We start from the raw sequence: 230,686 nt of genomic DNA, 5'->3' as shown, positions 1-230,686 counted from the left end.
TTTGTGAGCCTTTAGATCCATTTGAACCGGGGAGATCGCGTGCCCGTCATCCCCGTGTATATAAAGCATATAAAGAAAGGGGAGCACGATATAAAAATGCATCGGGTATCCGGAGTGCCGGAGGGGCAAGTATGACCGCCGGGAATACCTGCAGGAAAATGAGGGCTATGGAGAATTTGCCCTCTATTATTCATCAAGCGTAGATATATCGCCCGGGTCCATCCCCATCTCTTTTGCCTTGAGAACGCGGCGGACGATCTTCCCGCTCCGGGTCTTGGGCAGCGAGTCAACAAACTCGATCTCCGAGGGCATGGCAATGGGCCCAAGAGTGATCCGCACATGGTAGATAAGCTCGTTTTTGAGCTTCTCGCTTGGAGTATGACCGACGCGGAGCGTAACAAACGCCTTGATCGTGTTTCCCTTAAGGGGGTCGGGTTTGCCGATCACTGCTGCTTCTGCCACTGCCTTATGGGAGACAAGTGCACTCTCCACCTCGGCAGTACCGATATTGTGGCCCGAGACAATGATAAGATCATCGGACCGACCGATCACCATGATATAACCATCCTCGCCTCTGATGGCCAGGTCTCCTACCTGGTAGCAGCCGGGGATTGTCTCCCAGTACTTGCGGTAGCGCTCGTCGTTGTTCCAGATGGTCCGCATCATGGAGGGCCAGGGCTTTTTGATCACGAGAAAACCACTCTTACCCGGCTCCACGCTGTTGCCATCCTTGTCCACAACGTCGGCCACGATACCGGGCACAGACTTGCCCACGAAGCCTGGCCGCATAGGCTCACCCAACACCGTGGTCACCATGTGCATGCCGGTCTCGGTCTGCCACCAGGTATCAACAATCGGGCACTTGTCTTTCCCGATCACATGGTAGAACCACTCGAATGCCTCGGGGTTGAGCGGTTCGCCGACCGATCCGAGCACCCGCAGCGAACTGAGATTATATTTGTTGGGCCATTCCTCCCCGAGTTTCATAAACATCCGTATCGCGGTCGGCGCAGTGTAAAGAATGTTGACACCGTACTCCTCCACGATCTTCCACCATGTACCCGGGTCCGGGTAATCCGGGGTGTTCTCGGCAATGAGCACGGTTGCGCCCACCGAAAGCGGGCCGTACACAACATAGGAGTGGCCGGTGATCCAGCCGGGGTCGGCGGTGCACCAGTACACATCGTGCTCCTTGATGTCGAAGATGTACTTAGTAGTATAATACACTCCCACCATGTAGCCCCCGCAGGTATGGACAATTCCCTTGGGTGCGCCGGTGGTGCCGCTCGTGTACAGGATAAAGAGCGGGTCTTCCGCATCCATGACCTCGGCCGGGCAATCGGAGCTGACATCGGCCATTGCCTCGTAGAAATCAATCTCCATCTCGCTGTGGAGCTCGACCGGCGTGCGCTGCTCCCGGCGCAGGATAATGATCTTCTCAACAGTCGGGGCATTGATAACGGCCTCTTCGATAATGTGCTTGAGCGGAATCGCCTTGCCTCTACGGATCGCCATATCGGCAGTGATCACGATCTTGGCCCCTGCTCCCACGATCCGCTGGTTGAGCGCTGCGGCCCCGTACCCGCCAAAGACCACGGAGTGAATGGCACCAATCCGTGTGCAGGCAAGCATGGCGATCACCTGCTCGGGGATGACCGGCATGTAAATGCAGACCCGGTCTCCCTTTACCACGCCCAGCTTTTTAAGACCGTTTGCAAACCGCTGTACCTCACGGTACAGCTGCCGGTAGGTAAAGACACGCTCTTCCTCGGGGTACTCGCCTTTCCAGATCAGCGCCACCTTGTTGCGCCGGTCCCCGAGCACGTGCCGGTCCAGACAGTTGTACGTGATGTTTGTCTTGCCGTTGACAAACCACTTCGCGTACGGGTAGTTCCACTCGCTTACCTTATCGTAGGGGGAGAACCAGTGGAGTTTCTGGGCGATGTGGTCCCAGAACTTGTCCGGATCCTTGACAAACTCGTTGTATGTCCAGGAATAATCTCCCATCCAGCTGTGCACGCGGTAGGAGGGGTCCGGCGTATAATACTTCGGCTGTTGCCCGGAATCTGCGCTCATATCCATAACGTACTCCTAATCTACATTATCAATAATGATGAATTAAAGTTAATCTTTGCGGTCAGAATATCAAAAGTCGCTCAATTCTCCGTCCGTTTGACCTGTATCGCGCATTGCTTACAATTCAGCACATTTAAATGAGGAATCACCAAATTTCTAATCATATCACAGACTCCGGGTGCGCTCTCTTAAGCACGTCCACGTGACCGGGCCCTCTGCCTGCATACCGGAAAAGAACCGGGGAGATCTAAAAAAATTTCCCCAGACCGTTATTCGAGGTGAAACGTTTGACCCAGAAGATGCTCTCTGAAGCAGAAGGATACGACATTTTGCGGAAATACGACATTCCGGTCCCGGCGTACCAGATCGTCAAGAATGGCGAGGATGCTGCGATCGCGGCCGAGAAGATGGGATGCCCGGTGGTGATGAAGATCATCTCCCCGCAGATCGTCCACAAGAGCGATGCCGGCGGTGTGATGGTCGGTATCGGGAGCAGGAAAGCAGCGCTTGGCGCATTCACCAGAATCATCGATAACGCCAAGGCATACAATGCCGATGCAGAAATCGACGGCGTTATGGTCGAGCAGCAGGCAGAGCCCGGTCTCGAACTGATCATTGGCGGGCGGACGGACCCGGCCTTTGGCAAGGTGATCACCTTTGGCATGGGCGGCACGATGGTCGAGCTCATGAAGGATGTGACGCTCCGGATCCTGCCGGTAACCGAGGATGAGATCAGGCAGATGGTAAAAGAGATCAATGCCTACCCGCTCATTGCCGGGTACCGCGGATCCAAGCCCCGCGATGAGGAGACCCTGGTAAAGATTATCGGAGATGTCAGCCGGTTCTTCCTTGAGAACGAACACATCGTTGAGTTCGATATCAACCCGCTTCGGCTGTACGAATCCGGCGCCTGTGCGGTGGATGCCCGCGTGATCGTAACCGACACCGTTCACCAGGCAGTAAAAAAGGAACATCCTCCGGTGCCTTTAGAATATTTTACCCCCCGTTCTATTGCCGTGATCGGTGCATCCCAGGACTCCTCCAAGATGGGGTACGCGGTCATGCATAACCTCCTGCACTTCCCGGGGCAGCTTTACCCGGTCAATAACAAGCGCCCGGAGATCCAGGGGCTCAAGGCATATCCCACGATCTCGGCGATCCCGGCGCCGGTTGACATGGCCGTCATCACGGTACCTGCCGTCAATGTGCCTGCCGTAGTTGAAGAGTGCGGGGCAAAGGGAGTCTCCATGGTCGTTATTATCACAGCCGGCTTTAAGGAGATGGGCCCAGAGGGTAAAGCGCTCGAGGACCGTGTCGTGCAGATCGCAAAAGGCCACGGGATCCGGATCATCGGCCCCAACTGCCTTGGCCTGATCGTCCCGCCCAGAGGTATTGATACCACCTACGTCCACCAGTCGCCAAAGCCGGGCAATATCGCATTCCTCTCCCAGAGCGGTGCCATCATCAACACGGTCGTTGACTGGAGCCTCGCCCAGAACATCGGGTTCTCAAACGTCATCTCAGTGGGCAACCAGTGCGACCTCGACTTCATCGATTACCTCCGGTATGTAGAGAAAGATCCGAAAACGAAAGCCATCATCATGTACATTGAGCAGATCAACGACGGCAAGACATTTATGGAAGTCGTATCCGAGGTTGCGCAGTCCAAGCCCGTGATTGCCATCAAGTCCGGGTCGTCCCGCCGCGGCTCAGCCGCAGCCTCTTCGCACACCGGCTCACTCTCCGGTTCGTACGAAGTGTACATGGAAGCGTTCCGCAAGTCAGGAGTTATCGCGGTCCACACGCTCACTGGTGCATTCCTTGCGGCACGGATGCTCGCCCATCCCAAACGCTACCCCAAGGGCAAGCGTGCGGTCGTTGTCACTAACGCTGGCGGCTTTGCCGTGCTCTCCTCAGACTATGCGGAGCGGTACGGGATCGAGCTCATCGATCTCCCAAGGGAAGTTATCGACGAACTTAACGAGTTTTTGCCCGAGTTCTGGAACAAGGGCAACCCCATCGATCTTCTGGGCGATGCGACCGAGAAGCGTTTCGAGAAAACCTTCGAGGTGCTCACCAGGCACGGGGATCTCTGGGACATGGCCTTTATCGTGGACTTCCCAAACCTTGTGCTGACCTCAGAGCAGCTGGCCCGGCAGATCCTCAAGTTCTCCGAAAAAACCGAGAACCGGGTGATTGTAACCATGCTTGGCGGCGATTCGCTCAACGTGGGCCGGGAGATGTTAAAAGAGCACGATATCCCCAGTTTCGAAGAGCTGGACTTCACCTACCGTGTCATGGGCCGTGTGCTCTGGCAGAAGTTCAGGGTCAAGGCACCGGGGCTGCTCTGATTTTTTTTGTTTTCCCTTTTTTTAAGAAGTGAATCTCCTCTTTGTGTCACCCGGGAACGACCGGTTGGCGGCCATGCTTGTGTTGTTCTTCAACAACTCTGGGACAGGTCTATAAAGAGGTTTTATATACATAAAGTTATTATTTTTAAATTAAGATATGAGACCTCCGCTTAAGATCTTCTATATGGAAGATGACAGTCAGCTGGCAGATCTCCTGGACTGCCGGTTAAAGAAACTCGGATACGATGTCTGCGGGCATGCGGATAATGCCGGGGCAGCGGTGGACGGGATCCGGACAAGTGAACCCGACATCGCCCTGCTCGATATCGAGCTCCAGGGGAGAAACGAGGGAATTGCGGTGGGCGATTACCTCCTCAACAACACCGATATCCCGTTTGTGTACATGACCGGCCATGACGAATCTGAGATCCTTGAACAGGCTCGACGGACCGTCCCTGACGGGTTCCTCCTCAAGCCGTTTGACGAACGGCAGCTCCGGGTCGCAGTTGAGATGGCCATGAGAAAGGACTGATTTTTTTTTGACCACGGGATATCATGAGACCGGAGTGTACTGCTATCATTGTGCATGAGAAAGAGTTTCCCTGCGTGACAGGTCTGGAAGACCCGGTGGATTTTTGCGAGATGGTGAAATGGGGAAGGATCGCTCAATCACCATGAAATTACCCCCCCAAAATACGCCCGTAAAACCGTCCGATTCGGTTCGCGTGGAAACAAAGCCATTAAATCGATTTATTTGCGAAAATACGCCCAAATTAAGCCTCATATAATGCCCATTAGCGGGCCACAGTGGCCTTTTTTTGAGCCACTTTTTCCGGGATCGACCGAACACCAGTTTGAAGTGAGATCAGGGCAGGAAATGGCCTTTATGAGATTCATTAAAATCGTCCGTTTGCCAAAATACGGCCTATTTGGGCTTGAATTTAAACGGAGCCCGAAATGGGCTCCGATGGGGGCCAAAAAAAGGGTCATCCGGGCTTAATCCGGGCCCGGATGAGTGTATCTCAGATCGGTTAGCCGGGAGTGTCCCCTGCCCTTTCAGTGGGTGCTCCATCAGTAGTCTCATAAATATCCACTACACCAGGCCGGAGAAACAAACAACTTCAAAAGGAGCGCGAAATCTCCGCACAGGAATTTACCTCATGACATATCTGACGAAGACCTTTCGTGGCACTATCCCGGACGGGTCCCCTGAAGAAAACTGGTTTTTAATGCGATTGCATGGAAAAAGGGTTACCGGTTCTTCGGCTGCTCCCATAATCTTTCACGAGCGATGAAAGGGACCGTGGAGGAACACCCAAACTTCATCTGGCGCAGCACCACCCTTCACAACCCAGACCATGGCCCCGAAGGAGACAGAATCATCCGGGAAAATCTAACGTTAAAACAATTAAACCTCATTAAAGAATAAGTAAAAAATAACTACTTTGACACAACAATAAAAGAATATGGATAAATCCGATAAAAATAAAGAAGATTTTGAGGATTTTAAATGGCACATTCCCTTTAATAATAAATTTATTTTGTATGAAAATGATATGCATAATCGGAATACAGTATTAGATGATAAAATTCGAAATAGAGAAAGTTGGTTTAAACTTTTTTTATGGGGGATTATTAGTTTATTTTTAGTTATATCATTGCTGCTTTTTGTATACAACATTGTAATTGGAAATTTTAAATTTGATTTTACAGATTTAAGATTTTCAGACTTATTATCGTTATCTATGGCTATTTTTGCGATTTTTCTTTCCATCGCTTTTTATTTCAAAGCTTCAGAAACGAGCAATATTTTCTATAATAATACGTATCGATTTACAACGCATGTATCGGAATTATTGGGTAGAATTGAAGCAGGATTTGAAGAAAAATTGCGACATATTGATGAAGGACAATCTGATCTAAAAGAAAGCGTCGAGAAATTACCAAGTTATATGAAAGGTAATCCCGAATCAACAAAAAAAGAAATTTCTGAAGAATCAAAAAATTTACAAAAAGAACTCGATGCAAGAAATACAATGATCCATAAACTTGTGGAAAAAACAACGCTTCAAGAGCACGAAAAACTTGAAGCTATTCGTCAATTACAAGAAAGAGAGAAAGCAATTGACGAGATGAAAAAGCAAATTAGTCATTTGCAACGACGACTAGATATGGAACAGAACAATTCAACGAGAAACCGAAGAGGTAGTTCCCTAGGTCGCATGTCATTATATTTAGTACACAATTTGGATCATACCCTGCATCTTTCACGAGAAAAAATAAAAGATATGCCCTTGGAAGAATTAAGATATAGATTTGAAGAAAAACTTCTTCATTTTGATCCAGATTTTGTAAGAGATATGAAAATTAATAATTTTGTTGATGAATATGCCAAATTAACACCCTCTGGTATCAATTTTTTAAGCAACGCAATTACGAAGATGTGATTTATTGTACTCAGGTCAAGACTTTGTCTTGAGTCTCACAAATTATTACAGTTGGCACGGACCTTACACAAGCCTAATTTTGAAAAATAAGCCCATTAATATTTTATAAGTATTACTATATATTAATCATACTGGCGCCAGGTGTGGCCGCACTCGGTGCACCGGAAGAACCGCACCTCGCTTTCATCAGCGGCCCGGAGCTGGCGGAGCCACCAGAAGGCAAGGTTGTTCTCACACTTGGGGCACTTGATCTGGATCGTGGGCATGGTGTTTACTTTTTCGTCCTCATCGTCCACGATGGTGATTTCGTTCTCCGTGCGCTTGCGCTCCATGGTCATCTTGTCATTGGACTCGATCTTCCTGATATACCCGCACTTGCGGCACTTGAGCTGGCCACCCGAGGACATCAGCAGACTTTTACATTCCGGACAAAACATCGGATACCAGTATAGGGCATGCTACAAGATTAAGGTGAGTATGCCGGGCGCCGGTTCTCACGGGACTCGCTGAAAAACCGCAAAGCCGCGGTTAAACGCCGGCCCTCCCTGCCCGGAGTATGCACTGTAAAGGCAGAATCCTTTTTTTGCTTATAAGGCCAAAACAAGTATGATGATCGAGTATCTCGTCCTGATCTCCTGCCTTGGATTTCTGGCTTTCCTGATACCCGGTCCCCACCGGAAATATGCCGCTATCATCGGCTGGGTCTTTATCGTCGCTTACCTTTTTTTCGACCTGCCCGAATACTTCTCCGAGAACAATATTCTCTACCCCATCATGGCGGTACTCTCGATCCCGTTCCTCTATATCACGATAAAATACCTGCTTGCCGGTAACACCGAGGTCTTCCACCTCTCCCGGGCTGCAGCGGTGGCTTTTTTGATCTATGCCCCGTTCACATACATTCCTGATGTGGGAAACCTGCTTATTACAGGAGTGGTAACCGAGGTCGTCTGGCTGCTACATGTCTTCAACTACCCGGTCACGCTCGATGCCTGGAACATCATCGCGCAGAACGGCTTCCGGGTCGAGATCATCCTTGCCTGCACCGGCATCCAGAGCATTGCGATCATGCTCGGTGTCGCAGCCGCTGTCCCAACAACGCTCCGGCAGAAGGTATTCGCATTCCTGCTCGTTGCCCCAACCATCTACATCCTCAACCTGTTCCGGAATGTTTTTGTGATCATGGCCTACACCGGCCAGTGGTTCCCGTACTGGTCTGATGTTGCCAGCAATGGAGAATACGGGTACGAGAGTTTCTTCTGGGCGCACAACGTGATCGCCGAGCTCCTTGCCCTTGTCGCCTTGATCCTGATAGCGTACGGCCTTTTTGTCCTCATCCCCCAGCTCGGGAACTTTGCCGACGATCTGTACCAACTTTATTATGGCGAGATTGTACACGACTTTGACCGGATCCGTGGGAAGGGGCCGCAGAATCCTGTACCCGCACCGGTTCCCGAAGCTGCGCCCGCATCGAAACCTGCCGGGCAGGATGACGATAACCGGCCCCCGCAGGAATAGCAGACGGGAATCTTTTTTTAAACGGGATCAACCTGCAGACCGTAATACGGGAATGCAATTCTACATTATTCCTGTATATTTCAGAAACCGGGAGAGGATAAGAAGGATTTTCACGCAAGGGGGCCCCGCCGGTGCAACAGACTTTTGGAGAATTGTCAGGGTTTGGAAAACCCGCCAAGAAAAAAGGGGAAATACCCACCTGAACGGATCAGGACAGGGTTTTGTACAGGTACAGGATCCGCTGGATGGCCGAGAGGTTGGTGCAGACCGCGATCAGGATAACGGAAATCCAGATAAATCCGGTAACTCCCCCTAAGATCAGCACGAGGAAGGTCTCAGGGCGGCCAAAGAACCCGACCCCTTCGAGCGGGTCATCGATCTTCCCTTCCACCTTCTCGCGGTACCCGATCTCCGCGTACACCACCGGTTTAACAAATGTGTTCATCAGGGAACCGGTGATGGCAAGCCCGACGATGGCAAAGTCTGCAGTCTGCGAGACCGGCAAAAATCCGCTCACAATGGCTATCCCCGAGAGACCCACTCCCAGGATCACCAGCGCATCCACGTACTTGTCCACGATCCAGTCAAAGACAGCACCGAAGTTTGTGTGGGAATTGGTCTGTCGTGCGATGCTGCCATCGATGAGATCGAAGAGCGCCGACAGGAGCAGAAACAGGCTCCCGACCAGGAACCACCGCTCCATAAAGAGCACTGCGGCTGCGATCCCGGCAACAAGGGCAAGAAACGAGCACTGGTTGGGGGTGATCCCGCACCGGACAAATACCCCGGCAACCGGCTCCAGGTACCGCTTGAACCTGGGCCGGAGGGCGGTAATGTTCATATCCACATCATAGGAACGCGAACCATTAAAAGTTACGTCATGATTCCACCGGATCCGGTATATTCCCCCTGCACGCCGGAATATTGAACCACCGCAATCACCATATTATTTACGTACCGCGCCAAATGAAAAAATGAGAAGAGATCATGGCAGCTGCACCGGTCCGCCCGCACGTGTTGATGATGTCTGAGATCACCGCTGACGGCAAACTTACCTTGAAAAAGGGCGCCTCAAGCAAGATCCTTATGAAGTACATGGCGCATGAGACCGAAATTTTGCTCCACGAGACCCGGGCTGCCTACGATGCGATCATGGTCGGGGCAAACACGATCCGGATCGATAATTCCTTTTTGACCGTCCGCCTTGTCCCGGGCAAGAGCCCGCTCCGGGTAATCCCGTGCAGCATGGCCGATATCCCGCTTGACGCAAACGTGCTTGGCCCCGATGCGCCGACACTGATAGCCGTTTCAGAAAAAGCCCCTAAAGACCGGGTCGAAGCGATCCGGGCAAAAGGTGTAAACGTGGCAGTTGCCGGGAAAGATCATGTCGAGCTCTCCCTCCTCATGCAGATCCTGCATGACAAATATGGAGTAAAGAAACTCATGATCGAAGGCGGACCCACGCTCAACTGGCACATGCTCCACGACAAGCTGGTTGACGAGATCCGGCTCATCCACCTCCCGTTTATCGTGGGCGGATCGGATACACCGTCCCTGGTTGGCGGAATGCATATCAACACAGAGGATGAGATGATCCGGCTGAATCTTAAGAAATACTATATGTGCGGCAGCAACCTTGTCTCCGAGTTTGATGTGCTGTACTCCTGAGAGCTTACCTGTATGGAAATCCCAGCAATTTACCCTGCAATGACTACACCGGCTCCCGCACCGCGGCCCGGACTGAAGTGGCTTTTGATCATTATTGGCGGTCTGTTTCTCGTGATCGTGATCTTCGGAGCCGTGTATCTCCTCTCCGACACCCAGCATGCCGGCGTAAAGGTCATCCGGATGGAGGGAACGCTTGATACCGGCGATTTTATTGCCGACGACAGCGTGGGAAGCGAATACGTGGGCAACCAGCTGCGGGATGCCGCAGATGATCCGATGGTAGACGCCATCGTGCTGCGCGTGGACAGCCCGGGAGGTTCCCCGGCAGCAGCCGAGGAGATTATCGGGGATCTCGAGTACGCAAAGACAAAGAAACCGGTTGTGGTCTCCATGGGGAGCATGGCCACTTCCGCGGCTTATTATGTAAGCGCCCATGCTAACGAGATCTATGCGGACCCCGATACCCTGACCGGTGCGGTCGGCGTTATCTGGACGTTCTCGGATATCAGCGACTGGATGAAACAGGAAGGATACAACGTGACGGTGGTCAAATCCGGGGACTTCAAGGATATGGGGGCGGATTCCCATGCGCTCACTCCTGCCGAACAGGCATATGCACAGCAGATCGTAAATGAGAGTTTCCAGGAGTTCATTAACGATGTAACCACGCAGAGGATGATCGCAAAGTCAGACATTGAGGATGGTCGGGTGATCCGGGGTGCCGATGCGATAAAGATCAATCTGGTGGACAAACTGGGCAATCTTAACGATGCAATTGAGGGTGCACAGGATCTGGCCGATGCCCGCAGCCAGCAGTCTGCAAATCAGCTCCTCAGGCTACCGTTCTCCAACGCTTCCTGATCCCCGAAGGATAATAAAAACACGGGCCCAGCCGAGATAGGCAGGACAAAAAAATTCTTTTTTTTTAATCAGATCATACGGACAGGGTCTGCTTTCATGTATTCCCGGCAGACGGTTGTGGCGTAATGGCCCGGGGGTAGGGTAAACCGGAGCCGGAGATCCCTGTCCTTCACGACGGTCTCGACGGGAGTACGGAGCGCTATCGGGCGCCATGCCCCGTCAAATTTGGTCTGCACGAACTCCGAGGCCCGGCGGAAATGATCCTGATTTATCCCGAGGTCGGCAAGCATTGCCTGCGTAGCCTCGTCACCAGCAGGAGCTCCCGCCGCGTCTCTGCCCGGCATAAAGAGAGCAATCGAGCAGCGCCCCCGGGCAAGGTGAAGGGAGATCGCTGCACTGCTGGCGGCAGTTGCGGTATCGGTCCGACCGTTGGCAAAGATGAGCCGGTCGCCGGGTACGGCCCCGGTAAGGCTATGGCCGGCAGCAAGGCGGTGCGAGAGGGCATAGTTAAAGAGGTACGACTGGAACGCGGAGACAAACATGGAGAGGAGCTTTGGGGGGAGCTGCCGGAGTGCCCCGGGATAATCGCCGGGATGGGCCTGGAGATACGATAGCATGGATCGCTCAAAGGACATCGCAACAGGAAGGTCACTGAGGGCAGCTGCCGGGTCCCTTGTGTCCCAATAAACGGTCCGGGCCCTGCGTGCCACCTCGTTTTCGAGAGGGAATGCCTGGCCCACATAGGTTGCCACTGCCTGCTCGTATTCGCCGCGGAGGATATATTCGCCGATCCGGTGGGTAAGGGGACGGATCACGCCAAAGCGCTGGAGCCCGAAGTAGTTGGGCAGGGCAATGGCCGCAGCTTCGGTAACAGATACAACCCGGTTATCCAAATCTTCCGGGTCTGCATCCCGGATCCAGATATCAAACCGGTTTCCGGTGAGATCACCCAGCGAGAGCTGCTCGTTTGCCTGCCCGAGCACTTCAAGGGTGATATCCCTGAGGTGCAATGCAGCAACCTGTTCCGGGGTCACTTTGTAGATCGAGATCAGTTGCGTGGTCCGGGCGTTTCTGTCCTTGGTCCCGGCCCAGCCTATCCGCCGGTGGCTGATATTGAGCCTTTTTGCTATCTCCTTTACCGCATGCTGGAGTTCCCAGCTGGTCTTTGTGAGCCGGCAGATCAGGTACGGGCCGGAGGGGCTGCCTTTTTTCTCAAGGGGTATTTCATCTACGATAAAATCGTCCGGCACGGTGCGCAGCGTCCCGCCGGTACCGGGGGTGTCGGTCGCATAAAACTGCATCCCGAGCTCGCGTTCGAGCGGATACGGACTTTCTCTCATAGGAGCGAAAGCGAGCCGGTGATCTTGTCCAAATCTTCAGTCCTTGCCGGCCCAAGGCCAAGGGCGGTAATCGTGCCGGGCGGGATCTCGGTCATACCGGCATCCTGGATAAGCGATGTGGAGATCCCCGAACGCTCAGCAACTACCTTAATCTCAAAAAGCGCCCGCTCAGAATCAGCCCGGAGCACTACCTTTTTTTGCCCCTCTGCCTGCCAGGCCTTGCGGAGCGTTTTGTCCGCGCTCTCAAACGCCCCGATGGAGGCATGCGCTGCCTGTGCGCATTTCTTGCCGCAGCTCATCTTGATATCGTTTCGCACAATCAGGCACTGCTTGTACCTGAACACGGGCTCGGGTGCCATCTGCACTATTCTTTGCGGGATCAGGCGATATAGGTATGGAATGGCAAGAGGCCGCGGCGCCTGCTTTTATGACGGGATCATGGGTCCGAAAGGGATGGCACTCCCAAAAATGATTACACTCACGGGTTACCAAAGAGGGGTCACCGGTATCTCCAAAAAAGGAGAGAAAACCGGCTTACTGCCCCAGAACCTCCCGGGTAAATTTTCGAACGAGGGATAGGTACTCTCCGCTGTCCACATCGGATTCAATGGTCACACCCGAAGCAACAAAGTTCATCCCTTTTCCTTCCAGCACGTGTCGGACAAGCCTGATGGGGTGATCCGATCCATGTCTGCCACGCTCAGTAAATACCGCAAATTTCTTTCCCTCACCAGGGCTCACCTGATACAAATACATTGAGACAAACGGTGGAATCTTCCCGGCCCAGACCGGTGTTACAATAACAAGAGTGTCGATACCGGTGAGATCGGTCCGGCAGGATTTGATCGCCGATTTCATCACCATCATTGCCTCCATTACCCCTATAGCGAGATTTACCTGTCCGGGAGGCGTGATCCGGACCAGTTCGGCGCCAAGATTTTCGGCTATGGCATGTGCCACTTTTTCCGTGCGGCCTTTCCGGGAATAATACGCGACAAGTGCCGTCATAAAAATGATGCCGTTTTATTACAATGATCTTTGAGCCACGCAAAGATGCCGGGCTTCCCGTTGTAGATATCTTCAACCCGGACTCCCTGGCAGGTCAGATCACTGCCCCAGCAATCCGGGTGGATGTACACATGACGGATATAGGTGTAGCCACTCCGGGGATGGACGCGGATAATCTGCTCTTCTGTTCCCTTGTCCTGCGGCCGGGAATAGGCATCGATGGTGTAAACTGTGCCAAGTGCAGAGGTGACCTGAGCAGGTCCCTGGTTTTTCAGAACTTCATACGCCTCTTCAAAAGAGAAGGGAAGAAAAGCCGCATCCTGCAGTTGTTCCATGGTTCTCTATTAATAAGGATTGAAATTTATTATTTTCGCTTAAACTATTGAATAGTTTCAAAAAATATATAGTAACTGTGTACCAAGCATACAGTACCTGTAGCTTTTCAAAAAGGCGTTGCAGGCGGGGAAAGCACATATGACAAAATTACCGGACCGGATGACGGATGCGGCCTATCAAAGGGCGCTTGCACGGAGCAAAAAAGAACTTGACTGCTCACAGGAAGAGTATAACGAGGCCCGGTGCGCGTGGGAGAGATCCTCTCTCTTTCGCTCGGGTATCCGGGCATACCTGGCAACCTGGCTGAGAATGCATGAAACACGGAGAGAGGTAAAGAAAAAACAGGGAGCGCGGAATCTCCTTGCCGGGTTTAAACAGATTAGATGAAAAAGCCAGCAATCGGCCGGAAAATCATACCGGCGTTAATACACGACTCTTGAGGGTTACGAGGCAGGATCTGCCCGGGACAACCGAAGATGTTGCAGGATCCCCTTATCTGAGCGTGCTGCTGTTGAGAGCCAGTTCGATTGCCACTTTCAGGTCATTGTCATTGAAGGGCTTTGAGATAAATCCTTCCGGGTAGGTCTCCTTGGCCCGGGCAAGGGTAACGTCATCCGAATGGGATGTGAGGTAAATAACGGGGATGTGAATCCTTTTCTTGATCATCTTTGTGGTCTCGATCCCGTTGATCTCTCCCTTGATGTTGATATCCATGAGGATGAGGTCAGGAACGTTCCGCTCAAGCAGGTCCAGGGCTTCGGTACCGGAAGAGGCGCGTCCGCAGAGGCTGTACCCTAGTTTTTCCAGACGCCAGCCAACGACCTTTGCGATAATATCATCGTCCTCTACCAGAAGTATCGTTCCCTTTGACATGGGATCAGTTCCTCTTTATTTATTCTATATGCCCTCAGACAGATATTTCTACGGATCTGTTCCGGCAATTCAGGGTAAACCGTTCGGAACCCTGGAAACACTATGGTGTTTTCCATAGATTCGGGGCAATCGGGATCACTCCTGCCGTGGTCCCCTAAAGTCTCATCTGGCAGGAACACCCATCCTGAGAACAGCATGCCCGGCATCTCTCCCGCCCGGATCCTCCGCTCCCGCCGCAGGACCGTTTCCCTGGAAATCACAACTGAAGGGGAGCTCGTAGTACGTGCCCCACTCCGGGCACCGGAAACCTGGATCCTGGCTCTCATTGAGGAAAAAAGGGATTGGATTGAGAGAAAAATCGCTGATATGCAGAACCGCCCGTCACCGAAAAAGAGGCACTTTGCCACTGGGGATGAATTCCTGTTCCTCGGAAAGATGTACACGCTTGTGGTGCTTGCCGAAAGCGATGCGGCAGTTACCCTGGGTGACCACCTGTATATTGGCGAGCGGAGATTGCCGGAATGCCGCGATCTTCTCATTGCGTGGTACGTTGAAAAGGCAAAAGAGATCCTGCCTGCACGGGTTGCCGGCATCGCCGCAATCCTCGATTATGTTCCAAAAAAGATCCGGATATCCGATGCAAGGCGGCGCTGGGCCTCGTGCAGCAGCACCGGGACCCTCTCGTTCTCCTGGCGCCTGGTCCTTGCTCCCCCCGAGGTTATCGATTACGTGGTAGTCCATGAGCTTGTGCACCTGCGCCAGCCGGATCATTCGGAAAGGTTCTGGAAAAAAGTCCAGGATGCCATGCCGGAGTACGCGGAGCACCGGCGCTGGTTGCGCGAAAACGAGCGAATGCTTGCGCTCTGACCCACGGGTTCTTTTGATTCCTGCTACACGCACCTCAAATACTTTATTGATACAATGATAATTCAGGGATGTAAGACACCATGGCGCACGTGCTGGTATCACCACTGAACTGGGGCCTTGGCCATGCCACGCGCGACATTCCCGTGATCCGGACCCTGCTTGATCACGGCCACGAGGTCACCATAGCCGCATGCGGCAACGCCCTTGCCGTGCTCCGGCAGGAATTTCCCGGATTGCCCTCTATCGAGTACCCGGATTACCCGATACCGTTCAGCTCCGGCCGGCTGTTTATCCCCCGGTTCTGTGCCGGTCTTCCCTCCATTTTTGCAGCAGTATCACGCGAACACGCAACCCTTGAGTCGATTCTTACTAAGGAGCATTACGATCTGGTCATCAGCGACAACCGGCTGGGCGTATTTTCATCAAAAGTTCCCTCGATCTTTGTCACCCACCAGCTCCATTATCACCTGCCGCTCCTGTACTGGCCGGCGGAACTCCTTGCGATCCCGGCCAACATGTTCCTCCACGAACAGTACGCCCGTATCATTGTACCGGATAACCCCCCCGGACCTCTGTCCCTGGCAGGCAAGCTCTCCCGGCCCCAGACCGATGTGGCAAGAGATCGTGCCTTCTTCTCGGGTATTCTCTCTGGCACCCGGCAGATGGCCTGTACGCAGGATCTCGACTACCTAGTTATCATCTCCGGGCCGGAGCCCCAGCGGACCATCCTTGAGCGAATCATCCTTGCCCATATGGGCGAACTTGAGGGTCACGGTATCGTACTGCTCGGAAACCCGCAAGGAAAACCGGTCCCGGTCCGGCACGGGAACTGGACCTGCATTTCCTATGTCCCGACCAGCGTGAAGACCGAACTGATGAACCGGGCAAAATGCGTGATCTGCCGCTCAGGGTATACGACATTAATGGAACTTGCCGAACTGGGAAAGACGCAGGCACTCCTGATCCCGACACCCGGCCAGACAGAGCAGGAGTATCTCTCCTGGTACTACCGCGAGAAAGGCTGGTTCTATTCGGAAGATCAGGAACACCTGGACCTTGCCGAAGATGTTGCAGTGGCAAAAAAATTCCCGGGGTTTCCGGCACTGCCAAAGACCCGGGAGAACACAAAACGGCTCTATGCCGAACTTCTGGCAGGGTATCTTGAATGAGGTTCTCTTATGGATGAACTGCTCGTGCCCGGAACCATAGCGCTGCTAGTCTTTTACGCAGGGATAGTACTTGTGGCGTACGGGATCTTCCGCTTAGCCCTGGGGATTGCCGGGGCATTTCTTGCCGGCAACTTCCTGCTTTCCTTTGGGATCCTTGCCGCGATCGCAGGTGCAGGTGCTGTTTATATCCTGGCCGGTCTGTGGCTGCGCCGGATCGAAGTTATCTGACGGCATTATCCCAGTCCCGGGGAAAAAGCCGGGAAGGAACAGAGCCCAAAAATTATGCCGGTTTTGCCAGGTTCACCCGTTCAAGCGCAAGGGCAGCCTGGTTGGCAAAAGCGGTGAGGATACGGGATTGTTCGTAGGTAATGACTCCGTTTGCCTCGGCAGGCTGGACTGCCATGATCCCGAGCACCCCCCGGGTGCTCCTGAGCGGGATATACCGGAGTTTTGAGCCGTGCAGCGTATCGGTATCGTAGCCAGCAGTGGTACCGTGCTGGAAGGCCCAGGTGGCAACCGCGAGGTCGTCCCCGTCCATGACAAGGCCCGGGCTCTTTGCGTGCGCGGCAAGGTGGCCATTTTCGGGAAGGAAAAAGGCACTCTCCCACTGGAAGATCTCCTTTATGTGCTGGCCCACGGCGTTCATGATCGCATCTGCATCCAGGGCACCGGCAAGATCCTGGGACAATGCGTAAAGGGTACTGGTTTCTCTCTCCCGGGTCTGGGCTGCATCGGCATGCCGGCGGGCTCGGGCAACAAGCAGGCTGATAACCGACCCCACAATGATCATCCCAAGGAACGTGACCAGGTACTGCGTGTCGGAGACCCGGAAGGTCAGGTAGGGAGGGACAAAGAAAAAGTCAAAGGCGAGCACACCGACAACCGAGGTAAAGATGGCAGGTTTCAGGCCACGCTTGAACGCAATAACCACCACGGCCAGAAGATAGAACATCAGCTGGTTGACCGGCGAGATAAGGGAGTGGAACAGCCACCCGAGGATGGTCACGGCCACCACAAGCGTAAGGCTGTCCACGTAATCCCGGGGAGGCGATGCCGGCAGCAGGGGTTCTGCTTCCGCCGGTTTTTCCGGCAGGTCTTTCCCACTGCTGATCACGTACACATCGATGGGTCCGCTGTTGTGGATGAGCTGGTCCACAACCGAACCAAAGACAAATTCCTGCCACCGCGGGCGCAGGGTTTTTCCGATGATGATCCGGGTGACGTTGTGCTGCCGCGCGTACTCAAGGACGGTGTTTGCCACATTGAGCCCGAATACACTTGCCGTTGTCGCCCCCAGTTTCTCCGCAAGCTGGAGCGAACGGTCGACCTGCTCTTTTGCTTCCAGGGAGAGGCGGTGGTGGGTAGGTGTCTCGACATAGATTGCACACCATCGGGCATTGATCCGATCGGCCTGCCTGCGTGCAGTCCGGATCAGCCGTTCGGCAAGAGGACCCGGCCCGATGCAGACCAGCAGGTATTCCCCCACGGCCCACGGGCCGGGGATAGACCGGGTCTGCATGTACGCAAGCATCTGGTTATCAACGCGCTCAGCGGCACGCCGCAGTGCCAGTTCCCGCAGGGCATAGAGGTTCCCTTCGTTGAAGAACTGCTCTATCGCCCGGGCAGCCATCTCGGGGACATACACTTTTCCTTCACGAAGGCGCTGGAGAAGCTCCGGGGGGGCGAGATCCACAACCTCAATCTCGGCAGCCTCGTCAATTACCCGGTCCGGGATCTTCTCCTTGATAATAACGCCGGTGATCCGGGCTACGACATCATTGAGGCTCTCAATGTGCTGGACATTGAGGGTGGAGTACACATCGATTCCCGCCGCAAGCAGCTCTTCGACATCCTGGTACCGCTTCAGATGCCGTGATCCCGGCACATTGGTGTGGGCCAGCTCGTCCACAAGCACCAGCTGCGGGTGTGCGGCAAGGATGGCATCGAGGTCCATCTCATTGAGTTTCACACCGTGATATTCGATCGTGCGGTTGGGGATGACCGGGATGCCCTCCATGAGGGCCTCGGTCTCTTTTCTCCCATGGGGCTCGATGTACCCGATCCGTACATCAACTCCTTCGTCCTTTCTCAGGTGAGCGGCCTTGAGCATCTCGTAGGTCTTGCCGACGCCGGCAATATACCCCAAAAAGATCTTGAGTTTTCCCCGCACCTTCTGCAGCTCTTCCTTTTGGACGCAGGCAAGCAGGGCATCGGGATCGGGACGCTGGTCCTGGCGGCAGTCAGAGGGGTTTGGCATGGGTCTGGATCACGCTCCCAAAAAGACCAGCAGCATGTCGATGAGCTTGATCCCGATAAAGGGGGCAATGATCCCGCCTACACCGTAGAGCAGGATGTTGTTGCGCAGGGCTTCCTCTGCGGACATCGCATGGTATTTCACTCCCCGCAGGGCAAGCGGGATGAGGATGACGATAATAATGGCGTTGAAGATTACGGCAGAAAGGATGCCATCGTGGAGGCCGAGAATGTTGAGTGCGGCAAGCGACGGGTAGGTTGAAGCAAATGCGATGGGAATGATCGCAAAATACTTGGCGATATCGTTTGCAATGGAGAACGTAGTAAGCGCCCCCCGGGTCATGAGAAGCTGCTTTCCAATCTCCACGATCTCGATAAGCTTTGTCGGGTTGGAATCGAGATCGATCATATTTGCTGCCTCGCGGGCCGGCTGGGTGCCGGTGTTCATGGCCACGGCTACATCCGCCTGGGCAAGCGCCGGGGCATCGTTTGTCCCGTCGCCGGTCATGGCCACCATGCGACCTCCCTGCTGGTACTCGCGGATCAGTTTGAGCTTGCTCTCGGGAGTTGCCTCGGCCAAAAAGTCATCGACCCCGGCCTCGGCAGCGATCGTGGCGGCAGTCAGCCGGTTGTCCCCGGTGATCATGACCGTCTTTATGCCCATCTTCCGGAGCTGGACAAAGCGCTCCTTGATCCCGCCCTTTACAATGTCTTTTAAGTGGATGACCCCAAGTGCCCGGCAATTCTGTGCCACAACAAGCGGGGTTCCGCCGGCCCGCGAGATGGTCTCGACCGTTGCCTTGAGCTGGTCCGAAACCTCGTTCCCGCCCGCCTGGATATACTTATAGAGTGCATCGGCTGCGCCTTTGCGGATATGGAGGTCTCCCTGATCTACTCCGCTCATCCGGGTCTGGCTGGTGAACGGGACAAACTCCATAGCCACGCCGGACGCCGATTCCCCGACCGTCCTTCCCCTCAGGCCGTACTTCTCCTTTGCAAGAACAACGATACTGCGGCCCTCAGGAGTTTCATCAGCGAGCGAGGCGAGCTGGGCAACCCCGGCAAGATCCTCTATTGTTGTCCCATCCACCGGGATAAACTCCACGGCCTGGCGGTTCCCGAGCGTGATTGTCCCGGTCTTGTCGAGCAGCAGGACATCAACGTCACCGGCGGCCTCAATGGCCCGGCCCGATGTGGTAATCACGTTTCTCTGGATGAGCCGGTCCATGCCTGCGATACCAATGGCTGAGAGGAGCCCCCCGATAGTGGTCGGGGCAAGGCAGACAAAGAGTGCCACAAGCACGGTAACCGTGATCGTGGTTCCGGCTCCCGCAGACTGGACGCTGTAGGCCGAGAACGCATACAGGGTTGCAGCCACAACGATAAAGACCGTGGTCAGGCCAAGAAGGAGGATGTTGAGCGCGATCTCGTTTGGGGTCTTCTGGCGCTTTGCGCCCTCGATGAGACCAATCATGTGGTCAAGGAAGCCCTCACCGGGGTTTGCGCTCACCCTAACGATCAGCCAGTCGGAGAGGAGGACGGTACCGCCGGTAACGGCGCTCCGGTCGCCTCCGGCCTCGCGGATCACCGGTGCGCTCTCACCCGTGATCGCACTCTCGTTGACCGAGGCGATCCCCTCAAGGATTTCGCCGTCCACCGGGATCGTGTCCCCGGCTTTTACAAAGAAGAATTCGGATTTCTTAAGCACCGAAGAGGAAACCTCAGTAAAGTCGGATTCGCAGGGCTCGCTGCCTTTTATGATCTGGTATTTCTCCCTGAGGCGTTTTGCCGAGGTGTCCTGCCGCATCTTCCGCAGGGACTCGGCCTGTGCCTTTCCTCTCCCCTCGGCAAGCGCCTCGGCAAAGTTTGCAAAGAGCACAGTAAACCAGAGCCACGCGGAGATGGCACCGATAAAGCCGGCCGGTGCCTCGCCGGCACCGGCAAGTGCCTGGAAGTACAGGAGGGTGGTAATTGCACTGCCTACCTCGACGGTAAACATCACCGGATTATGGATGAGTGTGCGGGGATCCAGCTTGAGGAAGGCATCCACGACCGCACGCTGGTACAGGCCCGGGACTGCTGCCGGGCTTTTGGGCTTACGGATATCAGATGACATGGACAAGCCCTCCTGCAACCATTCCCATATATTCTGCAACAGGACCAAGCGAGAGCGCCGGCAGGAAACTGAGCGCACCAACAATCAGGATAACAAAGACCAGCCACAGGATAAAGAGCGGGCGGTGGTCCCGGAGAGTCCCCTCACTGGGAGGAACGATCTTTTTTGTCACAAGCGATCCGGCAAGTGCGAGAGTCAGGATAATGATCGCATACCTCCCGATAAACATCGCGATCGCAGTGGTGAGATTATAAAAGAGGCTGTTGGCATTAAGCCCGGCAAAAGCGCTGCCATTATTCTGGGATGCCGAGGTGTAGGCATACAGGATCTCGGAAAAACCATGCGGGCCGGGATTTGCAACACCGGCCTGGCCGGCAGGTGTCAGGACGGCAAGGGAGGTGAACGCCAGAATCATGATGATCGGGATGAGGATGACGATCGTGGCGATCTTCATCTCGTGCTGCTCGATCTTCTTACCGTAGAGTTCGGGGGTCCTCCCCACCATCAGGCCGGCGATAAACATCGCGATTATCACAAAGATGAGCATGCCATAGAGACCGGACCCGACGCCGCCAAAGACCACCTCCCCAAGGTGCATGTCAAAGAGGAGAACACCCCCTGCAACCGGCATGAACGAATCGTGCATGGAATTAACCGCCCCGCAGGAGGTGCTCGTTGTGCTCACGGCAAAGAGCGCTGAGGTGACCGCCCCAAAGCGCACCTCTTTTCCTTCCATGTTCCCGCCGGATTGGAAGGCTGATGGTGCCTGGTCAACACCGAGTGGTGTCAGTACCGGGTTGCCTCCCTGTTCGGACCAGATGGTAAGACCTAACAGCGGAAGGAATATGAGGGTCATAGCAAGGATGAGGGCCACCCCTTTCCTCCGTGAGCCGATCATGGTCCCAAACGTGATGCAGAGCGCGGCGGGGATGATAATCATGGCAAACATCTCGACAAAGTTTGAGAACGGCGTTGGGTTCTCCAGCGGATGGGCCGAGTTTGCATTATAGTACCCGCCGCCGTTTGTCCCCAGCATCTTGATGGCCACCTGCGAGGCAACGGGCCCAAGCGGGATGGTCTGGGTGGCGACCAGGGCTCCGGTAGTATCGTTGAGCTTATCGAGAAGCGGAACGGTGACCGGCCCGCCAAAGGTCTGGGGTGTGCCCTGCGAGACGAGAACAAGCGCGATGATAACCGCAATGGGGAGGAGGATCATCACGCTGCGCACGAGAAGCACCCAGAAGTTCCCGAGGGTTGTGGCAGATTTGCGCGAGAACGCGTAGATGAGCGCAATAAGGACCGCAAGCCCGACTGCTGCCGAGACAAAGTTCTGGACGACAAGACCCACCATCTGGGTGAAGTAACTCAGTGTTACTTCCGGCACATACGCCTGCCAGTTGGTGTTGGTGGCAAAGCTTACCGCGGTGTTGAGCGAGAGATCCCAGGGAACTGCGCCGAGGCCTGACGGGTTGAGGGGCAGGAACTGCTGTATCTCCTGGAGGATAAAGACCGCAGCAATGCAGGGAACGGTAAAGACCATGACTGCCACGGCAAATTCCTTCCAGTCCATTTCCTCGCCCGGTGCAATACCGCAGGCGGTAAGGACTTTTGTCTCAACCCACGAGATGAGGGGAGAGAGGAAGTTTGGTTTGCCGGTAAAGATCTTTGCCATCCACGCACCCAGCGGGATGGAGATCAGTGCAACGATCACAATAAAGAGGAGCACCTGGATCCAGTCTGCAATCAGCATGCCAAAGACAAGATCGGGGGGATGATTCAGGAGAGGAAGGGACGATCCTGTTTCAGATACGGAGATCTTATTCTCTGAAAGATCATCAAGCGCAAGGTTAAGGGAGAGAACATTTACCCGGGGCTCCCCGAAGATCCCAAACTGGCGGGGTTCGACCTGCGAAGCAACAAGAGATGATACCGCGGCCTGTGTGAGGTTGCGTTCGCGGGCCACCCGGGGCACCTGATAATACGCAGCTGCAACCGAGATGTCCGGGTCAAGGCCGCTTCCTGAAGCGGTGACAAGGTCAACCGGGATTTCCTGGGTATTACTTGGATCCACGGCATGCAGCGCATCGATCCGGGCCTGGACCTGCTGCACAAGCGCCGGGTTATTGGGCCCCAGGTTGGAGCCCGTCGATGACCCGGCATTGTAGGGCACCGGAGAGGTAGCCGAGAGACGTCCCCAGAAATACTGGGGGGACGAGAACGGCTGGCCGATCTGGGATGAGCCGGCAACCTGTCCGTTATGGACGAGAAGATCACCGTTTGCCTGAACCGGGAATGCCAGCTGGGCGATACCTGTGACAACAAGCGGGTAAAGAAGGCCCACGATAAGGGTGAGCAGCAAAAAGATCAGTACCGCAGGTTTTGCCTGTTTTTTGATCAGGGATCCTATGGATCCGGTGGTAGTCATAACGACCGCCTCATCAGCGTACGCGGGCTTCTTTTGGCATCTTTGGCCCTGCAGACACGTTGTACGATGCTTCCAAAGTAATCCTATATAATTTAAATAGTCTTATCGTTGCCATTTAGTTAGTTTAGACGATCTTTTTGTATATTAACTATCACAATCGCTCTCTGCCGCCGCTTTGATACATTGCGTCAGTTCTGGGATCAACCAGAGAACATCCCGTGAGAGACTTGCCGGGAACTCTCTGCCGGTCATAATACTCCAGTCGGCGAATACCCTGCCGCTTCACCAAAAGCGAGTTTATCCGGTTGAGGCAGCCCGCATCACGATCTGGACCGCATTCCTGTTTTCCCAGAAAATGCTGCCCAGACTCATCATGACGGTAACCTCGCCCCCGTCATGCCGCACCAGCCGGATGGCCCCCATATCCGATCGTGCACCCAATGCGGCCTGACTGAGCCGTTCCCGGAAGAGTCCCCGCATATCCGGTTCGATCATGCCGGTGATCTCTGTCTCCCCCTTTTCATTCTCTATCCCGAGCAGCCTTTTTCCTGCAGGATTCAGGTACGCAATCCGGTCTCCCTTGCAGACTACGACCCCCTCCGGCAACCATTCGATAAGGGAGCGGTACCGCTCTTCGTTTGCTGCGATCTCCTCGACGCTTGCCACGTAATCCTTGATAAAGAACGATGCGATCACAAGAATCAGGGCAAAAAAGACCCGGTCAATGATCGCGTACCCGAGCGGGATATCACGGGGTGAAAGAAAAAGGCTTACCGCCATCAGGAGGATGAATATACCGGTCATCAGGACAGGGGCGTACTTCCAGCTGAGGTATACGGTCAGGAACAGGGGGATGAGATACAAGACCCAGACCACCACGCCCAAAGGGGTAATGGCGTCGACAATAAAGATGAGCGCGGTTGCAAGGATGATATAGGAAACAATGCGGAGAAAATCTCCCCTTCGCCGGACCGGCCAGGTCAGCCTTTCTGTGTCCACCATACATGATCCTGTCGGATCCTATTATAAAAATCTGGTGGATAGTCCCCTTGATACTATCAGCCAACAGCCATGCCGGCCATCATTTCATGGGCACCGGCAGACCGTGCAGAGCTCCGGCATTTCGGTTGGAATACCCTCCCATTCCATCCTTCCCTGGCAGAGCACACAGGCCCGGTCACCGATCTCCTCGCTGTCGGCAACCCGGTGTGTCACAAGGATGCAGGGAATGTTAAAGTCGCGGACATACTGCCGTGTAAGATCCTTTACAGACTGTGTACTCTCTGCATCAAGAGCGGTGAAAGGCTCGTCCAGCATCAGAAGAACGGGATCTGTTGCCAGTGCCCGGGCAAGGGCTACCCGCTGCTTCTGCCCCCCTGAAAGGTTCCCGGCTTTGACTCCGGCAAGATCCGTGATATGCATACGATCCATCCATTCAGCCACATATCCGGTAACTTCTGCTTTCGGGGTGCGCCGGGCACGAAGGCCAAATGCCACATTGTCATGTACGGTCATATGGGGAAAGACCGCAGGATTCTGGAGAACATAACCAATCCGGCGATCCTCAACCGGTATATTGATCCCTTCCCGGGTTTCGCAGATGCACTCCCCGTTTAAGGTGATCTTCGCAGTATCCGGTTGCAGGAGGCCGGCAATGATATTGAGGGAGGTCGATTTTCCCGAGCCGTTTGTACCCATCAGGACGGTGATCTGCCCGGATTCTGCCCGAAGCGTAAAATCAAGCGTGTAATCGCGCAGGCGCTTTACCATCGAAGCCTCAAGCATGGCCCGCCTCCCGTTTCTGGACCAGACGCACGATGATCATGATGGTAAATGAGATGATCACAAGAAGTATGGATATGGTCAGCCCGACATAAAGGTCCCCTTCCATACCCACGTACACGGCAAGCGGCATGGTCTGGGTTACCCCGGGGAGATTCCCGGCAAACATAATGGTAGCGCCAAACTCCCCAAGTGCCCGGCCAAAGGTCATGACCGCACCCGAGATCAGACCTCCTGCAGTCATAGGAAGGGTAACAAGGACAAGGGTCCGAAGGGGTGAAGACCCCAGTGTCCGTGCGGTCTGTTCGTATGCCGGGTCAAGCTGCTCGAAGAGGGATTTTGCCTGCCGGAGATAGAACGGGGATGCCACAAAGATCTGCGCCATGATCACGGCAAGCGTGGTAAAGGCAATCGTAATCCCGAACATGTTGAAGTACCTTCCAAGGAGCCCGGTCCTGCCCCACAGCATAAGGAGGGCCACACCCGCCACTGCAGGGGGGAGGACAAGTGGGAGATCGATGAGGGTGTCAACAATCACTTTCCCGGGGTACGTGTACCGGGAATGGAAGTACGCAAATGGCGTACCGACAAGGATGACTACGACAAGAGTGACCACAGTGGTAAACAGGCTCAGCCAGAGTGCGCTGATAACATCAGGGTTATGGAGCGTGGAAAAGAACTGATCCGGAGGGATCCGGAGAAATAATGCCACGATCGGAAGGGCGAGATAGAGGGTAACAGAAACGATCAGGATCCCTGCGGCAAGGTAAGTCAGGCTCTGCCGGTAATTTTTTGGCCGGAGGCTGTGGGGGATCATGGGGTCAAGTTTCTACCGGCAGGAAAACGCCGACCGGCACGGCTGATGGGAAAAATAAGGATATTTTTTTTTAATTACGGTGCAGTGAACCCGTACTGGGCCAGGATGTTCTGTCCTGCGGCAGAGAGCATGTACTGCTCGAACCAGGAACCCACGGCCTTGTTCTGGCTCTGGTTAACGATGGCAATCGTGTAGGTCTGCAGGTAGTTATCCTTCTTTGGGATGGTAATGGACTGGTAGGTTCCGCTTGGAGCTGCATTCGCAGTGGACTGGTACACGAATCCTGCATCTACTTCGCCAAGGGAGACTTTTGTGGCAACGGCAGGTTCTGATGTTTCGTAGGTGACCACGTTACTGATGGTCTGGTTCTTCCAGCTCTGGCTGTACGTGTCGTTTGCCAGGTTGTTTAAGACCGCAGTTGTCGCAGTGCCGACCGGCACGGTGTTTGCTGCCATAGCGATTTTTATTCCGGGCTTTGCAAGATCGGAGAGAGACTGGATGTTTGCCGGGTTCGAGGCAGGGAGGATGACGGTCACGTAGTTGGTCGTCAGTGTCTTTACCGTGCTTGGAACAAGGTATCCCTCTTTAGTAAGGGTATTGGTATACGAGTTGCTTGCCGAGATGAAGACATCTGCATATGCTCCGTTCTCGATCTGGGTCTTGAGGGCCTGGGTTCCGTCAAGGTCAAACGATACCGTGTCGGGGGGGTAGGCTGCATTAAAGGACGATGCGATAGTCGGCGCGGCTCCGGTGAGCGATGCAGCTGTAAAGGCAACAATGTTGGTGCGCGATGGCGTAAAGGTCGGGGCCGGGGTCGCTGTCGTAGCTACCGTTGTCGGGGCTGCGGTTGCAACCGTGGCCACCGGTGTGGCAGCCGGGGTCGATGCTGCGGTGGGAGCCGCGGTTGCTGCAGGAGTCGCGGTGGTAGTCGTGCTCTGCGTGCAGCCGGCAAAGAATGCCGTGACCATCAGGAGTCCAAGGACAAGGCTGATGAGTGCAAGGCGGGATGGTGTCAGTTTTCCGTTCATAAAACAACAAACCTCAAAAGTTAATATTTTCAAGTAACCTTTTGCAGGAAAGTAGTTAAAAATTTTGTTTTATTTTATCGACAGAGTAACGATTGGCAGTATACATCTGTCGACCCAAATGGTGTATACATGATCAATTATCCGGAAGAGATGAGAGTTCTCCGGTCAAAGATAACCGGTGGTGGCCCAGCCGGATAAACGGGGCAGGAACATGTATCCCTTAGATGCTATCACCTCGCAAAGGTACCTGGCACACTCCCGCAGGCGTACGGCAGATATCGCCGGGCCGGCCTTTTGTGGGAGGGAGTGCCCGCTTGTGCCCGGTACGTATGGATTATCATGGTAATCCCCGGGTAAAAAAGATGCCGGGCAGTTTCCTGTTCTGCAGGTCGTTTTAAAAAGAGCGAAACCGTTCATACCCGCCAGTGACAGGGAATGATGAGGAAAAGGACCGGTCTGGAGAGTTCGTTAATGATTTCCCTTTTATCAACAGGCAAAATAAGTAAAATCCTAATGCATATATGGAACAGTTACGATATTCTCCTTACAGCATAATCAGGGCCTTTTTCGCTTTTGTCGGAATGAGCGATACCGCGGCTTGACACAAGCGAACTGCCGGAACAGGAGAATGTTTCAGGATCCCTACCTATGATCACCCGGCATCATTTCGCACTTGCTCTCATCTGCTCCCTTATCCTCTTCAGTTCCTTCCTTTTTACCCGACCGATTATAGCATTTCTCGTGTGCACCGGTACCTGCATAGGGTCACTCCTGCCCGACATCCACATGTCCCGGCCAAAAAAAACAGGCCCGCGGACGCTTGCATGGGCTCTTGTCCAGCTTCCCCGGAAAGCCTGTGCGTGGATCCTGTACCGGATCTATGCTGCCCTCGAACTGCCGGTAACCGATCCGACTGATAAACGCCTCACTCATTCTCTCCCGGGAATACTCTTTATAACACTCAGTTCCGGCCTGCTTCTGCTCATTCCTGCATATATCATCTCACCCGCCAACACAATCGATGGTATAATCTTCCTTTTCGGGCTTTTCCTTGGCATGATATTCCATCTCATCGAAGATCTATGCACACGGAAAGGGATCTTCCCTTTTTTCCCGTTGAGCCAAACGCAGATTGCCGGATCCATCCGCCCCTGTGACCATGAGGATCACCGTATCAGGTGGTTCCATGTGCTGCATGGCGGAGTGCTCCTTATCCTTCTCATCCTGGATGGCACGGGGATCCTTGTACCGGCACTTGCATTCCCTGCCGGCCTTGCAGGTCTTGCGATATGCCTTGGGATCATGGTGTACTTGTCAGATGTTACCGTCCGGCAGGCTTCCTCACCGGGAGCCCGGGTACAACCGGCTGCAGTCCAGGGAACAGGCCGCCGGTAACCCGGGAATTGCTTCCCGATCCTCTTTCGTGATCAGGTGGGTAAAGAGGGCTGTCCGAAAATACGCAATTATTCAAAAAAAGGTCAATGATCCGTAACGTTATTCATGCGGACGGTACCCTTTTGCGTGTGCAAGCAGCATGAGCTCCGCAAGCTGTGATTCCTGCCGCCGGGTCAGTACCCGGCCTTTCTGGATCAGCCGGCCAAACTTTACGATCCGGATACGCTCTTCATGGCTGAGCGAATCGGCATTATGGGCCCATTTTACCAGATCAAACCATTGCCCCCGGCTAAAGACCGGGACCCCTGCATAACGGACCGCCGTTCCCGGGGTTTCGTCCGTCTCATCTGTCTCCCCTTCACCAGCCTCTTCTTCACCCGCTTCATCGCCGGGTTCATCTTCGTTGTCAGGAGTTTCTGGCAAATCTGCCTCTGTGTCATCCCCGGGCTGCAGGGTTTCCTCACCCGGATCATCCACCGGTTCCTCCGGGGATTCTCCAGCGGGAACCGCATCCGGCAGCTCATCTGCTCCGATCTCCCGGGGCTCTTCAAAGAGATCCTCTACCGTCCGGATCTGAACATGCGGGATTTCCACATCCGGGTTTTCCGGATCCTTCGGCACCTGCGGCTGAACCGGAACAATACGGTCTATCTCCTTTCGTACCAGGGCATGGGAAACCTCCCGGATCGGAGCAGGGAGATCCGGGGACTGGACAACAAGGGCATGACCTCCCACAGGGATTTCTTCGATTGCAGTTGAGGGGACATGAGGCTTTTTCCTGATCTCGGCAAGGGCTTCCCGGGTCTCGGCATATGCTTCCTCGGCAGCATGGCGCTCCTCTTTTTCTGCATCGAGCGCTGACCTGGCCCGCTCGATCTCCTGCGAGAGAGCCTGAAGGGCCGCCTCTTTTTCTGCCTGCTCCCTCTCTGCTGCACGGAGTTGTTCCTCAAGCGAGCGCTGCCGCTCGAGGCCGGTCCGGAGTTCTGTTTCAAGCTCTGCGATCTGGCCGGTGAGGCGGGCAACGTCCGCATTCCACTTGTCTGTTGCCGTTTTTGTCTGCTGGTCAGCCACATTACGCTGCCGGGAGATCTCTGCAAGTTCGTCCTTTACCTGATCATGGGCCTCTTTCTCTGCATCAAGCGCTGCGGAGAGATCCTGGATCCGTGCACGCAACTCGCTCTCGCGTGCAGTGAACTGTTCACCGGTAACCCGTGCCGCGGCCTTTTCCTCTTCTGCTTCCTTAAGCCTGCGATCGGCCGATTCCAGGACAGGCGTGACCTGGCTGAGTGCCTCTTCCGCCCGGGCGCGTGCACCTTTTTCGGATTCGAGTGCGTCGGTAAGCTCCTGGATCTGTGCATGCAGTTCCTGTTCCAGTAGCGCGGCCTGCTCCTTTGCAGCATCCCGTTCACGTCCGATCTGCTCTGCTGACCGGGCCAGGTCAGCATATTTTTCTTCCGTGGCACGGTGCAGCCGCCGCTCGGTTGCAAGTTCCGCCTTAATCTGCTCCGATTCGGATGCGGCCGAACGGGCAAGCTTATCGGACTGTGCACCGGCAAGGGCTGCGGCCGACAGTTCCTCCTTAATGGCCTTGTGCGTATCCAGCGCAGCGTCCAGATCCTGCCGGGCAGCTGCCAGATCGGCCTGTGCTTTTTCCAGTTCGTTCTGGGCTTTGGCATTGTCGGCTTTGAGCGCCTGGTTCTCCGCTTCCTTTGTTGCGGCAGCCTCAGCCGCATCTGCCTGTGCCTCTGCACGGAGCCGCCGCTCCTCCTCCCCAAGGGCAACCGCTTCGCGGAGCTTGTCCTGCAGATCCACAAGGCTGCGCCCGGCCTCCTCCTTTTCCCCGGAAACGCGGGCAATTTCTGCCTCCAGCGACTGGCTTTTCTGGCGTTCGGCCCCTAACGATTCTGTCAGTGTATCGTACTTCTGCTGGAATGTTGCAAGGTGCTCTGCAAGCGCGTTCTTTTCTGCAGCAGATGCAGCTTCTTTCTTTGATGCTTCCTGGGCAAGTGCTACACACTTTTCTTCAGCAGCGGTCCGCGCTTCTTTTTCCTCAGCAAGGACATCGGAAAGGCGCATGCATTCCTGGGACTGCTGCGCAGCCCTTCCCGTAATATCCTCAATCATCTGGCGGAGTTCCTGCTCGGATTTTGCCTTCTCCTGGAGGATGGATTTTACTTCCACCTCAGCCGATTCTGCCCGGTTCTTCTCACCGGCAAGGGAGCTTCTGAGCTGCCCGATCTCGACAGAAAATGCATCGAGGGCTTTCTTGTCCTCGTCCCGGCCATGACAGAGGCCGGAAACCTGTGTCGCAAGCGCATCCTTTTCCCCGGAAATATCCGTGAGATCTTTCCTGGCATCCTCAAGCTCTTTGCGTGTCTGGGCAAGGTCACGGTTCAACGATTCGGCATCGCCACGGAGGGCCTGCTCAAGTTCGTTTTTCTCAGTCCCAAGCGTACGGACCGTGTCCTCTGATTCCGCAAGCCGGGCCCGAGTCGCCTCAAGCTCCTGTGTGGACCGGGTGTTCTCTTCCCTGAGCGCTGCAATCGTTTTTTCGTGCTCTTCAAGCCGGGAACGCAGAGCAACCTCTTCTTTTTTCTCCACCTCAAGGGCTTTTGCCGCACTCTCAATCTCGTGAACCTTCCCGTTTACGAGCATCTGGAGCCGGGCGGTCTCGGTAGAGAGTTCATTGGTGCGTTCGGCTACACGGCGTTCCAGTGTTGCAGTGAGGTTATCGAGCGCCTGGCGGATCCGTACAAGCTCGCCGGACCGGTCTACGGCAATCTCAAAAGAGGAGAGCAGGAATTCCAGCAGTTTCCTGCGGTCTGCCATGATCACGTAATCGTGATCATCGTGCCGGATCTTAAACTGGGTCCGGACCTTGTCGGGATCCGGCTTTTCCACCGGGGAGGCAAGCAGGGTCTCGATCAGGGAGAGAAGGTACTCGGGATCGTACGGGCGGGCAAGGAAATTATCCGCATTGCTGTCAAGGACTGAGAGCAGATCGGAAAGGCTTGCAACACCGGTGATCAAAAGCACCGGGATCCGCCAGAGATCCGAATCAGATTTAATCTCGCGACAGAATTCGCTGCCGTCCCGGTCTTTGCCGGAAGCATCACAGATGAGGAGATTGGGTTTTCCTTCGCGCAGGGCCTCCTGAAGATCTGTGTTGTCGGAAAAGAGGGTGACCCGGTATCCCTGCGGTGCAAGCTGCCCGCAAAGTTCCTGGGAATCCCGGTCATCTTTGCAGAGAATGTAGACATCTGTGGCGCTCTCCCCGCCAGGAATGTCCGCATCTGTACCTGATGGTTCAGAATTCATCTCCATTGCTCTCTACCAAATTTAAAGGCTTTATATTATATGTATGTTTATATCGCCAGAGGTTCTCCCTATCAAAAAAAGAGGGGACGCAACTGTCCTCCGAACCGGGTCTTTTGTTCAGCGGCCAAGTCCCTTGCGCTGTATCCATCCGTCGATAAGCGCCCGCGAGATACTCATTGGGGCAGGGAGATCCGGGAGATTTTCGCGCCTGTACCATCCCGCGGAAACGATCTCGTTATTATCTATAGTAACTTCCCCGGCATCGTACTCGGCGGTAAAGCCAATCATGAGTGAATCCGGAAAGGGCCAGGGTTCACTGGCAAAATAGCGTATATTTTTTACTGATATTCCCACTTCTTCCTGTACTTCGCGGCAGACCGCATGCTCAAGTGTTTCCCCGGGTTCTGCAAAGCCGGCAATCACGGAATACCTTTCAGGCGGAAACCGGGGGGAGCGGGCAAGCAGGATCTCCTCTCCCCGCATAATAAGGACAATGATGGCCGGAGAGATGCGGGGATAGACCACAAGGCCGCAGGCCGGGCAGCGCCACGCCCGTTCCGTTCGGGCCGGTTCGGTGGTATGGCCGCACCTGCCGCAGAACCGGCTTGCCGCAGCAGAGCACGAAATCCTGACTGCATATGAGGCAATGGCAAGATCCTCATCAGGAACCTGCCCGTAAAGCTCGCGGATGTTGGAAACGATCCGCCCGCCCGGGACAACCGTGCCATCCGGGAGAGTGACTGCATACCACGGAATATCCCCCCGGTGACCAAGGTATTCTGTTTGTCCTGCAGCGCAGGCCCCGGGTAAGGCGCTTTTTTCCCAGAAGATGCGCTGATCTCTCCCTTCGGGCAGTACGATCCCATGCCCGAAAACAAGAACAAAGAGCGCCCCGGGCGGGATTTCCAAAGGGATTGGGAAGCGGGCAGAGAGCGCATGAGCCGCAAAGACCGCGTGATGCGTAAAATGCTGGTGTGAGATGGTGGCGTTCATCAGGTACAACCCGGTTATTCCGGCACCGGTATTTGATCTGGTTCACGATAAACCGGTAGTTTCCTCTCGGGAACGATCCGGACATTGCTCCAGGGAATTTCCCGGATCTGCAAAGACCGGACGCGGATCATGCCCTGTCAGCTCTCCGGTTTTATTCTCTTTATCGTGCAGGTGGCGACCATTTCTCGCACCGGCCTGCAATGGCTGCAAGAAGTATCCGGACATTGCTGACAAATGCCGAATCACTGCCGGCAAGGGAGATAACCGAAGGTTCGGTCCGGCGCACCACGGGATCGAAGGGCAGGACAACCGTCTGCGTGAATTCAGCAAAACCCCCCTCACCACCGCAGACATTGCGGATTGTGGTGTTATCCTCTGACCGGTTGATGACCAGGATCACGTTTTCGATTCCGAGCTGGTGTGCGAGCACTGCGGATTTCCGGGCAACGGAGACCGCATTATAGGTGGGGTCAGTCACCACCACGGCGCTCGTGAACCCTTCGGCTATCGCCCGCCCGAAATGTTCGAGGCCCGCTGAGGTATCGAGAATAACCACATCGTCGTCGAATACCTGCATCTGTCGCAGTATCGCGGCAAGCAGCGTATACTCGGGGCAGAGGCATCCGCCCCCGGCCTCTTTTACCCCACCCATGACCAGCAACCTGACATTTTCTCCCGCAGGCACGGAGAAACGATCGATCACATCGCTGATATCGGGATTGAGGGAAAACAGCCCGCCCAAGGAGAGATCCGGGCCGGCCCCCATCTTCTCGCGGAGATATGAAGGGCTTTCAGAGACCGGAATAATCCCTTCTGCCCGGGCTTTTGGGATCCCAAGCGTTGCCGCAAGGTTCTGCTGGGGGTCGCTGTCTATGGCAAGGACCCGTTTTCCATCCTGTGCAAAAAGATGGGAGAGGAGCGCCGCAAGCGTGGTCTTTCCCACACCGCCTTTCCCGGTGATGACTACCCGGATTCCCCTTTCCTTATGCCGGGCATCTTCAGGCATTTTTCAGATCCCCAGCCCGGTGCGTTTCTTCTCGATATGGTCCGCGATGAGGTCTGCTGCCTTTACCGGGTCTGGCTCCACGGCAAAGTTTGCGTTTACCGCACCCTTAAGGCCATCGGTCAGGAGCGACACCACCGCCGGACTTCCCGAGATATGCGGCATGACGCCAAGCACGGTATAGACCCCGGAGGCAACAAAGTATGCGCCGATGGAGACGGCTTTCTGCGAGTACCACTCCGGTGCCGCCCCGGCAATCGGCAGCTTGTGGATCGGGACATTGAGGGCATTACCCAGCTCTGCGGCAAGCACGAGGATACGCGAGTTGTCCACACAGGAACCCATGTGGAGCACGGGCGGGATTTTCAGGGACTCACAAACTGCCCTCAGGTCATCCCCGGCCATGGCGGCAGCAGAGGGCATGAGGAGGCCGGCCTTTCCTGAAGCGATCGCAGCACAGCCGGTCTCGACACAGAGGATGTTCTTTTTGATCAGCGCTTTTGTGAGCTCCACGTGGCCGTAATCATGCTTCACATGCGGGTTGTTGCAGCCCACGATCCCGACTGCCCCCCGGATCTTCCCGGCCGCAATGAGATTGATGAGGGGCTTGAAAGAGCCGCCCAGGGCTTTTTTTATCGCCTCGTTGGAGAAACCGGTCATGAGCGGTACGGGGCTTCCCGGGATGTTGACCCGTGCCGGGTTCCGGTTTTTGAAATTCTCAACGGCCATGCGGACAATCGCCTTTGCGGTCACCAGGCCCTTGTCCGGGGAAAAGTCAAAGAAATACGAGCCCGGGATTTTTGCCTTGGGACTGGTGGAGACAATAAGCGTGTGGAAGCAGCTTGCCGTCCGTGGCAGGGAGGGAAAGATGCACTGGTAATCTACGATCATTGCTTCGAGCGCCCCGGTCATGATAACCAGTTCCTGGTTGAGATGGTTGCCGGACATGGGAACGCCCTTGCGCATCAGGAGCTCGCTTCCCGTGCAGCAGAGCCCCACAAGGTTGATGCCCGCCGCGCCGTTTTTCTTTGCAAGCGCCACAAGTTCGGGATCGGTGACAGCCTTTACCACCATCTCGGAGAGGACCGGGTTATGGCCGTGGACGGCGATGTTGACATGATCCTTTTTGAGCACTGCAAGGTTGACCTTCGATTCCCGGATGGACGGGGTCCCAAAGAGAACATCCGAGACATCGGTCCCCAGCATCGAGCCGCCCCAGCCGTCAGAGAGGCTGCAGCGCAGGCCCTGTAACAGGATATTGGTATAATCCGCACCCACCCCCATCTGGACCCGGTGCATGCTGTCCACGACCTCGCGGTCGATGCCCCGGGGTGTGATGCCGGCTGCATCCCAGATCTCCTGCGTGGCTTTTGGGGCCCGGCTGAGGCACTGGAGTGTGTTCCTGGTCATGCCGTACTCTTCGAGCATGGCACGCCCGAGCAGGGCTGCGATCTCTTTTGCGGATTTCTTATCATTAGCGATACCGAACTCCTGTGCAAGGAGGCGCAGCTTATCTTCGTCAGCGATGCCGTAATCCGTGGCCGTTCCCATTCCCACGAGATAGAGTGTTTCGACGATGTCGCGACCGTGGTCGGAATGGGCTGCAGAACCGGTGGCGATCATATCCAGGAGGTTGCGGGATACGATCAGGTCCGCATCGGCCCCGCAGACGCCCCGGATCCGGTGGGGCGGGATGATCCGGCACGGTCCCATAGTGCACCGGGCGCAGGAGAGCCCGGCCTCACAGTACTTGCAGGACGGCTGCTGCATCTCGTACCGGTCCCAGACCGTCTCGAAACCTTCCCGCAGCGCCATTTCGATCAGGGGCTTGGCGTTCTCATCGATCGTGCGCTCCTTTTTTTTCTGCTCGATGAGCGCAGGGTTCATCAGAGACATCCGGGCCCTGTCCAGCTCACAGACATCGATCCGTTCCCGGACCAGTACGGGTTTGGGTTCCTGTTCTGCCATTTCACACACCAGCGGTATTTCCGGTAACTGCTAATCTTCCAGAGCGGTATAAACCCTTTTGGAATAGGGCATTGTCTTTTTCAGATGAAATCCCCGGGAGAAACGAAAAAACGGTGGGGGAGATACGGCTGAGGAATTACCCCGGGACCACAGTGGCTCTGGCAGCAAGGCAAAGGGAAATAGTGCCCGAAAACTTCCGGCCACGCGGCTGACCGTCCAAAAAAAGTCCCGCAAGCCTCCGCACATTCCCTGAAATATTCGCAGGGACCGGGGGCGATTCCGAAAAATATGCGACTCAGCTGCTTGAGGATTTTCAAAAATGTTCGAGCACGCCACTGATGATTTCCAAAAAAGAATGGGGCACGAGCTGAAGATTCCGTAAAATGTGTCGCTCCGCAGCAGAAGATTTAAAAAAAATGCTCGGGTCCAGGGCCGAGGATTCCGGAAAAACAAGCCGGGCGTTCCTCCCAGAAGCCGGCGGTATTTTAAAAAAAAAAGTTCAGATGTACCGCGCCTTTAAGGAAAGCTTGCGCGGAGTATACAGCGGGCGGAAGGGCTTGCCTGCGGTCTCGTTCTTTATGGTGGCGGCAAGGGCGTCTGTGGTCATCTGTTCCTTGAAGGGCTTGTTGGGCTCGGATTTCCTGCGGATGGTAACGGTGAGCTTCTTGCTTGCCATCTCTTCATCACCAATAACAATCACGTAAGGTACCCAGTCCATACCGGCTTCCCGGACTTTCTTGCCCACGCTCTCGTCACGTTCATCAAGATCGCACCGGATGCCCTGTGCGTTGAGGGCGTCACAGATCTCCTGTGCATAGGCCGTGTGACGCTCGGCAACCGGCACGACCCGGGCCTGGACCGGTGAGAGCCATGTCGGCAGGGCCGGGACTTTCTGGGTGGAGATGTTCTCGAGGATCGCACAGATTACGCGCTCGACACTGCCGGTCGGGGAGCAGTGGAGGATGGGGGGATACACCGGCGTGCCATCATCCTTGAAGTACTTGATGTTGAACCGGGTCGAGCTCTCGACATCGATCTGGACGGTCGGGTTCTCGATCGGGCGGTTCTGGCCGTCGATTGCTGCAAGGTCAATCTTGGCCTCCCAGTAGTGGACGCGTTCGGAAAGGATCTCGATGAGCATCGGGCAGTCGGATTCTTTCACGATCTTCTTTACCCATGCCTCGTTCTCATCGTAGAATTTCTTGGTGCACCGGAATGCCGCAACAAGCTTGGTCTCAAAGTCCCGCCCGGTCTGCCAGCCTATTGCCAGCTGCTCTTCAAAGCACTTCATTGCCTCGGGCATGTCGGTACAGAGCGAGTGCATGTCGGGCATCGTGAAACAGCGCAGGCGCTTTAACCCGATCACTTCACCCTTCTGCTCGTGCCGGAAGGAATAGGTAGAGAGCTCGTACATCTTCATGGGGAGGGTGTTTTTGGAGATGTGCATGTCCCGCATGATCGAGAACATGCCAAAGCAGGCGGCAAACCGGAGCATCATGTCCCGGTTGTTGCTCTTGAACCGGTACTGCCGCTCGCCGAACTTGTCTGCATGCTCGTAGATCGCCTTGTCCCCAAGGTCGTACATGACCGGGGTCTCGACCGGGGTTGCGCCGTACGGCAGCAGGAGGGCAAGCACGTAATCGGCCATGAGGTCGCGGATGAGCTTGCCCTTGGGCATCCAGCGCATGCACCCGACATCGCTGGCCGGCTCGTAATCGACAAGCTCCTTGGAACGCATCAGGTCAACATGGGCCGGCTCGCCGCCGGTCGGCTCGGCAACGCCAAGCTCCTTTTTGACCAGGCAGCCAAACGGGGTGTTATCGAGATACTTGTGGTAATCGTGGGTCTTCCCGTCCGGCGTCATGACAAACCAGTCGTGGGTTGCCTCTTTCTTACCCAGCTTCTTTGAGACCACTTCCCCTTCCTCACCGGGCACAATCGTCTTGGAGAGTTCGGAGAGCGGGTGGCCCTTGCAGGAGATCTTGAAGGATTTGTACCAGCCAAACGGCGCACGCTTGACTGCAAAACCTTCCGCGGCAAGGCCGTCCCTCAGGGCATTGAGCGCCGGGACTGCCAGTTCGGGCCGGGCGAGATCGCTTGAGAGGTGCGCATACGGGTAGATAACAATCTTTTCCGCGTGGACCTGGCCGGCGGTCTTTTTTACCTCTTCGATGGCCTGGAGGATGACGCCTTCCGTATCTTCTTCGTCGACTGACTCTACAGCGGTAAAGACCGTGAGCGCGTCTTCCTCACGATCCGAGAGGACGGCGCCCTCCTCTGCCATCTTTGTCTTCTTTTTGGCTTCGTATTCGATGTAATCTGAATGTATCAGAAGAAGTCGCATTACTTCATCTCCTCTTTTTCCGGAACGGTTATCCGTATAAAATGAGTTCTTAAGATATATACCCTCATTGCCCCCTGCCCGCTGGCAGGGATGAGGATTTTTTCATTTCCCTTGCATTATTTCCTGTTCTCGTGGTACTTGGAAAGTGTTGCCTGGCGCTGGTCAAGGTACTTGGCATCCGCTTTTTTGTCGTACGGGTTCTCGGCCCGTTCGGTGGTGTAGAACACGAGCTGGCCGATAGGCATGCCCGCGTACACCCGGACCGGCCGTGCGTTCACGTTGGCCATTTCAAGCGTGATCGATCCCCGGAAACCGGCATCGATCCAGCCACCGGTCTGGTGGAGGGTGACCCCAAGCCGTGCAATGCTTGATTTCCCTTCTATTGTGGCAACAATATTATCAGGAAGGCTGATGCATTCCAGCGTCTCGGCAAGCACAAACTGCCCGGGCAGAAGATCAAAAAAATCCGCATGCTTTCCTTCCACGCCAGAGGTTACGGTCGTTTTGTCGTACGGGTCGATAACCTGTTTGCCCGGCGCGTACCAGACAAAATGGTTCCCCAGCCGGATATCGATCGAATTGGGCTGCACGAGGGCAGGATCGAACGGATCGATCCGTATATGACCCCGGGCAATGCGGTCACGGAGCTGCCAGTCCACGAGAATCATGGGATACTACGTTCGCGTTGATTGGTCATAAGTGCTGCCGGGCAATCCTCACTATCCCGGGGAGAGGGACACCTTTTAAACCGGGTTATCTATACACCCCTTTTGAACCTCAATTACGACCTGCCCTGATCCGGGCCCGGATTGAGCCCGGATGACCCTTTTTGGATCCCATCGGAGCCCGTATCGGGCTCCGTTTCCCCGCGTTCCAAAATAAGCCCAATTCTGCCTTATTTTTGCAATCGGACGATTTTAACGAACCTCATAAAGACCCTTTCCTGCCCTGATCTCAGCTCAAACGGGCTTTTCGTGGATCCCGGAAAAAGAGGCCAAAAAAAGGCCTCTATGGGCCGCTATTGGGCATTATATGGGGCTCAATTTGGGCTTATTTTGCCAAATAAGCCGGTATATGAGCTTTATTTTATGCGAACAGAATCGGACGGTTTTACGGGCGTATTTTCCCCGGATCTTCAGTGAAAAGTGCCTGCGGGATCTCTCCTGGCACCCTGTTGATTCCAGGGCGGATTTCCATAAGTGTTCCCACCCGGGCGGGCTGTGCGCTGCTGCCATCCTGCACATACGCATGGACTTTCTTAAGAAATTCCGGCGGACTGATGACCCGGGCGTAACGGGACTAAGACTGGTTCAGAAAATAAACGGATACGGCAACAGCATCTACATCCGGATCTGTCTTAAAAACAGCCGGCCCGTTTTGGGATCTTCACGAAATATATCCTTGTCTTTGAGAGCGGCAGCAGATCTTGTGTTGCCACCTTTTTTGGGACGGTCTATTTTTAGGAGTCCAAATGTCCCTACATCTCAAAGATGGTCGGGATTTATAAGGAAATTGGGACAATATCCCTGACAGATATACATATACGGGAACCATCCACCGATGACCGCAAATGTTTTTCTTTTCAGTACGGTGCTTACGCAGGAGCGGTTATCGTGGATCGATCAGGCTCTTAAGTATTATACCCAACCGAGAAAAAGCGCCGACTCCCCGGTTGCCTCCGAACAGGGAGTGCCGGGTATCTCGATCTTTCTTACCGGGGATGCACTCTACAGCCTCAATGAGGCCGAGTCCCGGCACATCTGGGCATCTCTGCTGTCGATGCCCGGAGTCAGGATCGTATGCAATGGGGATGCACTGGCCCACCGGGGTATTTCTCTTGATCCGCTGGTGGAACGGTTTCCGGATCAGGTAATTACTCTTCCTGCCGGGAAAACCGGGGGGAGTACTTCATTCTGGAGTGAGATCCTCTCAGCGATGCCGGACCGGCACCCTAATTCCCCACGCGAAATCGGATGGCTCCTGCTTTCATCGCCGTACATGTTCCCTTCTGCGGGAGATGCAATCCAGTGTCTTTCGGCAGCACTCACTCTTGGATACGGTATCGGGCTGTACGGCTACCTTGATGGCACGCATTCCTGCCATACCGGCCAGATTACCGGTGACCGGGAGAATATCGGGGAGTCCCTGGAACAGCTGGCAAAACTCGCAGCGGAAAACCAGCTGCCCTGTTCACTTATGATTCACCGGTACTCGGCCGCCGCCCGGGGATACCAGTCATGGGACGATGGCCTTGGGACAGTAGGTTCATCTTTTCTCATAAAACCTGCCCACATCCGGGATGCGGGAATGATGATCCACAAAACAGGAAACATTCCGGTCCTGTTTTCAGAGAATGCCGGTTACAGCCGGATCGGCACCGCGCAACAACCGGAGAAGAATTTCCCCGCCACAGCTCCGGTAACTATCCTTGTTACCCACAGCCCGTACAGCACAGAATATGCCTTTGGAGGGATCGCGTTTGCCGTTGCCTGTGCACACCAGGGGATCCGGAGCCGCGTCATTTTTCTCGAAGACGGAGTCTATGCACTCACCGGGGAGCACCGGGCACCGGGTGGAGATGAGGCCGTTACCCTGCCGGAGCTGATCCGGCATCTGTCCGGAAATACCGGCCTGCAGTTCTTTACCCTGTCACCTTCCCTTCACATGCGGGGAGTTTTAAAGAACGGAACACTTGCCGCAGTGCGGGAAATTGGCTTTGAGGAATTAAGCGCGCTCCTGTTTCCCCGGCGGGCGGAGAACGGTACCGGCCACGAGAGGATCCTCTTCTTCTAGAGCCGGGGGAGGGGGTATCTTCCGGGAAAACCTATTGTGCCATCCCGGAAAAAAAGAGATGATCATGACACAGGATATTCCCCGGCTCCTGGAGGCGGATCGTGCAGAGATTACCGTATTGGTTGACAATTACACGGACATCTTTGTCCCTTCCCAAAAGTCAGTTGACGTAAGGCCCCCGTTTGCACTTGACCGGCCGCTTCTCGCCGAGCATGGCCTTTCCTGTTACCTCACGATACACGCAAACGGGAAAGAACACAGAATCCTGCTCGACACCGGCCTTTCCCGCGGCTGTATGCTCCATAACGCCGTGCAGCAGAAGATCAATCTTGAGGGGATTGAGGCGGTGGTGATCAGCCATGGGCACTTCGATCACATCGGGGGCCTTATTTCCCTGCTTCAGAGGGCAGGGCACCAGGTGCCGGTTGTCCTTCACCCGGATGCATTCCTCCGCCGCCGTCTCAAAAGCCCGGGAAAAGAGCCGATCGAGCTCCCCGGGCTCGATCCAATTACCCTTAAACAGGCTGGCGCGGATATCCTTGCCCGTCCCGGGCCATCCCTTCTTGCTTCCGGCCACCTGCTGGTTACCGGTGAGATCGAAAGAACGGTACCCTTCGAGAAAGGATTTCCCGGCATGGAAGCATGGATGGGAGACCAGTGGGTCCCCGATCGGATAGCAGATGATCAGGGCCTCGTGATCAAGGTCAAAGGAAAAGGACTGGTTGTGATCAGCGGTTGTGCCCATGCCGGAATTATCAATACGATCCGGTGTGCACAGAAAATGACCGGAGTCAGTCATATACACGCGGTAATGGGCGGGTTCCACCTGACCGGGCCACTCTTTGCACCGGTCATTGTCCCAACGGTTGAAGCCTTAAAAGAGATCAATCCGGATTACGTCATACCCATGCACTGCACCGGATGGGATGCCATAAACCGGCTCTCCCGCGAAATGCCGGAGAGATGCATCCTCAATACCGTGGGAACAACATATTGTTTTTAACTATTTTATCTGGTTAACCTGCGGCATATTACGAAGGGATCAATCCGCCCAAATCCTGTTTTTTGAACCCGATTCGCGCGTTGGTCGCCATTTGACCTTGCGGGCACAACCCAAAGAGTGCAAAATATTTTACAGGAAAAATATTTTGAAACAATTCAAGGAACCGGATCAGAAAATACCCGAACCTGTCTTCACCGAAGGTCAATACCGAGAGTAAAATTATGACGTGAGTTAATCATTTAAAAAAAAAATAAAAATCGGTTAAGAGATTTAGATCTACCATCTGTAAACATAACAATGTTTAATTACTGTTTCAAGGTAACGTCTGGATTAGGAACTTGCTTCCACGAATTGTTTGTGTGTGATTTCATATGGCGTTTTCAGTACATGTCAACATGAGCCGGTGCACCGGATGCGGGAACTGTGTTACTGCATGTCCGGTGGATGCATTGGAACTGTGGACGCTGGATCCTGTTACCAATGAGAAGATCTACCAGGTACAGGACGGCGTTTCAGTTCATCTCGATGTCAAGAAAGAACTGTGTGCAGGGTGTGGTGTCTGTGTGGAGGCCTGCCCCTACGATGTCATCCAGCTCTGCGGGACTGAGCTAAGGACCCCGGCACCGGTAAAAAGTTAAGCCGGCTACAGATTGAGGCGATAATAATGGCGAATAAGAAAATTACGGTCAACATCATTACATGCCGCACGATCCAGCAGGGCGTAGGCATGGAAGCAGGCAAGACTTCCCAGAAGTACTTTGATGCCTGCACGATCATCCAGATGCACCCCGAGGATTTCAAGAGACTGGGTGCATGGAGGAACACGAATGTCAAGGTCACAAGCTCGGTCGGGAGCGTTATTTTAAAGGCTGTCGAGACCCGTGAGGACCTTGTGCCGGGCCTTGCCCACATACCCATGGGCCCCTGGGCAAACCGGATTGTCCCGGGATATACCTTCTCCACGGGAGAACCCTGCTTCAAGGGATTCCCGGCGGATATAGAGATTGCAGCAAACGAGCGGATCATGGGAGCAGTCGAAGTACTGCAGGATGCCTGCGGACTTATCAGGAAGTGATTGAGCGATGCCAAAAGAAGTTACTGATGTTATCTGTCCGTTCTGCGGAACCCTGTGTGATGATATCGTCATCACGGTATCCGATGACAACAAGACAATCCTTGGTGTCAAGAATGCATGCGCTATCGGCGCTGAAAAGTTCAACCACCAGCGCCTCCCGGGCCGGGTCAAGCGCCCGCGGATGCGACAGGCCGACGGGACCTTTAAGGAGGTTTCGTACGATGAAGCTATCGACTGGACTGCAAAGATGCTCGTGAAGTCCCGAAAGACCCTGATGTACGGCTGGGCATCCACCAGCTGCCAGGCCATGAGCGTTGGTCATGAGATCGCAGAAAAAACCGGAGCGATTGTCGACAACTGTGCAACGGTCTGCCACGGATCGTCCCTTATCGCCATCGAAGATGTAGGTGTCCCAAGCTGTACCCTCGGTGAGGTCAAGAACCGTGCGGACCGCGTTATTTTCTGGGGCTGCAACCCGGCACACGCCCACCCCCGGCATATGTCCAGGTACTCAATCTTCCCCCGCGGGTTTTTCACCGTCAAGGGCCACAAGGGCCGGAAGATCTACTGCGTTGACTGCCGGTATACCGACACGGCAAAATGTGCAGATGAGTTCATCCAGGTTGCGCAGGGATTCGATTACGAGCTCTTGAACGCATTCAGGGCTGCGGCCCGCGGCGAAACGATACCGGATACGGTAGGCGGGGTCCCAAAAGAGAAGATCCAGGAAATAATCGGGGACTTAAAGCAGGGCAGGTTCATTATCATCTTCTTTGGCATGGGACTCACCCACTCCATGGGAAGGAACCACAACATCGATATCGCCATCAACCTGACCCGTGACTTAAACGACTTCACGAAAGCCGCGATCATGGCAATGCGGGGCCACTGGAACGTTACCGGCTCCGGGCAGGTTCTCGGCTGGCAGTACGGGTTCCCGTATGCAGTTGATCTCTCACGCAGGGACCAGGCACGCCACCAGACCGGCGAGACGACATCAGTCGATCTTCTCAACCGGAACGAGGTAGAGGCCTGTTTCTATATCGCAACCGATCCGGGCGCTCACTTCCCGGTGGATGCAATGATCAGCAGTTCCAAGAAACCCACCGTCACCGTGGATCCGCACATTAACTGTACGACTGAGATCTCCGATCTCCACATCCCGGTCGCCATGGTCGGCGTCGAAGTAGAGGGTTGTGCCTATCGTATGGACAATGTCCCGATCGAAACCCGTAAAGTGGTTGATCCGCCAGAGGGTATGCTGACAGACGTTGAGCTCCTGACCAGGATCAACCAGCGCGTCGATGAGCTCATTGCCGCCGAAAGTGCGGCGAGCAAAGGAGCCAAGATCGAGCAGCATGCGGACAAAGCCATGGCCAAGGGAGGGGCGTAAATGTCTGAGTATATTATCAAGAACGGTCATGTCTTTGACCCGGTCCAGGGGATCAAAGGCGATAAAAAGGATATTGCCGTAAAAGACGGCAAGATCGTGGAAAAAGTCGGATCCTCGGCAAAGACCATCGATGCCAAGGGCAAGACCGTCATGGCAGGGGCGCTCGATATCCACTCCCATGTTGCCGGCCCCAAAGTCAATGCCGGCCGCTGGTACCGCCCGGAAGACAAACATTTCGACTCCCACAAGAAACCGGGTATCACCCGCATTGAGGGAGGCAAATCGATCCCGACGGTCTTTAAGACCGGGTACGAATACGCACGGATGGGATTTGGCTTTGTCATGGAGGCAGCAATGCCCCCGATGTACGCCCGCCATGTCCACGAAGAGATCCATGACACCCCCATCATCGATGAGGCAGCACTCCCGGTCTTCGGGAACAACTGGTTCATCCTTGAATACCTGAAAAACCAGGAGATCGAGAACGCGGCTGCGTACATTGCCTGGATCCTCCGGCAGACCAAAGGTTACGGTATCAAGTGCGTCAACCCCGGCGGCACGGAAGCATGGGCATGGGGGCTTAACTGCCTGACCATCCACGACCCGGTGCCGTACTTCGATATCACCCCGGCAGAGATCGTGACCGGCCTGATTAAGGCAAACGAGTACCTGGGTCTCCCGCACTCGATGCATGTCCACCAGAATGACCTCGGCAACCCCGGCAACTACACGGTAACGCTCGACACGCTCAAGCTTGCCGAGGGCATGAAGCCAAAGAATAACTTTGGCCGCGAGCAGGTCCTGCACTCGACCCATCTCCAGTTCCACTCCTATGGCGGAGACAGTTTCGCCAACATCTGTTCAAAGTCAAAGGAGGTCATGGACTACTTCAACAAGAACAAGAACCTCACCATGGATACGGGTAACGTCACCATGGACGAGACTACAACCATGACCGCCGATGGTCCGTTCGAGCACCACCTCCATGCCTTAAACCACCTCAAGTGGTTCAACGTGGATGTCGAACTCGAGACCGGCGCCGGCGTAGTGCCTTACATCTACAGCCCGAACGTCACGGTCAACTGTATCCAGTGGGCCATCGGCCTTGAGCTTGCACTCTTTTCAAAGGACCCGATGCGCTGCTATATCACCACCGACCACCCGAACGCCGGCCCGTTCACCCGCTACCCGCGTGTGTACTCCTGGCTCATGAGCAAGAAAGTCCGTGACGAGTTCCTGCACTCGTTCAAGACTGCAGACAAGGTTATTGATGCGACCTATATCGCAGAGATCGACCGCGAGCTTTCGCTCTACGAGCTTGCCCAGATGACCCGTGCCGGTCCCGCAATGGCGCTTGGCCTCAGGAAGGACTACGGCGGTCTTGCACCCGGCATGAACGCCGATATCGCGATCTACAACATCGACCCGGACAAGTTCCCCTCAACCGGCCCTGAGATCGAGAAGGCATTCGCAAACGTTGCCTACTTCTTCAAGGACGGCAAGATTTGTGTTGAGGAGGGCAAGGTCGTGGATATGGGCCACAAGCACACGTTCTGGGTGGATGTCAAGGTCCCGGAGAACAAGCAGGTCATTCATGACATACGGGAGAAGTTCCTCAAGTATTACAGCCTCAATGAGGGCAACTATCCCGTCCCCGAAAGCTACGCACCGCACCAGCACATCATCGCTGTGGATGCAGTTCAGTGAGGTGACAAGGAATGGAAACAATTACACTGACCGTAAAGAAAGCTCCGGAGCTCTATCTCGAATGTGAAAACTTTAACCCGGACGCCTTTGCCGGTAAGACTGCCGAACAGATCGCAAATATGCCGGTATACCAGGGTAAAGAGATGTCTACCGTTGGAGAGTATTTCACTGTTTCAGGCAGCACCGGGGCAACAGCGGCGGAAACAAAGATTGTTATCAACGGCGACTGCACGAAGATGAAATACATCGGCGCCAAGATGACCGCCGGTGAGATGCTCGTCAACTCGTCCTGCGATATGTACACCGGCAGCTGGATGAAGGGCGGGAAACTCACCGTCAACGGCGACGTCCACTCATTCTGCGGGCTTGCAATGAAGGGCGGCGAATTCACCATTAACGGCAATGCCGGAAACTACCTCGGTGCAGCCTACCGTGGGGACTGGAGAGGCATGAGCGGCGGCGTCCTGCGGGTGAAAGGAAATGCAGGCTCCGACGTTGCCAGCTGGATGACCGGCGGCACGCTGATTGTGGAGGGCGACGTGGATATCCACCTTGGCACCCACATGGAGGGCGGCAAGATCATCCTCAAGGGCAATGCAAACCGCCGTGTCGGTGGCCAGCTGGTCAAGGGCGAGATCTACGTCTTTGGCACGATGAACGTCATGATGCCCGGCTACAAGCCAGTCGGCGTAGTCGAGCTCGAGGTTGACGGCACCAAGGCAAAGTTTACCGATTACATCGGTGATCTTGGCGAGCGCCACCCCAAGAAGAAGGGAGAGACCGTCTACGGTCATCTCTACACGAAAAACTAATTTTTTTTACCAATATTTTTGCGGGGAAATGGTATCCCCACATCCCACACAAGGTTTTGGAGAGTTTTTTTTAAGGGGCAATTGTTCAGCCAGTAGTTGCCCGCGTTTTTTTTAGGAGCGAAGTATACTGCACTTGCAGTTTCCCGTTACAGAAAATACCGGTATCCGGGATAAAACAGGATACTGTCACTTGCATTTCCGGACAACCACGTCCGGGTTGTCCATCTCATCCCCGGGGGAGCCGGACCTTCATCTTTTCCCGGATCGATCCTTCGATACCCTGCATCTTCGGGATACCGGCGTTGCCCTCACCGTAATAGAAGAGCAGCAGGTGGAAATAATCCGAGGTCAGATCGAAAAATCCTTTTTTGTATCGTACTTCAACGCAGCTCTCACCGACAAATCCCCTGATGGAGATAAAATATTCCTGCTCGAAGGAGAAGTAAGGACGCTTCAGGTGAACATATTTTTTTACGGTGCCAAACACCTCAAGAAAGGAGAGGAAATCCGGGGTGAGCGGTTCGTCAAGGACAAACTCTTTCATCAGGGAACCATCGACACATACCTTGGACTGGGTCGATTTAACGATTCGCAACCGCTGTCACCCCCCAAATCTTACAGAGGGTTTGCCGGCGGGACAGGGATCCCCTTCGCCCTTTTGCTCCCATAAATAATGATTAGGTGTTTCCCGTAATAAGAAGACGCCCGGGGATGACCCGCCCCCCTGCCAAAAGAGGAGAGGGTATAGTTTACCCAAAGGAGAGCACTTTTTCTGATGACGTGACCAGAGCCAGCAGATCATCCTGCGAGTGGGGCTTGCACACCCCGGTCTCTTTCCGGTTATGTGCCTTCATGCTGGTCACGCAGGTGTAAATCTCTCCTTCTTTTTTGGTAAAAAGAAAAATCTGTTCGCGGATATTGAATGCCGTTGTTTCGATATCCTCAATCTCCACGCCGTGGTTTACCAGGAAGATCCATACACGATGCCCGTTCCTCAATGCAAGGGTACCCAGCCGGAACGCGTTAAATACCACTTCGGGATCCTTTGTTCCAAGGATGATGCCAATCTTCACCGTAATCACCTGATCGATTTTACTTTTTTTGTCGATATGGTTGGAGGAATTGCGGTCTTCTGCAAGAAACCACGGGGAGACAAACACCAGACGGTTCTGCACGGCCCCATGCAAAGCGCCAATGCACGAGACCAGCGGAACAGTTTAACGGGAAGTGTCGGATGCTTGTATGCAGAGTTTTGAAAATAGAACGGATAAACAAAAAGATATCGGCAAATTTTGCCCCGTATCCTGTTCCCGGGCAGGACAACTCTTCGTTTGACCTGATGGATCAGGGAATTTGAGGAGAGGGATTCACCTGATAATTTCAATACTCTAATAAGGGGCAAACGACAATAGAATATCTACCTGAAATCAGGACGAGCACGAGGTTATTATGATGGACAAGTATGTGTGCACAATGTGTGGTCATATCTACGACCCGGCAATAGGAGAAACCAAGGCATTCAATAACACCATCCTCGTCAACACTGACCGGATGGAAGAGTATGAGGGTAAAGTCATGGCAGCAGAGCCAATCAAGCCGGGGACTGCTTTTGCAGATCTCCCTGCGGACTGGAAATGCCCATCCTGCGGACACCCGAAATCCTACTACCGCAAGAAGGAAGTCGACACCCTTCACGCCATGCGGACGATCAGCTACTAATCAAAAAAATTGTACTCTTTTTTAACGGTTCACAGAGAAGGATTCCCGGGTTTTTCCTTGCCGGTGATGCTGGCCCGGATCTTTTGTCGGATTAAAAAAATCTAAAAAAAAGTTTCCCTTTGTCCCGTTTGCAGGTCTCACTCATACCCTGCGACTTCTATACGGGGGATCTTTCCTTCGATTGTCTCCCGGTATATACGCTCGGGGAACATTGCCCCGCTGATCGCGGCATACTGGGCATAGGAAACCGGGGCATAATACCTCCGTTCGCCACCGGGAACCACGACAATCAGCCGTTCGGTCATAATATCATATCCCAATTCCCTGATACCGTTCGAGAAATGTCTGTCCCATACAATACTCATGCACATCCTCCGGTTCACAACTTTTTACTGTTGTGAATGCCTGAAGCTCCGCACGGGGAATGATAAAGGTTGCCTCACGTTCCAAAAAAAAAGAACCGGATCGCCAGGTCCTAGCCTTCGATCATTTTTACAATTGACTTCTTGAATTCGTCGAATTCAAGTTCATCGAGCTGTTCGGGGAGCATCTGGCCGCTTGAGGCCTGCCGGTAGATCCAGTAGATGATCCGGTCAACCACCCGGATTACATCTTCCTGCGTCTTTACCGTGATGAGGTGCCTGCCAACTTTCGGATGCCGGCCCCTGCGTCCCCCGATTGTGATCCGGTACTCAGGATCCTCGGCAGAGATGAGCCTGAACGGGCAGGGAAGGATGCAGAACCCGCATTCCATGCAGAGATCCTTGTGGAGAACCACGACGCCGTCGGTTACCTCGATGGCTTTTTCCCGGCAGTAATGGGTGCAGGTCCCGCAGCCGGTGCAGAGTCCGGGATCCCGGACCGGGCGCCGGGTCCCGGTAATGCCGATCTCATTGAGGCGCTCGCTTTCGCAACCGTTCGGGCAGGATGAAATGGCAATCCGGACTTTGACCGGAAGTTCCCGGCCAAAAAATTTCCGGTCGATCTCCTGCGCGAGAGCAACACTGTCGATAATGCCGAATTTGCAGTGCCGGGTACCCAGGCACGCGGTCACGTTGACAACCTCTTCCCGCTCCGCACCAAGAGGTGTCCCGTTTCGTTCCAGGTCCCGGACAAGATCCTCAAGCCGGCTTGGGTCCACGTGCGGCAACTCCACGGTCTGGCGTGTCGTGAAGTGAAGATCGTTTATCCCGTAACGGCTCGCAATTTCCCCCAGACCCTGCATCTGTGCCGGGGTGATCATACCGGCCGGCATGCGGAGGCGGACAATACAGAAATTGGGATCACCTTCCGTAATGATCCCACCCCGGGAGTAGAGCGTCTGATTGACCGGAGAGTGCAACTGAGACATAGCTGACTAGTGCTTCGATGCTGCAATGGATAGAGGTTACGGATGTACCACGAGTGGTAAGGAACAAATACTTATGACACCCCGAAGCGAAGTATGTACCATGGTGAAGCATTCCGAATACATGGAGGCATTTTTTGGGGTGGAGCTGAACCAGAAGTTCGAGGATACGATAAACGAACTCAGGGAAGTTGAGGAGAACTTAAAAGAGCTGTCCCATGAGATCGCAAAGCTGGGTGAGACAAAAGAGGCCGAGGAACTCAGTGAATCCGTCAAGGAATGCCGGGCCGTTGCGTACGAGAATGCACAGGTGATAAAAGATGTGCGCACGTTCCTTGATTTTTATCTTAAATCCGACAAGACCTCTACCCATATTATCCTTGAACGGGATGCCTACATGAAAATTTACCAGATCTTCAAGTGGGACGGAGCGGATGTCCGGGATCTGCGGCGATGGATTGTTGATCTCAGGGAGATCTGCGACAAGATAGGGCTTAACATCCGGGATCTTCTCAACTTCAAGAAACTGACCTCGCAGCCGGTTCCCCCGGAACTGGTAAAGTTCCCGGTCTATGCCCTTGACCGGCAGGGATACTGCCTGACCGGCCCGGCGTTTGATATGGTTCTCCATATCGATGAAGTACGCGAGCAGATGGACAGCAATTCGAACGCGTAACGGTTTCTTTTCTTTGCAGGTCGGGAGCGGCGAGCCGCATCCGAACCGGACTCCGGGGTTTTTTTGAGGCGGTCAACTGTTTTCAATTAAGATTACGGATTGTCAATAAAAAATGACATGCGACGGATATCATAAGAAATAGGGAACAACCGGACACTTATTTCTCCCCGCCGTGCCCCGAGAGGGGCCCCGAGAGGGGCCCCGATGCGGGGAGGACTCGCTTTTTTTTTCAAAGGTTTTTGGTATCAACAGGGGAATCTCTTCACCCGGGAGCCCCTCGCGGCCTTACCGGAGGGCCCGGTCAGCGGATCCGGGTATTTTCCCAAAAAAAACCGGCCTCATATTACCCCCCAAAAAAGCCCGTTATCTTCAGGCAACAGACGAGTTCTTCTGGCCGAAAATCCTCCCGATGACCAGTTCATCGTCCCCTTTGTGGGCCTCGAAAAAAACGCCGCTAATTTGCACGGTTAATTTTTGTTTAAAACGGCCCATTTGACAAAAAAACAATTTAAAAGGCAAATCGTTAAATGGGTTGGCACCCTTTCCCCGGGAACTACCCGGACCCGGATCCTGCCCAAAAAATCTCCGTCGGAGAACAGATCCCCATAAAGCCTAAGTCCGGCTCAAAGACCCCCTTTATAAAAGGGGGTACCAGATCCGGGCGGTTGCAGGTGCAGGGAAACCCCCCTCCCCCCATTGGAGGGGGAACCTCAAAACACAACACACACCCGATTCTGCCGAAAGTGGGATAGCGGTGCGGCCTCGAAAAGGGCGGCGGTCGTGGTGTGGGACAGGATCGCTTTGGCCGACTCCCACGTGATATCTTATATCATATAGAATAAGTCATAGCGACAAAAATGAAAGAAAATTCTCGGTTTGTGGCATGAACTCATCAATAACTCAAAGGTATATCTGTAAAAATCCTACAGCTAGAAACCATATCCCCAAATATTGTGAGTAGATAGCTATATTGAAATACCACATTTTATCTTCAACTGCTTTTATATTTTGACTTAAACTCTTGACAATTAATGCTCTGGTCCCGTCTAATCTCTCCTCAATCGTTGATGCATGTCCTAAAACCAAATTGGAGATTTCATTTTCAGTTTTTGGCACTCCAAAACTGTAATTAAACGATTTATATCCAATGATCGCTATAATCGTGCTAGCAAGAATTGATAATGTCCCGATTACCAAAAGACCGATTCCTATAATGTTTTTTCCGCTTAAACTAGGAGCAGCTAATGCAACGATGCCAAATAAAACTCCGTTAATTGCCATAATTTGAGCAATTTTTGAATTTTGTGTATCATAATAAGCATCGATTTGAGTTTGTCTATCACTAAAATAGGTTAGGATTAATTTCTCCTCATCAGAAGTCATATTAAATATTTTATATGCTTATATTAAATTTTTTGTTCATTAAATGAAGTTCTGCTTCAATTAATAAAATGCGAAACTTAACTAAATAAATTCTGCGACATCAGGGCCGAAATTTCTTCGTGTTTTCCCCTTTCCATCAATTCACAGTTAACAATGTATTATTTTTTTTTAAACTAGCACTTTCAGAATTTTCACAAACCTTTAAGATATGCAGTATCGCAACAAAATTTAAGATTTTCAGAGACGAGTTAAGCTACAAAAAAAGTCGCAAGATGAGCGTCGAAACACTTTCATTTATTTCACATTGTGAAGTAGGAAAGAGAGTACGTTATTACCATATACCCCCTCAACAAACGTTCATTACAAACAGGACATCATTGTATACCAGTAAAAGGAAACGTCCGATGAATATCACACGGTGGATTCGTGTGTCGTAGACAGCTAACGAAATTTTATCTTCATCCGCATGACCGCACATTTTTTTCTCTTAAGGGACAGCCTCAGTCAGGAGCGGATCGGCTGGATCGATGAACTGCTGAAATTTTATTTCTTAAAACTCAATCCGCAGAGCTTCCGCCATACCACTCATTACCGGGAAGCTGCCTTCACCTTTTATTTAACCGGGGATGCCCTGTACAGTCTCCAGAACCCGGAAACTGCCGGCCTCTGGGAGAGTCTCTTTTCCCTGCCCTCGATAAAAATTGTCTGCGATCAGGAGGAACTCGCCCTCCGTGGCATTACCGTGGAACGCCTGAAGATGAAGAACCCGGATCTGGTGATCACCCACAACAGCCTGGCGCTCAACGGGAGAACCTCGTTCTGGAAAGATGTGATGAAAGATGCCCGCCAGCACGATCAGCCCATACCAAGCACCATCGGCTTTTTCCACATGACCTCCCCGTACATGTATCAGTCTTCAGAAAAACTGATGCAGGGGCTGGGCGCGGCACTCGAAACCCATGCGTCATGGGATCTCTACTGCTATCTTGACGGGATCCATGTCGGGCACCAGGGCCAAATCCCCCTGGATGCGGAAAACGTCGGGGAAGGCCTCGATGATCTGGAAGAGCGGGCCGGAAAACGGGGCCTTCACGGACAGATTATGGCAAGCGCCCGCTGTGCGGCTGCACGGGGATACTGCACCCATGAAGGGGAGAAAGAGGGCCTTGTGCCTGCCTGTATGATCAGGCCGGTCAGGATCCGCACCTTGCCTGAGATCGCTGCCCAGTTCCGCAGCAACCATATCATCCTTGGCGAAAACAGTGCCTCAGTCTCCATGAAAAAGGAGACGATCAAGCCGGGGACTGAGTTTCGATGAGAAATGGAGAGTCCCCCCGGTCAATATCCTTGTTACCCGGCATCCGTATGGATCGGAATATGCCACCGGCGCACTCAACTTTGCCCTGGCATGTACCAAAAAGGAGATCCAGACGCGTGTCATTTTCATAGAGGATGGCGTCTATGCCCTGTCAGGCGTTCATTCCTGCAATAACAAAAAGGACTGTTTCAACCTGCAGGAGGCAGTTGATGCAGCCTCGGGGAGTGAAAACCTGCAGTTCTTTTCCTATACCCCCTCGCTCCAGGCGCGGAATATGAGTAAGAACCCCAAGTTGACCGGCGTGATCCCGGTGGGACCTTCTGAACTGGGGACGCTCCTCTTCTTCCCTCCCACGGGTATCGTGGCAAACCACCAGAGGGTCCTGTTTTTCTGATACGTGCCCTCCCATAAGCCGTTTTGCGATCCGGTGCAGCCGGCTGTGATCTCTGAAGTCAAACCCTGCCAAAGCAAACCGGGGAATCAGCATTTTTTCGGGACCCCTCCAAAGTCACTTCCCTGCACGGGATAACCGGAAGACCAAAAAAAAGAGCGTTATTTCTTTGCAATCATTTCGAGGAATGCCTCGATCCGGGTCCTGATCTGCCCGATATCGCCCTGCGAATAATCGGTCTCGATCTGGATGAACGGGACATTCCCGTGAAGGGAAAGATAGTCCCCGAGAATCCGGGACTCGACGTTGTAGGTGTGGCAGCCGGTCCAGGTGATATCCACAACGCCATCTGCATGGTACTCAGGTACGAGCTTTTCCAGAAGTTCGAGCCGGCCGGTGTTCGGGCTCATGCAGGAGCAGGGAGTGGCGAGGTACTTGTCGGCAATTGCTTCGAGGGGCGACCCGCGTGTGGAAACATCGTCCAGGTACTGTTTCATGCCGGCACAGTTCTCGATATACACAACTGCAGCGCCCGATTCCTCAAGAATCCGGATGACCTTCTCGGAGCCGACACCCGTGGGAACACCGGTAACGATGATCCGCTTTGCGGTCTTTGGCGCAGGACCTTCGCCTTTTGCGGCCATGCCCTTAAGTTCGGCAATGAGACTTTTTAATTGCTTATTGAAGGTGGGGCGGTCAAAGGTGAAGTTGCGGGCCCACATCACTTTGAGCATGTCTGTGGCGGCAAGAGGCGCGGGAACCGCTGTGTTTAGGAGGGCGAGCTCCCGCATCAGGCCCCGCTGCTCGTTCATGTCGCTGATTGCAGCCCTCATCTTTTCGTCTGTGATGGTGACATGGAGGCGCTTTTCGATCTCCTCTTTGCACCGGGCCACTTCCGAGCGCCAGTACTGTTGCTGGATCTCTCCTTTTGCACTCTGCGGGAGTTCGAGCACAACCAGCGGTTTGAAGGCGCCCATCATCTCAAACATCTTTTTCTTGCCATCGCAGGTGGTCTCGCCGATGATAAATTCCGCGTTGTTAAAAAACGCACATTTCCCGGTGATGGCAAACCCGTAGGAGGATTTAAGGAGCGGGCAGAAATTCCGCGGGAGATATTTCTCGCCGTCGGCAATGGGCTCTTCTTTGGTGGAACAAAGAGTCACCGGTACCGCATCTGCGGCAACGATGAGTTCCTGCGGGGCAAAAATACAGTAGAACCCCACGAACTTCTTTCCCTGTTCGCGTACGCTTTTTATCGCCGCCGATGCATTCGGGATCACCGAATCAAAGTAATTCATCTTTTCTGCTCTCATAATGCCCCATTTCCTCTATCGTGATCGTGTCCGTACCTCACTGTTTCGGCGGGGATGCCCGTTTCACGTATAATGATCCTCGCAGTTTCCTCGGCAACTTCACCGGTCAGGGCAACACACTGCTGCATGTGTTCGGGAGACTTCAGGATCATGCCCCGGATAAGCGAACGGCAGCAGGCACACCCATGCCGGTTCACAAACCGGTCGTGGAGCTCCCGGGAGAACAAAAGACAGCGTTCAACACAGGGGTCCCGGGGATTGGTCCGGCCAAAGACCATCCCAATTACCATGACCCCGCCGGTCACGGCGCCACAGGAACAGCCGGCGCCGCCGATCCCAAGAGGAAAACCGGAAGCGAGACGGATGATTTCTTCGGGGTAGCCAAGCCCGAGCTCTTCATTGAAGGTCTTTACGATTGCCTCGGAGCAGTAGAACTGCCCGGAGCGGTAGTACTCCTCTGCGATCTTCCGGATTCCTGCAGGATCGGGTTGCTTCCCGGGGGATATTCCCACACGATCCCTGCACGGATGAAGGTCTGTCTCCATCGTACTACACAATCCTTTAAGGGAATTAACTGTTTTCCGATGCGACCAGTGCCGCACCAACCGCCCCGACAATCTGGGGATCGGGTGGGACAAAGACCGGTCTATCCGTCTCCTGTTCGAGGAGTGAACGTGCACAGCCGTTTAATGCAACGCCCCCGGCAAAAAAGATCTTTCCTGAGGGAGCAACACGTTTCAAGAGCCCCGCAGCACGGCTGATAATTGCCTTGTGGATCCCAAGGGCAACCTCGTTTCGGTCCGCACCCTGGGTAACAAGGGATACTACCTCTGACTCGGCAAAGACCGTGCACATGCTGTTGATCTTCTCTGCCCTTTTTGCGGAAAGGGCGGCAAGAGAGAACTCTTCCAGGGTAAACCCAAGCACGGTCGCCATGACCTCAAGGAACCGGCCGGTCCCGGCCGCACACCGGTCGTTCATCTCGAACTTGCACAGGTTACCGTCTTTGTCAAGGGAGATGGCCTTAGTGTCCTGGCCACCGATATCAAGGATCGATTCGCAATCGTTTGAAAAAAAGCGGGAACCCCGGACAAACGCCGTGATCTCGCTTACCACCGGGCAGTCGAGATGCCCTTTGATCAGGTGACGGCCGTATCCGGTGGCAGTGAGCCGGTCATAGTCCACTCCCTCCATGAGTTCGTGTGCGATCCCCAGAGGGTTGTGCGAGGTTGCCGACTTGCGGGAAAGGACCAGCCTGCCGTCTTCGATTACGGCAAGTTTTACCGTCCTTGATCCGATATCAATTCCCGCGTATCTCATTTCTTCTTCAGGCGTTCGTTGAAAGCCTCAATCCTTGTTTTGAGCTGGCCGGCATCTTCCTGGCTGTAATCGGTCTCCAGGCGCAGGGTCGGGATGTGTGATTTTTCCAGTTCCTTCTCTACCGGGCCGCTCTCAATGATGTAGGGCTGGCAGAACTGGAGGCTGTAGTGGATGACACCGTCAGCATGGAGTTTCTTTACCATATCTTTTACATGGCTGACCCGTGAGGGATTGGGTGTGAATACTGCACAGTCTACATTGAAATACCGGTCGGTAATGGCATCGAGCAGTTCTTCTACGGTGTTGCCCTTGATATCAGTCAGCCACCGGGTACCGCGTTCTCCCACGCAGGACTCTTCGCCCACAATAACGGCATTACTCGTCTCAATGATCATCGGGAGCTTCCAGTTCGGGACAGCCATCGGGCAGCCCGAGACAATAACACGGGTTGTTCCCTTGGGGAAGACACCCTTGTGATCTTTTACCCGCTGTTCCAGCTCGTCGCAGAGCTTGTTGACCGAGTCGGTAAACCGGACCGGGTCATCGTGGAAGAAGACCTGGTTGATAAGGAGGGCATCAAGTCCCGAGATCGGGGCCGGATCGGCGGCACGGACTGCGGCAAGCCGGATCATTGCCTTGCGCTTTGCATTGACAATCTCAATGCCTTTCCTGAGCGACTGGACGGTGATCTTCTTCCCGCTCTCCTTTTCGAGTTTTGCAATGAATTTACGGTACTCCTCTTTGAGTACCATCCTGCCAGTCTCGCTCTTTGTCTGCGGGAGATCCATAACGTAGAGGTCCTTAACAAGCGGCCTGAAGATCTCGTACGCCTTTTTCTTGCCGTCGCAGGTATTCTCTCCCACAATGACATCGCAGGATTCCACATAGGGGCAGAGTTTCCCGAGCTTGAACCCGAACATGGACTTGATAAGCGAGCAGGTGTTCCGGGGAAGCAGCGCCTCAGCCGCTTCAAAGCCCAGTTCAGCACCGGCGCACAGGCCAATTGCAACACCGTCGACTGCAAGGACGAGTTCTTCCGGGACAAAAACGCAGTACGATCCGATAACTTTCCGGCCCTCGGCCTTTGCATCCACAATCTCCTTGATCCGGAGCCCGTGGACCTCGCTCATCACAAAATCGAAGTACTTCATCCCTTCGGGCCGGTTCTTCTGGGAGAGGAAGATGTCCGTATATGCCTGTCCCAGGCCTGCAAGAAGGGCATTGTGGTTCTCTATATCGATGCCCAGTGATTTCCACATTTTTGTATAATCTGCCATGGTGTATGACCTGCCTTTTACTCTTTTAGACTTTTTTCACTTCTGCCTTGAGGGAAATTGCATGCTGGATGGTGAACATGCCCATGCAGTGCGTAAGGGCGTACTCCTTAAGATCCTTAAGCTCGGCCTCGGTAACATCGCCCTTGACATCCATGAAGACCCGGAACCCGTTTACAAGGGGCTGTTTCCCGAGATCGAACTGCGCGGTGTAATCGAGATCTGCCTCGACACGGGTCTTTACCTCCGCGAGCTGGATCTTTCGCAATGAGGCTTCAGTAACAAGGGTGCTCGAAAAACAGGCTGCAAACCAGAAAAGACCAAAGGCCATGGGACCGGGGCGGCTTGCCGGACCGGCAAAGTTCGGGTGACAGGCCTCCATTGTGTAGGTGCCATCCTTAACCTTGACCACCGATCGGAACTGGGGCCCGCCGTCTTCAAAGAGCCAGCTGCCTTCGATCTTTGCGGTGAACTTTGCATCCGCAGGTTTCTTTTCGATCTCCTTTTTGTATTCTATAACCTGTTTGGTGTCGATGTTGTTGAGACCCATAAGTTAACACCCATTGAGTGTTGGGTAAAATAGGTTAAAAATTTTTAGTAAATACATCAATAATGAGAGTGCCTATATTTGACTTGTGGTAAAAATGACCTGTTCTTTCCGGCAGAACAACAACCGGAACGGGAAAGACCGGGCAGGATCCCTGAACGGCAAATGGAGGCAGGCGTTTCGGCCCACGGGGATCACCTCCCGGCTTTTCCTGCAATGTGAAAAAAATCCGGCGCCGAAAACTCAGGATTTACCCTTACCTGCCAGACAGAGAGAGGAGAGTCAGAGGTCCATCTCTTAAAAAATCGTAATCCCCATTCCCCGAAAAAGGGGAGGTGATAATTACCCGTACCGTGAGGAGACTCTTGAGGGATTTTACCTAAGCATTCCCCTCATCCGCATCCTGATGATCATCAAGCTCGCAATGCTGGTTCTTGTGCCGGCGCTGTGCCTCTTTTTCCCGGTCAAGTGCATCGGGATCCACATGCCACTCGGTCCGGCGCAAAAGGCCGTGGACCGTGCTTGCCTCCCGGGAGGTCAGGCAGGCTCTCCCCAGAATACGCCGGATCATGATCATCGTATTCTCGCGCTTGAAGGCCGGGTGGTGCACCGAGTCCAGGAACCGGTCTATGTGCCGGTACAGGTGCCCCATCTCGTACGGTGTGGCAAGCCGGTACGGGGCGGAGGGGAGGTTTGCGAGCTCGTAACAGACAATCCCTACCGCATGGGAGAGGTTCATGATGGGGTATTCATCAGACGTCGGGATGGTGCAGATCATATCGCTGCGTTTTACCTCATCGTTGTTGAGCCCCCAGTTCTCCCGGCCAAAAAGAATGGACACCCTCCCCTCCGCAATGCCGATCCGCTCACGCAATTCCCGGGGTGAATAAAACGGCATCCTCATCGGATTGCAGACCGATTTGCTCACCTGGCCGGTGGTCGCGACAACAATGCTGCTTCTTGCAAAAACGTCCTCGATGGTGCAGATCTCGGCATTTCCCAACACGTCCTGCGCATGGGATGCCCGGCCCTTGGCCTCCTCGCCAAGCGGGCAGGGATCAACCAGTACCAGGCGGGTAAACCCGAAATTCTTCATCACCCGTGCGGCAAACCCCACGTTTCCCTCGTAGAGGGGGGCCACAAGCACGATGTCGATCTCAGGCATAAAAAAAGAAAGTTACTGGACAGCGTCCACGGTTGCTTTCAGGACAGAGGCGCCCTGATCGTACACGGCATTTCCGACAACGATCGTATCTGCGTACTTCCCCATCTCGGCTGCCTTTTCGGCCGAATTGATTCCGCCGCCATAGTAGAGGATCGCGTGATCGATCGCTTCGGCAGCCGCCTTTACCACTGCGGGAGCCCCATAGGTCCCGGAATATTCGATATAGACGATGGGAAAATGGAAGTACCGGTCGGCAACTTCGGTGTACGCAGCCACCTCGGCAGGCTTGAGATCGCAGACCGCCTTTGTCACCCGGCCCACCGACGATGCAGGGTTAAGGACAATATATGCCTCGGGGACCACCATGTCCCAGGGGATCTTCCCGTCCTGCTGCTGTACCCAGGACCGGTGCTTGCCTACGATCCACTGCACGTCGGTCGTGTTGAGGACACTTGGTACAAAGACATACTCGATCCCTTCCATAAGTACTGCCTCGGGCCCCGCCGGCTCCATGACGAGCGGCAAGTCGTACTGCGCGATCATCTTCTGGAGGGCGAGCAGGTTCTCTTTGGTCACGTTTAAGGTACCCGAGAGCATCAGTGCATCGGTCCCGCTTGCGGCTATTGCATCGATGTCGCCGGGCCCAAGCTGTTTATCCGGATCGAGTTTGGTCACATGCACCCAGTCTTTCCACTTCATCAGTATCAGGAACAGATTGGTTGTCGATCCCAATAAACCGGTGCTCCGGGGGTTCTGGAAAAGACGGTCATCGGTTCGTCCGGATGACCCTCGCGGGGACCGGGATTCGGGAAATAAAACATAAGAATTTGTTACCGGTCTCAGGGATGTAAGCAGAATTCCCGGCTATAATGCGCCCCGGGTGGCAACCGTGATTCCCCGGAAAAAAAATCCTTCAGATCCGTATGATCGCGTTTTCCTTTTTTTTCTTCATCAGTGCCTGGTAACCCCGGAGCTTTTCCTCATCAATCCCGGTTGAGGCTGCAAGTTTTTTGGTATCCGCTGCAAGCAGGAGATCCCCACTTATGACCCCTGCCCCGATAAGCTTGTCTGCCGTGGTTGCGGCAAGGCCCTTAACCGAGAGCAGTTCCTTTCTCCCTTTCGCAAGTTTTGCCTTGGGAACGGCTAACGGCACGGGGCGGTGCAGGTACTCGCAGACAAGGGCCAGGTGCCGGTTTATCGTGCCGGTGCTCATCCCGGTTAAGGTCGCAAGTTTCTCTGCCCCGGTGGAGACAAAATCTTCAGGACCGGAAACGCCGGCTTCCAGGTACTTTTTCAGGCTCACGGCCGGGATACCGGTCCCTTTTAAGAGCTGGCTGTTATGGGTGAGCCGGGCCTCAGTAAGAAGGTCACGGGCCTCGGTTTCGCCAATACCGGCCTGCTGGAGTGTTGCCGGGGTTGCATGGGCAAGGCTTGCGAGATCTGTTACCCCGGACTGACCGAGGGCTTCCATGATCTTTGCATAGCTGCGCCCCTTGCGCGGGATCAGGTGGTTGCGCAAAAACTTGCGGCACTCGGAGCGCCGCCGCAGCTTTTCAAGGACAATCCCGGCTTCACTTTTTAGTTTCCCTGCTTTCTCTAAGGGCAGGTCAAGGGACTTTGCAAGGGCATCCGGCTCGCTCCGTGCGATCTCCGCGACTGTGTAGATATGCTTTGATCGCGCCTTTTCGAGAAGGGCCTCATCCATGGAGGGGATCTCGGTGAGGGACTCTGCATTGGAGCTGATATGGTGGCAGAGCGGGCAGCCGATATCCCAGGGACGGGCGCCCTTCCTGACAAGGCGCACGAAGTGGAGGTGGTGCTTGTCGCAGATATCGTCGGTGCGGACTGCCCAGCCCCACTGGGTGACCGGGAGACCGATATTGAATGTACACTCAGGGTACCGCGAACAGCCAATGAACTGGGTCGATCCCCGCATGTGCTTGATCGCAAGCGTCCCGCCGCAGGCCGGGCAGCGGCCCAGGTTGAGTTCCTCTGCGGTGCGGTCCCGGATATCGTTTCCTATCACCTGCTCGTTTGCCTCGAGCTGGTCAAATGCCTTATGCAGCATGCTGCGCGATTCCGCAATCACATCGTCGCGGGTCCGCTTGCTCTCCTTTATCTGCTGCATGTGCGATTCGATTGTCTGGGTCATCTCGGGTTTGGTGATCGTATCGGCGTTCTGCTCCAGCGCCTCGGTCACTACCCGGCCCACAAGGGTCGGACGAAGGGGATTACCTTCGATATATTTGCGGGAGACAAGCCGTGCTATCACCTCATGGCGCGTACTCTTGGTGCCAAGGCCAAGCTCTTCCATCCTCTGGATGAGCTTGCTCTGCGTGTACCGGGCAGGGGGAAGGGTCTCCTTTTCCTCAAGGTTGACTTTTCGTATCGGTAGTTTCTCTCCGGTAACAAATGCCGGGAGGATCGTCTCCTTTGCTTCGGAGAACGGGTACACCGCATGCCAGCCCGGTTCGAGCAGGAGCCCTCCGGTCACGGTGTAGGTTTCGCCACCGGCCTCAAAGTTCACCTTGAGGGTCTTCCAGAGTGCATCCGGGGCAAGCGTTGCCAAAAACCGGCGCAGCACCAGTTCGTAGATCCGGAATGCGTCATCCCCGATCCCTTCCCGGGTGGCAACACCGGTGGGATAGATCGGCGGGTGATCGGTAGAGGATTTCTTCCCTCGTGTAGGCTCGGCCCGCCGGTGGGAAATGATCCAGTCAACGTCTTTTGTAAAGGGCGAGTTCCTTATCGTGGCAAGCACGCCATTGAGGTCAAGGGATGCCGGGTATACGGTATTGTCCGTTCTGGGGTACGAGATGTACCCGTTCATGTACAGTTCTTCGGCAATCCGCATCGCATTTGCAGCAGAAAAACCCAGCCGGGCTGCTGCAACAATGTAGGTGGTGGTGTCGAACGGGGACGGGGACCGGTCCTGTTTTGTACCTTCCCTGACCTCGGTTACCACGAGCGGTTCTTTTGTCCGGTCACGGGCAAGTTCTGCTGCCTTCTGGTCCTTGAAGCGGCCGTTTGTGTGCCGGGCCTCGATCTGCTCGCCCGCCTTTTCCGTAAGAAGGCCCAGCTGCCAGTACTTCTCCGGGACAAACTTCTCGATCTCTTTTTCCCGGTCAACGATCATGGAGAGCGTGGGGCTCTGGACCCGGCCCACGGATAAGATATTGTTGCCTCCCCTCTTTGCGGCAAGCGATATAAACCGGGTGAGCGATGCGCCCCACATGAGATCGATGGACTGGCGGGCTTCGCCGGCAGCGGCAAGAGCAAAATCAAGGTCAGTTGTGTTTGCAAAGGCAGAACCAATCTCCTGCGCTGTGATCGCGGAGAACCGGGCCCGGTCGATCTTTACGTTCTTATTGACCGCACGCACCAATTCATAGGCCTCTTTCCCGATCAGTTCCCCCTCGGTATCAAAATCAGTGGCAATGGTAACCCGGTCTGCATGGCGGGCAAGTTTCTGGACAAGGGAAACGATCCTTTTTTCGGTAGGCACCTTGATGGTTTTTGCATCGATCAGGCTGCGGGGTGTGTACTTTTCGCTGCGCCAGTTCTCATAGCCGGGCTCGAAATCCACTTCCACCACGTGGCCGCGCAGCCCCACCGTGATAGTATCCCCAAAACTGTAGGTGGATACCCCGGCATCCTTTTTCTCGATAACCCTGGTACCTCCGGCCAGGATCTGGGCAATCCGGTGGGCCGAGATGTTCTTTTCAGCAACGATCAGGTGCACGTCAGATCACTGTCCCCCATCCTTCAGGGCCGCGACTACCAGACGGTTGAGTTCTCCGGGATCGGCGCGGCCCCGGGTCTTTTTCATTACCTGGCCGACAAGGAAGTTTATCGCCCCGTTCTTTCCGGCCTTGTAATCCTCGATTGCTTTTGGATTTTCGCTTATTACTTCTTTTACCGCAGCGGCAAGGGCCCCGTCATCCCCGGCAGTCTTTGCAAGGTTGAGCCGTGCTACGATCGCTTCGGGCGTCTCCACGGTCTCTCCTTTGAGCTGCTCATCGAGCATGACCCGGAGGACTTCGACACCGCTTTTATCCGTGATGGTTCCGGCCCTGAGAATGGCAAGCAGGCTGCCGAAGCGGTGCGGGTCTACACAGTCGATCCCCATGTTCCGGTAGTTAAGTTCCCCGGCAAGAGTGTCGGCAATCCACGTGGCCGCAAGGCTGCACAGCCCCGCCCGGTCGCCGGAAACCACGCCCTCAAAGAAGTTGGCCATTTTGAGTTCGCCGGTCAGGGTCCGGGCATGGTTCAGCGAGCAGCTGTACTGGGTAACGAACCGTTCGCGCCGGGCATCCGGAAGCTCGGGGAGCGCGATATCCTTTACCCATGACTGGACCCGGAGGGGCCGGAGGTCGGGCTCGGGGAAGTACCGGTAATCGTTCTCCGTCTCCTTGGAGCGGGCCGACTGGGTGATCCCCCGGGCCTCAAGGTAGTGCCGGGTCTCGCGTTCCACGGGAAGGCCGCGCCGGATCAGGTTCTTTTGCCGGGTCACTTCGAAGGTGAGCGCCTTTTCCACTCCTTTATAGGAGGTGATGTTCTTGACTTCCACGCGCTCGTTTCCCCGCAGAGAGATGTTTGCATCGACACGCAGCGATCCCTCCTTTTCCGAATCAAAGACGCCAAGGTATTCGAGCGTGGCGCGGAGCTTGTTGAGGAATTTCCTTGCCTCCTTTGGCGAGCGCATGTCCGGCTCGGAGACAATCTCGATGAGCGGGATGCCGGCACGGTTGTAATCCACAAGGGAGTACCGCCCGCGTTCGGCATTTCCCATGTGCACGAGCCGGCCCGGGTCCTCCTCCACGTGGATGCGGGTGAGCTGGATCTTCCGCTCCTTCCCGTCGTCGCCCTCGATCTCGACATATCCGCCCTGTGCAAGCGGCTTGTCGTACTGCGTAATCTGGTAAGCTTTGTCAAGGTCTGGGTAGAAGTAGTTCTTCCGCGAGAACTCGGACTCAGGGACAATCGTGCAGTTGAGCGCTTTTGCCACTTTCATGGCGTATTCGATTGCACGCTTGTTTAAGGCCGGCATCGTGCCCGGGAGGCCAAGGCAGATCGGGCAGACATGGGTGTTGGGGCCATCGTCCCGGTAATCCGTGGAGCAGCCGCAGAAGAGCTTGCTCTTTGTATCCAGCTGGCAGTGGACCTCAAGGCCAACGATCACATCTGCATCGATCATGCCTTCACCGCCTGCTCGTACGCATAGGCAACGTCCACCACGCGCTCGTCTTCAAACGGCCTGCCCATCACCTGGAGCCCGACCGGCATCCCCTGCACCTTCCCGCAGGGCACCGAGATCGCCGGTATACCGGCAAGGTTCACCGGCACGGTCAGGATATCGGAAAGGTACATGGAGAGCGGGTCGCTCTTTTCGCCCAGCTTAAACGCGATGGTTGGCATCGTGGGACCACAGAGCACGTCCACGTCAGTTAAGAGCCGGGCAAAGTCCTTCCTGACATTCTCCCGGGCCACCTGCGCTTTTGCATAATACTTCCCGTAATATCCCGAGGAAAGGGCAAACGTCCCGAGCATGATCCGGCGCCGGACCTCGGGGCCGAACCCCTGCTTCCGCACGTCCTGGTACGCCGCATGCCACGACTTTTTGGTATCGGCAGCCGGGCCGTACCGGACCCCGTCGAACCGCGCAAGGTTGGAACTGGCCTCGCTGGTGCAGATCACATAGTAAGCGGCGAGTGCATATTCCATCGACGGGATGCTGCACGGGACGGTGACGGCGCCGAGCTCTTCAAGCCGGCCTATCGCCCTCTTGACTACGGATGCAACCTCCGGGTCAACCCCTGCCCCGAAGTACTCCTCCGGGATACCGATCCTCAGCCTTTTTATCTCAGCGGACGGGGTGTGCTGGTACGGCCGGTCGTACGAGGTGGTGTCCCGCCGGTCGTGCCCGGCAATCACCGACATCAGCAGCGAGACATCGGACACGTTTGCTGCCATCGGACCGATCGTCTCCAGCGAATTTGCGTACGCGATCAGGCCGTACCGGGAGACCCGGCCGTACGTAGGCTTCAGGCCCACGATCCCGCAGAACGCAGCGGGGCAGCGGATTGAACCCCCGGTGTCAGTGCCAAGCGCCATCCGCACCATGCCCGCTGCAACCGCGGCAGCACTTCCCCCGGAAGATCCGCCGGGAACCCTTCCGGTGTCACGGGGATTTAAGGTGGGACCAAACGCCGAGTTCTCGGTGCTTGTGCCCATCCCGAACTCGTCCATGTTGGTCTTGCCGGCCACCGCTGCGCCGGCATTTTTGAGCAGGGTCACCGCGTGCGCATCGTAGGGCGGAACATAGCCTTTGAGGATCTTTGATGCGCAGGTAGTCTCGATGCCCAGGGTTGAGATATTGTCCTTGACGGCAACTGCGATGCCGGAGAGATCTCCTTTGCCATGGTCCGGGTGCGGGCAGACGGTCAGGAACGCGTTGTACCGGTCGTCTGGTTCAAAACGGATCGTATGCTCTGCCACTACATCACCCGTGGGGCCTTGATAAACCCGTCTTCCTGTGCCCCGGCATTCTTTAACGCTTCTTCCTGCGGGAGCGACGGTTCGATCTCGTCATCCCGGAGGATATTATAGAGATCCCGGCTGACCGCTCCGTCTCCCTTCACCCGGTCAAGCACGTCAAAATATTCCACAATTGCATTGAACTGGCCGGTAAAAGTGGCAAGTTCATGGGTATCGATGCCGATATCGGCAAGTTCACCGATATGCTCTACGTCTTTTTCAGTGACCATGTTCCACCCGTCCGATGTGGTCTATGTAATCTTGCACGGACGTTTTATAACCATTTTTACGGGCAAGCTTCTTTAGCTCTCCCCAAACCCCGCTCCCGTACTGCATGGCTTTCTTCTCATAGCCGGCCAGTTCCTGCGGGATGTGGTGCGCTGCAATTTCCCGCAGGGGGATTTTACGCTGCCCGTCCCGTACTTTTTCGCAGGCCGGGATGGCGCGTGCAGCGCGCACAACCCGGATATCCAGGTAGGGCATGGAGAGATATGTCCCAAACAGGGCGGCAACTGCCTGGTCGCGTGCGGCCTGGAATTCCAGCCCTGCAACATCCCGTGCGAGATCTTCTTCAAGGGTAGGAGAGGTGAGATACCGGGCATAGCCGCCGAAGAGCTCGTCTGCCCCCTGCCCGGCAAGGATGCGGCGGTACCCGTGCTCTCCTGCCCACCGGGCAACAAAATACATGGTGAGGGCGATACCGGTATTGACCGGGTCTTTTTTTGGTATAGCCGCAATTACCTTCGGGAGGGCTGTCTCGATCTCAGGGGAAGTGATCTCAACCTCAGTACAGGTAAGGCCAAGAAGGTCTGCCGCACGCCGCGCACGGGCAAGATCATGGGAACCCTTCATACCGACAGCCACGCATTCGCGCTGTGCAAGCGCAGCCACAAGACCCGAGTCCACGCCGCCCGAGAGTGCGGTAACACCCTCATCGCTGCGGAGCCGGACCGCGGTCACAATCGCTTCCTCAAGGGTGCACGGTGCCGGGTCCGGCTCGATCAGACTCAGCACCTCGCCATTGCAGACAAGCGCACCCTTCGGGCCCGGGCCCGGGATGATGCCAAAATGATCGCGTGCATGACACGTATCCCATGAGAGGAAGAATTCGCCGCCGAACGTCCGGACCCCTGCCGGATCGGCCCGCACCACCTTCTCGATCTCTGCCGGGGAAAGCCGGGTACCGTCCCGTTCAACCCAGCCGGTACAGGTAAAGGATGTCATGCACTCGCCGGATACAGTATGGATACGGCAAATGATATAATGCGTTCGCGCTGGCACCAACCCCTGCGGGTAAACCCGGCCACCGGCTCAAAGGATATCCTCGGGGACTCCGGATGTGATGTATCCCGGCAGGGCAGGTTCTCTTTTTGCCGGACCCGCAAACGCCACGATTCTTTTTATCCTACAGGCAAATACTATAGGGCGCGAGGGTACGAAAGTGGCCAACTCGGCTGGACTTAAGATCCAGTTCCGCAGGGATTCATGGGTTCGACTCCCATCCCTCGCACTTTTTCTGAAGTTTTACTTGCAGAATCTTCTTTTTTTAAGGTAGCATTTTCTTTTTTATGGGTTCCGGAAACTGCGGATTCTAAAAAAGTTAATCCTTTCCTTTAACAACGGTGATGTACGAAATACTGACAGCCACGAGAAGAAATATATCCGTGAGTACTCCTTCTACGATTCGTAATGGGTCTGTTAAAGCGATTACTTGCAGAGTTATTGAAGCAAATGCTGCAATAGCCACAACCCAAGCCAGAAATTCCATCCATCTTTCTTGGTGAGTCCTTTTTCCTACAGATTCTGACATGATCCCATTTGAGACGTCCCACTTTATGGATTTTTAGAGGCACTGGGATCCCGGTAAGTGCGTAGCGCAAAACCCGACGAGGCGTTTTGCGCGTCGGGCATCAATCTCTTTTCAAAACCCCAGAAATATTTTATTGCGATTCCTTCCCCTCCTCGCTTTTGCTCATAGTCGCTCGGGCGCCTCATCGGGCCCTCTGCTTGGGCAAGTGCGGTGGATGATTCTATTTCAATGCCGCCGCGGGGGCGCCCCGTCGGGGGCGGCGGCTCTCTCGCTCGTGGGGGTGTGGGGGCGACAGCCCCCACGATATCCCCACTGATGCAAAATGGGAGGGTTTAGTCCGGAAGTTTCCTTTCGATCTTACTGACTGCTTCAAGAATATCGCGGAGACGATCACGATCAGTTCTCATAGCGGCACGGCTTCCTGTAGCACGATCCTGCGGAAATGTTCGTTGATCCCGTTTGCCGATGCAACATCAACACTTCGCCCGAGCAGTTCCGAGAGTTCCTGCTGGAATGCAGCATGGGTGATGAGCGATGTGCCCGGAGGAAACTCCACTAAAAAATCGATATCGCTTTTTTCTGTTGCTTCCTTGCGGGCAACCGAGCCGAAGATCCGGATGTTTTTTATGGCAAACCGATCTGCGAGTGCAAGAATGTCCGGTCTTTTTTGTGCGATAAGCTCGTAGATGTCCATGCCGGCCGCCTCGTTGCTCTCACAGAATAGATTAGCAAAAGAGGATATTAATTCCTAGTACCCTGACCCGGGTTTTTGCACCCTTTTGAGCACTCCTCTCCTCCCCGCGTGCTCCCTGCGGACCTCATCCCATCCGGCCCCAAATTGAGCCCGGATGACCCTTTTTTGGGGTACCATCGGAGCCCAATTTGGGCTCCGTTTTAATCCAAGCCCAAATAAGCCGTATTTTTGCAATCTGACGATTTTAATGAACCTCATAAAGGCCCTTTCCTGCCCTGATCTCACCTCAAACGGGCATTTGTCCCTTTCCGGGAAAAAAGTGCCGAAAAAAGGCCATTACAGGCCGATTATGGGCATTATATGGGGCTCAATTTTGGCGTATTTTGCCAAATAAGCCGATTTACTGCCCTTATTTCCACGAGAACCGAAAAGAAGCGTTTTATGGGAGTATTTTGGGGGCGGGATGAGGAAGAACCGGTACCGGATCAGGTTCCGGTTATTCGTGGATCTGTCGCAGGTAATCTTCCCGCGTCATGCCAATAGTTTTCATATTGTTGAGGATGATTGTAACCGGGACTTCATCATACCGGGGAATCACGACAGCCCGTTTTGCAGAAGGGTGATGGAAGATAAGATGATCGCCACTCTGGCGGATGAATGTACATCCCGCTTTTTCAAATATCCTCACCTGCGTCTTCCAATCCGTGGGGGAAATTTTTTTCACCGGGCATCACCCAAGACAGGTTGTTTTAGAAAAGAGATCGAAAGCAGATGCTCTCGTACTTTTGAGCGGTTTTTCATATTACTGTATTGAAACCGGGATCCTGATCTCTTCAAAGCAAACAATTTTTTTGCCGGTCTTTATGACATTCCCCTCCCGGGTATACCCGGATTCATTGAGGAGATCATCGAGAGTTCCCAGTTTTTCCGTTTCTTCCAGCTGGATGGCGATGACTTCCCGTAAGTTCTTACGCGCCTCTTCCTGAGTGTGACCGCAACTGGCAATATCAAGTTCCGGGCAGTAGGATGTGTACATGCTGCCTTCCTTCCAGATTTCAGCAGTAGTGATGAGATCCCGCATACACCATCTCTCCAAATACCGGTATATCTTTACCGGGTAATGAGGTATGCGGTGGAACGATGATCCCGGAAGCCCCAAAATATCTTTGCTATAGAAAAAGCAGCAATGCAAAATATATGGCGTGCAAAAGACACCCTGAATTTTTTTTACCCGCGTGATGCATGCCATCCCAGCACCCTGAAGGCGGGATCCAATCTCTTCAATTCATCAACCCGGCAGATGAGGTTTTCTAAAAAAAAGATCGCATCACGATCTCCGAAGCTTCCGGAAAAAAAAGACTCTGCCCGACCGAGGGGGCCAGGCTCCCTCAAAGCGCATTTCGCATCCGGCCATTCCCACCCGGAGAGAAAACCGGAGAGTCCTTATTGGATCAGAGGGAAAATACACCGGCATGACATTGATCAAAAAGCATCGGGTACGGACAAAGAAGACCCTGGTAGATACCCTGCCAGAGATGCTCCTTGCGGCTCTGGCCAATCACGAGGATTTCATCGTGACGTACGAGACCGACCCGGAGACAAAGAAGCGCTCCCTCTATATCATGAGCGGGAGCCTGGTAAGCCCGGAGATGCTTGCCTCCCTCAAAGCGGAGATTGAGCGCAAAAAAGAAGAGGGCAGTACTATCGTCTCACGGGACTGGAAATAAGGAGAATCTTTTTTTAACGGTTGCGGCCGGCCCCTGCGGCGTCGATCAGTGCCCGGTGCCGGAGGACTCTTCAGTCCCGATGACACAGGCTACCCGCCCGACTCGCCCGTCCCGGAGCCGAACCTTGATGCCGTGCGGGTGCGTCGCGGAGTTGGTCAGGAGATCCTGGACTATGCCCCGGGTCACTTTTCCGCTCCGCTGGTCCTCCTTGAGAACGATATCCACTATGCAGCCGGGACGGATGGCGTCACGGCGCGTTCCGTTTGCCCGGGTATCGGATCGTTTATCCATGGGAATCAGTTCCTGAGTGTGAGAAAAAAAGGATCAGATTGAGGGGACATCGTACGACCCGATGCCCGCCACTATTCCGCCAACTGCGTTCACCCACCCGTGATTCTCCCCGTGCAGGGTTGGCACGCTAATCGTATTCCGGTACCCGTTTGAGGCCGGCGAGAAGATCTTCCAGGAATTTGTCCCGGTGACACCTGCACTGATGGCAAGCGATGCCGTTGGTGCGGCCGTATAATCCGCGTAGATACTTGTCTGGTACTGGTAACAGGACAAATTACCGGCGAACGCTGCTGCATCGGCAGGACAGGAAACCGTCTGGATATTCTGGACCGGGCGGAACACCGCAGCATGTGCAACCGGCGATGCAGTATCAATAAGAGCCGGTGATGACACATTCACCGTAAGGGATACCGTAACTGGCTGCGCATTCCCGTTAGCCGGGGATTGCCCGATCACCGGCGCTGCCACCTGCAGGAGCGTTCCCTTGCCGGTATCAAAGAGCGTCAGGTTCCAGTTCGCAGGAACCCCGGAGATATCCTGGCTGCTGATCTGTGCAATCACCGGCGAATTTCCCTGAATGTCCGCGGGAACCGGCAGGAAAAGCGTGACATTGGACAGGACGCCCTCAGTCGAGATGGTGCAGGAGTACTCGTAATTGCTGGAAAGAGAATCCCGGTACATCGTATCCACATAGATCATGTACGAGACAATAGAAACAAACACGACCAGAATAACAATAAAGAGCCCGAGCGCGACTTTGATTACCTTATCCATAAACTCCCCCATAGCGCCGGACCTCTTGCAGAGGATTCGGGGATTTTTTTCTCCCCGGTTCCGGCCACTAGATCTTTATTCCGGGACACAGTTGAAAAAGGATTGGATTGATTCCTGAAAAGTCCTGCACCGGCTTTTTGCAAAACAGCATTACTATATGATTCCGGTACCGATCGTATTGCATGGAGAGCGCTCCCGGTCTTGTCCTTGTCAATGTCCAGCTTCCCGATGGGCGCAGGACAGATATCACGATTCGCAACGGCCGGGTCGTCCACGCCGGCGCCGGAGTGGCGGCAGGAGATAAGAAAATTGACTGCACCAGCCTTTTTGTCCTGCCGGCTGCCGTGGATATCCACGTCCACATGCGGGGAGGGAGCCAGTCGGCAAAAGAGGACTGGGAGACCGGGAGCAGGAGCGCGCTTGCCGGCGGAGTAACGGTCGTTGTGGACCAGCCAAACACGATCCCGCCCCTTACATCGCCGGAATTATTTCTTAACCGGGTCCGTGATGCTCAGGCACATTCATCCTGCAGCTTTGCCGTCAACAGCGGGATTACGCCGGGCACTCCGATAGAAGCAATGTGGATGGCCGGGGCCATGGCATTTGGGGAGATCTTCTTTGCCCCGTCAAGTTACGGTGAAGCCGTGGATAAAGCCGTGTTCTCCCGCGCGCTTAATCGCATCCAGGCTTTGGGGGGTCTTGCCACGGTCCATGCAGAAGGGATCACTCCCGGTGAAGATACGGGTCTTGCCGCCCACGATGCCCTGCGCTCTGGAGTGCAGGAAAAAGAAGCCGTGATCGCAGTCCGGGAATGCAACACCTGCGGGTGCCGGCTCCATTTCTGCCACATGAGCACGGCAGGATCGATAGATGCCGCACAGGGATCCGTGGAGGTTACTCCCCACCACCTCTTCCTCTCCCGGGAGATGACCGGTGATGCAGACTGCCGGTTCAAGGTAAATCCTCCCGTGAGAACTGAACGCGAGAGGAAGAGCCTCTGGGAGAGATGGGATCGCATCGATGTGATCGCATCCGATCATGCACCTCACACCGCAGCAGAAAAGGCACTCCCCTTCCCGGATGCGCCCTCAGGAGTTCCGGGTGTTGGGACGCTCGTTCCCCTGCTCATGGCAAAGGTGCTGGATAAACAGATCTCCCTTGCGGATGTAATCCGAAAGACTTCAACAGCACCCGCAGCGCTTATCGGTATTCCCCCGGCCGGTTTTTCCCCGGGCGACCGTGCGGATTTTGCCCTGTATCCCCGGTCTTCCAGTACCGTAGAGCCGGAATTCCTGCACAGCAGGTGCGGATGGACACCGTTTGAAGGGCTGCCGGCCATCTTTCCCCGGACAGTGATACTTGGCGGGGAGATCGCATTTTGTGACGGGGAGTTTTTCGACACACATCCGGCCTGGTATCCCGGCAAAGGGTATCTCCCGTCACCGTGATGAGACGAGTAAAACGGAGGATTTTGGGGAGCAGGAAGAGGTGAAAGGGAGACAAATCCCCGATCGGGCTCGCAGAAATGCTAAATACCCTGTGCAACAGATGAAACAGGGTGCCGACACAGCGCACCCATAGGTCCCCGGGTGATCGATTGGCAAGTGCCTGGATGTGATCCATGGGACAACCCGGGTGCGCGACAGGCATCGCCCGGCGCAAGGGTTATTTCCACCGGTGAAGAACGGTAACAGCCACTGGTGATCCGCGTGTGTTTACGCCGGGCGACACTTCCTTTCCCGAGGCAAAAATGTCCACGATCGCGGATGCAGTCCTTGAAGATCGCGATGGTGTTCTTGTCAGTATCGAAGTCACCGCCGGTGCAAAATCAGATCTCTTTCCTGCAGGCTACAATGAATGGCGCAAGGCTATCGGCTGCCGGGTTGCCGCGCCTGCGGTAAACGGTAAGGCAAATAAAGCGGTTATCGGAATTATCAGTGCAGGTACCGGTGTACCTGCTGCTTCGGTCACTATTGTTGCCGGACTTACCTCGTCCCAGAAGAAGGTGAGGATTGCCGGCATCACAAAAGAACGGTTGTCCGGGCTCCTCTTTTCAAAAGATTAGCAGATAAGAGCCACGGGTTTCCTGCTGAAAAGACCGGGATAATACCCTGCTGCCGCCACCCGGGCGATACAGATAAAAAGGTATCCCTGAACCTACACTTTAAGTAATTCAACACAGTATATATAATTTATACCTATGATCAGGCATTTCATCCATCGCATGATACATGGGGGTGCGTTTACGTGTATTCACCGGATACTACCAAGTACCTTATTCACATCAGCCTCACTGCAGAGGGGGTGGTCGAGAAACCTGACGTAGTCGGTGCCATTTTCGGGCAGACTGAAGGGTTACTCGGCGAAGACCTTGACCTGCGGGATCTCCAGAGAACCGGGCGGGTCGGCAGGATCGATGTCCAGATAGCAAGCAAGAAAGGCGAAACCAGCGGGGAGATCCTGATCTCCACTTCCCTTGACCGGGCAGAAACGGCCATCCTTGCCGCATCGCTTGAGACCATAGACCGCGTGGGCCCCTGCGTGGCCCATGTCTCGGTAAAGATGGTCGAGGACATCAGGGTCAGCAAGAGAAAAAAGATCGTTGAACGGGCAAAAGAGATTCTGGTTGAACGATTCGATGACGGGACGATCGACAGCGATGAGCTGCTCGATGATGTCCGCCAGACACTCCGGGTAGAGAAGATCGGAACGATAGGGGAAGAGAAGCTGCCGGCCGGCCCCAATGTCCTTGAGTCGGACGCAATTATTATTGTCGAGGGACGGGCAGATGTGATCAACCTGCTGCGGTACGGCATCAAGAACACCGTTGCCGTGGAAGGGACCAACATCCCCAAATCCATCGTGGAGCTGACGGAAAAGAAGACCACTACCGCGTTCTTTGACGGCGACCGGGGCGGCGAGCTGATCCTCCGGGAACTGCTGCAGGTAGCAGATATCGATTTTGTGGCATTTTCTCCCCGCGGAAAAAGCGTAGAGGACATGTCGAAAAAAGAGGTCATTAAGACACTCAGGAATAAGGTTCCGGTCGAGTATGTGCGGGACCAGTATTTTGAGGATTCCGCAGAGCTGCCCGGGGACCTCGGCGGCCGCCCGGCCCGTACTGCCCCGGCTCATGACGAGGGGGGAAACAGCGACACGACAGGAAAACAGGCGGTCAGCCAGAAGCGGATCCGGGACGGTACATCCAAGGTCCCGACAACACTCCGCGACCACATGGATGACGTGAAGGGAAAAAACGTGGCCCGGTTCCTCAACCAGGATATGGTGGTTATCCGGGAGAGCCGATCAGAAGAAGTGGAAAAGGCCGTCGAGACACTGGAGGAGCCTGCTGCAGGTGTTGTGGTGGATCGCACGGTAGACCAGAAACTGCTTGACCGGCTTGTCTGGAAAGGGCTCGAATACGTAGCAGCAAAAGATTTTAAAGGCATTATAAAAAGGCCTTTAAACATCAGATTAATGAAAATGAGCTCGTAAAACCGGGCCCGGACAAATATATTTATGCAGGATGCACCCCATGTAACACTTTGGTGTGGTACTTTTGCATAAGGAAGAACTTATCAGCCTTCACAAGATTCTCTACGAGGTCAAGGATTATTTTGAAGAGGCAAACCCGGATCTGAAGTTTTCCCAGTACGGTGCCCTGAAGATCACTCCGTCCCAGCTGCACAAGAGCAAACTCGAGCACAAGTACGCCATATTCGTGCTGGGAAACGAGATCGCAAATGCCATGAAGGAAGTGGACTATAGCTCGTCCTCCCGGATATCGGCACGCATGAAGGATCTTGCAGAAAAGACCCTTAAGGAAATGGAATACGCCTGATCCTCAGGCAGCCTTTTTTTACTCCCATAATACGCTGGATGCGGGATTGCGAGGCAGAGCCTTGTACTCCCGTAATGATGGTCACGTATAACCGGACTTTGCACCGCGGGCATAACCCTAAATCGGATCAGGTGAATCACTTCGGTATGAGGTATTTCCCTGATCCGGACCGGAATCTCGATCCTGGCGATATAAACCGGGTTGTTGAAGCTGCATTTGCCGATCACGGGAGAGGCCTGGTGCAGATGCCCCCCAAGGTCTACATCACCCTGCCGGCCGGGGACTTCCGCACCATGCCCGGGTTCCTCCCAACGCTGGGGATTGCAGGAGTAAAAATCGTTAATGTCCACCCGGATAACCCAAAGGCCGGCCTCCCTACGGTAATGGCACTCACGATCATCCTGGATGTCGCCACCGGCAGACCCACGGCAATCCTGAATGCAACCCGGCTTACGGATCTGCGTACCGGGGCTGCCGGGGCAATCGCGGCCAGGTACCTGGCTCCAAAAAAGGAGTGCGTGCTCGGTGTTATCGGTACCGGCCGGCAGGCTGAAGCGCAGGTACTGGCGACCGCGCTTGAGGTATCCCTGTCCGGGATCCGGGTATGGAGCCGGGACAGCACCCATGCAGCGGCGTTTGCCGCACGACTGGCCCCGCTGCCTGCAGAGAGTGTCTCCTTAGAACGGGCCTGCGACTGCGATATCCTGGTTACCACAACGCCTTCCCGGACTCCCTTTGTCAAAAGCGAATGGATACACCCGGGTACGCATATCAATGCGATCGGTGCCGATGCGCCCGGTAAAGAGGAACTCGATCCAAAGATCCTTTCCCGGGCCCGGGTCTTTGTGGACGATCCTGCGCAGGCATTCCACTCGGGCGAGATCAATGTCCCGATCAGCACCGGGCTGTACCAGCCGGGGATGATTGCCGGTACTTTGGGAGAAGTGGTGATAGGAGAAAAAAAGCGTGAGAGCGCAGAAGAGATTACGGTCTTTGACTCCACAGGTCTTGCCATCCAGGACCTTGCAATCGCATCGCTTGCCATGCGCCAGGCAACCGGTACAGAGTTGCCATTCCCGTAAAAGACGGATTCTGACGCCGGGATTTTGATACCTCTTACGAGGTCTCCTTAGCAGGGCGGAAAAAAAAGGAATTACTGCTGCTTTTTTGCATGTTTCTTCCAGACCTGCTCGCGGTACACCGGGCCGCTGTTGTAGGTACAGAAAGGAATCAGTTTGCCATCCGGCGTGGCGTAATGGATGCAGCAGCGCTGTACGCGCTCGATATCGTAATTGTACTTGTCCATGAAATGCATGGTCCCGATAAAAAGCGCATTCCAGTGGAACTCCCGCAGTGCATCGAAGTTCTGGCCGATCAGGGTCTTTCCAATCAGTTTCCAGAACTCCGCTGTGCTCCCCTTCTCACCTTTCTTGAACGAGGCATGGAGCTCTTTTACGCCTTCAAGCAGGGTGGCGTACTTGTTGATCGTCCCGCCTTTTTTGAGTTTGTTTGCCATCTGCTCGATCGCGGAAAAGAGGCTTTCCACGTCGACCATCCGGGTCACCGGGGTCATGCCGTCTTTGGTGACAAAGACATACGTTGCCGCACCGCAGTGTTCGTGGGCGGTGAAGCGGACCTGGGGCCGGCCCGTGTAGGCCTCAACGAGATCAGAGAATGGCAGGACACAGGGCACCGGGTAAAAATCGCTCTTATTCAGGACGCCATTTGTCTGTGCCTCGATATCGTCGATAAGCTCGGGGATCGTGATTCTTTCCTTATCGATATCCTCATCATTTTTTGCCCCGGTAAAGGATACCGGCTGGAAGTTGACACCCCGCACAATCGAGATATGGTCGGCGGCAAATTTGAGGATCTCGCCAACCTCTTTATCGTTTCTCCCCTTGATGATGGTCGGGACGAGCACTACCCCGAGGCCGGCCTTGTTAAGGTTCTCCAGCGCCTTGAGGTGGATCTTCAAAAACGGGTTCGTGGCCGGTGTGACCCCGTCGAAATGGAGATACACGGTAGACAGCCCGGCATCCTTGAGCTGCTGGGCAAGCACCGGGTTATTGGCCAGTTTTACACCGTTTGTGGCGATCTGGACCTGCGGGAATCCCAGTTCCTTTGCTTTTTTGACAATCTCCACGAGATCGTCCCGCATGGTCGGCTCCCCGCCGGAGAACTGTACGGCAGGAGCAGGTACCGGTTTTTCGCTCCGGAGCACCTGCATCATGCCGACGATTTCGTCAAATGAAGGTTCATACACAAACCCGCATGCACGGGCATTGGCAAAGCAGAAGTCGCAATCCAGGTTGCACCGGTTGGTCAGGTCGATATTTGCAAGCAGCGTACCGGAATGGTGGTTGCTGCACAGGCCGCATGCTGTCGGGCAGGTATCGGACGCCACAGGGTTCTGCGGATTGGTCACACCTCGTCCGACTGCATCGTAATGCTCGAACCGGTGGTACATCTCCGCATCTGACCAGTAAAGGTGCCGGAATGTTCCGTGTTCAGGGCAGGTCCGCACAAGCCAGATCTTTCCCTCTTCCTCTACGATCTCTGCTTCGAGAACCGACCCACAGACTGGGCAAAGGCTGCGTGTTTTCTTTATTGCCATTTTTCCACCCGATGCACCAAGGACAGGATACTCATTGGCATTTGGAGTAACCTTAATCTTTTTTGCTGCTCTTTATTAGAGGTATTGGAGTGCTACATTATTAGTGCTGGGTCATTCATAATACCATTGCTCTCGACACTGCTCACTGCACTGCTCGCCGCATTCTGGATCATGGTGCCCGCGTATATCCCCAATCCCGTCGCAGCACTCTGTGGTGGCGGGACACCGATCGATTTTTGCCGGAACTATACGGACGGGCGCAGGATCCTCGGGAACGGTAAAACCTACCGGGGACTTATCTGCGGGGTCCTTGCCGGTGTCCTTATAGGACTTGTCCAGATCTGGCTTGTGGGCACGTACCACTGGGACCTCCCCCGGCAAACCATACTCTCGGTCACCCTTCTTGCCCTCGGTGCGCTTCTCGGGGATATGGGCAAGAGTTTTATCAAAAGGCGCCTTGGGAAGGAACGGGGAGAAGCGTGGCCGGTGGCAGACCAGTACGATCTGGTCGTCGGGGCATTCCTCTTGACGATCATCTTTGATCCGGCGTGGTTCTTTGCGGTTGTGACCCTGCCGGTCCTTATTGCGATCCTCGTCATCACCCCGGTACTGCACCGCTCGGTCAATATCCTCGGGTACTGGATCAAAGTCAAGAAAGAACCCTGGTGAATACTGATGAATGCGATAGCAGATCTTCTTGTCAGGTACAAAGCCATCGAATTTGGTGACTTTACCCTTGCTTCCGGTGCAAAGAGCCGTTACTACGTGGATGTAAAGACCGCGGTCACGCATCCTGAATTCCTCGCCGCAATCGCACAGGAGATTGCCAAACGCTATGAATTCGATGTGGTTGCGGGGGTAGCTGTCGGGGGAGTACCGCTCGCGGTTGCAACGGCTCTTGCCGCAAAAAAGCCCTTTGCCATAATCAGGGCAGAGGAGAAGGATCACGGCAAGAAGAACCCGATCATCGGGGAAGTGTCGGGAAAAAATGTCCTTCTCGTCGAGGACGTCACCACATCGGGGGGATCGGCCCTGTACGGGATTGCCATGCTGCGTACCGCGGGTGCGCGGGCAGACCGTGTGGTTACCGTAGTGGACCGTGAGCAGGGTGCAGAGTCCTTGTTAAAAGAGCAGGACGCTCATCTCATGGCCCTTGTACGGGTCAGCGAGATCCTCTGACGAGAGGGCAAAGGGAAAGAGTAAACCATTTTTACGCAAGACAACCCATGTGATGGATAATGAAAATTCTCGTTGTCGGTGGCGGGGGTCGGGAGCATGCGATTGCAGCCGCCCTTTCCCGGACCACCGGGACCGAAATCTATGCCGCGATGGCACGGAAGAATCCCGGTATTGCCCGGCTTGCAAAGGAGATCTGCCTTACACCGGAGACCAACCTGGATCGAATCGCGGCATTTGCGCAAAAGACCGGTGTGACCCACGCGTTTATCGGTCCCGAGGCCCCGCTTGAAGCAGGTGTAGTGGATCGGCTCTCTGCTGCCGGTGTTGCCTGTGCAGGCCCCACAAAAGCCGCAGCCCGCATCGAGACGGACAAGGCATTCTGCCGCAACCTCATGGCGGAGTATAAGATTGAAGGGAACCCGGCCTACCGGGTTTTTTTTGACCCAAAAGAAGCGATCGCGTTTGTCCGGGACCATGACGGGGATCTGGCAGTAAAACCCATTGGCCTTACCGGCGGAAAGGGTGTCCGGATCATGGGAGAGCAGGTGGATCGCGCCGGGGCCATAGAATACATCCGGGAGATCAATGGCGGTGTGGTTCTCGAAGAGCGGCTGACAGGCGAGGAGTTTACCCTCCAGGCATTTGTTGACGGCACCCATATTGTTCCCATGCCGCTTGTGCAGGATCACAAGCGGGCGTTTGAAGGAGATACCGGGCCAAACACCGGGGGGATGGGGTCGTACACCATGCCGGACCACATGCTCCCTTTTGTGACAAAAAAAGATCTCACCGCTGCCCTCTCCATCATGGTCTCGGTGGTGGCTGCAATGGCACACAAGGGATATCCCTATAAAGGGATCCTGTACGGCCAGTTCATGAATACCGCACAGGGACCAAAAGTAATAGAGTTCAATGCCCGGTTCGGCGACCCCGAGGCCATGAATGTCCTGACCCTCCTTTCTTCTGACCTGGCTGAAGTGGTTACCGGGATTACGGAGGGCACGCTCTCTGCCTCAAACGTCTCGTTTGAGAAGGCTGCCACGGTCTGCAAGTACCTCGTGCCCGAAGGCTACCCGTCTGCGCCGAAAACCAACAGCCCGATTTCGATCGGGGAGACCGGCAGCGCCATCACGTACTATGCAAACGTGGAAGAGAAGAACGGCACCCTGCAGACGCTCTCCTCGCGTACGCTTGCCTTTGTGGGAAAGGCCCCGACCCTTGCAGAAGCAGAACAGATCGCAGAGAATGCGGCATCTTCGGTCACGGGGGAGGTTTTCCACCGCCGCGACATCGGGACGCAGGCGCTTCTTGACCGCCGCATTGCGCACATGAAGGAGCTCTAAATGAAGAAAGATTTCCTCTCGATCCTCGATATCACAAAAACCGAGCTTGATGAGATCCTCATAGACGCCGAACGGCTCAAGCGCCAGAAAAAGGCCGGGGTCCCCCATGAGCTCCTGCGGGGCATGTCCCTTGCCATGATCTTCGAAAAGTCGTCAACCCGTACCCACATCTCGTTTGAAGTCGGGATGCACGAGCTTGGCGGCCATGCACTCTTTTTGAACGCAAAAGATCTCCAGATCGGGAGAGGCGAAGAGATCCGGGACACGGCCCGGGTCGCATCCCGGTACGTCTCGGCGATCATGATCCGCGCCTACCGGCACAGCACCGTCGTGGATCTTGCAGAGAACGCAACCGTCCCGGTGATTAACGGCCTTTCTGACATTGAGCACCCCTGCCAGCTCCTCGCCGATATCCTGACTATAAAGGAACACTTCGGAAAGGTTCGTGGACTCAAAGTTGCCTGGGTGGGAGACGGGAACAATGTCTGCAACTCGCTTGTGCTCTCCTCGGCCCTGACCGGGATGGAGATAGCAGTGGCAGGCCCGAAAGGCTACGAGATTGCACCCGAGCTGGTGGAAAAAGCACAGGCCCTCGGGGGCCGGGTCACCCGGGTAAAGACCCCACAGGATGCAGTAAAGGACGCACACGTGATCGTCACCGATACGTGGATCTCGATGGGCGACGAAGCAGAACAGGAAAAGCGGCGTGCGGCTTTTAAGGGATTTACCGTGAACGATGCGCTGCTCCGTCACGCATCGCCGGATGCCCGGGTGCTCCACTGCCTGCCGGCCCATCGTGGCGAGGAGATCACCGGAGATGTCCTTGACGGGCCAAAAAGCCTTGTCTGGGATGAGGCGGAAAACCGGCTGCACGCCCAAAAGGCGCTCTTAGTCAAACTTCTCAAACGATAGCAGGGAAATTACTAAAAAAAAGAATAAAAGATTGGAAAACGGGATTTACGAGCCAATAAATTTCCGGACTTCTTCCACCAGACATTTTTCAACTTTTTCTGCAACATCGCGCTTTGCCCGGAACGCCAGGAGATCGCGCTCATCGCCATCCATATTGGCAAAATAGAGTTTCTGCCTGCATTCGACCACGTCGACGTCGAACTTCCGGGCAATATCTATAATGATCTTGCGGGGCACGCCGGGCGGAATAACCACGTCAAAGAGTTCTTCCTCTACGGCACTGTTTTGTGTCTTTGCATTGCCTGTCTCATCTGCCATGTGTATAACCACTCTTCACTTACCTATTTTGATCCGCCGGCTCATAATACAGGGCCCGCCCCGTACTCCCCCGATGGGGTTTTTTGGTTTTCCAAGGGAGTTCATGCACCGGCCCATCAGGGAGGCGCCGCGGGCAAGCCCGTCATCCACGAAGACGAGGTGATCGTTTGGATCATCAAAGAGTTTGCGCTCAATGATCCCGTCAAGGATGTACTCGGGTTTCCTCCCGGAGATCGCCGCCCGTCCGGTAAAGCCTATGGACGCATTCTTCGGGACAAGATTTTGGAGAGCAGCAACATCGATCATCCGCAGGGCCATCTTCGCGCAGACCCGGTCTACCACTTCGTTTAAGGTCGAAAGGTTGTAATTTTTATGGATCTCGGCACCAATCGCGGAGAGCTTGTCGAGATCGCTGCTGTTTTCGCCGCAGTCGCACCCGATCATGGCGACACGGGATTCGATTGCCATTTTCGCGTTGACCGGCACTCTCCCGAACCGGTCCCGGTCCGGCGGCACGATCCGGATATCGATATGCTCGTGGCAGCGGTCCACAAAATCGTCGATAACCTTCCGGTTGCCCCCCGAGAAGAAGCCCCCGGTCACGCTGTGTTCGCCAAAGATATCAAGGGCTGTACCGGTCCGTTCCTGTACAAGGCCCGTGCCCCTCACAATGGCATCGGGGATTGCCCCGGCAAGGCCGCAGAAGTTCCCGATGGTCTTTGCAAAGGGATTGAGTGCATCGGCCGGCACATCGCTTGTGATCCTCCCGTCAAGCGTTGTCCCGAAATCCATAGAGATGCAGGGGTTCCGGAAATCGACCGGGGTCCACTTTGCCCCTTCCTTGATCCCGGCCATGGCCAGTTCTCCTTCCATCTCGTTTGCAACCATCTCGACGCCGGTTGAACCCACCGGCGGGATCACACCGGCCACAGCACCGACAAAGACAACCTTGTCGGCAAAACTGAACGGCTGGAGTTTTTCGGGCTGGTTTGCCTTTGCCATGGGAGGCGTCATCTTCCGCGGGGGCACTCCTGCGGCAAGGCAGCCGTTTGCAAGGGCAATTACAAAGTCCCCTACTTGGTCCGGGGACTCCATCTCTGCCACAACACCGGTACTGCGGACCACAAAATCCAGGTCCTTTTCGATATCAAGACGTGCTTCCTTGTGGCACTGGACAAGCGTGTCCCGGACAAGTTCGGTCACGGCCTGGCGCGACAGTTTTGTCCCGTCAAGGGTCTCGCCAAATGTCTCTTCTCCGGGGGCGGGAGGCCGTATGTCCCGACTCATGCTCACGGTCTTGTTGATCACATAGGATTTGCCGGTCTCAAGACTCACCCCGGTAAGGATACATTTGGTGGTAGTGTTTCCCATCTCAACGGAGGCAACGATAAAATAGGGTTTGTTCTTGTACTCCGGCACATTCATCCCGGCGCCATGCGCAATAGAGGGCGGTTCGGGACTTTCAACGATATGAGGCCTGGGTTTGGAGAATCGGGAGAGAAAACCGGCACACATATGATCCGATCTGACTGTCATAGGATATATGTTTCTTTTTTTTCGTGAACCCGGAGGATTGTAATAAAAAAAAGCATGCCGGCCCGGATGGCGGGCCCGACGGTTTCCGGGAGTAAAAAAAATTATTTCCTGCCGGCCTTTTCAGGCTTCTTCCCGCCCATCGCGTGGACAATGCGGGCCTGGAGACCGAAGTACCGGGAGACGCCGATCGCATCGCACTGGTCAATGGACGAGCTGTCAAAGGAGACAAGATCGCCCGAGTAGATCGCCTGCGGGGAGCTGCGGCCCAGCACCCGGACTGCACCTTTGTAGAGCTCAAGGTCAACAGAGCCGTTCACCCGCTCCTGGGTGGTGTCGATAAATGCGTTCAGCGCCGCGTAGAGAGGCTCGTACACGAGACCCTCGTAGGCAAGCTCCGACCACTTGTCGTCGACCATGCGCTTGAATGCGAGCTCGGACCGGGTAAGGACCAGCCCTTCAAGGTCGCGGTGGGCAAACAGGATCACAGTCGCTGCCGGGTGCTCGTAGTTCTCCCGGGCCTTGAGGCCAAGGATCCGGTCCTCGATCATATCGTTCCTGCCAATCCCGTGCTTACCGGCAAGGACATTGAGTTTCTGGATCAGGTCATAGCCGGGCATCTTCTTCCCGTTGATTGCCACCGGGACGCCCTTTGCAAATGTGAGGGTGATCTTCTCGGGTTTCGCCGGTGCCTTTTCAGGGGAGACGGTCCAGAGGAAGATCTCTTCTGGCGGGTGGAAGTCCGGCTCTTCGAGCCTTCCGCCCTCGATGCTCCTGCTCCAGCAGTTCTCGTCCATGCTCCAGGGCTTGTCCTTTTTCACGGGGACCGGGATATTGTGCTCTTTTGCATATCCGATCTCCCAGTCGCGGGTCAGGTTCTGCTCACGGATGGGGGCAACGACTTCAAAACCGGCGGCACGGATGATGAAATCAAAGCGCAGCTGATCATTTCCTTTCCCCGTGCACCCGTGGGCGATCGCTGTTGCCTTCTCCTTTTGTGCGATCTTTACTACTTCCTGTGCGATTAAAGGCCGAGCAAGCGAGGTGCCCATAGGGTATCCCTCGTACGACCCGTTTGCCCTGATAGCCGGGAAGATGTGTTCTGCGACAAAGCGTTCCCGGACATCGATGGTATAGTGCCGGTCGGCAAGTTTTTTGCCTTTCTTTGTGGCAACATCGATCTCCTCGTCCCTTTGTCCGACATTGACTGCAACCGTTACGACACGATCGTAATCGTACCGCTCTTTTAACAGCGGGATGCAGATGGAGGTATCAAGACCCCCGGAATAGGCAAGAACGATAGTTCCTTTTCCCATTATGGACACTTCCGTTATCAGATCATCATGTTTGATCTGACACCATATATTTGCAAAGGATCATCAGAGAACAGGCGAGATACTAAAAATAAAACCGGGAACGAAAAAGGATAACGTTCAGGAACGGGCCTGAACGCGGGGTATCGATCGATTTAACTTACCACAATCTTCCATGCCTTATAAGGCTGGAATACCGTGACATAATCGTAAGCTCCCTTGGTACTGAAGGTGACGTTATATGCCGACTGGTAGGGGATCTTCACGGTACCGAAATTGTACCCGCTGTTGGTACCAAGGGACTTGACACCGTGAGGCTTGTAGGGATCATTGTTAACCCATGAAACCACGGTTCCCACCGGCACATAAATTGTTCCGACCGGGGAAATAGTCAGATCTTTGTTAAAGGCCAATGTTACCACATTCGGGGTGGGGACTGCGGTGGGCACTGCGGTCACATTTGCCGTCACATTCGCCGTTACGTTAGAGGTAACATTGGGGGTGGCAATCGTGGTCGGGATAGCCGTGGGAACCGGGGTGGCCATCATGGTCGGTGCCGGAGTAGGTGTCGGGGTGGCTGCCGGGGTGGACGGCTGGGATGTGCATCCCGCAAACAGGATCCCGATGAACAGGACCACAAGAACAACAAATACTTTCTTCATGCATGTTTTTTTTGTTATCTCGGTATATAAGGGTATTCAATTACAATACCCGATCAGAAACCCCTTCAAACAACGGGAGTTTCCTGCTATCCGGACAAAAAAAGGGGAAAAAACGGACAAGACCGTCGGTATCAGCGGAGATAATGGCTCAGCGGTTCGAGCGTTATTTTTTCGCGCTTGATTGCATCGATCGCAAGCGCTGCGGCCCGCGCTGCCTGAAGGGTCGTAATATAGGGGATTTGGAAATCCACTGCCGCACGCATGATCTGGTAATGATCCTGGCGCGACTGCCGGTCCTGGGGCGTGTTGATGATCAGCCGGATCTCGCCGTGGTGCATCATGTCCAGCACATTGGGGGAGCCTTCCTGGACTTTCCGTACCAGGTGCGCCTCTACGCCCGCTTCATGCAGGTAATCGACCGTCCCTTCCGTCCCGTACAGGGTGAGGCCGAGATCACGGAGACGCCGGGCAATGGGGATAACCTCGTCTTTCTGGCCGATATTAACCGAGACAAAGACATTTCCCTTGAGCGGCAGCTCGTTGTCGGCCGAGATGCAGGCTTTGTAAAAGGCAAGCCCGAAATCGTAATCGATTCCCATGACTTCCCCGGTGCTCTTCATCTCGGGCCCAAGGATGGTATCAACACCGGCCAGCTTGTTAAAGGGAAGGAGCACCTCTTTTACTGCCACATGCCTGATCTTTGCTTCGTGGAAACCAAGGTCACACAGTTTCTTTCCGATCATCACTTTTGCCGCGATCTTTGCAATGGGGAGACCGGTGGCTTTTGAGACAAAGGGAACGGTCCGGCTCGCCCGGGGGTTTGCTTCGAGGATATACACGACATTGTCCTTAACCGCCATCTGGATGTTGACCAGGCCCACAACCCCAAGGCCAAGTGCGATCTTTTTGGTGTATTCCCGGACCGTGGCGATAACTTCAGGGGAAAGCGATTGCGTGGGGATGACACAGGCAGAATCCCCGGAATGGATGCCGGCCTGTTCGATGTGCTCCATGATCCCCCCGATAAGGACCTCTTTGCCATCGCAGACTGCATCGACATCGAGTTCTATGGCATTCCTCAGGTAGGAGTCAATCAGCACCGGGTGGTGCTGGCTCACCCGGACCGCCTCCTTCATGTACGTTTCAAGTTCGGCAGTATTGTGGACGATCTCCATTGCCCGGCCGCCCAGCACATACGAGGGCCGGACAAGGACCGGGTAGCCAATCCGCTCGGCCTTCTCCCGGGCTTCTGCCTCCGAATACGCAGAGCTGTTCGCGGGGCTTGGGATTTGCAGGGTAGTGAGGAGAACGCTGAACCGGTCACGGTCCTCGGCAATATCCATGGCATCCGGGGAGGTACCGAGGATCCGTGTGCACATCCCCCGCCGTTTCAGCTCTTTTTCCAGGGGAACTGCAAGGTTTACCGCATTCTGGCCGCCAAACTGCACCATCACCCCGTAATACTCATCGGTCATAAGGATGTTTGTGACATCCTCAAGCAGCATGGGCTCAAAGAACAGGCGGTCGGAGGTGTCGAAATCGGTGGAGACCGTCTCCGGGTTGTTGTTCACGATATGGACTTCAACACCCTCCTCCCGCAGTGCTTTTACCGCATGGACCGTGCAGTAATCGAACTCGATTCCCTGCCCGATCCGTATCGGGCCGGAACCAAGGATGAGGATTTTTTGTTTTTTGTCCCTGACAATCTCGCTCGTACCTTCCCGGGTCGAGTAGAAATAGGGGGTGCTTGCCGGAAATTCGGCTGCGCAGGTATCCACCATCTTGTAGGCCGGGGCACCCACCAGAGCCTCGATGGTATCCGCACCCCTGCCGGTGAGTGCGGCAATCTCGGTGTTGGCAAACCCGTACCGTTTTGCAAGGAAGATATCCTCATCCGTGCACCCCGCAGCAAGGCGTTTTTCCAGGTCCACGATGTTTTTGATCTTTTCCAGGAAAAACGGTACAATGGAGGTAAGGCCGGCGATCTCATCAAGGGTAAAACCCTGACGGAATGCATCAAAGAGACAGTGGAACCGCTCATCGGTCGGGCGGGAGAGGATCATCCGGATTTCGCTTGGGCTCGTGTGGGTCCGGACATCGGTATCGATCGACCTTTTCGCCTTCATGAAGGATTCTTCAAGAGTCCTTCCGATGGCCATGACCTCACCGGTACTCTTCATCGAGGTAGTAAGCGTCCGGTCCGCACCCTTGAACTTGTCAAAGGGCCAGCGCGGGACCTTGACTACGATATAATCGATGGTCGGTTCAAACGACGCTGCAGTGCATCCGGTCACCGAGTTTTTGATCTCGTCAAGGCGCAGGCCGATGGCGATCTTTGCTGCGACCCGGGCAATGGGATAACCGGTGGCCTTGGAGGCAAGTGCCGAGGACCGGGAGACACGCGGGTTGACCTCGATAACCCGGTAGTCTCCATCTTTAAACGCGAACTGGATATTGCAGCCGCCCTGGACATCGAGCGCACGGATGATATGGATCGCAGCGCTGCGCATCATCTGGAACTCATCGTCACGCAGCGTCAGGATGGGGGCAACAACCACGCTCTCCCCGGTGTGGATGCCCATGGGATCAACATTTTCCATGCTGCACACGATAATGCAGGTGTCAGTCGAGTCCCGCATGACCTCGAATTCCAGTTCCTTCCAGCCCATCACGCTCTCTTCGATGAGCACCTGGTGGATGCGGGAGCGGGAAAGCCCCAGTTCCACGATGCGGGTCAGCTCTTCCCGGGTCCTGCCGATGCCGCCCCCGGCTCCACCCAGGGTATATGCGGGGCGGACAACCGCAGGCAGGCCGATCTTTGCAATCGCGTCATCGATCTGGCTCAAGGTGTTAAGCACGATGCTCTTTGGGACCGGCTCGCCGATCTCGTTCATGAGATCCCGGAATTTTTCCCGGTCTTCTCCCTTGTAGATTGCCTCAAGGGGAGTACCGAGGATCTCGACCCCTTTGAGCGCCCCCATCTCCGCAAGCTCCGCGGTAAGGTTGAGGCCGGTCTGGCCGCCCATGCCGGAGAGGATCCCGTCCGGCCGTTCTTTCTCAATAATCTTTGCGATGATATTTGCCCGGAGCGGCTCGATGTAGATCTGGTCGGCCATGTCCGGGTCGGTCATGATCGTAGCAGGGTTCGAGTTGACCAGCACGACCTCAATTCCCTCTTCCTTAAGGGAGCGGCATGCCTGTGAGCCGGAGAAATCGAACTCTGCAGCCTGGCCGATCTGGATGGGGCCGGACCCGATGAGGAGGACTTTTTTGATATCTGTGCGTTTGGGCATTATGCGAGCCTCCTGAAAAGGTCATCGAAGAAATGGGCTTCTGTGTCCCGCGGCCCGCCATGCGCCTCGGGATGGAACTGCACCGTGGTGAGGCGCATGTCCCGGTTCTCGAAACCTTCCACCGTGCCATCATTGACATTGGTGTAGGTCACGCGGCAGCCCTCCGGCAGGGATTCTGCATCCACGGCAAAACCGTGGTTCTGGGTAGTGATGAAGATCCGCCCGTCAGTAAACCGTACCGGCTGGTTTGCCCCGCGGTGGCCGAACTTAAGCTTGTAGGTGTCTCCGCCAAGGGCAAGTGCCGAGACCTGGTTACCCATGCAGATCCCAAAGATGGGAAGCTCCCCGAGTAGATTCTGGATGCAGCGGATCGCGTCGGGTGCCTGCTTGGGATCGCCCGGGCCGTTGCTCACAAAGAGGGCGTCAGGTTTGCAGGCCCGGACCTGGTCGGCGGTGGCATTGTACGGGAAGACATAGAGATCCCCGTTCCTTTTGGAAAGGCTCGTGAGCATATTTTTCTTGATCCCGAGATCGATAACCGCGATGCGTTTTCCGCTGCCGGGGATGTGGTAGGGCTCTTTGCACGACACTTCCGGAATGGGAATGATATCGCAGATGGTGGGAGATTTCTGTGCCAGCGAAACCGCGTAAGCGCTGTCGTCGCTTCCCACAACAAGGGCTGCGCGCATGGTGCCGTGGACACGGGCCTTGATCGTCAGGGCGCGGGTGTCGACGCCGGTCATGCCAAGAAGGGAATGTTCTTCAAAAAAGGTTCTGAGGGTGGGTCCGTGTTCGGGTTTCTCGCAGATCTCTTTTGCGATACACCCGAGCGCACAGACACGGGGGTTCTGGAAATTCCGGGTATCAACCCCGTAATTGCCGATCTGGGGGAAGGTAAACATCAGGATCTGCCCGAAATAGCTCGGATCGGTGAGGGATTCCATGTAACCGGTCATCTGGGTGTTAAAGACCAGCTCGCCGGCACATTCACCCTTTACCCCGAATCCTTCCCCGACAACAAAATCCCCGTCCTCGAATCCCAGAACCGCCTTCATGATGTCCATATCTTATGTGCCGGAATAGTTATTAACGCTGATGCAAAGAGGGACAGAACTGGCCGACTGTGTCTCTTTCCGCACTAGAGCGAGTGAGAAATTCTCCGGCAGGAATGCTATCCCCGGGCTCCCCGTTTCCCGGGAATGATCCAAAAAACGGGGCAGCGTACACCCGCCGGATGAAAATCGCCCGTATACCCATTTTTATATAGTAACGACCGCTATTTTTTCTCTGGAAGTGAGTTCTTTTGCCGACGCACGTAAACGGTAAAAACCGGGGATCTGTCATGCTGTATGCCCTCTCGACCTGCCAGTGGTGCCACAAGACCAAGGTCCTGCTGGAGGAACTGGGCATTGCCTTTGATTACGAGTACGTTGATCTGCTCGAAGGCGGGGAGCAGGACAGGGTGATGAACGCGGTGGAGCACTGGAACCCCAGCGGATCGTTTCCCACGCTCGTAATCGACAATAAACGCGCCGTTGTCGGTTTCCGCGAGCATGAGATCCGGGAGGCCCTCGCGGTATGAACGTCCCCGAAATTCTGGAAAACTCTGTCGAACCCGCATACCTTGCACTTAAAACCGATGCCGAAAAGAACGGGTACCGGCTGAACCCGGATACTGAGTTCACCAAAAACCTGGTCAGGGGCCTCTTAAAGAACGAGCAGCGGTACGGGTACCGTTCCTGTCCCTGCCGTCTTGCCTCCGGCAAAAAAGACGAAGACCTTGACATCGTCTGCCCCTGCGATTACCGGGACGCCGACCTGGAGGAATACGGGGCCTGTTACTGCGCCCTGTACGTGAACGAGGCAATTGCCCAGGGAAAGAAGCAGGTCGCACCGGTACCCGAGCGCCGCCCTCCCCGGTCCCAGCGGGGCAAAGCCGCATCGGTCAAAATCGCTTCAACCACAGCGATGCCGATCTTTCCCCTGCCGGTCTGGCGCTGCAAGGTCTGCGGGTATCTCTGCGCACGCGAGCAGCCACCGGGGGTATGTCCGATCTGTAAGGCCACGAAGGAGAGGTTTGAGAGGTTTGTGTGAAATTTTTTAAAGGATCTGACCCGGACGGGTAGGTTTTCTTATGTTTGAATCTACTCACTCGCACTTTTCTTTTGGGTTATAGGTATCTCAGTTTTTGCAACCTATCACATGCGGCATCTATTTTGATATCACGTTTCTGAAAAGCAGATCTTGGGCTCGCACACTGATTTAGGCAAGGCGGTTGCGGCTGCTGAGGTATTTTTTCGATCTTTTGAAGAATTAACAAGTTTAATAAATTATGATTTTTTTTCATGTTTTCTCATGGTACCAGTGAAAAATTTAGCAAATTCGTTATTTGTATATCCAAATGATCTAAAAACTTGATTAATTAACAGCAGGTAAAACATTAAATTATTCTCTTCAATTTTAACGGCGTTCAAATTGTAAAGATCAATTTTTATACTCTGTTTATCAGAGAATATCAGACCTTTTTCTTTGATTACCTGCCGATATTCTTCCAAATCAAAAAACAAAACAAGTCGTTTAATATTTTCGAGTTCAATAATAATAAAAACTTCACTAAAATCCGGGATTACTTTTTTTAATATTTTGAAATAACTGCCCAAGCATAAGATTATAGTCTTTATAAACGTCTCTCCATCGTAATATTGAAATTTTGAAAATATTTCGGAATTTTCATATTTTAAATCGTTTTGTTTGATTGTCCCTATAATGGATTTTTGGTTGGGATAATATGATATAGGAATGTGAAATTTTGCGCTGCCGTTAAAAAATTGCTCCCAAGCCACTGTATTTTGAAAATAATCTAAAACATCGCTTGAACGAAAAATAATAGACATATAGGATTGAGTCGCTTTCTTAAACTCAATATTCATTTCACAAAAAAGATCATTACCTGAAAAATATGGTTTTGGTATTTTTGATTCGGCTAAAAAGAGGGAGATAATGTCCTCTTCAGTTTCTAAATGTTCAAATAAATTTAGATTATACACTGGAATTATGTAGATATTGCAAATTCCCCCTTTATCCGGAATACCCAAGTTAGTCGGAATATCATTGGAAATTGATATTTTTTTATTACAGAAATCAGCAATCTCCTGTTTACGAGCTTTGGATTTTTGGTATAGACGATCCAAATAAAATCTGTCTTTTATTGCGACAAATAAATCTTCATCATTTTTTAGGGGAGTTGATGTACTTCCAACTCTAACAAAAATATTACCATTAGCTATATAGGGTGGTTCGATCCCTTCAGGAACCCAAATAACTAAAATTCCAGTTTCTCTTGAAGAATCTGATTTCAAAAATTTTATTTCAATTTTGGGTATTGGACTCGTATGTTCTTTTAACAACTGTTGAATTATTTCCTCAATGCCGTTATTTTCAATATAACAAAATTTTCTGGTTTTATTTTCGATTCCTACAAATATCCAACCGCCAGACTCATTTGCAAACGAAGAGATAATTTTCGGAATTTTCTTCTTAACTGATGAATTAAATTCAACTTTATATTCAATGTGTTCGCCCTCTTCTATTTCTTTTGTCTGCAATTGCTCTAAATCAGTAAAATTTAGATTAAATATATTTTTTTTATTGCCATTATTGTCTGTAAATGGAGAGTATCCAAATTCAAACATGATAATATTAAATTGAAAATTACCTATAATGAAGATATCTGTGTATCCGCTTTTTCTAAAAATCATCTGTAACAAGCAGTGATTGCTTCTCGATTTTGTTGGCTTCCTTCCTTATGATCAATATCCCATCAACATTGATCCTCTTACGAGTCAACAATCCCTCTTTGCCCACATACTTATGTTCGGAGCGATCAACGTTTTGCAAAATCGTTCGGCTCAGGGATTTGAAGTAGCGAGATCTTATCGGAGGTCTCCCCGCCTCAGGGCCCCTCACGGGGCACGGCGGGACAAGTGCAAGTTATTCCTCCCTGATCCGCCGCGGGGGCGCCCCGTCGGGGGCGGCGGCACTCCTCGCTCGTGGGGGTGTGGGGGCGACAGCCCCCACGATATCCCCACAACATTCTCCAGATCAAACCGAACCGCAGATTTCCGGAAAAGTGTGGGTCGTGAGCCGCTGATTTTCAAAAAAGTGTCGCACATGAGCTGAAGATTTTGAAAAAAAAATCTATTGCTCAGTGAAAGATTTTCAAAAAAAGAGCAACTCAGCAGCTGAAAATCCCTAAAAATATGCACCTCCGCTGCCAAAGATTCCTGAAAAAAGCCCGGCCCCAAAACCAGTCCTTCCCGGAATTTATCGCCTTGACCATGAGCAGGGTATACCCCCACCCCCCCAAATCATCCTGAATCACTTACCCCAATCCGGGCCCAGATTGAGCCCGGATTACCCTTTTCCGTACCCAATCGGATCCAATCGGAGCCCTATACGCGCCCCGTTTCCGGCCAGCCAAAAATAAGCTCATATTGGCCGTATTTCGGCAAACGGACGATTTTAATGAGCCTCATAAAGGCCCTTTCCAGCCCTGATCTCATCTCAAACGGGCATTTGTTCATTCCCGGAAAAAGAGGCCGAAAAAAGGCCGCTATGGCCTGCTAATGGGCATTATATGGGGTATAAATTGGGCGTATTTTCGCAAATAAATCGATTTAATAGCTTCTTTTCCACACGAACCAAAACAGACGGTTTTACGGGCGTATTTTGGAGGGGATATCAGGATCTTCCGGTCTCATCCATAGATCACCACTTCATCACGGTGGATGGAGGAGGAAAGGTACGGACTGACCGATTTTTCTGTGACAAGATCGACCGGCGTCTTAACTGCTTTTGCTATTTCATCCTCGATCTGGACAAGCTGGATGAGGCTTTTTGGCTGTGCAAACCGGACAAGGATATCGATATCGCTTTTTTTGCCGGCTTCACCCCGGGCAAAGGACCCAAAGATGGCGATCCGCTCAGCATCGTACTTCCTGAGTATCGTAACGATGGACTCCCGGATTTCTTTTTTGATCTTGCGTGCCGCCATAAGATTGAATCCAGCCCTTTTGTAATCCGTAATTGTTTTAGTATTATTGCCGGCCCTTCATCAGTCTTTTTCCCTGCCTCCCTAATCTGCTGACAGGGCACCCCAACCTGTCACCATGATCGGTCACCCCGCCATTCCGGAAAAAAACCCGGCCGCCCACCCCCCTTGTAAAAAAATCGATCACCTCCCTCCCCCCCCATCCGGGGGTCTCGCAAAAAATAAGCCGGACCCCCTTGACCCGATCCTAAAGGGGACCCCCTGTGCCGGTTTCAGTTTCAAAACCCCTGTTTCCACTGAAATGTCAGGCGAGAGGGGATCGGAGGTCTCTCTTTACTCAATGATCAGGAGGACCCCCTTACCGTGATCTGAATGGGGAGTCCCTTTCACGATTCGCGGATCGAAAGTACCCCCCTCCCCCCCATCCAGGGGTCCGCACAAAAAAAAGCCGGACCCTCTTGATCTCATGTGAAGGGAGACTACCCCCCTCTGCCCGGATCCGGCATGGTTCCCTTCCCCATTCACTCACATCACTCCCCGGGACCCGGTGCCTCATCACAATCCTAAAAAACCGTCCGCACCAACCTAGCAGTATGAGCGACACGATTCTTGTCGAGATTGTTGGCCTGAAATACTCGTCCTGTTCGCCGTTTCCCTGCGATGAAAACCGCACCTGCGGGTTGTCGGCGTGTTATCCTTCGGGGAAACTGGCGCCGGCCTTTGACGCACTCAAAAGCCGGATCCAGGAAACCTACGGGGACCGGGTTGAAATGAAGCTGACCCTGATCGACGAGAAGGTCCCGGATCATATCCGGGGAATCCTGGAAAAAGATTACCCGCCGATCCCGCTGGTGCTCGTGAACGGGAAACTCACCCGCATCGGGAGGATCGTGGCCGACCGGATACTAAACGAGATCGAAGCCTGCCTGTAACCGGGAAGTGCCAGCGTATCCAGCTCTCCACGCTTGCAGGGAATAACAAATAAGGCACCTGAAATGGGAAGCCACACTACTATCTCTTTTCCTAAACCATGAACACTTTATAAGGGAAGGAATAACCAGATACCTGTATGAGCAGCCCGGTTCGGAAATGGGGAGCAGGCCCGTACTCGGTCGCGGTCATCCACGGCGGACCGGGCGCGCCGGGCGAGATGGCACCGGTGGCACGGGAGCTCTCCACGGTCAAGGGTATCCTTGAACCCTTCCAGACCGAGACCACTCTTGAGGGCCAGGTCCGGGAACTCCGTTCGGTCCTGGAACGTGATGCCCGGCTGCCGGTCACGCTGGTGGGTTTTTCCTGGGGGGCATATCTTTCATGGATGGTTGCTGCACGGTACCCGGCACTGGTGGGAAAGGTAATCCTCGTGGGTTCTCCTCCCTTTGACGACCAGTATGCCGCAGCAATCACCCGGACCCGCCTCGAACGCCTGAATCCGGGAGACCGTAAGGAAGTACAGGAGATCCAGGCGCAGATGGAAGATCCCGGGCCGGGAACTGGGGGCCCGGACAGGAATGTCCTGCTTGCACGGATGGGAGACCTGATCTCCCGTGCAGACAGTTTTGCCCCCCAGGCAAACGATGAAAAATCGTTTGCCTGCCAGTACGAGGTGTACCGGGGCGTCTGGGACGAGGCCTGCGAGCTTCGCCGCAAAAAAGGCCTTCTCCATATGGCACGGGAGATCACCTGCCCGGTGCTTGCAATCCACGGCGATTACGATCCTCACCCGGCAGAAGGCGTTGAAGTCCCGCTGGAAAAGGAACTCAAAAATTTCCGGTTTGTCCTCCTGCCCAAATGCGGCCACCGTCCCTGGGTCGAGCGGAACGCCGCAGAAGAGTTCTACCGGATCCTTACCGGGGAGATCTGATTCTCCGCCCCCAAAGGTCACCCGCGTGCCGGTTTTTTTTAGAGATACACAAATCCGGGTATCACCTGTACCTGCGACAAAGACCACCCGCTCATGCCGGGCGATGACCGGGATGAGGGGGGCTCCTGTTTTAAAAAAAATCCGGACCGGGCTTTTTGTAAAACAGTGAAAGGTTCCCTTAGGGAGGCTACGATCTTAAACGGGCAGAGCCACGGGATGCTCACTTTTTCTTTTTGAGCCGGTCGAGTACCCGCTGCTTCTTGGCAATGGCCGCCTCAGATGCCTTGAGGACGCCTTTTTGCATCTCCTCAAATGCCGGGACATCGGTATCAACCACCTTTTTTACCGGTGTGTAGGCCGATTCCCGGAACCGGGGCTGGAAGTCGGCCTCTTTACCGTCACTGACCAGCACAGATTCCGGTTTTCCTTTCTCCACGTACCCGATCTCGCGGCACTCCACACCGGTTGCATGGATCGTCCGGATAATCTCTGGTGCATCCGCCTGGGGTGCGACAATGAGCAGGGCGTCAAGCGAGACGCCGAGGAAGTCTATCTGAAGGGCATCGAGCATCTTCTGCACCCGGGGATTGACAAGGGCCTTTGCATCCTCTTCCCGTACCACCATCCGGCATTTTGCAGTCTCGGTCATCTCGAAAATATCGCCGCGGAGGCCGCCGTTGGTAACATCGGTCATCGCGTGGATCTTATCAAAGACCGGGCTTTTTATCAGCGCCTCGCAGGTGGTAAGGAAATTGAGGTTGATCGTCTCTTCCACGACATCAGGGAAGCCGGAGTAGATGGCGGCAGTTGCAATCGTCCCGCCTCCTGCCCCCTCGGTCATCAGGATCGCATCACCGGGTTGCGTGGACTTCCTTGCGGTCAGGTGCCGGGCCACACCCACACATCCCACGCAGCCGGTGAGCCGGCTGCCAAGCACCATATCCCCGCCGATCCGCAGCGTGGAGCCGGTCACGAGCGGCACGTCCATTGCCTCGCCCACGGTCGTGATCCCGGCAGTGTAATCGAAGATCTTTGCCACATCCCCGTCATCGGCCACATGGATATCGGAAAAGAGCATCACCGGCTTTGCCCCCATCACGTACAGGTCACGCAGGGTCGCCCGGGTCACGTGGAACCCGGCAAGGAACGGGTAATCGGAGAGCCGGGAGTGCATCCCGTCAACCGTGCAGACAATATAGTCCCCGCCGGCCTTTACTGCCCCGGCATCATCCATCTCGTCCACGCCGACTGATGCGGAGGTCTTGCCGATAATGCGGGCGATCTGGCGGTGGGCAAAAAAGTCGCCTTTCCCCCGGGAGCCCACACCGAACTCCCCCATTTTTGCCCCTGCCGGTTCAAATGCAAAAAAATCGCCGGAGAGGCCTTTTGTGTGGTTAACCTCTTCGACCACAGCCCGGGCAAAGGCCGCAGTATATTCCGGCCGGGAGTGTTTTATCCCGGAGATAAGCCCGGCCAGGTGTTGTACAACAGATGCCTCATCCTCGCCCGCTGCGAGGTGAACACGGGCATATTCCTCAACATCCATATAATCCGTATTCGCACCGGTGCCATAAATACTACCGGGATTTTCCTCGTACCCACTGTCGCCGGATCAGGAGGGATCCCGCCGGGCAGAAGGTCCCCGCAGGTGTCCGTTCTTTTCAGGAAACCCGGTACCCGTGTCCGGTAAGGTACTCCCGGCGGCGCTCTTCTGCCTTGGGAGAAGATTCCGGTATTGCCGTTTCTGCCTCTTCCCAGACAGAACCTAATCTGCGATCGTCTGAATGGAGATGGAGGGTCCCGGTTACCGTGCCAAGCTCGTTTCCCTCATGGTCCGCGATCCGCATAATCACACAGCGGTAAAACTTGCACTGGGCCGGGCTGTCGCGGTGGATTGTGCACCGCAGGAGGGGGCCGTCAGGACGGAGGAACCGGCAGGCATGGGGATGGCTGTCGGGAAAAGATTTGTCCTGGAAGATCTCCCGTTTGTCCTCATCAACAGATGCGGTAAATTTCGTTCCGGTGGACACGGATTCGCAGGCAAATGCAAACGGCCCGGTCTGCTCTTCGATAACAATGTAATCGCCCAGGTACATGCAGCAGGTACCGCACTGCCGGCAGGAAAAAGTCAGGGAAATACCCCCGTAGCGTACTTTAACGGATGCGGGATGCGACTCATGCGTTGTACCCCAAAAAAGCCACTTCCTTCACACCCTACTGGATCCTGTCCGATGCGGTCTGGGCCAGGGATTTGAGCAGTTCGAAATCCGTGGTTGTCCCGCTCATGTTAATCTCCTCGAACACGTCCTTCCTGGTAAACAGGATCGAATACGACGTGTAGGAGTACGGATCCGATGAATCCCCTGTACGATAGGCAAAAGTATGGTCCCCCATGCTGGGACAGGGCAGTTCATAGATCGGGGAACTTCCTGTACCCTGTCCGGTAATGCTGTCTTTACGGACATTGAACACGGTGTTCATGGTTATAGGAGTATAGAGATCGATCTCCTGTGAAATCGTGGTCATATCGTATTGCTGCAGATCCAGGTGGTAGTACGTAACTTTGTACCCGGCTTTCCAGCCCAGGTTCCGCTCTATCTGGTCCGTCTCAAGATAACTGATATCGGATCGGTCCCTGAGGATATAACCGGAGGGCAGGTCTGTGGGCTGGAGGGCCATCTGCGATACCGGAACAGTTGATGCCGGGTTCACGGTTGTCGGGACAGGAGTTGGAACGGTAGTAGAGGCAGGTTCCGGTACCGAAGGAGAGGAAAAAAGGGCCGAGAGGCAGCCGGAACCCATGAGTGCTGCCACACACAGGCAACAAAGGATACCGTATCCGGCGTACATACCGTACGATTGACAATTGCGAGATAATAATCCTTCCCGGCCGGCGAATCGGCGGACAGATCCATAGGTATGCGGGTCGTTGTTGCATATCCGGGGATACCCGGCAGGAAAACGAACTGCCGTTTTTCTCCCGGATTTCCCTCTCCGGAACGCAGATTCCGACAAATATCTTTTTCTCGGCAGACATCACACGGTTGAACGTATAAAAAGGAGGGAGAGGCACATGGCTGATCCAGAACTACAGGGAGACGAAGAGATCCTGCTGCGGACGCAGGGCGTTCATGTCAAGTCGATCTCGTTTGAGGCAATCCTCACCAACAAACGCATTATCCTTGTTGACCGGTTAAAAAACCTCCTGCCGCCAAAGGAGATCCCGATTGCTACGATCCAGTCCATTGAGCCCGGGGAAAACGCGATCCGGGATCTCACCCTGTCCATGGGCGTGATCACAAAAACGGGCGGCGTGCGGCAGATGGTCCTGACCTTCTCCCGGGAAGGCGGGGGAAACCGGGCAGAAGAGCGGGATGAGTGGATCCGCCAGATCCGGGCATATCTCACCCCCTCCTTTGAGCAGGTAATGAGAAAGGTCATCCCGGGTATCGAATCGCCGGGTGCAGGACAGGCACTAAAAGGCAGGCGTCCGGTCCCCTCACCTGCGGACAACTCCCGGATCCCCCTGACGGTCAGGCCGGATTCACCGGAACAATGGAACACCACTCCTCAGCCTGAACCTGCAGCAGAATCCATTCTTGGTACGTACTGCACGCATTGCGGGACAAAAGTGCCGGAAGGTTCGGGGTTCTGCAACAAGTGCGGCGCACAGATCACACCGGCCCGGGAGATTCCCCCGGTCCCGGTCTCTCCGCCACCCCCGGCCATGCAGCCGGGAGCCGTCCCCCGCCCGGCCCAGCCACAGTACCGCGAGGCCCCGCCCGGACCAGAATATGATCCGGAAGCATCTCCGCGTGCACCGCCGGCACCGTTACCCCCCCGGCGGACTGTCCCGGTCCCACCGGCCCAGGCAAACCCTGCCCCCCAGTATACGGATGAGCGGAAACGGCAGAGCCCCAGACTCTTCTCCCCAAAGGATATGCAACCTACGCCGCTTGTCCCCTCATCAATGTCAACGGCAGTTCCGCCACCCTTAAAAAAACCCCGGAACACGAAAAAGATCTTCCTTGCGGCAGGTATCATTGTGATCATCCTTATTATCGCGGTTGCCGGAGTAGTGGTTCTTCCTAAACTTGGAATCTTAAGTTTCCACAGTTCGGGCAGCGCCTCAACGAGCAGTACAACGCAAACAACCCCAGCCATTGCAACCACGACCACCGCTGCTGCATCGGCGTCATCAGCAGGTACGGGTACGGCAGTTGTTGTGGCAACAGCGACACCGGCCGACATCCCGTCTACCGGTGTTGCGGTAAGTGTCAGTTATATCGGCGGCTTCAAGGGATCGTACACTGCGAATGGAAATACCACCAGCATTTCTAATTCCGGAAACAAGGTGTATGAGATCGATAATGTCACCGGACCGGTCAGCGCGACATTCCAGAAAACAGACGATACCGTAACCCACGCTCTGACGGTGGGGATCTACAATAATGGCGCAAAGCTTGTTTCGAACTCCACAAGCGCTTCATATGGTACGGTAACGGTCACCACATCGGTATAAGGTGGGGTCCGGCCCCTTCTTTTTTTGCAGAGAACTCTGTCATGGCGAAAAACCGGCACAGAAACAGTAGGTTCTCCGGCCGGCCCCAACGATTCAAAAAACAGGAAATTTTCCTTTTTTGTTCGGGATGATCATTTCCCAAAGAAAACGATATTTAAATTGTCAGGATCAAAATGGTGCTGTGAACTCCATGACCGATGCGAGCAAGCCCCCGGTCCCTGAAGGGGCAGAGGATCTCGAGCGCCAGGGAATTGTGGTCCTGATAACAACCCTGCGGGACGATACCGACCCGGCTGTCAGGAGATATGCTGCATATCTGCTGGGAAGGTCAAAGACCCCCGGGAGCATCATGCCCCTGATCGCCGCGCTGGGAGATGACGACAAATCCGTACGCGAGCAGGCGATGCTTGCACTTGTTGCAACAGGGAAAGCTGCAGTCGAACCTCTTACCGAGTCAATGAAAGATCCCAAATGGGAGACACGTTACCGTGCGGCTGAGGCACTGGGGAAGCTTGCCGATGAAAAAGCCGTAAAACCCCTTCTCCGGGGACTCCATGACAACCGCGATCACGTGCGATACATGGCAGCAAAAGGGCTGGCCGTGGTGGGAGACTCCGATGCCGTGGATCCGCTCATTATCCTCTTAAAGGACGAGAACCCCTTTGTGAGGACGATGACGACACGGGCGCTTGCTGCGATCGGGGGAACGAAAGTCCACACAGCGATCCGTGCGGCCCTTGCAGAAGAGAAAAACGAGCAGGTCCGGGCTGCAATGAATGAGGCGCTGCAATAAGTAAGGCAGTACCTCTACCTGCGTTCCCCGTTGTCATACCCGACTACCCAAGGGATGTCACCAGGTCTTGCAAAAGAGAATTTGCAGGAGAGTAGTACTCCCCTGAAAATGTTTTTTTTTAGAAGATCATTTACGTATCTTTATGTCATCATCTGAGCGATTCATAAAAGTGCGCTCGTTAACGAGTGCCGTTCCTGTTATCCCGTGATGCTACATGAAGGAACAGAGACCAGATCCTGGAAACAATCACTCGTTCTCCCGGTCACTTCTGGTCACTATGGTCCTCATTGTCGTTGTCCTGGTCACCATCATGACCATTTACGACTATTTTAGTCTCAAAACCAGCACAGATGCGGAATTTTCAAACCTGCAAAACCAGACGGAGGACACCATCGGCGCTGCATTACGGCTGGACGACTCGGCTACTACCGTCCTCGACGATCAGCTCAACACGCAGATGAAAGCCGGATTTGCGGTTCTCTTTACAGAATACAACCGATCCGGTGAGAACCCGCAAACCATGAACCTCACCAGAGTCCAGGCTGCGCTCGGAGAGGGATACGATATCTATATCATCAACGAATCCGGGGTGATCGTTTATACCACATATCCTGCTGAGCAGGGTGTGGACTTCCAGAGCATTCCCTATTTTTATGCGTACCTGACAAAAGTCCGTATGTCACAGGGTTTTTTCCCGGATCGGGTGGTCCGCGAGATCCCTGACGGCAGGTTCATGAAATATGCCTACGAGGCAACGCCGGATCACCAGTATATCCTGGAGCTGGGGTACTCGCCCCCTGATTTTAACACAACCAACCTCAGGCTTGATGACCGGGATAACATTGCCAGGTTTGTGTCCTTTAATCCGTTCATCAGTCAGTACCAGGTCTTTGATACGACGGGACATAGTACTGCCGATGACAGCTTGCCGGACACGGTCACCGAATCATATATCCAGCAGGCAATTACCAGCAGGTCAACTATTGAAACGGACGATGCGGCCAACCATACCGAGACACGGTACCTCTTTGTCGATCTGAATAACCCCCAGTACGGCTCCGATATGAGCAGGGTGGTTGTGCTCACGTACGATACCGGGCGCGTCCGGAATGACCTCAACCACCTCGTTCTTTTCCACCTCCTCTTTGGAGGATGCGCCCTCGGAATTGGATGCTGCCTTGCTTTTTTACTGTCACGCAGGATGACCCGCCCGATAGAGAAAATAGCACATGATGCGGATATCATCGCAAACGGGGACTTTGACCACCGCATCGGGACAACAGACGCACGGGAGTTCGTGATCCTGGAAAAGAGCATCAATACCATGGTGGATTCGCTCAAGTCCGCTACAGCCCGGCTCAACGACGAGGAGATCTTCCACCGGGACCTTATCGACCAGATGCCGGTGGGGATCTTCCTCAAGGAGACAGATACCGGGACCTATACATTCTGGAACCGGGCAAGCGAAGAGATCTTCGAACGCCCGGCAAAGGATATGATCGGGAAGACCGATGCCGAGATCTTCTCTGCGGCAGTGGCGGAGCAGATTAAAAAAGAGGAGACCGGCGCCCTTGCATCACGGGTGGAGATCAAGTACAGAAAGATCCATTCGAAATCGCGGGGAGAACGCCTGATCCATATCATCATCGTCCCGATCTACGATTCAAAACGTTCCGTGCGGTATATGCTTGGGATAGCAGAAGATGTAACTGACGAGGCAGTAACGCTGAAGCGGGACCTGATCTTCTCTATTACCCGGAGCGATATTCTCGACCAGCTCGCAATCATCATTACGTATCTCGAGCGTGCCCAGCTCAAGACCACCCACGAGGCCATGCAGATGTTCTTTGATAAGACGATTGGCTCGGTGGAATCCATCAAGAACCAGATCGCATACGAACGGGCGCTCCAGAACCCCGGCGTTATCGCGCCCCGGTGGCAATCCGTGAACCAGGCATTTGCCGAGGCCATACAGATGCTGCCCGAACATACGGCAGATATCAGCACCAGTGTGGGGAAGATCGAGATCTTTGCCGATCCGCTCCTCCCAAGGATCTTCTTTAGCCTCCTTTCGCTCTCTTTCCGGCGCGGGGGCCCGGTTCTCTCGGCTATCCGTATGACCGCCCGCAGGAGCAACGATTCCCTTGTTCTTGTCTATGAAGACGACAGCCCGGGCATCCCGGCCCATGAGAAGGAGAGGATCTTTGAATTCGGGTACAGCCACGATGATATGGTCAGCCTCTTTTTGATACGCGAGCTGCTCGGATTTACCGGAATCGCCATCACCGAGACCGGGGGGACAGGAGAAGGTATCCGCTTTGAACTTGTCGTACCCAAAGGACGGTTCAGGGAAAGAAATTAGGGAGAGATACCCCCGACATTTACCGGCTCGGCCCGGGTGAGCCCCTAAGGGGAGGACCAAGTTCTGCCGTTAAAAGGAGGGATGCCAGAAAAAAGGATGACAGGCCGGTTTATCGTATCTTTGTTCCCGGCTCCACCGGTTTTAAGGGAGTAAGCAAAGAGGCCGCATCCCCGGCTGCAAGGATCATACCATTGCTCTCAACGCCGAAGATCTTTGCCGGTGCAAGGTTGGTAAGCACGATTACGTCCTTACCAACCAGTTCGTCGGGTTTGTAGAATGCGGCTATCCCGCTCACGATCTGCCGGGTCTCACCGCCGATATCCACCTGGAGTTTCAAGAGCTTGCTCGATTTTGGGATGGATTCTGCTGCGAGCACTTTTCCGGTTTTTATCTCGACTTTACTGAAGTCTTCTATCGATATCATCGGTGTCTTCTCCGTTTTTTTGTCTGCATCGCGGACACGCTGCTGGAGGACAGCATCCAGCTCTGCGATCTGCTTTTCTTCGAGCCGGGCAAAGAGCGGGGCCGGGGCCGGGATCTGCCGTTCGGGCACGATCACCACTCCCTCATCAACCCGGTGGGCGGCGACCCTGTCGATATAGCCAAGCTGTGCCCAGCACTCCTGAGCTTTTACCGGCATCACCGGTTCAATAAGGAGACAAAGTGCCTTTGCGATCTGGATGCCATTTTTGATGACCTGTGCTGCCGCAGCCCGGTCGGTCTTGATCAGTTTCCACGGTGCATTGGTCTGGATGTAGGTGTTCCCGAATGCTGCAAGCCCCATGACAGTATCGACGGCACCCTTGAATTCGTAGGCCTGCATCTGGTCATCCACGCTCTTTTGGCACTTCTCAATCTCTGCAAGGATTGCCGGATCGACACTGCCACCGGGGACACCGCCGAACTCCTTGTGCGCAAAAAAGAGCGTGCGGTACAGGAAGTTCCCAAGGATATTGACCACTTCGTTGTTGATCCGCTCGCCAAAGACCTTCCAGGAAAAATTGAGTTCTTTTGTGTGGCTTGTGTAGGCGAGCAGGTAATACCTCAGGCAATCGGCGGGGAGTCCCTTGTCGAGATAATCATCGTTTGTCCAGACCACGTACCCGCGCGACTTTGAGAACTTATGGTCATCCACTTTGACCATCCCGCTTGCCACCACTGCATACGGTTCCCCGTATCCTGCGCCTTTTAAGAGCCCCGGCCAGAATATGCAGTGGTGGTAAATGATGTCACCACCGATAAAGTGCGTTACCCGGTTATCTTTGCACCAGTACCGCTTCCAGTCCCTGCCGTTTTCTTTGGCCCACTCTTCGGTAAACGCGATATAGCCGATCGGAGCATCGACCCAGACATAGACTACGAGATCGTCCCTGCCGGGGAACTTCACCCCCCATTCGAGTGTCCGGGTAATGCACCAGTCATGCAGTTCGTCCTTGATCCAGCCGATGGCATAGTTCCTCGCATTGCTCGTGCCCTTGAGATTGTCGAGGAAGGGGAGGAGGTAATCCCTGAATGCGGAGAGCTTTAAGAAGTAATGCTCCTGGTTGCGGAACTCCGCTTTTGTCCCGCAGATCTTGCAGACCGGATCCTTGATCTCACCGGGCTCAAGGTGTTTGCCGCACCCCTGGTCGCACTCGTCTCCCCGTGCCTGCTTGCCGCAGTAGGGGCAGATCCCCTCCACGTACCGGTCGGGAAGGAACCGCTTGCATTTCGGGCAGTAGGCCTGGTTGACGACCTGCTTGTACACGTAACCGTTGTCCACCAGGCGCTGGACAATATCCTGTGTCCTGTGGTGGCAGGCCGGGTCATCAGTCATGCCGAAATGATCGAAGGATACCCCCATCCGCCTGAAGGTCTCATCGAAGTGCCGGTGGTACTGCTCGGAGAGTGCCCGGGGGGTGGTCCCCTGCTCCTCTGCCGAGACTACGATAGGTGTCCCGTGGTTGTCCGACCCGGAGACAAACACAACCTCTTCACCGGTCCGCCGCATGTAGCGGACGTAGCAGTCGGCAGGGACGTACGTTCGCAGGTGCCCGAGGTGGCAGGGCCCGTTTGTGTACGGGAGCCCGCAGGTAACAAGCAGCGGTGGTTTTGTCATTGATGGTACTTTTTAGCATTCGATAGGTAATAATTCCTGTACCATGCCAAAGGTTGTTCCTCTTCCCACGCGGGCGCTGGGTGCAGAACCGGGCGCGCCGGATCCCGCCGCGCTTGCCACGTGGGTGGCGGATCACCGGGGAGCAAAAGCCGATCTCCACGCGTACCAGCTCGACTGCTCCCTTGCCCCCCAGCTCGCCTCAGGTATAACCTTCCCTTGTGCCGGCGGGCTCTTCTGCCAGGATCGGATCCGGGAATGCCTTATCGGCCTGAATGCTGAAATGGAAGCCGCAGTAGAGGAGATCCATGTGGAGACCCGGGCGCTTGCCGAAGATGCCGCCCGGCTTGCTGCAGAAAAAAAGGGCATCTGGTGCGCCCTGCCTGCCCCGTCCAGCCTGGGTATTGCCGACCGCTATTACCGGGACAACGAGGAGTGGTGCGCCGCGATGACAAATGCCTACCGGACCATGATGCGGGCCATGCGCGATGCAGGTGTCAGCGGACATGTCCTCATCTGCACGACCGTGGACGACCAGGAGGTCGCTTCTCTTGCCGGAAAGAAAGCCTTCTTTTTTGCACCGGAGCCAAGAGGTACAGCTCTTGAAACCCTGATGGAGTACCAGCGCGAGATAGCCGTGAGTCCAAAGATGCTTGAAACCGCGATCGATTTGGCAAACCAGTACGAAGTGAACCGCTGGATTATCGTGGACCCGGATAAAGAGGCGATCCGTCTTGTCCTGTCGCATGCTGATGCAGACCAGGTGACCGGAGGCGGGTACTGTACGGAAGAGTGCGGCTCATACTGGGAGCAGATAGTAAAAAAGGCCGCATACATTATGTGATTTTTGCCAACGGACAGAGAACCCTCCCTCCAAAAAACAGGGTACGGTAACCGGAATCCTTCCGGCAGATCGCACCGGAAATTTTGTACATGACCCGGATTGCCGAAAAACCGCATTAATCTGCTATAATGGGAGGGGAAAAATTAATTACGGGAGATATGAGCATTGGTACTATGACAGGAACAGGTGCAGCGGGATGCACCTGATGTCCGGGAGAATCTCCTGGAAAAGTAAACGGTTGATTCATTATGAAAACAAAACATGTGCTCTGGATTTTCCTCCTCTTTGTTTCCCTCCTGTTTCTTATCGCCCCGGTCATGGGGGCGGTGCCGGTGGCATCGTTTATCTCGAACGCCTCCACAGGAACGGTTCCGCTCACGGTGCAGTTCGTTGACTCATCGCAGAATTCCCCTACCACATGGACCTGGTTGTTTGGTGATGGCGGGATCTCTACCCTCCAGAACCCTGCCCATACCTATACGATACCGGGCACGTACACGGTAACCCTGATCGCGACAAACTCTGCAGGTACCAATACCGCCACGTACCAGGGATATGTCACCGCAATAAAGGCTGCGGCCGTACCTCTGGTCTCTTTTGTCACCAATATCTCCGGGGGTTCCCCTCCCCTCACCGTGCAGTTCCTGGATACCTCCACAAACTCCCCAAGTTCCTGGGTCTGGTCCTTTGGGGACGGGGGATCCTCAGGTGGCGCAAATCCCGTGCATACTTACACCTCACAAGGGTCGTATACGGTCACCCTTACTGCCACAAACTCCGCAGGGAGCAATACAACGTCCCTGGCCAATTACATCACCATAACCCAGGTCACTGCGGCGCCGACAGCTCTCTTTAAGGCAACGGCAACTTCGGGATACGGGCCGCTGACCGTCCAGTTCGTGGATGCCTCGACAAACTCTCCGAACTCCTGGGTCTGGTCCTTTGGGGACGGTGGAACCTCTACTCTCCAGAACCCGACCCACACGTATACTGCGGCGGGCACCTATACCGTCTCCCTTACCGCCACCAATGTAGTGGGGAGCAGCACGGCAACCCAGACGGGATATATCACCGTGAATGCGGCAACCCCCTTTTCATCATTTACCTCTAATGTCACTGCCGGCATCAATCCCCTGAGTGTCCAGTTCACCGACACCTCCAACAACACCCCGACCGCATGGTACTGGACCTTCGGGGATGGGAGTACCTCCACCCTCCAGAACCCGGTCCATACCTTTTCCTCCATAGGATCCTATGCTATCTCCCTTGGGGTTTCGAATACGGCGGGCAGCAACACGAGTACCATGCCGGCATACATCAATGTCACCAATGCCCTGTCCCCTCCGGCCAGTTCCTTTTCTTCAAATGTCCAGTCGGGAAGCGCCCCGCTGACAGTCCAATTCACCGACACATCGGGGAATGCTCCGATCGGCTGGCAGTGGTCCTTTGGGGACGGTTCCCAGAGTACTGATCAGAACCCGACCCACACCTATACCACAAGCGGCACCTTTTCGGTCAGCCTGACAGCGGTGAATTCCGGGGGCCGCAATACGACCACAGTACCGGGATACATCACCGTTACCTCACCTCTTGTGACCGCAACACCTGCCCAGGTGATCAGCCAGTCGCCAACTCCTGTCGTAACAGCGACGCTCCAGACTGCAACCCCGGTCACAACGTCAACTACGGCCCCGCCGGGAGGCCAGGGCACCCTGCCGTCATGGATGCTGCCCCTGATTGGCATTGTGATCCTGGTAATTGTGGTCGTGACCCTTCTCCTCCGTCGTGGTGGGGGAGGGAGGTCCGGTGGCAGGAGACACCAGGGACGCAGGGAACTGTAGCGGGAGACCGTTAACCGCCTTTTTTTTAAAGAGACTAAAAAAACAGAAATGAAAAAAGTGGCCGGGATACAATCCCCGGTCAGACCATTTTTTCCCGGCTGATACACTCGAAATCGATAAAACCGTTATAAGGGTCGGTTTTTAGGAGTCTTACCCTGACCTTCTGCCCGACCTGGAGATTGCGCTCACCTTTTACCACCCTGCCTTCTGCAGGAGGAGTAAGGAGCCTTACGTATGTTCCCTTGTCCGCGGCGCCGGTCACAAGCGCTTCAAATGTTTTTCCGATACTGTCAGCAAGCAGCATGGCAGCAACAGATTTTCGCATGAATCTTTTTACCTTCTTTGAAGCCTTTTCCCGATCAGTCAGCCAGCCGGCCCGCTCCCGAAGGTCAGCAGCAGCATAGGGGCCGGGACTCTTTGCAAGGATTGCCTTTATCTGGCGCTGGTTAATGATATCCACGTACCGCCTGTTCGGAGCGGTTGCATGGGTATAATCGATAACTGCGAGCGCAAAATGGCCGGTCGGACTCTCGCCCGGCTCGAGCAGCGTATATTCGCCCGGCCCCAGCAGTTTGATGACGGCAAGGGAGAGATCCGGAAAATGAAGCGGATCGGCAGTTTTTTGCCGTGCAAGGAATCGTGCAAGCGCTTTTGCATCCGGTTTCTCGGGCAGTGTCTCACCAAGGACTGCGGCGGCAAGGATGATACCCGGCCAGTTTTTCGGGGTCTTTACCACCCTCTGGATCATCGGGACACCGGCAGCTCCCAGCCGTGCAACCATGGTCCCGTTTGCCGCAACCATGAACTCTTCGATCAGGGCCCGGGCGGGATTGGGCGTCCGTGTAGTAAGCCCACTGACCTCGCCATCCTCTAAGACTACCTCGGCTTCCAGGGTATCGAACTCAAGTGCACCCTGGTCCCGGCGGAATTTCCGCAGGAGTTTTGCAGTTTCATCCTGAATACGAACCTGCTCTTCAAGCCCGGGGATCTCCTTTATCCCGGGAGGGATCGGGCCGGTTCCTTCGAGCCAGGCTCCCGTACTCTCGTACACCAGTTTTGCCTTGTTGCGCACCAGAGCCCGGTGCACCTCTCCCGGAGTAAAACTCCCCTCCGGGTGTACGGTAAATTCGATGATCACGGCCAGGCGATCCTTGTCCTGCAACAGGGAAGTGAGGTTATAGGACAGCCGTTCTGGCAGCATGGGATAGGTAACGATACCGGTATACACAGAGGTCCCGTTGTGAGCCGCGTACTCGTCCGTGGGAGAGTGTGCTTTCACGTACGAATCGACATCGGCTATGGCGATCATGACCCGGATCGTACCATCCGGCTTTCGCTCGCAGTACTCCAGCTGGTCGAGGTCCTGGGAATCATGGTTGTCTATGGACGACCACAGGAGCGCACGCAGGTCACACGCATCCCCGGGAAAATCAACAAAAGTCCGCTCCTGCATCCCGTTTACTTCATCGGTTACCTGAGGGGGAAACCGGGCCGCGAAACCGTATTTTTCCATGGCATGCAATGCAATGGACCTGAGATCGATATCATGGAGATGCGGCCGGTGTTTTTTCATGCTATGGGGTGTTGTTTTCGCTGAATGCATAAATATCTCTTGAAAAAATCCGGCATTGCCGGATTCCGGCAGTGTTCCTGTGCTTAAAAAAAGCAACCGTTCCGGGAAGATGACATTCATTCCCGCCAAGGGCGCCGGGTTACCGGGACGGGGGAATATCCATACTTTCTCCGGGCCCGAGAAGGAATACGGATAAATCGGTTGATCGTTCGATTGCAGTCTTGAACCCATTCGCATCTGCCGCGATCTTCTCCCAGGTATTGTAATGGATGGGGATCACGGTCTTTGCACCAATAAACTGCGCTGCCACCATTGCCTCTTTTGTCCCCATCGTGTACCTCCCGCCTATCGGAAGAAGGGCGACATCGGGATGGTAAAGTTCGCCTATCAGTTTCATATCCGAAAAGAGGCCGGTATCCCCGGCATGATACACGCACACCCCGTCCATCCGGACCACAAATCCCGCAGCGGTCCCGGCGCACCCGGCGCCGGCCGGATCATCGATCCCTGAGGTATGGAGGGCCGGGGTCATGGTAACCATGATCCCGCCGGATTCGATGGTGCCGCCAATATTCATCCCCTCGGCCGGAACTCCCTTTGCCTGGAGGTACCGGGCAAGTTCGCCGATTGCCACGGTCGGTTTTTTGAGCGTAACAGCCTCGCCCATGTGATCAAAATGACCATGGGTGACAAGGACAAGGTCCGGGTCGGTACCGGCAACGCTCCCTTCAGGAATGAACGGGTCGATAAGGACTTTTTTTGTACCGGTAAGCAGAACACATGCATGGCCAAGCCAGGTAAGATGCATATATGCCGGTGGGAGTGCCCGATGGATGAAGATTGTTATAACGGCTGCATATATCTGGAAAAGGGGATCGGCTATTACCGGGACCCGGCCGGAAAAAAAGGGGGATTACGGGAGAGGAACAGAAAAAAGGCTTTTTTTAGGTAACATCGATCATCTCGGCTTCCGTGATATCGATGGATTCGCCCAGGTTGTCTGCGGTTGCGCTCCGGGTCATCTGCTCGGAGAGATCCCGGTCCTCCATGACATCGCGGATCCGGCGGAGGTACGGATCGATGGTAGGATCTTCCTGTTCCTCGATCACGTGACGGTATTCCCGGAGTGTGGAAGGGCTGATACCGAGTTCATCGGAAACCTCCTTCATGGTCTTTCCCGATGCAATCAGTTCCTCCATCTTTGCCTTGTCAAAAGGCATCCGGTAATCGAGATCCCGGAAGAGCTTGAGCCTGACCCGGGCCCGGGCAACGGTCTTGCTTAACTTTTCATCACCGAGCTCGCGGGCGATCTCGGTGTCGTTCTTTCCGGCGTAGAATGAAGTGACGAGCTTTGCGAGCTGGATCGGCTTGAGCGAGGTCTTGAAGATCCCCTGCTCGATGATCTCTCTCATCACCAGTGCAACCTCGCGTTCTATTGCATCGCTGTCCCGGAGGGTGCCATGAATGTTTTTCATCGGTTCGACAATTTTTGTCTTGCCGGACATGGTGCTGAAAAGTTCCAGCAGCTGTGATTTCCGTTTGTCTTCCGTCATTGGATACCCCGTCTTGGGATTAGGATATACAATACTTCGTTAACTATTTAATGCTATCTTTACGGTGTTTTTGACCAGAAACCTTTTATTTCGGTCTGGATTGCCATTTCCCACCCGCCCGTTTTTTTCCTGAAATTCGTAATTTTGCGGCAATCCGGAAACTTCCCCAGACAAAAGACCTGCGGGGATCCGCCGGGAAAAAGGCACCCCGAAAAGATCCCTTGCGTACGGGAGCCCGGACGCGAGCCTTTTTGTCGGGAGTGGTGCAACCATATAAGAGAAGATTCCAGGGATCCTGCATGAGTGATGTTTTTGAGAATGTGATGGATCTGGCCAAGCGCCGGGGCTTTATCTGGCCCACTTCGGAGTGTTACGGGGCGGTGGCCGGTTTTATCGATTACGGCCCGCTCGGTGCCATGATGAAGCGGAGGATAGAGAATATCTGGCGGCATTTTTACGTTGTCCAGGAAGGGTATTACGAGATCGAGTGCCCGACAATTGCCCAGGAGGCGGTCTTTATTGCTTCAGGCCATGTCAAGGGCTTCTCCGACAAGATGTGCCAGTGCCCGCACTGTAAGGAATACCTCCGGGCCGATCACGTGGCTGATGGCGGCGGGGTATGCGGAGCTGCGACAATGGATAATGCAACCCTTGCTGCTGCCATTGCAGGCTGCAAATGTCCCGCCTGTGGGGAAGTGCTCGGGAACGTCGAGGTATATAACTTCAACCTCATGTTCCAGACAACCATTGGCCCGGGTTCACAGAGGGTTGGCTACCTTCGCCCCGAAACCGCGCAGGGGATGTTTGTGGACTTTGCCCGGCTCCTGAGATTCTACCGGGACAAGCTCCCGTTTGGCGCCGTCCAGATCGGCAAGTCCTACCGGAATGAGATCTCACCCCGGCAGGGCATGATACGGCTCCGCGAATTTACCCAGGCTGAGGCCGAGATCTTTGTCCACCCCAATGAGAAGAACCGCCACCCGGCATTTAAGCGGTATGCAGATTACCGGATGCCGCTTCTCACATACGTCCACCAGCAGAAGTGCGAGCCCGCGGTCGAAATGTCGATGCGCGAAGCAGTGGATAACGGCATCATCGCAAACGAGTACGTAGCCTACTACGTCGCCCTCACCCACGAGCTGCTGGTGACCATCGGCATAAAGCCCGAACGGCTCCGGTTCCGCCAGCATCTTCCTGACGAGCGGGCGCATTACGCTACAGACTGCTGGGACGCCGAGGTGTACTCGGAGCGTTTCGGCTGGGTCGAGACCGTTGGGCTTGCCGACAGGACCAATTATGACTTAAACGCCCATGCAAAGCAGAGCGGTACCTCAATGACGGTCTTCATCCAGTACGAGGCGCCAAAGAAAGCAGAGCGCCGGCGTATTATCCCGAACATGGGGGTGCTGGGCAAGCAGTACCGGCAGAAGGCAAAGGCTATCTTTGCCGCCCTTGAAACTGCGACACCAACTCCCGAAGGCGCCGATGTGACTGTTGATGGCGAGACAATCCATATTCCTGCAGATCTCTTCGAAGTAAAAGACGAGGTAGTGGATATCCGGGGCGAGGAGATTGTGCCCCACGTGATTGAGCCTTCGTACGGGATCGACCGGATGTGCTACGCGGTACTCGAACAGGCCTACGATGAGGACACGGCAGATGGCGAGAAGCGGACCGTGCTCCGTTTCTCCCCGCAGGTCGCCCCCGTGCAGGTCGCCGTATTCCCGCTCATGGCCCGCGACGGTCTCGATACCCTTGCCGGCGAAATCACAGCCACCCTGCAGAAGCAGGGTATCCTTGCGGAATACGACGATTCCGGGGCAATCGGCCGCCGCTACCGCAGGCAGGACGAGATCGGCACACCGTTCGCGATCACGGTTGACTACGACTCGAAGGAGAACCACACGGTCACACTCCGGGACCGGGACAGCATGAAGCAGGTCCGGATCGCCGTTGACAAAATACCAGAAACTGTAAGCGCATTGGTCCGGGGCGACAGGAAATTCGCGGAACTGGGATAAATTTTTGATAAAACGAATCTTTTTTGTTTTAATAAATAGCGTAATCTTATTTTTTCATTATCGAATTCCACGATAAAGCAAGTCCGAAAAATGCAATTCCGATTGTAATCAGAACTATTGGATTAATGTTTTTTTCGATGAGTATTTGAGAATAAATCTTATGATAGATGACGCAAGTAAAACCGTAAATCATTAAAAACAGTCCACAAAGAGACAAAATTGTAAGATACCAAGGCATCTTGTCCCAAATCATTCTATCCTCTACACATAGCCTATTATTTTGGTAATAGAACAATTTTGCTATTATCTAATCTGGCCTCAATTACCTGCCAGCTAATAAGAGAACGGATAATCTGCCCAGCGAGGCCCCGACGAGGCGGCCGAGCGACCCCCGAAGGGGGTGGGAAGACTCGTATTTTCAATTTTAATAGCTGAATTAGTGGGATACCTGATATTCCTCCCTTCCCCACAATTCCCTATATTACCCGGAGAGTCAAATCCTCATCAGAAATATGCCCTGCATCAGCCACCCCCTCATCCGACCTGACAGCATTGAGTCGCGGGAGTACCAGCTCGGGATCGCAATGAAGGCGCTGGATGCAAACACGATGGTGATCCTCCCGACCGGCCTTGGGAAGACCGCGATCGCCCTGCTTGTGGCTGCATCCCGGCTCTACAACGAAGGAGGGAAAGTGCTGATGCTTGCCCCCACAAAGCCGCTCGTGGAACAGCACCTCCGGTTTTTCGAAAAATACCTGATCGCAAAGAGCCCCACCGCTCCCGATGCCTGCCAGTTTGCGATGTTTACGGGAGAAGCACCGCCCACCGAGCGGACAGCGGAATGGGAGCGCTCACAGGTAATCTTTGCCACCCCGCAGGTAGTAAAAAACGATCTTATTGCAGGACGCTACACCCTGCAGGATGTGGCACTCCTCATTGTGGACGAGTGCCATCGGGCTGTAGGAAACTACGCCTATGTTTTTCTTGCCCGGCGTTATCACGACACGGCTGCAAAACCCCTGCTCCTTGCCATGACCGCATCTCCCGGCGGTTCGCAGGAGAAAGTCAGCGATGTCTGTGCTAACCTCGGTATCGCCCATGTCGAGAACCGGACCGAGAACGATCCCGATGTCAGCCCCTATGTCCACGAGCGCGAGGTCGAGGTCCACCAGATCGATCTCCCGGCAGAACTAAAAAGTGCCATCCATGCCATCCACACGCTGATCGATGACCGGCTGGGTCTTCTGGCCTCGCTGGGTTTTGCGGTCCCGAAAAGAGACCGGCTGTCGATGAAGGAACTTGCCGGGATCAATGCGCAGATCCAGCAGCGGATCCAGAACCGTGATCCGGCAGGGTACTCCGCTGCCTCGGTGTACGCGGAGTGCCTCAAGCTCAAGCACGCAGTAACCCTTGCAGAATCACAGGGAAGCGAGGTCTTTAAGGGGTACATCGCAAAACTGGTTGCCGAAGGTAGGGGATCCGGGGGGAGCAAGGCCAGCCAGCGGCTGAGCCGGGACCCGGCCTTCCACTCCTTGTACGAACGGACGATCTCCTGGGCCGGGGAACTGCATCCCAAACCCGCAGCAGTTCTTGGAATCGTAAAAGAGCAGATCGATACTCATCCCGACAGCCGCATCATTATCTTTGCCACCTTCCGGGACACGGTCCAGCTCCTTGTCGATTACCTCACCAAAAACGGGATCTCCTGCGAACGGTTTGTGGGCCAGGCCACAAAGGACGCGGAAAAGGGTCTCTCGCAGAAGAGGCAGATCGCTGCCCTTGCCCGGTTCCGAGCCGGCGAGTTTAAGGTTCTTGTCGCAACATCGGTCGGGGAGGAGGGCCTTGATGTCCCCTCCACCGATCTCGTGATCTTCTACGAGCCGGTCCCCTCCGAAATCCGATCCATCCAGCGCAAGGGACGGACCGGCCGGTCGGGGGCGGGAAGGGTGGTGGTGCTCGCGACAAAAGGCACTTCGGACGATGTATACCGCTACGTGAGCCAGACAAAGGAGCGGCAGATGCAGAAGAACCTGCGGCAGATGAGCGGGCAGGATATCACGGCACAGCAACCGGTCATGGCCGATCAGACCCGGATCGAAGAGTTCACCCCGCAGGGCCCGGCGATACGGATCGACGACCGCGAGACCTCCTCGAAGGTTGTCGAGGAACTCTCCGGGATGGGGGCAGCGATCCGGCTTGAGCGGTTGCCTCAGGGGGACTATGCGATCGGTGACCGGATCCTTGTTGAGCGCAAGACCGCTCGGGACTTTGTCGATACCCTCATCAACCGTGACCTTCTCGGGCAGGCCAAATCTCTTGCGGATGCCGTGCCCCGGCCGGTCATGGTGATCGAGGGGGGCGACATCTACACACAACGGGACATGAACCCGAACTCACTTCGGGGGGTGCTCGCGGCGCTTGCCATCGATATGGGCATCACCCTCCTCTTTACCCGGGACGAGCAGGACACGGCGCAGATGCTCTTTGTGATTGCAAAAAGGGAAGAAGGCGAGCGCGGCGAGCGCAAGCTCCACCCGCACAAATCATTTACCTCGGCAAAAGAGGAGCAGGAATATATCATCTCAGCGTTTCCCGATATCGGCCTGAAAAATGCACGGCTGCTGCTCGCGCATTTTGGATCTGTTCAGGGGATTGTGAATGCGACACTCGAGGAACTTGTGGCGGTGAAAGGAATCGGGGAGAAGACCGGCGGAAAGATATTCGAGCTGTGCCGGAGAAAATACGGATAATGAGTGATTACCCAAAGACTTGTTACAAATTATTCTCGAATATTCAATCCCCTGCCGCCGCCCCGAAGGACGCCCCGCGGCGGCCCCAATTATCGGTTCTCCCCCAATTCCCCTATAAGATAATCTGCCCCGCCGTGCCCCGCGAGGGCCTGATGTGGGGAGCCATCGTTTTGGATTGAGGAGAATCGCCATTTACGTCACACCAGCACCCGGCAAAAACCCTAATAAGAACCGGACCGGCGGTCGCGCAATAAAAAAAGTATCCCTGAAAAAGGACCTGTTCACAGCCGGCACAAAATTTCAAGCGCTTCTGTCCCGGTCTTTATTGCAGACATGAGGGTCAGGATGTGGTTGGGGTCTTTTTCATTGTTGATCCGTTCGCAGAGCGCGTGGACGGTCATTGCGATTTCCTCGGCAAGCATTCCCCCCTCCTCATCTTCACATGAGCAGGGCTCAGCATCATGATCCCCGCCGCATGAACATCCTGCATCGTGTTCGTGGGAATGGGGCGCTCTGGGAGCAGCAGAAGGGGCCGTGGCAGCAGCCTTCGCGAGCTTTGCCGCGTCCTCTTTTTCGGAGCAGACCACACAGAGGGTCTTTTTCTTGTATTCAAAGAGCGGGCAGCCGCATACCGGGCAGGACTTCTCGAGCATTTTCCCCCCTTTAAGGAGATACTCGGCCATGATATCATCGTCTTTTCTTTCGGGCATACATCACCGTCTGTCTGATATTCAAACTATATATGCGAGTTCTACGTATTAACTACAGGTACACGGTAGGTGATACCATGCCAAATCCTGAAAAAACCATGGAAAACTGTATCCTGATGCTGCAGCACATCCAGGAGGACAGCACAATCCCGAGAAACATCCGGCGCGTTGCCGATGAGACCCGGGCGCTGCTTGTAAACAACGGCAAGGCAATGGGCCTGCGCGCTGCAGAAGCAATCTCCAAAATTGATGAAATATCCAACGACCCCAACATGCCCATCCACGCACGGACAAGAATCTGGGAACTCGTATCCCAGCTCGAGACCATCCCGCTGGACTAGAGGCACGGGGAACTGTTTTTCCTGATATTCACTCCTTCTTTTCGTTTCTGCCCGCTCTCCTTTCAGACGCTGGCGTCTCCTCCCTGCACACACACAGGTGAGATAACGGGGGAAAAAACCCCGCCTGGAGAGAGTTTGCCGGTTCGACTAAAAAAAAAGAAACGAAAAGAGGGAGGGATCTCAGGCTTTCGAAAGGGCGCGGATGCTGTACCCGAGAGCAATTCCCACAATCCCGTAGATCACCAGGATCGCGCCAACCACAATTACCATCAGGGCAACGCCAACTACCGGCACAAGAGAGATCAGCAGGCCAAGAATAATTGCAAGGATACCCTGAAGGGCAAAGAGTCCCCGGTGGACCATATGCGGTTCACCGATTGCGAGGACAAGCCCGGTAAGGCCACCCAGGAACAGGGCAATGCCTGCGATCACAATGATAACCTGCCCCATAATGACAGGCGAGATGACCGTAGCTATCCCAAAGAAGAACCCGATGACTGCAAGAACCGCAAGGAGGGCCGATCCTGTCCAGCCACCCGGCGAGAGAGCAGCAAGAATGAGGGCAGAAAACGAGAAAACAATGATCAGGATCCCGATCAGTTCCACGAGCACGGTTGCAGAAAGGCCCGGGAAGAGGACTACCAGGAGACCGAATATCACTGCAAGAAGACCGAGGAGGACAAGAGCTCCCCACTTTATACCGGTGGCTTGTTCGCCAGAAGACACATTTGTGGCCATAAAGGGCACCAATGATCCCGTTCGGCAGTAAAGAGAGATAAATATTATTCTCTTATAATTTCCCGCAAACCTGGCTAAAAACCAAAAGAAGAAAGGGAGTCCTGCCGGGACTGCACCTTTTTTTGCTCCTTACTGGATTGTATGAGAGACCGAGGGGATGCTGATCTGGTTATAGTAGGTTGCCTGGTACCCGTCCGGGAAGGTGATGGTCGTTGTCTGGGGTGCAAAATCTGCAGAGATCAGCGACCCGTACCACTCGTTTTTCACTTCATTTTGTGCATTTGCAAACGAGAATGACGGTGTGGTGAGGGTAGTCGAATTGCCTCCCTGCGACGTAACCGTTGCAAACGAGGAGATGAGCACATTTGCCGATGACATGTCAGCACTATTGACCGTGACCTGCCGGCCGAGGTTTGCCGAAAGGGCGCTCTGGAGCGTGGCCGACGGATTTGCCGCGTGGAGGAAGATGGCTGCCTGTTCCATAAACGAGAGATCATACTGCATATCCGCTTGTGCGTCACCATTCCCGCTTAAGGTAATGGTAAGCGTCTTTGCGGTGAATGCCTGCGCAGGCATAACCGCCAGTAAAACGATGAGGATAGCCCCAATAATCAGATAACTGCGCTTCATAGGTGTCAAGTCTACATTACAATTTTATCTATAAAGGCTTGCTGTCAACAGCGTAACCACGCCGGAGAGGAGACGGTTTTCACAAAAAAAAGAAATGTAGCCCGGCGGTCCTGAAAGACACCGGCAGACTTCAGAGCGCTTCTGCAACCTTTACCAGTTCGTCGAAATGCCGGCTTTTCTTGAAAAGCCACCACGTGAACCGTTCGACCACCGTAAAGGAGAAACTCCCCCCGGATGCATGAGGATGGCCGCCGCCACCGAACTCCCGGGCAATAAGGTGGCTGACGGGGGGGACCGACCGGATCGAGAACTTCCCGTCCTTTCCAATGATTACCTCGATATCGGTCCCTTTTTCCTTTCGTATGAAATGCGCAGTCTCGCTCGGGTACCCGTAGAGCGGGGCAAAGACGATACGGTATTTCTTCCCAAGGAACGTTGCATGGGAGAGGCTGCGGGCCATCATGGTTCCCATCTCGGCCTGGATCTCCGCGTACTCCCGTTCGATGATGGGATCGGAAAAGACCCCGGCTGCCAGGCAGTCCCGGACATGCTCCCGGTTCTTCTTTCTCTGGAGCACTTCCCCCAGCACCGCGGACCGGGGATCGGCATGCCTCCAGAGGTCGTAATCACAGACTACTCTTGCCACCTCGGCAGCCAGGGGGTTCTCCGGTGCAAGATCCTTTGCTACAATCCCGGTGGCACAGACTTCCGTATCGATATGAAGGAGGGATACGGTATTCCTGACACCTGCGATCTCCTCCTCACGCCAGCGGTGGTGGTCCCGCCATTCGATCACCCAGCCGTTTGCGCGGGCCCGGGCGGCTGTTGCCGCGGTGTCCCGCTGGCAGCCCAGGTCGGAGATGGAAAGAAGGTCTCCTTTCCCCGGGGAGGAGGCGATGAGCGCAAAAAGGGAGGGGAATTTTCCCACCGAGCTCCAGATCGTAAACACGCCATCATCCCCAAACCTCATCCGGTGGATAGCATCGGCACCAACGGCATCGAGATCATTGTGGGTCAGGTGGACCACGTGGGCGCTGCGCGATGCTACGGCGCGGGCCAGGCCGGCATCATCATCGGAGGCAGAAGGAGGGGGCATTTAGGTAAATAGTGGCATGGCGGGACATATATAAGAGCCGCAGGAAAAGCAGGACAGGCGTATTATTTATTAAGCCCAAATGCCAATATTTGTGTCCTGCCCTAGTAGCTCAGACTGGGAGAGCGCCAGACTGAAGATCTGGTTGTCCCCGGTTCAAATCCGGGCTGGGGCATAAAAACGCTTTTTATTCAGATTTTACTCTTCGGCAGGGCATCCGCATTTTCCATAAAAACCGGGTGCAATAGGAGAGATGGACTTCCTGCACGGAACAGGTAAGATTTTTTTCTCTGGTGCCGGTTTTTGTGCAGATGGTTACCAGATAATGACGGTCTTGCCGTACGATCTTAAAAAAGGGTAAAATGTGTTTTCTGTACTGACCCTCTTAACCGGTACGGGTGTATTTCAGGGCCGGGTACGCGGCATTATATGCCGTAGTGGTTGTGGCATCGAGCACCCAGTTTGCGGGCGCTGCCTGGCCGGTGATAGTTACCGTATACTTACCGCTGCCGGCACTCTGCCAGGTCCCTGATTTCATTACCTGGGTCCCCCCGTTGAGATAGCCGGTAAAGCTTCCGTCAGCACCAAAAACAACCTGTGCGCTCTCACCCTGGACCGTGGGAGTTGACCATTTGCCGACAATGGGGTCCTGCGATGCAGCCGCTACCGTACCTGAGGTTGCAGCCGGCGTTACCACACCGGGTGTTGAAACCTGAGTCGTGGCCGGAGCCGATCCCGTACCGGCCGGGGCAGTGGATCCGGCCGTGCTGCCGGTACACCCGGCCGCAAGGATCATCGCAAGACAAACAAGAGCAAGAACTACAAGAGCATCTCTTTTCGACATATTCTGGGATAGATCACTTCAGCCTATAACCGTTTCTTTTTTCACCGGCTGCGCGGATCACGCAGTCAACCCGCCAGCCGGTCCATTCACGGGGGGGCTTGAACGCCATTATATCCCGGAGGGAGGGCAACCTGCACGTAGCCAGTCCCGGTAAACCCCGGGCTGCACCGGTTCCGGATGTGGTGAACTTTGCGGTTCAAATATCCGGTTTCCGGGACCATGTTTTTCCCGGGAGGATGTGGTCAATATATATTGATACGGGACGGTGATGTGTATCTGTCAATACCGCGAGCGTGCCGGTGGGGAACAGGCCGAATGGTGGTCACCCATGCAACCGGCCCGGTGAGCACCGCGGAAGAACCCACAGTAAGGAATAATCACCATGGATGTAATTCTGGCCGTTGTCTGTCTGGGGATCCTGACTGTCGCACTCCTCTTTCTGGGCCGGCGGTTCAAGATTCCAAGTATTGTCTGTTTTCTTGTTATCGGCATGCTTGCCGGCCCCTACGCGCTCTCGATTGTAAGCGATCAGTCCACGATTGAGACGATCGGCGAGATCGGGGTCATCCTCCTGCTTTTTACCATTGGCTTAGAGTTCTCCTTCGAACGGCTGCTCAAGGCATGGCGGGTTGTCGTGATCGGCGGGGCATTCCAGGTCTGCACGACCATTGTTGTTGCAGCCCTGATCCTGCACATGATTAACGGTGTCATGTTCACCGAGGCAATCTTTTTTGGGTTCCTGGTCTCGCTCTCCAGTACCGCTATTGTCATGAAGATCCTCCAGGATCGCGGGGAAGTCGAGACGGTCCCGGGAAGGACGCTCCTTGGGATCCTGATCTTCCAGGACCTTGCCGTCATCCCGATGCTCCTCCTGACCCCTGTCCTGATGGGCAGCAGTATCTCCACGGCATCCCTCCCCTTTGAGATCATAAAAGTCATCGCCATTCTCGCGATCCTGATAGTCTCTGCTCACTGGGTGGTACCGTGGGTCATGTACCGTGTGGCACGACAGAAGAACCGCGAACTTTTTGTTTTTACCATCGCCGGGATCTGTTTTGCCGTTGCCTGGCTCACGAACGCCGCCGGTCTTTCGTATTCCCTTGGCGCGTTCATGGCCGGCCTTATTATCGGGGAATCCGAGTTCAGCATCGATGCAGTCAGCAACATCATCCCGTTCCGCGATGTCTTTGCCGCCATCTTCTTTATCTCGATCGGGATGCTCCTTGATACCAGTGTTATCCTGTCGCAGCTCTCGATCGTCATAACCCTTCTTGCGATCATCCTTGTCGCAAAAGTACTGACCGGATCGGTTGCTTCGGCAATTCTTGGAATGCCGACCCGCGTCTCGATCTTTGTTGGCCTTGCGCTTGCCCAGATCGGGGAGTTCTCGTTTGTGCTGGCAAAAAATGGCGTGGACTCAAACCTGATGGGGCCCGGGCCGTACCAGTTCTTCCTTGCCGCGGCTATCATTACGATGGCACTTACGCCGTTTACCATGAATATGGCATTCCCGGTAACCAACCTGCTGTACCGCCTCTTCCCCGACCGGATCAAACGGCCGGATCCCCGGAAGGACGCATCAGGGCCCGCTCCCGAGGAACTCTCTGGCCATATCGTTATTGTCGGGTATGGGATGACCGGCAAAAGCGTTGCCCGGGCCGCCGAGATCCTTGGCATCCCCTACAATGCTATTGACATGGATCCGGATGTGGTTGCACGGGAACGCGCTGCTGACACCCACCATGAGATCATCTTCGGGGACGCCACCCATCGGGAGATCCTTGAATACGCCGGCATAGAGCGGGCCCGGGCACTCGTCGTGGTCATTTCGGAACAGAACGTGGTCCCCGGGATCATCCATCTGGCCCGGGAGATGGCGCCCTCGATCTACATCGTTGTCCGCACGCGCCATGTCAACGATGTACGCCAGCTCCTGGATCTTGGGGCAGACGAAGTGATCCCGGAGGAGTTTGAGACTTCGGTACGGATCTTCTCCCGGGTGCTTGCCAAATACACCCTTCCCGAGAGCGATATCGACACCCTCACCAAGGTGGTCCGGGGAAACGGTTACCGGATGTTTTCCCGGGCGCACGACCCCCTGCCCTCGGGTAATCAGGATCCCGAAAGAGCGTTTGGCGACCTCCACATCCATACGCTCGAGGTCGGGGCCGGTGCGCCCTCGGTGGGAAAAACCCTGCGGCAGCTGGACCCCTGGAATACCCGGGGGGTAGGGATCCTTGCCATCCGCCGCGGGGCAGCATCAGTGACCTCCCCCCATCCCGACCTCATCGTACTGCCCGGGGATGTCCTCATCCTTTACGGCAGCGAGACCAACATCAGCCGGTTCCGGCCCCTTGTGGCCGGCCCGGCAAAAACGGCCTGAACCGGCGAGCACCGTCATAAAGGGGAGATTTTCCCGGAAATTATAATACTTCTCCTGACGGTACCTATCTATCCCATGTCCGGGATCGCGGGTGTTCTCTGATGGACTTTATGCTTGCCGCCGTTGCTGTCATCGTTTTGTCCGTCGTCCTTTTGTACTGGGGCCACCGGTTTGGCCTGCCAAGCATTGTGAGTTTCCTTGTGATCGGGATGGTTGCCGGACCCTTCGGGCTTGCGCTTATCACCGACCAGACTTTCATTGCAACGCTGGGCGAGATCGGCATTGTGCTCCTGCTCTTTACCATCGGGTTAGAGTTCTCGTTCCAGTCCTTCCTGCGCTCGTGGCGTGCCGTTATCATCGGGGGCCTTGTCCAGATCTGCACAACCATTGTTGCAACAACCGCGATCAACCTTGCATTCCAGATGCCCTTTAACGAGGCGCTGCTGTTTGGGTTCATTGTCTCGCTCTCCAGTACCGCAATCGTAATGAAGATCCTCCAGGAAAAAGGCGAGGTGGACACGCTCCAGGGACGCACACTTCTTGGGATCCTGATCTGCCAGGACCTTGCCATCATCCCGATGATGCTAATTGTGCCGCTCCTTTCCGGGAACAGCTCGGGCTTTGACCTGGCCGAGGCCCCCTACGAAATTGCAAAGATCGCCCTGATCTTCCTTATTATCGTCGTTCTTGGGTACTGGCTTATTCCCCGGTTCCTCTTCCGGGTGGCAAAGGAGCGCAGCCGCGAGCTCTTCCTCTTTACCATTGCCGGGATCTGCCTGGTCATCGCGTGGCTCACCAGTGAAGCCGGCCTCTCGTTTACGCTTGGGGCATTCATCGCCGGCCTGATTATCGGGGAATCGGATTACAATATCGATGCCCTGGGCCACATCATCCCGTTCCGGGATGTCTTTGCTGCCATCTTCTTTCTCTCGATTGGGATGCTTTTGAACACGGGCACCATGATCGATAACTTCTATTTCGTCATAGTTACCATCCTTGGGATCTTCCTTGTCAAGATCCTGACCGGTTCCTTCTCTGCCGCGGTACTGGGGATGCCGGCCCGGGTCTGCATCTTTACCGGCCTTGCCCTTGCCCAGATAGGGGAGTTCTCCTTTGTCCTTGCCGGGACCGGGCGGGATGCCGGGGTCATTGCAGAGCCGGTGTACCAGGTCTTCCTTGCGGGTGCAATCGTAACCATGGCGTTCACGCCTTTTGCCATGCGGGCATCCCCGTGGGCAGTTGACCTCTTCTACCAGCTCTTCCCGAAGCGAAAGACCCAGGCAAAGTTTGCGGCAACTGACGAGATCTCACCCACGGAGAACCTGTCAAACCACATCATTATTGCCGGCTACGGGATCACCGGGAAAAGCGTGGCCCGGGCAGCAACCCTTGCCGGCATCCCCTACATGGTCATCGAGCTCAACCCCGAGATCATCCGGCAGGAGCGCTCCCCGTACCGCCCCAACTTTATTTTCGGTGATGCGGTGCAGGAAGAGGTGCTCGAACATGCCGGGATACAACACGCACGGACGCTGATTGTAACGGTGTCCGAAGAGGATGCAATCCCCCGGATCATCCGTGCGGCCCGCAACCTCAACCAGACCGTGCATATCCTTGCCCGGACCCGGCATGTGAGAAATGCCCAGCACCTGCTCGACCTCGGGGCCGACGAGGTGATCTCGGAGGAGTTCGAAGCGGCCCTTGAGATCTTCACCCGCGCCCTTAAGCGCTACCAGATCCCTGATGAAGAAGTCACGAGGATCATCGAGCGGTCAAAGCGGCTGGGAACCGCCCTTTTTACCCGGTGCGCCGATCCCACCCAGCAGCGCAGGGTGCAGAACTTCGAGACGCTCTTTAGGGCCACCCATGTCCACACCGTGCTCGTGGAGGAGGGGTCTGCGGTGGCAGGAATGACAATTAACGAACTTGGCCTACGGGAGCGCTTTGGCATCCGGGAATACGGGTTTCGCCGGGGGACGCTGCGTTTTAGCACGCCCGATCCCGGCCTGCGCCTTGAAGTGGGCGACACGTTTGTCTTTTTTATCACTGATGAGCTCGCGGGAAAGATCATCCCCCTCTTTTCGGCCCCGCACTAGTCGCCCTTTACCGTAAACAGGGGAATATAAGTACGCCGGGTGCCAGACGTTAATACGATATGCGCCCCCGGGTTATCGTGAACGTGGCAATGAGCGCGGACGGGAAGCTCTCGACCCGCGAACGCCGGCAGGTGAAGATCTCCGGGAACGAGGACTTTGCCCGGGTGGACCGGCTCAAGGCCGGGTGCGATGCGGTGGCAGTCGGGATCGGGACTGTGCTTGCCGACGACCCGTCGCTCACGGTAAAAAGCCCGGATCTCAGGGCGGAACGGCAGCGTGAGGGGAGGCCGGAGCACCCGGTCCGGGTTGTGATCGACGGCAGGGCACGGACACCGCCGGATGCTTCGATCCTTGTCAAGGGAGACGGGCTGCGGGTCATCGCGGTCTCAGAGCGGGCCGACCCGGCAAAGGTAGAAGCGCTCCGGGCAAAGGCAGCGGTCATTACTGCCGGGAAAGACGAGGTGGATCTCTCCCGGGTGCTTGACGAACTGGGGCAAATGGGCATCCGGAGCCTGATGGTGGAGGGCGGAGGAACACTGATCGCCGGGTTTATCCGGGCCGGTCTCGCAGACGAGATCTACACCTACATCGGGAGTATCGTGATCGGCGGGAAAGACGCACCGACACTTGCCGATGGCGGGGGCTGGATCCGGGAATCGGATTTCGCCCGGCTCGTGCTTGCGGATGTGACCCGGATTGACGATGGAGTGCTCCTCCACTGGATGGTAAAACGGACCTGATCCTCCGCCTTCCCAAAACCAAGGCTTATTTTCCCCGGCACAGGAAATGATCTGCTACGTATCTTGCAATCATCGTCCTTGCTGCGGTTTTTCTCCTGATTGCCGTGCGGCAGGTGGGCCGGTTCTCCTGGCGTATCTGGCAGGTCATGCTCGGCGGAGCACTGGCAGTCCTCATCCTTGGCCAGATCGCCCCTGCTGACGCCCTTGCCGCAATCAACATCGATGTGATGGTCTTTCTCTTCGGCATGTTTGTCGTGGGAGAGGCACTCTCGCGGAGCGGGTACCTCGATCTTCTTGCCCGCCAGCTCTTCCGGCACGCCCGCACACCGGGCCAACTCCTCTTTTTTGTGATCTTTGGTTTCGGGCTCCTCTCTGCACTGCTCATGAACGATACCCTTGCCATCATCGGCACACCACTTGTACTCGGGCTTGCCACCCGGTGCCGTCTCCCGGCAAAGCTCCTGCTCCTTGCCCTTGCCTTTGCCATCACCACCGGGAGCGTGGCAAGCCCGATAGGAAACCCGCAGAACCTGCTCGTGGCCCTTGACAGCGGGATGGGCGCACCGTTTGTCACCTTTGCCTCCCACCTCCTCCTGCCAACGATCCTGTCCCTTGCCGCTGCGTGGCTGATCCTTTTTTTCTTTTACCGGAAAGGCTGGTCCAGTCTGCTGGATAAAGAGGCCGGCGCTGACCCTGCGCCGGAGTCGGACCCCGCCCTTTCCCGGATCGTGAAATGCTCGCTTGCAGTCCTCCTCATTCTTTCCGGCGCAAACATTGCCGCATCACTCCTGACCGGCGCGATTGCCCTCCCCCTGCCGCTCATTGGGATTGCCGCTGCACTCCCTGTCATTCTCTTCTCCTCACAACGGATCGCAGTGCTCAAATCCATCGACTGGTGCACGCTCGTTTTCTTTGCCGCGATGTTTGTCCTGATGGCCGCAGTCTGGGAGACCGGGTTTTTCCAGTCGCTCGCCGGCACCGCAGGAGTGACCTCGGTCCCCACAATCCTTGCGACAAGCATTATCCTCAGCCAGTTCATCTCGAACGTACCTTTTGTCGCCCTCTTTACGCCCCTCATCCTCCAGGCAGGGGGCGGGACCACCCGGCTCATGGCGCTTGCTGCCGGGAGCACGATTGCGGGCAACGTTACGATCCTCGGTGCTGCAAGCAACGTGATCATCATCCAGCAGGCCGAAAGCCGGGGGGAAACACTGACGTTTATGGAATTTATGAAGATCGGCGTGCCCCTGACACTAATACAGGTGGGGATATATGCGGTGTGCCTGGGGGTGGTGTAAAAGGGATAATGCTCCACAGTTGGTTCAAAAAGGAACCCTGGGGAACAAAATTGAATCAATAATGCCGTTGTGCTTCCTGAAATTACCGACAGCCGGACAACAGGAAAAAGAATTATGCCGGCACGGTCTCGCAGAGATGCTTACGGGAAATACGAATGGTTTTTGCTTTTGATACCGGGGTTGGAATCTCCTGATTGTCTTCAAGCAGTCCTTCAAGATGGAACGTTATTGCAGATTTCATATTCTCAAAGGTTTCTTCCTGGGTGCGCCCGGTAGCGATTACCCCGGGAAGATCCGGGCAGTACGCAGAACAGTTGTGTTTCCCGGTTTCGATGATGACGGTATATGATACCATTATGTATCCTCCCTTTTGATCTGAGCTTGTTTTAACACGCTGTTTAACGTGCCGGGTCTTACTTCATCGTCAGGGTGTCCCGATATTGTCACCAGACCCGGCTTTACAGGATGCCTGAACTGTTGCTGATCCCCGCTCTGGCGATGGAGACTCCAGCCATCGGATTCGATAAGTTTGATCAGCTTTCGAATCTTCATCACGCGTATTTTGAGTACAATAACAGATGGGTTACCTTAGTCTTAAATTGGTATGCCTTTTTACAGATAGAGCAAGCCGTATCAAATGGTTTCCCCCGTGGAATCTCACGATCCTCGGTGCTGCAAGCAACGTAATCATCATCCAGCAGGCCGAAAGCCGGGGGGAGACTCTGACGTTTATGGAGTTTATGAAGATCGGCATGCCCCTGACACTGGTGCAGGCAGGGATTTATGCGGTGTGCCTGGGGGTGGTGTAGAGAGATGAGAAAAGTGCCCTCACAGGATAGGATACAAATGCCCGCCACAAAATCATCGTTTCACCCCTTGTTCTCTTGGATAATCCGCTCGAAGTAATAACGGGGGCTGGTGCCCATCCCCCCGCGGCGCGGCATGCGGGACACTTCCACTCGCCCCACCGTGCAGGGGCCCTGAAGTTTACGTAAAGAATCCTGAATTTCCAGGTAGTGGGGAATTTTTAAGCAAAACCCAATAATTGTATAGTGCCGCATAAAAGAGAAGTAAAACGAATTACCAGAAGTGGAGACTGATCCATGAAACCTGAATCCGGAGATAGTTTCTCTGTCCGTCTCGTTCTTGTACTGGTTTGTCTGGCGGTTTTGGGAAGTCTCATCGCCGGCATCGATTATGCACAAGAAAATAGTGCAAAGGATAACTCCGGGATTTCCCCCCCGACCGGGGTGGCAGCACTTTTCTCCGACCAATGCTATCATACCTGTTCAACGTATTACCAAATCTGCATGAGAAGTAATCCCCACAAATCACTGTTCCGGGAGATCCCCTGCCAGAACGAATGGAAAACGTGTAATGCCTCCTGCGCAGATTCCCCGGCACAGTAATTATCGCCCGGTCACCCGGGCTGTACGTCCGGCAAAAAATTATTGCTGACCGCTGAAGGTCAGGAGGGATGAACTGTTGTTATCGGTAAGAACAAGCGAGCTGCCATTGATCTGGTACCCCTGGACCGATTCAAGGGCCGCCAGGTACGCGGATTCCTGGCTCATGATACCCTGGTCATGGCACATCATCCGTGTGGACCCGATACCACTGATCGTCAGGGATGCCCCACGTACCGTATATCCGGCGAAATAGTTGTTGCATCCGGCCGATCCTGTCATTTTCCCGCTGGCATCGAAAACTGCAGTGACCTGGCTGCCTGCAATAACCGAAGATGACGCATCGCGAGTTTGGATTGATGAGAGAGTCCAGTTCGTCCCGACGAGCGGAAGAGAGGCAGGAGTGATGGTTTTTGCAAATGTGAGGATGGCATTCCCCGATTTGTCCGAGATGACGAGGCGGTCGCTGTTTATGGCAAAGGATCCTGCTTCTGGCAGCAGGCCAAGGTAGGCGCTTTCCTGATCCATTACGCCGGGCTCGCCGCAGTACATCATGGTTGACCCGGCCTGACCGATGGTAAGCGAGCTGCCCGAAACCTGCCACGAGGCAAAGTAACGGTTGCACCCGGCAGATCCGGCGAGATTCCCGTCATTGCCAAAGGTGAGGGTGACCGGGTTACCGGCAAGGGCCATAACGGGCGTTGCATTCTGCGAGTACTGGACAAGCGTCCATTCCGTGCCGTTGAGCTGGACTGCCGGTGCCTGGCTGGTGCATCCTGCTGCCAGAAGAAGAAGCGCAAGGAAGATCGTGCTTCCTGCAAGGGCAAAAAATCCGGTCCGCGTTCGTTTCATCATCGCTTGCATGCAAGAGTCCTGTACTCGGGGACATTATATTCATTCCCTTGAATAAGGAAATCCTTGCTATCACCGGCATAACGATCGCCGAGACCGGCGAACCGGGAAAAGGCACCCGGTTCGAGATGACTGTACCGGAAGGGGAATGGCAGCGGCTCCGGATCCATGATCTGTCCGTGGGCAGGCTCGAATAGCGGGGACCTGACGATTACACAAAACCCGCACGCCCGGCAGGTACCCCCGTACCCGGGCAGACCCCGCGTATAAAGGAGGGCCCGGTCTGGACCTACAGTCTCCCATGATCGATTCTCCGACGGAGGGTTTCCGGGCCGGAACAATCTCCCGGATGTTCCTGGGGAAATTGTGCCAACACCCGGTAAAATTCCTTTTAAAAACCGTTATTTTTGGAAATAAGCCATTTTAATGAGGAAAAGACCGTGCAATTTAGCGGCCTTTCCTTCAGCGTGAAAAACAGAAGGTTCCCAAAGGTCATCCAGCCCTTCGGGCATGCCCAAAAGGGCAATACGGCCGAAAAATAAAGGGGGTTTTCGGGCGGGAAAAACAGCCCGGTTTTTTCTGGAAAATGCATGAGATCTGCCATCCTGTCGCCACCTGTGGGTCAGGGAGAGCATCCGGAGAGCGGGATGCTGGCTTTTTTGGAGATTTGCCCTAACTGCACCTCCAGATAACAAGCTTTAATGGATTGAGGATAAAAAGGGAAAATCTAATGGACTGGATACGATCTTCCATTTTAACAATCCTTATTTTTTTTCTGCTGATTATCCCCTCAGGCGCAGAACTTACTCTTGGGAGCAATATGTCATTTCCCAATGGGACAAACCGCATTTATCTGGATCCGGTTGAAAACCAATACTTTGGGGGAACCCCCTTCACGGTCAATGGTACCACAAACCTTGAGGTTGGTACCGCGATTACTGCTGCTGTGTACTATGACGATTGGTCGCCCTGTTCACACAGTGGCTGTGGACCCACATCTGGGATGACCGAGACGATATACGTCGCAGAAGGCGAAGGATTTTTGAATAAAACGTATTTCACGATAAATACTTCAGAGTTCATTGTTGGCGATTATCTTGTCTCTGAAAGCACAAAAGATGGAGAAGTAAATGATTCTAAGAGTTTTACGTTATCTGTTCCGCCAGACGCATACTTCACCATCGATCCTATCGGAACCCGGTATGCCGGGGGGATTTTTTATATAAGCGGTACTACGAACCTGCCATTATCAGACCTCTGGGTGGGTTGGATCTACTCAAAGTCCAACCCTGATAATCTCATGATAATTGCCCCGGGAATGTCGGATTTGTCAACCACCCAGGAATCGTCGGGAATAATCCGGTGGTCGGTAAACGCTACGAACACTACTGAGAATCTTGAAGAGGGAGAATACTACGCAGTCGTGGGTATCAATCACGTTGCATCGAAAACAATTGGATTTACTCTTCTTCCTGCGGCAAATGAAAAAATTTCAAATTACACTCCAACAACAATAACAGCCATGGAACTCCCAACACCGGTAATTGCTCCCCCTTCAACCGCGACAACAAGAATCCCGCCAGCCACGACAAATGCTTCAGGATTTTCAGGCGTGATAACCGTAATCGGACTCTTGGCAATTACCCTCATTACAACCCGGAGATATTGAATAAAACAGGATTCTTCAGACTGTGGGGCAAGTGAATATCAGAAGTGCACTCTTTCGCCGTGGGGGGGGCGGATCTTCTCGTTCGTGGGGATGTGGGGGAGATAGCCCCCACGATCTCCCTATCAACCAATCCAGATCAAACCGGCTTGGCCAAATATTTCCGGAAATGTCCGGCTCAGCAGCTCAACATTCCCAAAAAGATCAGCACCCACCCCCTTTAAAAAATTACAAAACCCCCCTGCCCCCCATTTAGCGCTTTGCAAAAAAAATGATCGTCCCGATCAATTTTAAAATCGGTCAGGGTGACCCCATGTATTCCAGTATCACAGCCTGTGCTTCCACTAAATCTTCAGACGGAACATGGTGATCGGTCCGATCGTTTTCAAAACCGGTCGGACCGGCAAATTTCAAAAATGATCGAGGCGGCCCCCTGCGGCATGAGTCAAAGGTAGCCTCCCCCTCCCCACTTAGCGCTCCGCAAAAAAACCGGTCAGACCGATCAATCTCAAAATAGGTTGCCCCGACCCTCCCGGGATACTAAAGGATCTCTTGCTTTATGCGAAAAATTAGGGAAAACTGGTTCCGGATCTCAGAGCCGGACCAGCTCGTAGTCCCGGGTGCCAAGACCAAGTTCCTCTGCGTACCGCAACTGGCGCGGACCATCCGTGTTCGGCCGCAGGCCACTGAACTTGTCCTCGCCCGGGTGGTGGTGCCGGGCAAGGAGGGACTCTTTAAAGCCCGGCTGCTGGTTGACCAGATCGCAGGCTGCCGCATCTATCGCCACCGGATCTTTTGAGGCCAGGATACCGATGTCCGGGACAATGGACGCATCGCTCCAGGGCACACAGTCGCAGTCCGGCGTAATCCGGGTCAGGAAGCTGATGTACCCGATCTTCCCGGCCTTCCCCTGCACCGCCCCATAGGCGTACTCGACCATCCGTTCTGTAAAGAGCGGGATCTCGGTCTCCCAGTCCACCTCGATCGCGTGCACCGGGCAGACCGTCATGCACTCGAAGCACCCGATGCAGAGGTCCTTATCGATCACCGATTTCTTGTTCCTGAGGGTGATCGCCGATTTCGGGCATACCTCGGTACACTTCCCGCACCCGGTACAGACCGCGGGCATGGAAAACGGCTTTGCCTGGTGCTGGGCCCGTTTGCCCGCCGGTGGTGCGCAGCCCATGGCCAGGTTCTTGATGGCCCCGCCAAAGCCGGCCACCTCGTGACCCTTGAAATGCGTCATGACGATCATGCTGTCTGCCGCGACAATATCCCCGGCAAGCGTAACCGTCTTGAAATGCTTCTTGTTGATCGCCACATGGGCCATGTTCTTCCCGGTAAGGCCATCGGCAATGATCACCGGCGCCCCGACCACCGCGTAATCGAAGCCATGGAGGATCGCAGTCGTGATGTGGTCCACCGCGTTTGAACGGCTCCCAAGATAGAGCGTATTTGTATCCGTCACAAACGGCAGGGCGCCTGCGGCCTTTACCTTATCGACAATCTGGCGGACAAAAACCGGGCTGATGTACGAGTCATTGCCCTTCTCCCCGAAATGGAGCTTGATGGCCGTTTTGTCACGCGGCTCTATACATGCCGCAAGGCCGGCAGTCTCAAAGAGCTTCCTGACCTTTGCCTCGGTACTGTCCTCGGGCGACCGCGCCCGGAGGCTTGCAAACCAGACCCTGCTTGTCATATCCGGATTCTCCCGGATCGATCATTGTTTCTGCCGCATATCTACCATTCGTTCCCGAAGGTCAGACCAGGGATTCCAGATTGCGCCGGCGGATCTTCTCCTTATTATAGCGCCGGAGATCCTTTGCCCGCTCAAAGTACTGCCGGGAGAGATCGTCCCGGCCCATGGCCTGGACGCAGATCCCCATGTTGTTCCAGGCATCGGCATCGGACGGGTTCTTGTCCAGCAGCTGGTTGTAGGCGTCGACTGCCGCCGAGAGGATCTGGTTGTCGTCCCGGAGGATTCCCAGTTTCTGGAGGGTTGCTCCGCAGGTAAAGAGGATCTCCTCATCGGACGGGGAGAGTTCGAGCGCCTTTGAGATGGAAGCAAGGGCATCCTCGTTTCTCTCCAGAGCCCTCAGGCAGACTCCCCGGTCGTGCCAGGCCCATGCATGCGAGGGCTCGATCTCGAGTGCCCGGTCAAAGGCAGCAATCGCCTCCTCGTACTTCCCCTCCCGGTAATAGAGCCGGAGCCCCTCCTGGTAGTTGGATTTGGACTTCCCGAGCAGCCGGTCAAACATCTTGCCCTGCCCGGTGGGGACATCCACCTTCTCCACCTTCCCGGAACTCTCTTCTTCTTTCTGGAGGAGGAGATCGGTACCCACGGAATGGGTGATATCGCGGATGGCCCCGATGATCCCCACAAAGATCCCCCGCCCGTCGTACAGGGGCGTGGCCTTCATCCAGAGGATCCGCTCGCCACCCTCCTTTGCCGGCGCCTTTGCCCAGGCAAGGATCGTGCCTTCCTCCTTTGAGATAATGGAGAAGTTGTTCTTCCGGATAACATGTTCATCCTCAAAAACCATGTCAACAAGAAGCGGCACTTTGCGGCCAAAGAAGGGAACGGCATACACGCGATCCCCTTTACCCACCATGTCTGCCGCGGCAACCCCCGAGAACATCTCCATACTATGGTTCCAGGCGATCACCTTGCCGTCGCGGTCCAGGGCAAATGCAGGTTCGGAGATAAACCGGACTGCGTCGCTTAAGATCTTCTGGGTAGTGCCAATGCCCTTTCCCACCACCTTTCCCTCAACTGCCCGCCGGATCATATGAACCATTTCGCGGAGCTGGGGCTGGATCTCCTCGCCTTTTTTTAAGTAGAAGTTCGCGCCGTTGTTGAGCGCCTCGATGGCTGCATATTCCCGGCCTACCCCGGTAAAGATGATAACAGGTGTCGCATCCCCCTTGGAGCGGAGGATTTTTAAAAACTCGATCCCGTTGATCTCGGGCATATCGTAATCAACAATGATCGCATCAAAGGTCTGGTTGTTTAAGAGGGAAAGGGAGTCTTTTGCAGATCCCGAGGTCACCACCTTCATGTCGCCGAACCGTTCCAAAAACATCCGGGTGACGGAGAGAACTTCTTCCTCGTCGTCGATAATCAGCACGGAGAGCATGTCAGACCGTTATGTCGTTGATATGACTGCAAAAGATAAAAAAGGATGTCCCTGTCACTTCCGCTTGGAAAGCTCATGGTCAAGGTAGAAGAGGTGGCCGGGAATATCTCCAAGGGTCTTGATCTTATCAACGATCAGGGCCGCATTTGCTTCCTCTTCAACCTGTTCTTTTACAAACCACTGGAGGAACTCAAACGTTGCATGGTCCTTTTCCTTTGTGGCAAGCTCGACCAGGTTATTGATGAGGCCGGTCACCTTCTGCTCGTGGGCATACACCTCTTCAAAGACCTTGCCGGAGGAGGTCCATTTTGACTTTGGAGCCTCTATGGCATCAAGGACAACCTTGCCCTGGCGTGCATAGACGTAGTCGTAGAACTTCATGGCATGGCCCCGTTCCTCGTTGGACTGCACAAGCATCCAGCTTGCAAATCCCTTGAGGTTGACCGATTCGAAATAAGCGGCCATTCCCAGGTAGAGGTACGAGGAGTAAAGTTCGCGGTTTATCTGGCGGTTCAGTGCTTCTTCCAGGGTTCTGGACAACATACGAAAATCTCCTGTATGCGCTTGAGATTGGTGTGGATTTAAATAAGGGTATCTCAGCGGGCAACAATCCACGGAAAGGACCGGGAAGGCCGGCGGGCATTTCACCGGAAAAAAAGGGATCGGCTTTTTGTTATCTTCCGACCCGGTCTTTCTCGGCCTTGATGTCGAGAAGGATCTCCAGTTCGAGCGATTTTGCGTACGCGATCTCCGCCTCCTCGCTCTTTCCCGTCTCCTCAAGGCAGATCCCCTTCACATACCACGCGGTGGCGTCGTTCGCATTGAGGGTGGTGGCCCGGATGGCGGCGGCAAGGGCCGGGACAAACTGTTCAAGCTGGGAGAGGGCAAGGGCTTTTCTTGCCCATGCATCGGAGTGGTTGGGGTTGAGGAGAAGCGCCTGGTCGCAGTCCGTTACTGCCTCTGCATAGCGCTCCATCTCGATCTTTGCTCCTGCACGCTGGCTCCAGCCCTCGGGGTTTTTGGGTTCGAGCCGGATCGCCTGGTCGTACAGTGCAAGGGCCTCCTTGAACTTGGTCTGCTTTACGTACTGCTCTGCCCGCTTTAAGATGCGGGGAACTTCGCTTACCGGCATCCGGTCCTCCCTTGGGGACTGCATTTTTTCCAGGTATCGCAGGGGTCTGTCATGATCACTGGTCTTCGATTAAATCGCCGAAGATCTTCCTGAGCGCAGCCTTCTCGTACGTGACTGCCTGCTGCTCTGCATCAAGCAGGTGTTGGGGCTTCTCCCAGATAAACCAGTCCTTCATCGTCATATAGGCAAGCAGGGCATTGGTCAGGTTCACCCCTACCTTGTACAGGTTCCCGTAGTATTCGAGCGTGGGTTCGGCCCCCCAGTCCACGGCGAGGTGCTTTTCCATGATCGTGAGCATGTTGTCACCAAAGACCTTGGACTGGTACCAGGCCGTGTGCGTCCAGCGGGTGGTGAGCATCTCTTTTACCTCCAGGTGGTCGAACTTTTTCATCTGGGGAATGTTTACCACCGGCATGAGCTTGTCGGCAGGAAGCGTCTTTGCCAGGTAGAAGTCCCGGGCATAGAACATGGACTTGTCCAGCACAAAGTAGCGCCTTGGGACGATCTCTTCCATGTCGATCATCTCGTCCATGTCCGCCTTCCCGTCCTTTAAGAGGATATAGAGCTGGGTTTTTCTCAGCTGCTCCATACGGTGGTAGATCCGGGCGTTCACGATCGGATTCCAGGGCAGCTCGTTGATATCCTCGTGGAACTGGCGGTACAGGATAAAGAGCATCCCGAGGAGCTTGTTCACCGGCAGCTTCTTGTCCTTCTTTGCCTCATCCTTGAGCGCGTCCAGGTACACCTGGCGTATGCCGGCATAGACCGTATCCGGGGTATAGGAGAGGACATGGTATCCCCCCGTCTTTGCCGCCGCCCCCTTGACCCTCAGGTGGGTGCACTGTTTGGCGATGACAAAATCTTTTAAAAGCCCGATGTAATTTGCCGGGAAGATGATGATATTTTTGTCCAGGTTTTTGTAGGTATAGACATCAAGGAGCGTCCCCCCCGGGGGAGCTTCAGGTTTGCGCAGCAGGGTAATCTCGGTGTCAAGCAGCCGCTCGGTCTCGGCAATGAACCGCCGGATGGGTTTTGTGAGCGGCATATTGGTCTTCATGCGCCCTCACCAGCCATGGCCCAAAAACGGCACTGCAACCCCATGCGGTCTCACATACCTCTCTGAAAGGGAGTCTTATTTAAAGAGGGAAAAAGATTGGGATCGTGACCGCAGGGAAAAAAAGCAGAAGCACACGCACGTTCCGGTTATACCCTTTTCCGGGGCCGGGCAAGGGTGTGGATAAAGCCGGTGAAGGGGTTCTGTTTTTTGGGCCGGAATACCCCCTGGTTGACGTAGCGCACGTCCTCGATGGAGAAGAACGCCCCGGGATTTGTCTCCTCGATATGCCGGGTGATCCGCGGGACATCGTCGCGGTTTACCAGTGAGATGATCATCTTTACGCCGCCACGGGCCCCCTTGGCATCCAGGCAGGTAGTACCATAGTTCTCCTGCTGGAGGTATTCAGTGATCCCGTCCCCGCTCCCATCGGTGGTGATGATGCGCATGATCACCATGCCAATCGAGAGTTTCTCCTCTATGACCAGGCCCACGTAGGTCCCAAGGGCAAACCCAAACGCGTACGCAAGGAAGTACGCGATATTGGAGAGGTTGTTGAGGACCCCGACAATCGCCAGCAGCCAGATGATGATCTCAAAGAACGCGATCACCGGGGCAAGGTACTTCATGCCCTTGGACAGGAAGACGATCCGCAGCGTCTCCATGCAGACGTTTGCGATCTGGGCAAGGAAGATGAGCACCGGCAGGACGATGTAGTTTAAAATATCGGGTGTGAAGAGGAAGAACGTCACGGTACATGCCTTCTGTTTTGCCGGGGGTGCATGAAACCCCGCCGGGGGGCCGGGGTTAAATTGCACAATTTATGCCGTCGTTTCTATATCAAGATTACGGGGAAATCCGGCCAAAAAAGAGAGATCTGGTAAGATCGGGGCGATCGCGCGGAGGGACGCGCCCGGTTTTTTTCCTTTACACACCCGCGTACTTCGCAGGGTCACTATCGAACTTCTTCCTGCAGCCCGGGGCGCAGAAATAGTACTTCTTCCCCTTGTAGTCACGGGTAAATTTCGCCGTCTTCTCATCGACGGTCATACCGCAGATCGGGTCGATTGCCATGCCTTTCTCCTAATGATCGATCTTCTTTGCTTCCGGTATATACCCTTTGAGGAGGAGTGAGAGGGTAACAACAGTGACCGAGCTTGCGGCCATGGCAAGGGCGGCAAGCTCCGGGCGGAACATGTAGCCGGTAAAAGGGTAGAGGATGCCGGCCCCTACCGGTATGAGTGCGGCATTGTAGGCAAAGGCCCAGAAGATGTTTCCCCGGATCCTTCCCATCACTTTTTTCGAGAGTTCCAGCGCCGCCACCGCATCAAGCAGGTCGTCACGCACAAGCACGATCTCCCCGCTCTCGAGGGCCACATCGGTCCCGCTCCCGATTGCAATCCCCACGTCGGCATGCGCAAGCGCCGGGGCATCATTGATCCCGTCACCCACAAAGGCAACGACCTCGCCTTTGGCCTGCAGGGCCTTTACCTCGGCTGCTTTCTGATCCGGCAGTACTCCTGCCACCACCCGGTCGATACCGACCATACGGGCAATGGCCTCTGCCGTCCGCGGATTATCCCCGGTCACCATCAGGGTTGAAAGGCCGTGCGCCTTAAAGCGCCGGACCGCCTCTGTGCTTGTCTCCTTGAGGGTGTCGGCGATTGCAATCGCCCCGGCAAGCCCGCCGGAGGAGGCCACGAGCACGACTGTCTTTCCGTCCTGCTCGAACGCGCTGATCCGGGCCTCAAGATCGGCCGGCACTGCAATGCCCCGGTCCTGCATCAGGGCCCGGTTGCCCACAATCACCGGCTCGCCCAGCACTTCGGCCATGACTCCCCTGCCCCCGATCGTATCGAACTTCTCTGCCGGTTCAAGGGCAACATGCCGCTGCTCTGCGGCCCGGACCACGGCCTGCGCAAGCGGATGGGCCGAGTTCTTCTCCACCGATGCGGCAAGGGAGAGGAGCGTCTCCCGGGTTACCCCGGTGGCTACCAGATCGGTCACCTCCGGCTTTCCCTTCGTGAGCGTGCCGGTCTTATCGAAGATTACCGTGGTCACTTTCTCTGCGGTTTCGAGCGCTTCGCCGTTCCGTATCAGGATCCCCAGTTCTGCCCCGCGCCCGACCCCGACGGTAACTGCGGTGGGGGTGGCAAGGCCCAGCGCACAGGGGCAGGCGATCACAAGCACCGAGATGAGCGCCGTGAGGGCAAGCAGGAGGGTTGCGTGGAGCACGAAGTACCACACGACAAACGCAGAGGCCGCGATGAGGAGAACTACCGGGATAAAGTACGTGACCGCAACGTCGGCGACGCGCTGCACAGGCGGCTTTGACCCCTGCGCTTCCTCCACAAGGCGGATGATCTGCGCAAGCACCGTGTCCTGCCCGATCCGGGCAGCTTTTACCGAGAGGACGCCATTGGTGCTGATCGTGCCGCCGACAACTTTGCTTCCCTTTGTTTTTAAGGGCTGAACCGGTTCACCGGTGATCATCGACTCGTCCACGTAGCTCTCGCCGGATACCACCTCGCCGTCCACCGGGATCCGGCTGCCGGGTTTTACCACCACGAGATCGCCGACCGCCAGGTCCGCGATCGCCACCTCGACTTCTTTTCCCTCGCGGATCACGGTCGCCGTCTTTGCCTGGAGGCCGGCGAGTTTCTTTATCGCTTCCGAGGTCCGGCCCTTGGCCCGGGCCTCGAGGTACCGCCCGAGCATCAAAAACGCGGCAAGCATGATCGCGGTGTCGTAGAACATGTAGTCGCTCGTCAGAACGATCGAGAACGTACCCATCACGCTTGCGACAAAAGCAACACCGGTGCCCATCGCGTACATTACGTCCATGGAGAGGACCCGGTTTTTGAGCGAACCCCATGCTGCCCGGAAGATCGGGGCTGCCACGTACACAAAGACCGGGGTAGAGACCACAAGCATCCCGTACGCGAGGATCTGCATAGGGATCCCAATGGGCACCCACATCAGGATCATGAGCGGGATGGATACGGCAAACCCAAGGGAGAACCGGAGCAGTTTGTCATGGAGGTCGGCATCCCGTGCCGCCTTTTCGGCCTCGTCGCTTACCTCCCCTGCGATCCCGAGGTACTGGTAGCCTGCGTCCTCGATCGCGTGCCTCATCTCCGCGATCCCGGAAAGCGATGCATTATAGGTGACATAGGCCTGCTCGTTTGCCAGGTTGACATTTGCCGAAACAACCCCGGGCAGCGCTGCGAGCGCTGCCTCGATGGTCTGGACGCAGGTGGCACACATCATCCCCCCGATCCGGATCGTCACCTCGCGGTTGGTTACATCGTATCCCGCGTCACGCACGGCCTTTTCGAGTTCGTGGATCGAGACCACGTCCGGATCGAACTCCACCCGGGCGGTCTCGGTTGCAAAGTTCACCTGCGCCTTTTTGACCTCTTTGACGTTTGCAAGTGCCTCTTCAACCCCTGCAGCACACATGGCACAGTGCATCCCGGTGATTTTGAGTTCCGCGTTCTTCTTGTCCGCCACGGGAAAAGAACCCCCGTTTGTTCCTGCCTGCATCTCTCTTTTTGAGGAGATATAACGGTTATGAAAATGGCACGAGGGTACGGGTGGAATGTTTATTAGAGAGCACGCCAACATGCAGGATATCCAAAAGGGGATATCCATGAAAGTCACCATCGACCGGATGCAGTGCGTGAGCTGTGGTTCGTGCTGGGAGGCCTGCCCCGCGCTCTTTGTACAGAATGAGAAGGACTCGTTCTCCCAGATTGTGCCCGAATACCAGGAAAAGGGAGACCCGGGGGCAAGCATCGAACTTCCCGAAGGCATGGACTGCGCACACGACGCAGCCGATCTCTGTCCCTCGTCCATCATCACAGTCGAAGAGTAAAGAGAAAAAACGCGGCTTATTCGCGGATCATGGTCAGGAGCATCTTAAACTGCCCGTGCGCATACACCGCGTGCGGCTTGTTTGCCGGGAGAATGATCAGCTCCCCGGCCTTTACCGTGAAGGGGGTGCCGGCGATCTGTACGTCTGCCACACCATCAGTTACCATCAGCACCGCGTCGTACGGGGCGGTGTGCTCGGAGAGCCCCTCTCCTGCGGCAAAGGAGAACGCGGTGATGGTGCCGGCTTTTTTAAACACGATCATCCGGCTTGCCACCGTGCCGGGCTGGTACGCAACAAGGTCGTTTACGGCAAGCACTTTTTCCCTGAGATCTTCCCTTCCCGTACCGGTCATGTCAGGTCACTTAATCACCGGGTATGTTTTCGGGACATGATAGTGCTGCCGTTTTAATATCTGCCCGCGGTCTGGCCCGGCATCCTCTATCCGACCGTGTATTCCGGTTTTTTCCCCGGATAAACCGCGAATTATATAAGAGGGAGAGACGGACTTCTCTTTCTCACAGGATGATTGAATGAAATACAGTACTATTCTTTCCCTGGTACTCCTGCTCTGTCTTCTCTGCCTGCCGTTTGCAACCGCAGAGTCACAGGCCGGGACTGCCACCCTCTCTTCCGGGGCATCCGGTATTACGGCGTTAAGAGCCTCGGACATATCCGGTACCGACACCACGACCGAGCCCACGATGGAGCCGGTCACGGTGCCAACCGAGGAGCCGACCATTGCTCCTACAACTGAAGTGACCACGCAACCAACCGAGAATCCAACGATAGCGCCCACAACTGAAGAGACCACTGTGCCGACCACAGAGACGCCAACCCTCGCTCCAACGACCGAGGAAACTTCTGTACCTACGGTAATGCCGACGGATACTGTCACAACGGCTGAGACCACCTCACCGGTCCCGGGGCCGTACGCGCCGGTTGCCAGTTTTACGGCCTCTCCTACCTCCGGTAACGGACCGCTTACCGTCCAGTTCACGGACACATCCATTAACAGCCCGACCATGTGGTACTGGGACTTTGGCGATGGTTCCAGTGCAGGTACGACTGCCTCACCAGCCCACACCTATACAGACCCGGGCACATACACGGTGACCCTGACTGCAAGCAACCAGTACGGCTCGGATACGATCACCCAGTATGATATTGTTACGGTGAACGGGCAGGTAATGAGCAACGGCGCGATCTATGCCCAGTCCGTCCCGTACGGGGCTACGATCTACGTAAACGGCGATAGTTACGGGACTGCGCCGGTCACCATCAACAACCTTTTTGCGGGCACCTATTCGGTTATGGCCTACATGAGCGGCTACACAACCGATGTGCGCACGATCACGGTATACTCCGGCCAGACCACCGGATATTACCCGTCCCTCCAGCCCTCGCCCAACCCGCCGGGAACGCTCGGCTCCATCTACGCCCAGTCATCCCCTGCCGGGGCAACCATCTACGTGAACGGGGTATCGTACGGGACCTCGCCGCGCACGATCAACAACCTGCTCCCCGGCACGTACTCGGTCATGGCCTACCTGAGCGGCTATGCCGCAGACTCCCGGACCATCACGGTTACTTCGGGCCAGACTACCAGTTACTCGCCGGTCCTCCAGTCCCTGCCCAATCCGGCAAATACCGGCGCAATCTTTGCGCAGTCGACCCCGGACGGCGCAGCGATTTATCTAAACGGCGTATACCAGGGTGTCTCCCCGCTCACCATCACGGGTCTTTCCCCCGGCACCTACACGCTCAAGGCCACGCTGAGTGGGTACTCCGATGATGTGCAGCGGATAACGACAAGCGCCGGCCGGGTCTCGTTTTATTCCCCGGCGTTCTATCCGTCCCCGCAACCCGTTGGCTCCGGCCAGGGGATAATCGCGGTGTACGCAAACGTGAACGGCGCCCCGGTATATTTCGACAATGCCTATGAAGGAAATGTCACGAGCGGCGTACTCTATGTGACCGTGTCAACTACAGGAACACCTGTCCAGACCGTCCGGGTCGAGAGCACCGGCTATATCCCGTATACCACAAGCCTCACGCAGTGGCCCGGGAACGGCGAGACCGTGAAGGTCCAGGCAACGCTTGTTCCTGCACCGGTCCCCACGACCAAAAAATCGCCCGTTCCCACACTACTTTCCCTGGGTGCACTGCTGGGTGCCGGGGCCCTTGTCCTCCTCGCACGGCAGCAGAAGAAACGTTAAACCTTTTTTTCGCGGGAATATTCATGAGCGTCCCGCGCTGATCCACCATCGCAGCATACGACAGGATCTTCTGCGGTAACGGGAACAAAAAAAGAAAAGAACGCACGGTCTTTTTCCGGTGGCTACACTAAAAAGGAAAAAGGGAGACCGCCCCCCCCGAATATCAGAGGGATGCAGGCGGGTTTGCCGTTCCCCGGGGCGCCCGGATCTCCCGGATGATCAGGTAAAGAAGATCGGTCAGGTACCCAAAGAAGGGAATGATCGCAAAGATCGTCCAGACCGGCGCAAGCATCTTCTGCTCTTTTGCATCCCGGTAGAGCAGGAATGCGATGAGCAGCTGGATTACCCAGAGCCCGATCAAAAGGACCGGCCCGGCAAACGACTGGGTATGATGATACATCATGTACGGTGCCATGGATGGAGTACGGTATGTTCCTGTATATACATTCATGTGCATTCGCCACGTACCGGACCGGTACAGGCCCGGCGGGATCCCTTCGCAACCGCAACCCTTTTGCCTGTCCGGTGAACCAGAAGAGTATGATGAACCGGTACCTCTCCTGTTTCCTGTCCGGGGTTCTTGTCCTCCTCGTGCTCCTTGCGGCAGGGTGCACCGGTACCACGCCCACGGGAAATAGTACGGAACAGACAACCGTTCCAGAAGGAGTTAATGCCACGGCGTCTGCTTCCCCGGTGGTGACAACCGGCACCACACTTCCTGTACCTGCTGCAACAACGGAGAGGAGCGTGACAGTCACCGGGCCGGTTGCCACCCTGACCACCAAACCCATCCCTCCGCCAACACTATCCTCCATCTATGTGTATGGCATCAATTACCAGGTCTTTGCGCTCTCCCGCGATACCGCCGGAGTAGTCACAACAGGAAATATCACGCTTTCGGGGGTGATTGATTCTCTTTCTTCTTATCCGCTGACGGTTGTCATGAAGGGCGAAATGTACGGCGCCCATTCCCTGCCCGGCCAACCCAAGGCCGTAGCCTATGCCACGGTGAACCTCACCCCGCACGGGACCGCGGGTTTTGTCATGGAGATGGACAATTATGTCTTCAATGACTGGCCCTCATACGCGGTCGAGCCCGACACCTGGAACCTGACCGTGGAAAATGTCTCAGTGACCCCGTAACAGACCGAAGGTGCCGTGACCGGGTAAAACGGGGATCGGCATCCTACATTCAGGGGGAAGTGCCGGAGGTTTTGTCGCCCACGAACCGCTCCAGCCAGACGTACTTCTTTTCCGGGGTCATGCCCCCTGCCCGGAAATACTCTGCAAGAAAAGGGTCCGATTCTGCCACAAGCGTGGACAGGTACGCGATCTTTTCCCCCTGTAGCAGGTCAAGAAGTGCCTGCATCAGGAGCCGCCCGTGTCCGTGGCCGCGCACACCGGGCCGGACATAGAAGTTGTCCAGGTACGCCCAGTGGGAGGACATGCGTTTTGCAAAGCAAAACCCGCAGATCTCCCCGGCATCACCGATTACCAGCAGGAAATTTTCGCCCGGCTCTGCGATCCATTCCGCCAGTTCCTCACGCTCGTAGAACCGGATCCGGGGGCTCACGCCAAAGGCCGGGTCGGCGGTGCCAAGCGCGAGGATCGGGCCGATATCGGCTGGTGTGGCCCGGCGCACGATCGCGGTCATGGTACAGGTACGGTAGGTGGAGAGGGCAATGAAGGTTGTGCGGAAAAAGGAAAGGGAGCGGGTGCACCGGGATCCCGTTCAGGGCCGTGGTGCGGCCCGCCATTTCAACCATCCGACAGCAAGCGGGAGGAACACCATCAGGACATAATAGACGTACACGTCCGCTTTGTAGTACGCCTCCTCCGGCCGGAACAGGAGCACGATGAAAACATAATCGCAGGCAATGGCAATTGCGGTCCAGGATACCGCAAGCAGGGCGTAGTGCCGGAGATCGCTTCCGGTTATCCTTGTCAGGAGAACATACAGGGTGATGACAATGCCGACCGGCAGGATCGCCCAGCCGATGAGAGCCGCCGGGAGAACAAAGAAGAGGAGGATCCCAAGGATATAGCCAATGAGCCAGAGGGTAAAGCCCCAGCCGAGTGCATCGATAAACGTCTGCCCGTCCATACTTCCCGCAAAAACACGTGTGCGCCGGCACCCTATAAAAGCAGGTCATTCCCGGCCTTTTTGAGTCACGGCATACCGTGAACCTTTGGGACCCGCGGTGACCGGCCGACGGTTATATATCATACAAAAAGAGTGAGAGTACATTAAGGGGAAACAGATTGACCGCGGCGGGTATATCACAGCGAACTATCCTCATCACCGCGGTCATCATCCTTTCTTTCGCCGCACTTGCCGGGGGGGCATACTATTTTTTGGCCGCCGGTGCCCCGCCCGGGACCGGAGGCCCCGGGACAACACCGGTAACCCCGGTCACGCTTTCCCCCGATGAGCAGCGCTGGATCGCCCAACACCCGGTCGTTGTGGTCTGTCCTGATCCAAACTACCCTCCCTTTGAATTTTACGACCAGACAGGAAACTATTCCGGCATTTCTGCGGACTATCTCCACCTGCTCGCACAAAAGACCGGCCTCAACATCACCGATACCCGGCAGGATAACTGGTCGGTCTGCGTTTCCATGATACAGGCCAACCAGAGCGATCTCCTGGGCGCGGTATATACCTCGGACCTCCGCACCGGGTACCTGAACTATACCCTGCCGCTCTACCAGCCGCCGCTGGTGATCATCACTACCAGAAATGTCACGGGCATGCTGTCGCTTGATGACTTCAAAGGCATGACCGTTGCGGCGGTAAACGGGTACACCTCCTACGACCTGCTCAAAGAGAAGTACCCCGGTATCGAGGTCAGGACCGAGCCCGACATCCGGACCGGCCTCCTGGATGTTTCGCTGGGGAGGACGGATGCCTACCTGGGCGATCTCCCGACCGCGAGCTGGTATATCGAACAGGGGGGTCTTTCCAACCTGCGGGTTGCCGGGGAATACGTGCCGCCCGATCCAACGCAGTTCCAGCTTGCCATCGGTGTCCGGGCAAATGAACCGGAACTGCGCGATATCCTCAACAAGGCAATCCTTGCGATCACCCCGGAAGAGAGAACACAGATCGCCAACCGCTGGATCCCGCAGGAGTTCCAGACGTCCCCGTTCGATACCCGGATAATCTGGGCCATTATCTCCGGCGTTGTTCTCCTTTTTGTTATAATCGGTATCATCATCCTCTGGAACAACACCCTCCGCCATGCGGTGGCCCAGAAGACCCGGGAACTCTCAGAGGAACTCTCCGAGCGGCGCAGGACCCAGGAGTTGCTCCGCGAGAGCGAACGGACCTACCGTTCGATCTTAGAGGATATCCAGGACGTGTTCTACCGCACCGACCCGGACGGGAACCTGGTAATGCTCTCGCCGTCGGGAATAAAACTCTTCGGCTATACCTCCGCAGATGAGATTCTCGGGAAAAACATCCGGGACACGCTCTATGCGGATCCCGGGGAACGGGAAAGTGTCCTTGCCGCGATCCGGAAGAACGGATCCGTTCAGGACTATGACATCATGGCAAAAAGGAAGGACGGATCCGTTATCGCGGTCTCCACCACAAGCCATACCTATCCTGCGCCCGACGGCACACTGGCGGGCATCGAGGGGATCATCCGGGACATCTCACAGCGCAAGGGGTTCGAGCAGGAACTGGTCAGGAAAAACGAGGAGCTTTCTGGGGCACGGGAGCAGCTGCTGTCAGCGCAGGCAGAACTCAAAGAGAACTTCAACCGGCTCAAAAAGAACCAGGCCGCGCTCGACCTGGCCAGAAAGAAACTTAATTTCTTTAACACGATCACCTTCCAGAACATCCAGAATGCGATCTTCACCCTCTCGGGATATCTCGAACTGGAAAAAGAGAGCACGGATGCAGAGAAGATCCTTGAGTACCACGAGAAGCAGCACCGGGTCATACAGACGATCCTCAGGATCCTCCGGTTTGCCGACAATTACAAGAACCTGGGGCTGACTCCCCCCAGATGGCAGGACGTAAACCAGTCCTTCCTCTTTGCCGTCTCCCATCTCGATATAAAAAGGATCTCCTGTGTTTCGGAGGTAAGGGGGCTCGAGGTCTTTGCCGATCCCCTGCTTGAAGAGGTATTTGTGACCCTTGAAGAGAACGTGATCCAGCATGCAAAAGAGGCCACAGAGATACACCTCTCCTGCCGGGTTGTCCCGGACGGGCTTGTCCTCATCTTTTCCGATAATGGCCCCGGTGTCCCCGGGGACTTAAAGGAGAAGATCTTCGAGAAGGGGTACGCAGAGTACCATGACATGGGGCTGTTTTTTACCCGCGAGATCCTCTCCATCACCGGGATCACAATCCATGAGACCGGCGAGTACGGGAAAGGGGCCCGGTTCGAGATCCTTATCCCAAAAGACGGGTACCGGTTTACCGGCACGGGCGGGCAATAAGGCAGTCTGGCAAAAAACGTTTGGAGCCTATACGGGACTTTTAAAAAAAATACGGGGATGCTGACCCTATTATCAGGGCCTGCCCTTTAGAGCACGTACGGAATGAGCGCCTTTACTTCCCGCCGGTATTTCGCGTATTCTTCGCCGAATTCCTCTTCCAGGAATTTCTCTTCCATACGTGACTTGATCACAAACAGGACAAAGATGAGGATGACGCAGAGAAAGACGATAAGGTACCCGATACCGATCGCGGTTCCAAGGAGCCCAAGGACGATCCCGGAATAGATGGGATGGCGCACGTACCGGTACGGGCCGGTCCGGGTAAGGGTGTGCTGTTCGCGGATGACCGGCATCCCGCTCCAGTTCTTCCCCAGGTGGACCCGGGCCCAGATGGCAAATGCAAGGCCGGCAACGGTGATGAGGAGACCGGCAAGGGTGTACCCGATGCTGTCGGGAACGATTCTCTCCGCAAGAAGATCCGGCAGGAACAGGTTCATGACGATAATCCAGATGGCAACCCAGACAACCCCGTACATGAGAAACGAGAGCCGGGACTGTTTCCGTTTTATAGGGGAACGGGTCTGCCATGCAGAGATGATCCAGTACGCATAAAACACGATCCAGATGAGGGCAAACAGGAGATAGGCAGCCGGCATGGTATCTTTCCTTTGTGCCCGGATACAAAAACCACCGGGCACGAATTCCTCACCGGAGTGAGCGCCGCAAGATAATGAAGATATGCACACCGGAAAGCGGGATCTCCTGTAGATTTCCTGATGAGTACCAACGGATTAATGAGACACCACGACAAGACCGGGAAACTAGTGGCACCATGCAGATCACCCCTCATATCCATGCCCTCAAAACCCCGCTCGGGCCGGACCCGGGCCGGTTCGTGCACGTGTACCTCATCTACGGTGACAACATTACGGTTATCGACACCGGTTTTAACGGGACAGAGAAGCTGATCACAGAGTACATCCTCTCGACCGGCCGCAACCCTTCCGAAATCCGGTTGGTCATCCTGACCCATGCACACCCGGACCATACCGGTTCGGCAAAGGCGCTCAGGGACCTCACCGGCTGTACGATCGCCGCCCACCCGCTGGACGCGGCCGAAATCGAGCACCCGGACCCGGCGTTCCTTAAACCCCCGGCTCCCGGGATGCAGCCGATGGTCAGCGGGGGGACCCCGATCGGCCTGCTGATCGAAGAAGGTGCCATCATCGATCTGGGGCAGGGGCTCGTACTTGAAGTGCTGTCAACCCCGGGACACACACCGGGCTCCATCTCCCTGTATCTTGGAAAAGAGAAGGCTCTCTTTACCGGGGATACCGTGCAGGCACCCGGGAGGTCGCCGATCTTTTCCGATCCGGTTGCGCTCGTCCGTTCGTTACGGCGGCTCGCCGCGATCCAGGGGATCCGGCATTACCTCCCCTCGCACGATCTTCCGGCGCAGGGAGAGGAGACCTACCGCAGGCTCAACGACTCTGTCAACTATATCCGGCGCATTCACAAGGTTATCCGGAAAGCCGTTGCAGACACGCCCGGGACACCGGACCCGCTGGCACTTGCCGGCCGGGTCAGCGCCGATCTGGACCTTCCCCTGGGCCCCGGGCCCCATGCGGCGTTCATTGCCCGGAGTATCCAGGCCGATCTTGCCGCACAGGGACTCGACGAGTTGCTCAGGGAGTAAACGCTACAAAAACAGAAGGTGCCGGAAAGAGGCTATCCCGGTCCCTTTACCGGGATCTCGCAGATCCCCCCGGGGATCTGCCTTGCAGTGATGACAGGATTCTTGCGTAGTTACGGTTTCAGGCGGGGCGTACCTCTTCCGAAGATGCCGTAAGAAAACGTCCGTAACTCCCCGCCCCGGAGGATCCAAAAACAGGAATCGCGCGCATTACTGCAATTATTTTTTCATTTAACGCTCGGCTTATGTGGTTTTTGGAATGATGTACTGGTAACCTGCAATCATCCAGGTAAGGAGCCTGCTTCCCTTCGCGGGGCGGGATCCAGAGAGATGACCCATGAAGAGATCACGACTGGTATGTATTGTCGTTGCCGCGATCTGCCTGCTGGCAAGCCTGCAGGGAGTCGCAGCAATGAGTCTTAAGCTGGAACCCCTGTCCCCGGGACAGGGTGTAACAACCGCATCCGTTGCATCTGCCTCTCTTGCATCTGCATCGGCAAACGACAACTATCCTGTTTCTGTTGACCAGGCAAAGAACAATATCCGGGTGTTCATGGGCGACCTCAGCCTTGAACCGGTGCTTACCACCACCGGCAGCCTCCCGATCGGGAACTATTACTATTTCACTGCCGGAAATTCGAGTTTTGAGGTAAACCAGAACAGCGGTGCTGTCGAATTTGCGCATTTCGGCGATAATACACAGAACGCCGAGGATATAGTCCTGACCAGCAACCAGGCATATGCCGATGCAACAACCTATGCCGGCGCGAAGTTTGCGGATTTCTCCACACGGAACTGGAAACTTGTTGTTGACCGCGTGGACACGCAGTACGAATATTATTTCAACCCTTCAACCGGCAACTGGGACTATTACACCGTTATTGCCTACAATTTCGTCTTCCGCGAACAGAAGGACAATGTTCTCCTGCCATCCCTTGTCCATGTAAGCGTCAATGCAAAGACCGGGTCTGTTATCGATTACTGGGGCGTTGACCGGCTCCTGACCGTATCCGACCTGCAGGGCTCGGTTCCCCTGTCAGATGCGGTAAAGACTGCTGAGAACTATTTCGGTGGCGACTTTGCTTCCACGGAAGGACACCGTGAGGTTATTATCCAGCCTCAGAACTTCGAACGCCTGGTATGGGTGGTCTCCCTGACCGGGAATCACGGGGACATGTACACTGCCATCGTGGATGCGAACGACGGCACGTTTGTCGGTACTCACTGGGACAACGACATCTGGCCGGTATACTGGCTGCGGTACTATCTCTGATCGCACCAAAAATACGGGCAGGAATCCCTGTCCTTTTTTTTCTTTTTTCCCGAACGCCCTGATCGCCAGTATTTGTTTATCCCTCGCAGGGCATGTGCTGCAGCAGGATGAGGGCGCCAGAAGGCCTTTTGAGGGGTTTGTCTTGCAGATCCGAAAGGTTAAACCTCGTCAGACGGATACTCCCTGTACCGTAAAGATCTTAAAACCGGCTTAAACACCGGCAGGTGCAGGCCCTTACCCGCACCCCCGCCGGATCCGTTATGTTACGTTCCGGTTATTCCGGGGGGAATGGTTTTCGTATGCAGGGGATTTGTCGTGCGGGATATATTCTGGCAGTCTGCCTCGTCATTGCCGGAACGGTAGTGCTTTCCGGTTGTACGCAACAGGCGCAGGACCCGACAATTGTTAAGACTGACGCCGGTGCTGTATCGGGAATAAACCAGAGCGGTATCCGGGTATATCTCGGAATCCCGTTTGCCGCCCCGCCGGTCGGGGAGCTCCGCTGGAAACCCCCGGCACCGGTTACGCCATGGGAAGGCGTGAAGAATGCAACGGCATACGGGGCAACCTGCCCTCAGGCACAAAAAGGCTCCGTGCCAGGAACACCTGCGCTGAACATGAGCGAGGACTGCCTGTACCTCAATGTCTGGACCCCGGCAACGAATGCAAGCGACAAGTTACCGGTCATGGTTTTTTTCTACGGAGGGGGATTTACCGGTGTTGAAGGTTCCATGCCGATGTACAACGGGACCACCCTTGCAGAGAAAGGCGTCATTGTCGTCACCACAAACTACCGGATCGGGGCGCTGGGCTTTCTGGCCCACCCGGATCTGGACCGTGAGTCGCCGCACAATGCCTCGGGCAATTACGGGATCCTCGACCAGCAGGCTGCCCTGAAATGGGTACAGGATAACATAGCCGCGTTTGGCGGGGACCCGTCAAGGGTGACGATCTTTGGCCAGTCCGCCGGCGGCGAAAGCAACTATATTCACCTGGTCTCTCCCGGGAGCAGGGGATTATTTAGCCAGGCAATCGTGGAGAGCGGCCCATTCTTTGCCCATGGGGCGATCATCAACGCCACTCATTCGAAGGATGATGCCGAACAGTTTGGCGTCGGGTATGCCCAAAGCCTCGGGTGCGCAGGTCCGGATACCATTGCCTGTATGAGGAATGTCAGCCCCGATGCCCTGGTCAATGCAACACCTTCATCTCCGTCCGAGTTCTGGAGCACCCATACCGTGATGTTCGAGCCCAACATTGACGGGTGGGTTCTCCCGGACACCCTGGACAACCTGTATCTCACGCACCAGGAGGCGGCGGTTCCGGTAATGATCGGGAACAATGCCAATGACGGGACAACCCTCTCTTCGGATGCCAACATGAACGTTTCAGAATACCGGTCCTTCCTTGCAAGCCGGTTCGGCAGCAATGCCAACGCGGTCTTTGCGCAGTACCCGGCCAATTCCACGGCGGAAGTCCAGCTCCAGCTCGCACAGATCATGGAGAACGCGGATTTCATTGACTCGGTAAAGTTTGCAGCAGGCTCGGCAGGCGACATCAGCCAGGACACGTACATGTACCGGTACTCGTACATCATTCCCGGGCAGCCCGAGGGAGCATTCCATGGCAGCGAGCTTGTCCTGCTCTTTGGGGTTCCCGGCATCAACACGGATCCGGCGGTGGCGGACAATATCGTGGACCTCTGGACCCGGTTTGCAAAGACAGGAAACCCGAACGGCGGGATGAATATCACCTGGCCGAACTACACGCGGGCAACGGGGCAGTATCTCGATATCAATATTACACCGTCCGTGAAAGGTCCGTAACTGCTCGCCTTACTCTCCTGACCATCAGGAGAAGGGGAGATGCGAAACCGGGCCGCGACTGGTGGCGACAGGATCCGGGCACCGGCAGGACAAAAAAGGTATCCTATTGGTTACCAAAAACACACAAAGACCTCCAAGTAAGAACGTTCATATCCCCACACTCCGACTATGAACAATCCCATCTCCATCAATCGGGTGGTGCTCTTATGAAGAAACTGATCTTCTGTTTCCTTGCCATTATTGTCCTGTTTTCGGTGATCCTCGCAGCCGGGTGCACGGGCAGCACGATGACCAGCACACAAGGGGCGCCGGTGGTTACCCCGCCCCCCGTAATAAACGTTACATCCATCCCCGTCCAGTACGCCGATGTCAACGGCGTCCGGCTCGGGTACCGCGAATTCGGGTCCGGCGAACCGCTTCTTATGATCTGCGGGTTCAACGGCACCATGGATACATTCTGGAACGGGACGTTTTTGGGGGTCCTCGCCTCTCAGTACCACGTGTACATCTACGACAACCGGGGCATGGGGTACAGCAGCGATACGAATGCTACACCTGAGATCTCCCAGTACTCGGACGATGCAGCCGCCCTGATGCCGGCGCTTGGGTATTCGAGCATGAACGTGTACGGGGCCTCGATGGGGTCATCGATTGGCCAGCAGCTGGTAATCGATCATCCCGAGCGGGTCCGGAAGCTGGTGCTCGAATCCGTTACCTACAGCATACGGATTCCCGACACCAGAGTGCTCTACGCTGCGATCGTGGCAACTGCTCTCGATCCCTCCGCCCCTGCAGGGGTGAAAAAAGAGGCCGAGGCAAACCTTGCATGGAACGGTACCTGGGACCAGCTCTCAGGGATCAACAAGAGCGTGATGCTTTCGGTGGGTACCGATGATATCCTCACGCCCCCGAATGTCACGCACCAGATTGCAGGCCAGATCAACGGGTCATGGCTTGTGGTGTTCAAGGATCTCCCGCATATCGGCTCGGGATACGCACCGGTTGAATATGGAGAGACCACGCTTACATTCCTCGGGAACAACGAGACGCCGCCATACTAAATCCTCTTTTTTGAAAGAAATTGCCGGATTTTTTTGGCGGGAAAAAACTTATCCAAAAATCCAGATCGGGAATTCTTCGTTGCCGGCTCTCCTTAAACCACTCACATCAGAATCAGCAGGACCATCGTGGCCGCCACCAGGGCAAGCGCCAATGGAGTACGTTCCCATACTGGGAAATCCCCATCCACCCGTACGCATCACCTCCCGTTTGAACCTTTGTTACCGGCATTTCCTTTCAAAACGTCAGATACCCGGCGATGAGTGCAAAAAGTTTGGCGCTTACGGCAACCGGGACCGACCCCCGGGGGAGAACCTGCCAAAACCCCCGTACCTCTTCTCCCACATACCCTCCATTCACCGAATAACGGGGCCTGGCGGGCGGATCCGTGAATTTTCCGGGAGAAAAATTCCCCCGGATCCCCGTTAAGGGACCCCCGTTATTTTCGGGCCGTATCCGTGTTTTTTTGGCCAAAAAATGTTCCGTATGACCAATGGATCGTCCCTTTTTTGGGAGCTGGAGAATCGCCGCTAATTTGCACGGTCTGTTCCCGATTAAAACGGCCGGTTTCGGAAAATAACGATTTATACGAAAAATCGCGAATTGGGTTGGCACCTTTGCCGCGGGAACCGTCCGGGTCAGGAGCTGATCCAGAACTCCTCCGACGGAGAACCGATCCCTTGGGAGCGCAGGTCCGGCCATCACCCCCCTTTATAAAGGGTGCAGGGAGGGGGGTCTACCGGGAGTAGGGGTTTGTGTAATCGTCCGGCCCCCACCATTCAAGCTCGCCTACCGAAAGCTCATGGATCCGGAGCCGGCGCCAGGTCCGCTCATGCTGGGTACGAAGCCAGATCTCCCGTGGGATCACCTTCGGGAACGGCAGCGCCCGGACATCGCTGAGATCTTCCGGGATCAGGTTTTCGTAGATCGCGTCCGGATCGATCTGGTACCGGGTCTGGCGGACCCGGACAATGCAGGCCATCTGTGGTTTGAAGATGAAGAGGTCGTACGCGAGATCCGGGTGCGTGTTCTCCTGCCACCGGTATCCCATCCGTTCCGCGAACTTCTTTGCTTCGGCGATCGCGGCCACCGGTTTTCTCCCGCGGGTCATTCCTACCGCTGTGGCATGTGAAGGGTTGAATAATTTGTGGTTGGAAGGTTTGCAAGGACCCTATACCGGAACCAAACGCTAAAAAAATCTGTCACGATATGGCAATTTTTAAAAATCCGGAACGTTCCACATCAATGGTTACTTCATCTCAAAGAGTATATAGTACTGTGGTGATACGGCCTGTTGCCCCATGAAACCGCTCGAATGTTCATTATCACCAGGGTTTAACCATGAAAGAAGCCACCATGAAAGCGATATCCTTTGCACCTGCTGAAGTGTTCGAACCAACCCCGGTCCATCTCGATATACTCAAGACAGTCGGGGACATGAAGAGCTGTCACATCAGCCAGGTTGTCAGCGCACTCCAGAGCCTCCACAGCGAGAGCCGTGTCCGCTCCGATATCCGGGACCTTCTCTCCAAGCGCTATCTTGACGGGGGGAAAGCAAGCAGCGAGATCATCCTCCGGCTTACCTCGCGGGGACGCCTTCTTATCCTGCCCCCGCAAACCAGTTGAAATTATATTTTTTTATCGTATACTCATAAAGTGGCGTTGTTTTGTGCGTTCTACGGAAAGTGATGGTAATAATTCCGCGTGCCACTGGCACCTGTGAGTGACGGATTTTTCCGGAATTCTCAGATCGGGATCCGCAATCGTAAATACAATCTGGAAATTTTCCCCTGCCTTTTTTCCACATTCTTTGCCGTTTATGACCCGGCTGGATCAATAACCGAGTAAGGCCCACAAGGATATGGGCAGGAGATTTCCCGATGAACACAAACATTTCTGCACAACCGGCCCCTGATGGATTCAAAGCGCTTTCCGATGCGGATAAGCGGTGGTTCCTGATCCGGGTCCAGGAGCTGTCGCATACCCCGGCAAAAGAGAGCCCGGTTTCCCCCCGATTATGGGTTACGTGAACAGATACACAGGTCAATTTTTGTTCCATAGGGTCGGTTCATTTTTGAACCGATCCGCAAAGGGCATACCGTGAACGGCGGGTCACAGAATTCTTTAAAAAAAAAGCGTATGGGAAAAATGGGTGGTTTTAGAAATCAGTCATAATCCGGAACTGGTCGATCTCTTCCCGGTTGAGCTGGTCAAGGAACTCATCGGTTGCATGCCCGATGTCCTTGCTCGCTGTGATGCTCCGGCCGACCACAAGGATATCTGCTCCTGCCTTGAGGGCGTCTTTCACGACTTCGACCCGGATGCCGCCGGCCGTTGCAACCAGCAGTTTCCCGCCTGCTGCCTTCTTCATGGCCGGGATGTCGCCCCACGCATGGGCGGTCTCCTCGGTGTCAATGGCACGGTGGAGCTCGACAATGTCAGGCTTCACTTTGAGCTTCTCGATAAGCTTTGCCGGGTTCTGCACGTTGAGCATATCGATGATCGAGTATATGCCCACCTTGCGGGCCTCGGAGATTGCCTTCTCGATGGTCGAAGTCGGGGCAAGACCCGAGACCACGACCGCGTCTGCGGTGGCATCTGCTGCCATGCGGGCTTCGAGATTGCCGGTGTCGAGAATCTTCATGTCCGCGATGATGAACGCATTCGGGCGGAGTTTCCGGATCTCGCCGATAACGTTCAGGCCGAACTTCTTGATGAGCGGCGTTCCCGCCTCGATGATCACGTGATCGTTCTGCGGCACTTCCTTTAAGACCTGGGCGACCTTGCCCATGTCCACGAGGTCCATGGCGACCTGCAGGTACGGCGGGTCCCAGAGGCGCTGCACCTTGAATCCCATAATACCGTGCGCAGCCCGGTCCTTCTCGTACACAAGGGTCTTCTCGTCCGGGAACTTGTCAAGCGCCCGGTGGAGGGCGAGCTTGGTGGCACCGTAGTTGTACCGGTAGATCCGGTTGTAGTCCTTTGCCTCAGGGTGGACAAAGGCCGACGCGATGATCGCGATCCCCTCGATGTCGATGTCCTTGAACGCGCCTTCCTCAAGGCTGTCGGCGATTGCCTTTGCAACCGCTGCCTGGACAGGCCCGAACATCTCGTTGACCTGCTCCATGTCCTTTAACGTCACCTTGGGGATGATGACGGTTGCAGGCTTGGTGAGCAGATTGGGGCGGACAACTGCAAGGAGCGGGGTGTGTCCCATGGACAGCTGGGATACCGCGTTTGCAAACGCGGATCCGACCGGGCCTTCCTTGCTTCCGAGCAGCAGGTCGATGTGCGCGAGTTCTGCGCCCTCGCCGATGAGTGCTTCTCCGACAAGATACATGTGAATCTTTTATCTCCTCTTACTTATGTGACCGTCAACCATGATAAGATTACGCGGGGGTGACCGGGGATGCCGCACTCACACGTGGAGCTGTCCCGAGAACACGTCCACCGCATGGCCGCCAAGGATCACCCGGTCTTCCGCAAGCGCGACCTTCACGGACCCGCCGCGTTCAGAGCACTGGAACCCGGCAAGTTCGGTCTTGTGGAGTTTTGCCCCCCAGTACGGACCAAGGCAGCAGTGCGCGGAGCCGGTCACCGGGTCTTCCGGTATCCCGACCGACGGAGCGAAGAACCGGGAGACAAAATCGAAGTCCGGGAGATCGGAAGCTGCGGTTACGATGATCCCCCGGGCGGGAAGCGCCGCAAGTGCCGCCATGTCCGGTTCGCAGTCGCAGACATCCGCAGCGGTGGGAAGTTCCACGAGAAGATCGAACCTGCCCTTTCCGGTAAAGACCGGGGCGGCCCCGAGCGCTTTATCGAGCCCGGAAATAAGCGGGATCGCCTGAACCGGATCCGCCGGGAAATCAAGGGTGATCACTGCCCGGTCCCGCCGTGCGGTAAGCGTTCCCGAGAGCGTATCAAAGGAGATTGGCGATCCTGCTCCTGCCCGCCCGGTCTGCCAGAGCACAAAGGCGGAGGCAAGGGTAGCATGGCCGCAGAGCTCAACTTCCCGCGTAGGGGTAAACCACCGCAGGTTCCAGCCCTTGGCACCGGGATGGAGAAACGCGGTCTCCGAGTGTTTGAGTTCGGCCGCAACCTCCTGCATCCAGCCCGGGTCGGCCGGGCCATCAAGGATGCAGACCGCCGCCGGGTTCCCCCGGAAGGGATGACCGGTAAAGGCATCAACAACGTGCAGTTCGCAGCTCATAACAGGGGATTGGCATCCCGGCCGATAAAGTATCCGGGAAACAAAACGGACGCACCGCTAAAAAAAACAGTTCTGGAAAACGTGGGGTTGGTGAGATTTGAACTCACGATCGACGGGTCTCTCCGACATGCGCATCAGTGCTCCAACGGGTCATCATCAATTTCAGCAGACCCATTGTTCATCATCTGCGAGCACGTTTTTTGAACGCAAAGACCGCTGGAGCCCGTCGCCATTCCGGGCTTGGCCACAACCCCGCCCGTCATGCAGCGTGTTGCCACAGCTGACTGTACAAAATCGCGCTGACGAAATTTAATGGTTTTCCCTTGGTCAGGGACTTTTAATCAGTCCTGGAGTTCCGGCCATCAGCCATATATTCTGTGATTGCTCCATATTTTACGATGGACAAGGGGAGCTATACGTGCGGGACCTCGGAATTCCCCCTGCTGGGAATGACGATGGGTGAGATGATCGACCATATTGCGGCCAGGTACCCGGAGAACGAGGCAATAGTCTCCGTCCACCAGAACATCCGGTGGACCTATAAGGAGTTCCTCTCCCAGGTAAACCTCGTGGCCCGGGCTCTTATGGGCCTTGGGGTCGATAAAGGCGACCGTGTCGGGATCTGGGCGATGAACCACGCCGAATGGATCGTTATCCAGTTTGCCACCGCAAAGATCGGGGCGATCATGGTCAACATCAACCCGGCCTACCGCACATACGAGCTCGAGTACGCCCTCAAGCAGTCCGAGATCCAGACCCTCATCCTGCAGGGCCGGTTCAAGACCTCCGATTACGTAGGTATGTTCTACGAGGCCTGCCCCGAGGCTTACGAGCAGAAGCCGGGAAGGATCTCAAGCGAGAAGTTCCCCTTCTTAAAAAATGTCGTCTTCATGGGTAACATCCCGTACAACGGCACCTTTACCTGGGACGAATTCATCAAAAAGGCCGATGACATCACCATGGACGAGCTCGTGGAGCGCGGCGAGGCCCTCACCTTTGACGACCCGATCAACATCCAGTACACGAGCGGCACAACGGGATTTCCCAAAGGCGTTGTCCTCACTCACCACGGGGTCTTGAACAACGGCTACATCATCGGCGAGGGCATGGGCTTTACCGAGAAAGACCGGCTCTGTATCCCCGTACCCTTCTACCACTGCTTTGGCATGGTCCTTTCCAACATGGCCTCGGCCACCCACGGCACGACCATGGTGCTTCCCTGCCCTACCTTTGATGCCGAGGAGGTCTTAAAGACCATAGAAAAGGAGCGCTGCACGGCAGTCCACGGTGTCCCCACGATGTTCATTGCCGAGCTCTCGCACCCGAACTTCTCAAAGTACAACCTTTCCTCCCTCCGCACCGGCATCATGGCCGGCTCGCCCTGCCCGATCGAGGTGATGAAGCAGGTCAATACGAAGATGAACATGCGGGACATCGTGATCGTGTACGGCCAGACCGAGACCTCGCCGGGCGTCACAATGACAACGACAAAAGATCCACTCGAACGCCGGGTCACCACAATCGGGAGGGCTTTCCCCCATACCGAGCTCAAGATTATTGACCCGAAAACCGGCAAGATTGTTCCCATGGGGGAGGTCGGGGAGATCTGCGCCCGCGGCTACTGCGTGATGAAATGCTATTATAATAACCCGGCTGCCACCCACGCAACGCTCGACAAGGACCACTGGAACCACACCGGCGATCTTGCCACGATGGACGAGGAGGGCTACTTCAAGGTTGTTGGCCGGTTAAAGGACATGGTGATCCGGGGCGGGGAGAACATCTACCCGCGGGAGATCGAGGAGTTCCTCCACCACCACGAGAAGGTCTCTGATGTGTACGTAGTCGGCGTGCCGGACATCAAGTACGGCGAGGAACTCTGCGCATGGGTCAAGGTCAAGGCCGGCCAGGCGCTCACGGAAGACGAGGTTAAGGAGTTCTGCAAAGGGAAGATCGCCCATTTCAAGATCCCCCGTTACGTGCTTTTTGTTGATGACTTCCCCATGAGCGTGACCGGCAAGATCCAGAAGTTTGTCATGCGGGAAGAGTCGATCAAAAGGCTCGGCCTTGAAGCAGCAGACAAGATCAAGACCGCGTGAAGGGCAGGGGAGGTTTTTCTCACCCTTCATTGGAGAGCCTTTTTTGATTCCTGCAATCGTGTAACAAATCTCCCCGCATATCCTCACAAAAAACCGGATAATCCTGAAAGATTCAAAGCACGGTTATTTCTGCACCATTCGTTGCGATTGCTCCCGCGGCAGCGAGGAACTAAAAATACTCCGAAGCCCTGTTCCGGGTATTGACAGAAAAATTTTCCAACGTATTGCAACAACCCCCTTGCCCCGCCATGCCCCGCGAGGGGCCCTGATGCGGGAAGGAATCGTTATCCCGGGAAAGAGTTCTTTTGTTTTTGGACTGCAACGCCCGGGCACACGAGGTTATATTCCCCTCAAAAAGTGATGAGAAGTTATCCCTCCACCACCGTCTGTCCCTCCTGTTTTCCTCGGGCGAGGGAGAAGTAGATCCCGGCCACGCACATGACCGTGAAGAGGACAAACGCCCAATGGAGACTCTGGGTGAACTGAGGGTAGTTTGCAGGCGTGATCTCCACCTGGCCGATCACGATGGCAAAGATCATCATCGCAATCCCCATGGAGAGCATCTGGCCCAACAGCCGCATCGTGGAGTTGATGCCCGATGCAACGCCATAATACCGTTTGTCCACCGCGCTCATGATCGCATTGATGTTCGGGGAGGAGAAGAGGCCAAAACCGATTCCGAGAATAATGAGCACCACGATGATGTACCAGAGCGGCGTAGACTCATTGAGGAATATAAAGAGAAACAGGCCAAGTGCGGTCAGGCCCATACCCAGCGATGAAAGTACCTGGGAATCGTGCTTATCAGAGAGTTTCCCCGCAAAAGGGGAGACAATCATCTGGAAGAACGGCGAGGCGATCAGGATAACCCCGGCATATTCCGCTGAGAAACCCTTGGTGTACTGGAGATCAAGGCTGAGCAGGAAGGCGACCGCGTAGGTAGCCGAATAGTTGATGAGCGCGGCGACATTGGAGAACGCGAAGATCCGGCTTTTGAAAAACAGCTGCATGTTGAGAACCGGGAATGCCTGCCGCTGTTCGTACCAGACGAATGCACCAATGAGGAGAAGGCCGGCGACCACGAGCGCACCTCCGGAAATATCGGGGAGCACCGAGAAGCCGACCATGAGCGCGATCAGGCCAAGGTTGTAGATAAGCGATCCGGCGAGATCGAACTTCTCGCCCACGCATTCAGCCCATTCGCCCCGGAGTTTCCAGACGATCAGAACTGCCGCCGTGATCGCAATGGGGACATTGATGTAGAAGATACTCCGCCAGCCAAAGGCATCGGTCAGGACACCCCCGAAAAACGGCCCGAGGGAGAGGCCCAGGTACACGGAGGTGATGTAGATCCCAAGCGCCTTGCCCCGTTCGCCCGGGGGAAAGACCGCGGTCAGGATGGCGATCGCGGTACCGAAGATCATGGCGGCTCCGATACCCTGGAGGACCCGTACCGCAATCATCTGCTGTTCGGTAGCAACGAACGTCATGATGAGCGAGGCTGCACCAAAGACGCAAATCCCCCACAAATAGATCTTCTTCCTCCCGTAAATGTCTGCGAGCTTCCCGAAGGGGACAAGGAAGAGTGCGGAGGCAAGGAGGTAGGCAGTCGCTACCCAGGAGAGCGAGATCGCGTCCATGTGGAACGCGGATCCGATCGTGGGGAGGGCGATATTGACCGCTGATCCGTCAAACGGGGTGAGGAAACCGGAAAGAATGGCAATTAAGAGAACGATCCGTTTTTCCGTGGCGGTGACCGGCAGGGCCGGCATCCGGCAGATGGCCGGGTCCTGGCATCCGGCATCACAGAGGGCAGGAACATCGGGGGACATGGTGTGTATTTCGGTAAGAGACTGGGGGTACAGGTTCCGGGTGCCGCAGAACGGGCAGGAAAAAGGCCGCTATCCCGGGATTCCCGGGACAACAGCCCGTTGCCGCGCAAACCAGGTGTGCGAGTTAGTACACCCCGAACCACGCTATATACGATACAATTACCATGATGACCACAAGACCGATCAGGATCTTGTATGCGCACTTCTCGCAGATGCCAAGCGAAGAGGGGTGGCAGTCATGGCAGTACTCGGATTTGCATACACGGCAGGTTGTGGAGTGTGCATGTTCCGGGTGGTGTTCGCAGGAAGTCATACCTCTCCGGTTCGAGGGGATAGAGTAAAAGAATATCGGATTTGGCCGGTGCAGGGAACACCAGAAGGTTCAGGAAGGAGTCTGCGCACGTCTCACCAGTCGTGCGGCTGCACCGGCAGCCTCCGCAAGGACCTTCTCCTCGCCCGGGATCTCCCGGTCGAACATAAGCACCCGGCCATTGCAGATGGTGGTCTCCACGGCAGATCCGCTGCAGGCATAGACAAGGTTTGAAGCGGCATTATGGAGCGGGGTGTTTGCGGGGGTGCGGGTGGTGACAAGGATGAGATCGGCCGGTGCCCCTGCCACAAGCGCCCCGTCGCCAAACCCGAGCGCCTTTGCCCCGTTTGCGGTTGCCATACCAAGCGCTTCCGGTGCCGCAAGGACGGTAGGATCGTTCCAGAAGAACTTCTGGAGGAGCGCTGCGATCTTCATCTCTTCAAAGAGGTCGAGGTTGTTGTTCGAGGCACAGCCGTCAGTCCCAAGGCAGACGTTTGCCCCTGCAGCCACGAGCTCCCGGTAAGGCAGTGCCCGGTGGGTGGCAAGCTTCATGTTGCTTGCCGGGTTGTGGGAGACGCTTACCCCGCGTTTCCCGAGAAGTGCACATTCTGCATCATCAAGCCAGCACCCGTGTGCCGCGATGGTCCGGGGGGAGAGAAGGCCGCACTCGTCGAGCAGTGCTGCCGGCCGTTTTTTGTGCCGGGCAACGCAGTCGTTTACTTCTTTTTCTGTCTCTGACAGGTGGATATGAACGGGGATATCCTGCTCGCGGGAAAATTCCCCGCACCATTTCAGGCCCTCGGGTGAGACGGTGTATGGGGCATGCGGGCCTGCTGCGGCGTGAATCCGGGAGTTTTTCAGGCCCCGTATATGCGCAACCAGCGCTTCGGTGGCCCGGCACTCGCGCTCCCGTTTCTCCGCATCACCCAGATCGATAAAACCATAGCAGAGCAGGGCCCGGATCCCGGCTTCGTCCACGGCCTTTGCCGCGGACTCCATAAAGAAGTACATGTCGTTAAACGCAGTGGTGCCGGTCCGGATCATCTCAAGGCAGGCAAGCCGGGTCCCCCAGTACACATCATCTGCGGTCAGGTGGGCCTCAAGCGGCCAGATCTTCTGCGCCAGCCAGTCCTGCAGGATCATGTCGTCAGCATAGCCCCGGAGAAGCGACATGGCCGCGTGGGTGTGGGTGTTGGAAAGGCCCGGCAGCGCAAGCGCCCCGGCCCCGTCCACGATAAACTCGGCCTCGCCCCGGTGGCGCTTGCGGATCTCGCAGCCGATATCGGAGATTGTCTCTTCTGCGTCAATGAAGATGTCTACCGGCCCGGTGCCGTCGTTTACGTTAGTGATGAGAATCGATTTGTTGTTCCCAAAGATATCTGCTGATTCCTGTGTGGTCATAACTAAAACCCCGGTGATTTATCCCATCTCGCGGATGATCGCCCCAAGGACCTCCTCGGTGCGCCGGCTGTGGGCTTTTGAGATGGAGAGGATGTGCTCGAAGGTGAGTACTTCGGCCCCGAGGCCGTTTGCATAGTTGTCGATCGTGCAGAGCGCGGCAAACTCCATGTCCAGTTCGCAGGCGAGTGTAGCTTCGGAGGCCACCGTCATTCCCACAACATCGGCGATCTGTGCCAGGGCCGCTACTTCTGTTACGGTCTCGATCCGTGGCCCCCGGGTCTGGACATACACACCCCCGAGGCGTGCCTCCGGGACCACTGCGGCGAGTTTCTCTGCAAGTGCCCGGGAGAGTTCGGGGCGGACATGCTCGATCGCGTGATCGTGGATAGAGGGAATATCTGCCATGCTCACGTAATCGGTCGGGATCAGGGTGGTGCCGGGCGGGATCTCCTTTTTGAGCGATCCCGATGAGCCAAAGGCCACGATATGATCCACACCGGAGATAGCCATGGCAGCAAGGTTTGCCCGGTAATTGATCCGGTGCGGCGGCCTGCCATACTGGTGGCGCATGAGCATGACAATATCCCCACAGAGGAGTTCAGCCTCGCCAAAGGGTGTCGCCACGGTCTCTTTTTTCAGTGCCGGAAGCGTGGAGAAGAGCAGGCTTGTCCCGCCGATGATGCCAAGCATCAGGCACACCTTCTGCACCGGCTGCCGGGAAGCGTTATTACAAGGGGAAGCCGCGCCATGGTTTGTCGAAGAAAAGGTTGTGTGCCCCGGCACTAATAGATAGCGTACGCGGCTGTCCCGGGCCAGTAAACGTAAAGAGCGTGCCTGCCCCACACTCTTCATGGGCATGTTCGATACCGTCAGCGACGAGACGATAAAACGGGGGGAGTGCACGGACATCTACTTTGTCCGCACCGAGGAAGTGCTTGCACGGGAAAAGATAAACCCGCTCGTTTCCATGGAGGTGACCGCGGCAGCCCTCCCCGACACATGGGGGATTGTCTGTGGCATGGCCGATGTAATCGCACTCCTTGAAGGACTGCCGGTCATGGTAGACGCCATGCCGGAGGGAACGCTCTTTTTTGCGGGCGAGCCTGTGCTGCGCATCACCGGGCGGTACCGGGATTTCTGCCGGTACGAGACTGCGATCCTCGGGTTCCTCTGCCATGCCTCCGGGATTGCGTCGGCTACAGCCCATATCATGTGCGAGTCAAAGGGACGGCCCGTGTACTCTTTTGGGTCCCGGCGGCAGCACCCGGCCATTGCAACCATGATCGAACGGGCCGCATGGATCGGGGGAGCAGATGGTGTCTCCAATACCTGCGCGCCCGCGGGAATGCCGGTGGTCGGAACCATGCCCCACGCAATGGTGATGTGCTTCTCTGTTCCCGATGACGCTTGGCGCGCTTTTGACCGCGATGCCCCAAAAGAGGTGCCGCGCATCATGCTCTGCGATACCTACTGCGATGAGAAGACCGAGTCGCTGCGTGCCGCTGCGTGCGGAGCCACGGCAGTCCGGCTCGACACCCCGCGCTCGCGTCGGGGGAACATGCGGGCTATCATCGAGGAGGTCCGCTGGGAGCTCGATTCGCACGGCTACCCCCAGGTGAAGATATTCCTCTCTGGCGGGGTCACAAAAGAGGACGTAATCTTATACCGGGACTGCGTGGATGCGTTTGGGATCGGAGGAGCGATCGCAAATGCCCCGGTGATCGACTTTGCCCTGGACATTGTGGAGATCGAGGGAAAGCCAAAGGCAAAGCGGGGAAAGCGAAGCGGGAGAAAACAGGTGTACGAGCTGGTCTGCGGGAAGCACCGGACCCTGCCCCTGGGCCAGGTCCCGCCCGCAAACGCCATCCCGCTCCTGCAACCCTGCATCGTGGACGGGAGGATCGTGCATAAGGCCGATCTGCAGGTGGCACGAAAAAAGGTGCTCGCGTGGATCGGCCACGCCTCAAAAGAAGGCGAAGCAACAAAGGAGCCGGAAAAAAAGAACGGGAAACACAATCCGCCGAGAAAGGCACCCGCTGCCCCAAAGGCCTGACCCGGCAGGCACGGGCAATAATGGCCCTGCGCCACCCAATTCTTTTAACCTATGCCGTGCAACATGGTTAGAGCGGGCTGGTGGTAAAGTGGTATTACGCTCCCTTGGCATGGGAGAGGCCGCGGGTTCAATTCCCGCCCAGTCCATTCCGCGTTTTTGTGAACTCCTTTGCCAGAAAGATCCTTTCCCGATCACAGGGTATATTTCATACGATTTAAGGAAAAATCCCTGATCGGCGGGCGTCTCCGCAGATACTATAAATACTACCAAATCTCTCGTTATCTTTGAGATTATGCGCATCCGCGACCTGATCCTTCCCGAAGACCAGATCTTTTTTACCCTCTTTGGGGATATGGCAGCAAAGATCAAAGAGTCTGCCGAAACCCTCAACGAGATCACCCACGAGCTCCCCAACGGTACCGAGAAGTCGCATAAGGTGCGCCAGATTGAGCATCTCGGCGACGAGACCACCCGGCACATCTATGAGCGTCTTAACGAGTCTCTGATCACCCCGCTCGAACCGGACGAGATTGCCCGGCTTGCCCCTGCTCTTGACGATGTGCTGGATAAGATCGACTGGGTCACCCACCAGATCGCCACCTACGGCCTGACACAGTCGGACGATGTCCTCAAGGAATACTCGTACCTGATCCTGATGACTGCCCAGGAGATCTCCGATGCCATGGATGCCCTTGCTACCCTCCAGAAACCGGCCGATGTCAACAGCCATGTCCTTGAGATCAGCCGGCTCTATAACCTCTCCGGCGAACTCCTCTCCCGGGCGGTGCTCGACCTCTTTAAGACCCAGGATCTTTTGATGATAATCAAGCTCAAGGATATCTACGAGAGCATGGGAAAGGTGATGGAAAAATGCAACGATGTCGGGCATGCACTGGTTGATATCTCGATGAGCCACTCATGACCGGTTACGATCCTGTCATCCTGTTTGGCATCTTTGTGGCCCTGGTGCTGAACTTCTTTAACGGCCTTACCGATGCAGCCCAGGGTGTGGCAACAGTAGTGGCCACCCGTGCGCTCTCCCCGGGTAAAGCGGTCTTTCTGACCGGGGTCTGCAATATGTTTGGGCCGTTTGTGTTCACGACTGCTGTTGCTGCCACCATCGGGACTGCCATTGTCTCTTCCGGCGCTATGACCCCGGCAACCATCATCGTTGGGATGCTTGCCTCGATTGCGCTTGTCTTCTCTGCTACCCGGATCGGCATTCCGCTCTCCAGCAGCCATGCGCTGATCGGGGGACTTATCGGTGCAAGCATTGCCGGGTTTGGTTTTACTGCCGTCATCCTCCCTGCAGGAAGCATGGTCCTTGGAGCGCTTGGCTGGGGAGTGCTTGGCGCAGTTACCGGGGCCGTGGTCCTTGCTGCCATCACCGCTGCCCTGCACGGGGATTACCGGTTTGCCCTCCTTATCGGGGCGATATGCGGGGCGGGCCTCGCGATCCCGCTCGCCATTGTATTTGGCCTGCTCAAGCTCACCGGCCTCTTTGCAGTTGTGCTCTTCATTTTCATCTCCCCGGTCCTTGGGGCCACCATCGCGTTCCTGTTTGATCTGCTTGTCTCGCACCTCTTCCGGACCTCGCGCCAGAACCGGATGAAGCGGGTCTTTACCCCGCTCCAGATCCTTGCCTGCCTCTTCCAGGCAACCGGTCACGGGGCAAATGACGGGATGCACGCAGTGGGTGTGATCACCGCGCTCCTTGTCTCCGCCGGCATCCTTGCCACCTTTGCGGTGCCCACCTGGGTTGTCCTGCTTTCTGCCATTGCAATCGGCCTTGGCACCTGCTTTGGCGGATGGAAGGTGGTAGACAAAATGGCAAAGGGGATCACAAAGATCCGGCCCTACCAGGGTTTCTGCGCAGGGACCTCAGGGAGCACGACGCTTGCGTTTGTCACCATGCACGGTATCCCGGTCTCCTCAAACCATGTGATCAGCGGGGCAATTGTCGGGGTCGGGGTCACCCGGGGCAAGAACGCAGTCCACTGGAACGTAGTGCGCGAGATGATGACGGCATGGGTGATCACGATCCCGCTTGCCGCTGCCTGCGCATGGGCCGGCTACATGGCCCTGACCCTTGTTTTGCCCCTCCTCCCGTGAACACTATATTTCGCTATATTTTTTAGTTCGCCTGCGCCATTAGCAGTGGGTTTGTGTTATGGGTTTACGGGAACTGCTGATTCCGCAGGACAAGATCTTTTTTGAGATGTTTGAACGCCAGGCTGCAATCACACGGGAAGCAGCGTACCAGCTGGTGACCTTAAGCGAGGACTTCACCAACGTAAAGGAGAAGCGCCACGCGATCGAGCTCCTCGAACACCAGGGGGACCAGATCACCCACGGCATCTACGAGCAGCTCAACCGGACATTTATTACCCCGCTTGACCCGGAGGAGATCTCCCGGCTTGCCTCGGCTCTGGACGACGTGATGGACAACATCGACAGTTCTGCCGAGAAGATGTTCTACTACGGTATCGATGATACCGACATCCACATGGTAGAGCTCGCAAAGCTCATCCACCTCTCCGTGGTTGAGATCGAGGGTGCGGTCAAGGGAATCCGCTCGATTAAAGACCCGCGCTATATCGAGGAGCGCTGCATCGAGGTAAACCGGCTTGAGAACCTGGCAGACGATGTACTTGCCCAGGCGGTCACCGACCTCTTCAAGACAAATGACGCGATCGCGATCATCAAGCTCAAGGACATTTACGAGAACCTCGAAACGGCGACCGATTACTGCGAGGACGTGGCAAACGTACTCTCCGATATCGCCATCCGGCACTCGTGAGGCGAAGGCGTTGCATACTGTGCATAACGGAGGGAGGCTATGATCCCTGCCCCGCTCATCCTTATTGTTGCGATTATCATCATCGCACTCGTCTTTGATTTCACCAACGGGTTCCATGACTCGGCAAATTCAATATCAACGGTGGTCTCCACAAAAGTCCTCTCGCCCCGGAACGCCGTGATCTTTGCTGCTTTTTTCAACTTTCTTGCAGCATTCGGCTTTGGTGTGGCAGTGGCAGATACAATTGCAAACATCGTCCAGCTTAATGTGGTTGCGGCCGGAATTATCCCCTATATCGTCCTTGCTGCCCTAACCGGGGCGATCAGCTGGAACCTGATCACCTGGTTCTTTGGCCTGCCCACCTCCTCATCCCATGCGCTGATCGGCGGTCTTGCCGGCGCCGGTATCTCCGCGGCCGGGCTTGTAGCCATCAAGTGGGCAACGGTAGGCCAGGTGGCCCTTTTTATGGTCCTCTCCCCGCTGATCGGGCTTACCTGCGGCTTTTTGTTTATGGCCGCGATCCTCTGGATCACAAGGAAAGCAAGCAAACCGACAGCAGAAGGCCATTTCAAAAGACTCCAGCTCTGCTCTGCGGCAGCCTATAGTTTCAGCCACGGGACAAACGATGCCCAGAAGACAATGGGGATCATTGTCCCGCTCCTCTTTTCCCTGGGATATTATGGTGCAAATGCCAATTCCAGCCATCTGTCGGTGCCGTTCTGGGTGATTATTATCTGTTATACCACAATCGCTCTCGGGACCCTCGCCGGCGGATGGCGGATCGTGCGGACCATGGGATACAAGATCACCAAGCTCCGCCCGGTGCACGGTTTTGCGGCAGAGACCGCCGGGGCGGCAACCATCCTTGGCGCATCGGCAGCAGGCATCCCGGTGAGTACGACGCATGTTATCTGCTCGTCCATCATGGGGGTAGGTACGACCATGGGCGCAAGTACAGTAAAGTGGGGCGTTGCACGCAGCATAATGATAGCCTGGATCCTGACTATCCCCATAAGCGCACTGATCGGGTACGGCGCATTCCAGGCGATCCGGCTCGTGGTCGGGAGTTAATACTCTCTAGAATAGGAAGAGACAGACAAAAAATTCAGTCCTCTTTTTTTTTAAGAATTAGTCCTTTTTTTGGTCATCCGGTAAATCCCGGTAGTACCGGCAGTACTTCCGGATCACGCAGTCACCGCAGAGCGGTTTCCTGGCATCACAGGTTGCCCTCCCGTGGGCAATGAATACGTCGGTAAGGTCGCCCCAGTCCTTTTTCGGGTAGAGGGCCATGAGATCCTGCTCGATCACCTTCACGTCATCGGTGTCCGAGATCCCGATCCGCTGTGCCAGCCGGCGCACGTGGGTATCCACCGCAATCCCGTGGTTCTGGCCAAAACCATGGTACAGCACAATATTTGCGGTCTTCCGGCCCACCCCGGGGATGGAGAGCAGCTCGTCCATAGTCCGTGGCACCTCACCGCCGAACTCGTTTTCCACGGATGCGGCCGCCGCAACAATGTGCTTTGCCTTTGCGTGGTAATACCCGAGGCTGTGGATGATCGGCTCGACATCGGCGGGATTTGCCCGGGCAAGGGCATGGGGTGACGGGTACGCGGAAAAGAGCGGCTCTTTTACCTGGAGGACGGCTTTGTCTGTGGTCTGGGCGGAGAGGATGGTAAGGATGAGCACCTCAAAAGGCGTGCCACGGCAGATCGTGGTCGGCGACTCGCGGGCACGCGGATAACGCTTGAGAAGGGCAGAATAGATTTTTTTTGCGTCCTGTGCGTCCATGCATGGGGTAGGGCGGATTCGAACCGCCGTCAAAGCGTCCCAAACGCTCTAGGATGGACCAGGCTACCCTACTACCCCGCTTCCTGTACTATTTCCCATGATCGCTAAAAATACCTGCCATTAACCCGGTGAGAAATGATCAGAGTGGGAGAACCTTCTTTTTTGTGCTGCTGACAACTGAGTATTCGCCCTTTCCGCGGAGCAGGACGTCAGAGAGGTTCTTTGGCCGGGTTCCGTCGAGTACAACGAGCGGGATGCTGCTGCGCTCCACGATCCGTGCGGCGATGATATCGAGAACGTTATGGGAGCCGGCCCCAAGCCCGCCCTGGCTTACGATGGAAAGAAGCTGCTTCGGAGTGAGGGTCGCATGATGCTGTGCAGCGGGGTGGCTCTTTGGATCCTTATCGTAGATCCCATTTACCGAAGTCACGTTCACAAAGACATCAGCCTGCACGCGTTCAGCAAGAACTGCCGCAACGGCATCTGTGGTCTGGCCAGGGGTGATTCCGCCCATCACCACGATCTTTTTTGATTCGCCAAACTTCTTTGCCTCGGAGTGGCTCTCTGCCACCTTGGGATAGGCAGCATCCCCAAGGGCAGCGATGAGCAGCGTGGCATTGAGCCGGGTCACAAGGATCCCGATCTCGTCTGAGGTACCCTCATCGATGCCGAGCTTTCGCGCAACTGCGATATAGTCCCGTGCGCCTCCCCCGCCCCCGACGACCACGAAAACCCGGTGCTGTCCGGCAATCTCTTTTAGGACCGGAAGATAGGCCGAAATCCGGTTCTTTGCAAGTTCCGGTATCAGGATCGAACCGCCCAACGATAATACGACCGTCTTCATTGCACTAGTTTTTGTACCGGATACTCATATAGAATTGTTCGAAGGAGCACAGGAATGTTGTACTGTCCGGTCTGCAAAAGCCGTAATATCTTCCCGGTGGCCGGGGGATACATTGGCCAGGTGTACCTCTGCAAGGACTGCAAATACCGGGGATCGTTTGTCCTTGAGGTGGACGACGATGTGCCCGGGAATGAGACCCCGGACAAACCGGAACAATAACAGGGAATTGTGTATGCACGAGGCGCGCCAGTACACCAGAAAAGAGAAGAACGCGGTGCAGTGCTCGCTCTGCAGCCACCGCTGTACGATAGCTGACGGGAAGCACGGGATCTGCGGGGTGAGAGAGAACACTGGCGGGACCCTGTACGCAACCACCTATGGCCTGGTGAGCGCAGAAGCCGTTGACCCCATAGAAAAAAAACCGCTCTACCATTACCTGCCCGGTACCCTTTCCTATTCCCTTGGCAGCATCGGGTGCAATTTCCGGTGCGAGCACTGCCAGAACTGGCATATCTCGCAGGCGGATCGCGCGCATGCCCGGCTCTTTTCTCTCTCCCCGGAGGAGGGCGTATCCCGTGCCCTGGCGAGCGGATGCGCGAGTATCTCGTGGACCTACAACGAACCCACAATCTGGCACGAGTACACCCTTGATATGGGTACAATTGCACGGTCAAAGGGGCTTGGGACCTGCTATGTTACCAACGGGTACATCACGGAGGAAGCCCTCCGGGAGCTCTCTCCCATGCTTGCCGCATACCGGGTAGATCTCAAGGCTTTTTCCGATGATTTTTACCGCAAGGTCTGCGGGGCCCACCTCCAGCCGGTGCTGGAATCGGCCGTGGTGGCAAAGGGACTGGGGATGCACATCGAGACGGTGACGCTCGTCATCCCCGGGGTAAACGATCGCATAGAGGATCTGGAGGCGCTGATCCGCTGGGTGATCGAGAACCTGGGCCCGGGGACGCCCATGCACTTCTCTGCGTTCCACCCGGACTATAAGATGACGGACCGCGGTGCTACGCCGGCGGCCCTGATCGAGAAGATCTGTTCCCGGGCAATGGAACTGGGGCTCCGTTTCCCGTACGCAGGAAACGTGGCCCGCAGCCGGTTCGAAAATACTATCTGCCCTGCCTGCGGTGCACTTCTGATCGAGCGCCGGGGTTTTTCGAGCCGGATGGTGGATCTTGATGACCGGCAGTGCCGGAAGTGTGGCGAAAAGATCGAGATCGTGCGCCATGCCTGAACATACCGAAACCCGGTTTTTGGCCGATCGCATGCTCGGCACCCTCACCCGTTACCTCCGGTTCATGGGCTATGACACGGTCAGTGCAAACGGTTTTGCGGCCGGAAACCCCGACGAGGACACACGGCTCCTGGAACTGGCAGGAAACGATCACCGTATTCTCCTGACCCGGGACCACGAGCTGGCCCGACGGGGAGGTGACAGCGCCGTGCTCATCGTGGAGGGGGACGTGCTCGCACAGGTGCAGCAGCTCCTGGATCTCGGGCTTGTCGAGCCACGACTTCCCCTGAGCCGGTGTTCGCTGTGCAACTCAGTGCTCCGTGAGGCCACGGAATCCGAAATTGCCTCCGCACGGTATGCCCCGCATGCCCGTACGGGGTATTCCTTTTTCTGGTGCGACCGGTGCAGGAAACTGTACTGGAACGGTTCGCATGGAAGGCACATCAGGGAACGAATAGAATCCTGTATTTCATCCTGAACCGGCGGATTTCCTCATAGAGGAGAGGATTACTCCCGCTCCCTGCAGACCAGGTGTCTTATACATCCCCTTTTTTTCGGGCCGGTCCCGCCTCCCACGGATCGCGGCCGCTATTCTAAAGGAAAAAATCTGCATACAAGCGGGAAGCAGTGCTGCGATATTGTTAACCGGGCGGTTAAGAATATCCTGTTTTTGAGTTATAATTCGCCGCCGGGTATGCTGCCAATATATCCCTCCTGCCGGGGATGGAGAGGGAAAGAAAAAAATCCGTACAATAGGGATTTTCGCGAGGGGTAATCCCAAAAACCGGGAAAACTCCCTCGAATGCATATTACCGGAAAACGGATACGAAGGAAAAAACATGAAATGGAAACTAGGTATTTTGAGTTGCCTGCTGATACTTTTGATGGTATCAGCGGTATACGCGGATGACAGCTCATCCACAACATCGAGCACGTCAAGCAGCACTACCAGCAGTTCATCCACCTCAAGTTCGACTTCAACGGTCGACCAGGCAGCCCTGGTGTATGTCTCGAACATAAGTCTGGATACCAACGAGTACTTCCCCGATGACGAAGGTACGCTGAGCGTTACCCTCACCAACGGTGGAACATCGGCTATCGGGCTGGAAAACCCGACCCTGATAAGTCCCCATATCTCTACCGAGAACAATGACTGGGTGGGCATGAGTTTTGTTGGTGCAGGTTCCTCGCTCACGTACTCGATCCCCTTCACCGTAAAACCCCCGTGCGGCACCTATTTCGCGCTCTTTACTATCGGGACACAGAACGGCAACGCCATCCATTACCCGGTGAAGATTAAGATTAGTTCAAACACGCTCACGGGAGCAATCACCTCTCAACCCACTTCATATGCTCCAGAAGCCGAGCAGAACGTGACACTCACCCTCATGAACACCCGTAGTGGTGACATTAAAAATATCGTGATCACTCCGGTAGGGTCGGGTATCGACGCGGACCCGTCCGTGGAACTTATTCCCACCATCAGTGCCGGCAGTTCCTCTGCTGTGACCTTTGGCATAACCCCCCACCAGGCCTCTGATCTCACGTTCAATGTCAGTTACCAGGATGGGGACAACACCCATTACACCGATGTCGTACTGCCAATCACCCTGGGTCAGGACAAAACCGCTGCCGTGCCCATTGTCAACAATGTGGAACTCACGTCATCAGGATCGACCCAGGAAATCACCGGGGATGTCACCAATGCCGGGATCACGGACGCTTACGGAGTGACCGTCACGGTCGGGTCCCCGGCCATTGCAACCGGAACCTACCCCGTGTATGCGATCGGCAGCATTGCCTCCGACGATTCCGGGAGCTTCGATGTCACCTTTTCCGCAAATGATCTTTCGGCAGTCCCCCTGGTAGTCAGCTGGAAGGACTCGTCAGGGAATGATTACAACATCACAAAGACTCTCGATCTCAGCTCCGGCACCAGCAGCACCACAGGCAGCAGTACTTCAAAGACCTCCACCACCTCCAGCTCATCAGGTTCCATGTCGGGAGGCCCCGGCGGGATGAGCGGTGGCCCGGGCGGCGATATGGGAGGACCGGGTGGCAGCAGTTCGAGCAGTGTCACCTCACTCTTCTCGGGGAGCAAAGGCGGCGGGATCAGTTCGTTCTACCCGGTCATAGGAGCAGTGATCATACTCATTGCCGGCATTGTCCTGTGGAAAAAGCGGAAATGGATCCTTCTCAAACTGAACAAGAAGCAGTGAGGGATCGGACATGACCGATATCCCTGTAATCCAGCTTGCTGACGTGACAAAGACCTATCATCTGGAGAGCGGAGACTTTACCGCTCTCAATCATGTCTCCCTTGAGATCAAGGAGAACGACTTTGTCGCCATCATGGGGCCGTCAGGATCCGGCAAATCAACCATGATGAACCAGCTGGGGATCCTCGATGTCCCGAGCTCGGGAAAACTGTATATCTCGGGCAGGGATGTAGCTGAAATGTCGAACCTTGAGCGGACGCATATGCGCAGGGACACCATCGGGTATATCTTCCAGAAATTCTACCTGATCCCTCTCCTCTCGGCATACGAGAACGTGGAGTACCCGCTTATCCTGAAATACAAAAAAAGGGATACGACCGGCAAGGCCACCATCCTGCTCGAACAGGTGGGTATCAACAAGGATATGAGTGCACACCGGCCGACTCAGCTCTCAGGGGGTCAGCAGCAGCGGGTAGCCATTGCCCGGGCGCTCGTTAACGACCCGAAGATCCTTCTCTGCGATGAGCCGACCGGGAACCTGGACAGTAAGACCGGGTACCAGATCATGGACATCCTCTGCGGCCTGCACCGTGAGGGAAAGACCGTGATCATTGTGACCCATGACCCTAAGATCGCGGAATACGCACAGCGTACTATACGGTTGGTGGACGGGAGGATTGCAGAATCATGATAAAAGGGGATATCTTCTTTAACCTCGCTGTCCGGAGTGTGCGCCTGAACTTCCTGCGCTCGATGCTTGCCGCGATCGGCATCGTGATCGGTGTGGTTGCGATCTCATCGATGGGAATGCTTGGCACCAACATGCAGCTGGAAGTCAAAGAACAGCTTTCGGCAACCGCAAACACCATTGTCATATCCTCGGATACCGTCAGGATGGGGCCGCCGGGATTCACTCCTTCGTCGTCGTCATCTTCCGGCATAACCAAGACCGAGCTGACGAAGATCACTTCGGTCGTGGGATCGAACGGAACCGTGATCCCCATCTATTCCACAAGCGGTGAATTCACGATAAATTCCGTTGCCGGCAGGGGATCGATCTATGGTATCGATCCTGGGGATATAGGAAAGTTCCTTTCCATAAACCAGTCCTATGGCAACGGAACAACGGAGATTGGGACAGGAGAGGTTCTCGTCGGGTCAGAACTTGCAGAAGAGTTCAACCTCAAGGTGGGCACCCGGATCAGGATCGGATCGTTCTCGTCCTCATCCCGGCCGGAACTCCGCATAGCCGGAGTCCTCCAGCCCCGGGGAACCGTTGCTGACGGGGTCTCAACGGACAATGCGGTTGTGGTGAACAGCAACTGGTATACCAACCAGTACGGCGGGAAGAACGAGTGGACCCAGGTAAACGTGATTGTCAAGGATGTGGACAACATCAGTGACATTGAAAGTGCCATAGATGACAAGGTCAACACCAATGCAAAGTCCCCCTCGGTGAGGATCACGGATGCGTCATCGCAGCTTGCAACCGAGACATCCACCTTAAGTACGGTGACCACGTTTATCATGGCCATCGGGGGGATATCACTCCTCGTTGCGGCCGTAAGTATCTTCAACGTGATGATGATGTCAGTCTCCGAACGGATCCAGGAAATTGGTATCCTGCTCTCCATAGGTACGGAAAAAGGCGAGGTGCGCCGGATGTTCATGTATGAGTCCTTCATCCTGGGGCTTCTCGGTGCCGGGATCGGGGGTGCAAGCAGCCTGATCATCGGGTACTCCGTGGTGGACGCGATGATAGGTACTACGGCGTACTTCTTCCAGCCGGCAAGTATCCTGTATGTCCCGGCAGCCATGCTCATCGGTGTGGTGGTCTGTGTGATCTCCGGTGTGTACCCGGCCTGGATGGCCTCGAACATGGACCCGATCGATGCCCTCAGGAGCGAGTGAGGGGGAAAGCAGCGTATGTCCGTACTGATGAATTATTACCTCAAACGGGTGCTCGCAAAAATTGTTGTGCCAAAACCCGTGCGGCCTGCACGGGTACAGGCACGAAAAGCGCACCGGTCCCGGTAGGAGAGACCGGATCCTTTTTTTCTTCCCGATGCGGATACCTGATACCCGGCAGTTGAATCAATCACAGAGCCGGGTACATATTTTCACCCACGCCATGCAGGGATTATATGACTGACCGGCACCCTCCCGATATCATGTGAGTGCCAAAAAAGAGACACTCACGATCTAAAGGAGGTGAAGGCGGGAGATCCAACAGACGGCAGGCAGAACACCCCGGCATAGTAATCCCCGGCGCGGGGACCCTCGTCACAAAAAATCACATGGAAAGGACCGGACCAGAAATGTCTTTCCGCGCCCGGCACTGCAGCAGCACCAGGGATGACAAGGGAGATTACCCTCTCGAAAACAAAGCAGAGCACGAGCATGCAATCAGGAAAAAGCAGGAAAAACCCGGGCACCTGTGGGGTGCCAGACAGCACAATGGTAATATCATCCGCTGCCCGGAAACGGTTTTACCCGATGACCGTCCGGCAGATGGGGCAGATACCATAACCGGATCCGGACCCGGCGGGGGAAACTTCTGGCAGTGCCCACGGGGTACCGGATCATACCGGAGACCGGCTGGCATCCGGTCTCCCCTCTTTTTCAGGGACAGGACAGGTCAGATCCATTTCGCTTCTGAATCCGGGTGTGACAAGTTTCCGGGATATCCATAACCGCGTGGTATGATACTTCACCATCCCGGGGAATATTTCACCGTTCTCATGTTCTTAAAATAAATACCTCCAACGGGGACTGGACATACCGTAAAAGGTGTAACCCATGCAAACCCCGTTCATTCATGCATACAACCGTCTGCACTTCCCGGGGGAGATCCCATGAAATCGTCTTCCCTTGCAGCGGGTCTTTTCATCCTCCTGGCCGCCATGGCGTTTGTCCTGCCGGCATCAGCGGCATCCACGCCGGTAGCCGCCTTTGTATCGAATGCAACCTCCGGGACTGCCCCGTTTGGAGTCCTTTTTATCGATGAATCCACCAATACGCCGACATCATGGCTGTGGTCGTTTGGCGACGGGAGTACCTCGGTTGTCCAGACCCCCACACATACGTATACGAGTGCAGGCACCTATACCGTGACCCTCACTGCAACCAATGCAGCGGGTAGCAACACCGTTACAAAAAGCGATTATATCACGGTCAGCAAAACGGGGTCTGCCCCCGGTGCAGCATTTGTTGCAAATGTCACAAGCGGGACTGTGCCGCTCTCGGTCCAGTTCGTGGACTCTTCCTCAAACTCCCCGACTTCCTGGGCCTGGTCCTTTGGTGACGGTGGCACCTCGGCGGCACAGAACCCGTCACATACCTATACGAGTGTAGGTACCTACACCGTAACCCTTACCGCAACCAATGCCGCAGGCAGCAACACCCTCTCAGAATCCGGCGAGATCACGGTGACAAAGGTGGCCTCGGTGCCCTCTGCCTCGTTTACCGCTGTGGAGACGTCGGGAACCGTGCCATTTTCCGTCCAGTTCGTGGACACGTCATCCAATTCCCCGACTTCCTGGGCCTGGTCCTTTGGCGACGGGAGTTCATCCGCCGAAGAGAGTCCCACCCATACCTATACGAGTATCGGCACGTACACGGTGACACTCACCGCAACCAATACTGCCGGCAGCAACACGGTCACCGAGACTGATTATATTACCGTGACTGCCGCGGTTCCTGTCGCTTCATTCTCAGCAAATGTCACAAGCGGGGCAAATCCCCTGACCGTTAATTTCACCGATACCTCGTCTGATTCCCCCACTTCCTGGTACTGGACGTTTGGGGACGGGTACACGTCGTCTTCCCAGAATGCAACCCACACGTACACCAGTATCGGGAGTTATACGGTAACGCTGACCGCCTCAAACTCTGAGGGAAGTAATGAGACAAGCGAATCTGATTATATCACCGTGACCTCATCAGTGATCTCACCTGACGTCTCATTTACCGCAGATGTCAGCGAGGGTAGCTCTCCCCTGACCGTCCAGTTCACCGATACCTCGTCTGATTCCCCCTCTTCCTGGCTCTGGTCCTTTGGCGACGGGAGCTCATCGACTCTCGAAAACCCGTCCCATACCTATGCGGAGGAAGGAAGTTATACGGTCAGACTCACGGCAGCTAACAGTGCGGGCAGCAACACGGTCACAAAAAGCGGGTATATTACCGTGACAGGAGCAGAGGTCACGACACCCCCGGTGTCCGCTCAGGCTGCTACCCCGGCACCGGTGGCCACGGTCCAGACTGCACGGGCCGCGGTCACCCCCGCAGCTGAAGCGACCAGCACACCATCCTCCTCCGGGTCCTCCGGCATTCTTCCCGTTGCCGGGGTCCTGCTCCTTATCGCAATCGGTGTGGCTGCATGGTTCTTCCTGAAAAGGCCCCCGCGCGGCCCCCATCACCACAGCGGACGGCAGCTCTGATGCAGGGGGTATCCCTGCCTTTTTTAAAAGGAGCGATCAAAAACGGTCCCCGCATCCGGGAGCGATTCCGCTTTATCCTGCAAATCAGGCAATCATCTTTTACCCTCGTATCAGAGTTCCCGGGTATCTCGTGGGTTCCCCTTACCCGACGGGGCAGAACCCGTACTCACCGGGATGATCTGTGGAGATTGTATGAACTTACGAGTTGAATTAATCGCTTTCCTGTGCAGGATATCACAAACGCCATACGGCACATATAAAAAGGTCCGGACGTAAAAGTGGTTGACCTTCCCCACAACGGAAAGGATCACCAGTGAAAATAAATCGTGATCCTGTAGATGAAGGTGCACACGGTCCCATGAGGGAATCTCCCGGAATATCGGGATTGCACCGAAAATACAGGATTTCCCGGCCTTTCCGGATGTCCCGGAGGCAGGGGCACTAAACGGAACACCTCACGAGCGAGGGAGTTCCCTGTAGTTCCAGGTGGTAAAATCCATGAAGAAAAGCACTATACTTATGCTGATCGGATCAGCACTCCTCATCGCGGGGATCCTGATTGCAGGTTGTACACAGAGTTCGACAACCACATCGTCATCCTCAAGCACCCCGTCCTCATCGGTGACGGGAAATGATCAGGCGGCAGCCGGAACACCCTCCGGTACACCCATGGCAGCAATGAACAGCACTGCAATGGCCGGGGCAAACGGTACTGCACCCTCCGGGACTCCGCCGGCAGGAATGAACAGTACGGCCCCTTCAGGCGGCTCAGGGCCGGGCGGAATGGGAGGCATGGGAAACGGTACTGCACCCTCAGGTAATCCGCCCTCGGGGGGATCAGCTCCCTCCGGGACCCCACCGGCAACGCAGTGAGACAAACGGATCCGGGCCGGATAATGCCCGTGATCCTTCTCTTTTTATTTCCTTACCCGGAACTGCCAAGAGTACGGAGATCGGTTATGAGATCCGCTACCGAGGCATACCGGTCCTCCGGACGCTTGCGGAGACACCGGGCAATAATGGTGTTAATGATCTCCTCATTTTTATCCCCGGTCACAACCGGTGCCGGTGCATCATGCAGGATCGCGTGCGTGATCTCGCCCACACCGGCGCCGGAGAAGGGCACATGTCCCGCAAGCATCTCGTAGAAGAGGACGCCCAGCTGGTAGATGTCGGTCCAGGGGCCCGGCTCCCCGAACAGGTTGGGGGCCAGTTGTTCCGGTGCCGCATATTCCAGGGAAAATCCAATGATACCTGACTGTTTTGTCCCCTGGGCCTTGGAAAGACCCCAGTCGGTAATCTTCGGGATGCCGTCAGGGGTCAGGAGGATATTTCCCGGCTTGATGTCCCGGTGGACGATACCCTGCCCATGGGCGTACCGGAGACCTTCGGCAACTCCCATAAGGATTCCCACTGCCCGGGTCTCATCGATAGGGAATGGTACCTCCGCAAGCGACCGGTGGACGTATTCCATCTCGATAAACGGCAGGGGGAAGATATTTGCCGCGTAGAGCTCGACGATATTTTCGTGGTGGAGCCCCTCCCAGATGGAGAGTTCCTTAGTAAACTGGGTCCCGGTTACCTCATCGAACCGGATCGGGACCTTGACTGCAATATCCCTCCCGTTCTTCTCGTCGCGGGCCTTGAAAACCCGGGAAACCCCACCCTCGGCAAGGTACTCCGCACCGGGATACTTCCTCTCGAGAGCCGCAGGCAGGCGGATCGCGTACTCGTGCCCGGGCTGCGCCGGGGAGGCATATCCCTCATTTTTCTGCACAACGGTCGCATTCCGGGTGTCCCGGGCCGGTTCCGGGTGATCCGGCTTTTTCCTGCGGGAACGCTCAAACCAGATGCCGGCAGCAACAGAGATGACCAGGGCCACCGGGATCAGGTACCAGAAGTTAATGAGAAAGCCCACCACGGGGTTGGGAGGCTGGATCTGTTGGTTAAGATCTGATGGCAGGCTGCCGGAGGGGAGACCTCCTGAAAGTGACTGCCCTGCTCCGCCTGATGTGGGTACAGGCTGGATAGCCCCACCGGATGTGGTTCCGGGCTGGATACCTCCCGACTGCTGGGATGCAGGGAATCCTGACTGCTGCCTGAGGCCGGCACCCGAAATATCGACAAACGGCACCGCTTTTGTGATCGTGTAGGCCGAAAGGGATGCCACAAGAGGTGCTGAATCGGTGATCGTCACCGCACCGGGATATGCCTGACCCCCCGGCACAAGGGAGAACGAAGAGTCTCCTACGCCGTCACCGTTGTTGTCAGCGGAACCGGCTCCCGGCCAGTGGTTCCCAAGGGGACCGGTCAGATTCTTTCCCTGGTACTGGTACTCCTGGCCTGCCGAGAACCAGATATTGTCCATGGACTGGCTGACGGCATCGAGCGTGTTGTTAAAGTCGTTAAAATAGACAAGGTTGGAATCCGAACTGCGGTCAAGACTGATGCCTACACCGTTCCCGACAATGGTGTTCCCGGAAAGGACATTATGGGAGCCCGAGGTAAATGCGATCCCGGTGGAGTGCCCCGAGATCGTGCTCCCGGTAATCCGGTTGTCGTTGGACGCCACGAGAATTCCCGTGGATGCGTTCCCCAGCACAGAGATGCCGTTGATCGTGATATCATCGGCAGAGAGCGTGAGGCCGGCGCCGGCACCGCTCGTGACAATACGCGGCGGGTCTGCCGAATCAATCGCACCAAAGACAATAGAGCGATCGATGACAAGGTTGCCTGCGTACGTGCCCCCGTAAAGAAAGATGCTGTCCCCGTTGCTGGCATTCTCGATTATTCCCTGGATCTCACCAGGGGCACCGGTCCCGTTATAGGTGACAACCTTTGCCGCTACCGGCCAGGAAACAAGGAGGGCAAAAAGGAGCAGTACAAAAAGTACCCGGTAAAAAAAGGTGGTCATTTGTGCCCCCGGGGCTGAGATTCTCATCAATGCTCCTCTTTCCTGTACGGGAAGGCCTTGTGATGAACGTATGGGTTATTTCTCTGCGATAAACAGGAACCGGGCTGCGCTCTCCCCGAGTGCACAGTCAATGACATCCCCGTCACGGAGCAGGGTCCGGTGCTGGGGGGAGGAGACCTCCGAATTCACATAGGTCCCTCCTGAACTCCCGCGATCCTCGATCTGCCAGCCGTCCGCCGACCGGGAGAGGATCGCGTGCGGTTTTGTTATGCGTGTGACCATTCCATACTCATCGGGAAGGACAATATCCGTTTCGCCAGCCCTGCCGGGGTTATCGGGATCGGCCCGGCCCACAGCCACATGGTCTTTTTTTAAGAGAAACGTCTGGCCTGCCTTACTCCCGCTCATGAGGTGGAGGGCCGGGCCGGTGGTACCGGACTCCTCGAGAACTGCGGCCCGCACCGCTTCCATTTTCTTCTGGATCTCGCCATACCCCATAGGGATATTTACCCGGGAAAAAACCCCGAGGTTTTTGATGAGCATCTCAAGGCTGCCCTTTGCAAGCGAGAACTTCCAGACCGGGTGGATCCCTTTTACCGTCTCACGCCCAAAGCCGGCCTCTTTCTGGACAAGGCCGATATGGACCAGCTGGTCGATATGCTTTTTCGTGTTGGCGTAGCTGGTGTTGATCTTTGAGGCTATCTCGGTGATCTCCTTTGGCTCCCGTTCTATCACCTTGAGTATCTTGAGCCGTACGGGATTGGAGAGGACTTCGAGGTACTCGGACAACTCCTCCAGGAATTCCGGATCCGACGAGATGCTGACCGTTTTTTTGTCTGCTGCCATAAAGACCTCTTTTAGTCCGGATACACCGGGGATCTGCCGGTATCCTTTACCATAGTATCAGTGCAGGCAATAAAATAGATTGGCATTTTTCCGGGGGCAATATATTACCCGGCAGAGTTGAATATATCCCGCCCGGGGATCAGGCTTGACCAGTACCATGACACCAATATATCTGTCCCAGTGACGGGAATCTCCCGGAAAGAGGGTACCGCTATGGATATGGAACCGGAGATCAGGCTGCGGCATGCGTGGCATATCATCACCTCTGATGAGGTTGCATCAATCCAAAAGCTGCTTGCGGAAATCGAACAGGATGCAGCAGGATACGGCAAGGTAAATGCTCAGGAGATCTCCCGCATGATCACCATGATCGAACGGCGGCGGGTATGAATTTTCCGGAATTTTTCTACCGGTACCGGGCTGAGTGCCTGCTCTCTGGGATCCTCATTCTTGCGGCGTTCTTAAATCTCTGGAACATCTGGAACCAGGGGATCTCGAATACCTACTACGCGGCAGCCGTAAAGACCATGCTCGTGAACCCGGCGGCGGGTTTCTTCAACTCCTTTGACCCGGCCGGGTTCATTACCGTAGACAAGCCCCCGGTCGGGCTCTGGGTCCAGGCGGCCTTTGCTGTGGTGCTCGGGTTCTCCGGCTGGGTTTTGGTCCTCCCCCAGGCGCTTGCCGGGATCGGGTCGGTGGCACTTCTCTATATCATCGTCTCCCGCCCGTTTGGGAAACCGGCAGGGCTCGTTGCAGCCTTTGCCCTTGCGCTCACCCCGATCTTTGTGGCGATCGCCCGGAACGGGACCATGGATACCCAGCTGATCTTTGTTCTCCTCCTTGCCGTCTGGGCCGTGCTTAAGGCAACAAGGGAGCGGTCCCCGGTCTGGCTCCTTATCTCGGTTATCCTTGTCGGGATTGGCTTTAACATCAAGATGATCCAGGCATTCATCGTGGTCCCGGCCATTCTTGCGGTTTATTTCCTTGGTACCACCGATTTTTCCTGGAAAAAACGATTCCTCCACGTGGGGCTTGCGGTTATCGTCCTTCTTACCGTCTCCCTTTCCTGGGCCGTCGCCGTTGACTCGGTTCCGGCAAGCGAACGCCCGTACATCGGCGGGAGCGGGGACAACACCGTCCTTGGCCTGATCGTCGATTATAACGGCCTCCACCGCCTCGGGATCGATGATACCAGCGGGGGCCCGGGGGGATCTGCAAACGGTCAGGCAGGATCCGGGCCGGGAAGCGGCGTAATGCCCGGTACAGGTGCAAGCGGATCCTCGTTTGCAGGACCGGGCGGCAACGAAGATTTGTCCGGCACGCCGCCGGGCAGCCTGTCAGATAGTCAGGGCGAAGGCCCCGGCGGGATGACACCACCCGGCTTGGGATCAGGGCAGGGATATTCCGGTTCGCAGCAGCAGGGAGCATCCGGGATTTCCGGCGGAGTCCCGGACAGTATGGGCGGTGGCGGCGGGATGAACAGCGGAGGGACCCCGAGTATCTTCAGGGTCTTCCGCGAGGGCCTTGCCGGGGATATCTCCTGGCTGCTACTCTTCGCTCTGATGGGGGTGTTCGCCTGGGTCCGCAGGCCTGCGACCCTCACCCTTCAGGGACTACAGGATGCAGGGTCCACCGGAGAGAAAGGTCTTACCCTCATTGCGATGCTGCTCTGGCTGATCCCCGGCCTGCTGTACTTCAGTTTCACCAGCGGGTTCTGGCACGATTATTACATAGCCACCCTGGCCCCGCCGATTGCAGGACTGGTGGGGATCGGGGCGATCGGGCTGTACCAGAAATACGTGAGCGGTGGCCTTGCCGGCTGGCTCCTTCCTGGTGCAGTGCTCATCACCGGCCTTGTCCAGGTCCTGTTCCTTACCTATAACGCGGACTTTGCCGGGCCACTCATCCCGATCATCCTTGTAGGAACACTCGCGGGAGCCGGGCTGCTTGCATGGCTGCAGCTCAAAAAGACGGACGGATTGGTACGCCACAGGATGCATATCGTCGCAATCGCGCTCGGCATCCTCTTTATCGCTCCGCTGGTCTGGTCCTGCACGCCGATTATGACCGGGAACGGTGGCACTATCCCGACCGCAGGCCCGCAGGGTTCCGGTGGCGGCATGGGGGCCGTGGGTAGCGGGATCACCGGCGGCATGCCCGGTGGATCCGCACTCACAGGAGCGGAGGAGGCCCGGGCAGCGGGCATGGACAGTGCACGCGGCTTTGCGCGCAACCAGACCAGTGACAGCAATGGCATAACTGGCGGGCCGCAGGGTATACAGGGCGTTCAGGGAGGTTCACAGGGTATGGGACCGGGCATGGATGGGGCGGATACCGGGACAAGCAAACTCGCGGAATTCCTGATCTCCCATTCCACAAACGAAACCTGGATCCTCGCGGTACCAAGCGCACAGGACGGGGCAAACCTGATTATTACAACGGGTAAGCCGGTCATGTGCCTGGGCGGATTTACCGGGAGCGACCAGACACTTTCCATCACCACCCTCCAGGAGTACATCCACGAGGATAAGGTCCGGTACTTTGAGACCGGTGGCATGGGCGGGGGACAGGGAGGCAGCGGGAACAGCGAGATCTTCTCCTGGGTAAGCGCCCACTGCACGGCAGTCCCCGCATCGGAATGGGGAGGATCGACGGCTGGCGCGGCAAACCAGACCGGCACAAATGCCGGAAACGCGGAAGCAGGGTCCGGCACCCTCTACGACTGCCTCGGGGCTGCCTGAGTAGTAACCCATGACACACGGAACAGGAGCGGGATGCAGGACTATGGCGCTTGAGGCCCGGGGACAGACCCATTCACGGATCATCCCCTTTTTCCTTGTCGGGGCACTTTCGTCCCTTGTGGATATCGGGCTGATGTATACCTGCACTACGTTTTTTGAGGTCTGGTACCTGTATGCGGCTGCATTCTCGTACTGCTGCGGGATCGTGGTCAATTACCTGGCAAACAAGTACCTCACCTTCCATGACACGAGCACGAAGACCGCCGTGCAGTTTGCCACCTTTACCGCGGTCTCGATCTCCTGCCTGATAGTCAACCTCGGGATCGTGTGGCTTGGGGTCACGTTCTTTGCCCTCACCCCGCTTCTGGCAAAGATCATCGCCACCTGCCTTGCGTTCCTGTGGAGCTACCACGGGCAGAGCAGGTTCACATTCCGGAACGCTGCCTGACGGGGCTGTGCCTATCGGTCATCGTGATGACAAGAGATCTCAAAAACGGGAAAAAAGGAATTAATTCTTTCTTGCGAGGAAAATGGCAACGCAGATCCCGATGGCTCCAAGGGAGAGCGCCGCGGGAAGACCGGCTTTTGTGGTCTGCGGAGCGGCATTTGCCGGGGTAGCGGCAGGTACCGGTGTTCCTGCACTGGGAGCTGAAGCGGCTGTGATCTGCGCGACAGGTGAGGCTGCGGCGGACTGCGGAACGAGTGTGACCGACTCACCGTTAACCATACCCGCATTTACATAGATGGAGTCGGTGTATGGCTGGTATCCGCTCTGGGTGATCGTGAGCGTGTGGTAACTGTTGCCGGCAAGCGAGTAAAATTCGAATATGCCGTCTGCACTGAGATCGAGCGGGAGATTCTGGCACTGGGTCCCGTCGATACATGCGGTCCCTCCCTTCGGGGATACCGTTATTTCAAGGTTGCCGGTGGGGACCGGGGTCGGCGTCGGAACGGGCTGGAGGGTGACATCGATGACCTGGGTAGTATCCGAAGAAAGGTAGAACGTCTGGGAATAATCCTGGTAGCCGGCAGCTTTTACCGTCACGGTGTGCCAGGTGTTGCTGTCAAGCCCGTTAAACGTGGCGGCTCCTCCATCAGAAGATGAGGTAGTAACCTGGCAATGCTGGTCAACACAGGTAGTGGCAGTAACCGTCGAAGGTAGTACATAAAACTGAACACCACCGTCAGCCGCAGCTGCTACCGGAGGTATCCCGATAATGAGAATACACAAGAGCAGGGCCGCGATGAAAACAGATCGAACTGATTCGGAAAGGCTTGGCATAGGTAACAATGCACGAAACAATATATATTGCTGGCGATATGCGGCCCTGTCCAATCTTCAGGAGAGAGAATATCCGGCGAACCCCTGTCAACGACCGTGAGATACCAGCACAGATGAGATAAAAAGAGGGGTTCATATGTGTTGTCTTAACATATTCACACGTATGAAGTGTGTAGTTCTCCTGATTCTCCTTGTTGCATTTGCTGCCGCAGTCATCGGCTGTATACAGCCTGCATCTTCCGGCGCTGCTACTGCCCCGGTGCAGACCACGGCAGAAACCCCGGCTCTGACACCCGCACCTGACACATCCCTTGGGACTCCAACGCCGTCACCGACCGAGGAAATCACTACAGCTCCTACACTGACATCGGAAATCCCGGCGAGCGCCGGTCTGACTACAATCCAGACAATTACCGGAACCGGCGATGAAACGGTAACAAACGTTTCTGTTCCGTCAAGTTACTGGGAACTCTGGTATACTGCAGATCCCCTGACCATGGGAGGGCAGGATGCCCAGTCAGTGGCCTCTGCTTCTGCGGTTTTCCCCAGCCTTACTATTACGATCGTGGATCATGATACCGGAAAGGTCTTTGATACGGTACAACCTCCGGGCGGCCTGGACTCCGCCCTGTGGCAGAGAACCGGCGACCCCCGGCCCTGGTCACAGAAATACTATTCCGGGAATTCGGTGTACGACTTTGAGATCAGCGGGAAGAATCTCCGGTCGTATACCATTGACATTCGTGTCCGGTCGTAGCTGAACTGCGGGTGGATCCTGATACCACGCGATGTCCTGATACTGCACCACTATCGCCACATCCAAAAAGTGTCGCAATGCAAACCCTAAATCAAAAACCTTAAAAATGGCAAAATTTCACTTTTCGCGTATGAGATGCGAAGCGATTACGCGGAAACATGTTTTCATCGTCATCTGTGCAGCGCTGCTGGTGGCGGCCATGGTGCTGGTTGCGGCTTACCAGTCGGCCGCATCACAGGCCGACTATACCAGGGGCTACGAGATTGGGCTTGAAGCCTACACCTACGGCCTGCCGCTCATTGCGACCAACACGACGTTTGAAACCATGACCAGCATCAATGTCTCGAACGGTCCGTATGGCCCGGTCAACCAGTTCAACAACGTACGTTCCCTGAATAACGCCGGGAGCACGGCGGTTGTGGCGCCGGGCTCGACCGGGCTCTCGTCCATCGCGTGGCTCGACCTGAGTAAAGAGCCGGAGGTCCTTCATGTGCCGGACGTACAGGGCCACTTCTTCGTTCTTGCCTTTATCGATCCCTACACCACCAACATCCAGAACTTCGGCAGCGTTGCCAATACCCCGCCGGGAGATTACGTAATTGCCGGCCCCGGCCAGTATAACCTGTCTATCCCGGCGGGGACACACCGCGTCGATGTGGACTACAACCGCATCTGGATTATCGGGTCAACCCAGCTGGACGGGAGTTACGATATCGCAAACGTTACCCGCATCCAGGATGGCTATACCCTGACGCCGCTGAGCCTGTACGGGACAAACTTCCGGCAATCGAACCTGACCGATCCCAATGCAACCCCCATCATTTACCAGGCGCCCGGAGGGCTTGCTTTCTATGATATGCTCGGGCAGCAGATGGCGCTCTTTCCCCCGCCGGCTGCCGACCAGCCCGAGCTTGCCCGGTTCGCCGGGGTCGGGATCGGGCCCGGGATGGAACCTTCGCACAATACGAGCCTGAGCAGGGATACCCTCAGGGGGCTAAATGATGCAGTGGCTGCCGGTCCCGCACAGATCAAAAACGATACCATGGCCCTGTATCTCCAAAGTTTCGATCAGCACAACGGCTATCTCCTGGGAGGCTTCGGACAGTACGGGACAGATTACCCGCTGCGTGCGGTCATAAGCCAGATTGGCCTTGGGGCATTTACTCCCGATCAGGCGATCTATGCCATAAGCTGGGCAGATCACAACAAAAATCCGCTCAACGGATCGAACAACTACACCCTGCACCTCGCGTCTGCTCCCCCGGCAGACGAGGGCTGGGCGCTGACCGTTTACGACCTCAAAGGGATGATGATCCCCAATGCCCTCAACCGGTCTGCGCTTGGCAGCACATCGCAGCTCACGCAGAACACTGACGGCTCGGTGGATTTCTACCTGCAGCCTTCGCCGCCTTCAGACCCGGCCCTGGCAGGCAACTGGCTGCCGACCGCGGACGGGCAGGGATTCGAGGTGATGTGGCGGCTCATCGGTCCCGAACAGGCCGACATCCCGGGCATGCTCAATGGCACGGGCTGGCAGCCGCCGGAAATCATCCCGGCGTCGTGATCCGTGAGGGGCAGGCAGGGCAAAAGAGTTCCCCCTTATCCGGGAACTTTTGCTCATGGCCTGCTTTTTTTTCATCTTCGATCAGCCGATCCGGTCATTTTTCGGGAAAACAGGGGGATCTCTGCGTCCGGATACCTCTCCCCACCACACCAAAGGCCACCATCGGCAGATCCGGATATTTTTCCAAAGAAAAAACCGATCCCGGAGACCCCCAAAAAGAGACCCGTTATTTTCATGCGGTAAACCCAAAATTACGGCCGAAAATCCCCAGGAAGACCAATTCATCCTCCCCATTTCGGGCCTTGAAAAAAAGGCCGCTAATTTGCACGGTCATTTTTCGATTTAAACACCCCGTTTGACAAAATATCGATTTAAACACAAAATCCAGAATTGGGTTGGCACCTCTTCCACGGGAACGACCCGAACCCGGATCCTGCCCGGAAACCCTCCGTCGGAGAACGGATCCATGAAAAGCCTAAGTCTGCCACCCGGGTCCCCTTTATAAAGGGGGGGGGGTGTACCGGAACCGGGCGGGTTGCAAGAGGGAGGAAGAGGTGTGGTGTGGAGAGGGAGTCCCCTCCTCTTTTGCTGATCTGGGACCCCCCCTTCATTTTTTCCGGATCCCAAAATGAGCCGGAGAGGGGTACGTTCGATCCACGAATTTCGCAAGGGACTCCCTCTTATGATCATAGTAAGGGAGGCCCCTTTGATTTTGTACGATAATCTGGAATTTTCCGGAGTAGTCAGACGAAGGGGTGTGGATTTTTTTGAGGAAATTTTGGAAAGGGGGAGAACTTTTCAAGAATAAGTATCTGCCGGGGAGTTCTTTTTCCGGAATTGCCGGCCCGCGACCCGCACTTTTCCAAAAAAGAACGGGTCCCGAGCTGAGGATTCCGGAAAAAGAGCGGCTCAGCAGCTGAAGATTCTCAAAAAAGATCGATGCGGTTCCGCAGCAAAATTTGCCAAACCACGAATAATCCTCAAAATCTCCGTCGGAGCCTGTGCGAACCCTGCGCTTGTGCAGGAAAAAGATCGCATCAGCAGCTGAGGATTTCAAAAAAAGAGCGTGCCGCAAGCTGACGATTCCGGAAAATGTGTCGCTCAGCAGCTGAAGATTGTAAAAAAAGAGTGGATCCCGAGCTGAAGATTCCAGAAAATGTGTCACTCAGCAGCTGAAGATTTTTGGAAATCTTTGGCAAGGGCCTGAATGGATCATCCGGATTTTGGAATCGGGATGATGATTATGGGGGCTGATGCCCCCATACCCCCACGAACGAGGAATGCCGCCGCCCCCGACGGGGCGCCCCCGCGGCGGGCAAGGGGGAGAACTCCCACATAGGATCCAACTATCTGAAAGATTAGTGGCTGATGAATCAACCCATATAACCGTTCTCTTTAATAATAAAACAAATAATATCCCTCTGATCAAGGATTATGCGATGCCCTAATTGTAATACAGAGATTGCTGATCACCTACAAGTTGCTGGGTATGCAATTCAAGTTTAGTCACTCTTGAAAATTTCCTGAACAAAAAGAATAAGATTCTCGTTATAATCGGTGTTTTTGGAGCTTTATCATTATACCTCCTGCAAACCGCAAATAGTAATGGCTCAAATTTTTTCCTTCAACTGGGAAGCGGAATAAGTCTGCTCGTTGTGGTTGTGCTAACCTCAATTATAATTTCAGATTGTTATGCTTACATTAAGAAATATCCAAATGATCAAGAAGATATAAAAGAGGCAAATTACGCTAGATGGACGAGAAATACAATAGAATTATTATATCTTTGGGCATTTCTGACCGGATTATGTATCATCGTTTTTTCAATTTTGTTTTTCATGCTGTTTTTTTCTCAAATCAATGAAATTGTAATGAGTATTACATTCGGGTTCATTTTCATTTTCATTTTTGTACCTTTTATTCTCCTTCCCTCTAATGAAATTATGAGAAAGAAGTTATTTCCAAGTCAAATGATTGTAATTTTCTTTTTTTCATTTCTTGGGGTTTTGTGGGGATTATATGTAATAAGGGATGTAATGCCATTCAAACAGTTTTCATTTACATTAGATTTGGTTGTTTTTTCTCTAACATGTATCGGATGGATCAATTCCATTCACATTGTCATAAAACGATCAGATGAAAATTGGAAATATTTCACTTGTAAATTCACATCTTGCCCCGCCGTGCCCCATAAGGGGTCCTGAGGCGGGGAGGATTCATATTAGTGCCCACTGCCACAAAACCACGCTCCAACTCATAGCTTATGAAGAAATTTATAGAGTCGACAAAAATTTATTAAATAAGAGGTTATCTTAACAAAATTGAGGAAAATCCGTGAAATTTTGGAAGTATGAAGTAAATCAAAGGGATGTTATCTTTTGGGCAATATTCATTTTTGCAGGGATCACAGCTTTAATTCTAATTATAGAACTTGCCAATCATTTGAGTGTCGAGGTGGTGAATACTTTACCTCAAGATTTTTTCTCTAATGTCGCGAACGCATGTATTAACACGTCTTCGTTTTTCCTTGCAACAATTTTTGCAGTATATGCTATCCTTGTTACTCTTGATAAAACAGTTCCAAACAAACTTCTATATGTTGCGATATTTCCAATATTGGCAATTATTTTAGGCATATTTGCATTGATAGGTTCATATTTTGCAGCAACACTACCAATTGCAATATGTTTTCTCGGGATATCTTTGATGTTTACGATCGGAACGTTAGCTTGGATATACCTTTTAATCGATTTTCCTGTTCGACAAAAAGTACCATAATCAAACGATATTGACTGGAAGGATTGACTCATTACTCAACATAATTTGAAAATTGAAAAAAATTACTTCCCGACCAGCACCTTCTCAATCTCTTTCCTCAGCAGCTCGCTCACAACCTTCCCATCCACCGAGCCCCGGACCTCCTGCATCACCACGCCCATCAGCGGCCCGAGAGCGCCCTTCTGCTTCTCGGTGACAAACTCCTTGCGGTCGGCAACAATCTTTTTGATCACTGCTTCGAGCTCATCGCGGGAGACGGTCGGAGCGAGTTTTGCCATCGCGTCTTCTGCGGTGCTCCCATTAGCAACCGCAGTAAGGATATCGGGAATGGCCTCTTTTGCCACCTCTACCGTAGCAGAACCAGATACGTTGATATGTCCAGTAGCACTGACAAGCCGTATCCCACTAACTGCCCGAAGCACCGCTAGGATTGCGTCGTCTGTGATCTTATCGGTGTCCGCACCGTCGCGTCGGATCTTCGTGAGGTGATCAAGGAGCGTGCGGGACGCGAGGGTTGGCTTGATCCCTTCGGCAACTGCTCGCTCAAAGAGAGGCCGGTACTCGGAGAACGCCATCTGCTTCGCGACCGCCGGGTCAAGGCCGAGATCCTTTGCAAACCGTTCGGCCTTCACGGTCAAAAGTTCCGGCACGGTCACCGCGTTCCACCGGGCCTCATCGATCCGGACGGGGAGCACATCGGTCTCGGGGTACATTCGCTCTGCACCGGGCAGCGGGCGCATGTACGCAGTGCTGCCCTCTTCGAGCATCTTCCGCGTCTCTTCGGGAACGGGCTTCTCGGACAGGGCAAGATTCGCCCGGGTGTGGACCTGGTTCCAGGCGCACGCGGCCTGCTTCTCGTTTGCGCCGGAGACAAGGATCACGGCGTCCTGCTCATTGGCTCGGACGAACTCACGGAGCTGTGTGACTTCTTCTTCGGTCACGCCATACGCGGGGAGCTCGTCCGTGTGGAAGATTCCGCCCACGCCGCACTTCTTCGCGTAGTCCGACATCTCGCTCCCGAGCCGGCGGCCGGGCTGGATCTCGCGGCCGACAAGGCCGGCAAAGCCCGGCAGGACAAGGGCGAAAATCTTTTTGGATTTTTTGAGCACTGCGGACTTGGTCTCCTTAAAAAGGGCAGTAATATCGATCTGATCGGAACCCACGCATGCGTGGCGCTGGATGAGTTCTTTCTGGATCGCGAGGAGAGCCTGCTGCCGCTGGACTTCGCGGCGCACGACCTCGGCGATCAGGGCGAGGTCCTGCACGCCCTTGATCTCGACCCGGGCGCCGTCCTTAATCGAGATGTTCACGTCCTGCCGGATCGTGCCAAGGCCGCGCTTAACCGCGCCGGTCGAGCGGAGTACCATCCCGATGTATTCGGCCACCTGCTGCACGTCCTCGGGGGTGTGCATGCAGGGCGAGGTGGTGATCTCCACGAGCGGGATCCCGAGCCGGTCAAGCGAGAAGATATCGTCCTTGACCCTTTGGGCCGCCTCTTCTTCGATACAGATCGTTTCGATGCTCCCGCCGTTCGGGAGTGCGCCGTTGATGGCGACAAGGGCCGTCCTCTGGAACCCGCTCGTGTTCGAGCCGTCGATCACGAGCTTGCGCATCGTGTGCACCTGCGGGATCGGGGTCATGCCAAAGGTCTTGGCGATGGTAAGGCCGATGTCGAGCGCCTCATCGTTGAGCGGCGCAGGCGGCTCCTCGTCGTTCTCGACAAGGCAGGTAGTCGGGTAGGTGTAGTACACGAACTTTCTCGCCCGCTTCATCTCTTCCTGTGCGGCCCGGTCGATCGCACCCATCTCGCTCTCGGTGGCCCGCAGGTACCGGAAGAACTCTCCCGAATGATCCGCGTTGTCCCGGATCGTGGTCGGGCAGTGGCAGAAGAGCTTCTCTTTTGTGTCCAGCTGCTGGTGGATCTCGATTCCCGCTGTGAGGCCGAGTGCCTTATAATCCATGGGCGCTCCTCCTCATGCACTCGCCTTTGAGATCGGTGGCCATCATTGTCGCCGCCTTTGCCGGGTCCTTTTCGTTCCCGAGCACCCACATCTGTTTGACGAGCGCCACCTCAGGAAGCATATCGCCGCCCTCGATCACGCCCGCCGCAAGGAGGTCACGGCCCGTGTCGTACACCCGGTCGCAGACCCGGCCATGCATGCACTGCGAAGTCATGACCACCTGCGTGCCGCCCGCGACAAGGTTTTTGATCTGCGGGATCATCGCGGTGCTCACGTGCCCGAGGCCGGTGCCGGAGAGGATAAGCCCCTTGTACCCTTCGTACGCCTTCAGGAGGTCGGGGGACATGCCGGGATAGAACTGGATAAGCCCGCAGTGCGGTTCGAGCTGGTCATGCAGGGCAAGTTTGTGCGTGCCCCGCTTCACCGCGTCACCGGTGAGGGTGACCGTGCGGGACGCATAATCCACCGTTCCAACCGGGGGGATCCCGATGCTCTGGAACGCGTCGCGCCGGGAGGTGTGCATTTTGCGCACCCTCGTGCCCCGGTGGATGGCACATGCATCATCGTTTGTGGTCGCGTGCATGACAACTGCAACTTCCCCGAGATCGCTCTCTGCGGCAAGCGCTGCACAGACCCCATTCATCGCGTTGTCGCTCGATGGCCGGTCGGCCGAGCGCTGCGACCCGACAAAGACCACCGGCACCGGTGTGTCAAGCATGAAACTGACCGCTGCCGCACTGTAGGCCATCGTATCCGTGCCGTGGGTGACGATCACGCCCGTGACGCCGTGTTTGATCTCATCGTGGATCGCCCGGGCCAGCTCCTGCCAGATGGCAGGGGTCATGTTCTCGGAGAGGATGGTGTATAGCACCTTCGTGCGGTACCGCCCAATCTCGGCAAGCGCCGGGATCGCGGTCAGGATATCATCCGCATCGAACTGGCTCGTGACCGCACCGGTGCGGTAATCGATCCGGCTTGCGATCGTCCCACCGGTGGAAATGATGGCAAGCTCCGGGAGTTTTGGGTCCTGCTTTATGGGCGCCGAACGGGGCGTGGATGCCGGCGCCGGGGAAACGAGCGTGCAGCACGCTTTTTCCACCCCGATATTGTAGCCGCTCGCGAGTTTGACCACGGCCATGCCATCGCGGTCGGTGATGTAAGTCCCGGAAAGGGTCTTGTTGCCATACGTGCAGGTGACATGGTCGCCTGAGGAAAAGGATCCGGTTATGCTACCAGCCTCCGTGCATCTGATATCAGGTCCTCTTTGGCCTTTGCGATCTTTGCCAGTCGCTCGTCAATGAATACCGAATCGGTATCGAGCAGTTTCTTCCGGTCTGCGATGGCAATCTTTGTTGCAAAGGGAGCCGGCCCACCGGTCGCCCGCCGGACTTCCACCGAGTGCGTCACATCGAGTGCCTTGTCAATCTGGTCCTGCGTAAGCCCTTTTGCGGTAAAGGAGATCCCGACATCAAGCTCCTTTGCCGCGGCTTCAAGCATCTCTAAGGAGAGGCTCCCCTTCTGGACGGCCCGGCCCACGATATTGTGGGCCATGCGGAAAGGCAGGCCGTAGTCCCGAACGAGGGTGTCGGCAAGTTCTGTTGCGGTGGAGAAACCTTTGCCGGCCTCTTCCTTCATCCGCTCGGTGTCGAACGTGGCGCTCGAAAGCATGTCGATGAGGAGGCGCAGGCTCTCTTTTGCGTCCCGCATCCCGCGCCAGATATTGGGGGTGAGCTCCTGGAGGTCGCGGTTGTAGCTCATGGGCAGGCCCTTAACCGTCATGAGCGCTCCCGTGTAAGCCCCAAAGACCGAGCCGGTCTTTGCCCGCATGATCTCGGCGGTGTCCGGGTTCTTCTTCTGTGGCATGATCGACGAGGTCGAGCAGAACGCGTCATCGAGCACCACAAATTTCACAAACGAGGTACTCCAGATAACCATTTCCTCGCAGAGCCGGCTCACGTTCGCCATGAGAATGGAGAGATCGGCAAGGGTTTCAAGGGCAAAGTCACGGGTGGCGACCGCATCCATTGTGTTCACAACAGGGCCATCGAATGCGAGCAGTTTTGCAGTATACTCGCGATCGATGGGGTAGCCGGTGGAGGCAAATGCAGCAGCGCCGAGCGGGCAGAGGTTGACCCGGGCATAGGCATCGCGGAGCCGGTCAAAGTCCCGGGTGAACTGCTGCTCATAGGCAAGGAGATGATGGGCAAGGGTGGTGGGCTGGGCATGCTGCATGTGGGTAAAACCGGGCATGACCGATTCCCGGTGCTGCTCGGCAAGGGTAACCAGCACCTCGCGGACCTTGAGAAGTGCAGCCAGTTGCTTGAGCAGGTCTTCCCGGAGCTTGAACCGTATGCAGGTTGCCACCTCGTCGTTCCGCGACCGCCCCATGTGCATGCGGCCACCGACATCGGCGCCCACAGCCCCGATAAGCAGGGTCTCAATCCCTGCGTGGACATCCTCGAACCGGTCGTCAAAGACCTCTTCGGGAACACCTTCGCTGTTGAGTTCCAGGAGCGCCGGCAGGAGCTGCTTTGCCGTATCGGTGCTGATGATCTTCTGGCGTTCAAGCATCAGCACGTGGGCGATATCCACCAGCACATCAGCATCGGCAATACAGCGGTCGGATCGCATCGATGAGAGGAAGCGCATCATTTCTCCCGTCCTCTCGCCCGAAAGGCGTCCCAGTCTCACAACATCGGTCCGCATCCGTTCTCCCTCACCTTTAATTCTACACTCATGTGTGTGCGCGGATCGATTAAATCCACGCCTTCCGGGCCGCAAGTTCAATCGCCCGCTGGACCGATTCACGCGGGATGATGGTAGTTACCGGCACATGGACCAGCTGCTCGATGATGCTTGAGACAATCGGGGCGCAGACGATTGCAATCGCCCCTTCCCGCTCGGCCCGGACTGCAGCCACAATGGCATCCTCCATGGTGTACACCGGGTACTCCCGCACCTTGAGGGGGCGGCCATCCACATCCGCGAGCCGCTCTTCCACGCTCTCGAGCACCGGCCGGGCCGCGATCAGGCCGATGAACTTCTCATCCCCTGCGTGGTAGAACTGCCGCAGGGCTTTTACAATCTCCCGGAGAGTGGATAGATTGGGTGAACGTTTCCCGTTGATGATCTTATACAGCGAGCTCTGGGCGATTCCGCAGTGCTCTGAGAGATCGCGGACGCTGATGCGCAGGTCGTTTTCCATGAGATCGTTTAAGGTAGCCACGAATGCCTCATCGGAGGTGAGCGCTGCGCGCATAAGCCGGTCAACCGGGTCCGCATATGCCATAATATAGGTACAATAGGACAAAATATTAGATGAAATTTCCCTTTTGTCCAAAAAAACGATAACCGGGACGGGCGTATATGACAGTATGTGGACAAGACGCACCTATAAATTATCCAATTGTCTATTTTTTGCCCCAATTTTTGTTGAATAGGATAAATTATTTGCCGAAATGGTGCACTTTTTTATTATCGCCCGGATAATCCGTGCATATGAAAGCTGTAAAGATTTCTGCAATCGCACTCCTGGCGCTTGCCCTTGTCCTTGTGCTGTTCACCGCCGGCTGCACGCAGTCTGCGGGTACCACCTCAGGGAGCACCACTGCCGGTTCCTCAACCGGTACCACGACCACATCGTCCAATGGATCTGTCGGGATTCTCGAAACCGCGGGAGTCGGCCCGATGCCCTCGCTTCTTGCCACCGGTCAGGTTGACGGGTACATTGCCTGGCAGCCGGTTGTCGAAGCCGGTGTGGAAAGCGATATAGGCCATGTTGCAGTCTATTCCAAGGACCTCCCGCCTGCAGGCGAGTGGAACAACCACCCGCAGAACGTCTTTGTGGTAAGAAAGGACTTCTACGCCCAGAACCCGGACTTTGTCAATGACTTCTCTGCGCTCAACCTTGCAGCAACGCAGTACATCAATGATCACCCGAATGAAACGGCCGCACTCGATGCTGACTGGCTGGCCGGCAAGCAGAACTTCACCTACGGGAATGTAAGTGTCTCATCGGTAACTGCAGTCAGCAACTCCCTGCCCACCATCGCATTCACGAACAATCCGTCAGATGCCTGGAAGGCCAGTACCGGAAATTTCGTGCAGGCACTTATCCAGCTCGGAACAGTCAAAGGCTTTGTTGCGAACAGTACGAACCAGGATGCAGTTCTCTACAACTTCCAGCCGTACACCAGCGCAACATCTATCCTTGCTTCAAAGAACGTGCCCACACCTGCACCCATCCAGAACACGGTAGGGGTCGGGTACCTCAATGCCGTTGATCACTCGGCACTCTTTGTTGCGGTCAAGAACTGGCAGTACTTCAATGACACCTATGGTATTGCCCTTAAACCCGAAGATCTCACCAAGGCAAAGCCGGATGTAGCTGACTTCATGGTAAACGGCCAGAAAATTGCCACCGTCAACCTGGTACCGGCAAATGCCGGGCCAAACCTGATGCAGCTCGCGGCAACCAACTCAATTCAGATGTCTTATGTCGGAGTTCCGCCGGCAATCAACGCGATCGACCAGGGTACCCCTATCACCATCGCCTACCCGATCGATAACCTCGGTACCGGCCTTGTGGTGGAAAATGGCGCACCCGCACAGGACTGGCAGAGCTTTGCCGCATGGGCAAAGGCGCGCTCGGATGCAGGAAAGCCGCTCGTGATTGCAGCGCCCGGAAAAGGCTCCATCCAGGATGTTATGATCCGCGCTGCCCTGCAGAGCAGCGGTATTACCGTAACTGAAGTGAAGGTTTGATGAGGATCGCCGCTCATTACTATAAAGAACAATGACACGGCGCCTTGGACTGGTATTGCCGATCCTCCTCATCATCGGGTGGGAGGTTGCGGCTACCATCGTCAACAACCCTTTTTTTCTGCCCAAACTTGAAACAGTTATCCCGGTGCTGCTCTCCCCGTTCTCGGATATCCTGGGTACGGGCAGCCTCGTGGACAATGCGCTGGTAAGCATCGAAAGGGTAGTGCTTGGGTTTGCGCTTGCCGCGGCCGTTGCCATTCCTCTGGGGATCGGGATGGGCAGATTTGCCGTGCTCAATGACTTTTTCGACACCACTATTGAGCTCCTCCGCCCGGTGCCTCCCCTCGCCTGGGTGCCGCTTGCTCTTGCATGGTTCAAGATCGGGATCGTCTCGATCGTGTTTATCATCTTTATCGGGGCTGTGTTCCCGATCCTGCTCAACACGGTTGACGGGGTGCGTGGGGTAAAGAACACCTGGATCGAAGTATGTACTACGCTTGGGGCAAGCGAACGCCAGATCCTCACAAAAGTCATCCTGCCAGGCGCCGCTCCAACAATCTGGACCGGCCTCCGTGTGGGTTTTGGGATCTCGTGGATGTGCGTGGTTGCCGCAGAGATCCTGCCTGGCCCGACATCAGGGCTTGGTTACCTGATCATGTACGCCTATAACCTCGGCCAGATCAACGTGATTATCGCCGGCATCATCGTGATCGGCCTTATCGGCCTTGTCATCGACCAAGGGTTCAGGGCGGTGGAAAAACGCTGGTTCGGGTGGAGGGGGCTTGAGCGATGACGCTTGAGATTAAAAACATCTCACGGACGTTTGTTTCTGAAGACCACCAGACCATGGAGGCACTCTCGGACATCTCCCTTGCGGTAGGTAACGAGGAGTTCATCTGCATTCTTGGGCCCTCAGGGTGCGGCAAAACCACCCTGCTCCGGATTATTGCCGGCCTCGAATCCGCTTCCTCCGGCTCGATACTGCTTGATGGGGCAGCAATCACCCGCCCCAGCCCGAAAATGGCTATGATCTTCCAGGAATATTCCCTCTACCCGTGGCGGACCGTTGAAGAGAACGTGACGCTCGGCATGGAACTCCGGGGGATAAAAAAGATCGACCGGAGTACGGCAGCTGAGAAGTACCTCGACCTGGTGGGACTTTCGGGATTTGGGAAGCGGCACCCGCACGAGCTCTCCGGGGGCATGCGCCAGAGAGTGGCCGTGGCACGGGCGCTTGCCATCGAGCCCTCCATCCTCCTCATGGATGAGCCGTTCGGAGCGCTTGATGCCCAGACCCGTAACCGGATGCAACACGAGCTGCTCCGGATCTGGGAGAAGACAAAAAAGACGATCCTCTTTGTCACCCACAGCGTTGACGAAGCGGTCTTCCTTGCCGACCGGATTGTGGTCCTTACCCACCGCCCGGGCCGGATCAAGGAGATCGTGCCCATCCCGGGCCCTCATCCACGCGATCGGACAGGAGAAGAGTTCGGCCAGATCCGGCGCCACCTGCTCGATATGATCCGCGAAGAATCGGATCCTATCCAGTAAGGTTTAATACGCTCAATCTCTATTTTATAAAAGCAGTTTGTGAAGTGTGCAGGTACGGCAGCGAATCACTTGATCCGCGCTGCAATGTGCCTGTTTTTACGATACATACGAACTAGGAGAAGGACGCGATGGTAAGAAAACCGGGGAAGATGTACCGGAACCTTGCAAAGAAGGCCTACACTCGGCGCGAGTACATGGGCGGGGTTCCCGGCAACAAGATTGTACAGTTCGAGATGGGGAACCTCTCCCAGGAGTTCCCGACCGAGATTGACCTGATCGTTGAAGAGACCTGCCAGATCCGGCACAGCGCCCTTGAGGCCGCCCGTATCTCGGTCAACAGGAAGCTCTTAAAGGATGTTGGCAGAACAAACTTCCACTTCAAGGTTCGCGTCTTCCCGCACCACGTGCTCCGGGAGAACAAACAGGCAACCGGCGCAGGTGCAGACCGTGTGTCGGAAGGCATGCGGCTTGCATTCGGAAAAGCCGTGGGAACTGCAGCCCGTGTCGAAGCAGGCCAGCTCCTCTTTACCGTCTTTACCACGGCCCAGTACCTCGACAAGGTCAAGGCGGCGTTAAGGAACGGCTCCCATAAGCTTCCGACCCCGTCCCACCTTAAGGTCCACACGATCAAGGTCAGCGGCAGGATCGTTGCAGCACCCAAGATCGCCGGCGATAAGATCGCGGCACCGGTCAAGGTTGAGACCGAGGCAGCGGCAGAACCGGCAGCAGAACCGGCAGCAAAGGGCGCGAAGGGTGCAGAGCACAAGGGTGGCAAGGGTGCCGAACCCGCGAAAGCCGAGCCTGGAGCAAAGGGAGCAGATGCCGCAAAAGGCGGAAAGGCTGCCCCGGCAAAGGGCGGCAAGGACAAGAAATAACCGGTTTCCCCCGGTTTTTCTCTTTTTGGCATTTTTCAAAAACACTCTTTTCCTGGGAGCGGGAGCCAGTGCTCATCTTCAGGGTTCCGGGATTTTTTACCGGTGGCACAGTTTATAACATCCCCGCCGCTTAATTATGGATGATGCAGCGAGGGGGGGAGATGGGGGACCTGAAAGGGGCGCTTGCGGCTGCCACCTGCAGGGCCATGCGGGAGGCCGTCATTTACCTGCCCGGGGACGTAAAACAGGCACTTTCCAGGGCCCGTGACTCCGAAACCGATGCTGTAGCTTTGGGAGAATACGAAAACATAATACGAAATATCGAGGCTGCCGAACGACTGGGCGTGCCCCTCTGCCAGGATACCGGCGTACCAATAGTCTACCTTACTCTCCCCCCACGGGTACCTTTCTCGCCTACCCTCTTCGATGCGGTTGCCGAAGGGATCCGCCGGGCTACGCAGGAGATCCCGCTGCGCCCCAACGTGGTCGATCCCCTGACCCGGCGCAACTCCGGGGACAATACCGGCGCCGGGATGCCGGCGGTCCATGTGCAGGCCGGCGAACACTTTACCGTGACCGTACTTCCCAAAGGTGCCGGCGCAGAGAATGTCTCACGGATCGCGATGCTTCTCCCCTCGCAGGCCGAAAAGATCGAAGAATTCGTGGTCGGGACAATGCTTGCGGCCGAGGGCCGGCCCTGCCCACCGGTTGTACTCGGGATCGGGATCGGGGGGACATTTGATTCAGCTCCGGCACTTGCAAAGGAGGCGCTGCTCCAGCCCATCGACATGATGGACGAATTCGAACAGAATCTCTGCGATGCCGTGAACCGGCTGGGGATCGGCCCGATGGGGCTTGGCGGGAAAACCACAGCGCTCGCGGTCAAAGTAAAGACTGCCGCCTGCCATACTGCGTCGCTGCCGGTTGCCGTGAACGTGCAGTGCTGGGCAAACCGGCACGCAACCGTGGAGGTGGAGTGGTGAGTAAAAAGACCCTGCAGCTTACCACCCCGCTCGGCGACGAAGTCCTCTCCCTAATGGCCGGCGACCGGATCGAGCTCTCGGGCACGGTTTATACCGCCCGTGACGAGGCACACCTTCGCATGAGAAAAGAGGGGATCCCGTTTGATCCCAAAGGAGCGGTGATCTACCATTGCGGCCCGGTAATAAAAGACAACAAAATCATTGCCGCCGGCCCGACCACATCAGCACGGATGAACTCCCTCTCCGGTTTCCTGCTCGATGCCGGGGTCCGTGGGCTGATCGGCAAGGGCGGGATGGATGCCACGGTACGAGAACAGCTCAGGGGCCGGGGCGTGTACTTTGCCTTTACCGGGGGCTGTGCCGCACTTGCCGCCTCCCACATGATACTCAAAGGAGTCCATTTCCCGGATCTCGGGATGGCAGAAGCCGTCTGGGAGATCGAGCTCGACCGCCTGCCTCTCGTAGTCGGGATCGATGCGCAGGGAAACGATCTCTTCGGGAAGGTACGGGAACATGCACAGCATGCTGCGGAAATGGAAAAGACCCGCCGTTCTGCATAACACATAGATTTTTTTCGCACCACCCGCAACATAGATAGGACAGATCCATAATGAAACTCGCCATAGACGAGACCCGGTGTAAGGGCTGCAATCTCTGTACAAAGGTCTGCCCGTACCGGATCTTCAAAGAGGGGAAAAACCCCAACCGGCGGGGGATCGTGGTGCCGGAACTGGACCGGCCCGAACGCTGCACCAACTGCCGTCTCCGCCACCTGTACGGGCGGCAGCTCTGCGGTGTCTGCCAGCTCACCTGCCCTGACCAGGCAATCCACTGGATGGATGAAGAGCCCTACGAACTCCACAAGGTGGCGATTGAATATTGACGCCGAGACTTGAATTCTGGCAGGGAAATATTGCATCCGCCGAGGGTGCACTTTCTGCAGGCTGCCGGTTTTTCGGGGGTTATCCCATCACCCCTTCGACAGAAGTAGCCGAGCATATGGCTGCAAAGCTCCCGAAAAAAGGCGGGGTCTTTATCCAGATGGAGGATGAGATAGCAAGCATCGCATCCGTTATCGGGGCTTCCTGGACCGGGGCACGGGCAATGACCGCGACGAGCGGGCCGGGTTTCTCCCTGATGATGGAGAACATCGGGTACGCGGCAATGACCGAAACTCCCTGCGTTATCGTCAACGTCCAGCGGGGCGGACCCTCAACCGGGCAACCCACCATGGCGGCACAGGGGGACATGATGCAGTGCCGGTTTGGTTCGCACGGGGATTATGCGGTGATCGCCCTTTGCCCGGCAAGCGTGCAGGAGATGTACAACCTTACGGCAAAGGCATTCAATCTTGCCGACCGGTACCGCGTACCGGTCTTTCTGATGGCCGACGAGGTGATCGGGCACATGCGGGAGCGCATCATTGTGCCGGATGCCGTGGAGCAGACCGGACGACCGGCATTTGTCCCCGGCACCCCACCCTTCAAACCAGCGGCAGGGAGCCTCATCCCGGGCTTCCCCCGGTTCGGGAACGGGTACGGGACGCACGTGACCGGGCTCACCCATGACGAACGGGGCTTCCCCAGCGCAACGGATCCCGGCCTCCATGCAGGACTGGTGAAACGGCTCGTTGAAAAGATAGAGTCGGCAACCATTGAGCTCGCGGATTTCGACATCATTAATCCCGATGCAAAACAGGTCTTTATTGCCTACGGCGCCCCGGTCCGCACCGTCCAGCAGGTGCTCCATGACCACCCGGACAAGAAGATCGGGTTTTTGCGGATCCGTACGGTCTGGCCTTTCCCGGCCCATGCACTCGCGATCTTCAAGAACGCACAGAGGTTCATCGTACCTGAACTCAATCTTGGCCAGATCGCCCGGGAGATAGAGAGACACACGTGCGTACCGGTAGTTTCCGTACCAAAACTGGGCGGGGAACTGCATTCACCAAAAGAGCTCTTTGCTCTCGTGGAGGCAGGCGCATGAGCTTCAATGAGTGGCTCCGGCAGGACAAGCTGCCGCACATCTACTGCGCCGGCTGCGGGAACGGCACGATCATCAACTGCACACTTGCGGCTGTGGATTCCATGGGCTGGAAAAAAGAGGATACCGTATTCGTCTCGGGGATCGGCTGCTCTTCCCGGGCCCCGGGCTATATTGTCACCGATTCTCTCCATACCACCCACGGGAGGGCGCTTGCTTTTGCCACCGGGGTCAAGATGGCAAACCCGAAGCTCCACGTAGTGGTCTTTACCGGAGACGGGGACCTTGCAGCCATCGGAGGTAACCATTTTATCCATGCCTGCCGCCGGAACATCGATCTCACAGTGGTCTGCATGAACAACCAGATCTACGGCATGACCGGCGGCCAGGGCAGCCCGACCACGCCACGCGGCTATCTCTCGACAACCACGCCGTATGGATCGACCGAGACGGCATTTGATCTCGGGGAGCTTGCCATCGCTGCCGGGGCAAACTATGTGGCCCGCTGGACCTCATACCACGTTAAGGAACTCGAACGGGCGGTAAAGATTGGCCTGGAGACCCCGGGATTCTCGTTTATCGAGGCACTGGTCCAGTGCCCCACCAACTTCGGGCGCCGGAACAAGTTCCGGCAGGTAGCCGACCAGATCGAGTACCTTAGGGCCCACTCGCTGTTAAAGGCAAAACGGGACCGGATGATCGAGAAGGGAGAGATTATCCCGGAGGATGTGTTTGTGGTCGGGGAACTTATACGGCGCAACCGCCCCGCCATGGGCATTGTCCCCGCGGAGGCAAAGCCATGAGGCGCGAAGTCAGGTTCTCCGGGTTTGGCGGGCAGGGGATCATTCTCTCCGCGGTTATTCTCGGGCGGGCGGCCGTGATGTATGACCACAAGTTCGCCGTCCAGACCCAGGTGTACGGCCCTGAGGCCCGGGGCGGGGCATCGATGAGCGCGGTGATCATCGATGACGAGGAGATCCTGTACCCCAAGGTGGCAGACCCGGATATCTTTGTGATCATGTCCCAGGAAGGCTTCGAGAAATACGGTGCTGCGGCCCGGAAGGATGCAATTATGATCCTCGATTCCAGCCTTATCCATTCGCGCCCGGATTGTACCTTCCATGAGATCCCGGCAGCGGAGGAAGCAAAGAAAACACTGGGCCGGGACATCGTGGCAAACATTGTCATGCTCGGTGCCCTTGTCGGATATACCCGCGTTGTCAGTGAAGAAGCACTCAAGAAAGCTATCCTTGATTCCGTGCCTAAAGGTACAGAGGCACTCAACACGAAAGCAATGGAGCTCGGGATTGCACTTGCAGGAGGGAAAACAACATGAAACTACTGGAATACGAGGCAAAGCAGCTCTTTTCTGAAGAAGGGATCAGGGTGCCAAAAGGCATCCTTGTGGGTAAGCACGAGGAGATCCTTCTCCACATGGATGCCATTCCGGCGAAGGTCGCAGTCAAGGCACAGGTGGATGTCGGCGGCAGGGGAAAGGCCGGGGGCGTCCTGATGGCCGACCGCGACACGGTCATCGAGACGGCAAGGAAACTCTTCAACACCACCATCAAGGGTCTGCCGGTGCAGCGGATCCTGATTGAAGAGCGCCTGGAGATCCGGCACGAGTACTATGTGAGCATCACCATAGACCGGACCAAAAAACAGCCGGTGATCCTTTTTGCAGAGACCGGCGGGATCGATATCGAGGAGACCGCGAAAACCGACAAAAAAGCGATCCGCTCGATCAGTTTCTGCCCGCTTCTTGCCGATGTGCCGGGATTTCTCCTCCGCGAGCTCTGCGGCGATGCCCCGGTTGAGATCCAGGCAACGGTGAACCGGCTGTACCACGTCTTCTGCCACAAAGACGCCCTCCTTGCCGAGATAAACCCGCTGGTGACTACTCCCGCCGGAGTGTACGCGGCCGATGCAAAACTCATTATCGATGACAACAGCCTCGCCCGCCAGGGGATCGTGCTCAACCGGGACCTCACCGAACGGGAACGGGAGGCGGAGAAACACGGGTTTTCGTACGTGGAGCTCCAGGGGAATATCGGCGTTATCGGGAACGGCGCCGGCCTGACCATGGCAACGCTCGACCTCATCGAATACTATGGCGGACGTGCAGCGGATTTCCTTGACGTTGGCGGGGGAGCAGACAGCGAACGGGTAATGCACGCTGTCCGGCTGGTGTCCGGGGTACCTACGGTAAAAGTGATTGTGGTCAACCTCCTTGGCGGGATCACCCGCTGCGATGAGGTGGCCCGGGGGATTATTGCTTCAGGGGTACCTGAACCGGTTATTGTGCGGATTGCCGGGACCAATGCCGAAGAGGGCAGGAAGCTCCTTGCCGAGAAAGGCTACGAGATGCTCGATACCATGGATCTTGTCGTGAAAAAAGCCGTGGAGGTTGCATCATGATCTACGGTGACAAAAAGACCGGTATCATTGTCACCGGGGCAACCGGCAAGCAGGGCGATTATCATATCGGCCTGATGAACGAGTACGCGCGGCAGGTCGGGGGTCGTGGGGTCGTTGCCGGTGTCACGCCCAAAAAAGCCGGCCAGTCCGTACACGGTGTGCCGGTCTACGATACCGTAAAAGATGCACTCAAAGAACATGATGCAACGGCAAGCGTCATCTTTGTCCCCGCAAAAGCGGCCGGGGACTCCATTATGGAAGTTGCCGACGCCGGGTTAGAGCTTGCGGTTGTCATCACCGAGCACATCCCGGTCCACGACACCATGAAGGCGATTGCCTATGCAGAGATGGAAGGCTGCAGGGTGATCGGCCCCAACTGCCCGGGCCTCCTCTCGCCCGGGGAGGTAAAGATGGGGATCATGCCGGCAAGCCTCTTCTCCCGCGGCCATGTGGGGGTCATCTCCCGGAGCGGGACACTCACATACGAGGTTGTCGATGAACTGACCCGGGCCGGGATCGGACAGAGTACGGTAATTGGGATCGGTGGCGATCCGGTCATCGGTCAGACCTTTGAAAACGCTCTTGCGCAGTTTGCGGAGGACAAGGAGACAAAAGCAGTTGTCCTGATCGGAGAGGTCGGAGGCAACCTTGAAGCAGAAGGAGCAAGAAACACCGATGTGCCCCTTGTAGCCTATATTGCAGGAATTTCTGCACCGCCGGACAAAAGGATGGGCCATGCGGGGGCGATTGTGGAAGGCGGGGAGAGCGATGCCCGGTCAAAGATTGCAAAACTCAAAAAAATGAATATCCCGGTGGCATCCCGGCCTTCGGAAATTCCCGATCTGATCCGGGACCTGTTCCGGTGCCACTGTTAATGGTCACGATAATAATTCATACCTTTTTTTGAAACAGCCCGGTGAATGGCTGGCCCGAAAAAAATGGACTCTCATGGATTCCCAAAGTCACCGTACTACTGCCGATGCGTTTGTATCGAAGGGATTGGTCCGCATTGCAAGGGAGAACAGGTACGGGTAATGTTTCTTTAAATGGCGCATGTACATGAGCCAGTCTACGATCAGGAGGCCATAAACCCGGTTGATATCCCCGGAAAGGTGGGCATAATCTGATGCCGGAAGGTCAGTGAGATTCTCGCGCGCCGCCAGTTCCTCGGCAAGGTGGAACACGGCCTGGAGAAGCGGGGTGAAATCTTCGTGTTCGATGATCTGCGGGTTCCCAAAGAGCGAGAGCAGGAAATTCCTGTGCCCGGAAAGGAACTTTTTGAGATCGGGCAGGCTGATGCTTCTGCTATCCAGTACCGGGCGGTGTGCATTCAGAACGGTGATGGCCCGGGAAAAATCTTCATCCGACCATTGGTTCGAGACCAGCAGAACAGATCGGATCTCAGCAACATGCGGATCATGGCCCGAGAAACACCGGAGCAGGCGGGTACCTGCTTCCGAAAAAAAGACGCCCACGATCATATTGAGGTTACGCAGCCGTAACGTCCGTTCACGGTTCTCGATCATCAGGTCAAGGGTTGAAGCCGCAAGGCCCACAAAACAACCGACCCCGGCAAGAATGATACCGATCGTGAGCACCTTGCCGGCAGCAGTCACCGGGTGGATATCCCCAAAACCCACCGTTGAGATGGTCACCACGACAAAATAGAACGCATCGAGCGGGGTACGGTTTTCAAAAATAATCATCCCGGCAATGCCGGCGACCACCACCACCATAAGGATGGTGAGATACAGCTGCAGCCGGAAGGAGATGTTGTCGGTCACATCCGTTCTGTTTTTCTGCCCAGATATAAAAATGAATTCTTCCTGATAACGGATATACCCCCGACCAGATTCGAACTGGTGTCGCCGGATCCAAAGTCCTGCATGATTGACCGCTACACTACGGGGGTGCTCGACGATACCACAAATCGGATATGGATTCGATTTTGGGGATATGTCCCGGTTATATCAATCGCTGTACTCAAAAAAGCATTGATGATCGGGTGAACCTCAACTCATAATGGGAAAAATAATTTCAATTCTTTGATTTTTCAGATTCTGATGCAGGCAGGCGATCAACTGCTCCGGGTCGTGCTTCGCGGGCTTCGACATAGATCCTGTTCAGGATATCTTCTGAAGCGCCTTCCAGCTGGATTTTCAAACCATAATATTTGAGATGCTTATACAAATCCGACAACTTTTCTGTCTGGAAAATCTCATTTTGGGGTATTTTCCAGACAGAGTTGTCAAACTGTACTGAACATATCGGATTCCTCTGCTGGATCTCCCTTGTTATAAGGCCCAGGAAGACCGGCTTTTCTACCGGGACAAATTCTACAACATGGATAACAACAGGTTTTTTTCCCTGTTCGGATTCCTTGCCGGAATAGCCGGTGTCCTCTGCGTTATTTTCCACGGTGGAGTAATTTGCCGCCTTAATACAGGATATCATCCGGTTGATTTCTGCACGTACAGGGTCTTGCCTAATTAATGATCCAAATGAAGCGAGGACCGATCTATCATTTACCTGTGCCATACTGCAATTCTTCCAGAAGATTATTTAGATCTACAGGATTTTCAGATTAAGCCTATATTCAAATTCAAGAGTATATAGAGCTTATTTGAAATGGATATTCGGAAATACACGATTTATTTTTAGCTCTTTTAGAGCCCGTAAAAAGCCGGATGATCTTTCGGATTGTCAAAAAAAGCGCCTGTATTTGTTGGGGTAAAGAAGTGAGCGGGGTTTTGACGACAAAAGTAAAATGGGAAAATTTCGGAAACAAAACGACAACACTGTACCAATTTACGAGATACACGCTTTTCCATTGTACTTCTGCCAATTTGGAAAAATCAGGGAAATCCGGATTTTTTTGGCTTGCGGGTGCGGTATTTCCCGCATAGAGCCCTCTAAAAAACGGGTACCGGGTGCAAGTACTACACAATTCCATTTTCTGGGGGTACTGCCTTTAGGGGAATTCTCGTTTTGGAAAGAGAATGAATTCCGGAACGATAGATCTCAGATCGAATGTCGGAAAAGAGTGGTAGGAAATCGCAGGTAAGGAAATCCCCCACAATAAACGAAAAAAGTGGAAGTTTTTGGAAGGAATTACACAGATTAATTCCATCTCACAACGGCAGGGGATTCCTCATTATTCCCCATAATTCTCGAAAAAAAGTGGAAATCCGAATTTCTTTCTTTATAAAGGAAGATAATGTTCCGAATATTTTGTGCCGCAAAAATATCTGCCAATATGAGCATACTGCTCATGAGATCAGGAAATCCAGAATGCTGAAAACGACTGCCAAAATGTAAACAGATCAGGCCTAAATGGGAAAAAAATCCGTGAAAATTGAGGGTTCACGGAGATCATTTAGTATATAGCATCATAGGGTTTATTAAAGATAGACGCGACAATCTCTGAACCCACAAAGTATCTGCAATAATCAGTTATTTTAAGAAAATAACGCTATTTTAAAGGATTTGTGCAATTTCAAAAAGATATTGAAAACGCATCAGGTCCCCTTTAACGAGTGGGGATACCGCCCATTCACGAGGATTCATTATCGCTCGAAAGCGGGAAAAACTGCTGGTACACCTGGCGACGTTCATCGATATCGGTGTGCAGGTATACCTCTGTTGTCTTGATGGAGGTGTGGCCCAGGTTCTCCTGTACTACCCGGAGGTTCTTGGACCGGCGGTACAGTTCACTTGCATAGCTATGGCGGATCTTATGGGGAGTGATACCGGCCGGGGCATAATGTTTGAAAATATGCTGGATTGCCCTTGGCGAGATATGCTTGCCCTGCTGCCCGATAAAAAGGGGACCTGCAATACGGTTGCCCACAAATTTTTGAATACCGGCAAGGGTCTCATCGTCAACAAAGACAATCCGGATCTTGTCGCCCTTCCCCCGGATCCGAATGGTATGCTCGTCGAAATCGATATCTTCCACATTCATATTGCAGAGTTCGGAGACCCGGACACCCGTGGAATAGATGGTCCTGACAATCAGTTTGTCCCTGGGATCCTCAATCGAATCGATCAGACGGAGCACCTGATTATGCTTGAGATATTTTACCTCCTGCTGCTTGATTCGCGGGCGTTCAATTCCTGCCAACGGATTTGCAACTACTGCCCCCTGAACCGAGAGGAAACGGTAAAAGGAGCTGAGGGTGGAGATGATCCGGTGAAAGGTCTTGGGTTTATACGTGCGCATGGTCGAGACAAACGAGAGAAAATCCGTGATCATGGACGGCGGGACATCAACGCTGGTGTCAAGCCGGGCATTTTCCAGATCTTTCCAGAAGAAGACAAGTTTAGTCACTTCAGTATGCCGGCGGAGCCAGACATAATATCCAAAATGCCGGATGACCTGTTCGTAGCTGTCCAGGGTTCGGGAGGAATAGTTGCGCATACGCAGGTAATTCCGGTAGCTTTTGAGCCAGTCAGAAAAATACCCGCTCCCCATGGTCTAATCTTTTTTATCTCAAATTTATAAAGGTTTGCGCAGAATACCTATTCTGCGAACTCTTCTTTTTCCAAAAGAAAAGCAGTTTCACGACATTTTTGTTGGGCCATTGTGCAATTCAATTCAAACTATTCTCACAGCGTATGACAAGCTGACTGAGATCTGATATATTTGATCGCGAAGGCTAAAACGGCTGTTTTTTCACTTATTCTATAGATTTACCCCTCGAACACACAAAACGGCAAGGAAACCCCCGTTATTGCGATTTACCGTCTGAAAAATCCAATAAATGGAGGAGCTGGGGAAAAATCTCTTAAAATAACCCGGAACTGACAGGTCCCGGAAATTATAATATAAAAGATTCCATTTTCATGCGGAACAATGAAACGGACACGGTTTGGAAAATTCCGGATTTTTCCACATTTGATCGAGAGGGAGTCCCACATCCTTCCATTTTAGCGACATTTTCTTCATTTTTCTTAATCAAAAACGAGCGATTAAAGATACCAAAAGGTTAATTCATTTTTGATAGCATTATTTTATCAAAAGGCTGGATTTATGATAAAAATTGGCTATGTCCGTGTGTCCCGGGATGATCAGAATGCTGATAATCAGATCAAGCTACTCCTTGACGAGAGGCTTTCACGCGAAAACATCTACGTGGATCACATCTCTGGTATTTCCACTATGCAGGACCGCGAGGGATTTTCCAGGATGATTCAGTTTATCAGGGACCATCCAAATGAACCGATTACACTCTATGTATTCGAGATCTCCCGTCTCGGACGATCATTTCTGGATACACTCAATATGGTCCGCAGTCTTGAAGAGTCCGGTACCCGGGTATGGTCCCTTTCTCCTGCTGAATCATGGAGCAGGATTGACGACAAGAAACTCCGGGACCTGATGCTCTCGATCTTTTCGTGGGTAGCAGATCGGGAACGCGAGAACCTGATCGAACGTACCAAGCTGGGGATTGCCCGGGCAAAAGCGGAGGGTGTAGTGCTGGGCAGGCCAAAACGGACGATTCCCTGGAAACGCGTGAGAGAGTTACAAGAAAAAAAGATCCCTCTTGCAGCAATCTCCCGGATTCTGGATATCCCCTATACAACACTGTACCGGCATAATTCAAACAAAGAGAAAAAAGAAAACTCTGATTGAATTCGCACCACTAAACCAGAATTAGGGAATTCTGGAATAAATGGAAAAATTCGGAAAACAGGATAAATGCACTGTCGGAAAAGAGAGGCAATCTTCCAAAAAAATCCGAAATACTTGATTATTGGAGGGGTGACAGTTTCCCTGCCATAATGTAGCTTTTATGGGAAATGTTCCGAGACTCATAAAGAAAGCATACTATAGAATGCGCAAAAAAGGGAGCCTTGAAAAAAGACTGATGCAAAAGGAAGTCTAGCAAATACGCGAAAAGAGGAGTGCATACTTCTAGTTAAAATGGTACCATTTTAAGCTATTCAGCCAAATAAGAGGTCAATCGTTCGAACTTGCGAAAACAAGTAAATGTCTCCGGTTCGAGGAAAGGGATACATTATGCCAAAATACAGATTCCCATTCACTCTACATGAGCGAAAATATCATTTAACAATGTTAGTTTAGGATCTAATCTGTTTTCTTAACATAGCAAGATCTTCGCATTTTAACAGACCTGTGTAAGTGTAAATAGTCAGAATCAGAGGGATTTTGCCGTTAAACACCTGTTTTGCAGCACTATAATATACGCTTTCCCATTTTTCAAATGGTAAATTTGTGATTTTTAAGAGAATCTCTTCAATCGGGTACGTAACTGTACCCCAAGAAAAGAATTTTCAATAATTGTGGAATCAGAGGGTGTTTTTTTATTACTATAAACCATATAATGCTATACACTAAAACGATTGATCTTCACTTAATCGATCTAAAAAAAACGGAACAATGGGAAAAGACAGGGCCGGTAACGGGTAATAGTCCAAATAGAAAGTGCAAAAAATCTGGAGGTTTGAAAATACCGGCTAGAATCCCGGATGACGCAAGTGGATCGGACTACGAAAAATAAACCTGAAAACATTAAGGACAGTATGCTAAAATGAACGAATAGATCAAATACCAAGATCAACCCTACAAAAAACCAAATGATTATGGCAATAAAGGGAATCATTGGTAATGTAGTTATGACCACAGATACACAGTTTCTGAGTACGAAAGAGGTGGCGGTGATCCTTGGTGTCCACCAGAAAACCGTCCATATCTGGCTCCGTACCGGAAGGCTTGCAGGAACAAAAATATCCTATCGTGCCTGGCGGATCTCCCGGGCCGCACTGGATGAGTTTATCGAAAAGAACAGCAATATTCCACAAAAGAAAGGACACTCGGCATCCGACAACGCTGCCAGTCAATCCCGCTCCCAAAGCACAAATGAAAGCATACCCACCCCAACAGATGGCAATATCCCTGAGGCCAAGATGAAACATTATATCCGGGAAATAATGGGGGAAACAAACACTCCCCCAGACAACGTATAGCACCCGGGGCATTTTTCCCATCAATACCGGGTAACAATGACCATGATCCTGTGCCGATAAAATCACAACACTACGAAAACATCCATATCGTTCTCATGTATCCACTCAAGGGGGTCGGCACCCCAATTTTCCGGACAAAGCAGCTTTGAGAAACGTGAAGCAATTTTTTTTAACGTATTTCCAAATCAGGTTCTCCAGACCCGATTGATACCTCCTGTAAATGGATCGGGAGTTATCAGGATATTGAAGAGAGGTTTGATTTATTTAATATGAATATAGAAGCAGCCATTTCGCATTTTAACCCCGATTTATCCACCAATTGTCAGTAGATCCGAAAGTAAACAGCGACGGCATGGGACGGATATGCCAAGGTTTGCTTATGGTCAGATGCAACAACGCGCTCAAACCTAATATCTCGGGCGCGCAAAACACGATCATGAAATATACGGTCATTCTTGACCCGGATGAACGGGGTGGGTATACCGTTACTGTTCACGGGTTGCCCGGGTGCATATCTGAGGGGAAGACAAAGGAGGATGCCCTTGCCAATATTAAGGATGCCATTGGCCTATACGAGGAGATGTTGGACAAAGATCTAAAAAAGAAGTCGCCTAACGCAACGGAAATCGAAATTGAGGTATAAAATCAGTCGATAGTATTGCCTGGCGGGATAATATTCTTCTTGTTATGACCTGCCAGATAGGGTTGTATTTTTGAGAATGATTACAAGAAAAAGAGGCAGGAACCCAAAAAAGGGTACGCGCACTACCCGTGGATGGAAAAATCATCCTGCTACAGTCGTACCCGAGCCAGAATATGGTGCAATTAACCACTTCGGCGGCCCCGAATCAAACATTCGAAGACAACCCAGCACTATTGCTCCAAAAATTCTGGCAGGCAACTCGTATTTTTTAACCTTTTGAACAGGTGATTCGGGTAATCTCATGTTGGCAAGCTGCCACAGGTTGTAAAGACATACTGCCAAGAGCATGTAGAATAATCTGACAACAGGATTCTTCGAGGTTGTTTTTGCTAGGAAATCGTGTTTGGTTACCCTGTAGGTTGTTTCAATACCCCATCTTTTGGAATACTGAGGCGACCCGACTTTGAAAATTTCATCCGCGGTCTTGCAAAGCGCCGTTGCAGCATTAAAATCCTCAATGTTGGTAATAAAAGCACATTTCTTGCCTTCAGTGTCATTAACAACCACAAGATTGGCATATACAAATTTTGAGCGGGTTCCAATTTTATGCCGTTTTATCGCCGGTACATCTTGCTTCCTTATCAGATCTACAATGGGCGGGGTCATTTTTCCGGGAATAACGAACTTGTAGTCATGCTTTTTCAATACTGTAATCACATCAACGGTATAGAATCCCCGGTCAAGTAACACGTGACTAATCTTTACCAGCTTGCTTGCGTCAAGAAGTAACGCACTGACTACGTCGGATATCAAGACATGTTTGCTCACAGCAAGGGTTTTTAATGTATATCTTAACCCCCCTTCAACGATAGTAATGCTCGCATACCTATGTGAATAATTGGTACCTTTTTCCGGTTTTTTCCCAACTACCATCGGATCGGTTTTCTTTCCGTAGTAGGGCACATCAGTACAATCTATTGCTACGGTGACCATTGGAGGTATTGTTCCAGCCCGGATTGCTTGTTGGACTATTCCCTCATTTATACTGTCAAAAACCGGATACAGCTCATCATCGTTGAATTTTTTAATGTGGTAAAGTAATGTATCTCCGTCAGGGCAATTTTTAATGAATGGTTCGAATCCGTAGATCATGCCATCGAGATTGCACTTATGCTTGAAATCTGCCGAGCCACCCTCTGCATAATTTTTATTTATTGCAGTGTGAACTAGGAGTTTCAGGTAGGTATTTTGCGAATATCTGCAATTCGCCTTAATTTTTAAATTTAATCGGCCATCGAGGTATTTTTTAACTAGTGGCATGGTCTTGGCGACCAACTGCCTTGTCGTAGGCTTTCGTTGCCTGCCGCAGTTGACGCCAAATTCTTCCAATGTCGCGTTGCTTTCGACCAGAGGACCACTGCATCCATGAGAGGGCCTGAAGCTGACGATAACCCTGCTCTGCTAAATATCGCATAATAGAACCTTCTACGCAGGGTTATAAAAGAAATGGAAAAAAATGGAAGGCGATGAAAAAATGAAAACGGACAGAGATAGGTGGTTATATATACATTAATTCTCTGAAAAAGATCAAAAATTGATATTTTTCACGTGAATTGTTATCACTAAAAATCCATAACCGCGCGCATTGAGGATTTCATATCATCAATGGGTGGCCCAGTACCACATCGCTCAAAACCGTGCACCAATATTGTTCCAAACAGGGATGCTGTTATGGATGAGATACCTTTCCTGTCTTTCTTAGCGGCAGACAACACCATTGCCAGATACTCCCATAGGTTGTAGAGACAGACGGAGAACAGGAAATAGAAAAGCCGGACAGCGTAATTTTTGGATGTCGTTTTCGGCCGGAATCCCTTTGTCACCCGGTACGCCGTTTCGATCCCCCATCTCATGGCATACAGTTTATTCAATTTCCTCGTGTGCATCCGGTCAAGTTCCATGTTGGTTACATAGGTCATCCGGTCCATGTCCTCATCGAGAACGATGACCATATTTGTTGAAACCTTTTTGCTGCCTTTATAACCTCCAATAGTAATGGGGATAATTTTTGGCGGCTCCTGAGCTCGCATGGACCATATTATTCGCGGAGTCATCACTGCAGGAGTCAGGTAGTTGATCCCCATAGAATCCAACAGTGCAAAAACCTCGGCACTAAAAAATCCCCGGTCCATGCACACTACACCAATCTCGATCCTCTCGTTTGCAAAGGAAATGAGATCCGCAACCACCTCGTGCTTTTTTAAACCGACATACACCGGTATTGCCCTGATGGTCAGGCGGCACTGCTTTTCGATGATGGTCAGAGTAGCATAGCGAAATACTCTGTCAGTACCTCGTTCCGGATTTGCCCCGATCACCATAGGATCGCGCCGGTTTCCGTAATACGGATTATCCGTATAATCGATGGCAACATTTACCGGCCCTTTTAGAAGCCCGCGGCTCTTTGCCATCCGGATGATCTCATCTATTGCTCTCTGAGAGGACTGGCGTAGTTCGGTGATCCCGAATTTTTTCAGGTGATGGAGGAGTGCTTCGCCGGTCGGGCTCGCTACATCAGAACTGAATTTCAGGTCGTTTCCGCTGCCTTCTGCACAGCAATGCTGCGTTGCCGCATACGCGAGGACCTTGAAATAGTCGTATTGTGTGAACCGGCAGTTATGATGGGTTTTGAGTTTGAGATGGGGCATGATGACCGTTTGTGCTAGGGCCATTACGTCACGGGTTAATCTGCTCCGCTTTTCAGCGGTGCCTTTATTATCCTTATATTGGACATTATTCTTATCAGAGTGGATGTCTTTCACGGGGCTTTCCTGCGCTTATGCAGAGGGGTACAGATGGAAACGGGCCATCTCCATTTTCACCATTTATGGTTAATTCACCACAATCACCTATTATCAAGTTATCTATTAATAGATTATGGTGAAAATGGGTAGTGTGGTGAACATGGCAAAGCCATTCATTGTCCAAGTTAAGGACGATAAACAGAGGCGGATTGTAATTGATAAAAAAACCTGGGATGATGAAGGATTAATTAAGGATGATTACGTCGAAGTCACAATAAAAAAAATTAAAACCGGCTAAGATCGTTTTCAAAAATCAAATTTTATTCTTTACGTACTCCCTTGAAAGGTTTTTTTGAAGCTGCCATAAATTTCCCATCTTCGCCTCGTTTAACAAATGTACCCGCAGCAGGATTTTCCGTTTGACTGCGTTTTTTTACTGGGCCTTGCCTATATCCCTTACCCGTGTTAGTTGCCATATAATACACTAACAGAGAATCTCTATAAATACATATCGGCATTTCCTATAATGGAAAAATTATCTTTTATTGGCGGGAGTATGGTTTGCTCCAATTTCCCGATTACATTCGTCACATAGGGGAACACAATTTCTTTTAACATTGTCTGAACCACCACTTGCTGATGATCTTATATGACCGGCATGCCAATGATGGACAGAATCAGGACCTGCATTTCGATAAATTGTCTTCGTACAACCTTTTCTTTTACAGACGCCTACGTTATTATCGCCAAACCATAATTCCCAGCATTTCTGTCTCGCGATTTGTGAAAAAGGGCACATCTTAAATAACCTTCAATGGAGTAAAATCGTTATTTCACAATAAACGTTGCGTTATGTATCTATCGGGATATTTTTGAATAAAAACCACTTTCGGATCTACTGAATTGTCTTATTTTCAACCTGAATAAACCACATACTGCTATATACAAACGGGATCTACGCTATCTACAGGATACGAGAGAGAATCCATATTACCGCAAATCTATCCCATCAGGAAGATCCACATGGAAGATAACAGCCAAGATGTGATCAATAAATACAAGAAATTCAAAAAAGTCGACGGCGCCACATACCGAAAAGTAAACCAGTTTCTGCGCAAACGTACCTATATCACGGCCCGAGAATGGGCGCTGGCCCGGTTGTGCACGGACTTTCGGACGTCCGGAGGGGCTGAAATGACCTTTATCGGGAGACATCTCCCGGAACTGGTCCCCTTCATGGAGGAACAGTACTCTCCCCAGGCTGTGAACCAGGCACGCCATTCATTCAAGAAAAAAGTACGAAAAGCAAGCGCCACCTTTTTCTACGGGGCAATGTGCGGATTCTTTACCACGGACGAACTCGATGACCTCCTCTTTGAGGCAAGCGAAGTTTCACGATTTCTTCTGGAGGTTGAAGGAACGACACTGGATATCGATGAGGAGATTGATATCGAGGACAGGATCACCAGAGTTATGCGAAGCGTCGGGGAAACCGCAAAGACGATCCTCACTCAGAGAACCGAAAATACTCATACTGATGAAGAGGATACCCCCTCAGAAAATCCTAAAGAACCTCATGACAAGGAGACAAGATTTCCTGAAACAAACAAGCCGCCCAACCCAGAAAATTCTCCTGTTCTTCAGCCAGAGGATAACGCAGTCGAATTCCCTACTCGTCCAGATCAGATGGCAAAAACACAGTCACAGTCTCCCCGACAGAATGGACATGAACTCTTCACAACCACTCAGGCTATCCCCTCTTCATACCCTGATGAAAAAAATTCTGATACTCTTTCGATGAACTCCTCCGGGAACACCAACGAGGGTTTACAACCATGAAGATAATTCCGGTTACTGGCCGTTCAAATTCGGGAAAGACCACCTTTATCTGCAAGCTTATTCCCGAACTCAAAATTTATGGAACGGTTGGTGTGATAAAACACCTCGGGGATCATGAATACCGGCTAGAAGAAGGGAAAGATACTACCCTCTTTTTTGAGAACGGTGCAGATCTCACCACAGGAATTGATGCCGGTAAATCGGTCGTAACGTTCCGTTCCAACTCTCTTGATATGATGCTTTATCTGTATAAACAGCAGGACATCGATTTCGCAGTTATTGAAGGATTCAAGAAGTATCCGTTCCCGAAGATTGTTATTGGGGATCTTCAGGATGATACCGGTATCCTGCGAAACCCGACAGTCGATCAGGTAATCGCCTCCCTATCCTCCTTCGAAGATTATTAAAAGACAAAGACCAGATGGATCTTAACGAAAATGGCAGCAGAAAAAATACAGAAACAGTTGTTCGGGACAAATGGCGTGCGGGGGATAGCAGGAACAGAAATTACTCCGGATCTAGCACTTGCCATCGGAAAGGTACTCGGAACAATGAGACCAGGCAGGATCGCTGTCGGCCGGGACACGCGCACTACCGGGCCTGCACTTGCCAATGCATTAAAGGCCGGCCTTCTTGCCACCGGTTGCAGGGTGATAGATTGTGGTGTACTCCCCACACCAGCCCTTCAATATATCATAAAAGAACACTATGACGGAGGAGCAATGATCACTGCCTCCCACAATCCCCCGGAATATAACGGGGTAAAAATTATCGAACCCGACGGAACCGAGATGGGGGATGAAGAAACTGTCAGGCTTGAACATCTGCTCTCAAAGAATTCAACACCAGTTAAACTCTGGAGCGAAGTCGGAACAGAAACAGCAGCACCAAACCTGATTGAAGAATATGTAGAAGCGGTTGTCAGGCATTTCACGGGAAAACCCGGGAGTGGGATGACCGTCATCGTGGATCCCGGATCCGGTCCTGCCTGCCAGACCACCCCTGCAATCCTACAAGCCCTGGGATGCAGGGTTCTTACCATTAATGGTGTTATGGACGGAACCTTCCCCGGGCGCCTGCCGGAACCATCACCGGAAGGTCTTGCAAATCTGGCTGCGCTGGTGAAGGCAAACAATGCTGCCTTTGGTGTTGCCCACGATGGCGATGCCGATCGAGCCGTTTTTGTAGATAACAAAGGAAATTTCGTCGAAGAAAATCACGAATTCGCCCTTATTGCACAATATATATGTAGGAATGCAAAGGGTGCCATCGTTACACCGGTCAGTACATCGCAGCTGGTTGAACAGGTAGCCAATGCCGAAGGATGCACCGTTCAGTACACCCCTGTGGGTAGCATTTACGTTGCCCGAAAGATGCGGGAGCTCATTGATTCCGGGATTTCCGTTGTTTTCGGTGGGGAAGGCAATGGTGGACTAATCTTTCCCGATCACCAGTTCTGCCGGGACGGGGGGATGACTGCAGCTTCCATGGTTTTTCTTCTTTCCCTATCGAATCAGAATCTTTCCACACTCATTGAACATCTGCCAAAACGGCAGATGATAAAGGAAAAGTTGGCAACCCCACATGGGGTAGAGCTTATCAAAAGGCTCGGGGAGCAGTACTCAGGGGAATCTATAGATTATACTGACGGTCTCAAGATCAATAGGCCTGATTCTTGGGTATTGATCCGGGCTTCGGGCACAGAGCCACTTGTCCGCATCATGGTTGATGCCGATGAAAGTGCAACAGCTATTGCCCTGCTTGCAGAAATTAAAAAATCTGTACTGGAAAATCTTGAAGTATTATCTCATACTCATTAACACAGACTATATCCAATGAAATGCTTTTTTCCGTTAGCTTTACATAAAGGTTTTGAAAAATTCAGTTTTCTTAAAATGGGAAAATCCAAACAAATATCAATTTAAAACAATTTTTTTCGAATAAAAAAAGGGGAAAATCAAAAACAGACGCAAAATGAGATTTTTTTAAAACAAAAAATTATATATATTATTTAAGTCAATGTCACATTAACTCACAAGTATCCATTATATCAGTGTCACATAATGTTGTTATCCGGCCTGGTTACTGAACGAATTCGTCAAAGGCTTGCCTCCAAAGACTGGGAGGGCATTGATACTCTTGTTTCCGATTCGGCACATTTTAAAGAGAGGAAAGCCCGGGCGTTGATGTATCAGGCACTGAATGCAACCATCCTTGATTATGCCTTTCAGCACAATTCCCCGGAGGTGCTAGTTGCAATCAGGACGATTCCACCAGATGGAGCTGAGGAGTTCTTCTCGCGGCTTGTAAAACAATATACGAAATCGGGGAATAGAGGATGGCTCGACGGCATTTTTATTCTTGCGGAAAAACTGGGGAAAAAAAGTCTGAAATCGAAAATAATAGCCGGCATTGTTCAAAACCTCATTTCAGCAGGTATTGAAGAGGCTAATCCCCTATTTATTGAAACCGGTATTGCAAGCCTCAATAAAATCTCATTTAGAAAATACCGGTCAGAATGTACAACCGAAGCTGCATCCAGACTCACCAGATGGGCCCTCCAGAAGGGGAACAATACCCTGCTCTGTGAAATCTATGATCTTACCAATGAGGTCACCGATATTTCAAAACGAGCAGCACTTCATGCAGAAATAACGGAGGCTCTTGCAACAAATGCCGTGAAAACGGAAGATTTGAACCTTCTTCTGAAGAGCTTACACTTAACTGCCCAGATACACCAGAAGATTCGAAGACGGGCATGCATGGATCATATCATAGGTCTGGGAATGCGATCTTCGCTGGTAAAAGATCTTACCGATGTCCGCCTCCTTATTCCCCGATTTGAGGATCTTTTACCTGAAATTCAGGGTGAGCTGATTGATTCCCTGACTGAACAATTCCTGGAGCGGATAAAAAATAAAAGTCAAATTCTGGAAAATCTTCTTTTTCTCAGAGCAAAATTCCCTTTTATCCAGGAAAATCTCGTTCAAAATCTTCTTATTAAGGCGGAGCGTTCCGGTGATTCATGGTACCTGACTACTGCAATAGGATTTATCCAAGAATTCCAATCGGAAGAAAAGGTTCCGGTACGAGAGATCATCCGGGCGGGCATAGGTATTGCGCGGCGTACCCGCTCAACCTCAATTATCGGACAGCTGATTCCATTTGCCAATGAATCCTGCAGCCATAGCGAGCTAACGGAAATCTATCTGCAATTTGTAAGCGTTATGCTCGAACTGGAAGCTTTTGAGCAAGCTGCCGCACTGTTTTCACAGATCACTCCGGATCATGAGAGGATGCCCCAGTATACATTCTGCCTTGCCCACATGCTCAAAATGGGAATAACACTGGAATTGGGTTCCGCCCAGTTCCGTGAAATCCTGGAAAACAGTACTCCCGATAACGTCTCTCTTGCTGTTTCCCTTGCAATGCGCGAGATGGGACAAAATACCTCGTTTGAGGAGATTGCAAAACACGGTGATTCCTTAAAGCGGCTCCTTGATCTCAATGACAGAACAGATTCTGTGATCACTGATTTTATCATGACTCTGACATCCAGAGGCTTCCTTGATTCGTTTGATGCATTATTTCTCGTGGATCTCGCAAAAAGGATCCGGACTACGTCTGCCCGTGAAGAAGCAATGTCAACAGTGGTCATGAAACTGGCAGAAATCGGAGTGAGAACCAAAAACCGCGATATTCTCCAGCAGGCCGTTGGCATCACTTGCATGATAGAAGGGGAAAATATCCGGTCATCGACACTGAGCAGTATTATTGACGATGCAGCCCTTCTTGCAGCAACACAAGGAGATCTTGATCTTCTCTTACGAATGAGGATCTGGAGTTCCGCATTTTTGGACAGCAGCATCGTCACATACGCGATAAAAAATATCGTTGACGGAGTAATAAAATATGCTCTCAGCAAACGGGACCCCGATGCCCTCGAAGAAGCATATCGTATTGCGCAGGATATTGAGGACCCGGCATTAAGGATACAAATAAGCGAGCGGATTGCAGAATCATTTGTCAGAATTGGGTGCATCCGCATACAGAACGCCACCGAGGGGCAGAAAAACCATGCAGATCACGATGCTCTGTTACATCCCTTCAGGAAAAGTCTGCAGCTTTTGAAAGCCGAAGTGAAAAAACCCCGTATATCACTAAAAATTGCAGGGATGATCGATATCATCCTCTCCTTTTCGAAAAAAAGTACCGATCGGGACTTTGTCCTTCCCTTAGCTTTGTATGCCCTCGAGATTGACGATCCCTTAGAGCGCAATGCCATGATGCTGCGGATAATTGCCAAACTGGGAGAAGATATCGTGTATCCGGATTCGGCAGATCCCTACGAAATACTGGCATATATTCTCCAGAATCGGTACAACGTGCGATCAACCCCTGCAATCATTATCCTGATACACCACCTTCTCGATCTCATTCAAAACCCCTTTATCCGTTTGAAAGGACTGTGTGCACTTGCCGAATCAACTCTTATAATACACGATGAGCAGGGGTGCCAAAGAATGCTCTCCGAGGTAACCGACGGCGTAAGCAGTCTTCCCACGGAGCATGAGAAGATCCTGATACTCGCAGAACTGACTGTCGGGTACCATGATATTGATCCGGAGATGGCGCAAAAATGTCTACAGGAAGGATTAGATCGCCTGCACAATGTGGAACCTGACCAAAGTACCCTCGTCCACAGGAAGATGGTAGCAGCAATAGTCCGGGCAGGCGATCTCCTTCCGGAGAAGACCCGCTTGAGTCTGATTCTGGAAATTATTGCCGATATCTCAGATCCCATAGAGTATGTAACTGCACTCATTTCCGCCTACACCCTTGATGGAGAGGATCAGGGAAGAAGTACATTGCGTCATATTTCAGAATCACTTGAAAAAATCGATTCACCCTATAATCAGGCACTGCTCACTCTCAAACTGATACCGCTTGCTGTAAGGAAAGGGGAGATCGCATTTGCACTTGATCTTCTTAACCGCGCAGAACAATTGTCAGAAACGATAAATGTTCAGCATGTAGCCGATTCCATCCGTGACGAAGTTGCACGTATCCTGGAAGATCTCTTCCGAATGCAGGGAGATGAACGATATCTGAAAAAATCTGCAGAGATCCTTGCATTGATAGAAGATGATCAGCTTCGGCAGGATAGCCTGGCCCGGATTGGATGCGAAGATACAACGGAAAAGAATCTGCCCTCTACAAAGATCATGGCAACTATGACCCGGCTTATTGACACCGGTGCCCCGCCGGGCCAGATTGCATCACTCGAACAGACAGTTCATGCAGTTCCTGATCGAGGGAAACGGGCCCTTATATACTGCCGTCTCTCCATTCTCTTCCGTGAAAACGGTGAGATTAAAACAGCGAGACGAATGTTGCAGAACGCGATAAATGAGTCGGAGATCATCAGGCCACTCTCAAAAAGAGCATATATACGATGCGACATGGCAATAAAAATGTTCACTGCGGGATACGAGAGTGTTGCGCAGGATATTCTCGACCAGGCAATTGATGCCGCCACAAATATCCGGCAATCGATCTTAAGAGACGAAGTCTTCAATGAGCTGGGAATGGCCATACGAATACTCCAGGGAGGTGAACCGGAATGAAAACCGTAGAGATTCTCATTACGGGCCGGGTGCAGAAAGTGGGGTTTCGCGCCTGTGCCAGAAAGATTGCCAGCGATCTGAACGTAACCGGTACTGTCATGAATCTTTCCGATGGAAAAGTTCAGATATTTGCTACAGCAGAGCCGATCATTCTGGAAAAATTCATCTCAATGCTCTATAGTTGTCCACGGGCGGTGATACGGGATATGCATACTACAGATATTCCGATCAGGACCTACACCGAGTTCTCCATTATCAAGATCAGCGGGCCGGTCAGTACAGTATTGTGAGATCTTCCTTGTTCGAAAGAGCCTGCAGGAAATTATGTACCTGGCAATCCAGTTTTTGATTATCAATGGATTTCCGAAACGAAGACATTAAATTCTGAATCAGGTTGTCCGAAAGTATACACCGGTTTGATGTTATCTCAAAATCCCCGACATTCAATGAATCCCGGGCAATGCTCCATATAACCCCGTCAATCATCTGGGCTTTAAATGAGGCCATAAGATCCTGAACAAGAGCTCCCGATCCCTCATAAAGGATCCCGAGATCAGGATCGAGGCGGGCTCCGATAACGGGGACACAACAGTTCCCAAAAAGCATGGCATAGCCAAAAGAGAGCATAGCGTTGATGGGATCGCACTGCGGCCTGACTGTGCGTCTCCGGAAATCGAACTCACGGGGAATATCACGCGAAAGAATCTCGTAATACATATTTGCAGTCAGATCGGAAAGACGCCGGATCTCGTCCAGTTTGACCATATATTCGAGATTATGAAGTGCATTGTGAAGTATTTGCAGCTCTCCCTCATAGAAAAGGGATGACCCCTGCTGATCCTGAATGTGTTCAATTGCAATCAAACGGGACTTAAGAGCGGCTTGGGCGAGTGCTGTAGCATAACGATCCCTGGGGGCCCCTTCCTGAAGGGCCCGGATGGTGGTATCGCAGGTACTCCCCCAGGGTTTTAGGATTCCCAAGGGGGAGCCATCCGGCTCAAAAAAGGAGATGTACGATCCATTTCTGAGCAGGTGAGAGAAAGTGGTAGAATTAAGGTGATGCCCACCAACAATGAGGAGATTTTGTATCTCTTCAAGCGGGTACTCCTCGACCTTTCCTTTGGCAAGGATACTAAGTTTTTTTTGTGTGGACTTGATATGAGCGCCAAACCCATACACTGCCACCCAGGGAATCGCTCGTGTCATAGAAGCCCGCAGGAAAGCGCTTGGTGTAATTTACATAGTGCCCTTTTCCTCCTGATTAAGGCATCGTTTTGGTCAAATGGCGCCATAAAGAGGGCATGACCAAGAAAATCCGGCTGTGGTGCAAGCAAGGGGAGAATGAAGTATAAAGAATATAACGTTGCATACATACAGTGTCATGCAATAGCATAACAGGTGCTACGGATGTTCTGGGATAAAAAAATGGAAACTCTGAAACCCGCAGATCTCAAGGCGCTCCAGTTTAAACGGCTGAAAAAAACCCTTCGCGCTGTACAGCATGTGGATTTTTACCGGCAACAGTTTGAAAAGGCCGGGGTTTCTGCTACGGATATCAAAACCCTTGAAGACATCCCGAAGTTGCCTTTCACCAGAAAACAGGATCTCCGTGACGGGTATCCCTTTGGATTTTTTGCAGTTCCCATGCAAAAGATTGTTCGGATCCACACAACTTCAGGTACCACCGGCAAACCTACCGTTGTCGGTTATACCCGCACGGATCTGGAGACGTGGGCCAGCCTCATCGCACGGAATATGACCATGATCGGTATCGGGAAGAATGATGTTTTCCAGAACATGGTCAATTATGGAATGTTTACCGGTGGGCTGGGGTTCCATTACGGTGCAGAACTCATAGGAATGACGGTGATCCCCAGCGCTACCGGAAATACCCGACGCCAGATAGAGATGATCCGTGATTTCGGTGTGACTGCCATCCACTGCACCCCCAGTTATGCCATGCATCTGTCAGAAGTCGCGGAGGAGATGGGTGAACCTCTGGAAAGCCTGAAAACCGGCATTTTTGGTGCCGAACCCTGGTCAGATACCATGCGCCATACTCTCGAAGACCGTCTGGGTGTCACGGCATTTGATTCGTACGGTATGAGCGAGCTCTTCGGACCGGGAGTTGCTTTCGAGTGCCCCGAACGGGATGGACTGCACATCTGGCACGACAGTTATCTGGTAGAGATCATCGATCCGGTCAGTGGGGAAAATCTCTCTGATGGGGAACGGGGAGAACTGGTGGTGACGCCGCTTGTCAAGGAGGCGATGCCACTCATCCGTTACCGGACTGGTGATGTCACCATGCTCATGGAAGACGGATGCCTCTGCAGGCGGGGAAAAAAGATCGCCCGGTTAACCGGCAGGAGCGACGATATGCTCATTATCCGCGGCATCAATGTGTTCCCCTCCCAGATTGAACATGTACTTCTCAGGATCCCGGAGGTAGGCAATCAGTTTATGGTATATATCGACAGAATCAATCATCTGGACGAGATGACCGTGGAAGTCGAGATCAATCGCAGCCATTTTTCCGGGGAACTTGCGGATCTTGCCAAGATCCAAAAAAAGGTAGTAAAAGAACTGCACGACACACTTGAACTGCGGACTACAGTAAAACTGGTAGAACCCGGCTCCCTGCCACGATTTGAGGGAAAAGCCAAGCGGGTCATCGACCGCAGAGGTGAGATCTGATGCAGTATTGGGATCCCCGAATAGAAGAGATGCCCGTTGAGGATCTCCGGAAAACCCAGTATAAACTGTTAAAAAGTCTTGTCTACCGGCTCTATAGTTTTTCGTCTTTTTACCATGACCGTATGAAGGAGCAGAAGGTCCACCCGGATGATATCAAGAAATTATCTGATATCAGGAAACTGCCCTTCATGTTCAAGCGCGATCTCAGGGACAATTATCCTAACCGGATCTTCACTGCTTCGCAGGAAGAACTGGTACGGTATCATGTCTCTTCAGGCACTACGGGGAAGCCGACAGTAGTCGGTTATACACAGCGGGATCTTGACCTCTGGACCACCTCACTTGCCCGGGGACTCACTTCCGTTGGTCTTCGCAGAGGGGATGTCATTCAGGTAAGCTATGGTTATGGCCTGTTTACCGGGGGACTTGGGATGCATTACGGGGCAGAGAGGATCGGTGCAACCGTGCTCCCCACCAGTGTCGGGAATACCGAACGCCAGCTCGAACTGATGCAGGATCTCGATGTCACGGCAATTGCCTGCACTCCCTCATATCTCCTCCACATCGGCGAAGTTGCAGAAAAGATGGGAATCGATATTAAAAAGGACACCCGGCTCAGGACCGGCATTCTTGGAGCGGAGCCCTGGACCGAAAATATGCGGGCCAGAATCGAAAACTGGCTGGGGATCAAGGCATATGACATATACGGGACAAGCGAACTCTCCGGCCCCATGTTTACAGAATGTTCTGAGCAGAACGGGTTCCATATCTGGTCCGATATCGCTTATGTGGAAATCGTTGATCCCAAAACCGGTGAACCTTTGGATACAGGCGAAAAGGGTGAACTGACGATCACGATGCTCCAGAAAGAGGCGCTCCCGATGATCCGATACCGGATCGGAGATGTCTCCTCGATCGAGGATGAAGTGTGCCCCTGCGGCAGAACAAGCCCAAGGATAAAACGGATCCAAGGAAGGGTGGATGATATGTTGATCATCCGCGGCATCAACGTCTTCCCATCACAGGTTGAGTATACGTTGATGTCGATTCCCGAGATAGGAGAGCACTTCCAGATCGTAGTCGAGCGCTCGGGTGCACTTGATGATATGCTGGTCAGGGTGGAGCTGACCAAAGAGTCCTTCAGCGACAAGATCAACGATCTCATGAGGATCCGGCAGAATGTAGAACACCGGCTCAGAAACACACTGAATGTCGCTGTGGATGTCGAACTTGTGGAGCCGGGATCCCTTCCGAGGTTTGAAGGGAAGTCAAAAAAAGTGATTGACAAGAGGGTGTTGTAAGATGGACAGGAAAAAGTACATCATCAAACAGATCTCGATATTTTCGGAAAACCGACCGGGCAGGCTCGCTTCCGTCGCCCACGCTCTGGGGGAGGAGAAGATCAATATCCTTGCCTTCAGCATAGCCGAAGCAAGTGGTTTTGGTGTAATCCGGGCTCTGGTGGATCACCCGGAGAAAGCATTTGAAAAACTCTCATCACTTGGTTTTAATGTGGCCTTTACCGAGGTGATCGCCGTCCAGATGAAAGATCAGCCGGGGGGCCTCTACGAGATTGCAAAGATCCTTGGCGATGCTGGCATCAACATCGAATATTCCTATGCGTATTCCGGGAAAAAAGCCGCAGTGCTTATTCTCCGCGTGGATCAGGTAGAAGAAGCGATCGATAAGGTTCTGGCATCCGGGGCAACCTTGCTTGAGTACTCCGTATTCCATTAGCATCTCTCATTTTTTCTCCCATTTTATCAGATCTGCAACGGTGGAGAGCGTACTTCCCCGGCGGATCTCCTCGCGTATCCTCGCCTCAGTCTTTTTGACTTCAAGCGCCCGTCGTGCCACTTCGTATCCCCGTTCACCGGGAATTGCCACAACGCCGCTCTCGTCCCCAACAATCCAGTCACCAGGCCGGACAGACTGCCCGCAGCACTGGATCTCCGTATTAATTTCGCCATACCCTTTGGGTTCACCGGCATTGGGTACGACAGCACGTGCAAAGAGAGGAAATTTCATAGCCCGTATATCATCAATATCACGGGCCGCACCATCAATCACGACACCTGCGATGCCCCGCTGGAGGCAGCTCAATGTAGCAAGTTCTCCCCATGGAGCTACATGGACTCCTCCATCGTTGTTAATGACAAGAACGCTTCCCGGGGCTGCACCATCGATAGCCTCCACTGGTTTAGCCCAGTCACCGGCTATCGTCCACACAGTGACAGCCCTGCCGGCCATCTTTACATTTCCGCAAAGTGAAACCAAGCCAGGGAGCGCACCTTTCCGGTGCATTGCATCACTGATATTGGGAGTGGAGACCTGAATCAGGAGCGATCGGATCTCTTCGTCCCTGCTCTTTTTTTCCGGGGCTGCAGGGGTGGGTGAATCCAAAGATGTCCGGATCTGACGGGCAGATCCCTCGACATCGGCAGAGCGGGCGATCCAACCACCGACAATCACGATATCGGCGCCAATATTTGCTGCCTCCCCGGAGGTGACAGGATCCAACCCTCCTGCAACGGCAACCGGGATATGGATCTCTTTCCTTATCATCTGGAGAAGATCTAGAGAATCCTTCCCTATCATCTGCTGATCGATGCCAACATGTGCTGCAATGATATCCACCCCCAGCGTCTCAAGTTGTCGGGCACGCCCCACCGGATCCTCAACATTGATAAGATCCGCCATCAGCTTGACTCCATACAATCGGCCGGCCCGTACTGCTTCGGCAATCACTGCATCGTCCGCGTCAGCAAGGATGCAGACAATGTTTGCCCCGGCTTTTGCGGCCATCTCGACTTCGAGAGTACCGGTATCAGCGACTTTCATGTCAGCAACGATGACAGCATCCGGGAACTGCTCACGCAACGTACGGATCGCCCGCATTCCCTCGCTTTTGATAAGCGGGGTCCCGGCCTCGATCCAGTCAGCTCCACCGGTCAGCGCCTCCCGTGCAATCTGTACGGCCCGGTTAAGCTCAAGGAGGTCCAGCGCAACCTGCAGGACAATCTTTTCCATAATCTATTGATGGGACGCACCGGGAGTTTAAGGATTGTGGGAATGCCTGGTTCGGATTTTTATTGAAGTGAATACGTCTGCGCTGTCGAAAGCCTCGGGGTACAGATAATGCAAGAGAGCACGGGATCTGTTGATTGCCGGTACCGTGGAGAGCAACCGGGTTGATGTGCCGAAAAAAATATGGCAAAAAAATTTTTGCGCGAAAAAAAGGTGTTAGTTAACAAGCCAACTGTTGGATAATTGACCAACGGTTGGTTGTACAACTAACGTAACAGTTATTGCTTCGCCGTGAATTTTTAGGCAGTTCCGGTTTTTTAAAAAAAATCCGGATCGCCTGGGCTGACAAAAAAATTCGGCCAACGAAATGCCGGCATTTTTTTGTGCTCGGGAAAAAGATCCGGGCTGGAACCAGTACTCAGGGCAATGCCGCAGTTCATAACCCGGTAACAACCGGTCATTTTCCTGGAACTCGCCCTGAAAATTACATACATCGGGTTAACTCGTTTTACCAAAACCGGGTATGCATGTTTAACTTTCGTACTTCTGGAGTGAACTCCCGGTTATGTACGTTTCAACAGAGCCAAAAAATGAGAAAGGACTCAATTTTTCTTGAATGTATCGGAAAAGATCATATTCTTTGTTTCTTTCTTTGTTGCCGGGGTGACTTCTTGAGGAATTCCGGCGGGAACCAGAGAAACAAGGGTGTATTTTTCCGGCACGTTCAGGAGCTTTCGCAGGTCCTCCGCGTACTCTTTTTTGTCTCCCGCCACCCAGCAGGATCCCACGCCGTACGCATGCAGACCAAGAATCAGGTTCTCAGTTGCCGCAGAGCAGTCTTCCAGATAATATTTTGCATCACGCTCTCCGAAAACAGCAAAACAAACCGCGGCATCTGCAATGAACTTACCGTGATCGGTCACTGCTGCAATTTTGGAAAGCAGATCCCGGGAATGTATGACACCGATTAGCCAGGGCTGCAGGTTCATCGCAGTCGGAGCATGGACTGCGCATTCGATGGCATCATGGATAAATATCTCATCAAGGGGATCCGACCTGAATTTCCGGATACTGTGCCGTCCCTTGATGACCGCAGTTATAACGTTCATATTCCGGATATGGCGAAACAGCGGATAAAAAGGTTATGGAGGGAACATTCAATGCCGACGGCAAAACCCCAGAAGGCTTATAGTAACTATTGAGACCACTGTCAGGATCGTTCCAAACCCACTGGCCTTTGGAGTTGTTGTTTCCACAGGAGCGGATGTGGTAGCCACAGAAGTGACCGGGGTGGTTACGGTGGTTGTGGTAATAACCGTTACCGGTGTTGTGACGATTGTTGTCGGAAGCGTAGTGGGCAGGGGTGTATTCTGTGTTGTGGAAGTCTGTATGGCATTCGATTGCGTAGTGGTAACAGTTGCAGGACCATTTGCCGAGATCAGAGGATTCTGTTCCTGATCGAGAACGGTAACCTGCTGGCTGATCGTTTTACCGGTGGTACCGTAATTATCATACATGCCATTTATGTCGCACTTGGCCCAGATCGTATAAGTCCCCGTTACGTACTGCGAATTGCCGGTGTCCCAGCTCCAGGGTGTCTGGTACGATGGGCTCGAGACGATAAGGTTACTGAGGGGGTGGGCTACACCCGAACTATCGAGAAGGGCTGAATAGACTCCTCCTGAAGGAGCCTGTACATAAAGATCAATCCCTTCAGTGGAAGAACTGCCTCTTGTAAACAACTGGTTTAAGTTGGTATCTATCTGGAAAGCTGCCTGATCCCCCCGGGGAATCCACTTGTTTGTCATATCGATACTCACGGTTGTATCGATTATCCTGACAGCAAGAGAGGGATCGGCAACGACAAAAGCTACCCCATCGGGTTTTCCCTGAGAATTTATCCGATACCAATTGCCTGTATATTGCCCGAATGCAGACGGTGATATGTAGAAGTTAGAGGGGGTGGTCACCGGCATCTGGCTATCGGGGGAACTGGTCGCAATTGCCGCCCCCGAGGCCCACCACCCAATGGTGGAATCACTACCCAGTGCGGACGTGATATCGAGACCCTGTTCACCGATAAAGACGGTCCCCCCCTGGGGGACGGTTGTATAGGCTCCGGCCGCCAGCGCCGGGCCGGCAAGCACACAGAGGCAGATAAACACAAACCCATACCGGGCAGCTGATCCGATTCGCATATTGTTCAATGCTGTTTTTGGCTTTAAAAACGTGATGTTCCGCCGGGGTCACCACGGCAAAAAATGGGTAACTCACTCAATATGGACGCTATTCCGTGCAGATCGCATCGAAATTTTCATACACCCGCTTCCCACCCACAGTATGACTAACCTCAGGATGCCACTGAAGACCGTAAATCCGTTTCCGGGGACAAGCGACTGCCTCCACTTCGCAGATCCCGGAACTGGCCAGAAGCGTAAATCCCTCAGGGATCCTGCAGACTTCGTCCGCATGCGATGCCCATACAGGGATTATATCTGGATACCCCGACAGGATATCGTCATGTTCACGGATCGTTACCTCGACCGATCCGTATCCTCCGGATTTTCCCGGATGAAC

General features: G+C 54.5%; 213 protein-coding genes, 6 tRNA genes and 1 pseudogene (1 of these 220 cut by a window edge). 107 read left to right on the top strand and 113 right to left on the bottom strand.

The window, feature by feature from the left end; all coding sequences use genetic code 11:
- Window positions 1–186: 186 nt before the first annotated feature.
- Window positions 187–2,082: an acetate--CoA ligase gene (gene acs / locus MBOO_RS04795; RefSeq protein ID WP_012106458.1), complete on the bottom strand. Its 1,896-nt coding sequence runs from the start codon at window positions 2,080–2,082 to the stop codon at window positions 187–189.
- Window positions 2,083–2,363: 281 nt separating this feature from the next.
- Here acs and MBOO_RS04790 point away from each other — a divergent pair, with 281 nt between their 5' ends.
- The 3 genes from MBOO_RS04790 to MBOO_RS04780 all read left to right on the top strand — a co-directional run bounded on the left by MBOO_RS04790 (window position 2,364) and on the right by MBOO_RS04780 (window position 6,874).
- Window positions 2,364–4,427, top strand: coding sequence for an acetate--CoA ligase family protein (locus MBOO_RS04790; protein ID WP_012106457.1), 2,064 nt, complete (start codon window positions 2,364–2,366; stop codon window positions 4,425–4,427).
- Between the two features lie 157 nt (window positions 4,428–4,584).
- On the top strand, window positions 4,585–4,959 hold the full coding sequence (locus MBOO_RS04785; RefSeq protein ID WP_012106456.1) for a response regulator: 375 nt from the start codon (window positions 4,585–4,587) through the stop codon (window positions 4,957–4,959).
- A 934-nt stretch (window positions 4,960–5,893) separates the two neighbouring features.
- Complete coding sequence (locus tag MBOO_RS04780) at window positions 5,894–6,874, top strand: hypothetical protein (protein ID WP_048068295.1); 981 nt, start codon at window positions 5,894–5,896, stop codon at window positions 6,872–6,874.
- A gap of 122 nt (window positions 6,875–6,996) precedes the next feature.
- Here the strand turns inward: MBOO_RS04780 and MBOO_RS04775 are convergent, their stop codons facing one another.
- Complete coding sequence (locus MBOO_RS04775; RefSeq protein WP_012106454.1) at window positions 6,997–7,311, bottom strand: transcription factor S; 315 nt, start codon at window positions 7,309–7,311, stop codon at window positions 6,997–6,999.
- 172 nt (window positions 7,312–7,483) lie between these two features.
- Here MBOO_RS04775 and artA point away from each other — a divergent pair, with 172 nt between their 5' ends.
- A complete protein-coding gene (gene artA, locus MBOO_RS04770) occupies window positions 7,484–8,392 on the top strand; it encodes an archaeosortase A (RefSeq protein ID WP_157677734.1) in 909 nt (302 codons plus the stop codon).
- Window positions 8,393–8,600: 208 nt separating this feature from the next.
- On the opposite strand, the gene MBOO_RS04765 is transcribed toward artA, so the two are convergent.
- Window positions 8,601–9,233, bottom strand: coding sequence for a CDP-alcohol phosphatidyltransferase family protein (locus MBOO_RS04765; RefSeq protein WP_012106451.1), 633 nt, complete (start codon window positions 9,231–9,233; stop codon window positions 8,601–8,603).
- Window positions 9,234–9,379: 146 nt separating this feature from the next.
- Here MBOO_RS04765 and MBOO_RS04760 point away from each other — a divergent pair, with 146 nt between their 5' ends.
- Window positions 9,380–10,060, top strand: a complete 681-nt coding sequence (locus MBOO_RS04760) for a dihydrofolate reductase family protein (protein ID WP_012106450.1) — start codon at window positions 9,380–9,382, stop codon at window positions 10,058–10,060.
- Window positions 10,061–10,072: 12 nt separating this feature from the next.
- Window positions 10,073–10,921 carry a signal peptide peptidase SppA gene (gene sppA, locus MBOO_RS04755; RefSeq protein ID WP_012106449.1) on the top strand — a complete coding sequence of 283 codons (849 nt, stop codon included), beginning with the start codon at window positions 10,073–10,075 and terminating at the stop codon, window positions 10,919–10,921.
- A gap of 68 nt (window positions 10,922–10,989) precedes the next feature.
- Here sppA and truD read toward each other — a convergent pair whose 3' ends face one another.
- The 4 genes from truD to MBOO_RS04735 all read right to left on the bottom strand — a co-directional run bounded on the left by truD (window position 10,990) and on the right by MBOO_RS04735 (window position 13,604).
- Window positions 10,990–12,261 (bottom strand): tRNA pseudouridine(13) synthase TruD, encoded by a 1,272-nt coding sequence (gene truD, locus MBOO_RS04750; RefSeq protein ID WP_012106448.1) that lies wholly within the window; start codon window positions 12,259–12,261, stop codon window positions 10,990–10,992.
- Entirely contained in the window at window positions 12,258–12,620 is a 363-nt protein-coding gene (gene pth2 / locus MBOO_RS04745) for a peptidyl-tRNA hydrolase Pth2 (RefSeq protein ID WP_012106447.1), read from the bottom strand. Before pth2 ends, truD begins: the two co-directional genes overlap by 4 nt.
- 175 nt (window positions 12,621–12,795) lie before the next feature.
- Window positions 12,796–13,269 (bottom strand): flavodoxin family protein, encoded by a 474-nt coding sequence (locus MBOO_RS04740; protein ID WP_012106445.1) that lies wholly within the window; start codon window positions 13,267–13,269, stop codon window positions 12,796–12,798.
- Window positions 13,266–13,604: a hypothetical protein gene (locus MBOO_RS04735; protein ID WP_012106444.1), complete on the bottom strand. Its 339-nt coding sequence runs from the start codon at window positions 13,602–13,604 to the stop codon at window positions 13,266–13,268. The genes MBOO_RS04740 and MBOO_RS04735 overlap by 4 nt, the downstream gene beginning before the upstream one ends.
- Window positions 13,605–13,743: 139 nt before the next feature.
- Between MBOO_RS04735 and MBOO_RS04730 the strand changes: the two genes are divergently transcribed.
- Window positions 13,744–13,992: a hypothetical protein gene (locus MBOO_RS04730; RefSeq protein WP_048068294.1), complete on the top strand. Its 249-nt coding sequence runs from the start codon at window positions 13,744–13,746 to the stop codon at window positions 13,990–13,992.
- A 105-nt stretch (window positions 13,993–14,097) separates the two neighbouring features.
- Here MBOO_RS04730 and MBOO_RS04725 read toward each other — a convergent pair whose 3' ends face one another.
- Entirely contained in the window at window positions 14,098–14,478 is a 381-nt protein-coding gene (locus MBOO_RS04725) for a response regulator (RefSeq protein ID WP_012106442.1), read from the bottom strand.
- Window positions 14,479–14,673: 195 nt separating this feature from the next.
- Here MBOO_RS04725 and MBOO_RS04720 point away from each other — a divergent pair, with 195 nt between their 5' ends.
- From MBOO_RS04720 to MBOO_RS04710, 3 genes are all read left to right on the top strand, one after another.
- Window positions 14,674–15,345 carry a M48 family metallopeptidase gene (locus MBOO_RS04720; protein ID WP_048068293.1) on the top strand — a complete coding sequence of 224 codons (672 nt, stop codon included), beginning with the start codon at window positions 14,674–14,676 and terminating at the stop codon, window positions 15,343–15,345.
- A gap of 80 nt (window positions 15,346–15,425) precedes the next feature.
- Window positions 15,426–16,514: a glycosyltransferase gene (locus MBOO_RS04715; RefSeq protein ID WP_012106440.1), complete on the top strand. Its 1,089-nt coding sequence runs from the start codon at window positions 15,426–15,428 to the stop codon at window positions 16,512–16,514.
- Between the two features lie 9 nt (window positions 16,515–16,523).
- Window positions 16,524–16,742 carry a hypothetical protein gene (locus MBOO_RS04710; RefSeq protein WP_012106439.1) on the top strand — a complete coding sequence of 73 codons (219 nt, stop codon included), beginning with the start codon at window positions 16,524–16,526 and terminating at the stop codon, window positions 16,740–16,742.
- 52 nt (window positions 16,743–16,794) lie between these two features.
- Here MBOO_RS04710 and MBOO_RS04705 read toward each other — a convergent pair whose 3' ends face one another.
- The 7 genes from MBOO_RS04705 to modA all read right to left on the bottom strand — a co-directional run bounded on the left by MBOO_RS04705 (window position 16,795) and on the right by modA (window position 26,935).
- Window positions 16,795–18,771, bottom strand: a complete 1,977-nt coding sequence (locus tag MBOO_RS04705) for a sensor histidine kinase (protein ID WP_012106438.1) — start codon at window positions 18,769–18,771, stop codon at window positions 16,795–16,797.
- Between the two features lie 9 nt (window positions 18,772–18,780).
- The gene (gene kdpB / locus MBOO_RS04700; protein WP_012106437.1) at window positions 18,781–20,883 is read right to left on the bottom strand and encodes a potassium-transporting ATPase subunit KdpB; all 2,103 of its coding nucleotides are present in this window, start codon (window positions 20,881–20,883) and stop codon (window positions 18,781–18,783) included.
- Window positions 20,873–23,308, bottom strand: a complete 2,436-nt coding sequence (gene kdpA / locus MBOO_RS04695; protein WP_012106436.1) for a potassium-transporting ATPase subunit KdpA — start codon at window positions 23,306–23,308, stop codon at window positions 20,873–20,875. Before kdpA ends, kdpB begins: the two co-directional genes overlap by 11 nt.
- A 297-nt stretch (window positions 23,309–23,605) precedes the next feature.
- A complete protein-coding gene (locus MBOO_RS04690; RefSeq protein ID WP_012106435.1) occupies window positions 23,606–24,310 on the bottom strand; it encodes a PAS domain S-box protein in 705 nt (234 codons plus the stop codon).
- A gap of 84 nt (window positions 24,311–24,394) precedes the next feature.
- On the bottom strand, window positions 24,395–25,093 hold the full coding sequence (locus MBOO_RS04685; RefSeq protein WP_012106434.1) for a sulfate/molybdate ABC transporter ATP-binding protein: 699 nt from the start codon (window positions 25,091–25,093) through the stop codon (window positions 24,395–24,397).
- Complete coding sequence (locus tag MBOO_RS04680; RefSeq protein ID WP_012106433.1) at window positions 25,086–25,907, bottom strand: ABC transporter permease; 822 nt, start codon at window positions 25,905–25,907, stop codon at window positions 25,086–25,088. The genes MBOO_RS04685 and MBOO_RS04680 overlap by 8 nt, the downstream gene beginning before the upstream one ends.
- A 74-nt stretch (window positions 25,908–25,981) precedes the next feature.
- Window positions 25,982–26,935 (bottom strand): molybdate ABC transporter substrate-binding protein, encoded by a 954-nt coding sequence (gene modA, locus MBOO_RS04675; RefSeq protein WP_157677597.1) that lies wholly within the window; start codon window positions 26,933–26,935, stop codon window positions 25,982–25,984.
- A 648-nt stretch (window positions 26,936–27,583) separates the two neighbouring features.
- On the opposite strand from modA, the gene MBOO_RS04670 reads away from it, so the two are divergent.
- On the top strand, window positions 27,584–28,330 hold the full coding sequence (locus MBOO_RS04670; protein WP_012106430.1) for a metal-dependent hydrolase: 747 nt from the start codon (window positions 27,584–27,586) through the stop codon (window positions 28,328–28,330).
- Between the two features lie 99 nt (window positions 28,331–28,429).
- Here the strand turns inward: MBOO_RS04670 and MBOO_RS04665 are convergent, their stop codons facing one another.
- From MBOO_RS04665 to dcd, 6 genes are all read right to left on the bottom strand, one after another.
- Window positions 28,430–31,654 carry a response regulator gene (locus tag MBOO_RS04665; protein WP_012106429.1) on the bottom strand — a complete coding sequence of 1,075 codons (3,225 nt, stop codon included), beginning with the start codon at window positions 31,652–31,654 and terminating at the stop codon, window positions 28,430–28,432.
- A gap of 111 nt (window positions 31,655–31,765) precedes the next feature.
- Window positions 31,766–32,641: an NAD(+) diphosphatase gene (gene nudC, locus MBOO_RS04660; protein WP_012106428.1), complete on the bottom strand. Its 876-nt coding sequence runs from the start codon at window positions 32,639–32,641 to the stop codon at window positions 31,766–31,768.
- A 160-nt stretch (window positions 32,642–32,801) separates the two neighbouring features.
- The gene (locus MBOO_RS04655) at window positions 32,802–33,647 is read right to left on the bottom strand and encodes an ATP-binding protein (protein ID WP_012106427.1); all 846 of its coding nucleotides are present in this window, start codon (window positions 33,645–33,647) and stop codon (window positions 32,802–32,804) included.
- A gap of 3 nt (window positions 33,648–33,650) precedes the next feature.
- Window positions 33,651–35,612: an anaerobic carbon-monoxide dehydrogenase catalytic subunit gene (gene cooS, locus MBOO_RS04650; protein WP_012106426.1), complete on the bottom strand. Its 1,962-nt coding sequence runs from the start codon at window positions 35,610–35,612 to the stop codon at window positions 33,651–33,653.
- A gap of 499 nt (window positions 35,613–36,111) precedes the next feature.
- Entirely contained in the window at window positions 36,112–37,956 is a 1,845-nt protein-coding gene (locus tag MBOO_RS04645; RefSeq protein WP_012106425.1) for a threonine--tRNA ligase, read from the bottom strand.
- 116 nt (window positions 37,957–38,072) lie between these two features.
- A complete protein-coding gene (gene dcd / locus MBOO_RS04640) occupies window positions 38,073–38,624 on the bottom strand; it encodes a dCTP deaminase (protein ID WP_012106424.1) in 552 nt (183 codons plus the stop codon).
- Window positions 38,625–39,516: 892 nt separating this feature from the next.
- On the opposite strand from dcd, the gene MBOO_RS04635 reads away from it, so the two are divergent.
- From MBOO_RS04635 to MBOO_RS04605, 7 genes are all read left to right on the top strand, one after another.
- Entirely contained in the window at window positions 39,517–40,749 is a 1,233-nt protein-coding gene (locus tag MBOO_RS04635; protein WP_012106423.1) for a DsrE family protein, read from the top strand.
- Window positions 40,750–40,813: 64 nt separating this feature from the next.
- On the top strand, window positions 40,814–41,752 hold the full coding sequence (locus tag MBOO_RS04630) for an MBL fold metallo-hydrolase (RefSeq protein WP_232385629.1): 939 nt from the start codon (window positions 40,814–40,816) through the stop codon (window positions 41,750–41,752).
- A 371-nt stretch (window positions 41,753–42,123) separates the two neighbouring features.
- Window positions 42,124–42,390 (top strand): 4Fe-4S binding protein, encoded by a 267-nt coding sequence (locus MBOO_RS04625; protein WP_012106421.1) that lies wholly within the window; start codon window positions 42,124–42,126, stop codon window positions 42,388–42,390.
- Between the two features lie 26 nt (window positions 42,391–42,416).
- Complete coding sequence (locus MBOO_RS04620) at window positions 42,417–42,827, top strand: molybdopterin dinucleotide binding domain-containing protein (protein ID WP_012106420.1); 411 nt, start codon at window positions 42,417–42,419, stop codon at window positions 42,825–42,827.
- Between the two features lie 7 nt (window positions 42,828–42,834).
- Window positions 42,835–44,220, top strand: a complete 1,386-nt coding sequence (locus tag MBOO_RS04615) for a formylmethanofuran dehydrogenase subunit B (protein ID WP_012106419.1) — start codon at window positions 42,835–42,837, stop codon at window positions 44,218–44,220.
- The gene (locus MBOO_RS04610) at window positions 44,221–45,927 is read left to right on the top strand and encodes a formylmethanofuran dehydrogenase subunit A (RefSeq protein ID WP_012106418.1); all 1,707 of its coding nucleotides are present in this window, start codon (window positions 44,221–44,223) and stop codon (window positions 45,925–45,927) included.
- 11 nt (window positions 45,928–45,938) lie between these two features.
- On the top strand, window positions 45,939–46,739 hold the full coding sequence (locus MBOO_RS04605; protein ID WP_012106417.1) for a formylmethanofuran dehydrogenase subunit C: 801 nt from the start codon (window positions 45,939–45,941) through the stop codon (window positions 46,737–46,739).
- A 226-nt stretch (window positions 46,740–46,965) separates the two neighbouring features.
- On the opposite strand, the gene MBOO_RS04600 is transcribed toward MBOO_RS04605, so the two are convergent.
- Window positions 46,966–47,334 (bottom strand): hypothetical protein, encoded by a 369-nt coding sequence (locus MBOO_RS04600; RefSeq protein WP_012106416.1) that lies wholly within the window; start codon window positions 47,332–47,334, stop codon window positions 46,966–46,968.
- 154 nt (window positions 47,335–47,488) lie between these two features.
- Window positions 47,489–47,914, bottom strand: coding sequence for a hypothetical protein (locus MBOO_RS04595; protein ID WP_052291893.1), 426 nt, complete (start codon window positions 47,912–47,914; stop codon window positions 47,489–47,491).
- A 274-nt stretch (window positions 47,915–48,188) separates the two neighbouring features.
- Here MBOO_RS04595 and MBOO_RS04590 point away from each other — a divergent pair.
- A pseudogene (locus MBOO_RS04590) lies at window positions 48,189–48,365 on the top strand (rubredoxin); the annotation flags it as partial.
- A 230-nt stretch (window positions 48,366–48,595) separates the two neighbouring features.
- On the opposite strand, the gene MBOO_RS04585 reads toward MBOO_RS04590, so the two are convergent.
- On the bottom strand, window positions 48,596–48,823 hold the full coding sequence (locus MBOO_RS04585; protein WP_012106413.1) for a hypothetical protein: 228 nt from the start codon (window positions 48,821–48,823) through the stop codon (window positions 48,596–48,598).
- Window positions 48,824–48,933: 110 nt separating this feature from the next.
- Window positions 48,934–49,809: a 4Fe-4S binding protein gene (locus MBOO_RS04580; RefSeq protein ID WP_012106412.1), complete on the bottom strand. Its 876-nt coding sequence runs from the start codon at window positions 49,807–49,809 to the stop codon at window positions 48,934–48,936.
- A 100-nt stretch (window positions 49,810–49,909) separates the two neighbouring features.
- Between MBOO_RS04580 and MBOO_RS04575 the strand changes: the two genes are divergently transcribed.
- Window positions 49,910–50,482 (top strand): hypothetical protein, encoded by a 573-nt coding sequence (locus tag MBOO_RS04575; protein ID WP_157677596.1) that lies wholly within the window; start codon window positions 49,910–49,912, stop codon window positions 50,480–50,482.
- Between the two features lie 900 nt (window positions 50,483–51,382).
- Here the strand turns inward: MBOO_RS04575 and MBOO_RS04560 are convergent.
- A complete protein-coding gene (locus tag MBOO_RS04560; RefSeq protein ID WP_048068290.1) occupies window positions 51,383–51,865 on the bottom strand; it encodes a hypothetical protein in 483 nt (160 codons plus the stop codon).
- A gap of 466 nt (window positions 51,866–52,331) precedes the next feature.
- Here MBOO_RS04560 and MBOO_RS04555 point away from each other — a divergent pair, with 466 nt between their 5' ends.
- A complete protein-coding gene (locus tag MBOO_RS04555) occupies window positions 52,332–53,183 on the top strand; it encodes a hypothetical protein (protein ID WP_012106410.1) in 852 nt (283 codons plus the stop codon).
- Window positions 53,170–53,577, top strand: coding sequence for a DsrE family protein (locus tag MBOO_RS13370; RefSeq protein ID WP_083756176.1), 408 nt, complete (start codon window positions 53,170–53,172; stop codon window positions 53,575–53,577). The genes MBOO_RS04555 and MBOO_RS13370 overlap by 14 nt, the downstream gene beginning before the upstream one ends.
- A gap of 158 nt (window positions 53,578–53,735) precedes the next feature.
- Here the strand turns inward: MBOO_RS13370 and MBOO_RS04545 are convergent, their stop codons facing one another.
- The 12 genes from MBOO_RS04545 to MBOO_RS04490 all read right to left on the bottom strand — a co-directional run bounded on the left by MBOO_RS04545 (window position 53,736) and on the right by MBOO_RS04490 (window position 66,954).
- Entirely contained in the window at window positions 53,736–54,887 is a 1,152-nt protein-coding gene (locus MBOO_RS04545) for a double-cubane-cluster-containing anaerobic reductase (RefSeq protein WP_012106408.1), read from the bottom strand.
- Window positions 54,884–55,432 (bottom strand): C-GCAxxG-C-C family (seleno)protein, encoded by a 549-nt coding sequence (locus MBOO_RS04540; RefSeq protein ID WP_012106407.1) that lies wholly within the window; start codon window positions 55,430–55,432, stop codon window positions 54,884–54,886. Before MBOO_RS04540 ends, MBOO_RS04545 begins: the two co-directional genes overlap by 4 nt.
- A 25-nt stretch (window positions 55,433–55,457) precedes the next feature.
- Window positions 55,458–56,207, bottom strand: coding sequence for an acyl-CoA dehydratase activase (locus tag MBOO_RS04535; protein ID WP_012106406.1), 750 nt, complete (start codon window positions 56,205–56,207; stop codon window positions 55,458–55,460).
- Complete coding sequence (locus tag MBOO_RS04530) at window positions 56,204–57,484, bottom strand: double-cubane-cluster-containing anaerobic reductase (RefSeq protein WP_012106405.1); 1,281 nt, start codon at window positions 57,482–57,484, stop codon at window positions 56,204–56,206. Before MBOO_RS04530 ends, MBOO_RS04535 begins: the two co-directional genes overlap by 4 nt.
- A 25-nt stretch (window positions 57,485–57,509) precedes the next feature.
- Complete coding sequence (locus MBOO_RS04525; RefSeq protein WP_012106404.1) at window positions 57,510–58,031, bottom strand: OsmC family protein; 522 nt, start codon at window positions 58,029–58,031, stop codon at window positions 57,510–57,512.
- A gap of 376 nt (window positions 58,032–58,407) precedes the next feature.
- On the bottom strand, window positions 58,408–59,193 hold the full coding sequence (locus MBOO_RS04520; RefSeq protein ID WP_012106403.1) for an RNA methyltransferase: 786 nt from the start codon (window positions 59,191–59,193) through the stop codon (window positions 58,408–58,410).
- A 12-nt stretch (window positions 59,194–59,205) separates the two neighbouring features.
- Window positions 59,206–59,892 (bottom strand): phosphoglycerol geranylgeranyltransferase, encoded by a 687-nt coding sequence (locus tag MBOO_RS04515; RefSeq protein WP_048068593.1) that lies wholly within the window; start codon window positions 59,890–59,892, stop codon window positions 59,206–59,208.
- A gap of 214 nt (window positions 59,893–60,106) precedes the next feature.
- Window positions 60,107–62,935 carry a DNA topoisomerase I gene (locus MBOO_RS04510; protein WP_012106401.1) on the bottom strand — a complete coding sequence of 943 codons (2,829 nt, stop codon included), beginning with the start codon at window positions 62,933–62,935 and terminating at the stop codon, window positions 60,107–60,109.
- Between the two features lie 6 nt (window positions 62,936–62,941).
- Window positions 62,942–64,390, bottom strand: a complete 1,449-nt coding sequence (gene gatB / locus MBOO_RS04505; RefSeq protein ID WP_012106400.1) for an Asp-tRNA(Asn)/Glu-tRNA(Gln) amidotransferase subunit GatB — start codon at window positions 64,388–64,390, stop codon at window positions 62,942–62,944.
- Entirely contained in the window at window positions 64,387–65,691 is a 1,305-nt protein-coding gene (gene gatA / locus MBOO_RS04500) for an Asp-tRNA(Asn)/Glu-tRNA(Gln) amidotransferase subunit GatA (RefSeq protein WP_012106399.1), read from the bottom strand. Before gatA ends, gatB begins: the two co-directional genes overlap by 4 nt.
- Entirely contained in the window at window positions 65,691–65,960 is a 270-nt protein-coding gene (gene gatC, locus MBOO_RS04495) for an Asp-tRNA(Asn)/Glu-tRNA(Gln) amidotransferase subunit GatC (protein ID WP_012106398.1), read from the bottom strand. Before gatC ends, gatA begins: the two co-directional genes overlap by 1 nt.
- Window positions 65,950–66,954 (bottom strand): asparagine synthase C-terminal domain-containing protein, encoded by a 1,005-nt coding sequence (locus MBOO_RS04490; protein ID WP_012106397.1) that lies wholly within the window; start codon window positions 66,952–66,954, stop codon window positions 65,950–65,952. The genes gatC and MBOO_RS04490 overlap by 11 nt, the downstream gene beginning before the upstream one ends.
- A gap of 203 nt (window positions 66,955–67,157) precedes the next feature.
- On the opposite strand from MBOO_RS04490, the gene MBOO_RS04485 reads away from it, so the two are divergent.
- A tRNA-Leu gene (locus MBOO_RS04485) sits at window positions 67,158–67,240 on the top strand.
- A 90-nt stretch (window positions 67,241–67,330) separates the two neighbouring features.
- Here the strand turns inward: MBOO_RS04485 and MBOO_RS13810 are convergent.
- The 4 genes from MBOO_RS13810 to MBOO_RS04465 form a co-directional block, all read right to left on the bottom strand.
- Window positions 67,331–67,540, bottom strand: a complete 210-nt coding sequence (locus MBOO_RS13810; RefSeq protein ID WP_157677595.1) for a hypothetical protein — start codon at window positions 67,538–67,540, stop codon at window positions 67,331–67,333.
- Between the two features lie 403 nt (window positions 67,541–67,943).
- Window positions 67,944–68,234, bottom strand: coding sequence for a nucleotidyltransferase family protein (locus MBOO_RS04480; protein WP_012106396.1), 291 nt, complete (start codon window positions 68,232–68,234; stop codon window positions 67,944–67,946).
- A gap of 496 nt (window positions 68,235–68,730) precedes the next feature.
- Window positions 68,731–68,922: a type II toxin-antitoxin system HicA family toxin gene (locus MBOO_RS04470; protein WP_232385628.1), complete on the bottom strand. Its 192-nt coding sequence runs from the start codon at window positions 68,920–68,922 to the stop codon at window positions 68,731–68,733.
- Window positions 68,923–69,036: 114 nt separating this feature from the next.
- Window positions 69,037–69,315 carry a type II toxin-antitoxin system HicB family antitoxin gene (locus MBOO_RS04465; protein WP_012106394.1) on the bottom strand — a complete coding sequence of 93 codons (279 nt, stop codon included), beginning with the start codon at window positions 69,313–69,315 and terminating at the stop codon, window positions 69,037–69,039.
- Window positions 69,316–69,706: 391 nt separating this feature from the next.
- Between MBOO_RS04465 and MBOO_RS04460 the strand changes: the two genes are divergently transcribed.
- Window positions 69,707–69,961, top strand: a complete 255-nt coding sequence (locus MBOO_RS04460; RefSeq protein WP_012106393.1) for a hypothetical protein — start codon at window positions 69,707–69,709, stop codon at window positions 69,959–69,961.
- Window positions 69,962–70,006: 45 nt separating this feature from the next.
- On the opposite strand, the gene MBOO_RS04455 is transcribed toward MBOO_RS04460, so the two are convergent.
- Both MBOO_RS04455 and MBOO_RS04450 read right to left on the bottom strand, forming a co-directional pair.
- Window positions 70,007–70,252, bottom strand: a complete 246-nt coding sequence (locus MBOO_RS04455) for a YwbE family protein (RefSeq protein ID WP_012106392.1) — start codon at window positions 70,250–70,252, stop codon at window positions 70,007–70,009.
- A 33-nt stretch (window positions 70,253–70,285) separates the two neighbouring features.
- Window positions 70,286–71,026, bottom strand: a complete 741-nt coding sequence (locus MBOO_RS04450; RefSeq protein ID WP_157677594.1) for a hypothetical protein — start codon at window positions 71,024–71,026, stop codon at window positions 70,286–70,288.
- Window positions 71,027–71,208: 182 nt separating this feature from the next.
- Here MBOO_RS04450 and MBOO_RS04445 point away from each other — a divergent pair, with 182 nt between their 5' ends.
- From MBOO_RS04445 to MBOO_RS04425, 5 genes are all read left to right on the top strand, one after another.
- Window positions 71,209–72,474 carry a dihydroorotase gene (locus tag MBOO_RS04445; protein WP_012106390.1) on the top strand — a complete coding sequence of 422 codons (1,266 nt, stop codon included), beginning with the start codon at window positions 71,209–71,211 and terminating at the stop codon, window positions 72,472–72,474.
- Between the two features lie 263 nt (window positions 72,475–72,737).
- Complete coding sequence (locus MBOO_RS04440) at window positions 72,738–73,091, top strand: DUF167 domain-containing protein (RefSeq protein WP_232385627.1); 354 nt, start codon at window positions 72,738–72,740, stop codon at window positions 73,089–73,091.
- 182 nt (window positions 73,092–73,273) lie between these two features.
- Window positions 73,274–74,521, top strand: a complete 1,248-nt coding sequence (gene dnaG, locus MBOO_RS04435) for a DNA primase DnaG (RefSeq protein WP_012106388.1) — start codon at window positions 73,274–73,276, stop codon at window positions 74,519–74,521.
- Between the two features lie 64 nt (window positions 74,522–74,585).
- Window positions 74,586–74,867, top strand: coding sequence for a UPF0058 family protein (locus MBOO_RS04430; RefSeq protein ID WP_012106387.1), 282 nt, complete (start codon window positions 74,586–74,588; stop codon window positions 74,865–74,867).
- 146 nt (window positions 74,868–75,013) lie between these two features.
- Window positions 75,014–75,949 carry an ornithine cyclodeaminase family protein gene (locus MBOO_RS04425; RefSeq protein WP_012106386.1) on the top strand — a complete coding sequence of 312 codons (936 nt, stop codon included), beginning with the start codon at window positions 75,014–75,016 and terminating at the stop codon, window positions 75,947–75,949.
- A gap of 71 nt (window positions 75,950–76,020) precedes the next feature.
- Here MBOO_RS04425 and tes read toward each other — a convergent pair whose 3' ends face one another.
- Window positions 76,021–77,484: a tetraether lipid synthase Tes gene (gene tes, locus MBOO_RS04420; protein WP_012106385.1), complete on the bottom strand. Its 1,464-nt coding sequence runs from the start codon at window positions 77,482–77,484 to the stop codon at window positions 76,021–76,023.
- 126 nt (window positions 77,485–77,610) lie between these two features.
- Between tes and MBOO_RS04415 the strand changes: the two genes are divergently transcribed.
- The 4 genes from MBOO_RS04415 to argF are packed head-to-tail and all read left to right on the top strand — an operon-like array spanning window position 77,611 to window position 80,918.
- Window positions 77,611–78,153: a CDP-2,3-bis-(O-geranylgeranyl)-sn-glycerol synthase gene (locus MBOO_RS04415; RefSeq protein ID WP_269677927.1), complete on the top strand. Its 543-nt coding sequence runs from the start codon at window positions 77,611–77,613 to the stop codon at window positions 78,151–78,153.
- 3 nt (window positions 78,154–78,156) lie between these two features.
- Complete coding sequence (gene pyrE / locus MBOO_RS04410) at window positions 78,157–78,663, top strand: orotate phosphoribosyltransferase (RefSeq protein WP_048068288.1); 507 nt, start codon at window positions 78,157–78,159, stop codon at window positions 78,661–78,663.
- Window positions 78,664–78,722: 59 nt separating this feature from the next.
- On the top strand, window positions 78,723–80,006 hold the full coding sequence (gene purD, locus MBOO_RS04405; RefSeq protein WP_012106382.1) for a phosphoribosylamine--glycine ligase: 1,284 nt from the start codon (window positions 78,723–78,725) through the stop codon (window positions 80,004–80,006).
- Entirely contained in the window at window positions 80,007–80,918 is a 912-nt protein-coding gene (argF, locus tag MBOO_RS04400) for an ornithine carbamoyltransferase (RefSeq protein ID WP_012106381.1), read from the top strand.
- Between the two features lie 45 nt (window positions 80,919–80,963).
- Here argF and MBOO_RS04395 read toward each other — a convergent pair whose 3' ends face one another.
- The 6 genes from MBOO_RS04395 to carA form a co-directional block, all read right to left on the bottom strand.
- A complete protein-coding gene (locus MBOO_RS04395; RefSeq protein WP_012106380.1) occupies window positions 80,964–81,236 on the bottom strand; it encodes a hypothetical protein in 273 nt (90 codons plus the stop codon).
- 15 nt (window positions 81,237–81,251) lie between these two features.
- On the bottom strand, window positions 81,252–82,751 hold the full coding sequence (locus MBOO_RS04390; RefSeq protein WP_048068287.1) for a methanogenesis marker 14 protein: 1,500 nt from the start codon (window positions 82,749–82,751) through the stop codon (window positions 81,252–81,254).
- A 122-nt stretch (window positions 82,752–82,873) separates the two neighbouring features.
- The gene (locus tag MBOO_RS04385) at window positions 82,874–84,085 is read right to left on the bottom strand and encodes an argininosuccinate synthase (RefSeq protein WP_012106378.1); all 1,212 of its coding nucleotides are present in this window, start codon (window positions 84,083–84,085) and stop codon (window positions 82,874–82,876) included.
- A 152-nt stretch (window positions 84,086–84,237) separates the two neighbouring features.
- Window positions 84,238–84,744, bottom strand: a complete 507-nt coding sequence (locus MBOO_RS04380) for a cupredoxin domain-containing protein (RefSeq protein ID WP_012106377.1) — start codon at window positions 84,742–84,744, stop codon at window positions 84,238–84,240.
- 131 nt (window positions 84,745–84,875) lie between these two features.
- Window positions 84,876–88,037 carry a carbamoyl-phosphate synthase large subunit gene (gene carB / locus MBOO_RS04375; RefSeq protein ID WP_012106376.1) on the bottom strand — a complete coding sequence of 1,054 codons (3,162 nt, stop codon included), beginning with the start codon at window positions 88,035–88,037 and terminating at the stop codon, window positions 84,876–84,878.
- Window positions 88,037–89,092 carry a glutamine-hydrolyzing carbamoyl-phosphate synthase small subunit gene (gene carA, locus MBOO_RS04370; RefSeq protein ID WP_048068592.1) on the bottom strand — a complete coding sequence of 352 codons (1,056 nt, stop codon included), beginning with the start codon at window positions 89,090–89,092 and terminating at the stop codon, window positions 88,037–88,039. The genes carB and carA overlap by 1 nt, the downstream gene beginning before the upstream one ends.
- Before the next feature lie 287 nt (window positions 89,093–89,379).
- Between carA and MBOO_RS04365 the strand changes: the two genes are divergently transcribed.
- Together MBOO_RS04365 and MBOO_RS04360 are read left to right on the top strand one after the other, a co-directional pair.
- Window positions 89,380–89,619 carry a glutaredoxin family protein gene (locus tag MBOO_RS04365; protein WP_198324449.1) on the top strand — a complete coding sequence of 80 codons (240 nt, stop codon included), beginning with the start codon at window positions 89,380–89,382 and terminating at the stop codon, window positions 89,617–89,619.
- Entirely contained in the window at window positions 89,616–90,131 is a 516-nt protein-coding gene (locus tag MBOO_RS04360; protein WP_012106373.1) for a ferredoxin-thioredoxin reductase catalytic domain-containing protein, read from the top strand. Before MBOO_RS04365 ends, MBOO_RS04360 begins: the two co-directional genes overlap by 4 nt.
- 236 nt (window positions 90,132–90,367) lie before the next feature.
- On the opposite strand, the gene MBOO_RS04355 is transcribed toward MBOO_RS04360, so the two are convergent.
- Entirely contained in the window at window positions 90,368–91,729 is a 1,362-nt protein-coding gene (locus MBOO_RS04355) for an AlbA family DNA-binding domain-containing protein (RefSeq protein WP_157677593.1), read from the bottom strand.
- Between the two features lie 1,064 nt (window positions 91,730–92,793).
- A complete protein-coding gene (mntA, locus tag MBOO_RS04345) occupies window positions 92,794–93,090 on the bottom strand; it encodes a type VII toxin-antitoxin system MntA family adenylyltransferase antitoxin (RefSeq protein WP_012106371.1) in 297 nt (98 codons plus the stop codon).
- Window positions 93,091–93,680: 590 nt separating this feature from the next.
- Between mntA and MBOO_RS04335 the strand changes: the two genes are divergently transcribed.
- Window positions 93,681–94,019, top strand: a complete 339-nt coding sequence (locus MBOO_RS04335) for a hypothetical protein (protein ID WP_012106370.1) — start codon at window positions 93,681–93,683, stop codon at window positions 94,017–94,019.
- Window positions 94,020–94,156: 137 nt separating this feature from the next.
- Window positions 94,157–94,951 (top strand): alpha/beta fold hydrolase, encoded by a 795-nt coding sequence (locus MBOO_RS04330; RefSeq protein ID WP_012106369.1) that lies wholly within the window; start codon window positions 94,157–94,159, stop codon window positions 94,949–94,951.
- 220 nt (window positions 94,952–95,171) lie between these two features.
- Here the strand turns inward: MBOO_RS04330 and MBOO_RS04325 are convergent, their stop codons facing one another.
- The 3 genes from MBOO_RS04325 to MBOO_RS04315 form a co-directional block, all read right to left on the bottom strand.
- Window positions 95,172–96,497, bottom strand: a complete 1,326-nt coding sequence (locus MBOO_RS04325) for an AIR synthase-related protein (protein WP_012106368.1) — start codon at window positions 96,495–96,497, stop codon at window positions 95,172–95,174.
- Window positions 96,498–96,612: 115 nt separating this feature from the next.
- Window positions 96,613–97,083, bottom strand: a complete 471-nt coding sequence (locus tag MBOO_RS04320) for a YkgJ family cysteine cluster protein (protein WP_157677733.1) — start codon at window positions 97,081–97,083, stop codon at window positions 96,613–96,615.
- An 82-nt stretch (window positions 97,084–97,165) separates the two neighbouring features.
- Entirely contained in the window at window positions 97,166–97,801 is a 636-nt protein-coding gene (locus tag MBOO_RS04315) for a hypothetical protein (protein WP_012106366.1), read from the bottom strand.
- Window positions 97,802–98,024: 223 nt separating this feature from the next.
- Here MBOO_RS04315 and MBOO_RS04305 point away from each other — a divergent pair, with 223 nt between their 5' ends.
- The 3 genes from MBOO_RS04305 (at window position 98,025) to MBOO_RS04295 (ending at window position 102,628) form a co-directional block, all read left to right on the top strand.
- Window positions 98,025–99,473 (top strand): zinc ribbon domain-containing protein, encoded by a 1,449-nt coding sequence (locus tag MBOO_RS04305; protein WP_012106365.1) that lies wholly within the window; start codon window positions 98,025–98,027, stop codon window positions 99,471–99,473.
- Between the two features lie 190 nt (window positions 99,474–99,663).
- Complete coding sequence (locus MBOO_RS04300; protein ID WP_012106364.1) at window positions 99,664–100,266, top strand: HEAT repeat domain-containing protein; 603 nt, start codon at window positions 99,664–99,666, stop codon at window positions 100,264–100,266.
- Window positions 100,267–100,480: 214 nt separating this feature from the next.
- The gene (locus tag MBOO_RS04295; RefSeq protein WP_012106363.1) at window positions 100,481–102,628 is read left to right on the top strand and encodes a PAS domain-containing protein; all 2,148 of its coding nucleotides are present in this window, start codon (window positions 100,481–100,483) and stop codon (window positions 102,626–102,628) included.
- Between the two features lie 109 nt (window positions 102,629–102,737).
- Here MBOO_RS04295 and metG read toward each other — a convergent pair whose 3' ends face one another.
- Window positions 102,738–104,726, bottom strand: coding sequence for a methionine--tRNA ligase (gene metG / locus MBOO_RS04290; RefSeq protein ID WP_012106362.1), 1,989 nt, complete (start codon window positions 104,724–104,726; stop codon window positions 102,738–102,740).
- A 43-nt stretch (window positions 104,727–104,769) separates the two neighbouring features.
- On the opposite strand from metG, the gene MBOO_RS04285 reads away from it, so the two are divergent.
- A complete protein-coding gene (locus MBOO_RS04285; RefSeq protein WP_012106361.1) occupies window positions 104,770–105,567 on the top strand; it encodes a hypothetical protein in 798 nt (265 codons plus the stop codon).
- A 248-nt stretch (window positions 105,568–105,815) separates the two neighbouring features.
- Window positions 105,816–107,408 carry a PKD domain-containing protein gene (locus tag MBOO_RS14190; RefSeq protein ID WP_012106360.1) on the top strand — a complete coding sequence of 531 codons (1,593 nt, stop codon included), beginning with the start codon at window positions 105,816–105,818 and terminating at the stop codon, window positions 107,406–107,408.
- Window positions 107,409–107,487: 79 nt separating this feature from the next.
- Here the strand turns inward: MBOO_RS14190 and MBOO_RS04275 are convergent, their stop codons facing one another.
- The 3 genes from MBOO_RS04275 to MBOO_RS04265 form a co-directional block, all read right to left on the bottom strand.
- On the bottom strand, window positions 107,488–108,981 hold the full coding sequence (locus MBOO_RS04275; RefSeq protein ID WP_012106359.1) for an RNB domain-containing ribonuclease: 1,494 nt from the start codon (window positions 108,979–108,981) through the stop codon (window positions 107,488–107,490).
- Between the two features lie 139 nt (window positions 108,982–109,120).
- The gene (locus MBOO_RS04270) at window positions 109,121–109,789 is read right to left on the bottom strand and encodes a metal-dependent hydrolase (protein WP_012106358.1); all 669 of its coding nucleotides are present in this window, start codon (window positions 109,787–109,789) and stop codon (window positions 109,121–109,123) included.
- A 136-nt stretch (window positions 109,790–109,925) separates the two neighbouring features.
- On the bottom strand, window positions 109,926–110,534 hold the full coding sequence (locus tag MBOO_RS04265) for a helix-turn-helix domain-containing protein (protein WP_012106357.1): 609 nt from the start codon (window positions 110,532–110,534) through the stop codon (window positions 109,926–109,928).
- Window positions 110,535–110,833: 299 nt separating this feature from the next.
- On the opposite strand from MBOO_RS04265, the gene glyS reads away from it, so the two are divergent.
- Together glyS and MBOO_RS04245 are read left to right on the top strand one after the other, a co-directional pair.
- Entirely contained in the window at window positions 110,834–112,555 is a 1,722-nt protein-coding gene (glyS, locus tag MBOO_RS04255; protein ID WP_012106356.1) for a glycine--tRNA ligase, read from the top strand.
- Between the two features lie 512 nt (window positions 112,556–113,067).
- Complete coding sequence (locus MBOO_RS04245) at window positions 113,068–115,305, top strand: DEAD/DEAH box helicase (protein WP_012106355.1); 2,238 nt, start codon at window positions 113,068–113,070, stop codon at window positions 115,303–115,305.
- Window positions 115,306–115,586: 281 nt separating this feature from the next.
- Here MBOO_RS04245 and MBOO_RS04235 read toward each other — a convergent pair whose 3' ends face one another.
- Entirely contained in the window at window positions 115,587–116,015 is a 429-nt protein-coding gene (locus MBOO_RS04235; RefSeq protein WP_012106354.1) for an Sjogren's syndrome/scleroderma autoantigen 1 family protein, read from the bottom strand.
- Between the two features lie 77 nt (window positions 116,016–116,092).
- Between MBOO_RS04235 and MBOO_RS04230 the strand changes: the two genes are divergently transcribed.
- Entirely contained in the window at window positions 116,093–116,356 is a 264-nt protein-coding gene (locus tag MBOO_RS04230) for a UPF0147 family protein (protein WP_012106353.1), read from the top strand.
- Between the two features lie 180 nt (window positions 116,357–116,536).
- Here MBOO_RS04230 and MBOO_RS04225 read toward each other — a convergent pair whose 3' ends face one another.
- From MBOO_RS04225 to MBOO_RS04215, 3 genes are all read right to left on the bottom strand, one after another.
- Window positions 116,537–117,103 carry a DUF308 domain-containing protein gene (locus MBOO_RS04225; protein WP_232385644.1) on the bottom strand — a complete coding sequence of 189 codons (567 nt, stop codon included), beginning with the start codon at window positions 117,101–117,103 and terminating at the stop codon, window positions 116,537–116,539.
- A 120-nt stretch (window positions 117,104–117,223) separates the two neighbouring features.
- Entirely contained in the window at window positions 117,224–117,724 is a 501-nt protein-coding gene (locus MBOO_RS04220) for a hypothetical protein (protein ID WP_012106351.1), read from the bottom strand.
- Between the two features lie 130 nt (window positions 117,725–117,854).
- Entirely contained in the window at window positions 117,855–118,820 is a 966-nt protein-coding gene (locus MBOO_RS04215) for a DHH family phosphoesterase (protein ID WP_012106350.1), read from the bottom strand.
- A 98-nt stretch (window positions 118,821–118,918) separates the two neighbouring features.
- On the opposite strand from MBOO_RS04215, the gene MBOO_RS04210 reads away from it, so the two are divergent.
- A tRNA-Phe gene (locus MBOO_RS04210) sits at window positions 118,919–118,992 on the top strand.
- 210 nt (window positions 118,993–119,202) lie between these two features.
- Here MBOO_RS04210 and MBOO_RS04205 read toward each other — a convergent pair.
- A complete protein-coding gene (locus MBOO_RS04205) occupies window positions 119,203–119,661 on the bottom strand; it encodes a hypothetical protein (protein ID WP_012106349.1) in 459 nt (152 codons plus the stop codon).
- A gap of 382 nt (window positions 119,662–120,043) precedes the next feature.
- Between MBOO_RS04205 and MBOO_RS04200 the strand changes: the two genes are divergently transcribed.
- The 4 genes from MBOO_RS04200 (at window position 120,044) to MBOO_RS04185 (ending at window position 126,178) form a co-directional block, all read left to right on the top strand.
- Window positions 120,044–122,044 carry a cation:proton antiporter domain-containing protein gene (locus MBOO_RS04200; RefSeq protein ID WP_012106348.1) on the top strand — a complete coding sequence of 667 codons (2,001 nt, stop codon included), beginning with the start codon at window positions 120,044–120,046 and terminating at the stop codon, window positions 122,042–122,044.
- A 101-nt stretch (window positions 122,045–122,145) separates the two neighbouring features.
- Window positions 122,146–124,140, top strand: coding sequence for a monovalent cation:proton antiporter family protein (locus MBOO_RS04195; protein ID WP_012106347.1), 1,995 nt, complete (start codon window positions 122,146–122,148; stop codon window positions 124,138–124,140).
- 59 nt (window positions 124,141–124,199) lie between these two features.
- Window positions 124,200–124,880 (top strand): 2,5-diamino-6-(ribosylamino)-4(3H)-pyrimidinone 5'-phosphate reductase, encoded by a 681-nt coding sequence (locus tag MBOO_RS04190; protein WP_012106346.1) that lies wholly within the window; start codon window positions 124,200–124,202, stop codon window positions 124,878–124,880.
- 104 nt (window positions 124,881–124,984) lie between these two features.
- Entirely contained in the window at window positions 124,985–126,178 is a 1,194-nt protein-coding gene (locus MBOO_RS04185; RefSeq protein ID WP_012106345.1) for an ArsB/NhaD family transporter, read from the top strand.
- Between the two features lie 112 nt (window positions 126,179–126,290).
- Here MBOO_RS04185 and MBOO_RS04180 read toward each other — a convergent pair whose 3' ends face one another.
- Complete coding sequence (locus MBOO_RS04180; RefSeq protein ID WP_012106344.1) at window positions 126,291–126,533, bottom strand: type II toxin-antitoxin system HicB family antitoxin; 243 nt, start codon at window positions 126,531–126,533, stop codon at window positions 126,291–126,293.
- Window positions 126,533–126,730 carry a type II toxin-antitoxin system HicA family toxin gene (locus MBOO_RS04175; RefSeq protein WP_012106343.1) on the bottom strand — a complete coding sequence of 66 codons (198 nt, stop codon included), beginning with the start codon at window positions 126,728–126,730 and terminating at the stop codon, window positions 126,533–126,535. Before MBOO_RS04175 ends, MBOO_RS04180 begins: the two co-directional genes overlap by 1 nt.
- A gap of 551 nt (window positions 126,731–127,281) precedes the next feature.
- Between MBOO_RS04175 and MBOO_RS04165 the strand changes: the two genes are divergently transcribed.
- Window positions 127,282–127,587, top strand: a complete 306-nt coding sequence (locus tag MBOO_RS04165) for a hypothetical protein (RefSeq protein WP_012106341.1) — start codon at window positions 127,282–127,284, stop codon at window positions 127,585–127,587.
- A gap of 39 nt (window positions 127,588–127,626) precedes the next feature.
- On the opposite strand, the gene MBOO_RS04160 is transcribed toward MBOO_RS04165, so the two are convergent.
- On the bottom strand, window positions 127,627–128,448 hold the full coding sequence (locus MBOO_RS04160) for an META domain-containing protein (RefSeq protein ID WP_012106340.1): 822 nt from the start codon (window positions 128,446–128,448) through the stop codon (window positions 127,627–127,629).
- 38 nt (window positions 128,449–128,486) lie between these two features.
- Between MBOO_RS04160 and MBOO_RS14055 the strand changes: the two genes are divergently transcribed.
- The gene (locus MBOO_RS14055; protein ID WP_198324448.1) at window positions 128,487–128,633 is read left to right on the top strand and encodes a hypothetical protein; all 147 of its coding nucleotides are present in this window, start codon (window positions 128,487–128,489) and stop codon (window positions 128,631–128,633) included.
- 194 nt (window positions 128,634–128,827) lie between these two features.
- On the opposite strand, the gene MBOO_RS04155 is transcribed toward MBOO_RS14055, so the two are convergent.
- Window positions 128,828–129,040 carry a hypothetical protein gene (locus MBOO_RS04155; protein WP_048068275.1) on the bottom strand — a complete coding sequence of 71 codons (213 nt, stop codon included), beginning with the start codon at window positions 129,038–129,040 and terminating at the stop codon, window positions 128,828–128,830.
- Window positions 129,041–129,166: 126 nt separating this feature from the next.
- Here MBOO_RS04155 and MBOO_RS04150 point away from each other — a divergent pair, with 126 nt between their 5' ends.
- A complete protein-coding gene (locus MBOO_RS04150) occupies window positions 129,167–130,105 on the top strand; it encodes a hypothetical protein (RefSeq protein ID WP_012106339.1) in 939 nt (312 codons plus the stop codon).
- Window positions 130,106–130,694: 589 nt separating this feature from the next.
- Here MBOO_RS04150 and MBOO_RS04145 read toward each other — a convergent pair.
- The 8 genes from MBOO_RS04145 to MBOO_RS04115 form a co-directional block, all read right to left on the bottom strand.
- Window positions 130,695–131,801, bottom strand: a complete 1,107-nt coding sequence (locus MBOO_RS04145) for a DUF362 domain-containing protein (protein WP_012106338.1) — start codon at window positions 131,799–131,801, stop codon at window positions 130,695–130,697.
- 61 nt (window positions 131,802–131,862) lie between these two features.
- A complete protein-coding gene (locus tag MBOO_RS04140; protein ID WP_012106337.1) occupies window positions 131,863–133,239 on the bottom strand; it encodes a response regulator in 1,377 nt (458 codons plus the stop codon).
- A 54-nt stretch (window positions 133,240–133,293) separates the two neighbouring features.
- Window positions 133,294–133,782 (bottom strand): ferritin, encoded by a 489-nt coding sequence (locus MBOO_RS04135; protein ID WP_012106336.1) that lies wholly within the window; start codon window positions 133,780–133,782, stop codon window positions 133,294–133,296.
- Between the two features lie 130 nt (window positions 133,783–133,912).
- Window positions 133,913–134,395 (bottom strand): tetratricopeptide repeat protein, encoded by a 483-nt coding sequence (locus MBOO_RS04130; protein ID WP_232385626.1) that lies wholly within the window; start codon window positions 134,393–134,395, stop codon window positions 133,913–133,915.
- 31 nt (window positions 134,396–134,426) lie between these two features.
- Window positions 134,427–135,428, bottom strand: a complete 1,002-nt coding sequence (locus tag MBOO_RS04125) for a hypothetical protein (RefSeq protein ID WP_012106334.1) — start codon at window positions 135,426–135,428, stop codon at window positions 134,427–134,429.
- Window positions 135,429–135,574: 146 nt separating this feature from the next.
- The gene (locus MBOO_RS04120; RefSeq protein WP_048068591.1) at window positions 135,575–136,177 is read right to left on the bottom strand and encodes a DUF2179 domain-containing protein; all 603 of its coding nucleotides are present in this window, start codon (window positions 136,175–136,177) and stop codon (window positions 135,575–135,577) included.
- A 175-nt stretch (window positions 136,178–136,352) separates the two neighbouring features.
- Window positions 136,353–136,499, bottom strand: coding sequence for a YHS domain-containing protein (locus tag MBOO_RS13365; RefSeq protein ID WP_012106332.1), 147 nt, complete (start codon window positions 136,497–136,499; stop codon window positions 136,353–136,355).
- 9 nt (window positions 136,500–136,508) lie between these two features.
- The gene (locus MBOO_RS04115) at window positions 136,509–138,971 is read right to left on the bottom strand and encodes a heavy metal translocating P-type ATPase (protein WP_012106331.1); all 2,463 of its coding nucleotides are present in this window, start codon (window positions 138,969–138,971) and stop codon (window positions 136,509–136,511) included.
- Window positions 138,972–139,050: 79 nt separating this feature from the next.
- Between MBOO_RS04115 and MBOO_RS04110 the strand changes: the two genes are divergently transcribed.
- Window positions 139,051–139,302, top strand: a complete 252-nt coding sequence (locus MBOO_RS04110) for a ferredoxin (RefSeq protein ID WP_052291892.1) — start codon at window positions 139,051–139,053, stop codon at window positions 139,300–139,302.
- 16 nt (window positions 139,303–139,318) lie between these two features.
- Here MBOO_RS04110 and MBOO_RS04105 read toward each other — a convergent pair whose 3' ends face one another.
- Window positions 139,319–139,654 (bottom strand): cupin domain-containing protein, encoded by a 336-nt coding sequence (locus MBOO_RS04105; protein ID WP_012106330.1) that lies wholly within the window; start codon window positions 139,652–139,654, stop codon window positions 139,319–139,321.
- A 178-nt stretch (window positions 139,655–139,832) separates the two neighbouring features.
- Between MBOO_RS04105 and MBOO_RS04100 the strand changes: the two genes are divergently transcribed.
- Entirely contained in the window at window positions 139,833–141,518 is a 1,686-nt protein-coding gene (locus tag MBOO_RS04100) for a PKD domain-containing protein (protein WP_012106329.1), read from the top strand.
- A 163-nt stretch (window positions 141,519–141,681) separates the two neighbouring features.
- Here the strand turns inward: MBOO_RS04100 and MBOO_RS04095 are convergent, their stop codons facing one another.
- Entirely contained in the window at window positions 141,682–141,933 is a 252-nt protein-coding gene (locus MBOO_RS04095) for a hypothetical protein (RefSeq protein WP_052291891.1), read from the bottom strand.
- A gap of 14 nt (window positions 141,934–141,947) precedes the next feature.
- On the opposite strand from MBOO_RS04095, the gene MBOO_RS04090 reads away from it, so the two are divergent.
- Window positions 141,948–142,661 (top strand): hypothetical protein, encoded by a 714-nt coding sequence (locus tag MBOO_RS04090; RefSeq protein WP_157677590.1) that lies wholly within the window; start codon window positions 141,948–141,950, stop codon window positions 142,659–142,661.
- A gap of 49 nt (window positions 142,662–142,710) precedes the next feature.
- Here the strand turns inward: MBOO_RS04090 and MBOO_RS04085 are convergent, their stop codons facing one another.
- Entirely contained in the window at window positions 142,711–143,172 is a 462-nt protein-coding gene (locus MBOO_RS04085; RefSeq protein WP_012106326.1) for a GNAT family N-acetyltransferase, read from the bottom strand.
- Between the two features lie 78 nt (window positions 143,173–143,250).
- The gene (locus tag MBOO_RS04080; protein ID WP_012106324.1) at window positions 143,251–143,622 is read right to left on the bottom strand and encodes a hypothetical protein; all 372 of its coding nucleotides are present in this window, start codon (window positions 143,620–143,622) and stop codon (window positions 143,251–143,253) included.
- A gap of 158 nt (window positions 143,623–143,780) precedes the next feature.
- Between MBOO_RS04080 and MBOO_RS04075 the strand changes: the two genes are divergently transcribed.
- A complete protein-coding gene (locus MBOO_RS04075; protein ID WP_012106323.1) occupies window positions 143,781–145,970 on the top strand; it encodes a PAS domain S-box protein in 2,190 nt (729 codons plus the stop codon).
- 86 nt (window positions 145,971–146,056) lie between these two features.
- Here the strand turns inward: MBOO_RS04075 and MBOO_RS04070 are convergent, their stop codons facing one another.
- Window positions 146,057–146,626, bottom strand: a complete 570-nt coding sequence (locus tag MBOO_RS04070; protein WP_012106322.1) for a methyltransferase family protein — start codon at window positions 146,624–146,626, stop codon at window positions 146,057–146,059.
- A 176-nt stretch (window positions 146,627–146,802) separates the two neighbouring features.
- Between MBOO_RS04070 and MBOO_RS04065 the strand changes: the two genes are divergently transcribed.
- The 4 genes from MBOO_RS04065 (at window position 146,803) to MBOO_RS04050 (ending at window position 151,823) form a co-directional block, all read left to right on the top strand.
- Entirely contained in the window at window positions 146,803–147,666 is an 864-nt protein-coding gene (locus tag MBOO_RS04065; protein WP_012106321.1) for an MBL fold metallo-hydrolase, read from the top strand.
- Between the two features lie 334 nt (window positions 147,667–148,000).
- The gene (locus MBOO_RS04060; protein ID WP_012106320.1) at window positions 148,001–148,936 is read left to right on the top strand and encodes a PepSY domain-containing protein; all 936 of its coding nucleotides are present in this window, start codon (window positions 148,001–148,003) and stop codon (window positions 148,934–148,936) included.
- 299 nt (window positions 148,937–149,235) lie between these two features.
- Window positions 149,236–150,762, top strand: a complete 1,527-nt coding sequence (locus MBOO_RS04055; protein WP_012106319.1) for a carboxylesterase/lipase family protein — start codon at window positions 149,236–149,238, stop codon at window positions 150,760–150,762.
- 206 nt (window positions 150,763–150,968) lie between these two features.
- Window positions 150,969–151,823 (top strand): alpha/beta fold hydrolase, encoded by an 855-nt coding sequence (locus tag MBOO_RS04050; protein ID WP_012106318.1) that lies wholly within the window; start codon window positions 150,969–150,971, stop codon window positions 151,821–151,823.
- Between the two features lie 734 nt (window positions 151,824–152,557).
- On the opposite strand, the gene MBOO_RS04040 is transcribed toward MBOO_RS04050, so the two are convergent.
- The gene (locus tag MBOO_RS04040; RefSeq protein ID WP_012106316.1) at window positions 152,558–152,932 is read right to left on the bottom strand and encodes a hypothetical protein; all 375 of its coding nucleotides are present in this window, start codon (window positions 152,930–152,932) and stop codon (window positions 152,558–152,560) included.
- Between the two features lie 230 nt (window positions 152,933–153,162).
- On the opposite strand from MBOO_RS04040, the gene MBOO_RS04035 reads away from it, so the two are divergent.
- Complete coding sequence (locus tag MBOO_RS04035; protein ID WP_012106315.1) at window positions 153,163–153,447, top strand: hypothetical protein; 285 nt, start codon at window positions 153,163–153,165, stop codon at window positions 153,445–153,447.
- Between the two features lie 254 nt (window positions 153,448–153,701).
- Window positions 153,702–153,851 (top strand): hypothetical protein, encoded by a 150-nt coding sequence (locus MBOO_RS13800; RefSeq protein ID WP_157677589.1) that lies wholly within the window; start codon window positions 153,702–153,704, stop codon window positions 153,849–153,851.
- Window positions 153,852–153,979: 128 nt separating this feature from the next.
- On the opposite strand, the gene MBOO_RS04030 is transcribed toward MBOO_RS13800, so the two are convergent.
- The 3 genes from MBOO_RS04030 to MBOO_RS13795 all read right to left on the bottom strand — a co-directional run bounded on the left by MBOO_RS04030 (window position 153,980) and on the right by MBOO_RS13795 (window position 156,285).
- A complete protein-coding gene (locus tag MBOO_RS04030; RefSeq protein WP_012106313.1) occupies window positions 153,980–155,161 on the bottom strand; it encodes a bifunctional 5,6,7,8-tetrahydromethanopterin hydro-lyase/3-hexulose-6-phosphate synthase in 1,182 nt (393 codons plus the stop codon).
- A 78-nt stretch (window positions 155,162–155,239) separates the two neighbouring features.
- Window positions 155,240–156,031, bottom strand: a complete 792-nt coding sequence (locus MBOO_RS04025; RefSeq protein WP_012106312.1) for a PhzF family phenazine biosynthesis protein — start codon at window positions 156,029–156,031, stop codon at window positions 155,240–155,242.
- A gap of 82 nt (window positions 156,032–156,113) precedes the next feature.
- A tRNA-Trp gene (locus tag MBOO_RS13795) sits at window positions 156,114–156,285 on the bottom strand.
- 144 nt (window positions 156,286–156,429) lie between these two features.
- Between MBOO_RS13795 and MBOO_RS04020 the strand changes: the two genes are divergently transcribed.
- Window positions 156,430–158,130 carry an AMP-binding protein gene (locus MBOO_RS04020; protein ID WP_012106311.1) on the top strand — a complete coding sequence of 567 codons (1,701 nt, stop codon included), beginning with the start codon at window positions 156,430–156,432 and terminating at the stop codon, window positions 158,128–158,130.
- A 368-nt stretch (window positions 158,131–158,498) separates the two neighbouring features.
- On the opposite strand, the gene MBOO_RS04015 is transcribed toward MBOO_RS04020, so the two are convergent.
- From MBOO_RS04015 to MBOO_RS04000, 4 genes are all read right to left on the bottom strand, one after another.
- Entirely contained in the window at window positions 158,499–159,962 is a 1,464-nt protein-coding gene (locus MBOO_RS04015; RefSeq protein ID WP_012106310.1) for an MFS transporter, read from the bottom strand.
- A 124-nt stretch (window positions 159,963–160,086) separates the two neighbouring features.
- Window positions 160,087–160,275, bottom strand: coding sequence for a hypothetical protein (locus MBOO_RS04010; RefSeq protein WP_048068271.1), 189 nt, complete (start codon window positions 160,273–160,275; stop codon window positions 160,087–160,089).
- Window positions 160,276–160,344: 69 nt separating this feature from the next.
- Window positions 160,345–161,673 carry an amidohydrolase gene (locus tag MBOO_RS04005; RefSeq protein ID WP_012106309.1) on the bottom strand — a complete coding sequence of 443 codons (1,329 nt, stop codon included), beginning with the start codon at window positions 161,671–161,673 and terminating at the stop codon, window positions 160,345–160,347.
- Window positions 161,674–161,691: 18 nt separating this feature from the next.
- Entirely contained in the window at window positions 161,692–162,363 is a 672-nt protein-coding gene (locus tag MBOO_RS04000) for an MTAP family purine nucleoside phosphorylase (RefSeq protein ID WP_012106308.1), read from the bottom strand.
- A gap of 160 nt (window positions 162,364–162,523) precedes the next feature.
- Between MBOO_RS04000 and MBOO_RS03995 the strand changes: the two genes are divergently transcribed.
- The 6 genes from MBOO_RS03995 (at window position 162,524) to MBOO_RS03970 (ending at window position 167,597) form a co-directional block, all read left to right on the top strand.
- Window positions 162,524–163,726: a nicotinate phosphoribosyltransferase gene (locus tag MBOO_RS03995; RefSeq protein ID WP_012106307.1), complete on the top strand. Its 1,203-nt coding sequence runs from the start codon at window positions 162,524–162,526 to the stop codon at window positions 163,724–163,726.
- 74 nt (window positions 163,727–163,800) lie between these two features.
- A tRNA-Ala gene (locus MBOO_RS03990) sits at window positions 163,801–163,872 on the top strand.
- 146 nt (window positions 163,873–164,018) lie between these two features.
- On the top strand, window positions 164,019–164,648 hold the full coding sequence (locus tag MBOO_RS03985) for a DUF47 domain-containing protein (RefSeq protein ID WP_012106306.1): 630 nt from the start codon (window positions 164,019–164,021) through the stop codon (window positions 164,646–164,648).
- Window positions 164,645–165,838, top strand: a complete 1,194-nt coding sequence (locus MBOO_RS03980) for an inorganic phosphate transporter (RefSeq protein WP_012106305.1) — start codon at window positions 164,645–164,647, stop codon at window positions 165,836–165,838. Before MBOO_RS03985 ends, MBOO_RS03980 begins: the two co-directional genes overlap by 4 nt.
- Window positions 165,839–165,896: 58 nt before the next feature.
- Entirely contained in the window at window positions 165,897–166,526 is a 630-nt protein-coding gene (locus MBOO_RS03975; protein WP_012106304.1) for a DUF47 domain-containing protein, read from the top strand.
- A gap of 39 nt (window positions 166,527–166,565) precedes the next feature.
- Window positions 166,566–167,597: an inorganic phosphate transporter gene (locus MBOO_RS03970; protein WP_012106303.1), complete on the top strand. Its 1,032-nt coding sequence runs from the start codon at window positions 166,566–166,568 to the stop codon at window positions 167,595–167,597.
- 57 nt (window positions 167,598–167,654) lie between these two features.
- Here the strand turns inward: MBOO_RS03970 and MBOO_RS03965 are convergent, their stop codons facing one another.
- The 3 genes from MBOO_RS03965 to pyrH all read right to left on the bottom strand — a co-directional run bounded on the left by MBOO_RS03965 (window position 167,655) and on the right by pyrH (window position 169,161).
- Window positions 167,655–168,317: an endonuclease III domain-containing protein gene (locus MBOO_RS03965; RefSeq protein ID WP_012106302.1), complete on the bottom strand. Its 663-nt coding sequence runs from the start codon at window positions 168,315–168,317 to the stop codon at window positions 167,655–167,657.
- 3 nt (window positions 168,318–168,320) lie between these two features.
- Window positions 168,321–168,395, bottom strand: a tRNA-Pro gene (locus tag MBOO_RS03960).
- Window positions 168,396–168,456: 61 nt separating this feature from the next.
- Window positions 168,457–169,161 (bottom strand): UMP kinase, encoded by a 705-nt coding sequence (gene pyrH, locus MBOO_RS03955; protein ID WP_012106301.1) that lies wholly within the window; start codon window positions 169,159–169,161, stop codon window positions 168,457–168,459.
- A 54-nt stretch (window positions 169,162–169,215) separates the two neighbouring features.
- Between pyrH and MBOO_RS14050 the strand changes: the two genes are divergently transcribed.
- From MBOO_RS14050 to MBOO_RS12985, 8 genes are all read left to right on the top strand, one after another.
- Entirely contained in the window at window positions 169,216–169,380 is a 165-nt protein-coding gene (locus MBOO_RS14050) for an IS1 family transposase (RefSeq protein ID WP_198324447.1), read from the top strand.
- Window positions 169,381–169,393: 13 nt separating this feature from the next.
- Complete coding sequence (gene amrS / locus MBOO_RS03950; RefSeq protein ID WP_012106300.1) at window positions 169,394–170,404, top strand: AmmeMemoRadiSam system radical SAM enzyme; 1,011 nt, start codon at window positions 169,394–169,396, stop codon at window positions 170,402–170,404.
- Window positions 170,397–170,882 (top strand): Mut7-C RNAse domain-containing protein, encoded by a 486-nt coding sequence (locus MBOO_RS03945; protein WP_012106299.1) that lies wholly within the window; start codon window positions 170,397–170,399, stop codon window positions 170,880–170,882. Before amrS ends, MBOO_RS03945 begins: the two co-directional genes overlap by 8 nt.
- A gap of 406 nt (window positions 170,883–171,288) precedes the next feature.
- Window positions 171,289–172,623: a COG1361 family protein gene (locus tag MBOO_RS03935; RefSeq protein ID WP_232385625.1), complete on the top strand. Its 1,335-nt coding sequence runs from the start codon at window positions 171,289–171,291 to the stop codon at window positions 172,621–172,623.
- A gap of 10 nt (window positions 172,624–172,633) precedes the next feature.
- Window positions 172,634–173,314: an ABC transporter ATP-binding protein gene (locus MBOO_RS03930; protein WP_012106297.1), complete on the top strand. Its 681-nt coding sequence runs from the start codon at window positions 172,634–172,636 to the stop codon at window positions 173,312–173,314.
- Window positions 173,311–174,534, top strand: coding sequence for an ABC transporter permease (locus tag MBOO_RS03925; RefSeq protein WP_012106296.1), 1,224 nt, complete (start codon window positions 173,311–173,313; stop codon window positions 174,532–174,534). Before MBOO_RS03930 ends, MBOO_RS03925 begins: the two co-directional genes overlap by 4 nt.
- A 944-nt stretch (window positions 174,535–175,478) precedes the next feature.
- Window positions 175,479–177,065, top strand: coding sequence for a PKD domain-containing protein (locus MBOO_RS03915; protein WP_012106294.1), 1,587 nt, complete (start codon window positions 175,479–175,481; stop codon window positions 177,063–177,065).
- A 498-nt stretch (window positions 177,066–177,563) separates the two neighbouring features.
- On the top strand, window positions 177,564–177,938 hold the full coding sequence (locus MBOO_RS12985; protein ID WP_052291890.1) for a hypothetical protein: 375 nt from the start codon (window positions 177,564–177,566) through the stop codon (window positions 177,936–177,938).
- A gap of 52 nt (window positions 177,939–177,990) precedes the next feature.
- On the opposite strand, the gene MBOO_RS12980 is transcribed toward MBOO_RS12985, so the two are convergent.
- On the bottom strand, window positions 177,991–179,979 hold the full coding sequence (locus MBOO_RS12980; RefSeq protein ID WP_052291889.1) for a protein kinase domain-containing protein: 1,989 nt from the start codon (window positions 179,977–179,979) through the stop codon (window positions 177,991–177,993).
- A 75-nt stretch (window positions 179,980–180,054) separates the two neighbouring features.
- Complete coding sequence (locus MBOO_RS03900; RefSeq protein WP_012106290.1) at window positions 180,055–180,825, bottom strand: FHA domain-containing protein; 771 nt, start codon at window positions 180,823–180,825, stop codon at window positions 180,055–180,057.
- A 213-nt stretch (window positions 180,826–181,038) separates the two neighbouring features.
- Here MBOO_RS03900 and MBOO_RS13790 point away from each other — a divergent pair, with 213 nt between their 5' ends.
- Genes MBOO_RS13790 through MBOO_RS03885 form a run of 3 tightly spaced genes read left to right on the top strand, consistent with a single transcriptional unit; the run spans window position 181,039 to window position 184,014 of the window.
- Window positions 181,039–181,215 carry a hypothetical protein gene (locus MBOO_RS13790; RefSeq protein ID WP_157677588.1) on the top strand — a complete coding sequence of 59 codons (177 nt, stop codon included), beginning with the start codon at window positions 181,039–181,041 and terminating at the stop codon, window positions 181,213–181,215.
- Window positions 181,212–183,566, top strand: a complete 2,355-nt coding sequence (locus tag MBOO_RS03890) for an ArnT family glycosyltransferase (protein WP_012106289.1) — start codon at window positions 181,212–181,214, stop codon at window positions 183,564–183,566. The genes MBOO_RS13790 and MBOO_RS03890 overlap by 4 nt, the downstream gene beginning before the upstream one ends.
- Before the next feature lie 10 nt (window positions 183,567–183,576).
- The gene (locus tag MBOO_RS03885) at window positions 183,577–184,014 is read left to right on the top strand and encodes a GtrA family protein (protein ID WP_157677587.1); all 438 of its coding nucleotides are present in this window, start codon (window positions 183,577–183,579) and stop codon (window positions 184,012–184,014) included.
- A 60-nt stretch (window positions 184,015–184,074) separates the two neighbouring features.
- Here the strand turns inward: MBOO_RS03885 and MBOO_RS03880 are convergent, their stop codons facing one another.
- Complete coding sequence (locus MBOO_RS03880) at window positions 184,075–184,848, bottom strand: PEGA domain-containing protein (protein WP_012106287.1); 774 nt, start codon at window positions 184,846–184,848, stop codon at window positions 184,075–184,077.
- A gap of 163 nt (window positions 184,849–185,011) precedes the next feature.
- Here MBOO_RS03880 and MBOO_RS03875 point away from each other — a divergent pair, with 163 nt between their 5' ends.
- Window positions 185,012–185,605: a hypothetical protein gene (locus MBOO_RS03875; protein WP_048068265.1), complete on the top strand. Its 594-nt coding sequence runs from the start codon at window positions 185,012–185,014 to the stop codon at window positions 185,603–185,605.
- Window positions 185,606–185,735: 130 nt separating this feature from the next.
- Window positions 185,736–187,169, top strand: a complete 1,434-nt coding sequence (locus MBOO_RS03870) for a DUF1254 domain-containing protein (protein ID WP_198324446.1) — start codon at window positions 185,736–185,738, stop codon at window positions 187,167–187,169.
- Between the two features lie 2,471 nt (window positions 187,170–189,640).
- Here the strand turns inward: MBOO_RS03870 and MBOO_RS13785 are convergent.
- Genes MBOO_RS13785 through MBOO_RS03825 form a run of 5 tightly spaced genes read right to left on the bottom strand, consistent with a single transcriptional unit; the run spans window position 189,641 to window position 195,197 of the window.
- Window positions 189,641–189,979 (bottom strand): hypothetical protein, encoded by a 339-nt coding sequence (locus MBOO_RS13785; RefSeq protein WP_157677586.1) that lies wholly within the window; start codon window positions 189,977–189,979, stop codon window positions 189,641–189,643.
- 30 nt (window positions 189,980–190,009) lie between these two features.
- The gene (gene gatE / locus MBOO_RS03840) at window positions 190,010–191,908 is read right to left on the bottom strand and encodes a Glu-tRNA(Gln) amidotransferase subunit GatE (RefSeq protein WP_012106282.1); all 1,899 of its coding nucleotides are present in this window, start codon (window positions 191,906–191,908) and stop codon (window positions 190,010–190,012) included.
- A complete protein-coding gene (gatD, locus tag MBOO_RS03835) occupies window positions 191,898–193,136 on the bottom strand; it encodes a Glu-tRNA(Gln) amidotransferase subunit GatD (protein ID WP_083756172.1) in 1,239 nt (412 codons plus the stop codon). The genes gatE and gatD overlap by 11 nt, the downstream gene beginning before the upstream one ends.
- A complete protein-coding gene (argH, locus tag MBOO_RS03830; RefSeq protein WP_048068259.1) occupies window positions 193,133–194,614 on the bottom strand; it encodes an argininosuccinate lyase in 1,482 nt (493 codons plus the stop codon). Before argH ends, gatD begins: the two co-directional genes overlap by 4 nt.
- Window positions 194,615–194,663: 49 nt before the next feature.
- Window positions 194,664–195,197, bottom strand: coding sequence for a helix-turn-helix domain-containing protein (locus MBOO_RS03825; RefSeq protein ID WP_012106279.1), 534 nt, complete (start codon window positions 195,195–195,197; stop codon window positions 194,664–194,666).
- A 209-nt stretch (window positions 195,198–195,406) separates the two neighbouring features.
- Between MBOO_RS03825 and MBOO_RS03820 the strand changes: the two genes are divergently transcribed.
- The 12 genes from MBOO_RS03820 (at window position 195,407) to sucD (ending at window position 205,357) form a co-directional block, all read left to right on the top strand.
- Window positions 195,407–196,672 carry an ABC transporter substrate-binding protein gene (locus MBOO_RS03820; protein ID WP_012106278.1) on the top strand — a complete coding sequence of 422 codons (1,266 nt, stop codon included), beginning with the start codon at window positions 195,407–195,409 and terminating at the stop codon, window positions 196,670–196,672.
- A 31-nt stretch (window positions 196,673–196,703) separates the two neighbouring features.
- A complete protein-coding gene (locus MBOO_RS03815) occupies window positions 196,704–197,465 on the top strand; it encodes an ABC transporter permease (protein WP_012106277.1) in 762 nt (253 codons plus the stop codon).
- The gene (locus tag MBOO_RS03810; RefSeq protein ID WP_012106276.1) at window positions 197,462–198,223 is read left to right on the top strand and encodes an ABC transporter ATP-binding protein; all 762 of its coding nucleotides are present in this window, start codon (window positions 197,462–197,464) and stop codon (window positions 198,221–198,223) included. Before MBOO_RS03815 ends, MBOO_RS03810 begins: the two co-directional genes overlap by 4 nt.
- A 128-nt stretch (window positions 198,224–198,351) precedes the next feature.
- Window positions 198,352–199,098 (top strand): 50S ribosomal protein L16, encoded by a 747-nt coding sequence (locus MBOO_RS03805; protein WP_012106275.1) that lies wholly within the window; start codon window positions 198,352–198,354, stop codon window positions 199,096–199,098.
- Window positions 199,099–199,259: 161 nt separating this feature from the next.
- On the top strand, window positions 199,260–200,081 hold the full coding sequence (locus MBOO_RS03800) for a fumarate hydratase (protein ID WP_012106274.1): 822 nt from the start codon (window positions 199,260–199,262) through the stop codon (window positions 200,079–200,081).
- A complete protein-coding gene (locus tag MBOO_RS03795) occupies window positions 200,078–200,641 on the top strand; it encodes a FumA C-terminus/TtdB family hydratase beta subunit (RefSeq protein WP_012106273.1) in 564 nt (187 codons plus the stop codon). Before MBOO_RS03800 ends, MBOO_RS03795 begins: the two co-directional genes overlap by 4 nt.
- A gap of 50 nt (window positions 200,642–200,691) precedes the next feature.
- Window positions 200,692–200,964 (top strand): 4Fe-4S dicluster domain-containing protein, encoded by a 273-nt coding sequence (locus MBOO_RS03790; RefSeq protein ID WP_012106272.1) that lies wholly within the window; start codon window positions 200,692–200,694, stop codon window positions 200,962–200,964.
- Entirely contained in the window at window positions 200,961–202,067 is a 1,107-nt protein-coding gene (locus MBOO_RS03785) for a 2-oxoacid:acceptor oxidoreductase subunit alpha (protein ID WP_012106271.1), read from the top strand. Before MBOO_RS03790 ends, MBOO_RS03785 begins: the two co-directional genes overlap by 4 nt.
- Window positions 202,064–202,867, top strand: coding sequence for a thiamine pyrophosphate-dependent enzyme (locus tag MBOO_RS03780; RefSeq protein WP_012106270.1), 804 nt, complete (start codon window positions 202,064–202,066; stop codon window positions 202,865–202,867). Before MBOO_RS03785 ends, MBOO_RS03780 begins: the two co-directional genes overlap by 4 nt.
- Window positions 202,864–203,400 carry a 2-oxoacid:acceptor oxidoreductase family protein gene (locus tag MBOO_RS03775; RefSeq protein ID WP_012106269.1) on the top strand — a complete coding sequence of 179 codons (537 nt, stop codon included), beginning with the start codon at window positions 202,864–202,866 and terminating at the stop codon, window positions 203,398–203,400. Before MBOO_RS03780 ends, MBOO_RS03775 begins: the two co-directional genes overlap by 4 nt.
- Window positions 203,397–204,482 (top strand): succinate--CoA ligase subunit beta, encoded by a 1,086-nt coding sequence (locus MBOO_RS03770; protein WP_012106268.1) that lies wholly within the window; start codon window positions 203,397–203,399, stop codon window positions 204,480–204,482. Before MBOO_RS03775 ends, MBOO_RS03770 begins: the two co-directional genes overlap by 4 nt.
- Window positions 204,479–205,357, top strand: coding sequence for a succinate--CoA ligase subunit alpha (gene sucD / locus MBOO_RS03765; RefSeq protein WP_012106267.1), 879 nt, complete (start codon window positions 204,479–204,481; stop codon window positions 205,355–205,357). The genes MBOO_RS03770 and sucD overlap by 4 nt, the downstream gene beginning before the upstream one ends.
- An 87-nt stretch (window positions 205,358–205,444) precedes the next feature.
- On the opposite strand, the gene MBOO_RS03760 is transcribed toward sucD, so the two are convergent.
- The 4 genes from MBOO_RS03760 to xerA all read right to left on the bottom strand — a co-directional run bounded on the left by MBOO_RS03760 (window position 205,445) and on the right by xerA (window position 208,956).
- Window positions 205,445–206,266: a potassium channel family protein gene (locus tag MBOO_RS03760; RefSeq protein WP_012106266.1), complete on the bottom strand. Its 822-nt coding sequence runs from the start codon at window positions 206,264–206,266 to the stop codon at window positions 205,445–205,447.
- Between the two features lie 55 nt (window positions 206,267–206,321).
- A tRNA-Gln gene (locus MBOO_RS03755) sits at window positions 206,322–206,394 on the bottom strand.
- Window positions 206,395–206,519: 125 nt separating this feature from the next.
- Window positions 206,520–207,020, bottom strand: coding sequence for a hypothetical protein (locus tag MBOO_RS03750; protein WP_012106265.1), 501 nt, complete (start codon window positions 207,018–207,020; stop codon window positions 206,520–206,522).
- 1,015 nt (window positions 207,021–208,035) lie between these two features.
- On the bottom strand, window positions 208,036–208,956 hold the full coding sequence (gene xerA / locus MBOO_RS03740) for a site-specific tyrosine recombinase/integron integrase (protein WP_012106263.1): 921 nt from the start codon (window positions 208,954–208,956) through the stop codon (window positions 208,036–208,038).
- Window positions 208,957–209,514: 558 nt separating this feature from the next.
- Between xerA and MBOO_RS03735 the strand changes: the two genes are divergently transcribed.
- The 3 genes from MBOO_RS03735 to MBOO_RS03725 all read left to right on the top strand — a co-directional run bounded on the left by MBOO_RS03735 (window position 209,515) and on the right by MBOO_RS03725 (window position 212,115).
- Window positions 209,515–210,117, top strand: coding sequence for a recombinase family protein (locus tag MBOO_RS03735; protein WP_012106262.1), 603 nt, complete (start codon window positions 209,515–209,517; stop codon window positions 210,115–210,117).
- 971 nt (window positions 210,118–211,088) lie between these two features.
- Entirely contained in the window at window positions 211,089–211,472 is a 384-nt protein-coding gene (locus tag MBOO_RS03730; protein ID WP_198324445.1) for a helix-turn-helix domain-containing protein, read from the top strand.
- Window positions 211,473–211,908: 436 nt separating this feature from the next.
- A complete protein-coding gene (locus MBOO_RS03725; RefSeq protein WP_048068583.1) occupies window positions 211,909–212,115 on the top strand; it encodes a type II toxin-antitoxin system HicB family antitoxin in 207 nt (68 codons plus the stop codon).
- A 141-nt stretch (window positions 212,116–212,256) separates the two neighbouring features.
- Here the strand turns inward: MBOO_RS03725 and MBOO_RS03720 are convergent, their stop codons facing one another.
- Both MBOO_RS03720 and MBOO_RS03715 read right to left on the bottom strand, forming a co-directional pair.
- Window positions 212,257–213,435 (bottom strand): transposase, encoded by a 1,179-nt coding sequence (locus tag MBOO_RS03720; protein ID WP_157677585.1) that lies wholly within the window; start codon window positions 213,433–213,435, stop codon window positions 212,257–212,259.
- 302 nt (window positions 213,436–213,737) lie between these two features.
- Window positions 213,738–214,847 carry a transposase gene (locus MBOO_RS03715; protein ID WP_012106258.1) on the bottom strand — a complete coding sequence of 370 codons (1,110 nt, stop codon included), beginning with the start codon at window positions 214,845–214,847 and terminating at the stop codon, window positions 213,738–213,740.
- Between the two features lie 232 nt (window positions 214,848–215,079).
- On the opposite strand from MBOO_RS03715, the gene MBOO_RS13780 reads away from it, so the two are divergent.
- Window positions 215,080–215,217, top strand: a complete 138-nt coding sequence (locus tag MBOO_RS13780; protein ID WP_157677584.1) for a hypothetical protein — start codon at window positions 215,080–215,082, stop codon at window positions 215,215–215,217.
- Window positions 215,218–215,239: 22 nt separating this feature from the next.
- Here the strand turns inward: MBOO_RS13780 and MBOO_RS14045 are convergent, their stop codons facing one another.
- Window positions 215,240–215,395, bottom strand: coding sequence for a hypothetical protein (locus MBOO_RS14045; RefSeq protein ID WP_198324444.1), 156 nt, complete (start codon window positions 215,393–215,395; stop codon window positions 215,240–215,242).
- A 547-nt stretch (window positions 215,396–215,942) separates the two neighbouring features.
- On the opposite strand from MBOO_RS14045, the gene MBOO_RS14125 reads away from it, so the two are divergent.
- The 5 genes from MBOO_RS14125 (at window position 215,943) to MBOO_RS03690 (ending at window position 222,675) form a co-directional block, all read left to right on the top strand.
- Complete coding sequence (locus tag MBOO_RS14125) at window positions 215,943–216,758, top strand: DUF5806 family protein (RefSeq protein ID WP_012106257.1); 816 nt, start codon at window positions 215,943–215,945, stop codon at window positions 216,756–216,758.
- Window positions 216,755–217,165, top strand: coding sequence for a molybdopterin-guanine dinucleotide biosynthesis protein B (gene mobB / locus MBOO_RS03705; RefSeq protein ID WP_012106256.1), 411 nt, complete (start codon window positions 216,755–216,757; stop codon window positions 217,163–217,165). The genes MBOO_RS14125 and mobB overlap by 4 nt, the downstream gene beginning before the upstream one ends.
- A 30-nt stretch (window positions 217,166–217,195) precedes the next feature.
- Window positions 217,196–218,578 carry a phosphoglucosamine mutase gene (gene glmM, locus MBOO_RS03700; RefSeq protein ID WP_012106255.1) on the top strand — a complete coding sequence of 461 codons (1,383 nt, stop codon included), beginning with the start codon at window positions 217,196–217,198 and terminating at the stop codon, window positions 218,576–218,578.
- Between the two features lie 243 nt (window positions 218,579–218,821).
- Window positions 218,822–222,385, top strand: a complete 3,564-nt coding sequence (locus MBOO_RS03695; protein ID WP_012106254.1) for a hypothetical protein — start codon at window positions 218,822–218,824, stop codon at window positions 222,383–222,385.
- On the top strand, window positions 222,382–222,675 hold the full coding sequence (locus MBOO_RS03690; RefSeq protein WP_012106253.1) for an acylphosphatase: 294 nt from the start codon (window positions 222,382–222,384) through the stop codon (window positions 222,673–222,675). The genes MBOO_RS03695 and MBOO_RS03690 overlap by 4 nt, the downstream gene beginning before the upstream one ends.
- On the opposite strand, the gene cas1 is transcribed toward MBOO_RS03690, so the two are convergent.
- Window positions 222,659–223,591: a CRISPR-associated endonuclease Cas1 gene (gene cas1, locus MBOO_RS03685; protein WP_012106251.1), complete on the bottom strand. Its 933-nt coding sequence runs from the start codon at window positions 223,589–223,591 to the stop codon at window positions 222,659–222,661. The genes MBOO_RS03690 and cas1 overlap by 17 nt on opposite strands.
- Before the next feature lie 201 nt (window positions 223,592–223,792).
- On the opposite strand from cas1, the gene MBOO_RS03680 reads away from it, so the two are divergent.
- From MBOO_RS03680 to MBOO_RS03670, 3 genes are read left to right on the top strand one after another with little or no spacing between them, the layout of a single operon-like run.
- The gene (locus tag MBOO_RS03680; RefSeq protein WP_048068253.1) at window positions 223,793–225,082 is read left to right on the top strand and encodes a phenylacetate--CoA ligase family protein; all 1,290 of its coding nucleotides are present in this window, start codon (window positions 223,793–223,795) and stop codon (window positions 225,080–225,082) included.
- Window positions 225,082–226,383 carry a phenylacetate--CoA ligase family protein gene (locus MBOO_RS03675; protein WP_012106249.1) on the top strand — a complete coding sequence of 434 codons (1,302 nt, stop codon included), beginning with the start codon at window positions 225,082–225,084 and terminating at the stop codon, window positions 226,381–226,383. Before MBOO_RS03680 ends, MBOO_RS03675 begins: the two co-directional genes overlap by 1 nt.
- A 1-nt stretch (window position 226,384) precedes the next feature.
- On the top strand, window positions 226,385–226,819 hold the full coding sequence (locus MBOO_RS03670) for an ACT domain-containing protein (RefSeq protein ID WP_012106248.1): 435 nt from the start codon (window positions 226,385–226,387) through the stop codon (window positions 226,817–226,819).
- A 6-nt stretch (window positions 226,820–226,825) separates the two neighbouring features.
- Here the strand turns inward: MBOO_RS03670 and MBOO_RS03665 are convergent, their stop codons facing one another.
- From MBOO_RS03665 to MBOO_RS03650, 4 genes are all read right to left on the bottom strand, one after another.
- On the bottom strand, window positions 226,826–228,112 hold the full coding sequence (locus MBOO_RS03665) for a bifunctional hexulose-6-phosphate synthase/ribonuclease regulator (protein WP_012106247.1): 1,287 nt from the start codon (window positions 228,110–228,112) through the stop codon (window positions 226,826–226,828).
- Window positions 228,113–228,711: 599 nt separating this feature from the next.
- Window positions 228,712–229,218 carry a nitroreductase family protein gene (locus MBOO_RS03660; RefSeq protein WP_012106246.1) on the bottom strand — a complete coding sequence of 169 codons (507 nt, stop codon included), beginning with the start codon at window positions 229,216–229,218 and terminating at the stop codon, window positions 228,712–228,714.
- A 48-nt stretch (window positions 229,219–229,266) separates the two neighbouring features.
- Window positions 229,267–230,307, bottom strand: coding sequence for a DUF3821 domain-containing protein (locus tag MBOO_RS03655; protein ID WP_012106245.1), 1,041 nt, complete (start codon window positions 230,305–230,307; stop codon window positions 229,267–229,269).
- 88 nt (window positions 230,308–230,395) lie between these two features.
- Window positions 230,396–230,686, bottom strand: the 3' portion of a protein-coding gene (locus MBOO_RS03650; protein ID WP_012106244.1) for a GMP synthase subunit A. Its footprint extends 264 nt past the window's final position; the window shows 291 of its 555 coding nt (coding positions 265–555); its start codon lies off the right edge, out of view; its stop codon occupies window positions 230,396–230,398.

Origin of the sequence: Methanoregula boonei 6A8, from assembly GCF_000017625.1 — an archaeon.
Lineage (GTDB): Archaea > Halobacteriota > Methanomicrobia > Methanomicrobiales > Methanospirillaceae > Methanoregula > Methanoregula boonei.
The sequence above is the reverse complement of the archived record's forward strand: the minus strand, read 5'-3'. Positions and strand labels throughout refer to the sequence as shown.

What these genes read in the sequence shown, in the direction of transcription:
- MBOO_RS04285 (WP_012106361.1), top strand. Translation starts at nt 104,770, where the DNA reads ATGCCAAAGGTTGTTCCTCTTCCCACGCGGGCGCTGGGTGCAGAACCG.
- acs (WP_012106458.1), bottom strand. Translation starts at nt 2,082, where the DNA reads ATGGATATGAGCGCAGATTCCGGGCAACAGCCGAAGTATTATACGCCG.
- MBOO_RS03675 (WP_012106249.1), top strand. Translation starts at nt 225,082, where the DNA reads ATGCAGTATTGGGATCCCCGAATAGAAGAGATGCCCGTTGAGGATCTC.
- MBOO_RS04785 (WP_012106456.1), top strand. Translation starts at nt 4,585, where the DNA reads ATGAGACCTCCGCTTAAGATCTTCTATATGGAAGATGACAGTCAGCTG.
- MBOO_RS03935 (WP_232385625.1), top strand. Translation starts at nt 171,289, where the DNA reads ATGGTATCAGCGGTATACGCGGATGACAGCTCATCCACAACATCGAGC.
- MBOO_RS04610 (WP_012106418.1), top strand. Translation starts at nt 44,221, where the DNA reads ATGTCTGAGTATATTATCAAGAACGGTCATGTCTTTGACCCGGTCCAG.
- MBOO_RS14045 (WP_198324444.1), bottom strand. Translation starts at nt 215,395, where the DNA reads ATGGCAACTAACACGGGTAAGGGATATAGGCAAGGCCCAGTAAAAAAA.
- MBOO_RS03890 (WP_012106289.1), top strand. Translation starts at nt 181,212, where the DNA reads ATGAATTTTCCGGAATTTTTCTACCGGTACCGGGCTGAGTGCCTGCTC.
- MBOO_RS04425 (WP_012106386.1), top strand. Translation starts at nt 75,014, where the DNA reads ATGAGGTATTTCCCTGATCCGGACCGGAATCTCGATCCTGGCGATATA.
- MBOO_RS04625 (WP_012106421.1), top strand. Translation starts at nt 42,124, where the DNA reads ATGGCGTTTTCAGTACATGTCAACATGAGCCGGTGCACCGGATGCGGG.
- mobB (WP_012106256.1), top strand. Translation starts at nt 216,755, where the DNA reads ATGAAGATAATTCCGGTTACTGGCCGTTCAAATTCGGGAAAGACCACC.
- MBOO_RS04195 (WP_012106347.1), top strand. Translation starts at nt 122,146, where the DNA reads ATGGACTTTATGCTTGCCGCCGTTGCTGTCATCGTTTTGTCCGTCGTC.
- cooS (WP_012106426.1), bottom strand. Translation starts at nt 35,612, where the DNA reads ATGGCAGAACAGGAACCCAAACCCGTACTGGTCCGGGAACGGATCGAT.
- truD (WP_012106448.1), bottom strand. Translation starts at nt 12,261, where the DNA reads ATGAGAGAAAGTCCGTATCCGCTCGAACGCGAGCTCGGGATGCAGTTT.
- MBOO_RS04620 (WP_012106420.1), top strand. Translation starts at nt 42,417, where the DNA reads ATGGCGAATAAGAAAATTACGGTCAACATCATTACATGCCGCACGATC.
- MBOO_RS12985 (WP_052291890.1), top strand. Translation starts at nt 177,564, where the DNA reads ATGAAGAAAAGCACTATACTTATGCTGATCGGATCAGCACTCCTCATC.
- MBOO_RS03965 (WP_012106302.1), bottom strand. Translation starts at nt 168,317, where the DNA reads ATGGACGCACAGGACGCAAAAAAAATCTATTCTGCCCTTCTCAAGCGT.
- MBOO_RS04545 (WP_012106408.1), bottom strand. Translation starts at nt 54,887, where the DNA reads ATGAGAGCAGAAAAGATGAATTACTTTGATTCGGTGATCCCGAATGCA.
- MBOO_RS04155 (WP_048068275.1), bottom strand. Translation starts at nt 129,040, where the DNA reads ATGGCAGATCTCATGCATTTTCCAGAAAAAACCGGGCTGTTTTTCCCG.
- MBOO_RS04555 (WP_012106410.1), top strand. Translation starts at nt 52,332, where the DNA reads ATGACCGCACATTTTTTTCTCTTAAGGGACAGCCTCAGTCAGGAGCGG.
- MBOO_RS03680 (WP_048068253.1), top strand. Translation starts at nt 223,793, where the DNA reads ATGTTCTGGGATAAAAAAATGGAAACTCTGAAACCCGCAGATCTCAAG.
- MBOO_RS04740 (WP_012106445.1), bottom strand. Translation starts at nt 13,269, where the DNA reads ATGACGGCACTTGTCGCGTATTATTCCCGGAAAGGCCGCACGGAAAAA.
- MBOO_RS04560 (WP_048068290.1), bottom strand. Translation starts at nt 51,865, where the DNA reads ATGACTTCTGATGAGGAGAAATTAATCCTAACCTATTTTAGTGATAGA.
- MBOO_RS04110 (WP_052291892.1), top strand. Translation starts at nt 139,051, where the DNA reads ATGCAGGATATCCAAAAGGGGATATCCATGAAAGTCACCATCGACCGG.
- MBOO_RS04585 (WP_012106413.1), bottom strand. Translation starts at nt 48,823, where the DNA reads ATGAGTATTGTATGGGACAGACATTTCTCGAACGGTATCAGGGAATTG.
- MBOO_RS04330 (WP_012106369.1), top strand. Translation starts at nt 94,157, where the DNA reads ATGAGCAGCCCGGTTCGGAAATGGGGAGCAGGCCCGTACTCGGTCGCG.
- MBOO_RS04060 (WP_012106320.1), top strand. Translation starts at nt 148,001, where the DNA reads ATGAAGAGATCACGACTGGTATGTATTGTCGTTGCCGCGATCTGCCTG.
- MBOO_RS04040 (WP_012106316.1), bottom strand. Translation starts at nt 152,932, where the DNA reads ATGACCCGCGGGAGAAAACCGGTGGCCGCGATCGCCGAAGCAAAGAAG.
- MBOO_RS04445 (WP_012106390.1), top strand. Translation starts at nt 71,209, where the DNA reads ATGGAGAGCGCTCCCGGTCTTGTCCTTGTCAATGTCCAGCTTCCCGAT.
- argH (WP_048068259.1), bottom strand. Translation starts at nt 194,614, where the DNA reads ATGCGGACCGATGTTGTGAGACTGGGACGCCTTTCGGGCGAGAGGACG.
- MBOO_RS03730 (WP_198324445.1), top strand. Translation starts at nt 211,089, where the DNA reads ATGGCAATAAAGGGAATCATTGGTAATGTAGTTATGACCACAGATACA.
- MBOO_RS04360 (WP_012106373.1), top strand. Translation starts at nt 89,616, where the DNA reads ATGAACGTCCCCGAAATTCTGGAAAACTCTGTCGAACCCGCATACCTT.
- MBOO_RS04000 (WP_012106308.1), bottom strand. Translation starts at nt 162,363, where the DNA reads ATGCTTGGCATCATCGGCGGGACAAGCCTGCTCTTCTCCACGCTTCCG.
- MBOO_RS03945 (WP_012106299.1), top strand. Translation starts at nt 170,397, where the DNA reads ATGCCTGAACATACCGAAACCCGGTTTTTGGCCGATCGCATGCTCGGC.
- dcd (WP_012106424.1), bottom strand. Translation starts at nt 38,624, where the DNA reads ATGATTCTCGTGGACTGGCAGCTCCGTGACCGCATTGCCCGGGGTCAT.
- MBOO_RS13780 (WP_157677584.1), top strand. Translation starts at nt 215,080, where the DNA reads ATGGCAAAGCCATTCATTGTCCAAGTTAAGGACGATAAACAGAGGCGG.
- MBOO_RS04215 (WP_012106350.1), bottom strand. Translation starts at nt 118,820, where the DNA reads ATGCCCCCTCCTTCTGCCTCCGATGATGATGCCGGCCTGGCCCGCGCC.
- MBOO_RS04390 (WP_048068287.1), bottom strand. Translation starts at nt 82,751, where the DNA reads ATGTGTGCCGGTTTTCTCTCCCGATTCTCCAAACCCAGGCCTCATATC.
- MBOO_RS14190 (WP_012106360.1), top strand. Translation starts at nt 105,816, where the DNA reads ATGAAAACAAAACATGTGCTCTGGATTTTCCTCCTCTTTGTTTCCCTC.
- MBOO_RS04685 (WP_012106434.1), bottom strand. Translation starts at nt 25,093, where the DNA reads ATGCTTGAGGCTTCGATGGTAAAGCGCCTGCGCGATTACACGCTTGAT.
- MBOO_RS04710 (WP_012106439.1), top strand. Translation starts at nt 16,524, where the DNA reads ATGGATGAACTGCTCGTGCCCGGAACCATAGCGCTGCTAGTCTTTTAC.
- MBOO_RS04525 (WP_012106404.1), bottom strand. Translation starts at nt 58,031, where the DNA reads ATGGGTCTCAACAACATCGACACCAAACAGGTTATAGAATACAAAAAG.
- MBOO_RS04105 (WP_012106330.1), bottom strand. Translation starts at nt 139,654, where the DNA reads ATGACCGGTACGGGAAGGGAAGATCTCAGGGAAAAAGTGCTTGCCGTA.
- MBOO_RS03770 (WP_012106268.1), top strand. Translation starts at nt 203,397, where the DNA reads ATGAAACTACTGGAATACGAGGCAAAGCAGCTCTTTTCTGAAGAAGGG.
- metG (WP_012106362.1), bottom strand. Translation starts at nt 104,726, where the DNA reads ATGACAAAACCACCGCTGCTTGTTACCTGCGGGCTCCCGTACACAAAC.
- MBOO_RS03985 (WP_012106306.1), top strand. Translation starts at nt 164,019, where the DNA reads ATGCGCATCCGCGACCTGATCCTTCCCGAAGACCAGATCTTTTTTACC.
- MBOO_RS04150 (WP_012106339.1), top strand. Translation starts at nt 129,167, where the DNA reads ATGGACTGGATACGATCTTCCATTTTAACAATCCTTATTTTTTTTCTG.
- MBOO_RS04305 (WP_012106365.1), top strand. Translation starts at nt 98,025, where the DNA reads ATGGCTGATCCAGAACTACAGGGAGACGAAGAGATCCTGCTGCGGACG.
- MBOO_RS04315 (WP_012106366.1), bottom strand. Translation starts at nt 97,801, where the DNA reads ATGTACGCCGGATACGGTATCCTTTGTTGCCTGTGTGTGGCAGCACTC.
- MBOO_RS03665 (WP_012106247.1), bottom strand. Translation starts at nt 228,112, where the DNA reads ATGGAAAAGATTGTCCTGCAGGTTGCGCTGGACCTCCTTGAGCTTAAC.
- MBOO_RS04735 (WP_012106444.1), bottom strand. Translation starts at nt 13,604, where the DNA reads ATGGAACAACTGCAGGATGCGGCTTTTCTTCCCTTCTCTTTTGAAGAG.
- MBOO_RS14125 (WP_012106257.1), top strand. Translation starts at nt 215,943, where the DNA reads ATGGAAGATAACAGCCAAGATGTGATCAATAAATACAAGAAATTCAAA.
- MBOO_RS04775 (WP_012106454.1), bottom strand. Translation starts at nt 7,311, where the DNA reads ATGTTTTGTCCGGAATGTAAAAGTCTGCTGATGTCCTCGGGTGGCCAG.
- MBOO_RS03995 (WP_012106307.1), top strand. Translation starts at nt 162,524, where the DNA reads ATGGGCATGTTCGATACCGTCAGCGACGAGACGATAAAACGGGGGGAG.
- MBOO_RS04680 (WP_012106433.1), bottom strand. Translation starts at nt 25,907, where the DNA reads ATGATCCCCCACAGCCTCCGGCCAAAAAATTACCGGCAGAGCCTGACT.
- MBOO_RS04380 (WP_012106377.1), bottom strand. Translation starts at nt 84,744, where the DNA reads ATGAAGAAAGTATTTGTTGTTCTTGTGGTCCTGTTCATCGGGATCCTG.
- MBOO_RS03915 (WP_012106294.1), top strand. Translation starts at nt 175,479, where the DNA reads ATGAAATCGTCTTCCCTTGCAGCGGGTCTTTTCATCCTCCTGGCCGCC.
- MBOO_RS04140 (WP_012106337.1), bottom strand. Translation starts at nt 133,239, where the DNA reads ATGCTCTCCGTGCTGATTATCGACGACGAGGAAGAAGTTCTCTCCGTC.
- MBOO_RS04070 (WP_012106322.1), bottom strand. Translation starts at nt 146,626, where the DNA reads ATGCCGGCTGCCTATCTCCTGTTTGCCCTCATCTGGATCGTGTTTTAT.
- MBOO_RS04765 (WP_012106451.1), bottom strand. Translation starts at nt 9,233, where the DNA reads ATGAACATTACCGCCCTCCGGCCCAGGTTCAAGCGGTACCTGGAGCCG.
- MBOO_RS04130 (WP_232385626.1), bottom strand. Translation starts at nt 134,395, where the DNA reads ATGCAGTCCCCAAGGGAGGACCGGATGCCGGTAAGCGAAGTTCCCCGC.
- nudC (WP_012106428.1), bottom strand. Translation starts at nt 32,641, where the DNA reads ATGAACGCCACCATCTCACACCAGCATTTTACGCATCACGCGGTCTTT.
- MBOO_RS13800 (WP_157677589.1), top strand. Translation starts at nt 153,702, where the DNA reads ATGAACACAAACATTTCTGCACAACCGGCCCCTGATGGATTCAAAGCG.
- MBOO_RS04460 (WP_012106393.1), top strand. Translation starts at nt 69,707, where the DNA reads ATGACATTGATCAAAAAGCATCGGGTACGGACAAAGAAGACCCTGGTA.
- xerA (WP_012106263.1), bottom strand. Translation starts at nt 208,956, where the DNA reads ATGGGGAGCGGGTATTTTTCTGACTGGCTCAAAAGCTACCGGAATTAC.
- MBOO_RS04095 (WP_052291891.1), bottom strand. Translation starts at nt 141,933, where the DNA reads ATGGCACCGTACATGATGTATCATCATACCCAGTCGTTTGCCGGGCCG.
- MBOO_RS03975 (WP_012106304.1), top strand. Translation starts at nt 165,897, where the DNA reads ATGGGTTTACGGGAACTGCTGATTCCGCAGGACAAGATCTTTTTTGAG.
- MBOO_RS04780 (WP_048068295.1), top strand. Translation starts at nt 5,894, where the DNA reads ATGGATAAATCCGATAAAAATAAAGAAGATTTTGAGGATTTTAAATGG.
- modA (WP_157677597.1), bottom strand. Translation starts at nt 26,935, where the DNA reads ATGAACGGAAAACTGACACCATCCCGCCTTGCACTCATCAGCCTTGTC.
- MBOO_RS04030 (WP_012106313.1), bottom strand. Translation starts at nt 155,161, where the DNA reads ATGTATCTTGTCGGAGAAGCACTCATCGGCGAGGGCGCAGAACTCGCG.
- MBOO_RS04455 (WP_012106392.1), bottom strand. Translation starts at nt 70,252, where the DNA reads ATGGATAAACGATCCGATACCCGGGCAAACGGAACGCGCCGTGACGCC.
- MBOO_RS03800 (WP_012106274.1), top strand. Translation starts at nt 199,260, where the DNA reads ATGGGGGACCTGAAAGGGGCGCTTGCGGCTGCCACCTGCAGGGCCATG.
- MBOO_RS03820 (WP_012106278.1), top strand. Translation starts at nt 195,407, where the DNA reads ATGAAAGCTGTAAAGATTTCTGCAATCGCACTCCTGGCGCTTGCCCTT.
- MBOO_RS04265 (WP_012106357.1), bottom strand. Translation starts at nt 110,534, where the DNA reads ATGACGGAAGACAAACGGAAATCACAGCTGCTGGAACTTTTCAGCACC.
- MBOO_RS03715 (WP_012106258.1), bottom strand. Translation starts at nt 214,847, where the DNA reads ATGGCCCTAGCACAAACGGTCATCATGCCCCATCTCAAACTCAAAACC.
- MBOO_RS04725 (WP_012106442.1), bottom strand. Translation starts at nt 14,478, where the DNA reads ATGTCAAAGGGAACGATACTTCTGGTAGAGGACGATGATATTATCGCA.
- MBOO_RS03725 (WP_048068583.1), top strand. Translation starts at nt 211,909, where the DNA reads ATGAAATATACGGTCATTCTTGACCCGGATGAACGGGGTGGGTATACC.
- MBOO_RS04575 (WP_157677596.1), top strand. Translation starts at nt 49,910, where the DNA reads ATGGTGAAGCATTCCGAATACATGGAGGCATTTTTTGGGGTGGAGCTG.
- cas1 (WP_012106251.1), bottom strand. Translation starts at nt 223,591, where the DNA reads ATGACACGAGCGATTCCCTGGGTGGCAGTGTATGGGTTTGGCGCTCAT.
- MBOO_RS04490 (WP_012106397.1), bottom strand. Translation starts at nt 66,954, where the DNA reads ATGACATCCTTTACCTGTACCGGCTGGGTTGAACGGGACGGTACCCGG.
- MBOO_RS04355 (WP_157677593.1), bottom strand. Translation starts at nt 91,729, where the DNA reads ATGTTTGAATTTGGATACTCTCCATTTACAGACAATAATGGCAATAAA.
- MBOO_RS13785 (WP_157677586.1), bottom strand. Translation starts at nt 189,979, where the DNA reads ATGAGTCAATCCTTCCAGTCAATATCGTTTGATTATGGTACTTTTTGT.
- MBOO_RS04220 (WP_012106351.1), bottom strand. Translation starts at nt 117,724, where the DNA reads ATGAAGCGCAGTTATCTGATTATTGGGGCTATCCTCATCGTTTTACTG.
- MBOO_RS04080 (WP_012106324.1), bottom strand. Translation starts at nt 143,622, where the DNA reads ATGGACGGGCAGACGTTTATCGATGCACTCGGCTGGGGCTTTACCCTC.
- MBOO_RS03780 (WP_012106270.1), top strand. Translation starts at nt 202,064, where the DNA reads ATGAGCTTCAATGAGTGGCTCCGGCAGGACAAGCTGCCGCACATCTAC.
- MBOO_RS04450 (WP_157677594.1), bottom strand. Translation starts at nt 71,026, where the DNA reads ATGGATAAGGTAATCAAAGTCGCGCTCGGGCTCTTTATTGTTATTCTG.
- MBOO_RS04100 (WP_012106329.1), top strand. Translation starts at nt 139,833, where the DNA reads ATGAAATACAGTACTATTCTTTCCCTGGTACTCCTGCTCTGTCTTCTC.
- sppA (WP_012106449.1), top strand. Translation starts at nt 10,073, where the DNA reads ATGGAAATCCCAGCAATTTACCCTGCAATGACTACACCGGCTCCCGCA.
- MBOO_RS04635 (WP_012106423.1), top strand. Translation starts at nt 39,517, where the DNA reads ATGACCGCAAATGTTTTTCTTTTCAGTACGGTGCTTACGCAGGAGCGG.
- MBOO_RS04645 (WP_012106425.1), bottom strand. Translation starts at nt 37,956, where the DNA reads ATGCGACTTCTTCTGATACATTCAGATTACATCGAATACGAAGCCAAA.
- MBOO_RS04615 (WP_012106419.1), top strand. Translation starts at nt 42,835, where the DNA reads ATGCCAAAAGAAGTTACTGATGTTATCTGTCCGTTCTGCGGAACCCTG.
- MBOO_RS04245 (WP_012106355.1), top strand. Translation starts at nt 113,068, where the DNA reads ATGCCCTGCATCAGCCACCCCCTCATCCGACCTGACAGCATTGAGTCG.
- MBOO_RS03660 (WP_012106246.1), bottom strand. Translation starts at nt 229,218, where the DNA reads ATGAACGTTATAACTGCGGTCATCAAGGGACGGCACAGTATCCGGAAA.
- MBOO_RS13365 (WP_012106332.1), bottom strand. Translation starts at nt 136,499, where the DNA reads ATGGCAATCGACCCGATCTGCGGTATGACCGTCGATGAGAAGACGGCG.
- MBOO_RS04665 (WP_012106429.1), bottom strand. Translation starts at nt 31,654, where the DNA reads ATGGAGATGAATTCTGAACCATCAGGTACAGATGCGGACATTCCTGGC.
- MBOO_RS04465 (WP_012106394.1), bottom strand. Translation starts at nt 69,315, where the DNA reads ATGCGGGATCTCATCACTACTGCTGAAATCTGGAAGGAAGGCAGCATG.
- MBOO_RS13810 (WP_157677595.1), bottom strand. Translation starts at nt 67,540, where the DNA reads ATGTCAGAATCTGTAGGAAAAAGGACTCACCAAGAAAGATGGATGGAA.
- MBOO_RS04050 (WP_012106318.1), top strand. Translation starts at nt 150,969, where the DNA reads ATGAAGAAACTGATCTTCTGTTTCCTTGCCATTATTGTCCTGTTTTCG.
- MBOO_RS04190 (WP_012106346.1), top strand. Translation starts at nt 124,200, where the DNA reads ATGCGCCCCCGGGTTATCGTGAACGTGGCAATGAGCGCGGACGGGAAG.
- MBOO_RS04270 (WP_012106358.1), bottom strand. Translation starts at nt 109,789, where the DNA reads ATGCATCTTACCTGGCTTGGCCATGCATGTGTTCTGCTTACCGGTACA.
- MBOO_RS03695 (WP_012106254.1), top strand. Translation starts at nt 218,822, where the DNA reads ATGTTGTTATCCGGCCTGGTTACTGAACGAATTCGTCAAAGGCTTGCC.
- MBOO_RS04125 (WP_012106334.1), bottom strand. Translation starts at nt 135,428, where the DNA reads ATGAAGACCAATATGCCGCTCACAAAACCCATCCGGCGGTTCATTGCC.
- tes (WP_012106385.1), bottom strand. Translation starts at nt 77,484, where the DNA reads ATGGCAATAAAGAAAACACGCAGCCTTTGCCCAGTCTGTGGGTCGGTT.
- MBOO_RS04025 (WP_012106312.1), bottom strand. Translation starts at nt 156,031, where the DNA reads ATGAGCTGCGAACTGCACGTTGTTGATGCCTTTACCGGTCATCCCTTC.
- glyS (WP_012106356.1), top strand. Translation starts at nt 110,834, where the DNA reads ATGAGTGATGTTTTTGAGAATGTGATGGATCTGGCCAAGCGCCGGGGC.
- MBOO_RS12980 (WP_052291889.1), bottom strand. Translation starts at nt 179,979, where the DNA reads ATGACCACCTTTTTTTACCGGGTACTTTTTGTACTGCTCCTTTTTGCC.
- MBOO_RS04630 (WP_232385629.1), top strand. Translation starts at nt 40,814, where the DNA reads ATGACACAGGATATTCCCCGGCTCCTGGAGGCGGATCGTGCAGAGATT.
- MBOO_RS04135 (WP_012106336.1), bottom strand. Translation starts at nt 133,782, where the DNA reads ATGTTGTCCAGAACCCTGGAAGAAGCACTGAACCGCCAGATAAACCGC.
- MBOO_RS04065 (WP_012106321.1), top strand. Translation starts at nt 146,803, where the DNA reads ATGCAGATCACCCCTCATATCCATGCCCTCAAAACCCCGCTCGGGCCG.
- MBOO_RS03810 (WP_012106276.1), top strand. Translation starts at nt 197,462, where the DNA reads ATGACGCTTGAGATTAAAAACATCTCACGGACGTTTGTTTCTGAAGAC.
- MBOO_RS04715 (WP_012106440.1), top strand. Translation starts at nt 15,426, where the DNA reads ATGGCGCACGTGCTGGTATCACCACTGAACTGGGGCCTTGGCCATGCC.
- MBOO_RS14050 (WP_198324447.1), top strand. Translation starts at nt 169,216, where the DNA reads ATGTTGTACTGTCCGGTCTGCAAAAGCCGTAATATCTTCCCGGTGGCC.
- MBOO_RS04035 (WP_012106315.1), top strand. Translation starts at nt 153,163, where the DNA reads ATGAAAGAAGCCACCATGAAAGCGATATCCTTTGCACCTGCTGAAGTG.
- gatB (WP_012106400.1), bottom strand. Translation starts at nt 64,390, where the DNA reads ATGATCGATGCAGATGTGATCGTTGGCCTTGAGGTCCACTGCCAGCTG.
- pyrH (WP_012106301.1), bottom strand. Translation starts at nt 169,161, where the DNA reads ATGAAGACGGTCGTATTATCGTTGGGCGGTTCGATCCTGATACCGGAA.
- MBOO_RS04300 (WP_012106364.1), top strand. Translation starts at nt 99,664, where the DNA reads ATGACCGATGCGAGCAAGCCCCCGGTCCCTGAAGGGGCAGAGGATCTC.
- kdpB (WP_012106437.1), bottom strand. Translation starts at nt 20,883, where the DNA reads ATGTCATCTGATATCCGTAAGCCCAAAAGCCCGGCAGCAGTCCCGGGC.
- MBOO_RS04530 (WP_012106405.1), bottom strand. Translation starts at nt 57,484, where the DNA reads ATGGCAGATTATACAAAAATGTGGAAATCACTGGGCATCGATATAGAG.
- pth2 (WP_012106447.1), bottom strand. Translation starts at nt 12,620, where the DNA reads ATGGCACCCGAGCCCGTGTTCAGGTACAAGCAGTGCCTGATTGTGCGA.
- MBOO_RS03775 (WP_012106269.1), top strand. Translation starts at nt 202,864, where the DNA reads ATGAGGCGCGAAGTCAGGTTCTCCGGGTTTGGCGGGCAGGGGATCATT.
- MBOO_RS04230 (WP_012106353.1), top strand. Translation starts at nt 116,093, where the DNA reads ATGCCAAATCCTGAAAAAACCATGGAAAACTGTATCCTGATGCTGCAG.
- MBOO_RS04275 (WP_012106359.1), bottom strand. Translation starts at nt 108,981, where the DNA reads ATGAAAAAACACCGGCCGCATCTCCATGATATCGATCTCAGGTCCATT.
- MBOO_RS04055 (WP_012106319.1), top strand. Translation starts at nt 149,236, where the DNA reads ATGCAGGGGATTTGTCGTGCGGGATATATTCTGGCAGTCTGCCTCGTC.
- MBOO_RS04540 (WP_012106407.1), bottom strand. Translation starts at nt 55,432, where the DNA reads ATGGAGACAGACCTTCATCCGTGCAGGGATCGTGTGGGAATATCCCCC.
- MBOO_RS04325 (WP_012106368.1), bottom strand. Translation starts at nt 96,497, where the DNA reads ATGGATGTTGAGGAATATGCCCGTGTTCACCTCGCAGCGGGCGAGGAT.
- gatE (WP_012106282.1), bottom strand. Translation starts at nt 191,908, where the DNA reads ATGGATTATAAGGCACTCGGCCTCACAGCGGGAATCGAGATCCACCAG.
- MBOO_RS03875 (WP_048068265.1), top strand. Translation starts at nt 185,012, where the DNA reads ATGAAGTGTGTAGTTCTCCTGATTCTCCTTGTTGCATTTGCTGCCGCA.
- carA (WP_048068592.1), bottom strand. Translation starts at nt 89,092, where the DNA reads ATGAAGGCGGTTCTGGGATTCGAGGACGGGGATTTTGTTGTCGGGGAA.
- MBOO_RS04365 (WP_198324449.1), top strand. Translation starts at nt 89,380, where the DNA reads ATGCTGTATGCCCTCTCGACCTGCCAGTGGTGCCACAAGACCAAGGTC.
- MBOO_RS04200 (WP_012106348.1), top strand. Translation starts at nt 120,044, where the DNA reads ATGGATGTAATTCTGGCCGTTGTCTGTCTGGGGATCCTGACTGTCGCA.
- MBOO_RS04145 (WP_012106338.1), bottom strand. Translation starts at nt 131,801, where the DNA reads ATGACAAGCAGGGTCTGGTTTGCAAGCCTCCGGGCGCGGTCGCCCGAG.
- MBOO_RS03970 (WP_012106303.1), top strand. Translation starts at nt 166,566, where the DNA reads ATGATCCCTGCCCCGCTCATCCTTATTGTTGCGATTATCATCATCGCA.
- MBOO_RS03655 (WP_012106245.1), bottom strand. Translation starts at nt 230,307, where the DNA reads ATGCGAATCGGATCAGCTGCCCGGTATGGGTTTGTGTTTATCTGCCTC.
- MBOO_RS03885 (WP_157677587.1), top strand. Translation starts at nt 183,577, where the DNA reads ATGACACACGGAACAGGAGCGGGATGCAGGACTATGGCGCTTGAGGCC.
- MBOO_RS03790 (WP_012106272.1), top strand. Translation starts at nt 200,692, where the DNA reads ATGAAACTCGCCATAGACGAGACCCGGTGTAAGGGCTGCAATCTCTGT.
- MBOO_RS04605 (WP_012106417.1), top strand. Translation starts at nt 45,939, where the DNA reads ATGGAAACAATTACACTGACCGTAAAGAAAGCTCCGGAGCTCTATCTC.
- MBOO_RS04690 (WP_012106435.1), bottom strand. Translation starts at nt 24,310, where the DNA reads ATGGTGGACACAGAAAGGCTGACCTGGCCGGTCCGGCGAAGGGGAGAT.
- MBOO_RS04760 (WP_012106450.1), top strand. Translation starts at nt 9,380, where the DNA reads ATGGCAGCTGCACCGGTCCGCCCGCACGTGTTGATGATGTCTGAGATC.
- argF (WP_012106381.1), top strand. Translation starts at nt 80,007, where the DNA reads ATGAAGAAAGATTTCCTCTCGATCCTCGATATCACAAAAACCGAGCTT.
- artA (WP_157677734.1), top strand. Translation starts at nt 7,484, where the DNA reads ATGATCGAGTATCTCGTCCTGATCTCCTGCCTTGGATTTCTGGCTTTC.
- MBOO_RS04090 (WP_157677590.1), top strand. Translation starts at nt 141,948, where the DNA reads ATGTTCCTGTATATACATTCATGTGCATTCGCCACGTACCGGACCGGT.
- MBOO_RS03720 (WP_157677585.1), bottom strand. Translation starts at nt 213,435, where the DNA reads ATGCCACTAGTTAAAAAATACCTCGATGGCCGATTAAATTTAAAAATT.
- MBOO_RS04730 (WP_048068294.1), top strand. Translation starts at nt 13,744, where the DNA reads ATGACAAAATTACCGGACCGGATGACGGATGCGGCCTATCAAAGGGCG.
- MBOO_RS03880 (WP_012106287.1), bottom strand. Translation starts at nt 184,848, where the DNA reads ATGCCAAGCCTTTCCGAATCAGTTCGATCTGTTTTCATCGCGGCCCTG.
- MBOO_RS04580 (WP_012106412.1), bottom strand. Translation starts at nt 49,809, where the DNA reads ATGTCTCAGTTGCACTCTCCGGTCAATCAGACGCTCTACTCCCGGGGT.
- MBOO_RS03930 (WP_012106297.1), top strand. Translation starts at nt 172,634, where the DNA reads ATGACCGATATCCCTGTAATCCAGCTTGCTGACGTGACAAAGACCTAT.
- MBOO_RS04395 (WP_012106380.1), bottom strand. Translation starts at nt 81,236, where the DNA reads ATGGCAGATGAGACAGGCAATGCAAAGACACAAAACAGTGCCGTAGAG.
- MBOO_RS03825 (WP_012106279.1), bottom strand. Translation starts at nt 195,197, where the DNA reads ATGGCATATGCGGACCCGGTTGACCGGCTTATGCGCGCAGCGCTCACC.
- MBOO_RS04535 (WP_012106406.1), bottom strand. Translation starts at nt 56,207, where the DNA reads ATGAGATACGCGGGAATTGATATCGGATCAAGGACGGTAAAACTTGCC.
- MBOO_RS04480 (WP_012106396.1), bottom strand. Translation starts at nt 68,234, where the DNA reads ATGGACATCTACGAGCTTATCGCACAAAAAAGACCGGACATTCTTGCA.
- carB (WP_012106376.1), bottom strand. Translation starts at nt 88,037, where the DNA reads ATGCCCAAACGCACAGATATCAAAAAAGTCCTCCTCATCGGGTCCGGC.
- MBOO_RS04010 (WP_048068271.1), bottom strand. Translation starts at nt 160,275, where the DNA reads ATGACTTCCTGCGAACACCACCCGGAACATGCACACTCCACAACCTGC.
- MBOO_RS04175 (WP_012106343.1), bottom strand. Translation starts at nt 126,730, where the DNA reads ATGAAGATTCGAAAGCTGATCAAACTTATCGAATCCGATGGCTGGAGT.
- glmM (WP_012106255.1), top strand. Translation starts at nt 217,196, where the DNA reads ATGGCAGCAGAAAAAATACAGAAACAGTTGTTCGGGACAAATGGCGTG.
- MBOO_RS04385 (WP_012106378.1), bottom strand. Translation starts at nt 84,085, where the DNA reads ATGGGAAAAGGAACTATCGTTCTTGCCTATTCCGGGGGTCTTGATACC.
- MBOO_RS04020 (WP_012106311.1), top strand. Translation starts at nt 156,430, where the DNA reads ATGGACAAGGGGAGCTATACGTGCGGGACCTCGGAATTCCCCCTGCTG.
- MBOO_RS04295 (WP_012106363.1), top strand. Translation starts at nt 100,481, where the DNA reads ATGAAGGAACAGAGACCAGATCCTGGAAACAATCACTCGTTCTCCCGG.
- kdpA (WP_012106436.1), bottom strand. Translation starts at nt 23,308, where the DNA reads ATGACTACCACCGGATCCATAGGATCCCTGATCAAAAAACAGGCAAAA.
- MBOO_RS04115 (WP_012106331.1), bottom strand. Translation starts at nt 138,971, where the DNA reads ATGCAGGCAGGAACAAACGGGGGTTCTTTTCCCGTGGCGGACAAGAAG.
- MBOO_RS04205 (WP_012106349.1), bottom strand. Translation starts at nt 119,661, where the DNA reads ATGTCGAAAAGAGATGCTCTTGTAGTTCTTGCTCTTGTTTGTCTTGCG.
- MBOO_RS03815 (WP_012106277.1), top strand. Translation starts at nt 196,704, where the DNA reads ATGACACGGCGCCTTGGACTGGTATTGCCGATCCTCCTCATCATCGGG.
- MBOO_RS04335 (WP_012106370.1), top strand. Translation starts at nt 93,681, where the DNA reads ATGAGCGACACGATTCTTGTCGAGATTGTTGGCCTGAAATACTCGTCC.
- MBOO_RS04515 (WP_048068593.1), bottom strand. Translation starts at nt 59,892, where the DNA reads ATGAAGTGGAAAGACTGGGTGCATGTGACCAAACTCGATCCGGATAAA.
- MBOO_RS04180 (WP_012106344.1), bottom strand. Translation starts at nt 126,533, where the DNA reads ATGGTATCATATACCGTCATCATCGAAACCGGGAAACACAACTGTTCT.
- MBOO_RS04160 (WP_012106340.1), bottom strand. Translation starts at nt 128,448, where the DNA reads ATGCAAGCGATGATGAAACGAACGCGGACCGGATTTTTTGCCCTTGCA.
- MBOO_RS03870 (WP_198324446.1), top strand. Translation starts at nt 185,736, where the DNA reads ATGAGATGCGAAGCGATTACGCGGAAACATGTTTTCATCGTCATCTGT.
- MBOO_RS04015 (WP_012106310.1), bottom strand. Translation starts at nt 159,962, where the DNA reads ATGTCCCCCGATGTTCCTGCCCTCTGTGATGCCGGATGCCAGGACCCG.
- mntA (WP_012106371.1), bottom strand. Translation starts at nt 93,090, where the DNA reads ATGGCGGCACGCAAGATCAAAAAAGAAATCCGGGAGTCCATCGTTACG.
- MBOO_RS04085 (WP_012106326.1), bottom strand. Translation starts at nt 143,172, where the DNA reads ATGACCGCGATCGTGCGCCGGGCCACACCAGCCGATATCGGCCCGATC.
- MBOO_RS03690 (WP_012106253.1), top strand. Translation starts at nt 222,382, where the DNA reads ATGAAAACCGTAGAGATTCTCATTACGGGCCGGGTGCAGAAAGTGGGG.
- MBOO_RS03735 (WP_012106262.1), top strand. Translation starts at nt 209,515, where the DNA reads ATGATAAAAATTGGCTATGTCCGTGTGTCCCGGGATGATCAGAATGCT.
- MBOO_RS03980 (WP_012106305.1), top strand. Translation starts at nt 164,645, where the DNA reads ATGACCGGTTACGATCCTGTCATCCTGTTTGGCATCTTTGTGGCCCTG.
- MBOO_RS04005 (WP_012106309.1), bottom strand. Translation starts at nt 161,673, where the DNA reads ATGACCACACAGGAATCAGCAGATATCTTTGGGAACAACAAATCGATT.
- MBOO_RS04720 (WP_048068293.1), top strand. Translation starts at nt 14,674, where the DNA reads ATGCCCGGCATCTCTCCCGCCCGGATCCTCCGCTCCCGCCGCAGGACC.
- MBOO_RS03750 (WP_012106265.1), bottom strand. Translation starts at nt 207,020, where the DNA reads ATGGCACAGGTAAATGATAGATCGGTCCTCGCTTCATTTGGATCATTA.
- MBOO_RS03805 (WP_012106275.1), top strand. Translation starts at nt 198,352, where the DNA reads ATGGTAAGAAAACCGGGGAAGATGTACCGGAACCTTGCAAAGAAGGCC.
- MBOO_RS04670 (WP_012106430.1), top strand. Translation starts at nt 27,584, where the DNA reads ATGATCACCCGGCATCATTTCGCACTTGCTCTCATCTGCTCCCTTATC.
- MBOO_RS03900 (WP_012106290.1), bottom strand. Translation starts at nt 180,825, where the DNA reads ATGGCAGCAGACAAAAAAACGGTCAGCATCTCGTCGGATCCGGAATTC.
- MBOO_RS13790 (WP_157677588.1), top strand. Translation starts at nt 181,039, where the DNA reads ATGGATATGGAACCGGAGATCAGGCTGCGGCATGCGTGGCATATCATC.
- sucD (WP_012106267.1), top strand. Translation starts at nt 204,479, where the DNA reads ATGATCTACGGTGACAAAAAGACCGGTATCATTGTCACCGGGGCAACC.
- MBOO_RS03670 (WP_012106248.1), top strand. Translation starts at nt 226,385, where the DNA reads ATGGACAGGAAAAAGTACATCATCAAACAGATCTCGATATTTTCGGAA.
- MBOO_RS04520 (WP_012106403.1), bottom strand. Translation starts at nt 59,193, where the DNA reads ATGCCTGAGATCGACATCGTGCTTGTGGCCCCCCTCTACGAGGGAAAC.
- MBOO_RS04165 (WP_012106341.1), top strand. Translation starts at nt 127,282, where the DNA reads ATGAAACCTGAATCCGGAGATAGTTTCTCTGTCCGTCTCGTTCTTGTA.
- gatC (WP_012106398.1), bottom strand. Translation starts at nt 65,960, where the DNA reads ATGGTCACTGAAAAAGACGTAGAGCATATCGGTGAACTTGCCGATATC.
- MBOO_RS04235 (WP_012106354.1), bottom strand. Translation starts at nt 116,015, where the DNA reads ATGCCCGAAAGAAAAGACGATGATATCATGGCCGAGTATCTCCTTAAA.
- MBOO_RS04655 (WP_012106427.1), bottom strand. Translation starts at nt 33,647, where the DNA reads ATGCCTGAAGATGCCCGGCATAAGGAAAGGGGAATCCGGGTAGTCATC.
- MBOO_RS04705 (WP_012106438.1), bottom strand. Translation starts at nt 18,771, where the DNA reads ATGCCAAACCCCTCTGACTGCCGCCAGGACCAGCGTCCCGATCCCGAT.
- purD (WP_012106382.1), top strand. Translation starts at nt 78,723, where the DNA reads ATGAAAATTCTCGTTGTCGGTGGCGGGGGTCGGGAGCATGCGATTGCA.
- MBOO_RS03925 (WP_012106296.1), top strand. Translation starts at nt 173,311, where the DNA reads ATGATAAAAGGGGATATCTTCTTTAACCTCGCTGTCCGGAGTGTGCGC.
- amrS (WP_012106300.1), top strand. Translation starts at nt 169,394, where the DNA reads ATGCACGAGGCGCGCCAGTACACCAGAAAAGAGAAGAACGCGGTGCAG.